The organism is Psychrobacter sp. PG1, assembly GCF_014897815.1.
GTDB lineage: Bacteria > Pseudomonadota > Gammaproteobacteria > Pseudomonadales > Moraxellaceae > Psychrobacter.
Map to the genome: position 1 here is coordinate 36,729 of NZ_JABUZG010000055.1, position 181,187 is coordinate 217,915.

The following is a 181,187-nucleotide window of genomic DNA, read 5'->3' on the forward strand; positions in this document are numbered from 1 at the left end:
TCATTTATAATAGTTAATCAATTTTGATAAGCTCATTGTAAGCACTGTATAGACGTAAAGGTAAGCGCGAAATGTTACCAGTGTATGAGCTATGTGAGGAAAATCGTAGATTTGCTAATATGCAGGTAGAATAGGTAAATGAAAGGTTACAAAGGTAGTGAAGTCGAAAACGCCATTTATATATTAAGGCATTTTTGGATATCGACGCTCCCTAGTGTTGCTCCTCTCTACAGTAATTGCAAGTAATCGGAAAAAGCTGATCATAAAAAAACGTTGCTCATTTATAATAAGCAACGCTCTTATTTAATACCAGAACTAGACCGGCTAGATTATTTGTTGCGTAGCTTTATTAAGTGGCTTTATTACGTAGCGCAGTTAATAAGCGTTGATGAATACCTTCAAAACCGCCATTCGACATAATCACAATGGCGTCACCCGCTTTTGCATGCGTGTCGATATGCTCGATGATAGCATCGATACTAGAGAGCACCTGTTGGTTGCCCATGTTAGGATTTGCGCTATTGGCATTTTCAATGACTTCTTTTAAACCCCACTCCAGTCCTGTCGGCTCATACCATAAGGTATGATCGGCGAGAGCAGCAGACTCAGCCAAGCTGTCTTGATGGATACCCATTTTCATGGTGTTACTGCGTGGTTCAATAATCGCCCAAATTCGTCTGTTCGCCAGTTTCTTCTTGGCACCATCTAAAGTCGTAGTAATGGCTGTAGGATGATGAGCAAAATCATCAAAGACTAAGATATCATTGACATCGCCAATCAGCTCCATCCGACGTTTAATGCCCGCAAATGCTGATAACGCCGCGCACGCAGTTTTGACACTGACGCCGATGTTATAAGCTGCTGCGACAGCAACCAAGGCGTTATTCACATTATGCATGCCGCTCATCGACCAATCGACGACTCCTGTGGCTTCTTCATCAGCAATATTAGCCATAAAACTAACCGCAAATTGACCACCATCTTCGCTGATAAGTTCAGCTTGCCAATCGCTACTATCTTTTGAGTGCTCATCGATAGTATGGGTGGTATGTGGCGCTGAGCCCAGTACGGTGGTCCGCCAAACGGGTGTCCAAACCCCTTTCGCTAACGTCTCCTCTAAGCTGGCAGTCGCTGTAGGCATAATGATTTTGCCCGTACTTGGAATCATGCGCACCATATGATGGAATTGGGTCTGAATAGCCTCAAGATCCACAAAAATATCCGCATGATCAAATTCTAGGTTGTTTAAAATAGCCGTACGCGGACGGTAATGAACGAACTTTGAACGCTTATCAAAAAATGCAGAATCGTATTCATCCGCTTCGATAACGAAATAGCCAGTATTTACCGAATCGTCATTATCAATTTTGTCAGCACCCAAGTAACTGCTGTGAGCGAAGACGTGCTGTAAATGCTCATCAGTGGTATCAACCAGTGGCACACCGCCGATTAAAAACCCAGTGTCGATACCCGCATAGTGCAATATCCAAGCGAGCATAGTCGTCGTCGTGGTTTTACCGTGAGTACCGGCAACGGCTATCACATGACGCGATTGTAATACCTGCTCAGATAAAAACTGTGGTCCTGAGGTATAGCGTAGACCTGTGTCCAGCATATATTCGATGACATCCATACCGCGCTTCATGGCATTACCAACGACGACTAAATCTGGTGCTGGTTGTAAATGCTCTACCAGATAGCCTTGCTCAATGGTCACGCCCGCGTTTTCCAGTTGGGTGGACATCGGCGGATAAACGTTGGCATCTGAGCCCGTGACCGTATGCCCAAGCTCGCGCGCTAGCAATGCCAGCGAGCCCATAAAAGTACCACAAATACCAAGAATATGAATATGCATAGACGTTCCGTACGAGCTTAAATTAAAAGAATAAAAATGGAGCATTGTCCCAAAAGTTACCGATATTAACCGTGGTGTATTCTAGGATACGCTCAACCTAATGATCATCAGTCTTGGCTATAATTAAAATATTATAAATGGTGGCGATGTTAACCGTGCTTCATGTACCAAACGTACTATTGACGCTCGCTTGCCTTATCTCTACTTTATATTGCTTCGACCCTATATTCTGTCACAAAAACAGCATAGGTTCGCCAAATAGCAGCGTCGAAAACAAGCACTTATTGTAAAGTAAACACCGCATGATGACCAATAAAAAACGCCCAGTAAGTAGGCGTTATTAAAAGAATGGTTTGGCTCATTGAGCATCACTATATTCAGAGCATCTAAATGTTTATGCCGCTATTTTATTATTTACGCGACAGGGTATAGTCATTGTTAGGTTTTTTATGTTCATCCATTAAGACAAGATGATTGTCTTGAATATGATACGCTTCAATGTTTTTGTCTTCATAGACAATCGTAATCATATCATTGTCTTGACGATAAACACCCGGCTCAAACAGGGGTGCATTCGGCATTTCGGGGTTGTTATCTATACTGGTTTTTAGCACTGAACCATCAGCGAACAAATTCAATGTAATATCAGTGCTATCACAAGATTTACAGGGTACCATGCCACCATAATCGCCCATTAACGTGGCTTGTAACGTGCCATTACGCGGCTCTGAGCGTGTCAGCGATTGATGGGGATATGTACCGTTACTCGATTGGGCAGCCGCGATCAGCGATTGTCCTTCTGACACTTTATCTAGCTCACTACCCGCATTTAATAGATTGGTCTCTGACAAGTTCTCTGCGCTGGCTTGTGCGCTGTTCTCTTCTACATGATCGATAGGGGCGACCTTAGTCGTCATACCTTTATCGCCGCTAGACGAGGTACTATCACAGCCGATGAGCAGCACACAGAGGGGCAGCGCTAGCAAGCAACAACCACCGCGTTTGAGGATAGTTAGCGTGTTAGAACAAGTAGGCAAAAAATATATCATGGTCACACCAAAAAACAGTTTTTTAATAGTCATTCCAAATGATTATCGACACTATCGACAACTCAATACGTTGTCAAAAAGGAAAGATAATAGGAAGTATAAATGTTTAAATTAGAGTAGAAGACTACGAGACTACAAGTGCCATCTGAGGCTAGGCGGCGAGAAGAAGCTATCGGTAGCCTATCGCCAACCAGTCAATAGTGATGGATATTTAAAACGCTATTTTACCCATCAAAAGCAAATAAACTGTGTCAAGATATCAAAGGTTAAAGATATCTCTGTGGCCTTTTTGTTATGATAGGTTTAGCCATGAGCTAAGAATAATGGTTTAACATTGATAGATATGACGAACCAAAATTATCGGAGATATTTAATAGTGGCTCATTAAAGAACAGACGTCTAGTAATAAACACGCCTGTTCGTTTGGAAAAATGGATCTAGCAAAAACAAAGGATATAGCAAAAAGCAGCGTAGGGGCTAATTCGCTATCAAGCAAGACGGTTAGGGGCAACAGGTCGTAAAATGCGCCATAATATCAACCCGTGTACCACCAATAGCAGACTAAATAGAATCAAAGATTGTTCAGGAATGCTCAGACCCATAAATGTCCACTCAACAGAGGCACATTCGCCAGAACCTGCAAAAACTTCTTTAAATACTTGCAAAATCGGTAGCGTATCTAACCAATAATCCAGCCCTGGGCCACAAGAAGGTACTTGATCGGCAGGTAGATGCTGTAGCCAAACATGACGTCCAGCCACGGCAGTCGCCCAGCCGATACCTGCTAAGCTACCAAGCCATAATACCAGTCTAACTGCCTTAGATTTAGGGTTGAATAATGCCGCTATCAAAGCAAAACTGCCCATGATTATGAGGCCAATACGCTGAAAAATACACAGTGGGCAAGGCGAAAACCCCATATAGCGCTGTAAAAAAAACAGCGCAAAACTCATACCTATTACGGCTATTATCACCAAAAATATTTGCAAATTGCGGTAAGTGGTCAGCTTTAGCATCGGGCAGTTACTCTTATAAAATAGTCATCTATACACGTTAAGTGGCGGTCAGAACTCAGAACTCAGCAATCATAGCTTAGCGATATTGCTGTAAAAATTCCATAAAATCTTCAGTTTCGGCTTTTTCAATCTCAGCTTGCTGTAATATCGATTTTTCTGCCAACACTTCATATTTGGCTTGGGTGTTTGGGCTAAGCGTTTGCTGTAATAAAGACTCACGATGCTGCTGCGCCAAGGTAAAGCCAAGCTGCCATAAGCTGCCTAAACGTTGACTATCAGAGTTGACTTGTGCTGAAATGGTCGATTCAGAATGTCCTGCTTTGCCTTGCATTAACGCGACTGCTGCACGGTAGTCGTTGCCACCATAATGAGCATCAAGCAGTGCTGCCAATGGCTGCATACGCTCTAAATGCATCAGCATCCAGCTCTCAAGCAGTTGCTCTTCGCCGTTGTTTATAATGTGTAAGCCTTCGCGGCGACCTTCGTTTACCACGCGCTCAAGATTGATGGCTAGGGTCTCTTCTTCCTCAGGTAACAGATCAGGAGAGTCGCTCAGCAGACAGTACAGCGCCATGACCTCTAAGAAACAAGCGCTAGACAGACGAATACCGACATCGCTATAAGGGTCTAGATCGATTGCACGGAACTCAACATAGGCGATACCGCGGCGCTCTAATGCTTCGGTCGGTGTCTCGCCGCTCATCGCGATTTGTTTGGGACGAATAGGGCTATAGTATTCATTTTCTATTTGTAAAATATGATTGTTGATTTGGATAGGGTTGCCATCGGCATCATCTAAGCCAAGCTTGGCAAAGCTTTCGTGCGGAGTCTGAATCGCACGGCGCAGTCCATCGACATACTCTGGCAGATAGTTATAACGAATATCGAGCTGTTCTTGCACACTATTAGTATAACCAAGCTTGCCCATACGTAGGCTGGTGGCAGCAGGCTTATAGTAGGTTGAGTCGTTTAGTAGCTCTAAATCATGCTCGCGACCAGCTAAGAAACAAGGACAAACGCTAGGGCTAGCACCCAGTAAATACAGTACCAAACTGGTCAGACGCTTAAAGTTACGGATAAGCCCTAAGTACTTTTCGTTTTTAAATTCTGTCAGCGTTTGCGCTTGTGCAGCAGGTATTTCAGCTTGCCAAACTTCAAATAATCCGTCACCAAAAGACAAGTTATAATGTAAACCTGCAATCGTTTGCATGCGGCGACCATAGCGAATACCAAGCCCGCTACGGTATAGCGTCTTGAGCTTACCCGTATTAGAGCTGCCATAATTAGCCAGTGGGATGTCTTCATCATTCGATGACAGCATACAAGGCATAGACAGCGGCCACATCAACTCACCTTCAGGCATGGCTTGATAGACCAATACATGCAACTGACGCAGCATGTTTAGCGTCTCTTTTGGTGAGGTTTTAGGGTCAGTAATTAGCTCAAGTAGGCTTTCTGAATAATCAGTTGTGATAAACGGATGGGTGAGCTTTGAGCCAAGTTTGGCTGGATGCGGCGTCTGAGCCAAGTAACCATCGGGTCTTACGCGCAGCCCTTCTTTTTCGATACCGCGGAGCATGCCCGTTAAATGCTGGCTATCAAACCAATTAGGAATGTCAAAATTCACAAAGCTACTCGCAAAATTACTCATAATAGTCATCTATTGTTATTTATTATGGCGGCTCAAAACACGACTGGCGTTTGACCATAATGAAGGTAAATATTGGATTAAGAATGCCGTCAGTTTAGCTCAAAGCTGCCCTGAAAACCACGGACAATTACAAATACGATAAGCTTTACAGGCGCTCATTCCTCTTGATTTTAATAGGTATTTCAATAAAAAATTTTATGCACAGCGCGTTACTTTTTTCTAAAAAACGCATAAAACAAGAAGCATCTACCTACGAGATAGATGCTTCAAAAGTACGACGTTAAGCGGTTTATGATAGCGTTGACTAACGAGGAAGGTATCTTGATCAAAAGTCATGCGTCTCGCCAACTTAAATAGAGAAGGATGAGCCACAGCCACACGTGGTGGTGGCATTTGGATTGGTGACGATAAAGCGTGCGCCCTCTAACCCTTCAGTATAGTCAACGGTAGAGCCTTGTAAATACTGATAGCTTAGTGAATCGACGACCAAGGTTACATCGTCATTGTCAAAATTGGCATCGTCTTCATTCAGCTCATTGGCGAAGTTAAAGCCGTAAGAAAAACCTGAGCAGCCGCCGCCCGTCACATAGACACGCAACATCAGATCGCTGTCGCCTTCTTCTTCACGTAGACGTCGCACCTTTTGTGCAGCGCTATCGGTTAAGCTTAAAACAGTTGGGTCTACTGGCTGGCTGGCGCTTGGATTAAATTGGTTGGCTGATTCGTTCATATCTACCTCAGTTGCTAGGATCAAATGCGGTCGTCCAGTTAGGGTTTGCAATGAAATAGTTGCAAATAAAGATACGCACGGCGTTTGATTCAATTGGGTGCTGTTATTATAGCGCTGCTATTGGTATGACTAATGGTGCATTATAAATATGATATCTGTGTCATTACAACGATTTGGTTGATAACGGGCACTTATCTCATCGCAGTATATCATAATGGGGATATTGATTCGTTTGTCAAGAGTGACGCTACTGGCTGAAGGTGGCTGATTGATACTAGCGGTTATTATCCCCATAAACTCATGCTAAGAGAAAGACTTTTTGTGCGAATAAACACTTGGTTTTGAAATAGTTATTTAATCGTTTGCCTATGGGGCAAGCGTTTGAAATAATAGCCGCCAGTTAACATGCCAGATGTGTGTTTTTTATTGCCTTATATTTTATATTACTGTTGAGTTGAAGAGATTATATGATCGAATTTAAAGACGTTGGTGTTCGCCGTGATGGTCGTGAGTTGTTTGCAGGGGCAAGCTTCCAGCTACATCCGGGCCACAAAGTTGGCTTGACGGGCAACAACGGCACCGGCAAATCTACCTTATTTGCCTTATTGTTGACGCGAATGGGCAGAGGAGATACCGAGGTCACGCTTGATAGAGGTGAAGTCAGTATTCCTGATAGCTGGCATGTGGCACACATGGCTCAGGAAGTCGGCGCTACAACGCAGTCTGCGATTGATTATGTATTGAGCGGTGATGAGCAGTGGTATGAGATTAATGCTTCTTTGAATGATTTGAGTAGCGTCAGTGATGAGCAGATCGGGGTATTGCATCAGCAGTTTGATGAAATTGATGGCTATCGTACGCCGACTAAAGCGGCCCAAATTATGGCAGGTCTTGGTTTTAATACCAGCCAGCATGAATTACCCGTAGAAGGGTTTTCGGGTGGTTGGCGCATGCGTCTAAACCTTGCCAAAACTTTGATGAGCCGTGCGGACTTAATGTTACTCGATGAGCCGACCAACCATTTGGACTTGGATGCGATCCTTTGGCTTGAGACATGGATCAATGCTTTTATGGGTCTCGTGATCGTCATCTCGCATGACCAAGCATTCTTGGATGCGACTGTTGGTCATATTCTTCATGTAGAACAACAAAAAATCACGCTTTATACGGGTAACTATCAGCAATTTATTCGCACCCGTCATGAGCGTATGGCGCAGCAGCAGCAAGCCTTTGAGAAGCAAGAAGCGACCAAAGCACATTTGGATGACTTTATTCGTCGTTTCCGTGCTAAAGCCAGTAAAGCTAAGCAAGCACAAAGCCGTATCAAGCAGCTTGAGCGCATGGCTGAGCTGTCACCGATGATGGCGGACAACCCGTTCTCTTTCCGCTTTTATGAGCCAGCAAATATGAGCTCACCACTGATTGAGCTGACCAAAGCGGATATTGGCTATAGCGATACGCCACTTCTATATAATGCCAATGTGCAAGTAACGCCGGATACGCGTCTTGGCTTACTAGGTATGAATGGCGCAGGTAAATCAACATTGATTAAGGCATTGGTCGGTGAGCTTGGCGTATTAACAGGGACGTATCGTGTTTCGGATACCCTAAAATTAGGCTACTTTAACCAGCATCAAATGGATATCTTGGATGCCAAGGCAACACCGATAGAGATGTTGCGTCGTCTAGCTGGTAAAACCTCTGATGCGATGTTACGCTCGTTTTTAGGCAGCTTTGACTTCCGCGGTGAGCGTATCGATACGCCGAGTGAGCTATTCTCTGGTGGCGAGCGTGCGCGTTTGACGCTGGCATTGATTGTTTGGCAACGTCCGAACGTTCTGGTACTCGATGAACCGACCAACCATTTGGACTTACAAATGCGCCAAGCGTTGACCATCGCCTTGCAAGGATTTGAGGGGGCAGTGGTACTGGTTTCGCATGATCGTGAGTTGATTGCTAACGTCTGTGATGAGCTGTTTTTGGTACATGATGGTCAAATCGAGGAGTTCGATGGTGACATCAGCGACTACGGTAAGTGGCTGGCAGAAAAGCGTAAGCAAGAGAACTCATCAGATAAAAGTACCAGTAAGAAGAAAAGTAAAAAAGAGAGTAAGAAGTTCGTTTCACGTGAAACAGATAATGGTCAAGTGAGTAATAAAGCACCTGATAATTCATCAAAAATTAAAGCGACGACGCCTACGCTTAGTAAAGATGCGCAGCGCAAATTGGCGGCTGAACAACGCAAACTCACCGCGCCTATTCGCCGTGAGATAGAAGAGATAGAAAAGGCATTGGCTAAAATTGATGGACAGCTCGTGACCCTTGAAGAAAAACTGGCTGATACGGATTTGTACGAAGAAGGTCGCAAGTCTGACTTGCTGTTATTACTTAACGAGCAAACGGCATTGCAGCAGCAGCACAGTGACAATGAAGAAAAACTATTGCTTTTGATGACGACCTTAGAAGAAATGGAAGCGGGTTTTGAGTAGAGAGCTGTTCGCTATAGTAAATAACAGGTTTTGATTGTTTTTTAAGCTATTTTTACTTGATAAAGACAGTCACAAAAAAGGGAGAGCGCTGGCTCTCCCTTTTTTATTACGTTATTCCTTACGGTATTTACCATCACCATAAGACAGTATTTCCATTGTGGTCGTACATAACTGACAGTTTATTTGACCAGCAGCGGCTTTCGATAAATCCAAAATACGACCCCGAATGAAAGGGCCTCTATCGGTAATTTTTACGATTACACTCTGCTTTGTCTTCTTGTTGGTCACTTGTACCTTCGTACCAAACGGCAACGTGCGATGCGCAGCGGTCAAAGAGTTCATGTTGAAGATACTACCACTAGCGGTGCGTTTACCGTGGAACTGACTGCCGTAATAACTGGTGTTTCCAGCAAAAACGGTGGTACTCAGCAGTAGTGATAATGTGATAACCAAAGACTTGATTAAATAAGACATTTAATACCTTTAAGCAATTTATAAAATAGACAGATACACTTGCCTATGTTATTCATACTCCCTATGAGTATAAATAATATATCCATTTTACAACACATACTTTGTCATATTCTTACGGTTCTGTAAAAGAACTACTAAGGTCAAAACGCTCATTTATGCACGCTAGCTAGTGAATACCAGTGATCTGTATGTAATTGTTTTAAATAATAATTTACATTGTTAATGGTATTTTTGGCTTGACTCTCTATTTTTTCATTAGGGTGAGTGTTAAATTGATATGACGTCTGTGGTTATCAAAGAATAGTAATGCCAGAATCATAGAGAAACACATGACTACCGTGGCACAAGTGAATAACAATGTATTAGGGCGTGTTGAACATTCACAAATGGGCACTGCTGATAGCTAAAATTGTTCCAGCCAAGGCGCAAGTCGAAGATAATGTTAATACCTTAGCTAGAATTGCAACGTAGTATGGGGCAAATTTAGTATCAGCCCCGATATTAACAGAAGGGGACAGGACTCTTTTTTGCCGCTTCATTGTTAAAAAGAGACGCTTAGAATGACTAAACTTACTATTTTTAACGTCGAATCGCCTGAAAAATAGTCCCTGTCAGTGCCATGATCGAATGTTCAACACGCCCCAAGTGCTTCAAACAACCTAAACACTGCTGTTGTTCGGCACTATTACTGGTAATATTTGTATAACGGTATTGAATTTTTATATTACTATCATTATTAGATAGACTATCGTTACCACCTGTTATGTCGCAGTTGAATAAATTTCCATACCATATCGTTTAAAATGGGCATACCAGTATCATTAACATGCTTTTATGTTGAGGACAAAAACATGGCAGAGAAAAATTACTATGACATTTTAGGGGTCAAAAAAGACGCGTCAGCTGCAGATATTAAAAAAAGATACCGTAAGCTTGTGCGTCAATATCACCCTGATGTGAGCGATGATCCAGATGCAGACAATAAGATTGCTGAGATTAATAATGCTTACGAAACCATTAGAGATAAAGAAAAGCGTGCCGAATATGACGCCATGCTAGACAATCCCTTTGCTGGTCAAAGTGGTGGTTTTGGTGGTCAATATGCAAGTGGCGGGCAGGGCGGCTATCGCTGGGAAGATATCAAAGATCAGTTTGGTGAAGGCGAAGCTTATGGCGATGGTGGCTTCCGCTTCGATGACATCTTTTCGGCATTTGGTCGCGGTGCACGTGGTTCAGCTGGTGGACAATCGCAGCGTGGTGGTTTTGGCTCGCAAGATAGTAAAGGTCAAGATCAACATGCAGAGATTACGGTTGATTTGGCGTCCGTTTATAATGGCGACGACTACAGCATTAAGTTGAATGTCCCTATTCGTCAACCGAATGGCAGTGTCGAGTATGACAACAAAACGCTGAAAATTAAAATCCCTAAAGGCATTATTGATGGCAAGCAAATTCGCCTAGCAGGGCAAGGTGCCGCTGGTATTGGTGGCGGTAAAAACGGCGATTTATTTTTAAAAGTAAAAATCCGTCATGCAGACAATATCCGTATCGAAGGCGCTGATGTTTATCAAACCGTCAATATAGCGCCATGGGAAGCGGCGTTGGGTGAAAAAATCAACGTCAGTACGCCAGCTGGTACGCTTGCTGTGACTGTGCCTAAGAACAGCAAGTCTGGTAGCAATTTACGTCTAAAAGGTAAAGGTATCCCTGCTAAGCAAGCGGGTGATTTGTATCTAACCTTAAACATCGTGAACCCTGATATCAGCACTGAGGCTGCGACCCAAGCTTATGAGCAACTAAAACAAGCCTTTGCCGATATCAATATTAGTCGTTAATGGCCACCAAAAATTACTCACATTGAAACACTGTAATAGAGATGAAGACCATACGATAACGATGAAATAAAGAGCAAACGAGGATAATAGCTATGAAACACTCGCCTGAATTTACCGACATTATCATGAGCTTGGATGAGCTGGTATCTGCCTGTGGCCAAGAGCGCCAATGGGTCATCGAATTGATTGAAGAGGACATCATCGAATATGATGTGCCGGAACGTGAGCAGTTCACTGGTTATCAGCTGACGACAGTGCGCCGTGCCTCGCGCCTTAGCCGCGACTTTGAAGCCAGTGTTCCTGCGATTGGCTTGATACTTGAGCTATTGGATGAGCTCGAACAATTACGCCAATTTAAACGCCAATTAGACATGCAGACACCAGTGATTGAAATTGAAATCGATCATTTAAAATAACTTATTTCCCCTTTATTCAGTACATAAAAAATCAGCACAAAAAAAGGGTCTCTAAAATGAGACCCTTTTTTTGCAAATAATATATTTAGCGTTTAACGCGCATATTTTGGATCAGCGGCTGCGGTAAACAGTACATCCGTTGAGGAGTTCAACGCCGTTTCTGCCGAATCTTGTATCACACCAATGATAAAGCCAATCGCAACCACTTGCATGGCGATATCGTTTGGAATATTAAATAAGCTTGCTGCTAATGGTATAAGCAATAATGAACCACCAGCGACACCAGAGGCACCGCAGGCGCTAATGGTTGCAACCAAACTGAGTAGCAGTGCTGAGGCAAAGGTCACTTCAATACCGAGTGTATGCGCGGCTGCAAGCGTTAAGACGTTAATCGTAATCGCCGCGCCGGCCATATTAATGGTCGCACCCAGTGGAATCGTCACCGAATAAGTATCTTCGTGTAGACCCAGTTTGCGGGCAAGGTTCATATTGACCGGAATGTTGGCGGCCGAGCTACGCGTAAAGAATGCGGTAATCCCTGACTCACGCAAGCACTTGAATACTAGCGGATAAGGGTTTTTGCCCGTTTTGATCAGTACAATAATAGGATTGGCAATCAAAGCGATAAATAGCATACAACCGACCAGTACCATCAAGATACGCGCATAACCTGCCAAAGCCGCAAAGCCTGTCTCAGCGACGGTGTTGGCGACCAAACCCAAGATACCAAAAGGTGCTAGGGCAATGACCCACTTCACCACTTGGGAGATGGCATCAGAAAAATCACCGACCACAGTGCGTGTGGTATCACTGGCTTGGCGCAGTGCGAAACCGATGATAATTGCCCACGCTAAAATACCAATATAGTTGGCTTCAGCGATGGCATTAACAGGATTGGCGACCAGATTTAGTAGTAGATTGGTCAGTACTTCTTTGAGGTTGGCTGGTGGGACTTGCTCAATTGTGGCGTTGACCAATACCAGTTCTGTCGGGAATAAAAAGCTCGCGCCAACTGCCGTTAGTGCGGCTAAAAAAGTGCCAAACATATACATGATGAGCACAGGCTTGACGTAAACTTCATTACCGCTGCGATGTTGGCTAATGGCCGCCATGACCAACACAAATACCAGTATCGGTGCGACGGCTTTTAGTGCGCCCACGAATAAGGTACCCAATAATCCTAAGGCAATACCGATATCTGGTGCCAACCAACCTATCAATACTCCCGCTATCAAACCGATAATAATAAGTGGTACTAGACCAATGCGCTTATACATCGCAAAAAATGAATACATCCTTACCCCGACAATCTAATGAATAATAAAAGAGATCAAGCCATTTTATATTTTTTGCTTTACTAGTCTCATACTCGTATAAAGGTAAGATTCGTAAAACAGAATAAATTGGGTAAATTATAACCAAAAAAAGGGCCGTTAAGCCCTTTTTTTATTTTTATACCTATTAATTTAAGATGATTGGTTTGTTATGGTCATCTCAAGTGATATTAGCGCGCATATTTTGGATCAGCTGCAGCAGTAAATAATACGTCAGTTGACGAGTTCAAGGCGGTCTCTGCGGAGTCTTGCAGCACACTAATAATAAAGCCAATAGCCACCACTTGAAGCGCAATATCATCAGGAATGTTGAATAAACTGGCCGCCAAAGGAATGAGTAGTAATGAGCCACCAGCGACGCCAGAGGTGCCACCAGCACTAATCGTAGCGACTAGACTTAGCAGTAATGCTGAGCCAAAGGTAACTTCAATACCCAAAGTATGCGCCGCTGCAAGGGTTAACACATTAATAGTAATCGCTGCACCTGCCATATTAATAGTAGCGCCTAATGGCAGGGTGACTGAATAAGTATTTTCATGTAACCCTAATTTGCTGGCAAGGTTCATATTGATAGGAATGTTGGCAGCAGAGCTACGGGTAAAAAACGCAGTAATACCAGATTCACGTAAGCAGGTGAATACCAGTGGATAAGGGTTTTTACCCGTTTTGAAATATACGAGGAGAGGGTTAGTCACTAAAGCAATAAACAACATACAGCCTATCAGTACTAGCAAAATTCGTGCATAGCCCAATAGCGCAGCAAAGCCAGTATCAGCGACGGTATTGGCGACTAATCCCAAGATACCAAAAGGTGCTAGCGCGATGACCCATTTGACTACTTTTGAGATGGCATCTGCAATGTCATTGACAGTGCTGCGAGTCGTCTCGCCAGCTTGTCGTAGCGCAATACCCATAATAACGGCCCAAGCTAATATACCGATATAGTTAGCATTGGCTAGGGCAGCAACTGGATTGGCGACTAGACTGAGTAATAAATTGTTAAATACTTCCTTTAAGTTTGCTGGCGGTACTTGCTCGATGGTCGCATTCACTAACGTCAATTCGGTTGGGAATAAAAAGCTGGCACCAACAGCGACCAAAGCGGCTATAAAAGTGCCTATCAGATATAAAAACAGCACCGGTTTTACATAGACCTTATTACCGCTACGATGTTGACAGATAGCTGCCATCACTAAGAAAAATACCAGTATAGGGGCAACGGCTTTTAGGGCACCTACGAACAGAGTCCCCAAAATACCTAAGGCAATACCTACACTTGGCGCTAGCCATCCTATCAAAGTACCTAGTACTAAACCGATAACAATCAGCGTTACCAATCCGATTCGTTGGTACATCGCTATTAATGAATGCATTTTTACCCCTTTAGTCTATTTGGAAATAAATATTAGCTTAACAATCGTTAGCTTAACGACCGAAGGATGTTAGCATTTTTTGTGATAAGCGCCTACTGACTGATTTTATAAGGCAGTAGGCAATAACGTACTTATAAGCCTCTAAGAATTTTAAAAGTCGACATTTAAGCACAAAAAAACGCCATGACTGGCGTTTGATTTTGTAATAGAAGATTAAACTTTGAAATGGGTAAGCTCATAGCCGAGTTGCTGGTAATGCTTATATTTAGCGCGTCCTGCCTCAGTGCTGACATTATCAGGTTTGATAAGCTCTAAAATACGAGTTGGCAATGTATTGCTGGTAGCATTTATATAGTCATTAATGGGACGTATCGTAGTATTGAGTACGATCCCTTTAAAGTCGGCTGGCATATAGCTGGCAAGCAACACTGGTGCTAATAATTGATTATTAATATCAGTATGAACACCGTCAATATCGGCGCCTTCAGGATTAGAATCTAAAAGGCGTTGATGCGGTATAAAGCTCGTATCGTCTTGTGCCCAAAGGGCTTCATCAAGCGTCGACAGCAATGCATCGTTTTTTTCGATAAGAATCAATAACGACTGGCTGCTTTTATTGAGCGCCGTCTGGGTCAGCTGACAAATAAAGCCCAAGAAATCTTGGGCTTTATTCTCAGTTAATACATAAAAGCTAACTTTCATAAAGTGGTTTTCATTGAATGGTGATTCATCAATAGATTATGCCATATTTGCGCTATTTTTTAGGTATTGCATGAATAATGGCACTGGACGACCAGTCGCGGCTTTGTCTTGACCTGAAACCCATGCCGTACCAGCGATGTCTAAATGCGCCCATGCTTGACCTTCTTCGATGAAGCGCGATAAGAAACAGGCAGCAGTCACAGCGCCCGCACCTTTACCACCGATATTTTGAATATCAGCGATAGGCGAGTCAATCTGCGCTTGATATTCGTCATCCATCGGCATGTGCCAGATTAGGTCGCCCGATAAGTTACTGGCGTTTTCTAAGTCAAACAACACATCTTCGTCATTACTAAAGACTGCCGAGCGTACATGACCCAACGCAACCACACAAGCACCAGTCAAGGTTGCGACATCAATGATGGCTTTTGGCTGATAATACTTCTGCACGTAGCATAAGGTATCGCACAATACTAAACGACCTTCAGCATCGGTATTCAGGATTTCAACGGACTTACCGTTCATTGCTATGATGATATCGCCAGGGCGCGTTGCCTCTCCTGATGGCATATTTTCAGCACAAGCTAGGGCACCGACGACATTGATCGGTAGACGCGCTTCACATAATGCTTTTAGAGTACCAAGTACCGCAGCAGAACCGCCCATATCAAATTTCATCTCATCCATCGCCGCACCCGGCTTGATTGAGATACCACCTGAATCGAAGGTAACACCTTTACCGACTAAGACGATAGGGGCATCATCGTGTGCACTTTGGGCATTGTCTTCGCTATTCTGTTCAGCATTTTTAGCGGCTTTTTTGCTAGCAGCTTTGGTTGGTAATTTATCAGCCAACGCTTTTAGACCGCCAGCGACTTTTGCGCTGTTGGTGGTGGCTTTGCTAATATCGCTATCAGTATTGGCGCTAAAGTTAGACTTGCCGCGATACTCCATGAGTACCAGTTTGCCTTCTTTGGTAGAGCCTTGCGCGACCGATAAGAAGCAGTTCATACCCAGTGCTGACATCTCGTCTTCACCAAGTACCGTTACTTTTAAGAGGTCAGGATAAGTGGCTGCCAATTCTTGTGCTTGTTCTGCCATATATGCTGGGAAACAGATGTTACCCGGCTCATTGGCAACATCACGGGTCAAGCTTTGACCAGTAAAGACCGCTTGTGCAAAGTCTAACGAATCTTCTAAAGATGGCTCTGCCAATAAGTAGATATCCGTTAAAACAGGCGTTTGCTGCTCAGATTTGTACTTGTCAAAACGATAGCTTGCTGCCAGTAGGCTCAGCGCAAATTGGCTAAACTGGTTTTCTTCTAAGCTATCGCCCAGCACTACAGTGATAGAGTCGACGCGTTTTTGGGTGCTCTTATAAATGGTCTTAGCAATTTTTTCTAGAACGCTATGACGCAATTTATCAACATTACCCACACCGACCAATAATAGCTGTACTGGATTTTCTTTGGTGGTTTTCTTATCACCCGCTAGCGCATAGTCAGCGACGGTTTCGCAAGCTTTGCCGTTAAAGTGCGATACTTCAATCAATTGCTCAATACGGGTTTGATAATCGCTCAATACTGACTCAGCTAAGATATTTTTTTGATCATCGATTAAGACGACGAGGCAGGCCGCGTCTTTACTTTTCGCTTCTTTTTTGAGGATTTTTTGCGTATGGGTTTTTGGCAGTGTTTGGGTTAATTTAATATTCATATATTTATCCTTATTGGGGTTATGACATTATAGTTATGACGTTAACGCTATGAAAATGGCAGATTTTTTTAATTGCTGATACCTGTTAAATTATCAGATTGTTTGGCCAATCAAGCAATCGCAATAGTGTAGCATATTGCGAGGTGAGTGCGCAGTGAGCAAGGTTGTCATGGGTTCGAACCGCTTATTAGCTATTAACTAACTCATCGGTTGCTACTAAAGCGGCAAATCTATCTTGCAGTGCTGCCATGGCGGTAGCATGCATGGTATCAGCGCTGATTTTCTCTTTTTTATAGTCAGGCAGGTCGCGAGTGGCACAAGCATCATGGCAAACAAAACTGTCAAAGCCTAAATCAAAGGCGGCTCTCACGCTTGAGCTAACACACATATGACTCATAAAACCTGCAAAAATAATTTGCTGTTTTTGTGCAGCTGAAATAAGCGCTTGCAGCTGGGTATCATGAAACGCATTGGGATTTTTTTTGACGATGACGGTTTCGCCATCCTTTGGTTGTAATTCAGCGGTAATCTCGACGTTAGATGATAAAGGATCAAAAACATTGCCATTATCTGCGCCGTGATGGGCGATATGGAAGACAGGGACGTTCTGTTTACGAGCTTTATCTAGCAATAGACGCGCATTTGCAATGGCGTTCGTACCAGCTTGCCCCAATGGCATCGCCCCATCGACATATTCGTTTTGATAATCAATAAAAACCACGGCGCAATTTGACCAATCGAGCGTATCAAATTGACCGCCAGCAAGTTCAAGTAAAGTAGAAGGGGTAGAACCGAGTTTATTTGTCATTAATATTCTCCATTGGGCGAGCTAATTAGGAATTTTTAGTTTTCTCAGTTTAACAAGTAATTCTAATGGTGCGAGGGCAGTGATACGAATGACACACAAAGGTTTCCAAATGACATCAAGTAAAAAGGTCGTGCAAAGACTTAATAAAAAGGCTTCTTAGATAAGACAAACTAATGAGTTAAATGCTCGTTATCCTTTTCATAATCCTTTTCATATCTTATCTATTATTAGTGAGCCATACAGCGTTATAGCAAGATGGACGCAATGTTTGCAAACACATTTCACAGCCATTTTTGAGCAAAATATGCTAGGATTAGCGGTTATCTTTATCGCTAATTTTTACAGCATGTCGCTAACCCGTCTCGCAGATATTTTCATATTTTTTGCCGTTGCTTTTAAGGCTGTTTAAGTATCTGATTGAGCAGCACGGTCTTGTATTTCTATTGTCCAGTTATCGGTATCAGCTATTGTATTTAGAGCGGTCCATAATTGTCAGTGTTTGCCAATAAAGCTGCGATAAATCGTGCGACTATCAACCTTTTTAAAAGAGTGCCCATTGTGATATTACGCCGCTATATGACTCAACAAGTTGCCTCAACGACCGCATTGGTCTTGGGGTTTTTAGTGGTGATGATGCTGGGCGGTCGTTTGATCCGTTACTTTGGTATTGCCGCAGAAGGCAATTTAGATATCAGCTTGTTATTTACCATCATTGGTTATAATTTGCCCTACTTTTTAGAGCTTATCCTGCCATTAGCATTTTTTATCGCTCTCATGCTGGTATTCGGGCGGCTGTATGTCGATCAAGAAATGGCGGTGATTAATGCCAGTGGGGTGTCGCGTGGTAAACTTGCCCGTTTGATGACGCCTTTAATATTGGCATTGTTCGTTGGGGAAGCGGCTTTATCTATCGTTGGTAAACCGTGGGGCGTACGCTCATCGGAAAGTGTCTGGCAACAGCAAGCATTGACCAGCGCGTTTGATTTGATTCGTCCCAATGAATTTATTAGTAGTGGCAATTATCATTTGTATGTGGGCAGCTTGAGTGATGATAAAAAGCAATTGCAAGATGTGATATTGATTCAATCTGAGCCTGAAAAAAAGGGCAGTGCCGCTAAAAATAACACTGCCAAAGAGGCTGCCGTCGATGTTAAAAACACCATCGATCCCGAAACAGCTGAGCAATTAAATATTTCAGACATGCCAAATATGCCAACGGCGATTACTAATAATACCAACATCAGCAAAGATACTATTACGTTGGCTAAGCGTGCCGAGCAAGTAGACACAGGTAATAGCGGTGTGACCCAATTGGACTTGTTCCAAGGACGGCGTTATGAAGTCGGTGCTGGCAGTCTGAAATATAATCAAGTGGGCTTTGATCGTTACCGCATTACGTTGACAGAATCCTCAAAAGAAGTCATCAACGAAGATAATATCGAAACGCAAGCGATTGGACCATTATGGCAAGCCGCGACGGGTGGTACGGCAAGTAGTGGCAACTCGCTGCGTGTGGCACAAAGTGAGCTTGGCTATCGTCTAGCATTGCCGTGGTTGATGATCATTGCACCAATGCTCGCTGTACCACTGGCGCAAGTACGTCCGCGTCAAGGTCGCTGGTTACGCCTTTTCCCTTCTATTTTATTGTTTGTCAGCTGTGCGCTGGGTATTATTTCACTCAAAAACGCTGTGAGCAAAGGCAGCGTGAGCGTCTGGGCATATGCGTGGCTCATTTTAGGGTTTATGGCATTGGCACTTTATATGAATTGGGGTAGCCGTGTGCAGCATCGATTACGCTTTCGCAAACCGAAGAGCACGCCTTTAACGGTTGCCGATCATCAGAGCAGTGGCTCACAAGGAGGGCAGTCCTAATGAGTGTCTTATCTTCTAAATCTTCCAATCCTGACTCGCAAAACGCTCATGATAAGTACGCTCGCAAACCTGCCAAACTAAAAGTGCTGAGCCGTTACGTCAAGCTGAACGCTTTGCTCGCAATCGTCGGAGCTGTCATAGGCTTGTGGGCATTACAGCTGGTATTCTCTTATTTGTCTGAGCTGGATTCGTTAGATGATAGCTATACGATGGGCGAGGCGATTAAGTATATTTTTTATCGCTCGCCTTATTTTTTAGAGCAATTTATTCCCACTGGCGCATTGCTAGGTGCAGTGGTTGGCTTGGGCTTGCTTGCCAATAAAAGTGAGCTGGTCGTGATGCGCGCCGCTGGCGTCAGCGTTTATCGTATCGTCGGTTGGGTATTGCAGCCTGCTTTGATTTTTGTGTTGCTCGCATTGATTATCAATCAGTTCGTGCTGCCGCACTCTAATCAATTGGCAAAAGAAATCAACGATGAAGACAGCAGTTCATTGGTCACCTCGGTACGCGGTTATTGGACGTTGCAGCCACGCTTTGAGAGTACAAAAGACGGCAGTGCCAAGCCAGATGGTAGCGATATTTTGTATATCGATTATGCTGATGTGCAAGGTAATATCAGCGAAGTTAAACGCTGGCATTTAGACAATAATGGCAATCTGCAAACGGCCATTCACGCTGAGGGTGGTAAATATATTGGTCGTGAACCTGTTAATCCTGCCAGCAGCAAACCGAGCGAGCAATATCGCTATGAGTGGCAGCTGAACAACATGACCAAGCTGATGATTAATCAGGGCTTTGAGAGTAGCCAAGCCATCTCACCGTCAGATACTTTAAGCCTGCCCTTTGCCCCTGAATCGGTATATCTGCTTACCCGTAAAGCCGAAGATTTGTCATTGACTCAGTTGTATGAGCATCGTCAATTTATGCGTCAACAAGGCACGCGCTCGTTAAGTCATGAGCTGGCTTTCTGGCAAAAACTGCTCTCACCGCTATCAATTTTATCGCTGGTGATTGTTGCTTGCTCATTCGTCTTTGGCTCACTGCGTACACATAGCTTGGGCTTGCGTATCGTCGTGGCATTATTGTTTGGCTTGCTATTTAGTTATGTGCAAGACTTGGTTGGCTTTGTCTCATTGGCGACTGGATTTTCGCCGTTATTAATGGTGCTATTGCCTATTATCGCTAGTGCGATATTGGGTGGATATTTGCTTAAACGGCAGATGTAGCGAGATATCATTTGCCATAAAGAAGCCCGCTAAAACTATATGTTTTAGCGGGCTTTTATTTGTGTCATCTTCAAAAATCTAGTCTTTGGTCGCCATCGTAATCGTATAGGTTTTGCCTTGCTTTATTTTGTCGCTATTGCCAAACACTTCGGTAAACGAGCGCTTCACAAACTGACGTAGGCCATTGATTGTCACCACATAAAAACGCCCACCTTTACGCATACGGGCATAGGCATCGAGGAAATATAAATAGTGCTGTTCTTTACCTACTTTGGCTGGCAAGTTTGACATTACCAAGCTAAAGTCTTTGTCTTTTGCCACGTGATTGAAGCCATTTGATAAATGCACATCGACATTTTTTAGACCGTTTTTTTCACAATTCAGGCGTGCATATTCTACCGCCATAAAATCTTTATCAATCAAAGTATGCTGACCGTTCGGACATTCACGCGCCGCCGTCATACCGAGCACGCCATAACCACAGCCCAAATCGATCGAATCATCATCCGCTTCAAAATCAATATAATCAAGCAGCATCAAGCTACCATCATCGAGCTTTTGCGGTGAAAAAATACCCCAAGTGGTCGAAAAATCAAATGGCTTACCCAGTACGTCTTGGCGAAAGTTAATATCTTCACGCCAATGTTGGGCATTTTTTAGTAGGTCAGCAGGTGGTCTATGGCTCATGAGATTCTCGGATAATAGATAGGTAGGGAATAATAATTGATGATGGGTATTGTAACGAGAAAAGGGTAGGTTTGCAGCATGCTATCAATGAATTAGTTATCAAATATGCAATTAATGTTGTTTATCCATTACAAGCAAAATTAATTTGATTTATACTTGTCAGCCAATTATTGTTTAATTAATTTTTTAGACTGCTTATATAAACGAGAATAAATAATAGACATGAATAAGTTATCCAAGAATTTACTTTTAATGTTAGAAACTTGGTATTTCACAATATTAAAGATGGTTCTGATAGCTTTATATAGTGTCGTAGTTTCTGCTTACAGTAATGATGGGCTCGAAAAAAGTATTAGAAAAGCTGGATGGATTGGTAATTGGCTTATGGTTAATCCTCTCTTAGTCATAGGAAGTGCTGCTGTACTAGCTATAATATATCAAGGTGCATATAAATTTTTAGTGAAAATTTCAATGTCTGTAAAGAATAAAGATGATGTTGCTACTCAATTAGTAGTCGCTTTGGATATTCCGGTGAACAAAAAAAGGGAAAGGTTTGCTAAAGAGGTCAATAATTTTGTGCGTTTAAATGACAGCAAGACTAAGACTAAACATAGAATTTTTAAAGCAATTACTAAGCCTGAAGAGCAAAGTATATTGATATTAGACTCCTTAGCTTCTTTTCTCAAAACTACTTATAGTGATGTCGACTTTAAAGTTGGACTAATGTCTATTAAGAATAACAAGATTGATGATTGGAAGTATTTTCTGCCTATAACTAAACCGCCTCAAACTTCGTTAGAAGTTCTTGGAAGTAAAGAAAGTACTATTTCCAGATGTCTCGAAAGTAAGCAGACCGAGATCGTCTCTGATATAAAGAAGGAAATAAAAAAGCAAAGAAATGGCTTGACGGACGATATTAGGTACGTCAAAGGTAATACTTCTGAAAAAGAACATGGTTCACAGATATGTTATCCAATAATAAGTGTAACAACTAAAAAGATAATATATGTTATAACTATATCAGCTTCTAAGAAAAATTTTTTTAATGAAAATGAACTTCATACTTATAAATGGATTTTAGAGAGGTTTGCTACAAGAATTGCTCTAGAACACTCACTCGAATGCCTTTTGTATAATAGACTATAGAAGATAGGGGAATTATATGGATAACTCTCATACAACATATAGAGGTAGATTAAGCAGAGTAAATGAAGATACAGATATGGCAACCTTACTAGCTTATGAGGAAGCGAAGCTTGAGAGCTTTAAAAGAGAACTGAGAATAGCACAACAATCTATTGAAGTGATGAACCTGAAAAAAAGAGCTTTTAGAAAAAGGCTTAGTTTACAGGAAATCTTCAATCACCCTCTCGGATGATGCTCCGCATGCAATTTCTGCAATCTTGCCGTCGCCACATGGGTATAGATCTGTGTGGTTGATAAATCGCTATGTCCAAGTAATAACTGCACGCTACGCAAGTCCGCGCCATGATTCAGTAGATGCGTGGCAAAAGCGTGACGCAGGGTATGCGGTGATAGCTCTTTATCGATACTGGCGACTTTGGCGTACTTTTTAAGCAAATACCAAAAGTTCTGCCGCGTCATGTAGCCACCTTGCGCCGTTAAAAATACCGCTTGGCAGTTTCCTGATTTCAAATGTGCAATCAAATCACCACGAGCATGCGTTAGATAGTCTTCTAGCGCATCATTGGCATATTCGCCGAGTGGCACCAGTCGGGTTTTATTACCTTTCCCCGTTATTTGTAGCCAGCCAGCGTTTAGATTCACTTGCTCTAATGACAGATTAATCAACTCGCTCACACGCAGCCCGCAGGCGTATAGCACCTCTAGCATGGCTTTATCACGGAGTCCGAGAGCAGTGCTGGTATCAGGCGCAGCAAGGAGATTATCGACATCTGCTTCTGCTAAGTCTTTGGGGAGTGGACGTCCGAGCTTGGGGCTTTTGATACGCTCGCAAGGATTGTCTTCACGCAGATTACTGGTGATCATCCAAAGATAAAACTGGCGCAAGCTTGAGAGCATGCGTGCTTGGGTACGTGGGGTTTTATTGTCTTGTGTAAGGGTTGAGAGACAGTGCAGCACGTCATCAGGCTGCCAGCGTGTCAGCGCGATAGGATTGGTCAGCTCGCATGAGCGCAGGTCGCGCACATAAGCATTACGTGTACGGGTTGCAAGCCCACGTGCCAGCATGGCTTGACGAAACTCAGTGATATAACTGGGTTCGTCATCTACTGCCAGCGCCTTAGGTTGGCGCTGTTGCACGGCACGATCACGGCTCATAACTCAGTACTCGATGGTTGAATGTTAGATAAGCGTTAAGCACCATAATGAAGTGATTTCTGCACTGCGCGCGACATGTAGAGGGTCAGTATCATCTTGGCTGCGACCATGCTTAGGTTGGGTGTCCAGACGATATTTTACCGCCAATCCAGCATCGGCAAACAAGCGTAATAACTCATCACGGGTGCGTAGCTGTAAATGCTCAGCTAAGTCCGACATTATCAACCAGAGCTCTCCTTGCTCAGCTAAGTGCTGTTTGGCACCTTGCAAAACCCCACGAAGCATCGCGCTCTTGGCATCATAGACGGCGTATTCAAGAGACGAGCTTGGTTTAGCAGGTACCCAAGGCGGATTACAGACAATCAGATTGGCTAGTGGTGCATCAGTCGGATACAAATCGGCTTGCTGTAACTGCACGTTAGTGAATTCTAATCGCGTAAAATTTTCGTTGGCACAGGCCAAAGCACGTGGATTCAAATCCGTTGCTATCACTTGCGGAACACCGCGCTGCGCTAAGATAATAGCCAGCAATCCCGTTCCGGTACCGATATCATAGGCGACATCATGGCTCGCTGGTAGCGGTGCATCGAGCAACAGCTGCACATACTCATGACGGGTTGGTGCAAAGACACCATAATGCGGGAAAATTGATAACCCTAAGCTTTCTATTGGGACGCCTTTTTCGCGCCATTGTGCTGCGCCAAGTGCCCCTTGCAGGTCACGGAACGACAGCAGGCAAGACTCATCCACCGACTTATCTAACTGGCCAAAAGCGGCCATGCAGGCTGCACTCAGATCGGGGGCGCGACGTAGCTTGCTGACATAATCTGTATCAAGCTCTAGTAGCAAACGGCTCAATATACGTGAACGCTGGGCTTGCAGTTGGCGCTGCTGATGAAATAGATTGGGAATACCTTTAATATTTACTGCGTTAGGTTTATTCGTCGCTTTCTTGATTTTACGCAGCTCAGAGCGTTCATTCGTACGATCTATGCGACGACCGAGCGCTTGTAGCAACTGGCGTGCATTATGAAAGTCACCGCGCCACAGCAGTGATGTGCCTTCGCAAGCTAAGCGGTAAGCGTCATCTGCGGTCGTTGTATCATCGACCAATACAATGCGCGCAGGTGGCATATGATTGCTTTCAGACAACCAAAGAGCATTACGTAGAGTTTCGTTTTCTTGCCATTGTACATACTGCTTTTCTGTTTGTAACACGTAATAGCCTACCTTTCGTGAATGATATATCTCGTACAAAGCAAAGATATTTTTATATTATGTATGGTGCTGTCATTAGTTTTCTGCGGTAACTTGAGTGCATTTAAGCACCTTTTTTCTTTACCAAATAACGATAGAGCGTGGCGCTGATAGGCGCATCATCATCGCCAGCGACCATTATTTCATCGGGATCGACGTTTAGATTTACATTTTCAGCCAGCGTTTCTTGCTGCACAAGCTCATGCCCCAAATGACGGCAGAAATTAGGAATGTCACGAGTGGTGGCTGGGTCGGTGGCGAGTATTTCAATTACCTCGCCAGCATCAGCGTTACGGATGGTTCGATGCAGCATCATGACTGGCTCAGGGCAAATCAGCCCTTGAGTATCTAAATGATGATTGATCGTCGTTTGCGTGGTAGAAGTGCTCATAATAGTCATTTAAATCGATAAGGTTAAAGTTTTTTGCGCTTCATTCGTTAGGATGTTTTTATCAGTGTGTTTTACACTTCTTCAGTGATTTCAGGGTCTTTTTCTGCTTCTAGAAAATTAAAAAAGCGCTTGAAGCTCACTTTAAATAAAAATGCCACACCAAGCCAACAAGATAAGCCTAACCAGGCAGTATCAGCGAATAATAAGCCACCAACCAATATGATGGTCGATACGCCAATGCTCATGGCAATCATCGACGCTTGGTTTAAGCGATAACGATAAATCACTAGCGCATCATAAATAGTAATAGGAATCGTAAGCGCAACCAAGGCATAGGGCAAGTTATAGAAAAGTTGATAAAGCAGTTGATTGTCATGAAAGGCTTTGATACTGGCAATGGTGCCAAAGACCATAAAGGCGAGAATAGCGGCATAAATGAGATAAATCGCTATTTGATTCGCTCGCTGTGCGCCTTTGATACGGGCGATAGCAAGCGGTGCAAAACCATGTTGCGATTTGTTTTGCGGGGAGTGGTCTGAGACAGTGGTCATAATAATCAGGCATTTATCCGTGTAGAGTGACGATATGTCAGAATTGGCGGTATTTTAACAGCAGGTTTGTCGCTGATTTAATCGGCTTTGATAGCATCGATGGCGATACTGCTACTGGGGTCAGCGAAATAAGTCGACATCAGAATACAGGCAGAGATATCATCAATCGGATCGCGCTCATGCTTAATCCAACCATTCTCCCAAGCGATCTCACGTGCTTCGACTGAAGTCAGGCGCTCATCACAAAGGCTCACGACCACTGGCAGATGCTGTTCCATGACCCGATGCGCTAAGCGGCGAGCGAATTTGTGCGCACGTTTGGAGAGCATGGAGCTACTACCATCCATATTAAGCGGCAACCCAACCACCACTTTTGCCACTCCCCAGACTTTGATAATACCTAGTAGGTTATCCCAGTCTGGCTGACCGTTGTTCATCGCCAAGATGTCAAAGGCACGCGCGGTCCCAGTAATTGTATTACCTAGCGCCATCCCCATCTTTTTGACCCCATAATCGAGCGCTAAGATAAGATGTGGTTTAATAGCTGGTTCCGCCACAGTAGTGTCAGCAGTTTCGATTTTAGTGCTCGTATCAGACTCTACCATCATTATGCGCGTTTCCTATTTCTGTTGGGCATGATTCACTTGGCTTAATGGCTTTAATTTAAATGCGGCTTTGATTTAAATAGATAATTTAGTAACCATAGCCAATCGTTAAGCATGACCGATATCGCTACTAAGGTAGTCAAAGTTGACGCCAATCTTATCAGCGGCGATTTGCCAGCGTTCTTCGAATGGTGTATCAAACAATAAATTCAGATCAGCAGGGCAGACGAGCCAATCACCGTTATTTAGCTCTTGGTCTAGCTGTTTTTTACCCCAGCTGGCATGACCCAAGCACAGTTGATAGTGACCAACGCCTTGACCTGCCGCAATACGCTTAAGGATATCTTGACTGGTGGTAATACAGACGTTTTCTGAAATCGCAAAAGACGATGCCCATTCTGGTTGACCCGTATGCAGCACAAACCCAACCTCTGGATACATCGGGCCACCATCTAACGCCACATCTTCCATCACTTGCGCATCCGTCACTTCAATGTCTAAATCTTCTAGCAGTTTGCCCACGCGTGCCTGCTCTAATGGACGATTGACCATCAGACCAAGGGCACCGTGTTTATCATGACGACAGATATAAATCAGCGCCTGCTCAAACCGTGGGTCTGATAGCTCGGGTGCCGCGATTAAGAAATGATGGGTCAAATTGGCTTTAGACATAGAGACAAACGCAACCTAATATTAAAGGTAAAATAACAGAGATAACACACCACTATATGGCGATACTGAGGTGAAAATCAACCAAAGCAAATATTTAGCAGTTATGAGACACAGTGATTCACAACTGTTTATGAATGACAAAGCCTTTATTTAACATCAGTCAATAAACTACGTGCATGGTCACGGGTGACGTCAGTAATGATTACACCGCCAGACATGCGTGCCAGCTCGTCGACTTGCGCGCTATCAGTCAGTATTAATAGCTCGCTTTCGGTCTGCTCGTCATGATGTTTTTGTACCAAGATATGCTGATGTGCTTGCGCCGCGACTTGTGCTTGGTGGGTGATGGCCAGTAGCTGCTGCGTCTGCCCAAGCGCACGCAGTAGCTCACCGACCACTTGCGCCGTGCCACCACTGATACCGACATCGACTTCATCAAATACTAGCATGGGTTTGGCGGCGTTGTTATCGGCATTGGTTGCTTGCAACACTTGCATCACCAGTGCCATTCGTGACAGCTCACCGCCTGAGGCAATCTTATGTAGCGGCTGCATCGGCATACCGACGTTGGCGCTAAATAACAAATCAATATCATAGCAACCTTGCGCACTATATTGACTGATATCGGCTTTCTTGGTAAAGACAAACTCGCAGCGGGCGTTGGGTAGCGCGAGCGGTTGTAATTGTTTAATTAATTGTTTGCTGACAGTCGGCGCTGCTTTTGAGCGCTCTTTATTTAACTGAGTGGCCAGTGCTAGATAGTCTTGCCATGCCTGTTCAATTTGTGTGGCCATCGCATCGCTGCTTGGCTCATTTTCTAACTGTTCTAATTGCGCTTCCCAGCCCTTTGCTTCATCGATTAAGTCGCTCGCTGGCAAGTTGTGTTTGCGCGATAAGCGATGTCCTAAGCTAATAAGACTGTCTAATGTCTGCAAACGCTCAGGATCAGGCAGCTGTTGCTCAGCATAATCCGACAGTAAGCCTGTTACCTCAGTGATTTGTTGCTGTGCTAAATGCAGCTGCTCTGAGGCTTGCTCAAAGGTTTGACTGACGCTCATTTGGTTATCACAAAGCTTAATCGCTTGCCCGAGCAAGGTCATGACATCTGGCTCATCCGTGTCATTATCGAGCAGATGCAAGCCATGACTGGCCTCGATCATTAAAGCTTCGATATTAGACAGCTCTTCGTGCTCTGCTTCAACTTCTGCATAATCAACCGCCAATAACGGCGCAATGTCAGCAAGTTGGCTTTGCAATAGTTGCATACGGTCTTGGCGCTGTGCCTCACGGCTCGCGATATCATCAGCACGGCGTTTAAGTTGCTGATAAGCTTGATAACTGCTGGTCGTTTGTGCAGCAAGTGGGGTAATTTGCGCCATCTCATCAAGCCATTGCACCACAAACTGCGGCTTGAGGAGCGCTTGCTGAGCATGTTGACTATGGATATTGACCAGCAATGACCCTAAGCTTTTGAGTTCCGCCAAGCTGACAGGTGTGCCATTTAACCACGCTTTTGAGCGTCCGCTATTGCTGAGCTGACGACGAATTAGGACTTCAGGCTCTTCTAGAGCTCGCTCATTTTTAGCAAACCACTCAGCGATGACACCGTTATTTTCTACATCAAACTGAGCATAGATATCTGCATGCGCTGCGCCATGTCTGACCATCGCCATGTCTGCGCGCTCACCGACACATAAAGAGAGCGCATCAAGCAATAATGACTTGCCAGCACCGGTCTCACCAGTGATGACATTGAAGCCTTCGGCCACACTCAGCTCATGCTGAGCGATCAACGCAAACTGATGTAAAGTTAATGATACTAGCATCAACGCCTCTCATGACAGACAATAGACTTCATATAAATCTCAAGAAGCCATAGATAAAGTAGGGTAGATAAGGGAATGAAATTATTCATTTAACCGTGTTAATAAGATAAATATTATAGGCAAATAGTATGATGTTAAACGCGCTTAAATACAAACTTTCAGGCACTGGATAATAGAATTTATTATTGGAAGATTACCATAAAACTATCAAAAACTGGCAATGAGTCATCATCATAATATTCACAATATCAATCATTAAGATGACTAAGCCTGTCAAAGTGATGGCGGTAGAGTAAGAATGGTTGCGAATCAAATGTATAAAAAAATCCCCATTATAGTGATCAGGTGCTGACTCAAAAAAAGATGAGTAAGTACATTTAAGCTTAGCATCAAACAGCATTTTCCTAGTCGCTTTAACAAACTTTATAGATATAATGTGGTAGCATAATCTCACATAATGATAAACTCTTCTGATTAGATTAGTGCAGTGTAATACATGATAACGAGTCATAATTTTGTAAAATGATAGGCGTATAGTTGGAAGAGTATGCCACTCGGTCATTATTCTCAAGCGTTTTCATAGCACCTGTGGCTACCTTTAGCGCACAGATATCTAGTATAGAAGGATATGGTACGTAGTACAGAGATGTCTGTTAACGACGCAACTCTGACGGTACTCTAACCAGTTACTTATTTTTTAGTTTCGTAATGATTATTTGATAAGGAAGCCACTATGACAGCGGCGCAATTTACTAATGTAACAGTCAATGCTCAAGCGACGGTATCTTATGATGGTCGTTGCTCAAGCCACACTATTATGTTCGAAGATGGTCGACATAAAACACTGGGCGTTATCTTGCCTTGTGATAATTTGGTTGAGCATTATCATTTTAGCACCAATACCTCCGAGCGTATCGAGATCACGGGCGGTGAGTGTGAGGTCAAAATTAATGGTGACGAAGAATTCAGCTATTACCGTGCTGGTCAATCATTCGTGGTTGAAGGCAATAGTGGCTTTAACTTGCGGACAGAAGAAATAGTTCAATATATTTGTCACTTAGAAGGGTAAGTCTGCTCAAGCTGTTATTAAGTGCTTGATGACACCAAAAAGCCTTTTGTTCAAAAAAAAGAAAAGCCTTATCGGATTGGTAAGGTTTTTCTTTTTCTGCTGATATTATTTATATGCAGATATCCATTTGTTGATACAATTACCGTCATCTCTTTTTATCGCCTAGTTTTTATCACATAGCGCGATACCCACTTTATAATCAATAGGCCTATTATGGCAAAACCCGTTTATTTCTATGGTATTCACGCGATTGATGCCTTGCTCGAACATCGTCCGCTTGATGGACTTAGTTTGTTTGTACAACAAGGTCGTGAAACCGACAGCCATGTACAAGCCATCATGGCGCAGGCAGAAGCCAATGGTATTAGCATTCAACCCACGCAAAAAGACAAACTCACGCAATTGTGTGGTAGCCCGCAACACCAAGGCGTGGTGCTAAATGCGCGTCCTTTAGGCTTTGCTGATGAAGGCTTGCTTGATACCATCATTGGCCGTGAACAGTGTTTGTTATTAGTATTGGATCAAATCACTGATGCCCATAACTTTGGTGCTTGCTTGCGTACCGCAGTGGCGATGGGTGTGGATGCCGTGGTTTGTCCGAAACACCATGCGGCAAGTCTGACGCCAACAGTGGCTAAAGTATCGGTCGGTGCAGCAGAGATGATGCCGATTGTTAGTGTCACCAATCTGGCACGTACGCTCACGCAAATCAAAAATGCTGGGGTATTTGTCTTTGGTACAGCGCTTAATGCGGATGCCAAACCAATACATGCCGCTGATCTGACTGGCAAAACAGCCATTATCATGGGTTCAGAAGGTGAGGGGATGCGTCGCCTAACCATGGAGAGCTGTGATGAGCTGGTGTATATTCCGATGTCAGGAAATGAGCATGGCAACCTTCAAAGTCTAAATGTGAGTGTTGCCACTGGTATGGCGCTGTATGAGGTCAATCGACAGCGTACTTTAGCTGCTGGGCAAGCTTAAGATACTCTTGGTGTAATGGCTCTAGTTGCACATACAGAGCCGCAAGATCACTTTCGTTGAGCACCACATCATCTGCATGACGATTACGCTCTTCGCGGCTCAGCTGATTCACCATGATGGCTTTGATTTTCTGTATGCTTTGTTCGTCGCGCTGACTGGCACGCGCTATCTGCGTATCTTCAGCGGCGTCCATCACTAAGATACGTTGGCATAAATTAGCAAGCCCTGCTTCTGCTGCTTCAATAAGTAAAGGCGCTGACAGTATCACATAAGGCGAAGTACTGGTTGCCAACTGCGCTTTTGCTGCTTCGCGTATCGCTGGATGAGTGATTGCTTCTAACTCAATCAATGCCTCAGGATGTGAAAAGACGTGCGTTCTTACTGCCACTCGATCCATTGATCCATCGCCATTCAATACCCAGTCACCAAATTTTTTCTGGATTTTGTGCAGAGTGGCGCTGCCTTTAGCAACGATTTCATGGGCAATCACATCCGCATCGATAATATCAATGCCTTGCTCAGAAAACCAAGCACTCGCAGCGGACTTACCACTACCGATACCACCAGTTAAGCCAAGTACTAACGTTTTGCTTTTCTTTTGCGGGGTCTGAGGCTTATGAGAATAAGGTGAAGATGCTTGTTTTGACATAATAATGACTTATCTGCTCGATATAATGATAGTGATGGTTATAAGCTAAGAAAGTATTTTGTTGTCCATTTTAAGATTTGGTGTCTGCTTGAAAAGGAGCGACCAAAATACATCTAGTAAGTATACATGCCGAGATACCAGTTGACGATATCTGAGCCATATAATAAAGCAACAATACCGGCGATAGCGATATAAGGACCAAAGGCAAACGGCTTGCTTTCACCCTGTTTCTTCATCAAAACAATCCCAACGATTGAGCCTAATAGAGAAGACAATAAAATAATCAATGGCAACATCATGGGTCCAAGCCAAGCACCCAATACCGCCAATAATTTGAAATCTCCCTGCCCCATACCATGTTTTTTAGTGATTAGATAAAATATTTTAACCACTATCCACAATGACAAAAATCCTAGCAATAAGCCCCAAATTGACTGAGTTGGTGAGACAAACCAGCCTTGTGAATTCACCGCTAACCCTAAACCCGCTAATGGGAAAGTTAAGCGATCAGGCAATAATTGCGTATCAAAATCAATACCGGTTAATGCAACCAGTGTCCATACCAAAATCAGTGCTGACAAGCCAGCTGCAGTTACGCCAAACTGATAAATGACTAATACTGACAGTAGGGCTGTTGATAGCTCAACCAGTGGATAACGCAGTCCAATCGCAGCTTTACAGTCTGAGCAACGGCCACGTAGTATTAACCAGCTGATTAACGGTATGTTTTCATACCATTTTATTTTGTGGGCGCAATGAGGGCAGCGTGACGCCGGTCGACTCAAAGTAATCGGCTGGTCAGCTGCTACGATATTTGTTAGGGGCAGAGTGTGTTCGCGAGGCATGTCTGCTTGTTCTGACATAAACTGGCTGCACTCTTGTCGCCAACTATAAACCATCATCAGCGGAATACGGTGAATCACCACATTTAAAAAACTGCCAACGCAAAGACCTAATAGGCCGAATATGCCTAAAGCGATAGGCATATTATCTTGTAATAACTCTATAAATTGCATGAACAAGCTGTCCTTTAGTTAGCTTTTAGCCTACTACTGCGCCCATCTGGAAAATCGGTAAATACATGGCAATCACCAAGCCACCGATTAATACGCCTAAGACTGCCATAATCAAAGGTTCCATCAAGCTGGTCAATCCATCAACAGCGTTATCTACTTCATTTTCATAGTAGACGGCAACTTTGTCTAACATCTCTTCCAAACTACCAGATTCTTCACCAATGCCAACCATTTGAATGGCTAAGCTTGGGAAAAGGTTGGTCGAGCGTATTGAAAACTGTAATTGTTGACCAGTAGAAACATCATTTTTGATTTGCTGAGTGGCATTATAAAATACAACATTATTAGTGGCACCAGCTGTAGAGTCGAGGGCATCAATAAGTGGTACGCCCGCAGCAAAGGTCGTCGATAGTGTACGAGCAAAACGAGCAATAATAGCTTGATAGGCAATATTGCCAAATATTGGTGCTTTTAAAACCGCACGGTCTAAGAAGTCACGGAATTTCTTAGAGCGTTTTTTCGTCTCTGAAAAGCCAATGATAGTACCGCCGATAATGATAATTAAAATAAACCACCACGCCTGCATCCACTCAGACATATTGACAACCATTTGGGTAAAAGCAGGCAGCTCTGCACCAAAAGATTCAAATAAACCAGAAAATACAGGTACTACTTTAATCAGCAGGATGATAGTCACAATAATAGCAACAACGATAACCGCGATAGGGTACTTCATTGCTTTCTTAATTTTGGCTTTAAGCAACTCACTTTTTTCTTTATAGGTAGCAACGCGTTCAAGCATGGTTTCCAGTGCACCTGACTGCTCACCAGAATCGATGAGTGAACAAAACAGATCGTCAAAATAACGTGGGTGCTTGCGTAATGCTGAAGCAAAAGTCCCACCCGCTTCAATGTCCGATTTTATTTGTAATACCAAGTCTTTCATACTTGGATTATCAAGTGAGTCAGCAACAATCTCAAAGGATTGGGTCAATGGCACGCCCGCTTTCATCATGGTCGCCATTTGCCGAGAAAAAATAGCAATATCAATAGGTTTGATGGATTTCTTGAAAGTGTAAAGCGGCTTCGGTTTTTTCTTAATACCTTTGACACTGATACCTTGTTTGCGTAAAGTCGCTTTTGCCAACTCTAAACTACGGCTGGTAGTCTCCCCTTTTACTTTTTGTCCGCGTCGATTCACCCCATCATAGACAAAGTCTAACAGCATGTCGGTCTTCGCTTTTGCCATGTTACTACCCTCAAAATATTGTCTAATATAGATATTGCAAAGATGTACAACGATGCCTGACTCATTACATAAAAAAGGCATACTTTATTTTAACGTAGAAAACCAGTATAACTCTGTTTTATATTTAAGTATATCTGGTAGAGATTATTGCTGATTTATAAAAGTCCGTACAATTAACGCACATCATCTCAGTCCTCATATAAATAATGGCATTACTCATATAAGGACAGTTTTAAATTTCCAAATACCTTTTTATCAGTGCATTACTAAAAGCTGTTTTTTCGACAATTCAAGATTAAAAAGTAGTTGGTTTAGTCACTTCAAACGTTCCTCTTTAGTGATCAGCAGTGTCTATTTTTTTGTGCGTATGCAACATGCGTATAGCCATTATTCTTACTCAGAAGTAACGCGCATCATTTCTTGAATACTGGTTACGCCTTGTAAAACTTTTAAAATCCCAGAGCGACGCAGGTCTCGGAAGCCATTTTTAAGTGCAGCGTCTTTGATATCTATCGCGTTACCGTCTTCCATAATGATGCGTGAGATATCAGGGCTGACCTTCATGACTTCGTAGATACCGACTCGTCCTTTATAACCTTCACGGCATTCATTACAGCCTACTGGCTCGTGAATGATGTTGTCTGGATTGTCCAAATCGGCGTCTGTAAAGCCGAGCTCAAGCAGACTTTGCTTAGGGATGTTAATAGGTTTTTTGCAGTTTTTACACAAACGTCGTGCTAGGCGCTGGGCAATGACCAAGTTCACTGAAGTCGCGATATTAAAGGAGGCCACACCCATGTTACGCAGCCGCGTCAGTGTTTCAGGTGCTGAGTTGGTATGTAGGGTTGAGAGCACCATGTGCCCTGTTTGTGCTGCTTTAATTGCAATTTCAGCAGTTTCAAGGTCACGAATCTCACCGACCATGACAATATCAGGATCTTGGCGTAAAAAAGATTTGAGGGCATTTGCGAAAGTTAGACCCACTTTTGGATTGACGTTGACTTGATTGATCCCCTCCAAGTTAATCTCCACTGGATCCTCGGCAGTGGATATATTGGTCGCGCCAGTATTTAAAATATTAATACCAGTATAAAGCGACACGGTCTTACCAGAACCAGTTGGTCCCGTGATAAGCAACATTCCTTGTGGTTTATGCAGTGCCTCTAAAAACATATCTTTCTGATCAGGTTCATAGCCGAGCGCTTCAATACCCAACATCGCTGAAGAAGGATCCAAAATACGAAGTACAAGTTTTTCGCCAAATAGGGTAGGCAGACAGCTTACTCGAAAGTCGATGGCTTTATCTTTAGATATCTTGAGCTTGATACGTCCATCTTGTGGCACACGGCGCTCTGAAATATCCATCTGCGACATGACTTTTAAACGGGCTGCAATTTTCCCAGCCAGTTGTACAGGTGGATTGGCCATTTTTTGCATCACCCCATCGACACGAAAGCGAACGCGATAGGTTTTTTCATAGGGCTCAAAGTGCAAGTCAGAGGCACCCATACGAATGGCATCAACCAGCATTTTATTAACAAATTTTACAACGGGTGCTTCCTCGACGCTATCACTAAGTTTGGTCTCGCCTTCCTCTTCTTCACCTTCATCAAAGCCAACATTTAAATCGCTATCAGAGAAGCTATCAAAATTTTGCATAGCATCAGCGTACAGACTCTCAATACGCTTTTTTAACTTATCTTCTTCGACGACAATAGTTTCAATAGACAGCCGTGAATTAAAAGCAATAGCGTCAATTGCATCCACACGAGTTGGATCACTTAATGCGACGAATAAACGCTGTCCTCGTTTGAATAGTGGCAACGCATTAAATTTACGAATGATTTTTTCATCTACTAAGTCTTTTGGAATGACATCAACATCTAAAGCATCAAGATCGAAAAGAGGATCGCCAAACGCTTGTGACAATATCTGCGCAAGATGATAAGCATCTGCTAATTTATTGTCGACTAGGTAGGGCACTAGTCCTACTTGTTGCTGTTGCGATTCGGTCTGCGCGATTTTCATATTCGCTTCGCTGACGATACCTTCGCTGATTAGCTGGTGCGCTAAACCACCATATTTGCTCGTGGTGATAGACATTACGACTTCTCCTTAATACCCAATATGCTATATATTTGTCTGAAATCCATATACTTCTGAGAGCCACTTACTATTATAATTTTTAACAGATACCTGCTATAAGTCATTGTTAGCCTTTAGGCCATCATGAATAACAGTCAATGCAGAGATGCTCTTATAAGAGATTTAGCAGAGAAAGCGTTTTAATAGTGTAGGTTATCAGTAGCTTGGTCGTTAGATTATTGATAATGTTCTGTTATATATAGACACAATACTATAAAACATTACTTTAGTTTAAAGATTTTATATGGACGATTGAGTGTTTGACCCAAAAAATCATAGCTTGAGACAATGTCTAGAGCATATCCTCAATTTAATAGACTATCCTCTAAATAAGTTGAAAATGGTTGGATTTTGCCAAACATCGTCGAGTAGCCTATCAATATCTCGATAATATTTGCGCTACTTTCATTGTTTGATGCCAATTTATCTCATTTTTATCATCATTTTTTAGAGTGAGGATACGCCCTAGTAAATATTCGCACTGACTGTCTGTTTTTCTGCTGGCGGCAGCATACTATAGCACTTGAGAATTATTTGTTATACTGGCGCGCATATTAGCCAAATTGGCAAGAATAGATGAAACAAGGTAGATGAGTATGCAAGCTTGGGTAATTGGTAATTGGAAACAAAATCCAGCAACGAGTCACGACGTCGATTTATTGTTGAATAATTTGTTGACTACGATTGATGCTAAAGAGCAAGCCAACACAGAACGGTCAAGTAGTCGCTGTCAGTTGATGGTGGCACCAAGCTGTATTCATCTGGCAGCTGTCAGTGCGCGTTTAGCTGGTAGTTCGATATTGAGTGCAGCGCAAGACGTCAGTGCGCATAGTGCTAGCGTTGGCGCTTATACGGGTGATTGCTCAGCACAGCAAATAGCAGACGCTGGGGCAACTTGGACGATACTGGGTCATTCTGAGCGTCGCCAGTATCATAGCGAGTCTCACGATACGTTATTGCAGAAAGTGACTCACGCACTCACCCAAGGTTTGGGCGTGGTATTTTGTATTGGTGAAACTCAGGCTCAATATGATGATAAGCAAACCCTTGACGTAATTGACACTCAGTTATCAGTAATAAAAGAAGTAATTACTACTCAACCAGATCTCATATCATCACTATCTGATCGACTGATCATTGCTTATGAGCCAGTGTGGGCGATTGGTACTGGCAAAGTCCCAACCGTGAGCGAAGTCAGTCAAACGCATCAGCATATCAAGCAAACCATCACAGGCTTTGCAGAATCACTAAAGGTAATGAGTGTGTTATATGGTGGTAGTGTCAATGCGGACAATGCTGATAGCTTTGCCGCAGATCCTATGATTGATGGGGCATTGGTTGGCGGCGCATCATTAAAGGTAGAGAGTTTTTTGGCAATTGCCAATGCCTTTAGTCGAGCTAAAGACTAGTTAATAGAGATGAAACGTGCATTTCATGGCAGTCTCGATTATAAAATGTCTTTATCAGTTGGTAAAAGTAGGTTTAACAGTGCCCTTGCAATCGTGTACAATGCGCCTTATTTATATAATCGATTTGGCAGCATTACCCGTCAATTGCTATTCCTATTAACCGTAAGATTTATTTTCCGTTATCAGTCGTCATTACGCGGCAAAAGAGGCCACCATGTTTACGTTTATATTAGCCCTGCATATTATCGTGGCGATTGCCATGATCGGCTTGATTTTGATACAGCATGGTAAAGGGGCAGACGCTGGAGCTTCTTTTGGCGCTGGCTCGTCAGGTACGGTTTTTGGTGCGGCAGGAACAGCGAACTTTTTAACGCGTGCGACAGCAGTCTTAACAGTGATATTTTTTATCACCAGTATGACCCTAGCCGTTCACGCGCGCAAACAGGCTGAAGATCAGTTCCGTTTAGATGCACCTGTGTCAGCACCACAAACGCCGCGTCCATTGACACAGAATCCTCAATAACTGTATTTTAAAGACACTTACCTTTAATAGTTGTCTTTAGTCATTGCCTTTTAATTGAGGCAGCTCTTGCTATTTTGAGGCGTTAGATTTACAATGCTTTTCTGTTTTAGCAGTCTGATTCTATCGATGCCTACCTTAAGCATCTATTATGATAGATTAGATAGTAATAGTAGAGCAGTGAAAAATGCGATTGTGGTGGAATGGTAGACACGCCATCTTGAGGGGGTGGTGGCGCAAGCTGTGGGGGTTCAAGTCCCCCCAATCGCACCAAGTTTTTAAAGTTGTAACGTATTAAGTGCGGCGTTAGTAATATAGGTAAGAAATTTAGTTTAATTTATTTAAAATAAAGATTGACACTTATATAAAACCCCCCTATAATACGCACCATAGATTGATGCGGGGTGGAGCAGTCTGGTAGCTCGTCGGGCTCATAACCCGAAGGTCGTTGGTTCAAATCCAGCCCCCGCTACCACTTTTTATACTGATGTTTTGTACACTAAATTTGTCAGTAACGATTAGCCCACCATTATGTTTGTGGGTTTTTTTGTATCTGACGGTCAGTGGTATCGCGGTATCTATCCTACTTATGCTAAGCTCTAGTTCTATAGAGTGCGATATTATTCGCTATTGGTTGTCACCTGCCGCTATCGGCGCGCTGCTTCTTAAGCACACTATCCTTTATTTCTCACTCCTTTATCGATAGTACTGCTTTGTGAATAATAAAAGCATTGTCTGGCTGAGCTTGATGTTTTTTGTGCTCATCCCCATATAAGCGCATATCATATAAAATAATATGTTTGTGATTCAAGATAATATAATGACTGTGTCTCTTACTAATAAATAAATTCCATGAGTGAGCGACAATTACGCGGTTTACTAAGTACGATAGATACGTGAATAGGAAAAGATAAATAGATTATGAAGCTTTCAACCAAAGTTACAGAACTGACTAATATTATTGCTCCTGCCGTCGCGGCTTGCGATGTGGCATTATGGGGTATCGAGTTTGCACCGCAAGGCAATCGCTCTTTATTACGCATCTATATTGAGGCATTGCCAGAAGAGCAGGCCCAAAATAAACAAGTAACCATTGAAAACTGTGCAGCAGTGAACCATCAAGTGAGCGGTATTCTTGAGGTTCATGATCCGATTGCTGGTGAGTTTATCTTAGAAGTCTCTTCACCAGGTTTTGACCGTGCATTCTTTTCAGATGAGCAGATGCATGCCTATGTTGGTCAAACCGTCAGCTTGCGTTTAATACAAGCGATTGGTGAAGGTGATCAAAAACGTCGCAAAGCGACAGGTACTTTAGATAGTATCGATACAAATGTCTTAAATCTGACATCAAGCGATGGTCAGCAGTTTGAGATTGCGCTGAGTAATATTGATAAAGCCAATTTGATTTATGAAGATGCCTAAGCTTTTGTACAGCTTGGTTTGATTTGAAAACTTGAAGTAACAAATCATCCATCAGCATTTTAATATCCAAACAGCTTATATAGCTTACGGTGAAAATATAATAGCAATACATAAATTATAAAATTTAAGTCAATTAAAAATGATAGGACAGGTATAGCATGAGTCGTGAAATCTTAACGGTAGTAGAAACTGTCAGTAATGAAAAGGGCTTAAATCCTGAAGATATCTTTGAAGCGATAGAAGATGCTTTGGTGGTATCGACTAAGAAAAAAGTATACACCGAACAGCCAGAAGTAGCGGTACGGGTTGCTATCGACCGTACAACGGGCGATTATGATACTTATCGTTACTGGACAGTGGTTGCAGATGAAGACCATGAAATGCCTGCTTGTCAGCTAGCCATCAGCGATCTTGATCCAGAAGAATGGTCAATCGGCGATGTCAAAGAAGAACAGATTGAATCGATTGAGTTTGGTCGTATTGCTGCGACTCAAGCCAAACAAGTCATCATCCAAAAGATTCGTGAAGCTGAGCGTAATTTAGTAGCAGATGCTTTTGAGCCGCGTGTTGGCGAGATGATGTATGGCGAAGTCAAGAAGCAGACTCGTGATGGCTATATCATTGATCTAGGTGACAATGCCGAAGGCTATTTGTCACGTGATCAGATGCTGCCGCGTGAGCAATTACGTGCAAAATCACGTATCAATGCTATCTTGTATCATGTAAACCGTGAAAACCGCGGCGCTCAGTTGCTACTGTCTCGTACTCATCCTGAAATGCTTTCAGCATTGATGCAAAAAGAAGTGCCTGAAATTGCCGAACAAATTATTGAAATCCGCAACGTCGCGCGCTTGCCGGGTACTCGTGCTAAAATAGCTGTGAAAACCAACGATCATCGTATCGATCCAGTTGGTGCTTGTATTGGTATGCGTGGTACACGTATCCAAGCCGTACAGCAGGAGCTTGATGGCGAACGCATTGATGTGGTGGTATGGTCAGATGATCCAGCACAGTTCATTATCAGTGCTTTAGAGCCAGCTGACGTCAGTAGCATCATCTTGGATGAAGATACGCAGACAGCTGATATTATCTTTAGCACCAATGATCAGTTGGCACGTGCGATCGGTTCACAAGGTCAAAACGTACGTTTAGCGTCTGAGCTAACGGGCTATAAGCTTAATATGATGCTAGAAGAAGAATATCAGCAGCGTCAACAAAACGAATCGAAAGCTTTTATCGAATTATTTTATGAACGTTTAGAAGTGGATAAAGACTTAGCGCAAGCACTTGTCGATATTGGTTTTACCAGTATTGAAGAAGTGGCTTACGTACCAGTTGAAACCTTTTATGATATCGAAGGTCTAGACGATGAAGCGATTGAGATGATTCAAGAGCGTGCAAAAGAAGTGGTCATCGCTGATGAGCTGGTCAAACAACAGAACATGAAAGAGCCAAGTCAAGAGCTACAAGAGCTTGAAGGTATGACAGTCAATTGGGCCTATAAAATGGCACAAAAAGACATTATTACCGTTGATGATTTGGCAGAACAAGCAGTCTTCGATCTCGAAGATATCGAAGGTTTAGACTCTGAAACCGCAGGAAAACTCATCATGAAAGCTCGGGAATCTTGGTTCAATGAATAAGCGGTAACTGCATATCGCTGTCTTTTAGTGATATGCTATCGATAATAAAGTGCTGGTATGAACGCAGTACCAATACCAGCCTTACCCCAATCATTTGTAGCCAACAACTGAATTGAACATATAGCAAATAATAGACAGTAGGTGATAATAAATGGCAGATAAGACCGTCAAAGAACTGGCAGATATGGTAGGCAAAACCGCAAGTGCTGTACAACAGCAATTGGTAGATGCTGGACTGCCTGCTCGTGCAGAAGGTGACCTAGTCACTGAGCTTGAGCAAGAGAAGTTGGTGACGTATTTAAAGCAAAGTCATGGTCAGCAAGAAAAGCGTCGTATTAGTCTTAAGTCTAAGACAACTAGCACTGCGCGCGTGACCGGCTCTTCAGGTAAATCTAAGAGCGTCAATGTGGAAGTGCGTAAAAAGAAAGTATTTGAAAAGCCTGATCCAGAAAAAATGGCTGAAGAGTTGGCTGCGCGTGAACAAGCGATGATTGAGTCGCAAGAACGTGCTGCTAAAGATGCTGAAGAGCGTGCTGCTACCAAGAAAAAATCTGAAGAACGTCAAGCTGCAACCTTGGCTGCAATGCGTGCAAGCTTAGGCTCTAGCAAAAAGTCAGATGATAAAAACGACGATATCTCAACCTCAGTGGTTGTGAAAAAAGGTGGCAAAACCACTGTCGAAGTCAAACCTAAAGACCAACCGAAGAAAAAAGTTGCAGCGACGAAACCGAAAGTTGAAACGGCAATTGAGCGTAAAGCGCGCGAAATGCGTGAGAAAGAAGAAGCTCGTTTACGTGAAATCGAAACAGAAACACGCCGCGCTCAAGCTGAAGAAGCACAGAAACGTACGCTTGAACAAATGCGTAAAATGGCTGGAAAATATACAGATCAGCCTGCTTCTGAAGTTCGTAAAGACGAGCCACTAGCTGAAGGTTTGGTTGGTGATGCCTTAGAAGAATCGTTTGAAAAAGAACGTCGTGAAATCAAGCGTGGCACCAGTAGTACTAGTGCTCGTGGACGTGGTCGTCGTAAGAATCAAGATGAGCGTGAGATCAAAAACCGTAAAAACGGTTTGCGTTCAACGCAAGCATCACAGCATAAGTTCGAAAAACCTGTTGAAAAAATTGTTTACGATGTTGAGATTAGCGAACAAATTACAGTCGCAGATCTTGCTCAACGTATGGCAGTTAAAGCGCGCGAAGTCACCAAATTGCTTATGAAAATGGGTGAGATGGCTCGTGAGTCAGATACGATTGATCAAGCGACAGCAAGTTTGCTCGTTGAAGAGATGGGTCACAATCCAGTACTGGTTAGTGATACTAAGGTTGAAGACGATCTACAAGACGCCGTTGATGAGCGTAGCAGTAACGTTCAAACTCGTCCGCCAGTAGTCACGATCATGGGTCACGTCGATCACGGTAAGACATCATTACTTGATAAAATTCGTGAAACAAAAGTGGCAACTGGTGAAGCAGGTGGTATTACTCAGCATATCGGTGCTTATCACGTTAAAACCGATCGCGGTGTGATTACCTTCCTTGATACTCCAGGTCACGCGGCCTTTAGTGCTATGCGTTCACGCGGTGCACAGGCGACTGATATTGTTGTGTTAGTTGTTGCCGCTGATGATGGTATGATGCCGCAAACAGCAGAAGCTATTGATCATGCTCGTGCTGCTGGTACGCCAATTATCGTTGCAATTAATAAAATGGATAAGCCAAGCGCTGATCCAGATCGCGTCCTTAATGAATTGACCGCTAAAGAAGTTGTTTCAGAAGAGTGGGGCGGCGATACCCCAATGGCTCGTATCTCAGCTAAAACCGGTGATGGTATTGATGAGCTGTTAGAACTTATCAGCCTACAAGCTGAACTAATGGAGCTAGAAGCACCGTTAGATGGCGCTGCTCAAGGTGTGGTCATTGAATCAAGACTTGAAAAAGGGCGCGGTCCAGTTGTTAGCGTCTTAGTTAAAAAAGGCACATTAAAGCAAGGCGACTTGGTCTTGGCAGGCGAGCATTATGGTAAAGTTCGTGCGATGACTGATGAACATGGTAAGCGTATTCAATCAGCGGGTCCTTCTATCCCTGTAGAAATTTTAGGCCTACCTGAAACGCCAGCAGCTGGCAGCGAGTTCTTAGTCTTAACCGACGAGAAAAAAGCTCGCGAAGTGGCAGAGTTTAGAAGCAACCGTGAGCGTGAGCGTCAACTTGAACGTCAGAATGCCATGCGTTTAGAAAGCATGTTTGATCAGATGGAACAAGGCGATGTGTCATTCTTGAATATAGTATTGAAAACCGATGTTCGTGGTTCGCTTGAAGCACTCCTTTCTGCATTGAATGAGCTATCAACTGATGAAGTTAAAGTCAGAGTAATCAGCTCAGGCGTCGGTCCTATTTCTGAATCTGATGTGACACTTGCAGAATCTAGCGAAGCGGTATTGTTAGGTTTCAACGTTCGTGCTGATGCGACCGCACGTCGCAAAGCAGATGCCGCCAACATGGATATCCGTTATTACAGCGTTATCTATGGTTTGATTGATGATGTCAAAGCAGCTATGAGTGGTATGCTTGCGCCAGAACATCGTGAGAAAATCCTTGGTGTTGCAGACGTTCGTGAAGTATTCCGTTCTAGTAAGTTCGGTGCTGCTGCTGGTTGTATGGTGGTTGAAGGTACAATTTATCGCAACAAACCGATCCGCGTATTGCGTGATGACCAAGTTATCTTTACTGGTCAATTGCAATCATTGCGTCGCTATAAAGAAGACGTTAATGAAGTACGTACTGGCATGGAATGCGGTATGGCTGTTCGTGGTTATGATGTCGAAGCTGGCGATAAGATCGAAGTCTTTGAAATCCAAGAGTTTGCACGTACTATCTAACGTTACAGTTCGATAGCAGGATATCTAATTATGCAATATGCTTAATCAGCTGAGCAGATTAGTATCTTCTTAATATCTAGCTGTACTTAGGCCTAACAGGTACATCCTGCTAGGCCTTTTTTACCAACTATTAGTCCTAAAATTTGTTAATAAGCCAATATATCAATCAGTGAAAATAAGCCATATTAAAGTAAGGTAACAATATGAACCAACGTCTACAACGCTTAGCCGACCAAATTCAGCGTGAGCTTGCTGTTCTCATTCGTGATGCAGTCAATGACCCTCGTTTGACTGGTTTTGTCACTATTTCTAGTGTCAAGGTTAGTCCTGACTTAGGATATGCTGATGTCTATGTCACCATCATGGAGCCTGAGCTTAACGATTCCATGAATAAGACCAATCATGAAGAGAGTATCAAAGTACTTAATAAAGCGGCGGGCTTTTTGCGCACCGAATTAAGCCACAGCCTCAAAACACGTACCACACCACGCTTGCGTTTTCATTATGACGAAGTGACTGCTCGTGGTAATTACATGATGGATTTAATCAGTAAAGCAGTTATTAAGACTGAAGAAAATGAGTCTGACGAGCAAGAAAACGAAGAGTAGAAGGGTAAAAGTCGTTATGTCTATCGCATCTACGCAAGCGGATAAAAAGTCTAGTAATCACCCTAACAAGATTAAAGTCTCGGGTGTTATTTTAGTCGACAAGCCTCAAGGTATGACCTCTCAGCAAGTCGTATCGAAGGTGAAGTATCTTTTTAAGTCGCCAAATCATGACAGTAAAAAAGCGGGGCACACAGGGACACTTGATCCAATGGCAACCGGTCTATTGCCGATTTGTATGGGTGAAGCGACGAAATTTAGCCATTATCAGCTAGATGCGGACAAATCCTATCAAGCAACTATTTTACTTGGCGGTCAAACTGATACGGGTGATGCCGATGGACAAATCACTGCTGAGGCACCCATTCCAAAATTTGATGATGTACTTTTAGACAAAGTCGCCCAGCAGTTTTTAGGTACTCAGCAGCAGATACCGCCAATGTATTCTGCACTAAAAAAAGATGGCAAAAAACTCTATGAGTATGCTCGTGCGGGAATTGAAGTAGAACGAGCGCCTAGAGATATTGTAATCAAGGCCATTGATTTAAAAGCGCTTGATCATGAGAAAATTCAATTGACAGTGACCTGTACTAAAGGGACTTATGTGCGTGTACTCGGTGAAGACATCGCCAAAGCGATGGGTACATTAGGGCATTTGACTGCATTACGCCGTACGCAGGTTGGTGATTTTAAAATCAATGATGTGATTACTTTGTCAGACTTGGAAGTATTAGCGTTTGATAACAGGCAAGAGCAATTGATGCCGGTAGATGCTTGCATTAATATAGAAGCTGAGATGGTGTTGACGGTTGAGCAGTGTGAGCGTATACACATGGGTCAACGTTTGAATGTATTTGAGCAACTGACAGACAGTCTGCGCGACTATATTTCAACTAGTATCAGTCATCAGTCGTCTGTGTCAGAAAACAATGATACCCAACTAGATAGTGATATGGTTAGTAGTGACGATGACCAACAACCCTTGATCCATGAGATTCCAGCTGATATTCGTTTGATAAATCAGCAAGGTCATTTTCTTGGATTGGGTGCCGTAAGTCTCAACGGTAGATTGCAGCCTAAAAAATTAATCCAGCGTTAATGTTACGGTTCTTATATAACCCTCGTTTAAACACGATTTAGCTTACTAATAGTTTACACTAATCACATATCCTCACATTTTATTGCAGGTTTCACCTATGGTGGAACCTGTTTTTTTTGTACTTTAGATCTACCGGATAGGAAGTCTGGATAGAAAAATAAATCGAACTAAGACTCTAAGAATAAGAACATAAAAAAATAATAAGATAAAAAGTCATATATCAAAAATAAAAACTAGGTTCGAAAGAGAATATTTAATAGGAACAAGATGGGTCAGAGGAAGACTATATAGCCAATAATAACAACGACTCATAAAAATAAAGTATGAATAATAAAACAACTAAAAGAAAATCACTCATAATGAAAAAAGGAATATCATGAAAACCGTTGCTTTTTTACTGCATAATAACTTCGAGCAAGCAGAATACGAAGAGGTTAATAATCAACTCAAAGATAAAGGTTACAAGACACTTCTTATAACCACAAATAAAGAAAAAGAAGTGCAAGCCATGCAGCAAGATGTAGACAAAGGCGACACCTTTATTGCTGATATTTTTGCAAAAGACGCAAGCATTTCTGATTATGATGCGTTGGTGCTACCAGGTGGTACTGTCAATGCGGATACGATTCGTGGCAATGAAGAGGCTCATAGTATTATCAATGCTATCAATGATGCAGGCAAGCCATTAGCTGTCATTTGCCATGCTCCTTGGGCACTTATCAATACAGGTATTGCCAAAGGTAAAACGCTCACTGCTTATCATACGCTGCAGATAGATTTAGAAAACGCTGGTGCAAAATTTGTAGATCAAACAGTACAGGTAGACGGTAATTTGATTACCTCACGTAATCCAGATGATATCAGCAATTTCGTTGATGCTATTGATAAGGCATTATCTTAATTTTTCTACCCATTTACTGAATAATTAATTATTTATATTTCTTAAACGTTCACAACCGTAACTGAGGAAAATATTATGTCAAATTCTAATCCAAACGATACCAAGCTTGAGCAACAACGTTCTGAGTCAGCAACTGCAGCGCTTAAAGGCCAAACTGAGAACAATCATACTGAAGATAGTGAAGCCGCAGCAGAGCGTATTGCGGACAACCTAGGAAATGCTAAAGAAGACAAGTAGAGTATGTAAAGTGTCATCCATAATAGGGTGACACTGATATATTGGCTTATCACCTCAATATCACTGATGACATTTGCATTTCAATGTAAAAAGTATAAAACAGCTACTTCAAAAAATAATAATTCAGGAGCTAATATGAGTAATTCATTGAATAATATGGATGAGCAAGAAAAAGAGATTGAAAGGCTTGCAGAAGACATCAATCCTAGCGAGCATGCTACTCCTGATAGTTTAGCAGAAGTTACCACAGCTGCACCGCTTGAAGATGATGAACTAGGCGGTAACGCGACGGAAGATGACGTTAAGAAATAAGCAAATTTTATTGCCTATTGACGGATGATTTAACTATAAAAAATAAATCTGACTTTACAAGTATTATGAAAAACTGCTGCTAGTTCAGCAGTTTTTTGTTATAATCACCGTCACATTTATATTAGGTTGAGATAAGACATCGTGCTTCATAGGCTGTCCAAAACGGATAGTTATATTAAGTGCTCTCTCATCGCAACTTATCCTAAATGGTCGTTATGACTAATTAGCTTGTCGTACACTAGGTCAACTCTAGTAATGCAGGGTTGTCCTGAATGACGTGCAGGCTATTTTATTTACTATTCTACTGCTTTAGATCTTACTCAAATTCGAGAATGTCTTAAAGCTTTTAGCATTGCCGGAGATATTTATGCTAACTAATACCGATCGCGAACAAATCATTGCTCAATACCAACGTGGCGAAAATGACACTGGTTCTCCAGAAGTTCAAGTAGCTCTATTGAGTGCTCGTATCAACGATTTGCAGAACCACTTTAAAGCACACAAAGCTGATCATCATAGCCGTCGCGGTCTTATCCGTATGGTTAACACGCGTCGTAAATTGCTTGATTACCTAAAAGGTAAAGATCTTGGTCGTTACACCACGCTTATCAGCCAGTTAGGTCTACGTCGTTAATCTAACGACAATAGTACGAGTGGATGCTAAAATAAAAGAAGCCATCATATGGTGCTATTTTAGAATTTTTGCTGATTCGCTTGGAACTTGCTTGTTGCTATCGATAAAATAGATTTTTCTAAAAACGGTGTGGAATAGTTTCACGCCGTTTTTTTATGCTTATTCATTTTCAAGATCGATTTTGGATAGCATTGGTTGTAAAGACCAATTCAAAGTAGGTAATATAAGTTTTCGTGAAAACAGTAATACTAGAGGCTAGAGCTAAGTGTTTTCTATCGATAATTGCTGTGTTCCGCAATTCATTGGTCAATGGCTATAAATCACTGTAAAATAATGCCTTGTGAGTTTGATAATATATCTACTATATATATGGTGACTATTTATAAAATACCTGTTTCTTAGCTTATAGAATAGCTAGCTGCGCTAATATCCGACTCTCAAAAGCGCAGAAAAATAGCCTGTAGGGTTTTTAGCACCGAAGTCTTTTGACTTAAGGTCTTTTTGATAGTATTTATAGTAAAGCCAAAATTGAATGACCAAATATACACAATAGTACGATGTCTAGCACGGATAGGCATATGGAATAACTAGGTAATGTTATTGGCACTGGTTGAGATGATTTCTGAGAGAAAGACTGTCAATTATTAGTCATATACACTAGTAGTCACATACACAGAATTTTAATGAAAAATATCAGCTTTTTATAATGCTGATATTACTTTCGTCAGTCAACATTAGGAAGATTATATGACAATGTTTAACACCATTAAGCGTGAATTTCAGTATGGCAACCAACAGGTTGTGATCGAGACAGGTCGTATTGCTCGTCAAGCAAACTCTATCTTAGTACACATGGGCGGCGTTACGGTACTTGTCGCAGCAGTAGTAAAATCAGAGGCTAAAGAAGGTCAAAACTTCTTTCCGCTAACGGTCAACTATCAAGAAAAAATGTATGCAGCGGGCAAAATCCCAGGTGCCTATGGCAAACGTGAAGGTCGTGCAAGCGAGTTCGAAACCCTAACCTCACGCTTGATTGACCGTCCGATTCGTCCGCTATTCCCTGAAGGTTATGTTAACGAAATTCAAATTACGGCAACGGTTGTTTCATCAGATAAGACTCAGTCTGCAGATATCGCAGCCTTAATCGGCGCATCAGCGGCACTGGCTATCTCTGATGCACCATTCAATGGTCCTGTCGCAGCTGCCCGTGTTGGCTTTATCAACGGCGAGTACATCCTGAACCCAACGATTGAGCAGCTTAAAGAGAGTGACCTTGACCTAGTGGTTGCCGGTACTAAATCTGCTGTATTGATGGTTGAATCTGAAGCGGCAGAGCTGTCAGAAGATCAAATGCTAGGCGCGGTATTATATGGTCATCAGCAACAGCAAATCGTTATTGATAACATTACTTCAATGGCAGAAGAAATCGGTACTGCTAAGCAGCAGTATACTGCCCCTGAGCGTGATCAAGCGCTTACCAGCAGCATGAAAGAGCAGTTTGGTGAGCAAGTTGCTGACGCTTATACGATTACTGATAAGCAAGAGCGTTACACTAAGCTTGACGAAATCAAGCAGTCAATTATTGATGCACTTGCTGGTGATGCTGAGTCAGAAAGTTATACTGATACCGTAACTGAGCTTAAAGAAATTTATAACGATCTTAAATATCGTACGGTCCGTGACAATATCTTGTCAGGCAAGCCGCGTATTGATGGTCGTGATCTTGAGACTGTTCGTGCGCTTGACGTACAAGTTGGTGTATTGCCATACACGCATGGTTCAGCATTGTTCACACGCGGTGAAACGCAAGCATTGGTTACGACCACGCTTGGTAACAGCCGTGACGTCAACATGATTGACTCACTAGGTGGCACGATTCGTGACCATTTCATGCTGCATTACAACTTCCCACATTTCTCAGTTGGTGAAACAGGTCGTGAAGGTATTCCAAAACGTCGTGAAATCGGTCATGGTCGTCTAGCTCGCCGCGGTGTACAAGCGATGCTACCGGATAGCGACCGCTTCCCGTATGTCATCCGTGTGGTATCAGAGATTACTGAGTCAAATGGTTCATCTTCCATGGCGTCTGTTTGTGGTGCAAGTTTGGCATTGATGGATGCGGGTGTTCCACTAAAAGCACCAGTTGCTGGTATCGCCATGGGTCTGGTTAAAGAAGGCGAGCGTTTCGCTGTACTATCAGACATCTTAGGTGATGAAGATCATCTTGGCGATATGGATTTTAAAGTTGCTGGTTCTAAAGATGGTATCACTGCGCTGCAGATGGACATCAAAATCGAAGGTATTACGCCTGACATCATGGAGCAAGCGCTTAAGCAAGCCCATGCCGGTCGTATCCATATTTTGGACGCGATGAATAAAGTATTGCCTGAGAGTCGTACTGAAATCAACGCTCATGCACCAAACTATGCGGTTATCGAAATCAATCCGGATAAAATCCGTGACGTAATCGGTAAAGGCGGCGCGATGATTCGTCAGTTAACTGAAGAGACTGGTGCAGTTATCGATATCGATGATGGCGGCACGATTCGTATCTTTGGTGAAAACAAAGCGGCAACTAAAGCAGCTATCGGTAGAATCGAAGCGTTGACTGCAGAAGTTGAAGTGGGCAAAACGTATGAAGGTACGGTTGCTCGTATCGTTGATTTTGGCGCGTTTATTAACGTCTTGCCAAACACTGATGGCTTGGTACATATCTCACAAATCGCTGAAGAGCGCGTTGAGAATGTTTCTGACTACCTAAAAGAAGGTCAAATCGTTAAAGTCTTCGTCCAAGACGTCGATAACCGTGGTCGTATTAAATTGACTATGAAAGGTATCGAACAAAGCTAATCGATATCTAATGTAGTCAACATCTAAAAACCGCTTTAAGTCTCTCGTCATGAGTGCTTAAGGCGGTTTTTTTATGGGTGTAAAATCTTATTTGCAGTAGAATATCTTATTAAAGTAACTGGTCTATATCAAAGTGATTGGTCTATATTAAAGTCTTTAGGAAGATGAATATCGATTCGAACTTTAGGCAAATCTTGTAGGTGCTGTATGAGTAACGGCAAGATATCAGCGTGCCAGTCTAACGCAAGTGAGCCTGTGTTTGCTAAATTGGCTGCGTTGCATAAGTTATCTGTATCATTTCGTGAGTGGTTATGAGTAAGAGGACGTACCATTAGGGCAATTCTGCGAATACCTTGATAACGGATGAGCGGGATAAGCTGCTCAGATAAATCATTCAACGCGGCAATTAACCATTGTGACCGTGTGGGGTGGTAAGGATGATTTGATACCACAAGATTAGCGATATAACTGGGCTGATTACCATTACTGCTGATGCTTAAACCAGCTTGCTCAAGCGCGCGTTTATGCAGTAAGCAACTACCTACACGTAAACTGCCATCACGGCATGCACGATAGTAACGTTGATAATTATCAGCAAATAAAGTCTTAGCTTTTGTGAGAACAGGATCTAAAAGAATCCCTGCAGTATTGACTGGTAGAATAAGCAGCTGCGCGCTACTATTTAAGATAGGGGCGTGGGTAAGTTGCAAAGTCGCCATTGTCAGCCCCTTGATAAAAGTCTAAATAATTAGCTACTGTTTGTCGCCGTTTGTCTCGGCTTCTAATTGCGCTATTTGTTGTTCAAGTAGGGCGATTTGCTCTGCTTTCATATCAGTTAATTGCTTGTTCATCGTCAGTTGTTCAGCAGCCAATTTTTCTTGTTCAGCTAAGCGCTTACGCTCGTCTTCTAAGCGATCTATTTCCTCTTTGGCAAGACTATCTGTTTCTGGCAAAGCCGCATTTAAGATCGCATCAGCATTAGGTATTTGATTAACTGTGGTTGTCTCATTAGTATTTGACGTTAAGTCACTATTGTTTGAATTATTGTCATTACTGCCTAAGGGCGTAGCATCTAATTGAGTAGCGCTATCTGGTTCGGTAGTCGACGGTGTACTTTCGATAGGCGTAGTATTAGTGTCTATCGAATTGTTTTTCCAGACCAAGTAGCCAATCAGTAATGCCGCTAATATAATAATTGACCACCATTTCTGGCGTGACTTAGTGGGCTTTTTTTTCAGTGATTTGGTTGACAGAGGACGCATTTTTTGGCTTTTCATACTATAGTCGATTTATGTTAGAAATATAAGTAGCCATACTATAGCAAACTCAAAATAAAAAGCCTATCTATTGCTAGATAGGCTGGTAGCTATTAAGACTTAACGCTTAATATTTAAGGTTTGAATTTTACTGTGCCGCTGGTACCAGTAGCCATAGCATCACGTATAAGCTGATCTTCAGCATGGTTTTTGGCACTGATGGCATCAGGGTCAGGGCGATGTTCGCTATGTCCACATAATGTGCATTCAATATACTCATCAGGTTCTGGGGTGACGACGTTTATTTGTACCACCGCATCCATCGCTTGACACTTAGGGCAGCGAACACCGGATAAAAACTGTCGCTTTGGTCGCGTTGATTGATAGCGCATTTAAATCATCCCATGTGTTGTTGAGGCATTAGCAGCAGCACTGCCTTTTTTAGTATCAGAAAAACCGCTATGACGTAACAAAGCATCGATACTAGCACTGCGACCACGGAAGTTTTCAAAGTTGATCTTGGCAGGGAAACTACCACCAACGGATAAAATTGTCTCACGGAAGGCTTTACCAGTGACTGGGTTAAAAATACCTTCTTCTTCAAACTTGCTAAAGGCATCTGCCGATAGCAACTCTGCCCATTTATACGAGTAATAACCTGCCGCATAGCCGCCTGCAAAGATATGACTAAAGCCGTTGGCAAAACGGTTGTAGTCAGGTGTCTGCATGATAGCAATGTCGTCTCGAACGGTATTTAGCGTGGCTAATATACCGTCATAATCTAGCGCTGGCGTATGCGCATGAATCAATAAGTCAAACAGTGCGAATTCGATTTGACGTAGGGTTTGCATGCCACTTTGGAAATTCTTCACCGCCAATAACGCTGCAAGTTTGTCTTTTGTTAATGGCGCACCCGTTTCGACGTGGCTACTAATCAGCGCAATACCTTCGGCATCCCACGCCCAGTTTTCCATAAATTGACTGGGCAGCTCGACCGCGTCCCACTCAACGCCATTGACACCAGCGACATCACCGACCGTCACTTGGGTTAATAAATGATGCAGGCCGTGACCAAACTCATGGAATAGAGTCAATACTTCATCATGCGTCAATAAGCTTGGTTTGCCATCGAGGGCAGGGGTAAAGTTACCCACCATAAAGCAAACGGGTAGCTGCTGATGGTCTTGCTCGTCATACGTATAACGCGACTGAAAACCACTCATCCAAGCGCCGCCGCGTTTACCACTACGAGCAAATAAGTCAAAGTAAAAGCCACCAAGCACGTTATCATCAGCATCAAACAACTGATAAAAGCTGACATCGTCGTGCCAGCGTGATACGGATGTGCTTTCACTATCTGTCTTATCATTATTTTGCTCTTGTACTTTGATACCGTATAAACGCTCAACGATGGCAAATAATCCGCTAATTACTTTTGGTAAGGGAAAGTACGGGCGGATTTCTTCTTGCGATAAGCTGAACTCGCTTTGTTTGACTTTTTCAGCGATATAAGTACTGTCCCACGCCTGTAACTCCTCAATACCGTAATCCTGCGCATACTTTTGCAACTGAGCTAAGTCTTGCTTAGCCGCTGGAGTTGCTTGCGTGGCCAAACTCCGTAAAAAGGCTTCTACTTCTGCCACGTTATCTGCCATTTTAGTCGATAGTGAGACTTCTGCATAATTGCCAAAACCTAATAGCTTGGCTTTTTGCTCACGTAATTGCAGGATTTGACTCATGATATCGGCGTTGTTTAGCGACTCACCTTTGGCATTGGTATGCGCATCAAACTCAGAAGCACGGGTAACATAAGCGCGGTATAGGATCTCGCGCAGTTCGCGGTCATCCGCATGGGTCATGATGGCAAGATAAACAGGAATGTTTAAGCTTGCCACGTAATAAGGACTTGGTAACGCATCGACTTCTACTTGCGTAAGCGTACCGTTGGCAAGCGCGCGCGCTTTATACTGTTCGCCAACATCTGCGAGTAGCGCCAGTCCACTTTCGGTTAGACCTGCCAATTGCTCTTGCTGCAGCGGTAAGGCATAAGCTTGGGTGGCATCCAATACGTTATCTGAAAAGGTCGCTGATAAGGTAGAAAGCTCACTTTGAATAGCCGCAAAATTTTCTTGTTCATTTTTTGGTAATGCGACACCTGACAGCTCAAAACTGCGTAGCGCAAGCTCAATAGCCCGCGCTCGTGCAGGCTCAAGCGCAGCAAAAAATGCTGTGTCATTGACGATAGTTTGATAACGATTAAATAGCGGCTGGTGCTGTCCCACTCGTGTGCCATAAGCAGATAATGTGGGTAGTAGCTCATGATGGACATGACGAATGTCATCATTGCTCATGACGCTATTCAGGTGCGATAAAATACCCCAACTGCGATCCAATGCCAGATTAATATGATCAAAAGTCATCACATCGGCTAGCGCTTGCTCAGCACTGATATTAGCAGCGCTGTTATGGCTGTCAGTATCTGCGCTCATCTCATCTAAAAATGTATTGGCTTCATCGATGGCAGTAATGACATGGCTTTGTAAGGTACTTGGCGAAACGTTGTCAAAATCGACAAGGCGTAAATCTGCAGGAAGGGTTTTCATAAAAATATCCGATATCTGATCGTAGTGAATGAATTATTATTGGGTAAACGTCGTTTTATATAAGAGATTGGCTTGCCGCGACATTTAGAACGTCATTAGCTTTGTGTTATTTTTATTTTTTGCTGTCTTATCGATAAGCTATATAAAAGATGGGTTCATTTGACGAAAATGCAACCTAATCATTAACTATATAAAGTGTGAAGCAAGAAGATAGTGACTATCAAACGGGTTTATAGTCGATCCGTCAGGCTTTTAGAACAATACAGAGTGTTCTACTTACAAAGCGCTATCATTTGCTTGCAAATTAACCCTACAGAGAGTGAGGTTTGACTGCTAGCATCAAGGCAATGGAATAGAAAGATTAAGTACTACTGATAGCAGAAACTATGAATCAGTTGATTCATAGTAAAAATCACAATGTTAAAAGTAAATGATAATAAAACAAGGAGCAATAAATGAAAGCGACTCTCAAAAGTTTACGTGAAACCAAAGCCAATCCTGCGGTTAGTATCTTTGTTAAGACTCATCGCGAGCATCCTGCTAATGATCAAGATCCCATTGCCCTGAAGAACCAATTAAAAGTGGCTGAAGAACGCTTAACCAACGAATACGATAAGCGCACAGCGACTACCATACTCGATAAGATTCATGATAAGACCAAAGAGCTCAATCACAACTTAAATCTTGATACCTTGGCTATTTTTGCCAGTACCGACGATGTGCAAGTTATCCGTATGCCGATTGACACCACGGAGCGTGTGGTGATTTCACATCGTTTTGCGACTCGAGATTTAGTGCGTGATATGGCAAGCGCGGTGCATTATTACACCTTGGTGCTCACTCGTGATAATGCCCGTTTGATTGAAGCGTCTAATGATCGCGTGGTGAGAGAGTTCGATAAGGACGACGACCTGCAAAAAAACATGGATAATATTCCATTTCCTATTGAAAATAATGGTCTATATACGACAGGCGACGGTGGATCGGATCGCTCGTCTAATAATGAAAGCAGCTATCTAAAAGAGTTTTTTAATCAGGTGGATAAAAGCGTACAAGAGTTGTGGGGTGAGCACAAAATGCCTTTGGTTGTCGTTGGCGATGCTAAAAATATCGGCTACTATAAAGAAGTTTGTGATCGTCCAGACAACATCATTGCCACAGTGTCAAATGCGACCAATCTAGAAGATGGTAGTGCTCAGCATATTATCAATAGTGTGCAAGAGGCGGTGGAAGGCTATCGTACATCACTGCATCAAGCTGCCATGGGTGAGATTGATAAGGCACGCGGTGCCAATATGTTGCAAACAGATCTACAAGAAGTCTATCGCAGTGCCTTCCAAGGTGCAGGCGAGACGCTTTATGTCCGTCGTGGTTATATACAATCGGCCAAAATTGATGAAAAGGCACAGACTTTGAGTCTTGCAGATGATGCGGCTTCAGAAGGCGTTACTGATGATGCCATTGGCGAAATCATTGAGCATGTCATTCATAATGGTGGCGAAGCAGTATTTATGCCACAAGATATTATGGGTGAAGATCAACCAATTGCTTTGGTGACACGCTATTAGTTGATAGATAGTGCCTATTGATGACAATCCTTTGCGAATTCGCCATTGATAGAAGATAGGTATAATATGGGAGCATTGGTTCGATAAGAATCAATGCTCTTTTTACATTGATGATATATTAAGCCTTTATCTAAAACTTATACTTGATTGCCTTAGGTTATTAAATGATGCTAAATAACATACCAAATACTCTCATGCTATTTAGCGTTATGGCAATGGTGGCCTTTAGCTCCAGTCTCAGTATGGCAGAGACAGATGTGAATAATATATCTGTGAGCCATCTATCATGGGGTCAATTGCCGCCTTCTATTCAAAACTATTATCAAATAGACTCTAAAAAAAATAAAATGAGGCTAAAGACCAAAGATATTGTTGCTATTCGTTCTTGGATTGGCAGAGTAGGAGAACAGTATTTGGTTCAATTACAGCGTTTCAATTCAACCAATAGCCCTGACGAGCCAGCAGGAGAGGTCTTCACGCATTTATATGTTATAGATGAACAAGAGGCTTTACGAGTATGGCAAATATATGATTATGTACCCTGCGATGGGTTAGATGTAATCGCAGAATTCCCTAAAAATACCGCTGTAGTGACTGATATTAATAATAACGGTGTTGTCGAAGTGAGTGTGCCTTATTATCTCGGTTGCCGTGGTGACGTAAGTTATGATGAGATGAAATTAATCATGTACGAAGGGCAGCAAAAATTTGCTGTACGTGGTAACTCTGCAATTTGTAACGCCAAGACAGGTCAGCCAGTTGACGCTACTGGTTATTATGGTGGCGACTATAAGGTTGATGAAAAATTACTACAGCAATCAGCGCTATCAGTTTCTCAAAAATCAGTATTTAGGCGTCATTTGCAATCAGTGTGGCGCGATAATCAATGTTCCATTTATTTTAAGTATGATGACTAATTCTATGACTACCACGACCTCTTTTGTGCTAACCAGCTATAACATTCATAAAGGCATGTCGCCGATGAATCGCCAAGTTAAGATACAAGGTATTGCCCAAGCGCTTGATATTATTGGCTCCGATGTACTGTGTCTCCAAGAAGTGCAAGGTCAGAATCTTAAGCGCAATATGCAATACAACGAATACCCTGACCAATCGCAACATGAATGGTTTGGTGAGTATTTACAGCTGCAAAATAGCTATGGTAAAAACTCAGAGTATGAAAATGGTCATCATGGCAATGCGGTATTGAGCCGTTTTCCATTGGATCCTAAGCATAACGTCAATATCACCGTTAATAAGCTTGAGCAGCGTGGCGTCTTGCACTGCGAAGTACAACCAGTTGGATGGGATGTACCAGTCGTTGTATTGTGTGCACACCTAAATTTGTTTGAGCGTGATCGCATCAAGCAATATGAAGCCATTGCCAACTATGTTCGTAATGAGATTGCACCTGATCAACCACTAATTTTGGCAGGAGATTTTAATGATTGGAAAAAAATGTCTTGTGATAAGCTTGCTACTAGCTTGGGCATGACCGAAGCTTTCAAGCATTGTCATGGCAAACTGCTGCCAACTTTCCCAGCCAAGCTTCCTGTGCTGAGCTTAGATCGTATTTATGTGCGTAATCTAAGAGTGAAAAATGCCTGGGTGCATACGGGCAAACCATGGTCGACACTGTCTGATCATCTGCCGCTCAGTGCGGAATTGGCACATTTATAAAGGATTATTAGATAAGCTTAAGTTATTCACTAAAAATAAAATTGAATGCAAAAATAAAGCAATAGATACCTATAAGGATATATAACGATGTCTACTCTTTTTCATAACCCGCTACCAACGACCCAACACGCCGTACTCATACGTGAGTTTGGTGAACCTGAAGTGATGAGCTATCAAGAGGATGTGGCCATTCCTGTGTTAACAGACAATCAGGTATTGGTCAAAGTTGCTTACGCGGGTATCAATCCTGTCGATTACAAAACGCGTCAAGGCAAAGGCTGGGGCGCTGATATCATTCAAAAAGACAAATTTGATAAAAATGAGCCTGCAATTTTGGGCTTTGATATGTCAGGCACTGTAGTCGATAGTCGTAGTGAGCAGTTTACTATCGGTACACAGGTCGCTGCCCTGACTTTTCATGGTGGCTGTTATGCAGAGTATGTAGCAGTCGATGCTGACATGCTGGCAAAAGTACCGGATTCTGTCACGTTACAGCAAGCAGGTGCGCTGCCTTGTATTGGACAGACGGCGATACAGTTTGTAGAGTTTGCAGATATTCAAGATGGTGAGCATGTGGTGATAAACGCGCCAGCAGGCGGCGTGGGTCACTTGTTGATTCAGCTGCTCATGGATAAAGTGGCTAAAAACAATATCAAGGTGACTGTTATTTGCTCACCAGAGAAATATGCCAAGCTTGATGAAATAATAGATACCAATCAGCTTACAGGTTGGATTGATTATACCAAAGATGGTGAATTCCCTGAGTTACAGGCAGATGTGCTACTGGATTTGGTCGGTAATGAAGCAGGGGTACGAGCGCTTAGCGTGCTCAAATCTGGTGGTCGCGTCAATGTGTTACCAACGATTTGGGTGGATAAACTCAAAGAAGCGGGTAGCCAGAAACAGTTAAAGGTAGCAGGTTATAAGGCGCAGCGTAGTGGTGAAGATATGGCGCGAGTTTTACAGCTTGTTGCTGATGGCAAGCTAACGCTACGTATTCAGCAAACCTATCCATTGTCTGAAGTGGTCGCGGCTCATCATGAGCTACAAAAAGGTGCTGCTTTTGGCAAGATTGTTTTAAAAGTGAGCTAGGAGATGTCTTCAATCTGAAGGCATGCGACTAAGTGGGCTAAAAATGGTTAAGTCTTGCCAAACCGAGTCAAATAACGGGTTAATATCGATATTAATCAGCTATTTTCCTTGTTTGGCTACCGTTTATCTCATTTTTATCACCATTTTCAAAACGAGGACGCGCTCTAGCTTATATTAAGTTACATTAATTTAATGCGGTAGCACTTTTCGAAACGTGAGGCTGATGCGACCTGATTTCACAGTTTTGGTTTTTGTAATGGTATGCTTCCAAAAATCCTGCGTATCGCCATGCATAACGATAAGCTGACCGGACTCAAGATATAGCTCAACTTTGACGGGCTTATTCTCTTGTCTAATAGTTTTATGCTTAAAAACAAATTTTCGCCTAGCACCGAGCGATAAAGAAGCAATAATCGGCTGCGCGCCCAGCTCTTTTTCATCGTCTGCATGATAACCCATGCCATCAGCACCAGAGGGATAGTGGTTAAGTAAGCAAGAATTAAAATCAACGTTGATACCACTGCTTGATAATTGCTGCTCAATATGTCGTTTTACGTGCAACATCTGCTTTGTCCATGGAATGGCTCGACGCGTCTGTCCAGAGTAATGATAACTGACATCGTGGTCACCCATCCAGACGATTTGGCGAGTGGTAACATGCGTTTTACCAAACAACGTCACGATGTCAGACTGCCAAGGTAGCTCGGTTAGTAAATTATTATACAGAGCGTTAGCCTCAAGAATAACTATTCCTAAGTCATTGACCTGACCATCGTAAGGCAACAGATTGTCAGTCGGTGTAGGCGCAAAAAGGTCAGTCATCACTTAGACGGCTCAGCTTATTTATGACTATGATTATGACTATGATAATGCTTATTGATAACTTGAGCACATAATTCAGGTGCTTCCATCGGCAGTAGATGACCGTAATCTAACAAAGATATGATGCTGTCATCAGGGACGAATTTTTGCCATTGTTGTCGCACTTTATGGTTGATAAACAACGTCGGCTTGCCAGTGATAAGCGTATAAGGACAGCTCAATTGCTTGAGGGCGGTATCGATATGCGGCGCGCCGAAATAGTTGGCGAGCTCTTGTTCAGGCGCAAATATCAGCGTGTAACTGCCATTGGTATCTTTGGATAAACTTTGCTCTGCAAATACCCGCAAATGCGCATCACTCATGCGCCTATAAGCACGTTGAGCGCGTAAGTTCTCATAATAATCATCGATGCTTGCCCAAGTAGATTTTTTGGTGAGGGTGCTTTTAAACGGTTCGCGACTGAGTAGAAGCTTACGCGGCAATAGATTATAGAGTCGGGCTTGTGGTTTGGTAAAGGTCACAGGCTCTATTAAATATAGCTGTGAAAACAGATCTGGGCGCTGGGCTGCAGCGATGGCAGTAGCAGTGGCTCCTTGCGAATGACCAATACCAACGATGGGTTTGTCTTGCGTTTTTTCTAAAAATTCAATAAGTATCTCGGCATCCTGCTCGCGCGTAAGACGACGGCGCTGCGGCTTGTCATACCAATAGCCACGAAGCGCAAGCGAGCTGATTTTGAAGTCAGTTGCCAGCGCACTTAATAAGGGACTATAAGTACCAACGGTAAAACTATTGCCACCATAAAAGTGTGCTGACACGCGAGAGGTAGTACTTGACTGTATCGATGGCGTAAGCTGGCTAAGGTTATAGTAGCGCGCTTGTTTTCCACTAATATTAATATTTTTTGCAAATGCTTTCATAATGTACACACCTCCTTGTGTCTGATTTTTAATGAAAATTAAGGGTTGTACTCAGCTGTCTTCACCTAAAAAACCACCACTTTGTCGATGCCACAAGCGAGCATAAACACCGTGTAGATTTAACAACTCATCATGGCTGCCTTGTTCGATAATTTGACCTTTATCCATGACCACCAATCGATCAAGTGCGGCAATGGTGGAGAGACGATGGGCAATCGCAATGACCGTTTTACCTGTCATGATGTCATTCAGGCTTTCGGTAATGGCAAATTCAATCTCAGAGTCAAGGGCGCTGGTCGCTTCGTCCAATAGTAAGATGGGCGCATTTTTTAGCATAACACGTGAGATGGCGATACGCTGACGTTGACCGCCAGAGAGCTTGACGCCGCGCTCACCGACTTGGGTATCAAGTCCTGTATTGCCTTTATCATCATATAAGTCTTTGATAAAGTCCCATGCTTGTGCTTGCTTGGCAGCCGTAATAATTTCTTCATCGGTTGCATCAGGACGACCGTAAGCGATATTTTCACGTACTGTCCGATGTAGCAAAGACGTATCTTGCGTCACCATACCTATCTGCTGGCGCAAAGACTCTTGGGTGACTTCATCAATTGCTTGTCCATCGATAAGGATTTTACCGCTATCAACATCAAAGAAGCGTAGCAATAAATTAACCAAGGTAGATTTACCAGCACCTGAGCGTCCAACCAAGCCTATCTTTTCGCCGGGTTTAATGTCTAAATAAAAGTTATCGAGCAGTTTAGTCTTCGTAGTAGGCGTTGCTGATGTTTTCACTGTATCTAAGCTATCGCCTTCGACCGCATCGCTATCATTCTCATAACTGAAATCAACATGATCGAAAACGATACGACCTTCGATGACTTTCAAAGCGGGTGCGTTGGGCTTATCAATGATTTTTTGCGGCGCTGATAAGGTGCGCATGCCATCTTGTACGGTTCCGATACTTTCAAATAGACTGGCAGTCTGCCACATGATCCAACGAGTCAAACCGTTCAAACGTAGTGCCATGGCTGTCGCGGCAGCAATCGCACCGACACCGACCGCGCCTTGTTGCCATAAATATAAGCCAATAGCCGCAGTGCCACTAACCAAAATCACACTGATTAGATGGGTTGATACTTCTAAATAACTGACCCAGCGCATCTGTGCATGGACGGTACCTAAAAATTGCCCCATGGCGTTTTTGGCATAACTCAGCTCACGGCGTGAATGACTAAACAGCTTGACGGTCATGATATTGGCATAAGCATCGGTAATGCGGCCAGTCATCAAAGCACGGGCATCTGCTTGCACAATGGCAGTTTGTTTGAGCTTAGGGATAAAGTACCAAATGGTCAGCGCAACCAAGACCAGCCAAACGATAAACGGGATTAATAATAGGCTGTCCAGATTAAATAAAATGACACCTGACGTAATAAAATAAACGGTGACATACATAAACATGTCGGTGACGGTCATGACTGTATCACGTACGGCCAGTGCGGTTTGCATTACTTTGGCTGAGACACGTCCAGAGAATTCATCTTGATAAAACTGCATCGATTGCCCAAGCATCCGCTGGTGAAAGCGCCAGCGCATTTGCATAGGAAAGACGCCTTGCAAGGTCTGAAAATGGATGAATGATGACAATGCAATCCATAGCGGACTCACGATCATGACAGCTAGCATGAGCAGTAGCATATCGCCTTTTTCTAACCACAGATTCTGCGGTGTATAGACGCCTAGCCAGTCAACGATATTCCCAATCCAAGCAAATAGCATCGCTTCATAGATGCCAATGCCCGCAGACAAAATCATAAATATCAATAGCCAGCCACGTAAACCGTTGGCACACGCCCACAAGAACTTTAGCATGCCATCACGGGGTGAAGGTAGCGGCATAGGGGTTTCAGGAAAGGCAGGGAGGCGAGTTTCAAAAAATCGAAATAGAGCATTCATAGGCAGTCATAAAACATCAATAGCAGTACGCCAAAATCAACGACATTACTCGTTATTTTGAATCTTTACTTTTGTTATTAGGATTGAGTACTATTTTAGCAAACTTCCCAATCAGACCTGCATGCTAATTGTAAATTGACCGCTAAAGAGCCACTTGTTACCAGTCGAATAAAAGCCAATAAATAGATTGCTGTGTAAGAAATACTTTGTTACATTCTATAGCTTTATCCTCATTGGCAGTTCGCGCTTTATCTTCAGTATATGAATGATGAGCGAATAATACCCCCGTAAAGTGGCAGTTTAACAAGGTAATAGCTCATGATATATTTGACGATAGCGGTGCTTTGTAGTGTCGCCGTTTCAGTATTGCTAAAAGTGTTACGACAGAAAAATATAGACATACGGCAGACCATCGCCGCAGGCTATCCGGTGGCTTTTCTGCTGACGTGGTTTTTATTGAAGCCAGACGTCAGTGGCATGAATGCGCTTGGCGGTGCTTGGGCGATTATTATTGCGCTTGGTATCCTGCTTCCCGCCGTGTTTATTGTCCTTGGAAGGGCGATTGAATCTGTAGGAATAGTAGCAACCGATGCGGCTCAGCGGCTATCATTGATTATTCCTATCGTCGCGGCTTTTTTATTGTTTGGTGAAGTACTGACCAGCACGCGAATATTTGGACTGTTATTAGGCTTTCTAGCACTCGGAGCGTTGATTTATCGTCCACAGCAGGGTCAGATTAGCAGACAAGCGAAGCATACACCGCTTTGGCTATTTGGCGTCTGGGCAGGCTATGGCATTATTGATATCTTGTTCAAGCAAGTTGCCAAGCAGGGCACTGCTTTTCCTCTTACATTATTTGTCAGTTTTGGTTTAGCAGGATTATTGCTGTTTATTTATTTGCTGATTACGCGGGTGCGCTGGCAGGGGAATGCGCTCGCAGCAGGATTGTTATTAGGTGCGCTCAATATGGGCAATATTTATGCTTATGTACGTGCGCATCAATTATTGTCCGAGTCGCCTAGCATCGTCTTTACCGGTATGAATGTCGGTGTCATTGCAGTGGCAACCTTGATAGGGGTCGGTGTGTTTAAAGAGTCGCTTAACCGTATTAATGTCTTGGGTTTATTATTAGCCATTTGCTGTGTGGCAGTGCTGTTTTTAGCATAAACGTTCAGCCTAGTGAGTTCTCTCATAGGATAGGTGATAATTATTTTATCAACGCGTTAACTTATCAGATATAGGCACAAAGAGCGTCCTATGATAAGGTTGTCTACAAACAGTAAGGCTGATATAAGCCAATAAAAAGCGATTTACTTTGTGACACTTGACCTCAACCAATAATAATAGGACGCACTCTCAATGGAATATCAAAACCAATATAACAAACAGCTACAACGTATTAAAAATGGTTCGGGATTTATCGCTGCCCTCGACCAGAGTGGCGGCAGCACGCCAAAAGCGTTAGAGAATTATGGTGTCACAGGCGATGATTATGACAACGATGAAGCCATGTTCGACCAAGTGCATGAGATGCGCGCGCGTATCATGACTTGTGATGCTTTTGATAATGAGCGTGTGCTTGGGGCGATTTTGTTCAAAGATACTATGGAACGTGAGGTCAACGGCAAACCGACGGCCAATTATCTATGGGAAGATAAAAATATTGTGCCATTTTTAAAAGTGGATAAGGGTTTGGCTGAGCAAATGAATGGCGTCCAAGTGATGCGTCCGATGCCAAACTTAGATTTGCTACTCGATAAAGCCAAAAACTATCCAGTCTTTGGTACCAAAATGCGCTCAGTAATTTATGAGCCGAATGTCGATGGCATTGAGCTGGTCGTGCAACAGCAATTCGATGTGGCGAAACAGATACTCTCAAAAGGTCTGATGCCAATCGTAGAGCCTGAAGTCGATATCAACAGTAGCAAAAAACATGAATGTGAAGTCATACTAAAGACCAGCATTTTGCACAACCTAGATCGTTTGACTGATGATCAGCAAGTGATGCTAAAACTGACCTTGCCAGAAGAAGCGGGTTTTTACCAAGAGCTAATCGATCATCCAAAAGTGCTAAAAGTTGTGGCGTTATCGGGCGGCTATAGCCGTGGCGATGCTTGTGCCAAGCTTAAGCAAAACCCCGGTATGATAGCCAGCTTCTCACGTGCCTTTACCGAAGGATTGAGCAAACAGCAAAGTGATGATGAGTTTGCTAATACTATCAACACATCCATCGAAGAGATTTATGAGGCGTCGAAAGTTTAACAACTGTATTTCAACAAATAGAGTTTAAAAGCTATAATTTGTACTCACCAAAATCCCAACAGATAAAAGATCTGTTGGGATTTTTTTGTTTATTTGTATTGATTTAGTATCGTTTTCAATTTATTATTAGAGAAATTAAGTTCACTTCTATATTGATCTACCGTTAACCTAAATGGATATGTATTGATGAATAAACGCTATCTAAGTTTGGCTTTGGCTTCTATGTTGGCACTTTATGGCTGCGGTGGTGGTAGTGATGGCGGTAATAAAAATAGTGGTGGTACGCCAGAGACGCCAGTCATACCAACTACTAAACCAGATAAGATTGAACCACAGGTGCCAGATGTCACCTTTTCTAACGAAATGGCGGCTGAAGAAGGCGAGGACGTCGATCAGTACATTCGCGCACCTGCTAGGTTAAATAACGAAACTGGGAAAATGTATAAGGTTTTGCCAATTTCTGGGACTCACCTTGGAAACCTATATAATGCTGACAGTATTGAAACTACTAGGATTTTTTACCCTGAAAGCGATAGCTATGTGACTGTCAACAAAGGCAATCTTGCTACCATGGCCTCTTTTGAAGATTTGCTACAAGATAAAAACCCAAGTCTACCTGATATTTTCAACATGCTATCTGGAAATCTTGTAGACACCAGTAGTAATAGCTACAAGCTCTATAAAGGTAAACGTGAAGCTGAGTTTCTTCGCTATACGTGTTCTCGAGCGTTAACGCTTGGTGAGCAAGAGCTATCAATGCAGTCTCAGGATTTATCAAATTTTATCAATCATTTGAACAACAATACTTTTTGTAAAGAGGATACGGCAGTACTGGCAGCCAACTTACCTGAGGATAAAAGTAAGGCTTTGAAAGCTCTGGGTGTAACTATTGAACCCTATCTCACTCAAGAAATAGCGTGGGGGAAGACAATGGCATGGATTGGCGTGGCTTATAGTGATGACGTCCTTGGCACTACGAGCTCAGTACAGCAAATTATTGATGAACTATCTCGCAAAGGTATTCACCATATTGGTTTACTCAGTGCGATGGGAGGCACTAACGACAAAGTTATGCTGAGTTCTCTGACAGAAGTAGATGTTGTTTTGGGTAATTTGGATGCTTCAGCAAATGAGACAGATTTTTCAGAACTGAAGTCCAACTTAAATCAAAAACTGGATAGTTATAAGTTTGAAACAATGAATAGAGGCGGACAGAAAGTATGTATGAGTTACAACAGCAACAAAATATTGACGTCAAGCTCCTATGAGGCTGAGACAAATATCAAAGGTGAAGTAACACAGTGCGAAGGTTCTGCATACCTCTATATAGATAAACCTGATATTCGCTATAATGAGGAAGTTTATTCTTACGCAGAGTTTTATGAGTACATAAAAGGACTCAATAATGCCCTAGATAATTTTGGCAGTGACAAAGAGTTTTACATTGTTTCTAAGCTAGAATCTGGAGGTATTGATGAAATCCGAAAAATTGAGAAAAAATATTCACTGAATTGAGTATTTAATTTTTAAAGATGTTAAGAGCTATTTTAAAAAAAGCTCGAACCTGATTATCAGGTTTGAGCTTTTTTGATGCGCTGCTATATAGGTTACCTACATCTCTCTATATAACTGACATCCTTCGCTAATATATTTATCACTTCAATCAAATGATTCATATCTGTTAAGTCATCTATTTATGAAATAACTTTTTGGTTAGCGGCATCTTTATCCAGTCCTGCCGCATAATCTCGCACGTTTTGAGTAATTTTCATTGAGCAAAACTTAGGTCCACACATCGAGCAAAAGTGCGCCGTCTTATGCGCGTCTTTAGGCAAGGTTTCATCATGGAACTCACGGGCGGTATCAGGGTCGAGCGCCAGATTGAACTGGTCGTCCCAGCGGAATTCAAATCGGGCTTTAGATAACGCATTATCACGAGCTTGTGCGCCCGGATGTCCTTTGGCAAGGTCGGCGGCATGAGCAGCGATTTTATAGGTGATGATACCGTCTTTAACATCTTTTTTATTAGGCAGACCTAAATGCTCTTTTGGGGTCACATAGCAGAGCATAGCAGTACCAAACCAGCCAATCATCGCCGCACCAATCGCACTGGTAATATGGTCGTAACCGGGTGCGATATCGGTGGTTAAGGGTCCTAAGGTATAAAAAGGCGCGTCGGCACAAACTTCTAACTGCAAGTCCATATTTTCTTTAATACGGTTCATTGCTACGTGACCGGGACCTTCAATCATGACCTGTACGTCATGCTTCCAAGCCACTTGGGTCAACTCGCCAAGGGTACGCAGCTCACCAAATTGTGCCTCGTCATTGGCATCTTGCAAACAGCCTGGACGTAAGCCATCGCCTAGACTAAACGCCACATCGTACTGCTTCATGATTTCACATATATCTTCAAAATGAGTATATAAAAAGCTCTCTTTATTATGAAACATGCACCACTGCGCCATGATAGATCCGCCACGCGAGACGATGCCCGTTAAGCGTCCAGCAGTTAGCGGCACATACCGCAGCAGTACACCGGCGTGAATAGTAAAGTAATCGACACCTTGTTCGGCTTGCTCAATGAGCGTATCGCGGAAAATCTCCCACGTTAAATCTTCTGCCACGCCATCGACTTTTTCGAGTGCTTGATAAATAGGGACGGTACCAATCGGCACGGGCGAGTTACGAATCAGCCATTCGCGGGTTTCGTGAATATGATTGCCCGTAGATAAATCCATTATGTTGTCTGCACCCCAACGTGTGGCCCATGTCATTTTAGAAACTTCTTCATCAATAGAAGAACCGAGCGCTGAATTACCGATATTGGCGTTAATTTTAACCAAAAAGTTGCGTCCGATAATCATCGGTTCAGATTCTGGATGGTTGATGTTGTTTGGAATAATCGCTCGACCTGCCGCTACTTCGCTACGCACAAATTCAGGGGTAATAACAGTGGGCGTATGCGCCCCAAAGTTTTCACCGTCATGTTGACGCATATCGGTCAGCTCATGCTGTTTTTGCGTTTCGCGAATGGCGATATATTCCATCTCAGGGGTGATGATGCCGCGACGTGCATAATGCATTTGCGTGACGTTGCCAGCGACATCTTTGGCGCGGCGTGGTTTGTCGATATGAGCAAATCGTAGATTGGCAGTACTGATATCGCGGGCGCGTGCCATTCCGTAAGCGCTAGACAGTCCGCTTAATTGCTCGGTATCACCGCGCTCAGCAATCCAGCCTTCACGCAGCTTTGGTAAGCCTTTGGTCAAATCAATCTCGACGTTGGGATCGGTATAAACGCCTGATGTGTCATAAACATAGAATGGTGGGTTCTGTTTCCATTCGTTTTCAGAAACGCCTTGCACAGGGGTAGGGTCAAGGGTGATTTCACGCATGGGTACTTGAATATCAGGACGTGAGCCTTCGATATAGACTTTACGGGAGGCGGGGAGTATGCGGTGTAAATCGCGAGCGTCTTCTTCGAAACGAGCATCACTAGCACTGCGGTGAGCAGGGGTCTTTAACGCGTCTGTCTTAGAAGGTTTTTGAGAAGGAAAAGTGGCTAATAAGGTTGTCATATGCTGTCCTAGCGTGTTGGTTTTTGAATAAAAACAACACCGCCAGTAGCTGCGGGGGGTAGCATCTGTGATCCAGACAAATTCAGCTCATGAGCATTAGCCTACGACCAAAAAACATAGTCGCGGATGATGCTCATCAAACGTTGGACGCAGCTTTATATCAGTCTTCACTACTTAATAGTACATCACGCATACTAAGGTAGTAATGAGGATTAAAAAGGCATTTCTGCACGTCCTTTGCCATAAATAACAAAGTGCTTAAGACTTCCCTGCGTCGGTACTAACCGCATCAGGTTCGGCGGGTGATCTCTCAGCGAATGTATAAAGGCAACTACTTTAATAAAGCAAGTTTAGTAAAGCGAGCCGATAATACACCGCACCCCGAGTCTGTCAGTGTTGTAAATCACATCAATATTAACAAAGTTCTGCAATGAGGGCTAATGATATTTAGATGAAAATATCAGGCGTTGAGTTTGAGGTTCGATGTTTTTATGAGAACGACTCTAGAGTACCAGTGATTGAAATCACTTGATATTACTGAGCTGTAGATAGCTTATCTAAATATTATGTAAAGCGAATGAAAGATTGCAGAGGTTGTCATTAAACTGTCATAAAGATTTGGCAAGATAGCACGCATGTCACAAACAATGCTTTTTTGTATCGTTGTTAAACTTTAGGAGTCCTACATGCGTTATTCGTTATTAGCAGTGGCCGTTAGTTGTACATTAGTGCTTACGGCATGTAATAAATCGACTGAAACGACAGAGCCAGCTGCGGATAGCAGTAGCGCTGTCACCACCACTGAAGCAACTACTCAGACAGCATCTGCTTCTGCAGCAGGTTTTAAATCTGCTGAGAATATCGCTATGAATATCACGGGTGCAGGGGCATCGTTCCCGCAGCCTATCTATGCTAAATGGTCTTACGACTATAACGCTGCTACCGGTGGTCAAGTCAATTACCAGTCGATTGGCTCTTCTGGTGGTATCAAACAAATCGAATCAAAGACAGTCGATTTTGGGGCGTCTGACGCGCCGATGACGCCTGAAGAGCTAGACGCAGCAGGCTTGATTCAGTTTCCGACGGTTATCGGTGGCGTCGTGCCAATCGTCAACATCGATGGTGTTGAGCCGGGCGCGTTGAAATTAGACGGTGCAATGTTGGCAGACATCTATTTGGGTAAAATCAGTAATTGGAATGACCCTGCTATCAAAGCCATGAACCCAGATTTGACCTTGCCTGATGCCGCTATTACGACAGTATTCCGCTCAGACGGTTCAGGGACAACGTTTAACTTTACGGATTATCTTGCCAAAGTCTCGCCAGACTGGAAAGACACAGTTGGTGTTGATAAAACAGTCAAATGGCCAACGTCTGCGACTGGTGCGGGCGGTAAAGGTAACGAAGGGGTTTCAAGCTACGTCAACCGTATGAAAAACTCTATCGGTTATGTGGAATATGCTTACGCTAAGCAAAACAACATGTCACATACTGCATTGAAAAACGCTGCTGGCAACGTCGTTCAGCCATCTGCTGAGACATTTGCTGCGGCAGGTGATATCGACTGGTCAAAACAAGCAGGCTTTTATAAAGTCATCACCAACTCTGAGACTGAGCAAGCATGGCCGATCGCTGCTGCGACCTTTATCCTAGTACATAAGCAACCAGAGAATCCTCAGCAAGTGGCTGGCGTGTTGAACTTCTTTGATTGGGCTTATACCCAAGGCGACGATGATGCCATGGCACTCGATTACGTACCATTCTCTGATGCAGCAGTTGCATTATTCAAAGATAAATGGAATGAAGTGAAGGGCAGTGATGGACAGCCTGTTTATAAGCCTGCTCAGTAATCTGTTTCTGCTAAATATTCTTTAATACCTTGTCAGTGCCTTACTAGTACCTTTCGAGTTATCCTCTCGAATAACTATTCTCCGGTAGTTATTTGAGAGGTTTTATCACAGCAAATTTGATGACAAGTTTGTTGTGATAAAACCGAATGAATGCTTCTACTATTTTGACTTGATCCTATTTAATGCTGAGACACTTATGAATGATTTAAGGTCCCAACTGGCTAAACAAAAGCGCTATGACTTATTGTTTGTGAATGCCACCAAGGCTTTTGCCATATTAGTACTCTTATCGTTGGGCGGCATTTTAGTCTCCTTGATCATTGGAGCGTGGCCGAGCATTCAAACATTTGGTCTTGGATTTTATACCAGTAATAATTGGGATACGGTCGCCAATGAATACGGGGCGCTAGCACCTATCTATGGTACGTTGGTGACATCCTTTATCGCGATTTTGATTGCAGTACCAATCAGTTTTGGCATTGCCATATTTTTGACCGAGATGTGCCCAACGTTCCTCAAAAAACCGCTCGGTATCGCCATTGAGTTATTGGCTGGTATCCCCTCTATCATTTACGGTATGTGGGGTTTGTTTGTCTTTGCGCCTTTCTTCGGCGATCACATTCAGCCTTGGTTCATTGAACACGTCGGTCCACTACCCATCATTGGCAAGCTATTTGCGGGCGCGCCAATGGGATTGGGCATGTTTACCGCCTCGCTGGTACTGGCCATCATGATTATTCCATTTATCGCCGCCACCATGCGCGATGTTTTTTCGGTCGTGCCAGACCTGCTTAAAGAATCAGCCTATGGCATGGGCGCAACGACGTGGGAAGTCATGTTCAAGATCATTTTGCCGTATACCAAAGCTGGCGTGGTTGGTGGTGTGATCTTAGGACTGGGTCGGGCATTGGGTGAGACGATGGCAGTGACTTTCTTGATTGGTAATGCCTTTAACATCAGTCCGAGTTTATTTACCTCTGGTGTCACCATTACCTCAGCATTGGCTAACGAGTTTGCCGAAGCGTCGAGTGAGCTACATTTGGCTTCCTTATTACATTTAGGCTTAATCTTATTTGTCATCACCTTCATTGTGCTATCTCTAGCAAAACTCATGCTCATGCGCATGGATCACAAGGCAGGCAATCGGTAGTCGTTTGACAATCTCGATAGGTCTTTTACGGATTTATTGGACATCAATAAACATTGATAGATATTGATAAAAGATATGGGAAATAAATAGTATGGCTGCTAACAATGCGATCAATGCACCACTACCGACTCAGCCAAACAGCGCTAGCCGCTACAACCAAAGTCTTTATAACAAGCGCCGTTTGACCAACAAGTTAGGTCTAGGCTTTGCCATGTCGGCGATGGTTTTTGGACTATTTTGGTTGTTTTGGATATTGTTGACGCTCTTTGTTGAAGGCTTTCAAGGTATTGTGCAGCTGCCTATTTTTACTGCTGATACACCGCCACCGATGAGTGCGGGCGGGCTGCGTAACGCCATTGTCGGTTCAGTAATGCTTGCGTTTTCAGGATTGTTCATCGGTGCGCCTATTGGTCTTATGACCGGTATTTATTTATCCGAGTTCGCTCAGGGCAGTATGCTTGGCAAGGTAACGCGTTTCTTAAATGATATTTTGTTATCCGCACCCTCGATTGTCATCGGTCTCTTTATTTATGCATTGATGGTAAAAGGTCAAAGTTTCTCTGGTTGGGCAGGCGCGTTAGCATTAGCATTAATCGTTATTCCTGTGGTCGTGCGTACCACTGAGAATATGCTCAATCTGGTTCCTAATAGCATTCGTGAAGCGGCTTACGCACTTGGCACACCCAAGTGGAAAATGGTGACTCAAGTAACGATTAAGGCAGCGAGAGCAGGACTGACCACTGGGGTGTTACTGGCATTTGCTCGAATCACTGGTGAGACAGCACCGTTGCTATTTACGGCGCTTAACAACCAATATTTCAGTACCGATATGGGCCAGCCTATTGCCAACTTACCCAATACCATCTATCAGTTTGCGATGAGTCCTTATGATAACTGGCATACCTTAGCGTGGGCGGCAGCGTTGCTAATCACGACCTCTGTCTTGGTATTAAACATTTTGGCAAGGTTCATCGGTAGTAGAGGTCAGGCTAAATAAAGGCTGATGGTAAATTAAGGCTTGTCCTAGATTACCTCGAGCATTTACTTCCATTTATATTCATTGAGCTGGATTGGAACATATTATGAATGACGTCATGAGCAAAATCCGTACAAAAAAGCCTGTCGATAAATTCAATGCGGCAGATAAATTTAATCCAACAACAGACAGTTTATTAAACAGACCGATGTCGACGGCAGCACAAATGGAGCAGCCAGATATTGCCAGCCTAACCAAACAGACGCTTCATGATATTCCCAAAAACATGCCTGCAGCAAAAATGCAAATTCGGGATCTGAATTTTTATTATGGTGACTTTCAGGCGCTAAAAAACATCAATATCGATATTCCTGATAAAAAAGTCACTGCTTTCATTGGTCCTTCAGGTTGCGGCAAATCGACGCTATTACGTACCTTTAATCGGATGTATGACTTATATCCGGGTATGCGGGCAGAAGGCAATATTAATCTTGATGGCAACAATATCTTGGGCAAAGATGTCGATGTCAATTTGCTACGCGCCCAAGTCGGTATGGTTTTTCAGAAGCCAACCCCATTCCCGATGTCAATCTATGACAATGTCGCCTTTGGAGTACGCCTTTATGAAAAGTTGAGCAAGGCTGAGCTGGACAATCGGGTAGAGTGGGCACTCAAAAAATCCGCATTATGGCCAGAAGTGAAAGACAAGCTAAAAGCATCAGGGCTTTCGTTGTCAGGCGGTCAGCAGCAACGTTTGTGTATTGCGCGTAGCGTCGCGACCAAGCCTGAAGTATTGCTGCTTGATGAGCCGACATCAGCGCTTGACCCTATCTCGACAGGTGCTATCGAAGATTTGATTGAAGACTTAAAACAGGATTACACCATTGCCATTGTTACGCATAACATGCAACAGGCTGCACGGGTGTCAGATTACACCGTCTATATGTACTTAGGCGATATGATTGAGATGGGCGAGACCGACCAGATATTTACCAAGCCTGCCCAAACCGCGACGGAAGACTATATTACGGGTCGTTATGGCTAACATCGCGGTCTGAGCAAGGACGACGTGCTCGATACGTTCAATAAGATATCGTGAGCCAATCTGTTCGACTCAACAGCCACACCGCGCTACCAAAATATGGATTTTAGGGAATACCTCTTATGCAAAGCGATAAGCATATCTCCAAAAGTTTTGACCAAGACCTTGATGAAGCTATCCGTCTATTTCTATACATGGGTGATAGCGCGGCCAACCAAGTGGCGAAAGCGATCCATGCGCTTATCGATAAAAATGAGACACTGGCGCAAGAGGTGATTGATATGGACTTTGATATCAATCGAATGGAAGTTGAGTTGGATGAGCATATCTTGCTATTGGTCGCCAAACGCCAGCCCGCCGCCAGCGATTTACGCTTGGTCATGTCCATCAGTAAAGGCGTGGTTGATTTAGAACGCATCGGTGATGAAGCTGTCAAAATCGCTCAGATGGCCAAAAAAATTGCGGCACAAGGTAAACTGTCGTATGGCTATGCAGAAGTTCAACATCTCAGCAATCAGGTTCGTTTGATGCTGCACAATGCGCTAGAGGCATTTAGCCAATCGAATGCTGAGCAAGCGTTTGAGGTCATGCGTAACGATAGCATGGTCAATGATGAGTATCAGTCAGCCATCCGTGCTTTGATGACCTATATTATGGAAGATTCACGGCACGTCTCAAAAGTCATCAATATTATGTGGGTATTGCGCGCGCTTGAGCGGGTGGGCGATCATGCACAAAATATTGCAGAACTGGTGATTAACTATATTAGTGGGCAAGATGTGCGTCATTCCGACTATGCGCTGGTCGAAAAAGCCGTGCAAGAAGCCAATGACCGTATGGCGGCGCGCCAAGTAAGCACCCTGTCTGCCACTAAACCTGCCGTCAATTCAGCCACGGATTTTGTAGACTTAAACGGTGATGAGGGCTGAAAAAAACAGTTCATCGTTAATTTTACATCCAAAAAAACGCGCTATATTAAATAGCGCGTTTTTTATATTGTGGCAATAATAAAAAATAACTAGCTCTCTGGCGTCCAACCTTGTGCACGTTCATAATCTTCATTATCTAAAAATTTATCACGTTGTTCGGTGAGGAATTTTTTGGCAGCAGGATCCAACATGCTTAGATGGTTTTCATTAATCAGCATCGTTTGCTGTTCAAGCCATTCTTTCCACGCTTTTTCAGATACGGTTTCCTGTAGCTCCTGACCTTTTTTATTAGGAAAAGGCGGATGCGGCATTTTGGGCAATTCTTGCTGATACTTACGGCAAAATACCGTATTGGCTTGAGGATTAAAAGTCTCAGTCATAAGGCACTCCTTATTAGGGTTTAGTTATTATAAAAATATGCTATTGAATCACTCATGAGAATAGTTATACCAAACCCAAAAAGTAAGATTGGCTGTGTCAAACTCGCTTAGCCTACAAGGCGTAGTACTTTCACTCGTTTTCCTTGCTACTCTAATTTCTGTGAATGGTATTAGTTAGCACTTATTCAGCATAAGTGACTTAAATATTATTAGCTGAATTTACTTTACCTCATCATGGTATCAAAAACACCCGCAGCAGGGGCGGGTGTTTTTTATGGTAGAAGCTGTCAGGTCAACAATGCGCTTTTACGCGAATACTTCTAAACGGCTGCGACCGCGAGCAACGGCTTGCTTAACTTGATTTGGCGCTGTACCACCCAGATGGTCACGAGCTGCTAATGAGCCTTCTAACGTTAGATAGTCAAATACATCATCACCGATAGCATCGCTAAATTGTTTGAGCTGTGCCAGTGATAAATCGCTTAAATCAACGCCCTCGGCAATACCCAAAGCAACGGCATTACCCACCACTTCATGAGCATCACGGAATGCAACACCTTGGCGTACCAGATAATCTGCAAGATCAGTCGCAGTCGCATAGCCTTTCATCGTAGCGGCGCGCATGTTTTCTTTATTCGGGGTGATATTCGGTAGCATATCAGCAAAAGCCAATAAACAGCCGGTAAGCGTATCGACGCAATCAAACAGTGGTTCTTTGTCTTCTTGGTTGTCTTTGTTATAAGCCAGTGGCTGGCTCTTCATTAGGCTTAATAACGTCATCAGTTGACCAAAGACACGTGCTGCTTTACCGCGGACCAACTCTGGTACATCAGGATTTTTCTTTTGCGGCATGATCGATGAACCAGTACAAAAGCGATCAGGGATTTGTACAAAGTTAAACTGCGCTGACATCCATAGGATAATCTCTTCGCTCATCCGTGACATATGCATCATCAAGATAGAAGCGGCAGAAGTGAATTCAATCGCGAAGTCACGATCTGAGACGGCATCAAGCGAGTTTTGGCAAATACCTTCGAAACCTAACAACTCAGCAGTAATGGTACGATCGATGGGGAATGTCGTGCCAGCAAGGGCAGCACTACCAAGTGGCATCTGATTGATACGGCGGCGCGCATCGACCAGACGTTCGGTATCGCGATATAACATCTCAAACCATGCCATGACGTGATGACCAAAGCTCACTGGCTGCGCCGTTTGTAAATGCGTAAAGCCGGGCATAATAGTGTCAGTATGCTGCTCAGCCAAATCAAGCAAACCACTTTGCAAGCGTACTAATAAGGCAATGATATTATCAGTCTCTTCGCGTAGCCAAAGACGAATATCGGTGGCAACCTGATCGTTACGGCTACGACCCGTATGCAGTTTTTTACCAACAGCGCCGATGATGTCAGTCAAGCGCGACTCAACATTCATGTGCACGTCTTCTAGCGCGATTGACCAGTTAAACTCGCCAGCCTCAATCTCGCGCATTACCTGATGCAGACCATCAATAATGGTGGCTACTTCGTCAGCGGTCAAAATGTCACATTCTTTAAGCATGGTCGCGTGGGCGATTGAGCCTTGAATATCGTGACGCGCAAAGCGTTGATCAAAGCCAACAGAGGCGGTGAAGGCAGCGACAAAGCTGTCCGTCGCTTCACTGAAGCGTCCGCCCCACATCTGCTGACCTTGGCTGTTTGAAGGACTGCTTACAGGGTTGTTTTGTGCAGCGTTATTTGTTATCGGAGCATCTGTGCTAGAATCAGAGACAGATGGGTTTACATTTGATTCGGGACTACTAGGTTTTGAAGAATTGGCGTTCATATCGGTACAAGACAAGTCAGCAGAATAAGAGCTCAAGTATAGCAAAGGATGAGGTTGCCTTACTAGCGGAGCGCTTAGAGTTTTTTATTCCCAAGCTCATGGAAGTCATGAAGCCTTGGCAGTGGTTCATTTATATCTTTTTTTGGTCACTATTCGTCACGGTAATAAATCGCTATGATATTGCCACGTGGTCAGATTTTTTGATTCAGCTGTTTAGCAGAGTCCTGCAAAACACCTTGAGTATTATTCCTTCCTTATACATCATTGATTATTTGCGCCCCATTTTTAAGGGCATGAGCATACCTAAAGCCAGCATGTATGTGCTTGCCTTACTCATGGTGGCATCTACCATATCCATGATTTTAGTCATGCTGGTGATGATTAACATTGGTTGGTTTGAATATGATCGTCAAACTTTTATTCTAAATATATTATTTGATGCGGTGATTAGTGGTGGCTTTACCTTAGTGTTCTTACTGTATTTTTTACGCCGTTATCGCGAGACGAATGCGCTCAAACAATCGTTTGAGCAGAAATTGAGTGCACAAAATGATGTGATCAAAGCACGAATCGCTCCGCATTTTTTCTTTAATACCATTAATACCCTTGTGTCACTGATAGAGTCCAATCCAGCAAGAGCTTCTGCTTTATTACAGCACGTTTCTGCCTTATTCCGTGCCAGTTTCAATGGGGCACGAGAGATTAGCTTTGAAGAAGAGATCGCTCTTTGTGAGCATTATCTAGCGATTGAGTCTAGCCGTTTAGCGGATAAGCTCGAAGTGAGTTGGCAATTACCTGACGAAGATGTCATGTATGACATGGTCATCACCGCCTTGACCTTACAGAGCGTGCTAGAAAAAATGCTGCTGAATGTGGTGGAGATGACCACTGAAACCATTTATATCAATATTAAAGTCACTTGGCAGCAGCATCGGGTTGCAATTATGATTAGTGTCGAGCTTCCTAAAAAAACGTTCATTATTGATCATGATTTACGTCAACACATGAATTTTTATATTCAAGCAGACCGTTTACGGGCTTATTTTGGTCAAAATGCAGATATTAAAAATACCGTTACCAGTAGCCAGATTATTACTGTCATCGACTATCCTCTTCAAGATGTTAGTTTATGACCGCTTTTTTTGAGGCATAATTTTTTATTTTATTGTTAAATCAATAGGTTTGGCATAGTTATTGCGCCATTTTCTATAGCTAACAAGTTGTTTTACTTTGTATTTAGCCATGATTCACCATGAAAAGTATTATCGATAAATGAGCCGCAATAAAATTCAATTCAGAATAGTGGCTCACATGAAATCTGTTAATAGTTGGGCAATATTGGCGGCTATCAGCGTTAATATAGTCAGCTATTGTTCTATGAAATAATTAAATGTTTTTATGCTAAGTGATTGGTAATGAGTGCTAATATGTTTGTAAGGCCATTGAAAAAAAACCTAAGTTTATCCTGGGATGGGAGTTTGCATGCGTATCGTAGTTTGTGATGATGAGCCACTAGCACGTGAGCGTTTGGTTAGAATTGTACAGGAGTCAGGTCATCAAGTAGTTGCCCAAGCAACCACGGGTGCAGCAGCTATTATCGCGGTCAAAACTCAGCAGCCAGATATTATATTATTAGATATTCGTATGCCTGAGATGGATGGGGTGCACTGCGCTCAAGAGCTTGCTAAGCTTGAGCATCCGCCCGCTATTATATTTGTCACCGCTTACGACCATTATGCCATTGCCGCGCTAAAAGCCAATGCGATTGGCTATTTATTAAAGCCGGCCAATAAAGATGAGTTGCTAGAGTCACTAGATAAAGCGAAAAATTTAAACGCGGCGCAGTTAAATGAGATTCGTAAACTTGAAGACCCAACAGCGCGGCCAGTACGTGAGCATATCGCTGCTCGTACCCACCGAGGTGTTGAGCTCATTAAACTCAAAGATATCTACTATTTTACAGCCGATCAAAAGTACGTCAAAGTCCGTCATAAAGATGGCATTGTACTGATTGATGAAACGTTAAAAGAGCTTGAGCAAGAGTTTGACGATCGGCTCTTTCGGGTGCACCGCAATGGCATCATCAATCTTAGCTTTTTGGACTTTTTAGAAACGTTGGATGCAGGACAATATCAGATACGCTTTAAAGGCATTGATGAGACGCTAGCAGTTAGCCGTCGTCACTTACCAGCGTTGCGTGACAAGATTCAAAGCATGTAACTTACTGTTTTAATAGTGAAATAATCATCCCATATCATCAAACCCTTATTTATGCTTAAATAGGGGTATTTTTTTGCGTCAGCATTGACTATATATGGTTTATATTGCCCATTTTTTGTGGAAAATTTGCAGTATTGCTTAATACTGACATGCATAGTACTGACGTGAACAGTATCGAATTTATTGAGGCCCTTTATGAGCAATCCGCAGCAATCTGCTTTGACTACCTTGAACATCGCCACGCGTCAGAGCCCTTTGGCACTATGGCAAGCTGAGCATATCCGTGCTCGTTTGCTAGAGCTGTATCCTGAGATGACGATTAACTTGCTAAAAATTGTCACTAAGGGTGACAAGATTTTGGACACCCCGTTGGCTAAAATTGGCGGTAAAGGTTTGTTTGTCAAAGAGCTTGAGCAAGCGCTATATGACAAACAAGCGGACATCGCGGTGCATTCATTAAAGGACGTGCCGATGCAGCTTCCAGAAGGCTTGATGCTGGGTGTCTATTGCAAACGCGCCTCACCGACTGATGCTTTTGTGTCTAACACCTATAATAGTATTGATGAATTGCCACAAGGGGCAGTCGTTGGCACGTCAAGTTTGCGTCGTCAGTGTCAGCTTAAAGCCTATCGCCCAGACCTACAAATCAAAACCTTACGCGGTAACGTCGGTACACGTCTGGGCAAGCTAGATGCTGGCGAGTATGATGCAATTATTTTAGCGACCAGTGGCTTGCAGCGTATCGAGCTGGATGAGCGTATACGCGGCGAGCTTGATATCAATGCTTGCTTGCCTGCGGTTGGTCAAGGCGCCTTGGCGATCGAATGCCGTGAAGGTGATGATGAGGTGTTAAAATTATTGGCACCACTGAATGACGATAAAGCCCGTATTCGCCTTATTGCTGAGCGCGCGCTAAACCGTCACTTAGAGGGTGGCTGCCAAGTACCCATTGCTGCTTATGCCGTGCTACAAATGGCTGATGAAACAAGCAGCAATAATGATGATAACGGCGACAATGGCAATAACGACAACGGCAATGTGTTGTGGCTACGTGGTCGAGTGGGTCAAGCTGATGGCAGCGCGCTGCTAAAAGCAGAAAAACGCGTCACGTTGATCGGCACACAAGCCGAGCAAGAAGTACAGGCCAATCAGCTCGGTATTGATGTTGCCAATATACTGCTTGCCGATGGCGCGGGTGATATCTTATCCGCGATTTATCATCCTGAATAACACGCCAGTATTTTGATTATCTTAGTCATAGCCCCAGTATTATTGATGCTAGGGCTATCGTTAAGCCAATTCTATCAGTCTTTTGTCATGGTACGTCTATGTCATCAACATTAAATCATGCCCAGCTTATTGCTAACAGTCAATCAAATAATGAGTCATCACGCAAGCAAGTAGTCATCAATACTCGCCCAGTAGAGCGTGCCGCTGCATTGACGGATCATCTACAAGCAGCAGGGCTGACGGTGGTAGAGATACCGATGTTGACGTTACAACCGCGCCCAACAATTGAGCAAGACATGACACTAATGCGCCAGTGGCTAGCAGGCGATTATAAGGCGCTTGTGATTGTTAGCCCAACGGCGGCTGCTTCAGGACTGGCTGTTTGGCAAGCGCTTGAAGATGAGCGTCAAGCTCAAAACCATGACGATGATAATAATAATGAGCGAAAAGATATAGCAATTAATGCTCTGCAAGCCCCGAGCTACTTGATTGCCGTGGGTGAAGCGACCGCGTCGGTATTAAATAATGCCAAAATAGAGGCATCGAATTATCAAGTGCTTCAGCCTCACATTGCCAATAACGAAGGTATGCTAGCGATGCCTGAAATTGAACGTTTGCAAGCAGGTGACAAGTTGCTCGTGTGGCGCGGATTGGGTGGTAGGCGATTATTGGTCGATACGTTGCTGGCACGCGGTGTGCATATCGATAGCATTGCTTGGTATGAGCGCATAATGCCAGTCGAGGCGATGGATCAATACGAGCAGTGGCTACAAGGGGTTTTAGCTCGCAATGGTATGCAAGATACATCAGCTAGTCAGCCAAAGCCAATCGTTGTCGTCAGTAGCGGTACAGCCTTTGAGCATTGGGAAAGCATCGTTCGGGCGGTAGCAGAAAAGGCATTAAATCAAGAAACAGCCAGAGAAAATCCCGCTATTTTGCCTTATAAATTGTCAGACTTTTCTTATGTGGTGTTGGGTGAGCGTTTAGCCAATATGGTCGCTGAGCAGCAATTAAGTTATTGGCGTGTGGAAGATTTGGCGCCAGAAACCATTCTCGCTGCTATCCATGCTAAAGCCTGTTAAATATATAAATGTACCAACCGATGACCTGTCCTTATCTATTATGTTTCACTTTTTATTTATTTGCTTTAAACCTGTTTTAACCAAAATAACGGTGCTGCCTTATGTCAATCAATTCTGAATCGTTATCTCAGGAACCTTCTGCTACTCAGCAGCGCCGACAAGCAAATGTGTTTTTGTTGCGCCTGCAGTGGCTGATTATCTTGTTGCTTATCGCCGCCCTATTGTGGCTCTACATCAGCCAGCAGCGTTTCCAGCATAGTGTTAATGAGCGTTTGCAAAGCAACGAGCAAGTCGTCAGCCGTCTGAATGAGATGGATGACCGTCTATTTGCGATGAGTCAGCAGACGTTGCCAGAGCCTCGATCTGCCGCCAGTAGCCAAGCGCAAAATCAGTTAGATTTATTGCGTATTCAGATACAAGCCGCTGATAGATTATTGGCAGACAATAACGACAGTGCGGCGATTGATTTGTTGCGTGGTCTACATTGGCAGCTTTCGCAAAGCAGCAATGAGATTGCTCCAGCGCTAACGGTTGTGATCAAACAAAGCTTGATGAAAGACATCGAACGTTTGCAGGCAAGCAGCACTCAGCCCAGTCCTTGGCAGCTACAAAACCTCGCCATCCAAAATATTCAAGAGTTTTTGCACAGCTATGAGCGTGTGAGTAGCGAGGCGACACCGCACAATAGCACCGATAGTAATATGAGCCTCTCGCGCAAACAACTGACCATTCACGAAGTGATTATGACCTTGAATCTGGCCAGTCAAGCCAGCAATATGCGCGAACAAGAGCAGCTGGTTGGTTATCTGCGTCAAGCACGAAATCAACTAAAAACCTTGGTGCCGAAGTCTGCTATTCCTGAAGAGTCAGCGCCAAAGGCAGCCATGACTAATACTGAAAACGCCTCTGATGCAGCGTCCGCAAGCAAAAAACAAACCTCTACAGACAAGAACCTACAAACCAGATCATCTCCTACAAATATTGTAGAAGTCATAGATTGGTTAGATAAATTGATTGCCAATGCACCGAAACCAACGCCATTGTTGACCACTCAGATTTTGGATAAATCTCAGCGTTAGTGGTTCAGTGGATGTTGATTGATAGATTTATGAATATAAAAATAAGAGAAATGACGTTATGGACAGTTTGAATCAAGCAGCACATGTAGCCTCTAATATCGCAGATAATCATCCTGACGAATTGTCTCATTATCCCATTATTCATCACCAGCCCATTCACTGGGGCGAGATGGATGCGTTTAACCATTTAAATAATGTGATTTATTACCGTTACGCTGAATCAGCACGAATTGGCTATTTGCAGGCGCTAGGTATGTTTGATGGTAATATGGTGACGGTATTGGCACAATCAAGCTGCCAGTATTTACGCCCAGTGACTTATCCTGATACTTTGCTATTAGGAGTGCGCTGTCAGCGCTTGGGCAATACGAGTATCGTGATGGAATACAGCTATTATAGCACCGCGCAAGCAGCCATCGTCGCGACGGCTGAGGCAGTCGTGGTACGGCTCGATAGTGAGGGAAAGCGTAAGTTAGCTTGGACAGAGGAAGAGCGCGCTCGGCTATTGGCATTAGAAGCAAAAGTTGGTCATATACCGAAGCTTTAGTACTGAATATTAAATAAGTGAAAAAAGGGCACGCTAACGTTACGTTAGCGTGCCCTTTTGCTATTTGACTGGTATCTAATCAGCCAGCCAGCCAGCCAGCCAGCCAGCCAGCCAGTCAATCAATCAGTCAATCAGTCAATCAGTCAATCAGTCAATCAGTCAATCAATCAGTCAATCAATCAGTCAATCAAACATTAATCTTGCTTTGGCGCATGTACGAAATCGATGACGTTCAAGTCAAAGCCCGATAATGCGTAAAACTTCATGGGTGATGATAATAAACGCATATCACGAACGCCTAAATGACGCAAAATCTGTGCGCCAACACCAATGCTGCGGTACGGCTGCTGAGTAATGGTCGATTGCGATTCATTGTCTGCCGCTTTGTCTAACGCCTCTCCTAAATCTATTGGCTGATTGCTACCAATCCAAACTAATACGCCGCGATCTGAGTTGCTTATTTCCTCCAGCGCTGAGCGTACGCTCCAGCCACTACGACCCGTCATATCATTTTTGGCAGCAAACAAGTCGCGTAGTGGGTGAAAACCATGGACACGGACGGTGCTGACGCCTTCGCTCACATTACCTTTTACCAAAGCCAAATGCGTTTCATCAGCGCCAAATTCGCGGAAGCGATGTAGCGTAAAGGTGCCGTATTCCGTTTCAAAAGGACGCGACTCAATTTCTTCTACCGTTTGCTCGTTCGCGATGCGGTAGTTGATGAGGTCAGCAATTGTACCCATCTTGATGCCATGCTCTTCGGCAAATATCTCAAGGTCATCACGGCGCGCCATCGTACCATCAGCATTGATGATTTCGACAATCACTGCTGCGGGCTCAAGCCCTGCTAGGCGTGCTAAATCACAACCAGCTTCGGTATGCCCAGCGCGATGCAAGACGCCACCATTTTGAGCCATGATTGGGAAGATATGTCCAGGCTGGACGATATCTTCAGGTTTTGCTGAAGAAGAAACCGCGGCTTGAATCGTACGAGCGCGATCAGCAGCAGAGATACCTGTCGTAACGCCTTCAGCGGCTTCGATAGAAACCGTAAAGTTGGTACTAAATTTTGCCTCGTTACGATCAGACATCAGCGGCAACGCCAACTGTTGGCAGCGTGCTTGTGACAAGGTCAAGCAGACCAAACCACGTGCATGAGTAATCATAAAGTTAATATCTTCAGGGCGCACATGGGTCGCTGCCATGATGATATCACCTTCATTTTCACGATCTTCATCATCCATTAAGATGACCATCTTGCCAGCACGAATGTCTTCGATAATCTCAGGAATCGTATTTAAACTCATAGTAAGTCTCAATATTTTATTATTTATAGATAGGTGTGATGTGGAATATAAAGCATTATCTGTCTATTGTAACAGTAGATGCTACAGAGCGCTGTTGCGGTTAGGCAAAGTGCATTGGATCAAATTGATCCACTGTAGACGTTACTTAATCATTGCTCATATATCAATATGAGGACATTTTAACGCTTTTCAGCCCACTGTGCTGATTCATCTCGAAACTATATGGACCAGTCTGTCAAATATAGTGATAAGTATTATTAATGGTAAAGCCGATTCACGTATTCAATGACATAGTAAGCAAAGGGATAACCGCCCATGTGAGCCATCAGTCATTACTGGCTGCTTGGCTTTTTAGCCAATCCATAAACTGTTTACTGTGTTGCTCGCGCTGGTTGTCAGCAAATTCATAAAAGCTGCTACCAACTAAATTGTCTGGTAAATAAGACTGCGGATAATAGTGATTGGGATAATCGTGTGGATAGGCGTAACCTTGACCATAGCCTTGATTACGCATCAGTTTAGTCACGCCATTGCGCAGGTGTAGCGGCACAGGAGAGGCATCTTTTTCTGCCAACGCCATCGCAGCGTTGATGGCTTTATAAGTGCTGTTACTTTTGGCACTGGTCGCCAGATAAACCACTACTTGCCCCAAGATAATACGCGATTCTGGCATACCAATTGATTGCACACTACGTAATGCTGCATCGGCAAGCAATAAAGCATTAGGGTTGGCATTACCAATATCTTCACTGGCCAAGATGACCAAACGCCGCGCGATAAAATCAGCAGGCTCACCGCCAACTAACATCCGCGCCATCCAATAAAGCGCAGCATCAGGGTCTGAGCCACGTACGGACTTTATCATCGCCGAGATAATATCGTAATGCTGCTCGCCATCTTTGTCATAGCGAACTAGAGCTGTTTGGGCGACACGAGCGACCAATTCATCGTTAATGACGAGGGGTGATTGCTTAGTGTCCGCCGTTTGAATAGCCAGCTCTAATAAATTCAGCGCCTTTCTAGCATCGCCATGCGCCAGTTGGCTGATAGTGTCCTGTGCTTGTAAATCAACCGTCAAATTTTTCAGCACTGAATCTTCTGAAATTGCCCTTTGCAATACCGCACTGATTTGTTCAGGCGTCAGTGGCTCTAAACGATACACTTGGCAACGTGATAGCAGCGCATTATTGATGCTAAAGGACGGGTTTTCAGTTGTCGCACCAATCAAGGTAATATCACCAGATTCGACCGCGCCCAGTAAGGCATCCTGCTGAGCCTTGTTAAAGCGGTGTATCTCATCGATAAACACCACTGGCGATTCAAATGCCAATGAGTTCTTATTGTCTAACACTTCTCGCAGCTGTTTGACCCCAGTATTCAAGGCAGACAAGGCATGAAAAGGTCTGCCAACAGCATCAGCCAGCAGCATGGCAATAGTCGTTTTGCCGATGCCAGCTTCACCATGCAAAATAATCGATGGCAGATGCCCTTGTTCGACCAAACGCCGCAAGGGCGCACCTGCCGCTAGTAGATGTTCCTGACCAATGATTGCATCAAGTGTCGTTGGGCGCATACGCTGGGCAAGGGGTGTATCGGCATGAAAATTAGGCGGCATAGAAATCTCTATTATCAATTTAAACAGCTATCAATTAGTTCATAACGACAGTGATTAATGGGTTTTTATTGCTGCATCTAAATGACTACATCCTAGATTACATTCATCATTTGTATGGAAAAATATTATATCTGTCTGTTTGGCATGATTTTCGCACTAATGAATATTAGACATGAGTAGTAAAAGTAGGCTAATTTATAAAGATGCTATTTAGTATGTGTCTTGGTATGTGTCATACACGATAGGCTAACGCAGATTTACGTTAATAAAAGTCAATCAAGTGTACAGCTTATGTCCCAAATACTTTGATTTTTATGCTTTTATCCCTATTAACGGTTCAACAGCATTGATAGATCGCAGATATCACGCGCGATTTACGACCTATCATTTGTGATCATCCATTCATTAGGCATAAGGTATTACCGTCATGATGTCTCCGCCGATATTGCAGTGTTTGTTTGCTCGCTATTTATATCGCAGTGCCAAGCAGCAATCACGTTTGCTTACTACAGGTGAGATAGCGCTGGCGCGGTCAGTATTTGGCGACAGTATCAATCTCGATGAGGTTCAGCTCAAGACTGCTTGGTGGGTGTTGAAAAATTATGCCGTTAGTCCTAATGGCAATATTTATTTTAACCCAGCAGATTGGATAATAGATTTTAGCGATGCTTCATTGAGTAAAAAAAGCTGGCTGATACATGAATTGACCCATGTATGGCAACTACAGCAAGGCTTAAAAGTGGTGCGCGGTGCACTTATTGATCGCCGTTATGATTATGTGCTCAAGACAGGCAAATCCTTCTTTAACTACGGTATCGAACAGCAGGCGCGTATGGTTCAGGATTATTTTATTCGTCGTCAGCGTGGACAAGACTGTCAAGCATTAGAAACTTGTATTCCATTTTTAATCGTAAAGTCTGACGACAATATGAAGTGATATCCATTGGCAATGGATTGCCATGACGACTTTGGTTTTTACTATTTTGCCTTAACAAGGACACGTACCCTTATGTTTAAATTTTTGCTAAAAAAGCCTAATTATAAAATGAATAAAGGTGTGGTTGATGATTCTATCAATCAAAACAACACCCTTTTACAGCACTCGTCAACCTTGCTTGCGGCAACACTCAGCGGCGTATTGCTGTTAAGTGGTTGTCAGCAGCAAGCAGAGACTCAACCGGCGCCAGAAGACAGTCAGAGCGTTGAAAAAACGAGCACTAAAGACAGTCAACCTATGCGCCCAAGTGATTCTGCTGCTGCCCGTATAAAGCAGTTTCAGCCTATATATATCGCGCAAGCACAAAGGCTACAGCGTCGTTTACAAGCAGAGTATGAATCCCTACAAGCCGCTGATAGCTTAGATAGTGAGGATTCATTGCTGATAAATGATGATACTGCTAGCGATACTAATACTGATAACGTGATGGAGAATAACAGCGATACAGCTGATAGCAACACACCATCTGCTGAAATCACAGATGATGAAGTGGATATCCCCGCTGAGGCTGATATCAATACCAGTACGGAAGTTGGCGAGCGTGATTTGACGGTGTTAAAGCGCATTAGCCTTGAGCCGCGTAAGCCTGTCATGCTAACAGAAGATCAAATCATCGAAGGCTACCAGCAAGCGATGGAAGCGCTTTATCAGCCTGTGACGACGCCTCTTAGCGCAGAAGATGTTGATACGTTAATCAATATCGCGACATTGGCTCCACAGTTATTTGAGCATGCAGAAATTGCTGGCAGGCTCAGTGCCAAGAGCCCAGCATTAGCGCGTTTGATTATTCAGCATCAGGTTTGGGAGCAGATAGAAGCGCAGCAAGTGATTGATATGCAGCAGATGAAACTGAATCAACAAAAAGAGTTTGAGACGCTTATGACTAAGTTTAATGACACCATTAAAGGTTATGATGAGCAAATTGCCAAATATGAGCAAACACTAAAAGAATTCCAGTAGCCGCAATTCTGTCACTCAACCAGTTATTCATTCAGTAACGGATAGGGTTTCTATAAAATGTAATGTGGCTAACCGTATCAAATGAGACAGTAAGAACCATAAAAAATCCCGCACGATGGCGGGATTTTTTATGGTTCTAAAAACTAAAATATAAGTGACTATTTACGGTCTTCAACTTTAACGAAGTCGCGATGCGTTTCACCCGTGTATAATTGACGTGGACGACCGATTTTGAACGGTGTGCTGTGCATCTCTAACCAATGGCTGATCCAACCAGAGGTACGAGCCAATGAGAAGATTACGGTAAACATTGACGTTGGGATACCGATGGCTTTAAGGATAATGCCCGAGTAAAAATCAACGTTTGGATACAAGTTACGCTCAACGAAGAACGGGTCTTCTAAAGCGATTTTCTCAAGTGCCATGGCAAGCTCAAGCTTAGGATCATTGATGCCCAATGCGCCCAATACTTCGTCACAAGTTTCTTTCATCACTTGTGCGCGTGGATCAAAGTTTTTATAAACGCGATGACCAAAGCCCATCAGTTTCACTTCACGGCTCTTCACTTTTTCCATGAACTCAGGCACATTTTCAACTGAACCGATCTCATCTAACATCTCAAGCACGGCTTCGTTCGCGCCGCCATGTGATGGTCCCCAAAGGGCAGCGATACCAGCAGCGATACACGCATAAGGGTTGGCGCCAGTAGAACCAGCTAGACGTACCGTAGACGTTGACGCGTTTTGCTCGTGGTCAGCATGCAAAGTAAAGATTTTGTCCATGGCGCGAGTGATGACGTCATTGGTTTTATAATCAACATCAGCAGGCGTGGCAAACATCATGTATAAGAAGTTTTCAGCATAGCTAAAGTCATTGCGTGGGTACATGAACGGTTCGCCTTGCGAGTATTTATAACTCATCGCAGCAAGCGTTGGCATTTTAGCGATTAGACGGATAGCCGTGATTTCACGATGCTCTTCGTTACTGACGTCTAATGCTTCATGATAAAACGCGGATAAAGCACCAACGACACCAACCATAATGGCCATTGGATGTGCGTCACGGCGGAAGCCTTCAAAGAACTTGCGCAACTGATCATGAACACCCGTATGCTTACGGATTTTTTCAAAGAAATCTGCTTTTTGCTCAGCGTTCGGCAAGTCGCCATGAATCAAGGCATAAGCCACTTCTAAATATTCAGCATTGTTTGCCAATTGATCGATAGGGTAGCCGCGGTGTAGTAGCTCACCTTTACCGCCATCAATATAAGTAATCTTTGATTCAACAGGGGCGGTTACTTTAAAACCAGGGTCATAAGACCAAAATCCTGATTCTTGTAGAGCAGCAATATCTAGAACTGGACGCCCTAAAGTACCTTCGATAATAGGAAACTCGTATTCTTTACCATTGACGGTTAGTTTGGCATTAGTGTCAGCCATAAATTGCTCTCCATTGGTTTTAGCTTGTTAGAATAAAATTACGACAGACGCACACCCTCGGTCTATCGTTAGTCAAATCATAAAAATGCATTTAACTCATTTAATACGCAGGGTATATTAGCAGTAATTACTTATGATTTGAAAAGACTTTTACCATCAATAGCACCAATTGGCACGGTTTAGTCGTGTTTATTCACTGTAATTTTTGTATCAAAATATGTCTGATTGGTTATTTTGCTTAGAAAGCTTGTTTTTATGACAGTAAGTACAGCTACATTATCCGCATAATTTTTAAAGAATTTTACGATAATAATGTAGCAGGTTTGATTAATATTCGGGTTAAAAACAGACAGAGTATGCGTATTAGACGAATTGAATTTGGCGTAAATTCCCTCAAAATTGAGCAATTTTGGCAAATACGTATGACCGCTGTCTATTTATTTGTTAACCCAGCGTTTGCCTTTTACTACTTAGGGGATAAATTTGTAATTATCGCCCAGTCATTTTATAATTGTAGGAACTTAACTGGCACTCGCTTTGTGCGAATTGATAAGTGGTCATGATGTAGTGTCGTTTTTCTATTCATACTCGGTTATGGCTGAGTAGCACCAGAGCAACGACGCACTAGCGTTTTGATAGACAATATCTGTAATCCAGGGTTTGAATGCTTTTGTTAACTGTTCTATTTTTAAGTCATTAGTAAAAGGGCTGTATCGATGACGGAGTAGCGTTGTTTTTATTGATATGACCAGTAAAACTAGACTAGTTAATCGATCTTACTCATGTTTATTTTCTTTGTTGTATAATAGACGGGTTGTTTTATAGACCTGTCGATTTGACGAGCGATATTAAACAGTTTATCAATACCTTGTACCCCACGATCCTTTCTTCATATTTAGCGCAAACTAAACGAAGTCAGCTAGCTCTTCCTTACTTTATTCGTCTCGTGTGTTGCTCAATGCTTAATCGACATCAGTGATATCAAGCGTTGATAGCAGATACAGGAGTATAACCGCAAAAAGGATGCCCGCTGTGAAAAGCAACCGACCTATTGATCTGCCTTTAAGCCAAGTGATTAGCGTTAATCGCTCACCGATTGCGATCGCCTCTATCTTGCATCGTATCTCTGGCATTATTTTATTTTTATTGATTCCTGTCATGCTGTGGTTACTACAGAACTCATTGGCTTCGGCTGAGAGCTTTGAAACCGTATTTGACAACGTACTTGTGCGCTTTTTAGCATGGATATTTGTTGCTGCGATTGCTTATCACTTTGTGATGGGCATCAAACACTTATTCGCTGATATGGGCATGAACGAAGAGCTAAAATCTGGCCGCACTGCGTCTATGGTTAGTTTTGTGATTGCAGCGATTCTAATTGTCGCGTCATTTGTATGGGTGATGTTCTAATGATAAAAAATGATTCAGGAATCAAAAGTGCGACTGGTCTGACAGGTTCAGGCTCACGCGATTGGATTATCCAGCGTATTAGCGCTGTCGTTTTAGCCGTTTATAGTGTGGTATTGCTGGGCTTCTTTTTGACGCACGGCGATGTTACTTATCTTGAATGGTCATCGTTCATGACCAGTTTACCTATGCGTCTATTTAGCTTGGTGGCGGTACTTGCCCTAGCTGGTCATGCTTGGGTTGGTATGTGGACGGTTTTCACTGACTATATTACCACGGGCAAATTGGGCTCAAGCGCAGCAGGTCTACGCTTAGTGCTACAGTCATTGATGATTATCGCTATTTTAGTGTTTCTATTTTGGGGCATTATGATTTTTTGGGGTACTGGTTTCGGTGTGGTTGCTGTTTAACGATAGCCAATCCCCTATAATCTGGATACGGTGGCAGGCTCGCCTAGTCTACTATTTGTAGTTCTGGTGACTCGCCTTCCTTGTATCCATATTATATTGAACAGACTATGTATTGATAATATTTATTTATCTGTAACTTGATTTATCTATAAACAATAACGGACGCGACTAGCAAATGTCAAAGTCATCCGTTAGTAGCCAAAAATAGTCATAGCCAATCATAGCGTTGGACATCATTGACTTAGTCAGTCACTTATATAATAGGTGCGCTATGGTTTAGTCAGTGAGCGAACCCAATATAACGATAGATATGCAAATTAGGTGGTTAAAAGTTGTGAGCGTCATCCACTTTGATCATTGCAAATAGTGGCAAGACAATAAAGTGTTTTGTCCAGCAATAGGATGATTTTGAGACAGCCTTTTTATTTACTTCTAAGCATTAATAGGCATTAGGAAAACCGTAATGGCAACTAGACAAGATAATACCATTAGTAATATTAAGACGCTAAACTACGATGCAGTCATCGTGGGCGGCGGCGGCTCAGGTATGCGTGCTTCACTACATTTGGCAGAAGCAGGCATGAAAGTTGCCGTTTTGACCAAAGTGTTCCCAACCCGTTCGCACACGGTTGCGGCTCAGGGCGGTATCGGCGCAAGTTTGGGCAACATGAGCAACGATAACTGGCATTTCCACTTTTATGACACCGTTAAAGGGTCAGATTGGTTAGGTGACCAAGACGCGATTGAATACATGTGCCGTGAAGCGCCTAAAGTAGTCTATGAGCTTGAGCACATGGGCATGCCGTTTGACCGTAACGAAGATGGCACGATTTATCAGCGCCCATTCGGTGGTCATACCTCAAACTATGGCGAAAAAGCCGTACAACGTGCGTGTGCTGCGGCTGACCGTACGGGTCACGCGCTATTACATACGTTATATCAGAAGAATTTGCAGCAAGGCACAGAGTTCTTTATCGAGTGGATTGCGCTTGATTTGATCAAAGACGAAGCGGGTAATATCAACGGTGTTATCGCGCTTGAGCAAGAAACAGGTACGGTTGCTGTATTCCAATCACCAATTACTGTCCTAGCGACAGGTGGTGCAGGTCGTATCTTTGCTGCTTCTACTAACGCTTATATCAATACTGGTGACGGTATTGGTATGGCTGTTCGTGCTGGTATTCCATTACAAGACATGGAGTTTTGGCAGTTCCACCCAACGGGCGTTCATGGTGCAGGCGTATTGTTAACTGAAGGTTGCCGCGGTGAAGGCGCTATCTTACGTAATAAAGATGGCGAAGCGTTCATGGAGCGCTATGCGCCAACCGTGAAAGACTTGGCACCACGTGATTTGGTTTCTCGTTCTATGGATCAAGAGATCAAAGAAGGTCGCGGCTGTGGTCCAAACGCTGACCATATCGTAATGGATATGACCCATTTGGGTGTAGAAACCATCATGAAGCGTTTGCCATCGGTATTTGAGATTGGTAAAAACTTCGCTAACGTTGATATCACCAAAGAGCCAATTCCCGTTATTCCAACCATTCACTATATGATGGGCGGTATTCCAACCACTATTCATGGTCAAGTCATTAAGCCTGATCTAGAAGCAGGTACGGATGAAGACGGTCTATATGCAAAAGGCAACGTGGTTAAAGGTCTTTATGCTATCGGTGAATGTGCTTGTGTCAGTGTTCATGGTGCCAACCGTTTAGGTACTAACTCTTTGCTTGATCTATTGGTATTTGGTCGTGCTGCTGGTAAGCATATCGTTGATGAATTTCATCATGCCGATCATAACTATAAGCCTCTAGATCCACGCGTGCTAGATTATACGGTCGGTCGTTTAGACAAGCTGCAACAGTCGACTGAAGGCTACAATGCCCAAGACGTGGCTGACGAGATTCGTGCAACCATGCAAGCGCATGCGAGTGTGTTCCGCACGCAAGCGATGATGGACGAAGGCGTTGAGAAGATTTTAGCGCTTGGTGACAAGATTGAAAAAATCCATTTGGCCGATAAATCACAAGTATTTAACACAGCGCGCATTGAAGCATTTGAAGTGGCAAACTTGTATGAAGTGGCCAAAGCGACGATGGTATCAGCGGCAATGCGTCACGAAAGCCGCGGTGCTCATAGTGTGTCTGACTATGACCGTCCAGAAGATGATGATTACGCACCAAATGGCCGTAATGACCACGAGTGGATGAAGCATACCTTATGGTATTCTGAAGGCAATCGCATCATTTATAAGCCAGTTCGTAAAGTACCACTAACGGTTGATTATATCGAACCGAAAGTTCGCGTCTACTAATTTTAGACTGCGCAATTTAGCGATACGAACAGCGTAAACGTTTTATTTTTTATTCATTTATTTATTAAAAGGTGACCGCCAGCTACATGCTCATACCAGCGTGACAATATGATTAGTTGATATTTGATAATTACTGTCAATATGGGCTAATCAATAGCGCTGATGTGCTGCAATCTTTGTATGCCCGCCATCACCTACGTGTGGAGTTTAGCATTATGAGCCGAGGTACTCGCACCATCGAAATCTATCGCTACGATCCTGATCTGGACGCAGCGCCGCGCATGCAAACGTATACGATTGAGTTGCTAGACTCAGATCGTATGTTGCTTGACGTGTTATTACGCCTAAAAAAGGAAGACGAAACACTGACCTTCCGTCGCTCTTGCCGTGAAGGTATTTGTGGCTCTGATGGCATGAATATCAATGGCAAAAATGGTCTAGCGTGTCTCATTAACATGAACACTCTGCCAGAAAAAGTCACGGTACGTCCATTACCTGGTTTACCAGTTGTTCGAGATTTGGTCGTCGATATGAACCAATTCTATGAGCAATACGAAAAAGTACATCCTTACTTAATCAATGACCAGCCAGCACCGCCGACAGAGCGTCTGCAATCACCTGAGCAACGCGAAAAGCTAAACGGTCTGTACGAATGTATTCTATGCGCGTGCTGTTCAACCAGCTGCCCATCGTTCTGGTGGAACCCTGATAAATTCTTAGGTCCATCAGCGCTATTGCATGCTTATCGCTTTGTGGCTGATAGCCGTGATAGTGATACGCAAGCACGTTTGGCGCGTCTAGATGATCCATTTAGCCTATTCCGTTGCCGCGGTATCATGAACTGTGTGTCAGTTTGTCCAAAAGGCTTAAACCCAACCAAAGCGATTGGTCATTTACGTAATATGCTCATTGACCAAGCGGGTTAATCGTTTATAATTGCCTAGTTTTTTTGCAGATATCGTACGAAGAACACCACCTAATCATTAGGTGGTGTTTTTTATGAGCAAGCTCTCTGAGATGGTTTGATTCTTTTTCAGTGCCAGACAGTTCTTAGAGAGACAATTATATGGCATGGTTAAAGGTAGTACTGGGCTAACATAACAATACGTTGGTTGTATGTAAGAAGACATGATATATGCGTCAGCAATCTATATAATTGGTGTTAGAAAAAAGTATTCACCAAGAGATATTAACCACGTTAAATGTTAGAATAGTGCATCATTGTAATGATAAGGCATTTTAATGACTAAATTTTAGTCGTTAGCAGTTATGTTTTACTGATAAATAGATGTCTAAGGCACGCAGTAAACTGAAATAATGTACCTAAAATGATAGTAGATATTCATTACCTAAATAGTTATTATTGAACAAACAAACTATGGCGCAAAATGCTGTCATGCTATTCTATACAGCAATGTATGTTTGCCTCAAAAGCAATGATAGCTCGGAAGTAACCATACGATTCAGCGAGAGTAGCCAAGTGAGAGGCTAGCTGAACGATTCATTGGATGTTTATCTTCAATGAATCGGTTATGACTAATTGCAGTATATATAAATTAATGTTTTGAAACGAGTCAGATAAGAAAACTGGACGTTCACAAATAATTGTATTTTTAATAATAGGTATTGCAATGACACTTATTATCACTATTTAGCATCATTGTCTGTCATAAGCAAAATGACAGACAAATGTACTACTCTTTTATAGTGATGACTGTGGTTTTATAAAACAGTACTGAATAGAAGACGATTGAGTTTTTATAGCATCAAGTATGTATATATCTAACATACGACAGATTACACAATAATAAGCACGATTCCATTCATTTATCTATCAAATAGACGATTATTATGAATAGTATAACTAAAGAAGCCGCAAGCCTAGGACATACAGAACTGGCTGCTGACAACGCCAGCTATATAGAAGCTCTTTATGAGCAATACCTAAACGACCCTGATAGCGTCGATACCGATTGGCAAACGTATTTTGAACAATATAAATCGCCAAACGATGCACAGCACAACGCTATTAAGGAACAGTTTTTGTTGCTTGCCCGCAACCAAACGGCTAACAAAGCTAGCACTCAAGCGCCTGATGCAAATACAGGCAATTTAACTGACTGTGCTAACCCTAAGCAAATGGGTGTACAGCAGCTAATTTCAGCTTACCGCCGCCGTGGTCATCGCCGCGCCAAGCTTGATCCGTTAAATTTACATCCACGTGCAGAAGTGGAAGATTTGACCCTTGCTTATCACAACCTTTCAGAAGCTGACCTTGATACGGTATTTCCTACCAACGATTTAAATATTGGTAAAGATGAAGCGCCATTGCGTGAAATCATCGAAATTATGGAGCGTGTTTACTGCCGTCACATTGGTGCTGAATACATGCACGTTACCACCAGTACTGAAAAACGCTGGATGGAAAAGTATCTAGAATCCAACTTAGGTTACATCAAGTTTGATAAAGAAAAACGCTTATCTATTCTTGAGCGCTTAACAGCAGCTGAAGGTCTAGAAAAATACTTAGCACGTAAATATACGGGCGTTAAGCGTTTCGGACTAGAGGGCGGCGAAAGCTTTATCCCTGCTATCAATGAAATCATCCAACGTGCAGGCGGTTATGGCACTAAAGAGATGGTTATCGGTATGGCTCACCGTGGACGCCTAAACCTACTGGTCAATATCTTAGGTAAAAACCCTGCGGACTTGTTTGACGAGTTTGATGGCAAAGTACAGCCAGAAAAAGGCTCAGGTGACGTTAAATACCATAATGGTTTTTCATCGAATGTGATGACGCCAGGCGGTGAAGCGCATTTGGCTTTAGCATTTAACCCGTCACATCTTGAGATTGTCGCGCCGGTATTGCAAGGTTCTGTACGCGCCCGTCAAGTTCGCCGCAACGATCAGCCACAACTGGATAACAAAGGTGGCAATTCAGTATTGCCAATCGTTATTCATGGTGATGCTGCGTTTGCTGGTCAAGGCGTGGTTCAAGAAACGTTCCAAATGTCACAAACCCGTGCTTATACCACTGGTGGTACAGTACATATTGTGATCAATAACCAAGTCGGTTTCACGACAAGTCGTCAAGAAGACGTGCGTTCAACTGAGTACTGTACTGATGTCGCAAAAATGGTACACGCACCTATTCTACATGTAAACGGTGATGATCCTGAGTCGGTCGTATTTGCCGCACAGTTAGCATTAGATTATCGTCATGAGTTTGATAAAGACATCATTATCGATCTGTTCTGCTATCGCCGCAACGGTCACAATGAAGCCGATGAGCCGTCAGCGACTCAGCCTCTTATGTATGCAGTTATTAAGAAGCTACCAACGACTCGTACGATTTATGCACAAAAACTCATCGAAGAGGGTGTGTTAAATGCTGAACAAGAAAAACAGTATGAAGATGACTATCGTGAATCTTTAGACCGTGGTGACTATGTTGCAAACTCATTGGTTCAAGAACCTAACGAGCAGCTATTTGTAGATTGGAAACCTTATTTAGGTCACGAATTGGTGGATGATTGGGATACCAGTGTCGACATCGAGGTTCTAAAAGGTTATGGACGTCGTATGGCGGAAATGCCAGAAGGCTACAAGTTACAACGCCAAGTACAAAAAGTGGTTGAGCAGCGCTTGGCCATGCAAACGGGTGAAGAGCCTCTTAATTGGGGTGCAGCTGAAACATTGGCATACGCATCACTAGTCGATAATGATAAAGTATTGGTACGTATTACTGGTGAAGATGTGGGTCGCGGTACTTTCTCACATCGTCATAGCGAAATCTACAATATCAATGATGGCAGCATGTATGTGCCATTGGCTCATATAAGTGAAAACCAAGCCCGTTTTGCCACTTATAACTCATTGTTATCAGAAGAAGCGGTACTAGCCTTTGAATATGGTTATGCAACGACAGTACCAAATGCCTTGATCGTTTGGGAAGCGCAGTTTGGTGACTTCGTCAATGGCGCACAGGTGGTGATTGACCAGTTTATCTCAAGTGGTGAAACCAAATGGCAGCGCGTTTGTGGTCTAACTATGTTGTTACCACACGGTTTTGAAGGTCAAGGTCCTGAGCATTCATCTGCACGTCTTGAGCGTTTCTTACAGCTATGTGCTGAAGACAACATGCAAGTGATTACGCCAACGACACCTGCACAGATCTATCATGCGCTACGTCGTCAAGCGGTTCGCCCAATTCGCAAGCCATTGATTGTCATGTCACCGAAGAGCTTACTACGTCATAAGCTAGCAACCTCTAATCTTGAAGAGCTGGCGAATGGTAAGTTTGAAACCGTATTACCAGAGATGGACAATCAAAACGTAGACAAAGTCACTCGTATGGTGCTTTGTGGTGGTAAGGTTTATTACGATTTGCTTGAGCAGCGCCGTGCCTTAGGTCTAGATCATGTTGCTATTGTTCGTATCGAACAGCTCTACCCATTACCAGAGCAGCGTTTGATGGCTGAGATTGAAAAATACAGCAACTTGGCTGAGATCGTTTGGACGCAAGAAGAGCCGCTTAACCAAGGTGCTTGGTATTATTTAGCACCGCATATGTTCCGTATCGTCGTACCACACCCAACCAAGGCGAAAGTCATGGAGCCAGTGGCACGTCCTGCGAGTGCAGCACCTGCAACAGGTTCACCAAAACTGCATGCTCAGCAGCAGCAAGCGTTAATCGCTGGTGGTCTTGGTATCAGTGTCGATGAGTTGGCTAAATAACAGATTATTGAAGATAAATGAATCAGGCGATAACAGTCAGTATGTTGTAATAAAATCTAGATAATCTTATTTAAGATGGCTATCCAAGATGGCACTGACTGCCTATCACGACTTAATAACAAATATGAATATCCCAATCTAAGGAGTATATCGATGGCTGATATCAAAGCCCCCGTTTTTCCAGAATCAGTTGCCGACGGTACTATCGTTGAGTGGCATGTCACTGAAGGTCAGCAAGTGAATCGTGATGACCTATTGGCTGAAATCGAAACTGATAAAGTCGTATTAGAAGTTGTGGCGCCTGATAACGGCGTTGTGACCAAAATTGTTAAGCAGGTTGATGATACCGTGTTGTCTGACGAGGTCATCGGTCAGTTTGAAGCTGGTGCCAGCGCCAGTGCAGATAGTGCTCCTGCGGTAGATCCAGATCAGCCAGCAGCGCCAGTACAAGCCAAGCAAGCAGCAGATGGTGGCGAGCCTGTACAAGCAACAGATAAAAAAGACGAAGCGGATCATAAAGATCAAAGCCCAGCAGTTCGTAAAGCAGCTAAAGAGTCTGGCGTAGATCCTAAAGAAGTGGAAGGTAGTGGTCGCGGTGGTCGTGTCACCAAAACAGATATGGCTAACCCAACATTGAAAGCAGATAGCAGCATTAAGTCTGACAGCGGCCGTCCAGTGGCTGAATCAATGGGTGAGCGTACTGAGAAACGCGTGCCAATGACACGTCTTCGTAAGACAGTCGCAAATCGTTTGCTAGCAGCTTCACAAGAAACAGCGATGTTAACGACGTTCAACGAAGTTAATATGAAGCCGTTGATGGACATGCGTGCTAAGTATAAAGACCAGTTTGAGAAGCGTCATGGCGTACGTCTGGGCTTCATGTCATTGTTCGTTAAAGCAGCTACAGAAGCACTTAAACGCTTCCCAGCAGTAAACGCTTCACTAGACGGTGATGACATTGTCTATCATGGTTTCTATGATATCGGTGTTGCCGTATCCTCTGATCGCGGTCTGGTCGTTCCAGTATTACGTGATACCGATCGCATGAGCATGGCGGATGTTGAAAGCCGTATCCGTGAGCTTGGTGGCTTAGCTCAAAAGGGAAAACTTGGTCTAGATGACATGACTGGTGGTACTTTCACGATTTCAAATGGTGGTGTATTTGGCTCATTGATGTCAACGCCTATTTTGAACCCACCACAAACGGCTATTCTAGGTATGCATGCTATCAATGACCGTCCTATGGCTGTTGATGGTAAAGTTGAAATTCTACCGATGATGTACCTTGCATTGTCTTATGATCATCGTATGATTGATGGTAAAGAAGCGGTACAGTTCTTAGTAACCATCAAAGAATTGGTTGAAGATCCAGCCATGTTGCTACTAGACTTGTAAGCTTTTAAGCTTGTATTGGCAACCGCCGATACAAGCTTTTTAACTTTAGTCTAAACAGTGGTGCTAGTTGTTTATTAATAAATAAGAATGTTTCGCTGACATGGTGTATTTACCATAAAGTAGAAGCATGCTGAGTAAAAACATCGCTTATATATTAACGAGACAATCCTCAGTTTAAACGATATTTACAATTAGAACGATAATTAGAAATAGGAACGTACTATGAAAGACAATTATGATTTAGTCGTCATCGGCGGCGGTCCTGGTGGTTATGAAGCCGCTATCCGTGCAGGTCAGTTAGGTATGAGCGTTGCTTGTATCGAAAAGCGTGTTTATAAAGGTGAGCCAGCACTTGGCGGCACTTGCTTAAACGTTGGTTGCATCCCATCAAAAGCATTACTTGATAGCTCGCATCGTTATGAAGCGACTAAGCATGATCTTGCTGAACATGGTATCAGCACTGGTGACGTTGCCATCGATGTTGAGCAAATGATTGCGCGCAAAGAAGGTATCGTTAAGCAATTGACGGGCGGCGTTGCTGCACTATTAAAAGGCAATGGCGTTGACTGGCTACAAGGCTGGGGTACGTTGGTTGACGGCAAAGGCGCTGATAAGCAAGTTAAATTTACCGCCCTTGCTGATGAAGCAGAAACGACTATCACTGCTAAGAACGTGATTCTTGCGGCAGGGTCTGTGCCGATCGATATCCCAGTGGCTAAAACTGATGGCGATCGTATTGTTGACTCTACTGGTGCCCTTGATTTCACCGAAGTTCCTAAGCGTCTAGGCGTGATTGGTGCCGGTGTTATCGGTCTTGAGCTTGGTTCAGTATGGCGTCGCCTAGGTGCTGAAGTGGTTGTTTATGAAGCATTGCCAAGTTTCTTAGCAGCCGCCGATAAAGACATCGCTAAAGAAGCGGGCAAAATATTGAAGAAGCAAGGTCTTGATATCCGTGTTGATACCAAAGTAACCAATGCTGAAGTACAAGGTGACCAAGTTGTTGTCACTAGCGAAAGCAAAGGCGAGTCATCTGAAGAAAGCTTTGACAAACTCATCGTTTGTGTTGGTCGCCGTGCTTACTCTGAAAAACTATTGGGCGAAGACAGTGGTATTACATTGACTGAACGTGGTCTTATCGACGTCAACGATCAGTGCAAAACCAATCTTGATGGCGTATATGCTATCGGTGATTTGGTTCGTGGTCCAATGCTTGCGCATAAAGCGATGGAAGAAGGCATGATGGCCGTTGAGCGCATTCATGGCGAAAAAGCCCAAGTTAATTATGACACGATCATTAACGTCATCTATACCCATCCAGAAATCGCATGGGTTGGTTTGACTGAGCAAGAAGCTGAAGCCGCTGGTTTTGAGGTCAAAACAGGTTCATTCAACCTAGCAGCGAACGGTCGTGCATTGGCTCAAAGCGAAGCAGAAGGCTCTATCAAAGTCGTGGCTGATGCTAAAACAGATCGCCTATTAGGTATGCATGCTATCTCTGCTGGTGCTGGTGATATCGTCCATCAAGGTATGATTGCGATGGAATTTGTCTCTAGTATCGAAGATTTGCAATTGATGACTTTTGCTCATCCAACCATTTCAGAAGCCGTGCATGAAGCTGCTCTGTCTGCTGATGGCCGTGCTATTCACGCCATTCAGCGTAAAAAGCGTAAAAAATAAGTAGTTAGTTTGATAAGTACCGACTTATAACCTGATCGTGGTGGGGTTGTTATGGCTTTCACCACGATCATAAGTGCGCCATATATATGTCCAACATGTATATATGCGAACTTGTTTTCACTTTTTATTAATTGTAAAAAATAAAGGATACAATCAATGAATTTACATGAGTATCAAGCAAAAGAGCTATTAAAAAGCTACGGTTTGCCGATTCAAGAAGGCATCATTGCCTATAACGGCGACGAAGCTGCTGCTGCTTTTGATAAAACGCCAACTGACATTGCGGTTATCAAAGCGCAAGTACATGCTGGTGGTCGCGGTAAAGCGGGTGGTGTAAAGCTGGTTAAGACTCGTGAAGAAGCCAAGCAAGTTGCTGAAGAGCTCATCGGTACCAATTTGGTTACTTTCCAAACTGACGCTGATGGCCAACCAGTTAACTTTGTATTGGTTGCAGAAGATATGTATCCAGTACAAACTGAGCTATATCTTGGTGCAGTTGTTGACCGTTCTACGCGTCGCGTAACGTTCATGGCATCAACTGAAGGCGGTGTTGATATTGAAGAAGTTGCACACAACACACCAGAAAAAATCTTTAAAGTACATGTTGATCCTTTAGTTGGTCTAATGCCTTTCCAAGCGCGTGATGTTGCGTTCAAATTAGGCTTAGAAGGCAAGCAAATCAACCAGTTCGTTAAATTAATGACGGGCGCTTATCAAGCATTTGTTGAAAACGACTTTGCCCTAATGGAAATCAACCCATTAGCCGTTCGTGAAAATGGCGAAATCGTTTGTGTTGACGGCAAAATCGGTATCGATTCAAACGCACTATACCGTCTACCTAAAATTGCAGCACTACAAGATAAGACACAAGAAAATGAGCGTGAGCTTAAAGCAGCTGAGTTTGACCTAAACTATGTTGCTCTAGAAGGCAATATTGGTTGTATGGTTAACGGTGCTGGTCTTGCTATGGCGACCATGGATATCATCAAATTGTACGGCGGCAAGCCTGCTAACTTCTTGGACGTTGGCGGCGGCGCAACTAAAGATCGCGTTGTTGAAGCATTCAAGATCATTCTTGAAGACAGCAGTGTTGAAGGCGTTCTAATCAACATCTTCGGCGGTATCGTACGTTGTGACATGATTGCAGAAGCGATTATCGCTGCTATCAAAGAAGTTGACGTAAAAGTACCTGTTGTTGTACGTCTAGAGGGTAACAACGCTGAAAAAGGCGCGCAAATCCTAGAAGAGTCTGGTCTGAAATTGATCTCAGCCCAAGGCCTAGCAGATGCGGCTCAAAAAATTGTCGATGCTGTTAAAGCTTAATATGTTTGGGACATAGTCCTTTAAATATATGCGCTTAAGCATAGTAGTCAACGCGTAATAGCCGCTTTTTGGTATAAATTTATCATTAATATTTAATGGATAACACACCATCAGGTGGCTATTGCAAGACAACCGAATACAAGGAATAAATAATGAGTGTATTAATCGATAAAGATACCAAAGTATTGGTACAAGGTTTTACTGGTAAAAATGGTACGTTCCACTCTGAGCAAGCGATCGAATACGGTACTAAAGTTGTCGGCGGCGTAACCCCAGGTAAAGGCGGTCAAACGCATTTAGGCCTACCAGTATTCAACACGATGGCAGAAGCTATGGAAGCCACCCAAGCTGACGCTTCTGTTATCTATGTACCAGCACCATTTGTACTAGATTCTATCGTTGAAGCGGTAGATGCTGGTGTTAAATTGATTATCGTTATTACTGAAGGCGTGCCTACTTTAGACATGCTAAAAGCAAAACGTTATATCGAAGAAGCTGAAGGCGTACGCATGGTTGGTCCTAACTGCCCAGGTGTTATCACGCCAGGTCAGTGCAAAATTGGTATCATGCCAGGTCATATCCATTTGCCAGGTAAAGTGGGTATCATCTCACGCTCTGGTACATTGACTTATGAAGCCGTTGCTCAAACCACTAAACTCGGTTTTGGTCAGTCAACTTGTATCGGTATCGGTGGCGATCCTATCCCTGGTATGAACCAAATTGACGCACTGAAACTGTTCCAAGAAGATCCACAAACTGAAGCGATTATCCTAATCGGTGAGATCGGCGGTACTGCTGAAGAAGAAGCTGCTGCTTATATCAAAGACCATGTAACTAAGCCAGTTGTTGGTTATATCGCTGGTGTTACTGCTCCAGAAGGCAAGCGTATGGGTCATGCTGGCGCGATCATCTCTGGTGGTCAAGGTACTGCTGAAGAAAAATTCAAAGCGTTTGAAGATGCTGGCATCGCGTATACGCGTGACCCATCTAAGCTTGGCGAGAAGCTAAAAGAAGTTACCGGTTGGTAAGATAGGCATAAGTCTACAGTTTAACTACCAAAACTGCATTGCAAATAAAAAAAGACACCCCTACAATGGGGTGTCTTTTTTATCCCGAAAATAAATTTATGAAAAATAAGATATTAGTCACAGGTGGTGCTGGTTATATTGGCACACACACCTGTATCGGACTGCATGAAGCTGGGTATGAGATTGTAGTTTACGACAACTTATCTAATAGTAGTCGTGAAGCAATCAATCGTGTCTCAAATCTCATTGGTCAACCTATTGAGTTTATCGAAGGCGATATTCGCGATGCTGAGTCACTTAGACAAGTGTTTTTATCTCATCAGTTCTTCGGTGTCATTCATTTTGCAGGATTAAAGGCCGTTGGTGAATCTGTCGCCAAGCCACTGCTATATTACAATAACAACGTCAGTGGTACCATTACCTTACTAGAAGTTATGGCAGAGTATGATGTCAAAAACCTTGTTTTTTCTTCCTCTGCGACTGTTTATGGCGACCCTGAAATCCTACCTATCGATGAGAAATCGCCACGTTCTTGCACCAATCCCTATGGTCAAAGCAAACTGGTCGTTGAGTATATTCTAGAAGATTTGGCAGTATCGGATAGCAGTTGGAATTTAATTACACTTAGATATTTTAACCCTATAGGCGCACACCCATCTGGGCAGATTGGTGAAGACCCTAATGATATCCCTAATAATCTGATGCCTTATATCTCGCAAGTTGCAGTCGGTAAACTTGAACAATTAAGTATTTTTGGTAGTGACTATCCTACCGTCGATGGCACTGGCGTACGTGATTTTATTCATGTCACTGATTTAGCACAAGGTCATGTGGCCGCGTTAAGTTATCTAGAACAGCAAGTTGCTCCAGTAGGATTTTTACCGATTAACCTTGGCTCTGGCAAGGGCAGCTCAGTTTTAGAGTTGGTCACTGCTTTTGAGAATGTCACTGGGCAAAAAATTCCTTACCAGTTTACGGACCGCCGTGCAGGTGACATTGCTAGTTGCTATGCCAGTGCGGATAAAGCGAAAGAATTATTAGGCTGGGAAGCCAAGCTGTCTATTACTGAGATGTGTCAAGATACATGGCGTTGGCAGAGCAAGAATCCTAATGGTTATGCGTAGCTCTATATATTATTTCTAATTTCTTAATTTAATGGTTTATCAAGAGGGTCTTATGAGTATTCTTATCCAAACTGGACATCGTTCGTCTTGCTCAGATGTCATTATGCAAAAACTGTATGAGCGCGGATTGGGTCAACCATCTAATAGTTTTACTCATCATATGACCGCACAGCAAGTGGCAGATAAGCTGTATCAGATAGTATCACGTACAGGGATATCAGTCGCTAATAATAAGTTGGCTGATAATGTGATGGTTGATCTGCTATTGTCCAATTTAGATACTCAAAACTGGGGCTGGTCGGCTGAAAATAACCTGTTTGCTATGGATCTTTGGCAGAAGCTAGAGTCAGAAGCTAGGTTTATTTTGGTATTTGATCATCCAAGTTATCTTTTAGACCAATTAATAGACACGGATCTGACTGTAGATACCATCGATCAAGTTATGTCTGAGTGGGTAGATTACCATCAAAAAATGCTTGAAGTACTTGAGGCTCATGAGGAAATAGCCATACTGATCGAAGGCAGCTGTGCAGTTCATAACATTAGCAAGCTAGGAAAGCAAGTCGAGTCTATTTCTAGTGATTTACATTTGAAAAAGCATTGGCAAGTCTTTCAAGATACTACAGATTTAACCTCAAATAATGATACTGACGCTGTTAACCAAAGTAGTGCAGCTATAGATTATATTAATAATGAAATTCTAAAAAAATACCCAGAAATGATCAAGCTGTTTAATACGCTACTTAATAAAGCAGCTATAAAAAGTAGTGAGCCAATCTATAGAACTAAACAGGCTGATTTAACAGAGTTGGTTACTGTCTTAAATACTCTACACGATAAGCAAGAAAAACCCCAGCACTTAGTAGAAAAAGAACTACTTGTAGAGAAATTACATCATATTCAAGTACAGTTAGAAAATCATTTGTCAGTAAATGAAGTATACAAACAGCAGAAAATAAAAGAATGTGGTCTACTTGAAAAAAAATTAGAAGAAGCGGTTTTAGCTCAGCAAGAAGCAGAGAAGCGTGCTACTACCCATCAAAAATCAATTGACAACTACAAATCTAAAGTAGAGCAGCTATCGAAAGATAATCAGAATGCAGCAAATGTTATAGATGGGAAGAGCTTAGCTGAGAGTCTAAAACAAGAAAACGAGATGTTGCTTAAGCAGCTACATCATACTCAAGAAGAGCTAGAGAAGTACTACTTAAAAAGTCAGTCATTATCGCCTTCTAAAGAGGTTACGCAGTCACAAGCAACTATTCAGAAACCCTCTAAGGCACCAGTATATTATGGAGCAGCCGATAGAGTGAAAAATGATCTGCCGTATAGGCTTGGATCAAAGATTGTTAAAGTGAAAAACCCTAAAGATTTAGCGGTGCTTCCTCTAACTTTAGCCAAAGAATACTCTGACTTTCAAAAGAATGGAGGTTTTAAGTATCCAACCCCTGAAATAGAAGATTCTAAAGATATTCAAGAAATGGAAAAAGTGAAAAAACATCTTTCATATCAAATTGGGCAAGCCTTGGTAGAGAGTTTTGAATCCCCTAGAAAAATGTTATTTGCTCCATTAAGTATAGGTAAAAAAATAATCATTTTTAATAAATAACTAAATAATTTTTTAGTAGGAAAGGATATGAGTATAGTAAAAGCTAACCAACTTGTCAGAGAAGGTAAGTTTAAAGAAGCTGAGTCTATGTATAAAAGTCTATACAATAAGACTAAGCTTGAAATGTATAGATTTGGTATGGAGCACTCAAGAAGAAAACAAAAAGAGAACTCCTCCATAAAGTATAATTCTAATCTTAACTCTACTGATGCAGTAAATGAAAAAAGAAGGATTTTATTTATTACAGCAGGCTTGAAAGGCCCAACAGCGGGCGGTGGGATTGCTACATGCTTTCATAGTATGGTTAAAACAATGGGGATGTTGAGCACTACTGAAACAGATGTATTATATATTGCACATCCTTATTATTCTCAAGGAACTTATGAGAGTTGGAAGAATAGTTACAAAGAATATTGCAATGCAAATTTTATTGTAATAAATGTAGATAATAAAAATTATGGTACAAAAGAAATGAAGCGTTCACATGCTATTCTGGAGTACTTGATGGAGAACGAAGGACTATATGATAGAGTTGTATTTCATGATTTTATGGGGCTGGCTTATTATACTGTTTTAGCTAAAAAATTTGGTGTAGGCTTATCAAATACTAAAGTAATAATATCTGGTCATGGCAATCATATGCTATCTAACTTTTTTGGTAAAAAGAAAGTTGATTCTTGGCATACAAAAGCCATTTTATTTATGGAAAGAATGTCATTAAAATATGCTGATGAGGTTACTTCCCCTAGTAGTTTTTACAAAGACTGGCTGTCAGGTAATTTAGAGATAGATAAGAATAAGATTGTAGTTTTACCTAATATAATATATACCAGCGATAGTAAAGAAAAAATAGATGTAACTTTTAAGGATGACACAAAAAAGCTTTTAGTTTTTTATGGAAGAATAGAAAGATTAAAGGGCATTGATTTACTCATTGAAGCAATTAAGAAGTCCAATAGTAAACAAGTAGTACATAATATTTTGATTGCTGGCTTATCTACTAAAATAGATGGTTTAGATGCCAAAGACTATATTGCTAAAGCTCTAACATCGGTGAACTGTGAGGTTCAGTATAAATTTAATTGTCAGCCAACAGAAGTGTTTAACTATATTAAAGAAAACAAAGGAACTTGCATCTTACCAACATTAGGTGAAAATGCTCCTTGTATAGTAGTTGAATGTATTCTTCACGGTGTTCCTTTTCTTGCTTCAGACATTCCAGGTATTAAGGAAATGGTAAGTGATAAGTACCATTCTACCTATTTGTTCCAAACAGGATCTTTGTTAGAACTAACTGAAAAAATACAGCTTGAAACGCCTGCACCTACTGATAGTGTTCTATCATATAATATGCAGCAAAATGAGCTAGTATGGGTGGATTATCTATCACAAAAGAGTAATCAACTGGTGGTTTTACCCTCTAGAATTAAAGATCAGAAAAGACCTCTTATCAGTGTGGTTATTCCAACCTGCGATAGGCCTGAACTACTAGAAGCTGCCGTTGAATCTATTTATAATCAATCATACAGTAATTTTGAAATTATAATAGTGGACGACGCTAGTGTTGATAGTGAATTGAACAGAAGTGTTGCAAGTAAGTATTCTTGTAGTTACGTATATTTGTCAGATAAAAGCTATAAAGGCTTGGCTTGTAACACCGCTGTTGAATATGCTAAAGGAGAGTATATTTGCTTTTTCGATGATGATGACATTGCTCATCCAGATATGCTAGATAGATATGTTGTAGCCTTTAACCGTAGTGATGTAAATATATTATCTGGTTTTTGTGAAGTTTTTGAACATGATACGAGTTATACTTCAACAAGTGAAAATTACTACTCATTAGCCCTAGGAGGTGGTTTAGAAGTAAATCTAAGTATCAATATGTTTGGTAAAGGCAGTTTTATTATTGATACTCAGTTTTTTAAAGAAATTGGTGGTTATGAGGTAGACGAGTCTGCAGTGCCTATGGTGGATTATAGGTTTTATATAAAAGCATCTTTAATGGGCGCTGAGATATCAATTATTCCTCAAGCACAGTATTTTTATCGCAAAAACTCTCCTAAAAGCTTGTATTATTTAAGTGGCAACAATAGGACACAGCAGTTCTTAGCTAAAGCTTCTATTCAAAATATACTAGAGAAAAAACTGGGTAGAGATATAGGTAAAGCTGTAGCGCCAATGATTTGGGATGTCTCATTACCTCATTATAAATAATAAAGAAAATATAGGATTGCTATATAATGAATGATTTATTTTTTGAGCACGTAAATCGAAATAATAGCGAAGGAGAATTTATATTTGTCACTTTTTCAGCTTTTTCTCAATTGAATGCTAACTTTTTTGGTAAGGATTTTTTTTGTTAAGAAAAATATTGAAGCTATATTGATTTCTCAGAAGGATGTTAATCACTGGTGGCATACAGAAGAAATCTTTAAGGTTGCTGATATAGTAAATAAAATAAAGAAACAAAGTGATAAAAAAGTTGTTTTGTATGGTGCTTCTATGGGTGGTTATGCAGCTGTACATTATAGAAATATATTTGATGCAGAGCTATCTATTGCTATTGCACCACAAATATTTATTGATAAGAGTGTTGCCTATTACGAAAATAGATGGCAAAAAGAGCTTGATGCATTACAAGGAAAAATGATTTTTAATGAAGTAGATAATATACGTGAACAGGAAGGAGTAATATATATATTATATGATCCTATACATATAATGGATAATAAACATATTATCAGTTATCAGGATTTAATTGATAATAGCACTGCTAAATTTATCGAAGTTCCATATTCAGGTCATGATTTAGCTCGATTTTTAAATAGTACTGGGGTTTTAAAGAGTATTGTTATTCAAATATATGAAGATGGAAAAATGAGTAATAATCTTCTAAGTAAGTTCTCAGAGCTCTACCTAGACGATCATAAAGCCTTTTTTAATTATTTTCGTAAGGCGAGCCTTTCTTCTGAAAAACAAAATAAATTTCTTCTTGAAACCATGGAAAAACATTTAAAAGATTTAGAGAAAATGGATTTTGAAGCTCTGTATATGGTTGCTGAAACTCTATCAAATTTTGGTAGATATGAAGAAGCAATAAATATTTCTAAAAGGTCTATAGACATATATAAAACTAAAATGCTAAAAGATGCTCCAAGTTATTTATATGGAAAATATGAATTAATACTTAAGAAAAGCAAGAGTGGATTATGAAAATAACTATCGTAGGCACAGGGTATGTCGGTCTATCAAATGCTGTATTACTAGCACAGCAGCACACCGTGATTGCTTTAGATATTGACGAAAATAAAATCAATAAAATCAATCAGCGTCAGTCACCTATCGATGACAAAGAAATAGAGAACTTTTTAGCGCGTAAAGAGCTGGATTTGCATGCAACGATAGACAAGGTGCAGGCTTATATCGATGCGGACTATGTGCTGATAGCCACACCGACCAACTACGATACAGATACCAACTCATTTGATACTAGTAGTGTTGAGACGGTAATTAAAGACGTACTAGCAATTAATGCTGATGCTCTTATCATCATTAAATCTACTATTCCTGTTGGCTTTACCCAAAAAACGAAAAAGAAACTGGGCATTGATAATCTTATCTTTGCTCCTGAGTTTCTACGAGAAGGTAAAGCGCTGTACGATAATCTTTATCCATCACGTATCATCGTTGGTGAACAATCAGAGCGCGCCCAGAGTTTTGCGCAGATGGTGGCAGATTGTGCGGTTAAAGAAAATCCAGCTATTCTATTAACTAATAGTGCGGAGGCAGAAGCCGTCAAGCTATTTGCTAACACTTATCTTGCGCTGCGCGTTTCTTACTTTAACGAGCTTGATACTTATGCCGCTGTTCATGGCCTAGATACTGAGCAGATAATTAAAGGTGTTTGTTTAGACCCACGGGTAGGGGATTTTTATAACAATCCATCCTTTGGCTATGGTGGCTATTGTCTCCCTAAAGACACTCAGCAGCTACTGGCTAATTATGAAAATGTACCGCAGAATTTAATACAAGCAGTGGTTTCATCAAATAATACTCGTAAAGAGTTTATCGCTAATGATATCGTATCGAGTAATCCTAAGATGGTGGGTATTTATCGTCTGATCATGAAAGCAGGATCTGATAATTTCCGTGCATCGGCTATCCAAGGTATCATCAAGCACTTAAAAAGATTGGGTACGACTGTCATTATCTATGAGCCAAAGTCTGATGAAGGTAGCTTTTTAGATTGTGAAATTGTGAATGACTTAGAGGCTTTTAAGAATAGGGCAGATATTATCGTAGCCAATCGACTATCAGAAGAGTTATCAGGTAGCTTAGATAAAGTATATACTCGAGATTTATCTGGTTCAGATTACTAATTAGGTCTCGATTTGAAATACTTTTTTTATGTTAGGAATAAACCGTTTACTCAGGCTTTAGCGGCGTTAAAGCCTAGGCTGCGCTATACTACTGCTAAACGGCGTTGGTATGCAGCACGTTTAGGCTTGTATCATACCGTCTTAGAATATTCATCATGGTTACCAGTAAAGACACCACGCCATAAATTAGTGTTTACCATTGCTAATATTAAGCGTCAGAAATTAACCGACAGTATGGCCAAAAGTCATATAGAGTATATCTTATATCATAAAAGATACCGTCAATTTCATCATGAATTTATTAAAGAGACAATATCTTTCTATCCTGAAGTGATATGTAATTTTTTGAAAGTGCAGAAAGAAAAGGTAGGTACTTTAGATAGAAGCTATTATCAGGGTTTATATATTGCGCTTTTACGACAGTATTACCCACTAGATACTAACATCGATAATTACTTAAATGGTTTTTTATCATACCAAGCAGATGATGAGTATGCAGATAAAAGATGTCTCTACAATAATATAGCACTTCATATGCCACTGGCTAAGCTTGCCAATTTAAATGAAATATTTACTCATCATCAGCTTAGTCAAATAGCACTGTCTGATGAGCAACAGCCTTTTACGGTGACCAATCTACGAGTAATAGAGCAAATAAATAAAGATCAAGACTCTCAAAGTAATAGTAAGCTGCATAAAGTGACCGTTATGATCACTACTTATAATGCCAGCGAAACGATAGATAGCTGTATTCATAGCCTACTACAGCAGACATGGCAAGATTTAGAAATAATAGTGGTTGATGATGCCAGTACCGATGATACCTTACTGCGTTTGCAGCACCTAAGTGCTTACAATACCGCTATAAAAGTTATTTCTCTACCAAAAAATACAGGTACATTTGCTGCCAAAAGCATTGGTGCACAATATGCGACAGGTGAATTTTTAACCTGTCAAGATTCTGATGATTGGGCACATCCACAAAAAATAGCAGAGCAAGTGCGGCCATTGATAGAAGACGCTAGTATCATTGCCACGACATCCCATTGGTTGAGATTAGATTATGATGGCCAATATTATGTACGTCAAATATATCCCTTTCTGCGTCAAAACCCAGCTTCGCCTATGTTTCGTTTGCAAACAGTTAAACAAGAGACTGGTTTGTGGCATATCGTGCGCACAGGGGCTGATAGTGAGTTTTTTGAGCGTTTAAAGCTAGTCTATGGCAGTGAAAGCATCGTAATCGTTAAAAAACCGTTGACCATCGCCAGTCATCGTCCCAACTCCCTAATGACATCCGAGAAATTTGGTATTTATAATCGTACAGCAGCGCTGGCTCGTTTAGACTATTGGGAAGCATGGCGACTATGGCACATAGATACACTTCATCAAAAAGCGTGTTTGGTTATGGCTAGTGTCGAAAAACAAGCAAATGCTCCACAAGCTTTATTTGTTGGAATACCAGATAGCATTCAAGTAGATATGCTGAATTTAAAAGAAAACTTAGCCACACATGAAGTATTAAGTAAGCTTTGAAGTGAACCCTAGACAAGGCTTTTTATAATTGCTAATTATAGATATTAAGTTTATAGGATTATTGAAGTATGAAAAAAATAACTCACGCCGTTATCCCTGTTGCAGGCTTTGGTACTCGTATGTTGCCATTGTCTAAATCTGTGCCAAAAGAGCTATTGCCGCTTGGCAATCGTCCTGCCATTCATTATGTCGTCGAAGAGGCGATTGCTGCTGGTATTAAGCATATTGTCTTGGTTGGTCATGCACAAAAGAGCGCGATTGAAAACTACTTCGATATCAATGCTGAGCTGGACAGTCAGCTCAGAACGAAATGTAAGGAGCAGCTGGCGGACAGCTTAAACTGGCTACCAGATGATGTGACGGTTTCGATGATACGTCAGGGTAAGGCGTTGGGCTTGGGACACGCGGTACTCGCTGCGCGCCCGATTATCGGTGAGCATGATTTTGCCGTATTATTGCCCGATGTTGTGCTTGATCCTTTTACGGGCGATATGGCTGCTGATAACTTAGCCTTTATGATTGATGCTTTTGCTGAAGACAACCATTCACAGATATTGGTGGATAAAGTCGCTGATGAAGATGTGCATAAGTATGGTATTGCCAAATTGAATGAAGCGTTTAGTGAAGTGAATAGGGAAGATGATAAAGCAAATATAAATGCCAGCTTTAAAGTCGCGGGATTTATAGAAAAGCCCAACTTAGCCGATGCTCCTTCGAAATTAGCAGTTGTTGGTCGTTATGTCTTTAGCAATCATATCTTTGATTATTTGGCCAATACCAAAGCCTCGGTCGGTGGTGAAATTCAGCTGACCGATGCGATTGATGCGTTGATTAGCGAATACGGCGTGAATGTCACGACCATGCGCGGCTACAGCTATGATGCAGGCGATATGCGCTCATATATGCAAGCATTTATCTATTTTGCTGAGCAGCAATTAGCAGAAGATGAGTAGCTGATGGCTGAGATGAAGGGCAATAGCGCTTATAACAGTGCTCGAAACTCGACATACTGGCAGCAACTACAAACGCTAGCAAAGCAGCCATGGTCACTGGCAGCTTTGTTTGCACAAGATGACAGTCGTGCAACGCGCTTTAGCATGCAAGCTGGCGCGCTATATATGGACTATAGCAAGCAATGTATTGACGAGCAGGTACTGGCAAATCTGTTGCAGCTAGCAGAAAGCTGTGAATTGTCCACAAGGATTGATGCACTTATGCAAGGCGCGATGGTCAATACCAGTGAAGCGCGTGCTGCCTTGCATACAGCACTACGATTGCCAGAGTCTGCCAAACTAGACGTTGATAGGCAAAATGTCGTCGCTGATGTGCATGATAGTCTGTCGCAAGTAGCACGTTTATCTGAACGTGTCCGTAGTGGTACATGGCGCGGGTTTTCTGGTCAAGCTATTACGGATGTGGTTAATATTGGCGTTGGTGGCTCTGATCTTGGCCCGCTTATGGCGACTACCGCGCTGGATGAGTGGGCAGATACTGAAATTGAAGTACATTTCGTCTCTAATATGGACGGTACTCAGCTTGATAACTTGCTGAAGCACCTCAATCCTGAGACCACCTTGTTTATTATCTCATCCAAATCTTTTGGTACGGTGGATACCTTATCCAATGCAAAGACGGCCTTGTCATGGTTGCTTGCCACTGCCAAGCTGCGTGCAGGTACTGAAGACAGTGTGCTACGCCGCCACTTTATTGGTATCTCCGCTAACAGCGAAAAAATGAGTGAGTGGGGTATTCATCCTGAGCATCAGCTGCAACTTTGGGAATGGGTTGGCGGTCGATTCTCTTTATGGTCGGCGATAGGACTGGCCATTGCCATTCGTATTGGTATGGCTGGGTTTAAAGAGTTATTAGCTGGTGCGCATAGTATGGATGAGCACTTTGCGCAGACGGATTTTGCAGAGAACCTACCCGTATTATTGGGGCTACTTGCAGTTTGGAACAGTACATTTTTACAGGTAAATGCTCATACCGTATTGCCCTATGATGGTCGTCTCAACTATTTACCAAGCTACTTAACCCAGCTTGAGATGGAGAGTAATGGTAAGTCGGTCACCCAACACGGTGATCATATTGATTATGATACTTGCCCGATTTTATGGGGCGAGATTGGCTCTAACGCGCAGCATGCCTTTTATCAGTTGCTACATCAAGGCACACAGCAGGTGTCTTGTGACTTTATTGCTTGTGTGCGCCGTTATAGTGGTCAATCGCAAAACACGCCATTACAGCAGCAGCATGAGCTGTCTTTAGCCAATTGCTTGGCGCAAAGTCGAGTACTGGCTTTTGGTAATGCCGCGCTCCAAGAGTCTGAGGTTCAAGTGGCTTCTGCTGCGGACAAGTATAAATATTACCGTGGCAATCAGCCGTCAACTACATTGCTGATCGATGAGCTGACGCCGCACAGTTTGGGCGCACTGATTGCGCTTTATGAACATAAAGTCTATGTCATGGCCAGCATTTGGGATATTAACCCGTTTGATCAATGGGGCGTCGAGATGGGTAAGCAAATGGCGGAGTCCGTACATCAAGCCATGCAGCAAGCAGGTGAGGGTCAGTTTGACAGCTCTACTAACCAGCTCTTAAAACATATTCAGCAGCTGTCTTGATCGTTTTGCTATAGTCGGTTCAATATAATTTGGATACAAGGAAGGCGAGCGAAAGTACTACAAATAGTAGACTAAGCGAGCCTGACACCGTATCTGATTTATATAGGATTGACTATACTAAGTCGATAATCATTAAAGGTGAACGCATGAGCGCTGTTTCTATAAATGACAATACACCTAAATATACGCATGAATCTAAATCACAAAGCACTGCAAGCAAGCAAGTTTGTGTGCTTATTGGTCATAGCATTGAGGCCATTACTAGCGCCGTGGTGCTGGCAAGTCTCGGTCAGCGCGTGCATTTTTATGCAGATATTGAGCTATTGACGCAGCAAATACAACAATACGGCTTTGAGCATCATTTACAAGCACTGTGGCAGATGTACGAGCAGCAGCAGGTTATTATCAGTACAGCATTACCAGCTAGCGCTGACACGTTAATACAATATTATGAAACGACAAATTTTAGTGACAGTCGTCACATCAATGAGAGCAATGAGATTAGTAAGATTGACGACCAAAGCACCGTTGCGCTGTATTGGTTATTTTTAGACAGTATCAAGCCAGTATGGGCAGAAGCCAGCTGGATTACTGCCTTCAACCATAGTCATCAGCAATCGCTACCCGTGATTATAAGTGGCATTGAGAAACTAGGGGTGGTCTCAGCACTGGCGCAAAATTTGCAGCGCGCGTGGGTCTACTATGTGCCGTTTGTATTCTTGCAAGACGGTGATGCTTATAGCTCAATGTTAAATCCCTCACTGTGGTTGCTTGGTGAAAAAACAGCCAATAGTAGCCAGCATCTAGAAGTATTGAAGCCGTTAATGCAGCATGCGCGTGCCGCTCATCACGCTGATATCGCAACGATAGAGTTTGCCCGTAGCAGTATCATGGCGATGCTGGCGACGCGAGTGAGTTTTATGAATGAGATGTCACGCTTGGCGGACAGTCAACAGGTAGATATCAAGCAAGTCAGTCGTATCATGGGGCTAGACGCGCGGGTCGGCAGCAGTTATCTGCAAGCAGGCTGGGGCTTTGGTGGTAACACACTACCGACCGAGCTGGCTAAATTACAACAGTCCAGCCAAACGCACAGTTTAGAGATGCCGCTGTTGCAGTCAGTCATGCACATCAACGAAGATCAAAAAGAGCTGATATTCCGTAAATTCTGGCAATATTTTGATGGATTTATTGACAATAAAACGGTGATGATTTGGGGCGGTAGTTATAAATCAGGCTCAGGACGTACCGCAGGCTCAGCCATACATCCATTGCTAGCGTTATTATGGTCTTATAATATTCGTACTTTGGTGTATAGCGATAAAGCACAAGATGAACTTGCCATGCTTTATCAGCAGCAATCATTACTGCAATTGATTAATAATCCTTATCAGCAGCTAAGTGCCGCACAGGCGATTTTTATTATTAGTTGGTCGCCACAAGATCAACTAGATATTGCCAAGCTTAATCAACACGCGATGCCAGTATTTGATGCGCAAAATGCACTGACACGATTGCAGATCGATAGTCTGGTAGGTGACTATATGGGCATTGGTCGGTCTAAATAGCTTTATTTCAGTTTTTCTGTCATCAAAAAAGCTCGTTGATAATTATCAGCGAGCTTTTTTGATTTTTAGTCGAAATCACCCATATTAAATCGTATTCGTTTACGCTGGTACAGCACCTTGTGTCGCTAGCCACTGTTGAATCTCTTTAACTTTAATAGCTAACAATTCTTCATTGCCACGACTTTCAATGTTTAATCTAATAAGTGGCTCGGTATTTGAGGTACGCAGATTAAAGCGCCACTCGCCGAAGTTAAGGCTTAAGCCATCAAGGGTTGATTTGGTCGGATTTTCGCTGCTAAATTTTTCCTCAATAGCGCTAATAATCGTTGGAGCATCATGAGTGGTGAGACGAAAATTAAGCTCGCCTGAGCTAGGATATGCTTGAATATAGCCAGTGACCAATTCCGATAGGGTTTTACCAGTGATAGATAACAATTCAATGGTTAACAACCATGGAATCATGCCGCTATCGCAATAGAAAAAGTCACGGAAATAGTGGTGTGCAGACATCTCGCCGCCATAAACCGCGCCAGACTCGCGCATGACCTGTTTGATAAATGAGTGCCCAGACTTACTGATGACAGCCTTACCGTCATGCTCTTTAATCACCGCTTCAGTATTGTAAATGACACGTGGATCGTAGACGATTGATTCATTTTGGTACTTATTCAAAAATGCTTGAGCGAGCATCCCAACGATATAGCTACCATCAATAAATTCACCATGTTCATCGAATAAAAAGCAGCGGTCAAAGTCGCCATCAAAGGCAATGCCAAGGTCGGCTTTGTTTTCCAAAACAGCTTGTTGAGTCGCCACTCTATTGGCTTCAATCATAGGGTTGGGGATGCCATTAGGGAAGCTACCATCCGGCGTATGATGCAGTTTAATCACTTCAATTGGCGCACCAGCTTGTGCAAGCTTTTCAATCAACAAATCAACCACAGGCCCTGCACTGCCATTGCCTGAGTTAATCACTAATTTGAGGGGTTTGAGCTTATCGGTATCGATAAAAGTCATGACATGATTGATATAAGCGCTTTTATCAGTTAATAATTGCAGTTTTCCTAGAGTATTAGTAGCGGTAAATTTCCCAGACTCTGCCAATGCTTGAATCTCTGCCAAACCATCATCAGCACTGATTGGCTTTGAGTGCTCCTTAACCAGTTTTAAGCCGTTATAGTTAATAGGGTTATGACTGGCTGTGACCTCAATACCACCCAAAGCCTGATAGTAACTGGTAGCAAAATACACTTCTTCTGTACCGCTCATGCCCAAGTCAATCACGTCGACACCTGCATCAACGATGCCTTTGATAGCGGCTTGTTTTAATTGCTCACTAGAGTGGCGAATATCACTACCAATGACGATAGCTGGTTTTAGGTCTGCTATATCATTGGTTTGGGTTTGAGCAGATGCCTGATAACGCTGATATAGAATCTGTGCAAAGGCGCGCCCGATGCGATAAGCGATATCTTCATCTAGATTCACGCCAAGTTCGCCGCGTATATCATAAGCTTTAAACGAATTGATGGTGATAGCATTGAATTCCGTGGCTGGCTGATAGCTGGTGGTCGCAGAAGTCGACATAATGATAAAATTCCTTGCACGTGAGCAATGATAAAATAAGAAAGTAGATAGCATAATTATAAGCTAATAAGCGTTCAATGATACACTAACTGCCGAATGAGTTAAGTGAGTGTCAATAATTTTGACTCAAATTTGTAGCGATTCATGACTAAGCTGCACGCTATACTAAACAATAAAATGGCAACTTCTGTATTACGTAAAGCTAGCAAACAGCACAATAGACAAAAAAATAAGAGCATTCCTTATGAGTATTTTAGACAATAAAGTAACAGTGCCCGCGCCAGTGCAAGGGACGCCAACTGCTAGCGGTGAATTAGACGATTTATTGGCTTTGATGGCACGGCTACGTGTTGATTGTCCGTGGGATAAAAAACAAAGCAATCATAGTTTAATTCCTTATGCTATCGAAGAAGCCTATGAGTTGGGAGAAGCGGTACAAGATAATGACGATGAGGATATCAAAGGCGAGCTTGGCGATGTGCTGCTGCAAGTCGTTTTTCATTGTCAGATGTATGCCGAGCAAGGTCGCTTTGATATGAGCGATGTTATCACCACTTTACAAGAAAAGCTCATTCGTCGTCATCCGCATGTGTTTGAGGCTGAAACCCTTGAAGATGACGCGGCAGTAAAAGCTCGTTGGGATGAGATCAAAGCAGAAGAGCAGCAAGCGCGCGAGGCACGAGGCAAACCAAAACGTCGTCTAGACAATACCAAGGCGGGCAGTGCGCTCATGCAAGCGCAAGATGTACAAAAACAGGCGTCAAAGTTAGGGTTTGACTGGGAAGGCGTTAGCGGTGCTTTTGATAAGCTAGATGAAGAGATTACCGAGTTAAAGGCTGAATTGATAGATAAATCAAAAGATGCTGCTGAATATGACATAAGCAAAGCCAATATCAGAGAGATTGAAAAGGAGCTGGGTGATTGTATGTTTGCGCTCGTCAATGTCGCCCGTAAACTTAACCTTGATGCAGAAGCAGCCACCTTAACGTGTGTGCATAAATTTAAATCACGTTTTGGCTATATTGAAGAGCAATTAGCGGTAAGTGGTAAGCGTTTAGAAGACAGCGATATAACAGAGATGGATGCACTATGGGAAGCGGCGAAACAACATGAACGTTTATCATAAGATCTCGTTTGTTAGCTTAGTCAATACGGCTGTTTTCAGTCTAGTATTGGCGGTTCTCATCTTGAACAGTGTTCAAGCTGCGCCTTGTTTTGATAATCCTCAGCGTGCCTACGATTATCTATTGGCGCAAGAAAGTGCCAAAACACAGGCACGTGATCAAGCCACTGTGAATATCAATCGAGCCAGTGAAGGCGAGCTGGTTTCGCTAAATGGTATCGGTAGCAGTAAAGCCCAAGCGATTATTCTATATCGTGAGATGTTTGGTAGTTTTAAGACCGTTGATGAGTTAGCAAAGGTCAAGGGTATTGGCGCAAAAACGGTTGAGAAAAATCGAGGACGTTTACGCGTACAAGATTAAGGGCCGTATTTTGCTTTAATTAACCCCAATATTGACAAAATAGCACGTAAGTAAATGTCATAACACACCTACTACGCGCAAAATTTGTTAAACTAGCGGGTACATCCGCCTGATAAACGCTGTGTTATTCAGGGGTGGTTAAAGAATACCGGCGAGGAGTAGATGCATGGCCGAGCGTGCCGCCAAGCAGTTAGAACTGAACAAATCTGAATTACCCAATTCCATTACTGAAGTCATTGCCACATTGACCCGAGCTGGGTTTGACGCCTATATCGTTGGTGGTGGTGTGCGTGATACCTTATTGGGTCTGCGTCCAAAAGACTTTGACGCTGTCACTGATGCCAAGCCGCATGAGATCAAAGACGTCTTTGGCAAGCGCTGCCGCATTATCGGTCGCCGCTTTCAGTTGGCGCACGTGTATTCAGGCCGTGAGTTGATTGAGGTCGCTACTTTCCGTGGTCCACCAACCAATGATGCTAATACCAATCAAGACGGTATGATTCTGCGTGATAATGTTTGGGGCGATATCAAACAAGACTTCTCTCGTCGTGATTTCTCTATTAATGCGCTTTATTATCAGCCGCTCAAAGGGGTGGTTCATGATTTTTGCGGTGCCCTTGAAGATATTGATAATAAAATCATTCGGCTGTTGGGTCATGCGCCAGTGCGTATCGAAGAAGATCCAGTGCGTTTGTTGCGTGCTTTACGCTTCAAAGCCAAGCTCGGTTTTGAGTTTGATGACGAGTTAGCCGATCAGTTTCATGATGGCAACTGGGCATTGCTTGAGCAAATATCACCGCATCGCCTCTATGATGAAACCCAGAAGATGTTTACTGGTGGTTATTTAGTGCCATTATTGCCGCTATTGTTTGAGTCGGGGGCGATTGATAGCTTAATTATCTATCCACCGTCTGAGCCAAGTGCACTGGTCAATCAAGTCGCTATTAATACCGACAAACGTATTGCTGCGGGCAAAAGTATCAATCCCGCGTTCTTTTATGCCGCGCTATTATGGGAAAACTATCTGCATCAATTGGCAAAGGCTAAGAAGCGCAATATGCCGTTTGCTGAAGCGCAAATGCATGCAGCTGGTAAAGTGATTGATCGTCAACGTATCAAAACGGCGATTCCTAAATTTGCAGAGCAGTTTATCCGTGATATCTGGATATTGCAGCCAAGACTTGCAGCCCCGCGTAGTAAACAAATCGTTCAACTCTCTGAGCATCCACGCTTCCGTGCGGGTTTTGACTTTTTGTTGTTGCGTGAGCAATGCGGTGATGCTGAGCATCCGTTATCAGAGTCTACTAATGGTATGGGCGATTGGTGGCAAACCTATCAAACATTGTCTGAACGAGAGCAGCAGCAAGCCATTGACGATTTTGATGAAAACATTCGTCGCGGTGCCTATAAACAAGCGCAGCGTGGTCGTGGGCGCAATCGTCAAAAGCCAGAGTCAAATAGCGTCGATCACTCAATATCTCATCAAAACAATACCAAGCATAGCAAAGCCAATGATACAGCTGAGCAGGGTAGGAATGATCAGAATATGGTAAATGACCCGTCAAATATTCCAGCACGCCGTCGCCGCGCTGCCAGTCAATCTGCCTCTGTTAAGCAATCTGGTGGCAATAAAAACAAGCATTATGAGTCGCAGCAAGTAAGTCAAGATAGTGATGAGCTTGCTCAGTTACGACAGCTATCCCTTGCTAATAATAGCAACCAAGCGGCAAATAAACGTCATCATTCCAAGCCTGCACCACTATTTGTAATCGAGCACGAAAAAGTTGTGCCGCCATTACAGAAGCAGCTATCAAATGGCGATAAGCCTGATAGTCGTCAAGAGGCTGTCCAGAAAAAACCTGCTCATAAGAGTGCATTGGCAGAGAAAGCGCTAAAAAATCAGGATGCCAGTTCTGATGCTAACTCTTATAGTAAAGCTGATAATAAGCCTGATCTCTCAAATCAAGCTCAGCAGCCCAAAGCAATACAGTCAGAGGATACGTCTTCATCTGTGGCTCGTTCGGTAGCAAGATCGCCTGCGTTAGTCAGTATGAATAATGAGCCGATACCGCATAAGCGTCGCCGTCGTCAGCCAAGTGTAGATAGTATAAATCTTGCTAATAGCACAGAGACGCCAGTAACGGTTAACAACAACGATAAAGCTGCAGCAAAGTATGCAAAAAAAGCACCTAAGCCAGCAGCCCAGCCTACTGATAAAGTAGATATTCCGGCTAAAAAAACGGCTGAGCGTAAAAAAGTGGCTAAGGTTGCGACACCTGCAAGTGCAAAAAAACCAGCCAAAACGACAGAAGCAAAGTCTGCTAACGGCAATGCTGGTACGAGTAGTGTGAATGACAATAAAGGCCCTGTACCATCGAAACGTCGCCGTCGCCAGCCTAGTACCAACAATGTCTAACATTACTGACGATGCGGGCAACGCTAATTGGGTAACCTGCTATGTAGGTTTGGGTAGCAATTTGTCTAACGAGTTGGGTTCACCGGTAGAGCATTTGCAGCAGGCAATCGCAGCGATGCAAGAGCATAAGCAAATACGCGCGGTTCGTGTTTCTTCATTTTACGCTTCAGCACCTATGGGGCCGCAAGATCAGCCTGACTTTGTTAATGCCGTCGCTGAGTTTGAGACGATACTGCCGCCTTTAGATTTGCTTAGCTACTGCCAACAGTTAGAAGAGCAGGCTAAGCGCGCACGAATACGGCGTTGGGGTGAGCGTAGTTTGGATGTTGATATTTTGTTATACGGTGCAGCGCAAATCACTGAGCCGCAGTTGACCGTACCGCACGCTGGATTGTTTGAGCGTAATTTTGTTTTGTTACCGCTGCGAGAGTTAGCACCAGCGCTTATCATTGCTAGTAAATCAATAGATGATTATCCGCCTAGCAAAGATTGGACAGGCTTAAAACTGCTATAACCAATCTACTATAAAACAGTGACAGCGTTAACCTGTTTTAAGTTGAATCAACCATACCAAACGATTGCTAAGTGTTTTGATTACAATCAGAATAATGGCTAGAAACAGTTAAAAGCACTACAGGTTAATCGAGGATCATATGACGACGTTATCTACTTTAAAAAAATTTAAAAAAGACGGTACCAAGTTCACTTGCTTAACGTGCTATGACTCGATGTTTGCACGCATGATGGAAAAAGCAGAGATTGATACCATTTTAATCGGTGACAGTTTGGGCATGGTGGTGCAAGGTCATGACTCAACGTTACCCGTGACTGTCAATGACATGGCTTATCATACAGCCAATATTGCACGTAGCAATCAACACGCGCTGATATTGGCTGACCTACCATTTATGAGCTATGTCACCCTACCAGAAGCGGTTGCCAATAGTCGCCAGCTGATGCAGGCGGGCGCGCATGTGATTAAAATTGAAGGCGGTAGTGAGCTTTGCGATTTAATCACAACTTTGGCGCAAGCAGGGACGCCTACTTGTGTGCATTTAGGATTAACACCGCAATCAGTCAATGTGTTTGGTGGTTATAAAATCCAAGGTCGTGGTGACGAAGCGGCTGATAAATTGCTTGCTGATGCGAAAGCAGTCGTTGCGGCAGGTGCTGCGCTGCTAGTGTTAGAATGCGTACCTGCTGAGCTTGCAAAAGCAGTGACGGAAGCCGTCGCAGTGCCAGTTATTGGGATTGGTGCTGGTGCGGATACGGATGGTCAAGTGTTGGTCATGCATGACATGCTAGGTATGGCACACGGCCGTGTCCCGCGCTTTATTCATGACTTTTTGACCGATGAACGTAATAGCGCGCACAGTATCGAAGGCGCATTTGCCCTTTACCAGCAGTCAGTACGTGAAGGCAGTTTTCCAACCGAGCAGCACCAGTTTAGCTAACATTTTAGTTTTTACGATTATCAGTAGAAGAATAGTTAACCATGCCAATCATTCATCATCATATCTCCGCATTGCGTACAGCTTTACAGTCTTATCGTGGACAAAAAAATGACAATCAAGATGGCCCACAGCGCATCGCTTTAGTGCCAACGATGGGCAATCTGCATGCTGGCCATCTTGAATTAGTAAAAATAGCCAAGCAACATGCTGATATCGTGGTGGTTAGTATTTTTGTCAACCCTACTCAATTTGGCGCGGGAGAGGATTTTGATAGTTATCCTCGCACGCTTGATGAGGATGTCGCTAAGCTAGCAACGGTCGATACTGATTATGTGTTTGCGCCCAGTATTGAAGAGATGTACCCTGTCTTACCGCCGCCGACTTCCGTTCTTGCAGGTGCTATTACCACTCAATTATGTGGTCAATCACGCCCTGGGCATTTTGACGGTGTTGGTATTGTCGTCTCTAAACTGTTCAATATCGTACAACCGGATATGGCTGTTTTTGGACAAAAAGATTATCAGCAATTAGCGATTATTAAGCAATTGGTACGTGATTTAAGTTATCCCATTGAAATTATAGGGGCACCTATTGTCCGCGCTGCAGATGGTTTGGCACTCTCATCGCGTAACCAATATTTAAGTGCTACTGAACGTGAGGTAGCACCTGTTATCCATCAAGCGCTACAATATTTAGCAAAGCAGTTAGAAAAAGGCGAACAGAGCCAACAAGCTGTTCAGTCGTTGCTAGCAGAAACGCATCAGCGTATTACGGATGCTGGCTTCATTATTGATTATTTAGACATTAAAACCGATATGCTAGAGTCACTCACTAATGATACTTTAACTTTTAATGTAGAAAACAAGAATTTGATGATTCTAGTCGCTGCTTGGCTAGGACGTGCACGTTTGTTAGACAATCAATTGGTGACGGTGGATCAATCGTTGTGACATAGTAATTTGCAGGATGCAATGGACTAGAATGGGTGAATCATGGATGTGAGTCAGGGTGAAAATAACAGTCAATCTGAGCAGGCAGCGTGTAAAATAGCAACCGACAAGCTCAGTATCCTAGTGGTATCAGGGCGTTCAGGCTCAGGTAAAACCTCAGTATTAAATATCTTAGAAGATTTAGGATATTATCCTATTGATAACTTACCGTTATCCTTATTGCCGGATGCTGCGCATAAATTGGTCAATGAAAGTGGGATTCGTCGTATTGCGCTTGGTGTTGATATTCGAACACCGCGAGCGGATCTATCCAACTTTGCAGAGATGCATGCATCCCTAAAAAAAACATACGGGGCGCATGCGGTCAAAGTGGTGTATGTGACCGCGCAAGAAAGCACTTTGATAGCACGTTTTAATGCGACACGCCGCGTACATCCGCTGATGTCGCAGGATATCGATAGTGACAATGCCAAGCACATTGCTTTTAATCTACCTGCCGCGATTAAAAAAGAAGTGGAGCTGTTAGAGCCTATCGCAGGTCATGCCGATATCAGAATTGATACCAGCAATTTGAATATTCATCAATTGAAAGACAGCTTGCGTGAACATGTCGGCGTGGACAATCAGATTGTGATTAATCTGCTGTCTTTTGGCTTTAAATATGGCAGTCCTATTGATGCAGATTTTGTCTTTGATGTGAGGATTTTGCCGAATCCGCATTGGAACCCTGAATTGCGTACTTCGACAGGTCTAGACATGGAAGTTGCTGCATTCTTTGCCGACTATCCAGAAGTGGCTGAGATGACTGATGATATAGATAAGTTTTTAACCCGTTGGTTGCCCGAATTTTTACACAATAACCGCCATACAGTGACAGTGGCTATTGGCTGTACTGGTGGTAAGCATCGTTCAGTATTCATCACCGATAATTTACAACGTCGTCTTGCCGATGTTATGCCGCAAAGTATAAAAGTGCTGGCGAAACATCGTGAAAAAAATCGTTGGTAGTTATTGGTAAACATCAGGGCATGTCTTAATTTTTATGACTATTTTTAAAATGAGGACACGCCCTTATTAATTTTATTACTTATTATTTTGGAAAGCTTTTATGATTGACTGGAAAGAACAGGATATGCGCGTTTCGCGCACTGAACTCAAAAAAGCCCATGAGCGTTTGCAGAAGTTGTCGATACCACTTGCCAGCTTATCGAAAAAGCAGCTCAAAAATCTGCCAGCCAGTGACTATTTTATGGCAGAACTCATGGCATTGGCCGATATCACTAGTGCTAATGCTCGTATTCGCCAAACCAAGCGCGTTGGTAAGCTCATTAGTGAAGAAAACCGCCACGAATTGGTAAAAGCATTATTTGATGCGTTTTTCCCTAAAGAACAGGTCTCAAAAATAGAAAGTTGGTTTGAGCGTTTAAATATTAATGATGAAGGGACGCTTAAGCAGTTCGTTAAACAATACCAAGCATCTGAACAAAATAGTATGTATCAATTACTGTTATGGATTGAATACGCCAAACATACCCAAGATGATGAGCTGATGGCAGAGTCTAAAGCAGACTTAGCCAGTTATATTCGTGAAGTCGCTATTTTGTCGCAATTGAAAAAAGAAAAATAATAAGATGATAGCGACTAAATAGCTTTGACCACTATTTATACAATATCTCCACTTATAAACTAAAGTAGTCTGCAAATGCAAAAAGCCAATCATCAAGTGATTGGCTTTTTTATGGGTAAGAGCATTTAGGTACAAATGACACTTATAGATAAATGCTAGTCCCTAATTTATAACGGTACCTAATTTATATTAGTACTTAACTTATTTCTTTTCAGCACGCACTTTGTCAACCAAATAGTCAACGACTTTAGGTACAGTAGCGCTTTCACCAGTGACAACGTATTTGCCTTGTACGACGACTGCTGGCACACCAGAGAGCTGATAACGCTTAGCGCCTGCTTGTGAACGACCAATTTTCGTCCCAACGGCGAATGAATTATAAAGGCTATTGAATTTCTTCTCATTAACGCCTTTCGATGCATACCATTTGCTTAATGATGATTGGTCAAAGATTTTCTTACCATCTTTGTGAATGGCATCAAATAGCGCGTCATGGGTCTTGTCTTCAAACCCTAGCAGCTGAGCGGCATAGAAACCACGAGCGTTGGCTTCCCAGACAGGGTTAAGCGCTGCTGGCGTTTTGAAAAAGGCAACGTCTTTGTCTTTGTTTTTAGCCCATTTTTCCATATGCGGGTTAAGAACGTTACAATGCGGGCAACCATACCAAAAAAACTCACGAACAATGATAGCATCACCGCTGATTTTTTCTGGATTGTCTAGCACGCGATAGTCTTTTCCGGCGACATAGTCGGCAGCTTGTGCGCCCATAGTGGCAAGTCCAATGGCCATGGCCAGACCAGTCAGTGTGATGACACGTTTCATACTTTATCCTTGAGGTGTGAAAACTTAGGGTTTGTTGAGGTGTTTTAGTATCGTATGGTTTTGGGTATAGCGCACAGGTTTTTAAAGTGCCCAAACGAGACAGTGTCGAGTATAATCGAACTATAGTGACGTATCGACTATAATAACGTAAAACATGGTCGCTTGTGAATCCGATTCTTAACTAATGGTTGTAAAGCTGTGAGCCATTATTTAAGGCTTATTTCACCGCATTTTTTGGAATTTTTTTAGCGTTTTATTATTTAGGTTTGAAGCTGTTTGAAGCATCTATCCTCTAAAAAAACGGTACAGAAAGTATGAACGTTTGCTAAGAGCATTCACAATCGGTGACGATGTACTCACGACAAAGCTGCCGCTCTCATGCTAATATTAGGCACATAATTGTGCACTGTATATGATTACAACGATAATGACAATAAAGGAAAAATGCAATGAGCTCAGCTCTATCTTCCTCGCCTTCTTTGAATGAGCAAGCAAACAGCGGTCTTGATGATACAACGGCTACCGCCATTAATGTAGATCCTAGCGAAGTCGACAAGTTTAATAAGTTGGCAAGCGAATGGTGGAGTAAGACGGGTGCATTTGCGACCTTGCATGAAATAAATCCACTGCGTCTAAATTGGATAGAAGAAAACGTCAAGCGCAGTTATCAAAATGACAGTGCTGATACAGATATTCATAAAACGGCTGAAACCGGCTTGGCTGGAAAAAAAGTGCTCGATGTCGGCTGTGGCGGCGGTATATTGTCAGAGTCTATGGCACGTCGCGGTGCGGATGTGACAGGGATTGATTTGGGTACCGAAAACCTAAAAGCGGCAGCGCTGCATGCAGAGCAAAGCGCTTTACATGAGACGCTGCGCTATCAGCATATCCCAGTAGAAGAATTGGCCAAAACTCATGCAGGTCAGTTTGATGTAGTGACTTGTATGGAGATGCTCGAACATGTGCCTGACCCCAGCTCGATTGTGCAGGCGTGTTTTGAGTTATTGGCACCAGGCGGTGTTTGCGTGCTATCGACGATCAATCGAAACCCTAAATCATATCTATTTGCCATCGTTGGGGCAGAGTATGTATTGCGCTTGCTCGATCGCGGTACTCATGACTATGCCAAATTTATCACGCCAGCTGAGCTAGACAAAATGGTAATTGATGCGGGATTCACACGTCAAGATATCATTGGCTTGCATTATAATCCGCTGACCAAGCGCTATTGGCTAGCTCAAAATGTCGATGTCAATTACATGATGGCAGTACACAAGCCACTGGCTTAAGCTGAATGCCGTATTTGGTTGTTTTCATGCCATACTATTTCACTCAACACCTTATCTATATTAAGAGCATTCACTATGAGCCAATTTGTAAAAGCGGTTTTATTTGATCTCGATGGGACATTAATCGATACGGCTGCTGATTTTGTCCGTATTATCGGTAAAATGAGCCGCGAAAATGATTGGCAAGCACCGCCTGAAACAGAAATTCGCGAGCAAGTTTCTGCTGGTGCCTCAGCGATGGTACAGTTGATGCTACGTCATAACGATCAAATTGAGGTTAGCGAAGAAGCTTTGCAGGAGTTTCGCCAACAGTTTTTAGATGATTATGAAGCTGAGATATGCGTCGATAGTTGTGTGTTCGCTGAATTAGAAGACGTGTTGACTGCTCTTGAAGAAAAAGGGGTGCCATGGGGTATTGTGACCAACAAGCCGCGTTATCTGGCAGAAAAATTACTAGAAAAGATGCAGTTAGACGGGCGCTGTTCTGCTTTGGTCTGTCCTGATGATGTGTCTCGCTCAAAACCCGATCCAGAGCCTATGTATGCGGCGTTAGAGAAGCTTGGTATCCCTCGCGGCGCCGCTGAAAGCGTGATTTATGTTGGCGATCATATCCGTGATATCGAAGCTGGTAATGCCGCTGGCATGCCGACGATTCTAGCTGCTTATGGTTATATTCCGCCTGAAGATCAAAAAAACCTAAAGAAATGGGGCGCAGATTATATTACTGATACGCCTGAGCAATTAAACAAACTGTTGCTTTCTTCTGGTAAATTTGACTATTTATAAATCAAATTATAAATCGAGTCCGCCACACTCTATGTTTTTAAAGAAATACGATAAATACTTAGCATCCCAACTATTAAACGATAAGCAGTGAGCAATGCCATGAGTGACAATATTAACCAGTCAGCTAGTCAGCAAGACCACCAAAAAACCGTTCAAAGTCTAACTCAACCTTTAACTCATAACGATATTCGCAACTTTGTACCATCTGATAATTGTTTAGACGGTAAGACTATTTTGGTCACAGGTGCAGGTGATGGTATCGGCCGCGTTGCCGCGCTGACTTATGCTCGCTATGGAGCGACAGTCCTGTTATTGGGACGTACCAGCAGCAAGCTTGAATATGTTTATGATGAGATTGAAAGTCTTGGCGGCAAACAGCCTGCCATGCTACCGATGAATCTAGAAGGGGCAACCTATGCTGAGATGCAGCAGTTAGAGGGGTTGATTAATAAAGAAGTCGGTCAGCTCGATGGTATCTTGCACAATGCGGGCATGCTTGGGCAGCTAACCCCACTTGAGATGTATGACGTCGATACTTTTGCACAAGTTATGAAGGTGAACTTTACCTCGACGTTTATGCTCACCCAAGCACTGCTACCACTACTTAAAGATGCTGAGAATGGTTCTATTGTTTTCACCTCTAGCACGGTCGGTACACATCCTCGCGCGTTCTGGGGTGCTTATGCGCTGTCCAAGCAAGCCGTAGAAGGTATGAGTGATATCTTTACCCAAGAGACGCAGAATACGACTAATTTACGTTTTAACTGTGTCAATCCTGGTGGCACTCGTACCAATATGCGCGCCCATGCTTATCCAGGAGAGAGTCCTATGAGCTTAAAAACGCCTGAAGATATCATGGCAGGCTATGTTTGTCTGATGAGTGATGCCAGTATCGGGGTACGCGGGCAAGTGGTCGAGCTATAGCCAAAAGATTAGTCATGTGATTTTTTGCTAGGAAATGTCATTACTTAGCGCATTTATTCGCATACTTTCAGATTGAGGCATGCTCTAGTAGGTTGCAATTAATTATAAACAACCCCATCTATTTGTTATTAAAGCGATTTGTAATATCTGATTATCGTAAATAGGATAGAATTATGGCAGGTGGTTGGTCAAGAGATGGTGCTGAGCATGAGCAAATGGATGCAACGGTAAATGATGCATTAGAGCGGGCAAGACGTGCGTTGCCAACTGGCATCAGTGCCGAGATGTGTGATGAATGCGGCAAGCCTATTCCAGAAGCACGGCGGTTAGCAGTGCCTGGTATTCAGCATTGCGTCAGCTGTCAGACAGAACTTGAACAAGAGGCGAGAGCCGCTGAGTTGTTCAACCGGCGCGGTAGCAAAGACAGTCAATTACGTTAAAAAAGAAAAAGGGCAGATATTGCTATATAAAACAGCAATGTCTGCCCTTTTTTTTGTCTATTACTATATAACCAGTGCCATTAGTTCACGATCGCAGGCATCCCAATCGATAAAAGGCAGTGTCTCTATAGAAGACAAAAATGCTGTCCTATCTTTTTCTTCTGAGCGGTCGCTTTCTACCGTGGCCTCGTTGTCGTTACTAGTGTGTGCATCCAACTGCAAGATAATCTCTAGCCTACTATCAACTTGTGCGCTGACCGTACTGGTGGTTAAGCTGTCAGGAGTAAAATTGATTTGTAGCCAGCCGTCAGAGGTATGTACTACACCTTTGATACGTTGCCAGTTTGGCAGGTTTAATAACCAATTCTGTAAATTATCTGCTTTTAATATGTATTCTGCTGGTAGCCGCCAACCTGCCAGTAGGATATCTTGCTGTTTCTCATGATAACGGTAAGGTAGCTCAATATCTGTGTCGGTCTGCGCATCATCTCTATCTGTAAAAGCGTTGGATGACAAGGCGGTCGATAGTGCATTACTCTGCGGTTGCAAATTAATAATCGATTTTTGAGCGTGAACGATATTGACTGTGCGTTGTTTCGAGATAACCTGACTGGGCTTGGTTAGCTGAGTGTTCAGCTCTGACATGCTTGATTCTGATAGATAGGCATGGGATAGGTTTGCAATATCAGGCGTGGTTTGTGAAAATGCTGCCCAAATAATTTTTACCTGTGCATTTAGCTTGGCTATCCATTGTTGCAGTGCTTGTTTTTCGCTATCGCTTAATTGAGCATAGCGATTAATGACCAACACATCGGCATCACGGACATGCGCTTGAAAACCGTCATGATTACGATATTTGTCTTGCTGCCATTGCAGGCCACTCAGCACCGTTATTACTGCCTGCATATTGAGCGCTGTTTGCCAATGCGGTGCACTGAGCTGCATGATAAGCTCACGTGGATGAGCAAGCCCTGTAGGCTCAATGAGCAACCGCTGTGGATTATGCTCACTAAGTAGCCGACTGATAGCAATTTGTAATGGCAGCTGACTGGTACAACAAATACAGCCACCACTGACCTCTCGTATCGCAATATTATCTTGCTCAGCCATACTATCTTGTGAGCTTGCCAACAGCGCACCATCAATACCGATACGACCAAATTCATTAATCAGTAATGCCCAGCGCTCATCGGCAGGTTTAATAGCAAGCAGCTGATTAATTACTGTGGTTTTGCCAGCACCCAAAAACCCTGTCACCAAGGTGCAGGGTATGTTTTTAAAAATAATAGATGGTTTCAAAATGGTCTCAAAGATGCGCCTCATCTGCTAGCAAACGTAAACGATGCTAACAGAAAACGAGGCTAAGAAAATGTGTTAAGTAACTGTTTTAATTGATTATCTCAAACAAACGTATTAAGTGAATATATAAAGCAAAGACTATTCACTTTTAACGGTTTCTACTTCGGCTTCGTCAGGAACGAATACGTAGCCTACACCCCAAACGGTTTGGATGTAACGTGCTTGTGACGGATTGTCTTCAATCAAACGACGCAAACGTGACACCTGTACGTCGATAGAACGCTCCATCGCACCCCATTCACGACCACGCGCAAGGTTCATCAGTTTGTCACGGGTTAATGGCTCACGTGGATGCTGCACTAAAGCCTTTAATACTGAAAACTCACCTGTCGTTAAGGTAACAACATTACCATCGCGCTTGAGTGTACGAGTCGATAAATCAAGCGTCCACGGTCCAAACTCAACCACTTCAAGCTGATGGCTTGGTGCACCAGGCAGCTCGCGATTTTGACGACGCAGTACAGCTTTGATACGAGCCAACAACTCTTTTGGGTTAAATGGTTTTGGCAGATAGTCATCCGCGCCTGCTTCAAGACCAGCGATACGATCGGCATCACCCCCTTTGGCGGTAAGCATAATGATAGGAATGTCACCATTGTCTTCGCGTAGACGCTTACAAATACTGATGCCATCTTCGCCTGGTAGCATCAAATCAAGTACTACCAAGGAGAACAGTTCACGCTGCATCAATTTATCCATCTGACTGCCATCATGAGCTGTACGGACGACAAAACCATCGTCTTCCAGAAAGCGCTGTAATAAAGAGCGCAAGCGTGCATCATCATCGACGACTAAAATTCGTTGAGTTAAGGTATCAGGGCTGTTATTTTCAGACATACAGGCATCCTCTTATAAAAATTATTATTAGTAGAAATTATCGTTAACAGTCAAGGCTAAAGGTTATATAGTTAAAATGATATAAAAAAAATACGGTGTCAGGCTCGTTGAGTCTACTATTTATAGTATTTTAACGTGCTTTCCTCGCTAAATTATCTTGAATCGACTATACAAAAAACCTGAGCAAAAAAACTGTCTTTATTCAATGAGTGGTCAAAAGTAAAGGTCCGTCTCAATCCATCATAAATTTGAATACTATTGTTCAATGCGTCAGCGCGTACCAATATTTGCGCCTTGGATACTTTAGTGTATAAGATTGCACCACTAATTGCATCACCCATCAGGATAAATGCTGTATGCGTTTGTTTAACAAAGCGACAGAACCTATGATATGAGACGATTTTCGCCGTAAAACTAGCGATAAATAACGAAAAGATAAAAAGGATTTTTATTCATGCAGCTTTTGCTATAATGCAAAACTACATTTCTCAACGATTGATACGTCTATGAGTAGCACTGATACCTTAACGCCATCTCAAACCTCGACAAATGCACAGGTTTTGGATGCAACCACACACGCGAATATTCACGACAAGCTTGCTCGCGCGCTTGGCATTAAGACTGCTCAAGTCAATGCGTTTGTCAAACTTTACGATGAAGGCGCGACCGTTCCATTTATTGCCCGTTACCGTAAAGAAAAGACGCAGAATCTTGACGATGCGCAATTGCGTGCGCTTGAGAAGTCTCTTAATTATGAGCGTGACATGGCCACCCGTCGCCTCAAAATTACCGAGCTGCTCAGCACGCAGGGCAATTTGACTGACGAGCTACAGACGCGTATCGATAATGCGACGTCGAAACTTGAGCTTGAAGACATCTACTTGCCATACCGCCCGCGTCGCCGCTCTCCTGCCGCCAAAGCACGTGCTGCTGGTCTTGATGTGGCAGCGCAAGCCGTCTTGACGCAAGAAGTCACGCCAACTGACGCATTAGCAGGCTATCAAGTACAATCTAGCATTACCGATGATAGTGGTAATGAGATTGAGGTTGATTTTAGCGATATCACCAAGCAATTGGCGGGCGTACAAGCCATCATCGTTGATGAATGGACGCAGGCTTTGGCTTTGCTAGACAACTTGCGCAGTGGCTTTGCCAAGACGGCGAGTATCGTATCTGCCGTTGCCAGTGAAGAAAAACGCGAAGTCGGCGAGAAGTTTAAAGATTACTTCGAGCATAGCGAAAGTCTTGCGCGTCTGCCGAATCATCGTTTATTAGCGATGCTACGTGGTCGTCAAGAAAACGTCTTAGGCCTCAAAATAGAAGGCGAAGACGCACCCTTTATCGAAAAAATTATTAAGTATTTTAACGTTGATACAAAAGCTCCAGCCGAGCGTCAAGAATTTTTGACAGAAGCGGCGACGAGTTTGTGGAAAGACAAATGGCGTCCGCATATTGAACACCGTTTATTGACAGAAAAACGTCTGACCGCTGAAGCTGACGCGATTGACGTGTTTGCTAATAATTTACAGCACTTATTAATGTCAGCGCCTGCCGGTCGCAAAGTAATTTTAGGCGTTGATCCTGGCATTCGTCATGGCGTAAAAATGGCCATCGTCGATGCTCAAGGTCACGTCATGTTAGACAGTGAAGACAAGCCTGTCGTCGCCACAGTTTATCCATTTGCCCCTGATAATAAAATGGATGAAGCCAAAAAAGTCATCGATGAATTATTAAGTACTTACAACGTTGATTTAGTGGCTATCGGTAATGGTACAGCGAGCCGCGAAACAGATGCGATGATTAAAGAGATTTTGACTGCCAACTCTGAGTTACAAGCCAAATCAGTTATCGTCAATGAATCTGGTGCTTCTGTTTATTCAGCCAGTGAGCTTGCTAGTGACGAGCTTGGTAACTTAGACGTTTCGGTACGCGGTGCGGTTTCTATCGCCCGTCGCTTGCAAGACCCTTTATCAGAATTGGTCAAGGTTGATCCAAAAGCGATTGGCGTTGGTCAATATCAGCATGATGTTAACCAAACCCAGCTGGCAGATAGTCTTGATAAAGTTACGCAAGATAGCGTAAATGCGGTTGGCGTTGATGTAAATACCGCAAGCCCTGCTATCTTGGCACATATCGCTGGTTTGAATAAAAACGTCGCGCAGCAAATCGTGACCTATCGTAAAGAGCATGGTGCTTTTGACAGTCGTGAATCATTGAAAAATGTCCCACGCTTAGGCGCTAAGACCTTTGAGCAAGCAGCAGGCTTCTTGCGTATCCATGGTGGTAGTAATCCCCTTGATGCCACTGGTGTGCATCCAGAAAGCTATGCGCTGGTCGATAGCTTATTGGCACAAACTGGTAAAGCATTGCCAGAAGTCATCGGCAATGACGGCGTACTAAATACGATAGATACCACTGCATTGGCTGATAATGATGACAATATTAGTGTAACTGCTATCATCGAGGAGCTAGTCAAACCAGCACGCGACCCACGTCCTGAATTTAAGACGGCTAACTTCCGGGAAGATGTGAACAGCATTAAAGATTTGAGCGAAGACATGACATTAGAAGGAGTTGTTACGAACGTGACTGCCTTTGGTTGCTTCATCGATGTTGGCGTGCATCAAGATGGTCTGGTTCATATCTCGCAAATGGCCAATGACTTTGTCGCAGACCCGATGAACCGCGTCAAGCCCGGTGATATCGTCTCGGTCCGTGTCATCTCTATTGACGAAAAACGCGGTCGTATTGGTTTTAGTATGAAACCTGAAGCTGAAAAACCTGCACGTCCAGCAGCGAAACCTGCAACGACAAATGTTACTAATAATGATGAGAATACCAGTCGTCCGCGCAGCAATCGTCCAGCTGGCGATAAGCGTCCGTCTAAGCCTAAGCGTCAACCTAGTAGCAGCAATAATAGCGACAGTCGCAGCAAGGCGCCTCGTGCAGAAAAAGCAGAAGCGCCTAGCAAAATGGGTACGCTTGGGGCGCTGTTACAGGAAGCTGGTGTGGCTAAAACCAAAAAATAGTTAATGTTAATAGTGATAAAAAAGGCAGCCATTAGGCTGCCTTTTTTATGGAATGTATCTAAAGATAGAAATTGTTAATGAACACTAATAACTACTCAAAACCTAACTCGCTCAATAACCTCTTTTCAATGATTTCAGTTAACAGCGGGGTTCATATCGTACTTTATTTCGTATTCTATAATTCTTCTGTGGCTTCTTCAGCTTCTTGTAATTCTTCTTGTGTATCTAACGAGTCTTCTTCTTGCATCGCTTCTTCAGAATCTTGAATCAGCTCTTGTTCGGCAGCCATTGCTTCTTGCTTAGCTTGAAGCTCAGTAGTCATCGGCTGTTGCTCAGCACTGTTGTTAACGCTTGCTCTTGAGATAATCTGTGTCTCACTAATCTGAAATGGGCTAGACTGATTGTCTGTTGAAGCATTATTTGTATTGTCACCTTCCATCTCAAGTGTGGTGGCGGTAGCCGCTGCTTGCACATCTACTGCCGCAGTATCAGCAGGTGCTGCCATAGCCAAACTTGGGATAGTGAGCGCAGCGCCGATCAGTAGCGATAAAGATAGAGTACTTTTTTTCATTAATCAATTCCTTAATTTACAATCTTATAATGTCAGCTTAAAAAATTTCAAACTTGACGCTTATGTTGCTAACTGCTGTATACAGCAATCGCATATCACACATTCATTTAGTAATTCAAATATATATATTTAATATATCTAACATTTAATTGATAGACAAAATAAAATCATGATAACCATTAAGAGACTATCATGATGGATTTGGATAAAGAGCTTTATAAGCTGACCTAAATCAGTGATAAAAATCTAAAAGGGAGAATACCAATTAAACAAGCGTTAGTTCAGTAGTCCATAGATTAAAATTCTAACAGACGGATGTTAGCAGGTGACTTTGTGCAACTATTGTATGGTTATTGTCAGATAGGAAAATAGCATTGTTTTCTACTTTCCTATCTCTAATTCTTATAACAATGATGTCTCAACGAATCTTGTTCGTTTATATTTCATTAGAGTCTTATTCAATAACAATATACTTGCCAGTGTTTGGATCAACGACGCGTTGTTGAGTGCTGCTACTAGGAACACGAATGACTGGGAAGGTTTGATTGATTTCAGTATTGTCGATGACATCCGCATCTGCTTCTTCACCAACGATTACAGTACGGTTAGCCTCGTCTTCGATAGCAATGGCTGTACCTGACGCTGTGTTTACTCGCTTGATTTGATCTTTCGGTACGATGATGACTTCTTTGACACTATATTTAGTAGGGCGGATAACACGTGTGGTTTCAACGATGACAGGCTCTACACGTCGATCTTCGATAATCGCGAGTTGTGCTTCTGGTGCTGTAGCTTCTTTTGTTTCGCTCATAATAGGCGTTGGAAACTTGGCACCAAAGTGGTTATCGCACTGCTGCATGCTTAAACGTACTGGATTACCAGCTTTATCCATATAGACGTTGACAGGCATATCAGCGGCAATAGGGACGTATTTCCCAACCAATGCGCCTGACACACCGTAGCGACCATTTGACTGCCCAACCCCTAAATCACAAGCACCTGCTGAGTAATCACTGGCTGTTAAGTTGTTTGCATTGACCACTGTTTGAGGAATCATTACTTCAGACAAACGCATTTTTTTGACAGTCGCTTCACCTGCTTGGCGCTTTGGGTTTTGATAAGTATAAGGGGTATAAAATTTGGCCGAACCATCTTTGACAGCGGTGACACACTCCTCATAACTGTCATAGCCAACATTGCCGTGGTTATCGGTAGTCATAGCGGCGTTAGCAGAGCTTGCAAACATAGCAAGACTGGATGTTATCACAGCAGCGGTTAATATATTCATTTTCATTGTTGTTTCCTTTTAATTAGATTGAGGTCTATTGATTTATTCCAAATTTATGATAAATAAGTAAAACTTAATTTTTATTAATATGATTTTTATTGCACTAGAAAATTACTCTGACGCGCTTAAAGCCTAAATGAAATGTTAATGAGCCAATTATTCCTCTCGAAGCTGCTATGCAATATTGGATAAAAAAATATGAGGTAAAAAACTGCCTAACTTTTTTTATCCTACGTCATTCACTGCAATATGGCTGTGACATTACTCTAGAAATGTGTAGCTTAATGTATTAAAAAGGCAAGAAGTGCCAATATCATTTACCAAAGAATCACGTTATTATTATTTATTAACAATCGCTCAAAAGATTGCAATCTGAATAATGAGAAAAAATAGGCAATAAAAAACCGTATCTCGTTGCTAAGATACGGTCATTATTTAGATATTAAGAAGTAGATTGCTTCGATTTATATATGGGTAATCTTACGAATCGACAACTTCAAAACTAAGACCCGCATGCTCTTCTAAACGCGCTAGTAGATGATTACCCATGGCAGAGGCTGGCGTCCAAAAACCACCACCAACTTCTTCTTTGCTGATATCTTGTGCTAAGCATAACGCTGCTTGCGCTAGCATACGCGAGGTACTGCCGTAACCTGGATCTTTGTCACCCGTTACTTTCGTATTGATGGTGTCTTTATTAGCTGTTTCTCCAAAGAGGCGAATGTCAAAGTAGCCGTTTGCTTGCTCTTCTGCAGACGGACCAGAACCTGACTTGGGTAGCACGTGCTTAGCTAATAATTCACGGCTCGGTTTGACCATCATAGCAGTGGCAAATCCAAACAAGCCGGCGCTCATTGCATAGCTTGATAATTGACCTTTCACACCATCTTGCATCCACATTGCTTCGTCATATTTAAAGTCACGACCATATTCATAGCCAAGCAATTGGTTGGTGCGATGCACGATACGGGTATTGATACTGGCCATGACAAAAGGCGCAAGCCAGCGTTTGTGCTCACTATCGTATTCTGGCTTACTGACATTAACTTGGCGCACGTTTGGCGCATCTTTATCATCGTTGAGTAGATAAGGATTTGCTACCTGCTTACGACGTGACTTGTCCTTTCCAACTTCTTCAAAAATAGTCGCCATCGAGGCAATGGTGCCACCCGATAGACCGCCTTTCGCCGCTTTGACACGCATATGAATCACATCACAAGCGCGACCAAATTTTTCTTCTGCTTGGATTTGGGTAAAGTAGACGCCCAAATCCGATGGAATCGAATCAAAGCCACATGAGTTGACAATACGAGCGCCGCTTTGCTTTGCCGCGTCCTGATACTTGTCCATCATATCTTTGATAAAGATAGCTTCACCAGTGAGGTCGACATAATCTGTCCCATGAGTGGTACAAGATTTGATCAACGGCTCACCGTATTTGAGATAAGGGCCGACGGTTGAAATGATGACTTGGGTTTGTTTGGTCATCTCATCAAGGCTGTCCGCATCGTCACTATTAGCAAGAATAATATCGACGGTGCTGCCAAGTTTAGATTGCAATTCGTTCAGTTTTGCTTCATCACGCCCAGCAATCGCCCACGTGACATCGGCGCCATCTTTGTCTTTAGTATTAGATAAAAACTCTGTTAAATAGTGTGCTGTGATTTGACCAACAAAGCTGGTTGCACCATATAAGACGACCGCGTAAGGACGATTTTCATCGTTGTTCTGTCGTGGATTGTTTGCAGTATCCGTATTGGTATCCATATTTATTATCCTTAATAGATGTTTTGATGAGTCGTGTGACGTTTAAAATTTGTTGCCATTTAACAGTCAGAGTTTGAGGTCTGATTTTTTGATAGCAATCAGGCAGATATATTAAAGTATTTTTGACCAGTAAAAATGACTTGTAAGTTACTGTTTATAGCAGATTATATGATGGAAATGTTGACGGCTAAGTAATAACTAACCATCTATACACATAACTCCCATAAAGAGATGAAAAAAAGGTTCGATGTTAAGATTTGCTACAAAGGTTACATAACCTACCGATATCATTACCAAAATGAACGTTTTCTAAAGATAAATATTGCTAATCTATGGTCGTAAGCAGTAATAATGGTGAAAAACTAATAAGTATTAAAAAAACAAAAAGGAACCTTAGAGAGAGCAAGGCAGTCATTAATAATAGTAATTATTTCTTATTAATAATTGTCCATTGCATCAACCTAAATATCTGGTTTTCTAATAATAATTTTTAAGGAGAAGGTTATGTTTCGCTGGGCTATTATTTTTGCCGTGATCGCACTGTTAGCAAGTTTATTGGGTTTTGGCGGTGTCGCAGGATTGTCTGCTAATTTGGCATATATTTTCTTAGCAGTCGCTGTCATTCTATTTATTGTGGCATTTGTAAGCCGCAAGATGTAATTAATACCTGTAAATTGTTAAATAAAAAAAGTCCTCAATTGAGGACTTTTTTTGGTATTTAATAATGTATTTACTAATAAAGGATTTTTATAAACATTATAAAAACAAACACATCACTATAAACGTTTCGGCTGGACTATGTGTTCCATCCGTTTCGCCAGACGAATATCATGGCTGGTAATACCGCCGGTATCGCCAGTAGTCAAGCGCACCTCTACCACGTTATACGTGTTGCGCCATTCGGGATGATGCTCGAGCGCTTCGGCATGGAACGCTGCTTGATTCATAAAGCTTATGGCTTCGATGAAATCGCTAAAGTGATATGTTTTTACGATAGCATTGCCCTCGCGCTGCCAACCGGGCAATTCCTCTAGCTGCAAATTTACTTGCTTATCAGATAAACTACTCATATTAATCACCTTTATTATTAGTTTGGTTTGGTTTGGTTTGGTTTGGTTTGGTTTATTAAAAACTATATCAGGCACTACATTGTAGCTGTCAAAGCTATTTTACGAAACTTCAATCCTCTTTTTCAGCTATATCATTGACGCTATTACATCACTGTAAAGACCTTTTATTCTATCGGCATTATAGGTCAGAAAACCCGCCTATATTTGCTATCTTGCCATATATTCAAAGATAAATATACGAGGGCAGATAGCAAATAAATAGGAGGGTAGTAGCGTATTAACGCTTCAATTTTATTAGCCAAGTTGAACCATAATAAATGCTTAAAACCTTTCTAAAGAAACTATGACGCTTACTAGCATACTGCATTTTCTATGGCTTATTGCTAAAGAGTGGACTATAGCAAGTCTTGGTAATCAGGATGTTTGCTGATATATGACGAGACAAATGAGCACTGTGGTATCACTTTTTTATTCTGTTCACGAGCATAGTTGAGGGCATGCTTGACCAATGCTGAGCCAATACCGCGCCCGCCTAGCTCCTGAGGTACGATAGTATGATCATAAACTAATGTATCGTCACGCTCTTGATAGCTAATATAGCCAGTATGACCGTCAATAGAGGTCTCAAAGCGTTTAGCCTGTTCATCATGGGTGATGGTTAGGTTTTGTTCAGAGTCTTGATTTTTCATGGATATTCTCCGTTATTATTGATTGTTATCATTAAATATTATTGGTTTTTTTTAGTATGGATCAAGCGTATTTTTAAATGAAAAAAGCTTGAATGACCGAATAGATTATTCACTAAAGTATGAGTCCCTTCGATTCACATTTATAGTTCTTTAGCGTAAGAGTCGATAGAGTAAATGTTAAGACTAAAGGGGTCGACCAGTGGTCTCCATATGAGCTGCACATCAAGCATAAAATAAGGCTTGGCGCATGACAGGGGGAAGATATTTACCTAATCCACGTATAGCGGGCAGCTCTTTTGGTCTTTCTGTTACGGCATGATTTGTTTCAAGGATTGACGTAGTTTGTGAATGTAAATAAGACTGCCATTCTTCAGCACTTGGCTTGCTAAAGTGGCGGATACGTCCCAGCATTTGCCGGAATTGTGTACCAAAACGTCCAGTATTATAGGGTAGATTGTACTTGCGGCATATTGCCTGTAATTGTGGTGCGATACGAGCATAGTGACTGGCTGGCATGTCAGGGAAGATATGGTGCTCGATTTGATGCGATAAATTTCCCGTCAAAATATGAAACAGCTTACCGCCTTGAATATTGCTGGAGCCCAGAATTTGACGCACATACCAGTCACCTTTAGTCTCATCGGCATCGAGATGGCTATAGATATGGGCTTGTTCGGTAAAGTGTCCACAGAATATCACCGCCCATGTCCACAGATTACGAGCGATATTGGCAGTAACATTACCGCTCAGTGTGGTCATAGCACTACCTCGACCTAATGTTCGCCCTGCTAACGTGGGTAGTACAATATGATCTTTGCCCACTTGCCGGGCGATTTTGGCAAATAATGCGCGAGATTTCTGTTGCATGGTTTGGTGTCGATCAGGGGAGTCCGCGTATTCGTCGACACTGATTTGAATATCATGAAAGGCGACCGCCCACTCAAAACCTAGAGCCAATATCGCTGTTTTAAACATATTATGGCGGTCGCTTGGCGTCCAAGGTTGCTCATCAGTCACGCGAATTAAGTGATAGCCAACATCATGGTCACGACCAACGATATTGGTAAAAGTATGATGCAAGTAATTATGAGAGTGTTGCCACAATGGGGCAGGACAGACAATATCCCAATCAAACTTTTGGCTATTGAGATACGGGTGCTGCATCCAGTCATACTGACCATGCATGACATTATGCCCAAGTTCCATATTGTTTAGAATTTTGCTGAGACTCAGTAGTGAGGTACCCAATAACCAAGTCGCGACAATTTTACGTTTTGACTGCAGGCATCCAGCCGCTGCCAGTAAGCCACGCGCTGTCATTTCACTATAGACTACCGCGGCATACACTCGTTTAATGTATCGTGCGTCATCACTACCTAACGAATCCATCACGCTTCGGTAAAGCACATTTAATTCATGAGCGAGGGCATCAGATTGCGCCTTTGGTAAGGGCGCTCCTGTCAACGTTGGGTAGCGAGTCAACTGCTTTGCTTTCTGCTGTTTTGCATCAGTTAGTGGGGTCAAAACGGGTACAGCAGATTGTGCCATAGTGACGGGTGGTAGCAAGCGCATAAATAATCCTTAACCGAAATGGTACGGAGAGTCGGTACTGGGTTCGGTTCAATAAGTTGTTTGAGTTTTTTACCGTAGGCTATAAGGTAACAGCAGGCTGTGTTTTTATCTTATGAGCCGTTATGAGCATTTATTTTTATCACCGTGTTGCTAAATATCTAGCACCACATCAGTCATGGCAATGTTGATGCAAGTTTGAATAGATTCATAACCATCACTGCTTATTTTTCCTGTGTGAATATTTTTGACCACACCGCTGACTTTATTGCAGCGACACAACTGGCAGATACCTTGTCTACAACCATGCGCTAAGCGAATTCCTGCGTCCTCTGCGGCATTCAATAATGTCGTGCTACTATCAAACTGCCGTTGCCTCGCCCGTAAATAAACAGTATGTTGTGCTGTATATTTCTTTCTATCGAGCGCCTGTTTGTTATCAAAATTGAAATCAGGCAGCGCATGACCAAAGTTTTCTACAATGATATTATCGCGCAGGTTTTTATTGTGCGGTAAGGTTACCTTCGCCGCTGCTTTATATAAGCCAGTCAACAGAGCCTGTGACCCGCATGCAAATATTTGCGTATCTGCCAGCGGTAAGTTCAATGCCAACAAACTGTCTACGCTCAAGTGTCGCTTGCCAGCCAAATAAGTATCAGATTTCTCGGTATTGACCAGATGATAGGTGAAAGCTGGATACGCTGTGCTCAGTTGTTGCCATTGGTTTTTGAACGCGAGCATTTCAGTGCGACTGTAATATAGCAACGTCACCTGATGTCCGTTGTCCAGTGCTTGCGTGATGAGCCCTAACATGGGCGTAATACCGCTGCCACCCGCGATAAATAATAAAGAAGTAGGCTTTTCGGCAGCTGATTTTGTCTGTACCTTTATAGATGATTGTGCCAAAGTGAAAGAGCCACTGGGGACACTACTGTTGATGACACTGCCAAGTGCCATATGTTTGGTTAAATAATCCGAAACCAAGCCTTGTGGCTTAATAGCAATAGTAACCGCAAGATAAGGGGGTTGCTTTTTGCTATCGCCACTATTAATACTGTTGCCAGTAGTAACGTCGTGCCACCAGAGCGGTTGGTGCGCCAAACCTAATAATGAATAGCTGCGCTGATGATACACACCTTCAATAAGAAGGCTTAAGTTAAGATGTTGACCACCCTGCCAACCACGTTGCGGACTCACTAATTGCCGTCGAAAAGCATGATTGGTCTCAAATCTGAGCGCTATTAAGTCATCGCTAAGGGTATACCGCGCAACAAGTCGCAGCTTTGGGACAGTGAAAGACCAAAACGGCTGTAAGTGTGATCCAATAAAATCGATAAATGCATGTTGAATCATTTCAGGACGATAGCCGTTGGTCATATTATCAGTACCTTTGTTAATACTATCAAAATGATTGACGTCATAAATAGTGTGTTCACCTGTGCACCAATTTAGCGGATATCACTTAGGTCAGGTCGAGTGAATCTGTTAAGTTATCCTAACATGCTAACGGCTATTGATTAAATTTGCGAAAGTTTTGATGCTATTTTTTGTGGTCTTTATAAAACAGTTATAAGTCAGAATGTTAAGCGAAACGGTTCGATAGTAGGTTTCGTTACCGCTTTTAGCTAGAAAGCTGAGCACTCTGTGACAAAAGCCGTAAAACAATCGTTAAAACAATCTGTTGGCTTGCAGGGTATGCGCCACAATGCGATAATGGCTTATAATTTGTAACCCTGATTTTGAGGTGCAGCACGCTTGGCATCATTGCTAAGTATGATTCGCTTGCCTCTTTTATGCAGTCTATCGGAGTGTTAATGGCTCAATATATTTACACGATGAACAACGTGTCAAAACTTGTTCCGCCTAAGCGTGAAATTTTAAAAAATATTAACTTATCATTTTTCCCAGGTGCCAAAATCGGTGTCCTAGGTATCAATGGTTCAGGTAAATCAACCTTGCTACGCATTATGGCGGGTGTGGATACTGAATTTAGTGGTGAAGCACGCGCGCAAACTGGCACCAAAATTGGTTATTTGCCGCAGGAACCACAGCTTGACGACAGCAAAGACGTACGTGGTAACGTCGAAGACGGTATGCGTGAAGCCTTAGATGCGCTCGCACGTTTAGATGCTATTTATGCAGAATACGCTGAACCTGATGCTGACTTTGATAAGCTTGCTGAAGAACAAGGCAAGATGGAAGACATCATTCAAGCGTGGGATGCCCATAACTTAAATACCCAGCTTGAAAAAGCCGCCGATGCCCTACGTCTGCCACCTTGGGATGCGGATGTGAGTAAGCTGTCTGGTGGTGAAAAACGCCGTGTGGCACTATGCCGTTTGCTATTGTCACGCCCTGATATGCTGTTACTTGACGAACCAACCAACCATTTGGACGCTGAGTCCGTAGCATGGTTAGAGCAGTTCTTGCAGAACTACAGCGGTACAATCGTTGCCATTACCCATGATAGGTATTTCCTAGACAACGTTGCTCAGTGGATTTTGGAGCTAGATCGTGGCCATGGTTATCCGTATGAAGGCAACTATACAGAGTGGCTCGAACAAAAGAACACCCGTTTAGAGCAGCAGAATAAGCAAGAAGAATCATTTGCTAAAGCGCTGAAAAAAGAGCTTGATTGGATTCGTAAAAACCAAAAAGGTCAACAAGCCAAGTCTAAATCTCGTGTACAGCGCTTTGAAGAGTTGAACTCAACAGAGTTCCAGCAGCGCAATGAGACAGCTGAAATTTATATTCCGCCTGGTCCACGTTTAGGTAATAAAGTCATTGAAGTGAATAACATCTCCAAATCATTTGGTGATCGTCTGCTTTATGAAAACTTAAGCTTTAACGTGCCAGCTGGTGCTATTGTCGGTATCATCGGTCCAAACGGTGCGGGTAAAACTACACTGTTTAACATGATTACTGAGCGTGATACGCCAGATACGGGTTCAGTCGATTTGGGCGAAAGTGTCAAAGTCGCTTATGTTGGTCAGGTACGTGATAACTTAGATGACAGCAAAACCGTTTGGGAAGAAGTGTCTGACGGTCTTGATATTATTACGGTTGGCGATTACACCACGCCAAGTCGTGCTTATATCGGTCGCTTTAACTTCAAAGGCTCAGATCAGCAAAAGCACGTCGGTCAATTGTCTGGCGGTGAGCGTAACCGCTTGCAGCTTGCTAAGACATTGAAGCAGGGCGCGAACGTATTGCTCCTTGATGAACCGTCAAACGATTTGGACATTGAAACCTTACGTGCGCTAGAAGATGCGATCCAGGTCTTCCCAGGTACGGTCATGGTCGTCTCGCATGATCGCTGGTTCCTTGACCGTATCGCCACTCATATCTTGGCGTTCGAAGATGAAGGCCCAGTTTGGTTCGATGGTAACTATTCTGAGTTTGAAACGTATCGCAAAAAGACGATGGGTGATGCTGCCACTCCTAAGCGTATGAAATATAAAAAGATTTCGACCTAGGACTGTTATTTAAAAAGTAGTTGTTAAAAAAAAACTATTTAGAAATTTCAAATTTAAAGATAAAAAAAGACCTCTAATCAATTAGAGGTCTTTTTTTGCTCGATATATTTAGTTTAGCTCATTAAATATTGTAGCTGTTTACAAATTAACGCTTACGGCCAAATTTACGCTGCTTTTTATTACTAATCTCAGTAATCGCATGAGTAATTTCTTCTTCATCTAAGCTGGCGACTTGCTGCAAAATCTGCATCATGTCAGGCGTTAGCACGTACTTAGCATGACGAGCAATATCATTGATACGATGATCGAAGGTCAATACGCCAGTTTCATCATCTTTTTGCAAGTAATCAAGACGAGTCAAGGCACTGATGAAGCTGGTGAATAAGGCGCGGTCAAAGAAATCAGGAATATCATCTGCATATAGTACAGATAAGCGCTGACCCAGCAGATGACACAGATCAACGACTTCGCTTTCGGTTAGATTGCCTGAGCCTTGCTGGGCGAGTAGGGCAAGCGTCATAAAGTAACGCTCAAGGCTCTGTCCGACAGGCGTAGCTAGCACTTGCAGCTGCTGATAGCATTTGCTGTTTGACTCAGGGACGCTAAGTACGCCATCGCTCAATTCTACAATCAGACCATGCGAGAGTAAGCTGTCGACTTTTTTGTTCAAAGTATCAGCCAAGCCATGTGCTGGGTAATATAAGAACAGCTCGCTTTGTAAAAATGGATAGAGTTGCTTAGCAATATTGTCCAAACGACTGCGTTCGATACGACCGTTACGCGCCACTAAGGCGGCTAAAAAAGACAGTAGAATAAAGACATGAAGGATGTTATTACGGAAATAACTGAGCAATGCCGCTTGCTTGCCGGCAATCTGAATGATGTCGCCTAAGATATGCGGCGTACGTTCAATAAGCTTTAGCTTGATACCATAATCAATGATTTGCTGCGGACTCATATCTGTAATGACGGTATCATCTGAGTAGGACAACTGCTGAGCAAGACCTTGATAGAGGGCAATTTGCTCACGGCAGATTTCTTCATCTAAAGCCGCTTTAGGCGCTGATAATAATACCAATGATAATAACGAAACGGGCGTCACAACCGCCGCCTTATTGATGTGCTGCATGATTTTGACGCCGATGTTATCGACCATCGCGCTGGCTTTATCATCGAGCGGGGTATCGGTGCGATCCGTTGGCAAGCTATTGGCTGGCACATCGAATTTTGTCATAAAGTCGCTAAGATGCAGCGGTGTGCCAAAGCTTAGATGTACATTACCAAAGATACGCTCAATTTTACGACCAACCTTGAGTAAGCCTAGTAAAGATTCAGATTCTTTTGGCTTGCCTTTTAACTCACCAACATAGGTGCCACCTTCCATAATACGCTCATAACCGATATAAGTCGGAATGAAAACCACTGGCTTCTCAGAATGACGTAATTGACTGTGCACTGTCATTGCTAGCATGCCCATCTTCGGTGGTAATAAACGTCCTGAACGCGAGCGACCACCCTCGATAAAGTATTCAATCGGTGTGTTACGCGTAATAAGGGTGTGCATATATTCGCGGAGGACGGCAGTATAAAGTGCATTGCCACGAAAGCTACGACGTATATAAAAGGCAACCGCGCCGCGTAATAATGGACCTAATACGGGTACATCTAGGTTGTCACCAGCAGCGACATAAGGAATGCTCAGACCACGCTTGTAGATGACATAAGATAGCAATAGGTAATCGACATGGCTACGATGACAAGGCACATAAACCAGCTCATAGTCAGTCGCAAGCTCACGTACGCGCTCGAAATGATGGACTTCTACGCCATCATAGAGTTGCGTCCATAACCACGTTAAAAACTTATAAAAACCGCGCACGATGGAATGTGAATAGTCATTGACCATCTCATTGGCATAACCTTTAGCCAAGACACGGGCTTCACGTACACTGATACCAGATTCTACTGCTTCTGCCTCTATCGCATGTTTGATAGCTGGTGAATACACCAGCTTATCTACCAAATTACGCCTGTCTGATAAATCAGGACCGAGCATACTGGCACGCTGCTTGTCTAAATAAACCGTAAGCCGCTGCTGTAGCATACGTACCAGTTCACGATTGCTGTCAGCGGTCGCTACCAAAGCATAGTTTGGTGCTTCGTCGGCATCGCCCATGCTACTGGTGATGTCTAAATGGCTGTCTTTTGCAGAATTTTCTTTTACATCACCTTCTTTTATAGAGTTCTCTTTTGAATCAACGGCTAGTGAATCAAAAATAGAAAACCCTTCTTCATCGCCTTTAAGGCTATCATTGATAAGGGTACGTAGATCTTGAGGTGGATGGAACTGTACAAAGGTGTCACGTCCCATTACCCCGATATTAAAGAGCTGCTTGGTGATGCTAGGGTCTTGCCAGTTGTCAGCGGTCAGCAGCTTAAACAGTGAATCCTCTTTTTCTGGGGCGCGTCCCCATAAAATAGAGACGGGCACCAAACGTACTTTTAGCTCTGGATGTTGCAAAACAGCAGACACCAAACGTGACAGGCGCGGCGATAGCTGACTGTCTTTAGCGCTTGGATGGTTCAAAAATATGATGGCTGCGTTTTCTTTGATATTATGGGCGGCATCATGTACCCCAACCAATGCTGGTGGTAGGTTGTGCTCTTGCGTCTGCAGGTCAATCAAAATACTGTTGGAACGCGAATAATCTTGCAACACATAAAATCTTAGCGTTTGATCGTCTGTATCGAAATCAGGCAATTCACCCAATAACTTAGGTTTAACAGCGACATCGAGTAGCTGCCCCGATAGCTTGCGATAAATTTGATTAATCGGCGCATTGGAATAAGGCTTGGGGGCAATTGGATTGACGTCAGTATTAGAAGCGCTGTCGGTTGTGACTGGCGCTTTAAAAATCCGTTTTTTTAAGAACTTCGGTATCATAATCAGTATCAAAAATAGTCAAATATGTTGCGCTTATGATGCCATAAAAGCCATCGAAGCGATATATAGTGTCTGTATATACTGCTAATATTAATACGGTCTGGTTACTATATAGTGAGTTAAGTCGCTCTTAATAAGCTCAAATAATTGAAAGTTAATGTATTTAGCGCAATAATAGTTCGGCGACAACCAAGAGTCACTATAGAGTAATTATGTTTAAATCTACCCATTAATATCATTGATATAAGCTGAAATATTATGACACCAGCGATTAATCTTGCCAAACAACGCGCTCTGAACTATCAATTACACGACTATGTCCATGACAGTAATGCCGCCTCTTTTGGCTTAGAGGCGGCAGAAAAGCTAGGCGTGGATGTGTCACAAGTGTTCAAAACCTTGGTGGTGTCGACAGAGACTGGTGCGCTTGCCGTTGCTATCTTACCCGTAGATAAAACGTTAAACTTTAAAAAAACGGCTAAGGCGCTATCTTCAAATAAATTGCTGACCTGCAAAAAAGTGCAAATGGCGGATCCTAAGCAGGTAGAGCGTAGTACGGGCTATGTGCTAGGCGGCGTCAGCCCATTGGGACAAAAAAAGCGCTTGCCGACTATCATAGACAGCTCGGCTGCAGAGCAGACAACGATTTATGTCAGCGGTGGTCGCCGTGGTTTAGAAATTGAGCTGCCACCAGCACAATTAGCTGAGACCCTTGCTGCTTGCTTTAGTACTATTATTGATGACTAAAAAGTTACTGATGACTAAAAATCGTTGCCGCTAACGGGTTGTTTAATCAAGTCTGAAACGATGGCTAATATTTTATCCCCTCACTCATATTTTATAAGGACATATTCATGCCACATCTAACCATTCAAATGACGCCAAATGTCAGTATTGCTCATGAAGAATCATTGCTTAAAGCGTTAAATAAAGCATTATGGGACAGTGGGCACTTTGGCAAGCCGACTGATATTAAAGCACGGATCGTACCTATTGAGACATTTTTGGTAGGCGTTGAAGATGATGAGCAGGTGTATGGCTTTATTTATGCGCATCTAAAACTAATAACTGGTCGTGACATGGTTATTCGTAATCAGCTAGCAGGGCTGCTGGTGACGACGATAGAGCAGGCGATAGGCGCAGAGCAATCAGGGCGAGCAGCCTTACAGATATGTGTGGAAGTTGAAGAAATTAGCGCGGTATATCATAAAAAAATGCTGGGTAGCTAAAGCTAAAATGCTGATATCGTCCGAAACGACGATTCATCAATCGTTATAAGTACTCACATAGCGATTTACTGGCATACGTGGGTAATATCATTACCTCAACCTTATAACCAGCCGTTTTACCTTCAGTCGCCATCAGATTGCGGGCAATACGTAAGCGATATTCTCCGGTTGTGGGTAGGCAGCCTTGATACACGATACCGCCTTTGCTGCCATCTTGCGTACCGTTTGGCATATGTAATACGCCGACATTGGCTGTCTCAGGCGTACCAGTAAGTGGCGAAATATTAATAATCGCATATTGCCAGCTGGTGGCATCAAAGCGATACCAGCGCTCATCTTCATTGGGGCTTAATTTGCCAGTGACCGTACTACTGATCGCGCCTTGGGCAAATTTAATAGGAATGTCAGGGTTTTTAGCCAGCTCCGTAGCACTAGTTGCGCTAAAACTGATCAGTGCCGTACTGAGCAGTAGCACTCGTATAAATGATGAGGCTAAAGAAGTTTTTTGATGATCACTGGGTAACATGATTGGCTCCTAAAATGGCCATTTATCTATAATGAGTTACTCATTAACCCTCATCTATGATGTATATTTATTATCGATAGGCTTTAATGAGAACGGCTGTACTTTTAGTTAAGCATAAAAAAGCGCCTACATGCTAGGCGCTTTTCTTATTAATTACTGCTTAATTGTGATGCTATCTTAGTCTAAAAAACTTAGTCTAGAAAAGCAAAGTTCTCAATCTTCATTGCTGTCATGCTGTCACTTGGTGCAACCATGGCTTCGGCATGCCCCGAGGTACGTGGTAATAACTTATCAAAGTAGAATTCAGCCGTTTGGATCTTAGCTTTGTAGAATTCTGGGGATTCAGTGCCGCCGTTTTCTAGCTTGTCATAAGCGACCGCTGCCATACGCGCCCAATGATAACCCATCATCACATAGCCTGAGTACATCAAGAAATCGTCTGATGCAGCAGAGATGATTTCACGATCTTTACGTGCCATTAGCATCAAGCGGACAGTCAATGTATTCCACTCAGCACATAGCTTGGTGAGCGCCCAAACGAATTTACGCATGTCTTTGTCAAGTGCATATTCGCCACACCATTTCATGATGCTTGAGGTGTAATCACGGATGATTTTTCCTTTAGACTGCAAGATCACTTTACGACCGAGTAAATCCAATGCTTGAATACCAGTTGTACCTTCGTACATGGTGGCGATACGAGCATCACGAGCGATTAGCTCCATGCCCCATTCTTTGATATAACCATGACCGCCATAGACTTGCTGACCGTGTTTGGCCGCTTCGATACCTAGCTCAGTTAAGAAGCCTTTTAGGATTGGTGTGTAGAAACCCAATTTGTCATCCCATTTTTCAAACTCTTCATCATCACCATTGATGATACCCTGTGCCATTTTATCGGCATAGCGCGCAGAATGATAAATCATCGAGCGACCGCCTTCGGCAAAGGCTTTTTGGGTCAATAGCATACGACGTACGTCAGCATGGTTGATGATGGCATCAGCAACTTTTTCAGGCTCTTTTGTGCCTGATAAGGTGCGCATAGAACGGCGATCTTTTGCATACGGCAGCGCGTTTTGGAATGACAATTCAGTATGCGCCAAACCTTGGATACCAGTACCAATACGGGCTGTGTTCATAAAGGTGAACATGGCTTTTAGACCTTTGTTCGGTTCACCAATTAAGTAACCAACGGCATCATCAAAGTTCAACACACAAGTAGCCGATGAGCTAATGCCCATTTTGTGTTCGATCGATCCACAAGTCACGCCATTACGCTCGCCAATTTCACCTTCAGTAGTTGGCAAGAATTTCGGTACGATAAATAATGAGATACCGCGTGTGCCTTCTGGTGCATTTGGCAAACGTGCTAAAACAATATGAACGATGTTTTCCGTTAAATCATGCTCACCACTTGAGATGAAAATCTTAGTACCGCTAAGCTTATAAGAGCCGTCATCTTGTGGAATGGCTTTAGACTTAACTTGACCCAAATCCGTACCACATTGTGGTTCAGTCAAGCACATGGTACCAGCCCAAGAGCCTTCGACCAATTTATGCAAGTAGGTTTCTTTTTGCTCATCGGTACCATATTGCATAATGGTATTGATACAGCCAGTTGATAGACCAGGATACATTGCCCATGGCCAGTTCGCCGTACCGATCATTTCAGCTTTAATTAAGTTCAATGAGGTCGGTAAGTTCATACCGCCGTACTCTTCAGGGTAAGAAATACCTTGCCAGCCGCCTTCTACAAATTGATCATAAGCTTCTTTAAAGCCTTTAGGGGTTGTGACAACCCCATTCTCAAAATGACAACCTTCAGCATCTGCTGGTTGATATAAAGGCGCTAAGACATTTTCAGCAAAATCTGCCATCCCTTGAAGAATCATATCAACGGTTTCAGGATCGGCATTTTCGCCATTGTCCAAATCTTTATAATGAGTTTGAAAGTCGAAAACATCATTTATTAAAAACTTGATATCACGTAAAGGTGCTTTGTAAGTTAACATAGTCGCTCTCTTTAGTTATTCGCTATCATAAATGGCTAGCTCGGTATTTGAGCCACGTTTCATGTAAAAGGGTGTTTAATCATTTGGGGTAAGAATAGACGATATCACGGCTCATCATTCAGATTTATCAAAAACAGCTCATCCATTTTGATTGCCGTTAAGGCATCCTTGATAAAAAACAGCTGTCGTGGCGTTACTGTCAGTATAAATCTTCTATAGCGACAAATATATAACTAATAACTAATATTCATAATTAATATTTTAAATCAAAACATTAATTTATGTATTGATGGGTTCGATTTTTATTAGTGTCTGTGGTTAAGTAGCTATCTATGATAGATGTGGCCGTATCAGAAAAACATTTTTTAACTGCATTTACGATATAAGGAAAGCCAATTATGAGCGCATCCAAGCGTGAGGCAACGCGAGCATCTTGGCTGACAGCGTTATTTGCTCGCATAAAGGCTTTAATTGATGGCGAGCTGGTGCATTTGCTGACAGTGAACCGTAGTAAGAGACCGTGGCATATGCCGATTATCGCGGCGATTGCCATCAGTTTCCCTGTGTTTGTGGGCGCTTATTTTGATGCTTTATCGTCAGGTATCAAAGCGTCTTTGGGGGCGATGGTTATTTTGAATATACCGTTAGTGGGCAAGCTGCCGTATCGATTGGTGACGGTGATGGCTTGGGGTTTTGCCATGTCGCTGTGCTTTGCGCTCGGTCTAATTGCTCAGCAAGTCCCGCTATTAAAACTGCCAATATTTACGCTAATGGCGTTTGGTATTGTGATTTTTGGACGTTATTATCGTCAGCCACCGCCAGCGGGACTGTTTGTGATGATGGTAGGTGCTATTGCGCTATTTATACCGCTACCTTTGGAAGACATTTTGCCTGCAACTGGACTGGTGATGCTTGGCAGTGGCTTTGCTTTAGTGATGGCATTGCTGTATTCGTTGTTTTTATTAGCAACGCGCCCAGCGACGCCGACGCCTACTTATAGCTACGAGCCAGATACCATTACTGAAAGTGTGATTGTCGCCGGTTTTGTCAGTTTAGCCTTGCTCATCGCCGTCACTTTACAGCTGTCCAACCCCTATTGGGCAGCAGTTAGTTGCTTTTTGATTATCCAAGGTATTCATTTGCGCACCATGTGGATTAAGCAAATACATCGTTTACTTGGTACAGTATTGGGTGTGGTTTTGGCGAGTTGGATGTTGTCTTGGGGATTATCAATATGGGGGGTGGCACTGGCGATACTGACGATGATGCTTTGTATCGAAACGTTAGTGGATCGACATTATGGTTTGGCAGTCATATTTATCACGCCGCTGACGATATTTATTGCAGAATACGGCAGTGGCCTACCATTTTCTGAGTCCGCCTATCAAGAAGTGATTCGCACACGCCTTTTTGATACTGTGATTGGCTGCTTGGTGGGTCTGAGCGGCGGAGTAGTGATGCATTCAACCAACTTACGCATACCACTACGGCGTATCGAAAACTGGCTGCTGGCGCGCTTTGGCTAATTGATGAGTGTCAAACCACCAGTACATTTGAAATCAAGTATTAATCAAAGTCGCATGAGCTGAGTTCATGCGACTTTTTTTATGTCAATTTTCGATTAACGACTGTGTAGCGTTTCAGTCGCTTGCACAACATCGATCGTATGACACGTCCAACGCGCAAAACTTAGCGCTGCTTGCCCGATGAGCATGCCATAGCCATCAGAAATCTGCGCGCCACGTGCAGAAAAATGCTGCAAAAATGGCAGCGGGCGTCCGTACATCATGTCATAAGCGTAGTCACCGTTTAGCGTGTCGCTTAGTGGTAGCGTATCTGCTGATAAACCAATAGAAGTCGCATTGATGATAATATCAAACGGTCCATTTAATTCAGTCGTGCGACAAGTTTCAATCTGCTGCTCATGAATAGCAGCGCTTGCCGCGCTAAGCTCAGTGACTAACTCTGTTGCCTTGCTCAGCGTGCGATTGGCAATCGTAAGATGTGCGATACCAGCTTCAATTAATGGCAATATCACTCCACGTGCTGCGCCGCCTGCACCAATGAGTGCCACACGTGCACCACTCAATGGCCAATCCAAACTTAAGATGTGATTGACCAGTCCTTGTCCGTCGGTATTATCGCCATACAATGCCTCGGTGATTGGCACGCCACTTTTTAACAGCGCTTTATTTAGTAACAGCGTATTGACTGCGCCTGCAACTTTGGCATGCTCTGATAAACCACCGCGCGCCGCGCAGCAGTCATAAGCGATTTGTTTAAAAGGTACAGTCACGTTGGCTCCAACCCCGCCGCCCTGAAAAAACGCCTCAAGCACCGCGGTAAAACTGGCTGCATCATCGGGGCAATATTGGCGTTGATAGCTAATCTCAATGCCCGTCTGCGCTGCAAATAACTTATGAATTTCAGGGGATTTGCTGTGGGCAATGGGATTGCCGATAACGATAAAATGCTGGGTCATAATAGGTCTGCTTGCGGTAAGAGGCAAAAATTGATCAGTAGAAGGGCATTGATATACAATCATCATAAGGGATAATGCGATATTTGACAAATCAGTGGTCTAACCAGTAAACACTTTAATAGGTAGGTTTTTTGACAGGTTAGGTCTTTAACAAATCTGTACTGTCTGGGAGCGTTATCCGTAACGTAAAGGGTGGTCAAGTGTTAAGCAGTTGGGTAAACTAGAGAGCATGAAATTTTTATATTGATATTTTGGCAGTTGCATAACTATCAGTAACTGAACTGTCAAAAATTAAGTCATAGGAAACTGACATAACAAACTGAGTCATAAAATACCAGGTATAAGAACGCTTATTTATAAAATATAATGTCCATTATCAGCGGCCTATCTGCCTGCTCGTTAATACTATTTTGAGAATCATCTAAAAGTGTGAGTAAATTGCCCATGTGGAATAATAGCCTACAGACCCTCTTAGTCGGTACGATAATGGCAGTCGGTGTGTCGCTCAGTGGTTGTGATAGCAGTAAAGACGACGCCCAAAACCAAGATGCCGATATGAGCGAGCAAACCGTCGCTGACGATGCGCTAGTACAGGACAATGCTACGCCGAACGCCGATTTAGACGGCGCTACTGCTCAGCAAGGTACACAAGTGAAATATGACGTTGCAGGATGGGGCACTAAAAATGTAGCGTCACTGAACGTCGATAATTTAGATGAGATCAAAGCGACTTTTGGCAAGGTCATGAGCACTGATGAGAACAGCCTCGACTATGCCAGTAATCCAGCCGCAAAATATCGCTTTATGGATACCGATGCGCCGTATTTGGATCTGATTGATTCTGAAAAGTATCTCGAACTGGGCTGGTACTTTGCCAATCCTACTGACTCTGATAAAGAAAAAGAGATAAGTCAAAACCATGCCGAAAAAGCGCATAAGCTTGCCCGCCAACTGATGGGTGATGAGGGCGGACAACTGATTTCTGATATGCTTAATGGTCAAATTATCAAAAATAAAGTCATCGGTGGTCAAAAAATAGAACTGGCAAAATGTGAGTTCTACAGTTGTATGCTGGTCATCAATAAATCTGCTGCCCAAACAGATAAGAAGTAAGCTGTGCTAGCTATCATGCCGCTCAATAATTGGCTATGCATACATCCATCAAGTGCTACGACGTATAGCTCAGAAACAGTATCGCTAGACAATCGTGGGTTGGCATATGGCGATGGTTTTTTTACCACGATGGGGGTCATCGATGGGCAGATACTGTGGTTGGCTTATCATCAGCAGCGCCTTATTTCCCATGCTGAAGCTTTACAACTTGAATTAGACAGTTATTCTGTCATGGCTTTATTGCAGACGCATGCCGAGCAACTACAACAAGGCATGCTGAAACTGATGGTGACTCGCGCCGCGCAAGATGTCCGTGGTTATGACTATGTGCCAACCGCATCTGGTAGCGCTTGTGAGATTTGGCTAAAATCCTCTGTGATGACCGTCACTACGACTGAGCAATTACGCTTGCCTGATGGATGCTTAATCCCGATGCAGCCTATCAGTTCTGCCATTTGCCTATCTTCGCAGCTTGCCTGCTTACCGCCACCATTAGCCGGACTCAAAAGCCTCAATCGCCTCGACAATGTGCTGGCAAGTGGTGAGCTGCAAGCTATCAAAGCCAAAGTATTGGAAGACAATATTAAATCAAGCATCAGTGAGGGGTTGCTACGAGATATGAGTGGTCGTTGGGTTGAAGGTACGATGAGTAACGTCTTCTATCAGTTGTCACACTCGCCTTTATCAACACTATCATCAGAAAAAACGTCATCAGAAAAATTGTCTACGCTAGCGCTTTATGAAGACAATACAAACTATCTAACCACTGGTCAATGGTATACACCATCCATGGCGAAATCTGGCGTCGCTGGCGTGATGCGGCAAGTCATTATCGATGCTTTGTCTGGTACGGAGCAGCCCGTCATTGTCAGGTCTTTGCAAGAGGAAGATCTACCGCATTTAAGCAAGCTGTTCTTTTGTAATGCACTACGAGGCATTATTTCAATGAGTAGCCTGACGTTATTATCGGGTGAAATGGTGAGATTTTAAGCGATTCTAATCGTATTTAAAAATATTAAACTTGGTATCAATAAAGTCATCTTGGTACAAAATAACTTCCTCATTGCGATACATATCTCGCACTTTTAATAGTGCTTCTTGCTCGTTCTCTGCGTTAACCTCCACTATATTATTCAACGTCTCGACAATCTCTATCTGAAAGGCTCTTTTCAGTTTTTTATCTACTTTCATCATTACTATTCCCGATATATGCTTATCAAAATTTCTTGAGTATTTATATATTCTAGGTTAGTAAAGGCGCTTAAAAAGAAGTGATCGTCTTTTGTTACGTAGACTTGTGCGATAAGGAAAATCGATCAATGATAGTGTTTTGATAAGGAGAGATATCCATGGACTACATCTACGAAGATGAACGAATACCTTTACAAATCCGTCGACTATTAATTTTTGATGAGATTTGCAAATTAGCAAAAAAACAACCTGATGAAATTATTCACTTATCAAGATTCACTAAATTATCGCTCGGTGTTATGTATTTGAAAGACTTTAAAAAGTTTATTGCGTTTGGCGGTGTGTTTGAGTACGCAGAAACAAGAGAAGAAGTTATCGAGCAACGTATTAGAGTCTTTCCTAACGACGAACCAGTCACACGTGCGCTGACAGTCAACTTAAAACAGTTTACTCAGCCCGCGCGCACAGCTATCCAGCTGGTCTGGTATTGGAATAAATATGTTAAAAATAGAATGCACGCTTACGTCGATTATCGTGAAGAGCACTTTTTTAAAATCAATGATGAAATTGATGGAGAGTATCCATCGCATAAGTGTCATGGCCGTTTAGTTGCAACGGCACGTTTACCTTTATGGGACGATAGAGATGATTTAATTGCAGACGTGTACCGTGATAATGAGGGAAAACCAAGGCCTGAGCGATTCAATGAGAAACGTTTAATATAGTTTTTGATATTGCCCACGACCAGTAAATCCAATAATGCCTTTATCTCGCAACACTTGTAATTGCTGACGGATTTTATCTTTAATGTGATTATTTTCAGGATGTTTACGCTGTAATTCATCAGCAAAAGCATAAACCTGATTGAGAGAAAAATTAACGTTCAGTTTATCAATACATTGCCAAACATCTAACGTCCAACCACGTGAGGTCGTAGATTGCTCGCGTAAAAACAAGGTTTTTTGAAATTGCTCGGTGACATTATCGCGTGGTATGACTTGCTGGTCTTTGACCAAAAATACTTTGCCTGATTCTGGCACTTGTCGTAAATCAATATTGCAACCAACCCAACCGGCACGTTTAGCAGTGACTGATAAAGGCTTACGTTTGACAATCATATCAGGCTTAAAAAAATGCTTAGGAATAATCAGGAAGTTGTTAACGCTATATTCTTGAGAATAGGTTAAAAAGAAAAAGTTAGGATTATTGTCGCTACTGATACGCTCAATCATGGTGTCATAAGCGCCGTCATTGATAATGTTGCTTAACTTTGCTTGCTTACTTTTTAGCTCATATTGCTCATTACAATTTGCACAATAAAAGTCAGCGACAGGCTGATTGTTAGTAAATTCCGCCAATGGTTCAGCATCGCAATTAGGGCAGTAACTTTGCTTAGCAACCCAATCTTCACTGAGTACTCTAATGATTTGACTAGGCGACTTGTAATTTTTGGCAAGGTTTTGATTAAAATGTAGGTTCATAACCAGTTTTCGTTATTAGAGAAAAGGAAAAATACCAAAAGAAGGTAGAAATATTAGCCCATATCAGCAGGCGTAAATACCAAGATAATTCATAAGCTAAGCAAATACCATTGAAAATCGCACGGTTCAGTGCTAAATTCTAGCAAACTTCTGCCTCGCGAGTTGCCATGAGCAAGCCTACATCTGAAACGCCTCCTGAACGCCCTAATGAAACGCCATCGAATAAACCAGATAGCAGTGTTGAGGAGCGTGTCGATACCACACTACCGGACACGCAACCAGCAGTTGATGGGGTAGAGGAAACGCCAGCGACAGATGTGTCACTCATCAGTGGAGCGGCTAAGCCACGCGAATATAAAGCCGATAATCAATCGTTCTTTATGCAGCGTGGTTATCAAGTGTTGCTAGTGTTGGGGCTTATCGCTGCGTTTTTCTTAGTGATGGTCTATCAGACATTGTTTGGGCGGATTGAGCAGCCAAAGCAAATGGTCACCATTGAGCAGGGTCAGAGCTATTACGGCTTACTGCCGCAGTGGCAACAGCAAATCCCGCTGTTTTCTGCCACGATTGCCAAGCTCTATATGAAAACACAAGTCGATGGCCCCTTACATGCTGGTATTTATCAATTACCAGAAAACCCTACCTTTGCTGAAACGCTACATATACTTGGGCAAGGGGTAAAAGCATCGATGGTAAAAGTGCAAATCATCGAAGGCAAAACCTCTAAAGATTTGTATCAGACGTTACGGGATAATAAAGGCATCAAAAAAGAGGTGCTGACCGACGATAGTGGCAATGATAGAGACAATGCTGGTATTGCTCAAGCGTTGGATTTGGTCGGTATATTGCCAAATGAAGTGATCAATAGTAACGACCCTATCGTCAATCACAATCTTGAAGGCTGGTTTGCCCCTGACACTTATTATTATGGGGAAGGTAGCACTGATAAGCAGGTACTGACCGATTTATATAAGCGTCAACAGCAAGTATTGACTGAAGCGTGGGAAAATCGTGCGCCCAATTTACCTTATAAGACGCCTTATGAGGCGTTAGTGATGGCCTCTATCATCGAAAAAGAAACCAGTGTGGCAGAAGAGCGTCCTTTGGTCTCTGCGGTGTTTAGAAATCGCTTAGATAAAGGCATGCGAATGCAGACCGATCCGACCATCATCTATGGTATGGGCAGTCGCTATGAAGGTAACATTCGCCGTAAAGACATTGATGAAAAAACGTCTTATAACACTTATCAAATTGACGGCCTACCGCCAACACCTATCGCGCTACCATCGGCTGCCTCTATCGAAGCGACCTTGCATCCAGCAGATAGTGACGCATTGTACTTTGTAGCGACGGGTAATGGCGGGCACAAATTTACTAATAGCTTGGCGGCGCACAATCAAGCGGTAAAAGAATATCTCGGCGTCATGCGTGAGAAAAAATCACAAACCCCGCCGCAGTAATTCAATCCTCTATCTTTTCTCAAAACCTATCGTGAACTGAGCGTTATGCAACTGTCTACATAACGACATAACGCTCATCAATGACATAAGGTCATATCATGTCAGCACCTATACAAAACCATGTATCTCAAACAGTCCAGTTGAGAGCAAAGCAGCCCAAAACAAGTCAGCCCAAAGCAAGCAATGACATCAATGATATCGCACTCAATCAAGGGCGCTTTATCAGTTTTGAAGGTACTGAGGGCGTAGGCAAAACGACTGCCATTGAGCAGCTGTGCACACGCTTAGACGATAGTAATATTGCGTATCTGCGTACCCGTGAGCCGGGTGGTAGCCCGTTTGCAGAACGTTTGCGCGCTATATTATTGGACCCTGCGACCGACATCAATGATGATACAGAGCTATTGCTACTATTTGCGGCGCGCTGCGACCATATGCAGCAGGTGATTCTGCCAGCGCTACAACGTGGGACGTGGGTAATATGCGATCGTTTTACCGATTCTACCATTGCTTATCAGGGCTTTGGGCGCGCACATGGCGATGCGGTGGTACGAGCCAAAATTGAATCACTTATCGAGCAGTTTGTGCCGCAACTACCTGAGCTGACATTGTGGCTGGATTTGCCCGTATTAGAAGGCATGGCACGCGCTAATAAACGTAGCGCCGCTGATAGATTTGAGCAGCAAGCGACCGAATTTTTTACTTGGGTACATAAAGGCTTTAACACGCTGGCGACTCAGCATCCCGAACGGATACAGCGCATTGACGCATCAGGCACAGCCGATGAGGTGAGCGCGCGAGTATGGCAGGCGGTACAAGGCAGATTTGATGTTTCTTAACGGATTTTATACAGCCATCACCTAGCCAAATAAAAAGCCCCAACATTGCGTTGGGGCTTTTGTGTTTTATAAACTGTTATATTCTATAAAGTATCAAAACAGTCATCAAGATATTGTCAAAACTGTGTTAAAACAAAGCTGTGGCAACGATTATTTATCCTGTTTATTCACAGCTTTATTATCTGAAATTTCTTGAACATTGTCTTTGTTAATGTTGTCTTTAGTAATATCGCCATCAGAGCTTGCATTGGTTGTATTATCTTGACCAGAGTCGGGTAGACGATTTGGATCAAGCGCGCCCTTCTTAGTTTTAGGTGCGTTGCCATTACCATTCGTACTACTATTGTTAGACACCTTATTTTTAGGAATTGCCTTCGAAGTCGCTGTCGAGTTGGCTGATATGACGCCTTTATTAACGACGTCAATAGACTTATCTTTTGACGTTATTACTTTGTCATTCAAGGTGTCTGGCGTGGTTTTAGTTCCAGCACTGCTGCTCGAATGGTTTGATACCTCAGTATCTGCATTTTGCTCAGCGACTCTCTGCTCAGTGATTTTCTGCTCAGCAATTATTTCTTTAGCGCTGTCGCTATCAGTGGCAGTGGATTGTTCTGTTGCATCAACACTATCATCGCTCAGCTCTTTTTCTTTACGCTTTTCAGGTGCTTTTGAGCTGGACTCAAAGTTAGCATCAGCTGCCAGTCGCGCCTGCTCTTGTTTAGGTGTCACGTCGACAGGTTTTGGCTGTACTTCATCTTCCACTACCAGTGAGATGAGCTTGCGATCGCGTGGCACGATGCCATCAAACTTATCGGTAATGACGTGTAGCTTGCCTTCTTTGTCGATTGTATACAGCGGCACGAATTGCTTATTGTCGGCTTTGTATTGCTCAAAGCTGTAGCTGTCGGTGATGTTGGTAATCTTGATACGGGCTTTTTTCGACAGCATGCTGGCAAGTTTGGTATAGGTGACGTCTTTGCCAAACAGCCACTGCGAGTGGAAGTTGCCTTGCTTATCATCGCGCTCGCTTTTGACCTTTTCGTCGCTGAACTTGAGACGGTACAATTTGCGCTCACCAAATTCATGACGATAATGAATCTCAGATAAGGTGTTCATCTCTTTGTCCATACTCATGGCAAACAGCCGACCGATACCGATCAGGTCAAGATGATGATCGGCATGATCAGAGATGGGATTGCCAAAATAAGTACGCAGACCACTCATGCGTGCGCGGGCAATATTGGTATAGTTGTTGTGTGCGACGATGACATCAAAGCCCTGATCTTTTAGAGAAGTTGCTACCAAAAGCGCAATGGGATTTGAGCCGACGATAAGAATACCATTAGTCTCAGGCTCACGGACACCCAGCAAGTTTCCGACTATTTTCGCCCCCAAGCCCTGAATCATAACCGTGCCAATAATGACCATGAATACTAAGGGTACAAGCAGTTCAACACCTTGAATATCATACTCTTGCAGACGAATCGCAAACAACGATGAAATAGCCGCAGCGACGATACCACGTGGCCCAATCCAACTAATCATCAGCTTTTCATTGGTCTTTAAGTTTGAGCCAATAGACGATGCCCAAACGGATAAAGGTCGCGCCACAAACATGACGATAGCAAGTAACACCAGACCTGCGAAACCAACGCTAAGTAAGCTTTCCAGCTCTACACGTGCTGCAAGGATAATAAACAGCACAGAGATAAGAAGGATGGTTAAAGATTCATTGAACTCTAAAATCGTATCGCGTGGGAATTTTGGCCAATTCGCCAATGCCACGCCCAATACGGTGACTGTCAATAGCCCAGACTCATGCTCTAAATGGTTCGATACTGAAAATAACACCAAGACAAAGGCAAGCGTAAAGACATTGCGTAAAAATTCAGGAATCATATGCCGACGCATCAAGAAGGCAAGCAGCCAAGCGCCTGCCATACCCATCGCTGTCGCTAATACCACGATTTTGGCAAACAATAAGATACTGCTGGCTTCGCCGCCTGAGATGATGTATTCATAAACCAAAACCACGGCAATAGCGCCGATTGGGTCAATGATGATACCTTCCCATTTGAGGATATTAGAGATGGTCTTATTGGGACGCACACTACGTAATAGCGGCATAATCACCGTTGGACCCGTGACGCACACGAGCGCACCGAACAGCAAAGCAATCAGTGGATCGACATCGAATAAGAGATAAGTCGATAACGCCACGATAGCAATGGTGATAAGTACACCGACCGACACCAGCATTTGCACCACGGTGCCATGCTGTTTAATCTCGTCAAACTCTAACGTCAGCGAGCCTTCAAATAGGATAATCGCCACGCCCAAAGAGATGAAGGGGAACATCAGCTCTCCCAGCACCAAGTCAGGATCGAAGACTCCCAGCACTGGGCCCACGATAATGCCAATCAGTAATAAAAATAAAATGGACGGTTGCTTTAAATACCAAGCCAACCATTGGGCAGCAATGCCAATCCCAACCACGCCAGATAATAATAGGGCGGTATCCATAAATTGATCCTTTTATAATCTTGTCGTATTTTATAGCTATCAACCGCTTTTTTAGAGTAGCGGCTGCCAGTAGTATAGTAATAAGTTGACGCTACTCGCTATAGAGACACATCTCTATGAAACGTAAGCGACGACAATGGTATCCATCATGAATCACAACATGAGCCAGATATGATATAACTACTATAGAGTAGTAAAGACAAAAGCATTGCTAGAAAAAATCGTCAATCTCATATAAATCGTATATGGCATCACGCTCGCTCAGTCTATTATTGATAGTACTGTCACGCGACTTTTTTTATCCATTTATCTTGAATCGACCATCGCATTATTCTAGTGATGCAAAAGATGAGCAATAAGGGTAATAATAGCCAGCTTTATAAAACAATAGTCAATAATGATTATTTATAGACTTTAGTTTGCTTAAAAAGTTATTTGGCTTGCTATCATAACATGCTTTTATTTCATGCTGAGCAAGGCCGTATATAGCACTATATTAGTAGGCAGTGGTAAAAATATACAATAACTGGGTCAAATAATTGCGCCTTGGGTTATCCTACATGATCGGAATAATGACAAAATAGCACGATGACTTATCATACAGTAGCCGTCTTTATCATGCACCTAGCGAGGATTATCATTGTTTTGGGGTGTTTATATAAGGAAAGGCGAATGGTTGATGGCATAAGGGTATAAAAAACAGTAATCTAATAAACGACTAGATAGCGACTAAAAAGGTTGGCCGCCATAACATTCAGTGCCGATGCAACGTTTGTCATATACGGATTTGATTAAAATTAAAACATTGTATTCGCCTCACTAGCGATAGTAGCCAAAACATAACCACTAAAAATAACAACGATTACTTATATGGAGGACAACATGCCTATCAATATGCTTACAGCGCAATCTAAGTTTTATGTGCCGCATTGGTTAAAACGTAGTGCGCTGGTGCTTGCTGTCAGTACCTCGATGGTTACTGGCGTCACTGCCACCGCCATGGCGAGCGCCCAAGCTGTCGTCACCACGGCGGATTTTTCTGACTTAGTGCAGCAAGTTACCCCAGCCGTTGCCCGCGTAAATGTCACCAAGACCGTCAGCGAGGCTGAGCTTGCCCAAGCCCAAACAGCCGAATTGTTGCGGCAGTTCTTTGGTGATCGTTTACGTATTCCTGATCAGGCTGCCACGCCAGCAATTGAGCATGCTTATGGCACGGCCTTTTTTGTCACAGCTGATGGTTATATGCTGACCAACCACCATGTGGTGGAGGGCGCTGATAAAATAACTGTCACTCTTAACGATAGAACAGAGCTTGATGCAACCTTGGTTGGTAGTGATGAGCGCTCTGATGTGGCTGTACTAAAAGTCTCGGGCAACCAATTTCCTGCTTTGCCTATCGGCGACTCAAATGCTCTGAAAGTAGGGGAGCCAGTACTAGCCATTGGTTCGCCATTTGGTTTTGATTATTCAGCATCGGCGGGCATTGTCAGTGCTAAATCACGCAGTTTTTCACGCGATACCAGCGTGCCATTTATCCAAACAGACGTGGCATTGAACCCTGGTAATTCAGGCGGTCCACTATTTAATCAGCGCGGTGAAGTGATTGGTATTAATTCGCGTATCTTTAGTGGTACTGGTGGTTACATGGGTCTGTCGTTTTCCATTCCGATTGATGCGGCGATGGATATTTACGAGCAGTTAAAAACCGATGGCGAAGTGGTACGTGCTTATTTAGGTATTTATCCACAAGACATCGATCGCAATTTAGCAGAAGCTTATAACCTAGATCGTCCTCAAGGTGCACTACTGACAAGAGTATCACCAGACTCACCTGCACAAAAAGCTGGTCTAAAACCTGGCGATATCATTTTGCAATATAATGAAGTGCAAATTATGCGCGCCTCAGATTTATTAAACTTGCTCAATCGTGCCAAACCGAGCGATAGCTTCCGCGCACAGATTCAGCGTAATGGTAAGCAGATGACCATCAGCGGCAAACTCACTTATGCGCCCAATGATGTGAGAGCACAAGGCGGCGATCAGCAGAATGATGAGGTGCAGTTAGGCTTGCGTTTACGTAACTTGACCGCTGATGAGCAAGCAGAAATAGCAGTGGATAATAAGACAGGTATTTTGGTTACCACGGTTGACCCAACGGGATTGGCGGCGCGCTCAGGTCTGTTGGCAGGTGATGTGATTACCAATTTTCACCAAAAGCCGATTAAAAAGGTCACGGATTTTTCAAGCGCGATTTCATCATTGCCCAAAAAAGGCGTAGTGACCATTGAAATTATCCGCCAAGGTATTCCCGCGATTATTGGTTTACGTATTGAGTAAGCCTTGATAGCTTTGATAGCTTGGTAGGGGTAATGGGTAGTCGGGGTAGCAATTGAGCATGGCATAACAGACGCGTCAATAATTCTACTTGTCTATGATAGAGCTCGACCCCTATAATGGCTGATTATTTTAACCATGAGTTAAAATAATCTAACACTGTCACTAACTTATTCATGGAGCGATTTATTTATCGCTCTATACGTTCTAATATAGGGTAAGCCAGTTGCTCGGCTCATACCCTCTCGTAACCATCAGGTAATTATGACTGACCATGCTCTTTATATCCTAAGTATCTCTACGGTAGCAGTATTGCTTGCGTATATCATACTGTGGTCAGGATTACAAACGTTCAATGCCAATCCTACCAAACGTTTTATGCGTATTTGGTTGAAGTTGGCACTATATTATGCTGCCTATACTATGCCCGTTTGGGCTTTGCTGTTGGTGATAGGTTGGTCGCAAGAAATGTTGCCGATACTGCCGCAGCTATCACTGACACTCGTGCTAGTGGCCGTATTTGCAATGGGGTTCTATTTTTATACCGTGGTGATACAACCCAATCGTTTACGTTTAGATTATCATGCAATCGACTTAGATTTATCCACACCGCTGACAGTTGCCGTATTGGCTGATTTACGCATAGGCTTGTATAGCGGCAAGCCGCGTCATATTCGTAAACTGGTTGCTACCATCAATGCGTTAACAGCAGATGCGGTGCTGATTACGGGCGACTGGTTGTATTATCCAAGTGCAGATTTAGTGGGACAGCTCATGTTGTTTAAAGGGGTTAATAAGCCTATTTATACAGTGATGAGTACCTCAGACTTGCGTTATCAATCGATTAATACGACTAAGCAAGGACAGCCGCTATTAGAAGATACGTTGTCTAGTGCCTTTGATGTACTCGATATTAGCTATATCGGTCAGCAGTGTACGTCACTGCCACTCAAATGTACTGGGGCTACTAATGCGCTTCCAGTAATGCCCAGTGCGAGCTATTCTAAAAATAATAAAGAGGGTTTTAGAGAGCAAAATTTGGAAAATAGCCCAACCGTCGCCGTGCTTTGCGGCTGGCAAGATGTTCCTAAACAGTTTGCTGATATTGAAGGTGCAAATGCGTCTGATAAAGCCGCGCTTGGTGCTGAAATTGCTAATACCACGAAGCCCGTCATCATCTTGGCTTCACGATTTGATAGTATTAGCGATTTGCCAAAATCCTTACAGCCACGACCACTATTGATTACTGGTGCAGCAAAGGCGATTCAAAAAAATATATGGTTGGCACAAAAACAAAAAAACATCGCACGTAGTAGCGAGCAGTCAACCCTGTTAAATAATAGCCGCATGGGCAAGCAGCGGGGTTTATACCAACATGGCAGTGCGCAGATATTTGTCAGTAGCGGTATTGGCACACGAGGGCTGCCTTTTCGCTTGTATCGCCCCACTATCGATGTGTTGACGATTCGTTAACATGACTCAAAAGACTTATCAGTGCTGATTCATTGCGCTAAACTGAGAGTTGAATAATAAGGCTGTTGGTTTGTAGGTTGTAATGGCATGTCAGCAATTCAATTGATTGAACGTTAATTGATTGATAGCGGTCAAATCAAAATATGCTACACTAGCAGGCGTTTTTATTATTCTATTTTTAGTACTAAATAAGCGTTGTCGGTCATTGGCAAAAATAAGGCCAAGACGGCTTTGAGCATCTATATTGCGAACGTTTTTATCATAGAAAAATATTGATAGTAAAAAACACTCAGCATTAATATCAAGCAAGATATTGCCAATGTTGCCTATGAATGTACACAATATGAGTACAGACGTAGACATAATCATTGACACTTGCCAACGACCTATCATGTGACAGCTTTGAAAAAAGCTAGGATAATACAGTAAGGCACGGTTATGAGCACAGCATACGACGAGATTAAAACCCGACTACAAGGCTCAATGGTAGCCTTGGTAACGCCCATGCATCCTGACGGCACGGTTGATTATAAACGTCTGGCGGATCTCATAGATTGGCAGATTGAGCAAGGCACGCATTGTCTCGTTGCCGTTGGCACTACTGGCGAGTCAGCGACATTATCTATGCAAGAGCACAGCGATGTTATTCGCTACTTTGTTCAGCATGTCAAAGGTCGTGTACCAGTGATTGCTGGAACAGGTGCCAATAATACGATGGAAGCCATTAAGCTGACCCAAGATGCTGCCGACGCTGGTGCAGATTGTGCGTTATTGGTTGCGCCTTATTATAACAAGCCGCCACAAGAAGGCTTATACCAACATTATAAGGCTATCGCGCGCGCGGTGAATATCCCGCAGATGCTTTATAATGTGCCAGGACGTACGGTCGTTGATATCGCACAAGAGACGGTAGAACGTCTGGCTGATATCGATAATATCGTCGCGATTAAAGATGCTACAGGCTCTATCGCTCGCGGAGAGCAATTGATCAAAGCAGTGGGCGATAGAATCGTCGTGCTATCTGGTGATGACGGTACGGCGCTTGATTTGATGACATTCGGTGGTAAAGGTAATATCTCAGTCACTGCCAACGTCGCCCCAAAAGCGATGAGCGAGACTTTTACAGCGGCGCTTCGTGGTGATTTTGACGCGGCTCATAAAGTCCATGATGTGGTCAAGCATTTACACCGTGACTTGTTCATTGAGTCAAGTCCTATCCCAGCCAAATATGCGCTTCATAAAATGGGTATGATAGATACTGGTATTCGTCTGCCTTTGGTATGGTTGGCTGAACAACATCATGCCACTATTGATGAAGCCTTGGTGCGTGCGAACTTATTATAAAATGATGCGTGTAAATGCTAACTCAGAGAGATAATATGATGAAAACATCATCACCGACTGCAAAAATATTCCCTGCGCTGCTGACCTTAGTATTGGGAAGCACCTTAGTATTGAGCGGTTGCCAAAGTGCTAAAAACTTACTTGGTAAGCGTGACAATGGTAGCTTAGAATATCAGCAAAGCAAGAAGCTTGTGCCAATAGAGCTGCCTGCTAACAAAGAACCAGCGCCTTTTGTACCTTTGTATGCAACTCCTAATGCTGGTGCAAATACGCTGAAATTACAGAACGAATCAGGTAATCAGTACCAGCTACCGAAGCCTGAGCGCGCTGTCAGTAGTCCTTCGACTTAAAGCTATTTCCTTATTTATACCGCTGACATTTTACAGTGATTAATGTAAATATTATTCATTCTGTCATACAAAAATCAGCGGTCGCTGCGCGTTTTTACCACATAAGCTTGAACGAACAGGAACTCCCATAATGCAAAAGCAACAACTGCTGTATAAAGGCAAAGCCAAATCTGTCTATGAAACTGAAGATAATGATCTTTTGATTCTACATTTCCGTGATGATACTTCAGCGCTTGATGGTAAGCGTATTGAACAATTAGCACGCAAAGGCGTCGTCAATAATCGTTTTAATGCTTTCATCATGCAAAAACTGGCTGATGCTGGTATCGAAACGCATTTTGAAAAGCAATTGTCTGAAGATGAAGTATTGGTCAAGCGTTTAGAGATGATTCCAGTTGAGTGCGTGGTTCGTAACTTTGCTGCGGGCAGTTTGGTGCGTCGTTTAGGCTTAGAAGAAGGGCAAGCATTGACGCCGCCTACTTATGAATTGTTTTATAAAGATGATGCGCTGGGTGATCCAATGGTCAATGAGTCACTTGCTGTGTCTCTTGGCTGGGCAACCGAAGCACAACTGGCCAGAATGGAAGAGTTGACTCATCAAGTAAATGAGGTGTTAAAGGCGCTATTCGAAGCAGGTGATTTGATACTAGTTGATTTCAAACTAGAATTTGGTGTGTTCCATGACCGTATCGTCTTAGGGGATGAATTCTCACCAGATGGCTGCCGTATTTGGGATAAGACGACTAAGAAGAAGCTGGACAAAGACCGTTTCCGTCAATCATTAGGCGATGTCATTGAAGCTTATGAAGAAGTGGCTAACCGTATTGGTGTGCCATTAAGCTAGATATTTGATTGGCACTGCATTGCAGGTCAATCTTTAGCGTAAAAAAAACTGAGCCATGTGCTCAGTTTTTTTATGCAAAAAATTACTGAAACCTTATACAATTTGCACGACTTGTGAGATTACTGTTCTTATAATAAAGATACATACAAAAATAAGGCTTATGGTATGCCGTCTTCAAAACCATCTACTACTGACACTGAGCCTACTATTTTATCGCCATCATGGTTTACTCGACCAACCTGTGTGGTTGCTGCTGACTTAATAGGTAAAGTGCTATGTAGAAAGCTGTTAGATACGGATGGCACGACTAAAATATTGCGTATGCGCATCTCAGAAACTGAAGCTTACATCGGTGCGGGCGATCCCGCTTGTCACTCACATGCTGGCAGCCGAACGCCGCGAACTGAAATCATGTATGAGCAAGGTGGTGTTTTTTATGTATATTTGACTTATGGTGTCCATCATATGCTCAATTTAATCAGTGCTGCTATCGACTCCCCTGAGTCGGTGCTGATACGCGCAGGGTTTTTAGCAGAAGATAGTGACCGCTTGCGAGATGAGCAATTATTGAGCTTAGATCAACAACTGATTCATCCCAAGCAATTTGCTGGTCCTGGTAAGCTGACCAATCGTTTACAAATCGACCGTGACTTGTATGGCAAATCTATTCATCCAGCATCAGCCGTTTGGATAGAAGAAGACGGTTGCAAGCCGCCAGTATCGCTGCGTCCACGGATTGGCATTGATTATGCGGGCGAGGCAAAAGAATGGTTATTACGCTACATTTGGACAGATCATCCTTCGTTATCCAAAAAATAGTAAGATTGATAGTTGATGGCTGTTTTTCTAAATAGACTTGAAGGAAGTAACACATGTATAAACTGACGGTTTTTATTCCAGATACAGCATTAGAGCAGGTAAAGTCCGCTTTATTTTCGGCGGGCGCTGGGACGATTGGCAATTATGAAAAGTGCTGTTGGCAAGTGCAGGGAATAGGGCAGTTTATGCCACTGGCAGGCAGTAATCCAAATATTGGAGCACATGATCGACTGGAAACCGTTGAGGAATGGCGGGTAGAAATGGTAGTGGCTGATGCTGATATTAAAGAGGTCGTCGAGGCGTTAAAGCAGGCGCATCCTTATGAAACGCCTGCCTATGATGTGATTGAGGTATTAGACTTTTAGGGTTAGCTATCAGTCCTCTTTGATCTTAATCACGTTATAACTCGGATAGCCAAGCTCGATTTTGTAATCTTGACTGCCGCGTTTGGCTTTTACTTTTATTTTACTGTCACCTTTTTTTTATTTGACGTCTTTGACTCGATAACCCATATTGCTGACTTTATTGGCAGCCCTTTGCTCGATAGCAGGCTGATAAAGCTCTTTATCAATGGAGTTGATGGTCTTCTTGTGCTTTTTGTAGACCTTACTGTTTTTATAAACATCTTCGTAAAGGTCGCCGTAAGCATTATAACCAGGTGCGGTGACACAGCCAGTCGTTATCGTCAGCAACGCTGCAATCATACTAGCTGTAGTAGTGGTTTTTAATAAAGTATGGTGGTTCATCAAATCCTCTTATGATGTCAAAAATATTTTTGCTTCTTTTATAAAAAAGGGTCAAATAAACCAAGGGCTGGCTTATTTGACCAAAGGCATCAAGTAATCAATGATGCCAAAACTTTATTTAATAGCTTTATTTTACTTATTTCATTTTTAATGCACTTAAATATAGTCGGTTCAATATAATTTAGATTCAAGGAAGGCAAGCGAAAGCACTATAAATAGTAGACTAAGCGAGCCTGATACCGTATCTGATTTATATAGGATTGACTATAACTATCAATTGAATGGAGGACATGCCCTAGTCTTTTTCAATCTTAATCACATTTAAGTTTGGGTAACCAAGTCGTATTTCATATTCTTGCGAGCCGCGCTTGGCTTCAATCTCGAACACGCCGCGTCCGTTCTTTTCTTCCAGCTCAATGTCTTTGACCCGATAGCCCATGCCTTGTATTTTATTGATTGCACGTTGTTTAATTGCTGGATAACGCGAGTCTCTTTTAATGCTATCTTCGATATCGTCATTCTTATAGTGCTTATTATTCTTATGCTTGCCATTATTTTTATATTTGTCTTTGTTGTAATGGTCTTTGTCATATCTATCGTCTTGCCAAACATTAGACCAAGCTTTTTTATTCGAGCTAATAAGTTTTAGATCAGGATACGTGTATTTTAGCTCGTATGCTTGGTTGTTCTTTTTGGCATAAGCGGTCATTATGCGATTGCCACGGTAGTTATCGGATTTGATATCCATAACCTGATAGCCTTTACGGCGCAGATCAGCGCGTAGCTTTTGACTAATACGGTTGTAGTCAGCGTTACCATAATCATCATTACCACCATATACTGGATAATTATCATATCCTGGACCGACTACGGTACACCCAACTGTAGTGCCCAATAATGCAACCGCAAGACCAGTAGATATAACGGTCTTAAATGAGAAAGGCTTTAGAGTTTTCATGATCCAATATCCTATAATATTTTTAAATTACCCGTCGCATCATTGCTGGTGATAGCCGAGCACGTACGCACTCTATAAATTTTTCATATAATCGTATTCATAACTTACTGGCAAATTGATTATTACCATCGTCATTACCATTATGCGCTTTGAAATATTTTCTTACATTATCTATCATAATGGACAAAGCTTGATGATTAGTGTCTTTTGCGTTAATAAGTTGTAATCAAAGCAACGAATATGAATCATGTAAGCATATGCTTACACGTAATGACGCTTACGCGACTTAACATCAGGTTAGGAATTAGGCATTATAGTCACACGGCATTAGGGAATGTGACTCAAGGATTGAGTTGACCGCATTAAGGATAATGATTCACTTATTAGCATCAGGATGATAATGATAAGTGGAGTAAGGACACATACCCTTTGCTGCTATCAGTAGTTAATGCTGGTGGTTGTAGTAAAAAGGGCAGGATGCCCAGTATCACAATATGCTGAATATTATGCAAGGATGCATGGGAAACAGTGGTGATAGGTAACATGGATGGTTAACAATAAAACCGCATAACAGTTAATTGCTATGCGGTTTTATCGTGTCTGGACTTTGAGTTTTATCTCTTATAATTATTTGATATAAATCAAGTTGGTGATAAGTCCAGCATAAAAAAACCGCATTAGAAACTAATGCGGTTTTCGTTTAAATAATCTGCTTATAAAATTTCTATCTTAATACTTCTTACAAGCATGATTATCTACTAGTATTTATGTTCAGTACGCCATGCATCTACTTCACGTTCAGCATCATCTTTGCTGTGACCATAACGTTCTTGAACTTTTCCGACCAATTTATCACGGCTACCTTCAACGTGTAATAAATCATCATCAGTAAGATCAGCCCATTTTTGTTTTACTGAGCCTTTTATTTGGTTCCATTCACCTTTTAGAGTATGTTCGTTCATTTTTATGTTCCTTCTTTTATTATAAAATTGGTTATTGAGACAATTATTCCATCTGTCTTTAATCGACATTTTACTCAGCTGCTATCAGTACTTATTAATCAGCTAACTGGTGATATCTAATATAAGTGCTCACCATCGCCATGTCTGTATATGCAATGTTGAGAGTGTTGCTCCATTATGGAAATCTGCACAGCTATGTTATGCATCGTCCATTTGTGTAATGAATGAAGTGTTTTATCAGTGACATACGTAAAGAGAATCAACAAGTCTGGCGATGATTTATAAAAAATGACGTCGTAACACGCTGTAAATATAGGAATAAAAAAAGTAGCTGTCATCATAAATGTGGCGGCTATTGTTTTATGATTGTTTTAGGATGGGTTAAAACGAATTATTAAGAATAAGTAAGGTTAAACATTTAGTGATAGACTTCTTGTTTAAATGACTATAGCCTTATAGTTGAAATAACAATTGTTTTGTAGATTAAGTTGGGGCAGATTGATAGTGAATGTACTTAACAGCGTAAGTGCTAAAAAACCGGAAACAAAACGCGAGCTGGCAAAGGCGAAAACGCGTCATACGTTACTCAAAAGTGCCTTGCAGCTGTATAGCGTAGAGGGCGCTCTTGGTATGAGCATGAATAAAATCGCGAAAGGCGCAGGTATTGCTCAGCCAAGTTTTTATAATCATTTTGATAGTTTAGATGCGTTGCAGCAGGTGTTAAGCGAGCAACTTAAAGGCAATTATTTATCTCCGATGCGCATGGCGTGGGTAGATATGCTTAAAGACTATCCAACGCTGTCTAAAGAGGATTTCAATGAGCGTTGTCAGGAATGCCTAACATTGATTTTTGATGCCGCCTTTCAAAACATCACTTTATTTCAACGTTTGCTCGAAGACAGTCTGCGCTTTGATTCAAACATAGAACGTAACGGGTTGGGAAGTCTAATCATAGAGATAAGAGACGAGTGGACTAAGATATTTATAGAGGGATTGCAGTCAGCCGAGTGCTCTTTTGACGAATCTGACGTTCATCTCTGTGTCGATATCGCTGCCGCCCAAGTACATGAATTGATATTGGGCTGTCATCAACAGCGTTATTCACGGCAGCAAGCCATTGAGATATTGTGCAAAAACTTTGAAGGCGTTTTTAGCCATTTTTTCACCAAAGATAGACACAGAGTATATGGCTAGTTATTTAGCTTATTAATCTTTAGTAATGCTTAGCTTTAACTAATGCTCAATAGTTTTAAGATGAGCAAATTTAGTAACCATATTAAACTTATAAAACGGAATTTATATAGTGAAAGCGATATAGTCGATTCAATTTAAGAGTAGTACAAGGCAACCGAGTGTAGCTGTCTATTTAATACTTCAAACGAGGGTAACGCAGTAATACTTTTATAGTGGAATGACTATAGTAAAAAATAACAGGGAGCGCGACCATGGCTATTGAAAAGAGTCACACGGATGAACAAACACATTTTAGAACCTGCAATTTGTGTGAAGCAATGTGCGGAATTGTCATCAAGCACGATGGAAAAAAAGTATTATCGATTAAAGGCGATAAAGACGATCCATTTTCTAAAGGGTATATTTGTCCAAAAGCGACTGCTTTGCAAGACTTGCATGAAGACAGTGATCGCCTGCGTCATCCCGTTGAGAGAACCGCTAACGGTTGGAAAGAGATTAGTTGGGCTGAGGCGTTAGATAAGGTGGCAGCTGGTATTCAGTCGGTACAGAAAAAACATGGTCAAAACGCTTTCGGGATTTATTTAGGCAATCCTAATGTCCATAATTTGGGCGGCATGTTAACCATTAAGCATCTATTAACCAGTATTAAGACGCGCAGTCGCTTTTCTGCGACTTCCATCGACCAGTTGCCGCATCACATTGTTAGCATGCATCTGTTTGGGCATATGCTGCGCATCCCTGTGCCTGACGTCAATCGTACCCAATATATGCTCATCATTGGTGGCAATCCGCTGGCGTCTAATGGCAGTATTATGACCGCACCAAATATGCGTCAAAAACTAAAAGATATCAAAGCGCGTGATGGTAAAGTGGTAGTCATTGATCCAAGACGCACCGAAACGGCAGATATTGCTAGCGAGCATCATTTTATCCGCCCAGCGACAGATGTCTTACTCTTGCTTGCCATGCTCAATGAAATCTATTTACAAGGTTATGCAGGCAAGGCACGTGCTAACAATAATAGAGCGGCAGCGCTCGCGCCAGAGATTGAGCGCATTGCAGACTTTGCCAAAGACTATAGCGCCGAGTCCGTTGCTGAGATTACTGGCATTGCGGCAAGCGAGATTAAACGACTCGTCAAAGAGTTTTGCGAAGCAGAAAGCTCGGTCTGCTACGGTCGCATGGGTGTATCGGTGCAAGAGTTTGGCTTATTAAGCCAATATCTAATTATGCTGATTAATATTGTCACAGGTCGCTTGGATGAAGTGGGTGGTCTAATGTTCCCTAATCCTGCGGTTGATGTGGTCAATAACTCTGGCCCAGGTTATTTAGGTAAGCGTCATAGCCGCGTGAGTAACTTGCCTGATTTTAACGGTGATTATCCAGTGGTGGCAATGGCGGATGAGATGCTGGTAGAAGGGGCAGGACAGTTAAAAGGATTTATGACTGTCGCGGGCAATCCTGTACTCAGCACGCCCAATGGTGAAAAGTTAGATACGGCTTTTGCCAACTTAGACTTTATGGTCGCTATTGACTACTTTGTCACAGAAACCAGCCGTCATGCGCATATTATTTTGCCGCCGGTATCGCCACTAGAGCGCGATCATTATGACGTCACCTTTAACAATTTTGCTGTCCATAACGTCGCCAAATATTCAAAGGCATTGTTTGCTAAGCAAAGAAGCGCCAAACATGACTGGCAAATCTACTTAGAGCTGGCAAAACGCTTGGATAAAAAAGCCGTACTTGCAACCAAAGTCGAACGCCTAATAATAAAAGTTTTGGGTCCGAAGTTTGTGCTTAATCAAGGTCTAAAACGTGGGCCTTATAAGGGTCTCAATCTAAAGCAATTGAAGAAAAATTCGCATGGTATTGATTTGGGATCGCTCAAAACCATGCTGCCACAAGCGTTAAAACACAAAGACAAGCAGATTCATCTTAATGTTGATTTTTATCGAGCAGATTTAGAGCGCGTACAGGCGATGATGCAGGACTATGACAACAAGCAGATTTTATTAATCGGTCGTCGTCATGTACGCAGTAATAACTCGTGGCTGCACAACAGCTATCGCTTGGTAAAAGGTAAGCCGCGCTGTACTTTGATGCTGCATCCTGAAACGGCGAAAGAGTACGGTATTGAGGATGGTCAAAACGTAAAAGTAACGTCGCGTGTGGGTAGTGTGACGATCGTAGCAGAAGTGACGGATGAGCTGATGCCAAATGTCGTGAGTATCCCTCATGGGTGGGGTCATGGCCGTAAAGGGGTAAAACAGAAAATCGCTCAAGCGCATGCGGGTGTCAGTGTCAATGATTTGACAGACGATACCTTAATCGATCAGCTAAGTGGCAATGCGGCAGTCAATGGTGTACCAGTACAATTGGAAGCGATTGAGCGAGAAGTGGTTGATTTGGAGACGGCTGATTCTGATGTTAATTTTGATATGGAATCAGGGAGCGCTGCATAAAATAGTTCTAGAATAAAAGTCTTTCATATAAAGAAAAAAGGCGCTGACTTATATTGGTAGCGCCTTTTTTACGTTTCCTATTCTTACGTTTCTTATTTTTACGATCCTAAGCCAACAAAATCAAAATAGACTGGCGGTGTCTCACCCTGTATTAATAAACTGATCGCCTTTGCCGAACCGCAAGCATGGGTCCAACCAAGCGTACCATGACCCGTATTAAGCCATAAATTATCAAAACTAGCATCCACGTTATGACTACCATGACGGACTTGACCCCTATGCGCACGCCCAATTAACGGCACATTAGAAGGTGTCATCGGACGTAGCCCTGTCCAATATTGCACAGAATTGGCAATGATACCTTTGGGAAACAACTGCTGCACACGGCGGGTAATGGCTGCACAGCGGGTGCTATTTAAATCCAAATTGTAGCCGTTAAATTCTGCCGTTCCAGCGACGCGTAATTTGTCGCCAAGGCGTGATGTCACCAGCTTAAACTCATCATCAATGAGACTGACAAAGGGTGCCAGATGCGGGGCGCGAGGGTTGATTTGATAAGTGGCCGAGTAGCCTTTGGCTGGAAATATCGGCGCATGTATTTCTAAAGGTCTTAGTAATGACACACTATAACTACCGAGGGCTAGTACATGGCTGTCTGCACTAAAGGTTTGCGCGTTTTCGCCCTTGGGTTTAATGGTAATACTATGGATATGCGGGCGAGCAGAATGGGCGTCAGTGTTTAAAGCCACAATCTCGGTATCGTATAAAAACTTCACGCCAGCCTCGATGCAGCGCTCGGCTAAGCGTTGGGTAAATAAATGGGCATTACCCGATTCATCACGGCTGGTATAAGTAGCACCTTTTAGCTTATGAGCAATAGGGTAAAGCGCAGGCTCTAGGTTAACGGCATTATTGATATCGATGACATGACGCTCACAGCCTAACTCTTGCATGCGCTCCGTTGGCGCAATAGCGGCATCAAATTCCGCTTGATTGGTATAAAAATGCATAATACCGCGCGTTTGCTGCTCGTAATCAATACCAATATCAGCACGCAGCTGTTGTAGTGCGTCCCGTGAATACAAGCCTAAACGTACCATTTGTACCAGATTGGCATCAGCTCTATCTGCACGGCACTCTTGCAAAAACTGCATCGCCCACTTAAGCTGCGCCTTATCAGCACGCAAGCGATACAACAGTGGTGCATCCTCACGAAACAGCCATTTAAGCGCTTTCATTGGAGCCGCTGGATTGGCCCAAGGGGTTGCGTGCGAGACAGATATTTGCCCACCATTGGCAAATGAGGTCTGCATACCGGCCGCTGGCTCACGCTCAATGACGGTCACATTGTAGCCTGCTTGGCGAAGGTACCATGCGGTGGTCACGCCCACCACGCCCGCTCCGAGTACCGCAATATGGGTCATAGATTACTCTGCTGCTTTTTTAGTAAAAATGTTTTTACGAGTGCTGTTTATTACGCGTCACTCATCATGTCGTACTATTTTTGACGCGCAACATCGGCTTGCAGCGCTGGCGGTAAGTTTAATATCGTAAGCTCACTATCGGCTAAATGCTCTGGACGGGCAACGACCAATGCTTTAAAACCATTACCATTAATAGTGCCATCGGCAATCGCATTAACTACATGGATTTTTTCTAGCTTGTCACCGGCTGCTGGCACGTCACCTGCGCCGCTGACATAATGTAAAAACGCTTTTGGCGCTGCCTTAAAATAAATACGGGCAATCACTTCTTGACCAAGATAGCAGCCTTTATCATAGTCCATACCACCGCGCTGATGCAGACGCAGCTCTTGTGGCTGAAACAGACCTTGGGTTGCAGCAACTATCCAATAGTTGCCAATGGCAAGACTCGCTTGCATCCACGCTTGGGTATCGGCTGGCGTATTGTGGTCTTCTTGATGGCTAAAGGTTGGCACGTCATCAAGCACGCAAGGATAAATGGGCGCGGGCGCACTGGTGTCAAACTTTGAAAAGGCACCGAACTTTTTTAAATGGGCTTGAAAAGCCTCAGTACAATCGGCACTGATAACCACATCATAATGCTTTTCGGCTTGTTTTTTTATCCACAAACCAAAATCAATGCGACCTTTTAGATTGCTAAGCGCCGTTGCTTGATAACTGAGTCCGAGCTTGGTGACATCAGAGGTTAGCTGACCCTGCAAGAATTTTTCTGCATCTTCACCTTGAATCGTTAGTTGAACAAAGTGTGGCAATGTTGATGGGAGGGTCGATACGTTTGATTGAGTCATTATTATTATCCTATTCATAAGTCGCTATCGTTATCAGTAGCCATAGCCTCAGATATTGTGGTGAATACTGAGTTATTAAAGTAATTGCTAAAGTAAATATTGAGGTTTTACCATCTAAAGATATATGGTCATCAAACCAGATTTAGTTAAAGCAGAGTAACACAAAACACTGTGTGATAAAAAACGTCCGCTGTAAGACATGAGCGAATCTATCAATTAGTCACAGCACCGCATTTACGAGCGAAGCGATTGGTTAAAGTTGGCGAGTTACGGTACAATGTTAGCTCTAGAATACACCCAATTTATCACGGCTGACGAGGAAATTATGAGCTTACCCAATTGCCCAAAATGCGATGCTGAATATACGTACGAAGATGGTGCGTTACTGGTATGTCCCATGTGTGCTCATGAATGGACTGCGGCTGAAACCGATGCGGCGCAAGCTGAAGAGCAAGACGCGGTCATTCGTGATGCGGTCGGTAATGAGCTACAAGATGGCGATACCGTCACCGTGATTAAAGACTTAAAAGTCAAAGGTTCATCGATTGTTATTAAAGTTGGTACCAAAGCAAAAGGTATTCGCCTGCTGCCCGATGCCTCTGATGGTCATGATATTGACTGTAAACTTGATGGTTTTGGCCCAATGAAATTAAAATCATCTGTTGTTAAAAAAGCATAAGTTATTAAATGTGCTTAGCAAAATCTGCTAAGCATTAACAACAAGTCGCAAGGTTATTTTTAATAAAATAAGACAGAACCAATATTAAAGAAATAATAAGTAGAGAATAATTATGAGCACTAAAAACGAACAGCTATTTGCGCAAGCCCGCAAACATATTCCTGGCGGCGTAAACTCGCCCGTCCGTGCCTTTGCTGGTGTTGGTGGCACGCCTATTTTTATGCACCGTGCTAACGGTAGCAAAATTTATGATACCGAAGACAATGCCTATATCGATTATGTTGGCTCTTGGGGTCCAATGATTTTGGGACACGCACACCCTAAGGTGATTGATGCGGTCAAAAAAGCCGCGGATGATGGTTTAAGTTTTGGTACACCAACGCCGTTTGAAACGACTGTTGCCGATAAAATTTGCGAAATTGTCCCAAGCGTTGAGATGATTCGCATGACCAGCTCAGGTACAGAAGCGACCATGAGTGCGATTCGTTTGGCTCGTGGCTATACCCAGCGTGACAAAATCGTTAAATTTGAAGGCTGCTATCATGGGCATTCAGATAGCCTGTTAGTAAAAGCAGGTTCGGGCATGCTTGATATCGGTGAGCCAACCTCAAAAGGCGTGCCAGCGGATTTTGCTAAGCATACCATTACCATTCCTTATAATGATCCGCAAGCGATCAAAGATTGCTTTGAGAAATGGGGCGAAGAAGTCGCCTGCGTTATCTTAGAGCCGATCGCTGGCAACATGAATATGGTCATTCCAAGCCAAGAATTCCATGATACCTTGCGTGCAGAATGTACTGCCAACGGTTCAGTGCTGATCTTTGATGAAGTGATGACGGGCTTCCGTGTTGGTCTGGGCGGCGCACAAGCACATTTCGGTATCGACCCTGATTTGACGTGCTTTGGTAAAATCATCGGTGCAGGTCTGCCCGTTGGTGCTTTCGGTGGTAAAAAAGAAGTCATGTCTTGTATCGCACCACTCGGCGGTGTCTACCAAGCTGGTACGTTATCAGGAAACCCACTCGCGATGCGTGCTGGTATTGCGATGTTTGAAGACTTAACCGTAGATGGCTTTTATGACGAGTTAGCAGCAAAAGTTGATCGTCTAGTAGACGGTTTTCAAGCGGCGGCTGACAAACACGGCATCAACATGCGTACCAATAAATTGGGCGGCATGTTTGGCATGTTCTTTGTGAAAGACAATGAGACTGACACGCCAAAGAATTTTGATGACGTGACAGAGTGTGATATGACGGTGTTTAATACGTTCTTCCATGGTATGCTCGATCGCGGTATTTATCTGGCACCGTCTGCTTATGAAGCAGGCTTTATGTCAATTAAACACAGCAATGAAGATATTGATGCGTCGATTAAAGCCGCTGACGAAATTTTTGCAGAAATGGCAAAAGCGTAACTGTTTATTCAGGACCTTGTTTATTTAAGACCTGTTTAAAATGTATGTATAGTAAAACCCACTTAAAAGTGTTATAAAATAATTATCAAATCCAATTGCTATTATAAAGACCATGACTTACTCACTAGATTTTCGTA

General features: G+C 42.8%; 152 protein-coding genes, 2 tRNA genes and 1 riboswitch. Of the genes, 95 read left to right on the plus strand and 59 right to left on the minus strand.

Annotation, left to right across the window (positions count from 1 at the left end; genetic code table 11):
* Positions 1-349: 349 nt before the first annotated feature.
* The 5 genes from mpl to erpA form a co-directional block, all read right to left on the minus strand.
* Positions 350-1,855 carry a UDP-N-acetylmuramate:L-alanyl-gamma-D-glutamyl-meso-diaminopimelate ligase gene (gene mpl, locus INT03_RS07035; protein ID WP_193008384.1) on the minus strand — a complete coding sequence of 502 codons (1,506 nt, stop codon included), beginning with the start codon at positions 1,853-1,855 and terminating at the stop codon, positions 350-352.
* 410 nt (positions 1,856-2,265) lie between these two features.
* Positions 2,266-2,904: a copper resistance protein NlpE N-terminal domain-containing protein gene (locus tag INT03_RS07040; protein ID WP_193008385.1), complete on the minus strand. Its 639-nt coding sequence runs from the start codon at positions 2,902-2,904 to the stop codon at positions 2,266-2,268.
* Between the two features lie 488 nt (positions 2,905-3,392).
* Positions 3,393-3,920, minus strand: a complete 528-nt coding sequence (locus tag INT03_RS07045) for a disulfide bond formation protein B (RefSeq protein WP_087814904.1) — start codon at positions 3,918-3,920, stop codon at positions 3,393-3,395.
* Between the two features lie 76 nt (positions 3,921-3,996).
* Complete coding sequence (gshA, locus tag INT03_RS07050) at positions 3,997-5,571, minus strand: glutamate--cysteine ligase (RefSeq protein ID WP_193008386.1); 1,575 nt, start codon at positions 5,569-5,571, stop codon at positions 3,997-3,999.
* 349 nt (positions 5,572-5,920) lie between these two features.
* On the minus strand, positions 5,921-6,301 hold the full coding sequence (erpA, locus tag INT03_RS07055) for an iron-sulfur cluster insertion protein ErpA (RefSeq protein ID WP_045443732.1): 381 nt from the start codon (positions 6,299-6,301) through the stop codon (positions 5,921-5,923).
* Positions 6,302-6,768: 467 nt separating this feature from the next.
* On the opposite strand from erpA, the gene INT03_RS07060 reads away from it, so the two are divergent.
* Positions 6,769-8,790 carry an ABC-F family ATP-binding cassette domain-containing protein gene (locus INT03_RS07060; protein WP_193008387.1) on the plus strand — a complete coding sequence of 674 codons (2,022 nt, stop codon included), beginning with the start codon at positions 6,769-6,771 and terminating at the stop codon, positions 8,788-8,790.
* A gap of 111 nt (positions 8,791-8,901) precedes the next feature.
* Here INT03_RS07060 and INT03_RS07065 read toward each other — a convergent pair whose 3' ends face one another.
* Positions 8,902-9,264: a septal ring lytic transglycosylase RlpA family protein gene (locus tag INT03_RS07065; RefSeq protein WP_045442968.1), complete on the minus strand. Its 363-nt coding sequence runs from the start codon at positions 9,262-9,264 to the stop codon at positions 8,902-8,904.
* Positions 9,265-10,115: 851 nt separating this feature from the next.
* Between INT03_RS07065 and INT03_RS07070 the strand changes: the two genes are divergently transcribed.
* Together INT03_RS07070 and INT03_RS07075 are read left to right on the plus strand one after the other, a co-directional pair.
* The gene (locus tag INT03_RS07070) at positions 10,116-11,099 is read left to right on the plus strand and encodes a DnaJ C-terminal domain-containing protein (protein WP_193008388.1); all 984 of its coding nucleotides are present in this window, start codon (positions 10,116-10,118) and stop codon (positions 11,097-11,099) included.
* A gap of 92 nt (positions 11,100-11,191) precedes the next feature.
* Positions 11,192-11,515, plus strand: coding sequence for a chaperone modulator CbpM (locus INT03_RS07075; protein ID WP_045442974.1), 324 nt, complete (start codon positions 11,192-11,194; stop codon positions 11,513-11,515).
* A gap of 92 nt (positions 11,516-11,607) precedes the next feature.
* Here the strand turns inward: INT03_RS07075 and sstT (INT03_RS07080) are convergent, their stop codons facing one another.
* The 5 genes from sstT (INT03_RS07080) to INT03_RS07100 all read right to left on the minus strand — a co-directional run bounded on the left by sstT (INT03_RS07080) (position 11,608) and on the right by INT03_RS07100 (position 17,448).
* Positions 11,608-12,810, minus strand: coding sequence for a serine/threonine transporter SstT (gene sstT / locus INT03_RS07080; protein WP_193008389.1), 1,203 nt, complete (start codon positions 12,808-12,810; stop codon positions 11,608-11,610).
* Between the two features lie 209 nt (positions 12,811-13,019).
* A complete protein-coding gene (sstT, locus tag INT03_RS07085) occupies positions 13,020-14,222 on the minus strand; it encodes a serine/threonine transporter SstT (RefSeq protein WP_193008390.1) in 1,203 nt (400 codons plus the stop codon).
* A 213-nt stretch (positions 14,223-14,435) separates the two neighbouring features.
* Positions 14,436-14,924, minus strand: coding sequence for a DNA polymerase III subunit chi (locus INT03_RS07090; protein ID WP_193008391.1), 489 nt, complete (start codon positions 14,922-14,924; stop codon positions 14,436-14,438).
* A gap of 36 nt (positions 14,925-14,960) precedes the next feature.
* Positions 14,961-16,640: a leucyl aminopeptidase gene (locus INT03_RS07095; protein ID WP_193008392.1), complete on the minus strand. Its 1,680-nt coding sequence runs from the start codon at positions 16,638-16,640 to the stop codon at positions 14,961-14,963.
* A gap of 187 nt (positions 16,641-16,827) precedes the next feature.
* Positions 16,828-17,448: a cysteine hydrolase family protein gene (locus tag INT03_RS07100; protein ID WP_193008393.1), complete on the minus strand. Its 621-nt coding sequence runs from the start codon at positions 17,446-17,448 to the stop codon at positions 16,828-16,830.
* A gap of 576 nt (positions 17,449-18,024) precedes the next feature.
* On the opposite strand from INT03_RS07100, the gene INT03_RS07105 reads away from it, so the two are divergent.
* Together INT03_RS07105 and lptG are read left to right on the plus strand one after the other, a co-directional pair.
* Positions 18,025-19,320, plus strand: coding sequence for an LPS export ABC transporter permease LptF (locus INT03_RS07105; RefSeq protein ID WP_193008394.1), 1,296 nt, complete (start codon positions 18,025-18,027; stop codon positions 19,318-19,320).
* A complete protein-coding gene (lptG, locus tag INT03_RS07110) occupies positions 19,320-20,546 on the plus strand; it encodes an LPS export ABC transporter permease LptG (RefSeq protein WP_193008395.1) in 1,227 nt (408 codons plus the stop codon). The genes INT03_RS07105 and lptG overlap by 1 nt, the downstream gene beginning before the upstream one ends.
* A 78-nt stretch (positions 20,547-20,624) precedes the next feature.
* Here lptG and INT03_RS07115 read toward each other — a convergent pair whose 3' ends face one another.
* Positions 20,625-21,233, minus strand: coding sequence for a class I SAM-dependent methyltransferase (locus INT03_RS07115; RefSeq protein ID WP_193008396.1), 609 nt, complete (start codon positions 21,231-21,233; stop codon positions 20,625-20,627).
* A 222-nt stretch (positions 21,234-21,455) separates the two neighbouring features.
* Here INT03_RS07115 and INT03_RS07120 point away from each other — a divergent pair, with 222 nt between their 5' ends.
* Entirely contained in the window at positions 21,456-22,379 is a 924-nt protein-coding gene (locus INT03_RS07120; protein WP_193008397.1) for a hypothetical protein, read from the plus strand.
* Positions 22,380-22,395: 16 nt separating this feature from the next.
* Positions 22,396-22,611, plus strand: a complete 216-nt coding sequence (locus INT03_RS07125; RefSeq protein ID WP_193008398.1) for a hypothetical protein — start codon at positions 22,396-22,398, stop codon at positions 22,609-22,611.
* On the opposite strand, the gene xerD is transcribed toward INT03_RS07125, so the two are convergent.
* From xerD to recN, 7 genes are all read right to left on the minus strand, one after another.
* The gene (gene xerD / locus INT03_RS07130) at positions 22,596-23,534 is read right to left on the minus strand and encodes a site-specific tyrosine recombinase XerD (protein WP_193008399.1); all 939 of its coding nucleotides are present in this window, start codon (positions 23,532-23,534) and stop codon (positions 22,596-22,598) included. The genes INT03_RS07125 and xerD overlap by 16 nt on opposite strands.
* 24 nt (positions 23,535-23,558) lie before the next feature.
* On the minus strand, positions 23,559-24,752 hold the full coding sequence (locus INT03_RS07135) for a methyltransferase (protein WP_193008400.1): 1,194 nt from the start codon (positions 24,750-24,752) through the stop codon (positions 23,559-23,561).
* A gap of 103 nt (positions 24,753-24,855) precedes the next feature.
* Positions 24,856-25,182, minus strand: a complete 327-nt coding sequence (tusA, locus tag INT03_RS07140) for a sulfurtransferase TusA (RefSeq protein WP_193008401.1) — start codon at positions 25,180-25,182, stop codon at positions 24,856-24,858.
* Between the two features lie 71 nt (positions 25,183-25,253).
* Positions 25,254-25,733 carry a hypothetical protein gene (locus INT03_RS07145; protein ID WP_193008402.1) on the minus strand — a complete coding sequence of 160 codons (480 nt, stop codon included), beginning with the start codon at positions 25,731-25,733 and terminating at the stop codon, positions 25,254-25,256.
* Between the two features lie 77 nt (positions 25,734-25,810).
* A complete protein-coding gene (gene ruvX / locus INT03_RS07150) occupies positions 25,811-26,341 on the minus strand; it encodes a Holliday junction resolvase RuvX (RefSeq protein WP_404816361.1) in 531 nt (176 codons plus the stop codon).
* A 105-nt stretch (positions 26,342-26,446) separates the two neighbouring features.
* The gene (locus tag INT03_RS07155) at positions 26,447-27,010 is read right to left on the minus strand and encodes a YqgE/AlgH family protein (protein ID WP_193008403.1); all 564 of its coding nucleotides are present in this window, start codon (positions 27,008-27,010) and stop codon (positions 26,447-26,449) included.
* A 146-nt stretch (positions 27,011-27,156) separates the two neighbouring features.
* Complete coding sequence (gene recN / locus INT03_RS07160; protein WP_193008404.1) at positions 27,157-28,836, minus strand: DNA repair protein RecN; 1,680 nt, start codon at positions 28,834-28,836, stop codon at positions 27,157-27,159.
* 733 nt (positions 28,837-29,569) lie between these two features.
* On the opposite strand from recN, the gene INT03_RS07165 reads away from it, so the two are divergent.
* Positions 29,570-29,905, plus strand: coding sequence for a pyrimidine/purine nucleoside phosphorylase (locus INT03_RS07165; protein WP_045443006.1), 336 nt, complete (start codon positions 29,570-29,572; stop codon positions 29,903-29,905).
* Positions 29,906-30,118: 213 nt separating this feature from the next.
* Positions 30,119-30,889 carry a 23S rRNA (guanosine(2251)-2'-O)-methyltransferase RlmB gene (rlmB, locus tag INT03_RS07170; protein ID WP_193008405.1) on the plus strand — a complete coding sequence of 257 codons (771 nt, stop codon included), beginning with the start codon at positions 30,119-30,121 and terminating at the stop codon, positions 30,887-30,889.
* Here the strand turns inward: rlmB and coaE are convergent.
* The 4 genes from coaE to pilB form a co-directional block, all read right to left on the minus strand.
* On the minus strand, positions 30,852-31,538 hold the full coding sequence (gene coaE / locus INT03_RS07175; protein WP_193008406.1) for a dephospho-CoA kinase: 687 nt from the start codon (positions 31,536-31,538) through the stop codon (positions 30,852-30,854). The two genes, rlmB and coaE, sit on opposite strands and share 38 nt — an antisense overlap.
* A gap of 113 nt (positions 31,539-31,651) precedes the next feature.
* A complete protein-coding gene (locus INT03_RS07180) occupies positions 31,652-32,554 on the minus strand; it encodes a prepilin peptidase (RefSeq protein ID WP_193008407.1) in 903 nt (300 codons plus the stop codon).
* A 25-nt stretch (positions 32,555-32,579) separates the two neighbouring features.
* Entirely contained in the window at positions 32,580-33,803 is a 1,224-nt protein-coding gene (locus tag INT03_RS07185) for a type II secretion system F family protein (protein WP_045443014.1), read from the minus strand.
* A gap of 393 nt (positions 33,804-34,196) precedes the next feature.
* Entirely contained in the window at positions 34,197-35,906 is a 1,710-nt protein-coding gene (gene pilB, locus INT03_RS07190) for a type IV-A pilus assembly ATPase PilB (protein WP_193008408.1), read from the minus strand.
* Between the two features lie 638 nt (positions 35,907-36,544).
* On the opposite strand from pilB, the gene tpiA reads away from it, so the two are divergent.
* From tpiA to pnp, 14 genes are all read left to right on the plus strand, one after another.
* Positions 36,545-37,357, plus strand: coding sequence for a triose-phosphate isomerase (tpiA, locus tag INT03_RS07195; protein ID WP_193008409.1), 813 nt, complete (start codon positions 36,545-36,547; stop codon positions 37,355-37,357).
* A 214-nt stretch (positions 37,358-37,571) separates the two neighbouring features.
* The gene (gene secG / locus INT03_RS07200; RefSeq protein WP_025652589.1) at positions 37,572-37,880 is read left to right on the plus strand and encodes a preprotein translocase subunit SecG; all 309 of its coding nucleotides are present in this window, start codon (positions 37,572-37,574) and stop codon (positions 37,878-37,880) included.
* 186 nt (positions 37,881-38,066) lie between these two features.
* A tRNA-Leu gene (locus INT03_RS07205) sits at positions 38,067-38,150 on the plus strand.
* 125 nt (positions 38,151-38,275) lie between these two features.
* Positions 38,276-38,352 (plus strand) — tRNA-Met (locus tag INT03_RS07210).
* A gap of 446 nt (positions 38,353-38,798) precedes the next feature.
* Positions 38,799-39,299 carry a ribosome maturation factor RimP gene (gene rimP / locus INT03_RS07215; protein ID WP_193008410.1) on the plus strand — a complete coding sequence of 167 codons (501 nt, stop codon included), beginning with the start codon at positions 38,799-38,801 and terminating at the stop codon, positions 39,297-39,299.
* Positions 39,300-39,457: 158 nt separating this feature from the next.
* Positions 39,458-40,942: a transcription termination factor NusA gene (nusA, locus tag INT03_RS07220; RefSeq protein WP_055123697.1), complete on the plus strand. Its 1,485-nt coding sequence runs from the start codon at positions 39,458-39,460 to the stop codon at positions 40,940-40,942.
* Between the two features lie 151 nt (positions 40,943-41,093).
* Positions 41,094-43,820 (plus strand): translation initiation factor IF-2, encoded by a 2,727-nt coding sequence (gene infB, locus INT03_RS07225; RefSeq protein ID WP_193008411.1) that lies wholly within the window; start codon positions 41,094-41,096, stop codon positions 43,818-43,820.
* A gap of 203 nt (positions 43,821-44,023) precedes the next feature.
* The gene (locus tag INT03_RS07230; RefSeq protein WP_045443024.1) at positions 44,024-44,428 is read left to right on the plus strand and encodes a ribosome-binding factor A; all 405 of its coding nucleotides are present in this window, start codon (positions 44,024-44,026) and stop codon (positions 44,426-44,428) included.
* A 16-nt stretch (positions 44,429-44,444) separates the two neighbouring features.
* Positions 44,445-45,524, plus strand: coding sequence for a tRNA pseudouridine(55) synthase TruB (gene truB, locus INT03_RS07235; RefSeq protein ID WP_193008412.1), 1,080 nt, complete (start codon positions 44,445-44,447; stop codon positions 45,522-45,524).
* A 376-nt stretch (positions 45,525-45,900) separates the two neighbouring features.
* The gene (locus INT03_RS07240; protein ID WP_193008413.1) at positions 45,901-46,425 is read left to right on the plus strand and encodes a type 1 glutamine amidotransferase domain-containing protein; all 525 of its coding nucleotides are present in this window, start codon (positions 45,901-45,903) and stop codon (positions 46,423-46,425) included.
* Between the two features lie 75 nt (positions 46,426-46,500).
* A complete protein-coding gene (locus tag INT03_RS07245; RefSeq protein ID WP_193008414.1) occupies positions 46,501-46,662 on the plus strand; it encodes a hypothetical protein in 162 nt (53 codons plus the stop codon).
* Positions 46,663-46,797: 135 nt separating this feature from the next.
* A complete protein-coding gene (locus INT03_RS07250) occupies positions 46,798-46,974 on the plus strand; it encodes a hypothetical protein (RefSeq protein ID WP_170108275.1) in 177 nt (58 codons plus the stop codon).
* A 367-nt stretch (positions 46,975-47,341) separates the two neighbouring features.
* On the plus strand, positions 47,342-47,608 hold the full coding sequence (gene rpsO, locus INT03_RS07255) for a 30S ribosomal protein S15 (RefSeq protein WP_045443035.1): 267 nt from the start codon (positions 47,342-47,344) through the stop codon (positions 47,606-47,608).
* Positions 47,609-48,355: 747 nt separating this feature from the next.
* A complete protein-coding gene (gene pnp / locus INT03_RS07260; RefSeq protein ID WP_193008415.1) occupies positions 48,356-50,458 on the plus strand; it encodes a polyribonucleotide nucleotidyltransferase in 2,103 nt (700 codons plus the stop codon).
* 128 nt (positions 50,459-50,586) lie between these two features.
* On the opposite strand, the gene INT03_RS07265 is transcribed toward pnp, so the two are convergent.
* The 4 genes from INT03_RS07265 to INT03_RS07280 all read right to left on the minus strand — a co-directional run bounded on the left by INT03_RS07265 (position 50,587) and on the right by INT03_RS07280 (position 54,317).
* On the minus strand, positions 50,587-51,177 hold the full coding sequence (locus tag INT03_RS07265) for a hypothetical protein (protein WP_193008416.1): 591 nt from the start codon (positions 51,175-51,177) through the stop codon (positions 50,587-50,589).
* A gap of 33 nt (positions 51,178-51,210) precedes the next feature.
* A complete protein-coding gene (locus INT03_RS07270) occupies positions 51,211-51,735 on the minus strand; it encodes a hypothetical protein (RefSeq protein ID WP_193008417.1) in 525 nt (174 codons plus the stop codon).
* A 113-nt stretch (positions 51,736-51,848) separates the two neighbouring features.
* Positions 51,849-52,106, minus strand: a complete 258-nt coding sequence (locus tag INT03_RS07275) for a YheV family putative metal-binding protein (protein WP_055123691.1) — start codon at positions 52,104-52,106, stop codon at positions 51,849-51,851.
* Complete coding sequence (locus INT03_RS07280; RefSeq protein ID WP_193008418.1) at positions 52,107-54,317, minus strand: M3 family metallopeptidase; 2,211 nt, start codon at positions 54,315-54,317, stop codon at positions 52,107-52,109.
* Positions 54,318-54,772: 455 nt separating this feature from the next.
* Between INT03_RS07280 and INT03_RS07285 the strand changes: the two genes are divergently transcribed.
* The 4 genes from INT03_RS07285 (at position 54,773) to INT03_RS07300 (ending at position 58,657) form a co-directional block, all read left to right on the plus strand.
* Entirely contained in the window at positions 54,773-55,885 is a 1,113-nt protein-coding gene (locus INT03_RS07285) for a hypothetical protein (protein WP_045443051.1), read from the plus strand.
* Between the two features lie 164 nt (positions 55,886-56,049).
* Positions 56,050-56,802, plus strand: coding sequence for a M949_RS01915 family surface polysaccharide biosynthesis protein (locus tag INT03_RS07290; RefSeq protein ID WP_193008419.1), 753 nt, complete (start codon positions 56,050-56,052; stop codon positions 56,800-56,802).
* A gap of 4 nt (positions 56,803-56,806) precedes the next feature.
* Positions 56,807-57,565 (plus strand): endonuclease/exonuclease/phosphatase family protein, encoded by a 759-nt coding sequence (locus INT03_RS07295; RefSeq protein ID WP_045443058.1) that lies wholly within the window; start codon positions 56,807-56,809, stop codon positions 57,563-57,565.
* Positions 57,566-57,652: 87 nt separating this feature from the next.
* Positions 57,653-58,657: an NADP-dependent oxidoreductase gene (locus tag INT03_RS07300; RefSeq protein WP_193008420.1), complete on the plus strand. Its 1,005-nt coding sequence runs from the start codon at positions 57,653-57,655 to the stop codon at positions 58,655-58,657.
* 189 nt (positions 58,658-58,846) lie between these two features.
* Here the strand turns inward: INT03_RS07300 and INT03_RS07305 are convergent, their stop codons facing one another.
* From INT03_RS07305 to INT03_RS07315, 3 genes are read right to left on the minus strand one after another with little or no spacing between them, the layout of a single operon-like run.
* A complete protein-coding gene (locus INT03_RS07305; protein WP_193008421.1) occupies positions 58,847-59,479 on the minus strand; it encodes an alpha-ketoglutarate-dependent dioxygenase AlkB family protein in 633 nt (210 codons plus the stop codon).
* Positions 59,480-59,496: 17 nt separating this feature from the next.
* Positions 59,497-60,399 carry an alpha/beta fold hydrolase gene (locus INT03_RS07310; protein WP_193008422.1) on the minus strand — a complete coding sequence of 301 codons (903 nt, stop codon included), beginning with the start codon at positions 60,397-60,399 and terminating at the stop codon, positions 59,497-59,499.
* 51 nt (positions 60,400-60,450) lie between these two features.
* Positions 60,451-62,358, minus strand: coding sequence for an ABC transporter ATP-binding protein (locus INT03_RS07315; protein WP_193008423.1), 1,908 nt, complete (start codon positions 62,356-62,358; stop codon positions 60,451-60,453).
* Between the two features lie 318 nt (positions 62,359-62,676).
* On the opposite strand from INT03_RS07315, the gene INT03_RS07320 reads away from it, so the two are divergent.
* The 3 genes from INT03_RS07320 (at position 62,677) to INT03_RS07330 (ending at position 66,135) form a co-directional block, all read left to right on the plus strand.
* Entirely contained in the window at positions 62,677-63,525 is an 849-nt protein-coding gene (locus INT03_RS07320; RefSeq protein ID WP_193008424.1) for an EamA/RhaT family transporter, read from the plus strand.
* 192 nt (positions 63,526-63,717) lie between these two features.
* Complete coding sequence (locus INT03_RS07325) at positions 63,718-64,620, plus strand: fructose bisphosphate aldolase (RefSeq protein WP_193008425.1); 903 nt, start codon at positions 63,718-63,720, stop codon at positions 64,618-64,620.
* A 186-nt stretch (positions 64,621-64,806) separates the two neighbouring features.
* Positions 64,807-66,135, plus strand: coding sequence for a hypothetical protein (locus tag INT03_RS07330; RefSeq protein ID WP_193008426.1), 1,329 nt, complete (start codon positions 64,807-64,809; stop codon positions 66,133-66,135).
* A 179-nt stretch (positions 66,136-66,314) separates the two neighbouring features.
* Here INT03_RS07330 and thiC read toward each other — a convergent pair whose 3' ends face one another.
* The gene (gene thiC / locus INT03_RS07335) at positions 66,315-68,201 is read right to left on the minus strand and encodes a phosphomethylpyrimidine synthase ThiC (protein ID WP_226950279.1); all 1,887 of its coding nucleotides are present in this window, start codon (positions 68,199-68,201) and stop codon (positions 66,315-66,317) included.
* A gap of 249 nt (positions 68,202-68,450) precedes the next feature.
* Positions 68,451-68,595: riboswitch (TPP riboswitch) on the minus strand.
* A gap of 292 nt (positions 68,596-68,887) precedes the next feature.
* On the opposite strand from thiC, the gene pstS reads away from it, so the two are divergent.
* The 5 genes from pstS to phoU all read left to right on the plus strand — a co-directional run bounded on the left by pstS (position 68,888) and on the right by phoU (position 74,148).
* A complete protein-coding gene (gene pstS / locus INT03_RS07340) occupies positions 68,888-70,051 on the plus strand; it encodes a phosphate ABC transporter substrate-binding protein PstS (RefSeq protein ID WP_193008427.1) in 1,164 nt (387 codons plus the stop codon).
* Between the two features lie 196 nt (positions 70,052-70,247).
* Entirely contained in the window at positions 70,248-71,201 is a 954-nt protein-coding gene (pstC, locus tag INT03_RS07345; RefSeq protein WP_193008428.1) for a phosphate ABC transporter permease subunit PstC, read from the plus strand.
* Positions 71,202-71,292: 91 nt separating this feature from the next.
* Positions 71,293-72,198: a phosphate ABC transporter permease PstA gene (gene pstA / locus INT03_RS07350; protein WP_109590613.1), complete on the plus strand. Its 906-nt coding sequence runs from the start codon at positions 71,293-71,295 to the stop codon at positions 72,196-72,198.
* Positions 72,199-72,295: 97 nt separating this feature from the next.
* Positions 72,296-73,222, plus strand: a complete 927-nt coding sequence (gene pstB, locus INT03_RS07355; RefSeq protein ID WP_087814967.1) for a phosphate ABC transporter ATP-binding protein PstB — start codon at positions 72,296-72,298, stop codon at positions 73,220-73,222.
* Positions 73,223-73,341: 119 nt separating this feature from the next.
* Complete coding sequence (gene phoU / locus INT03_RS07360; RefSeq protein ID WP_226950280.1) at positions 73,342-74,148, plus strand: phosphate signaling complex protein PhoU; 807 nt, start codon at positions 73,342-73,344, stop codon at positions 74,146-74,148.
* Between the two features lie 89 nt (positions 74,149-74,237).
* Here phoU and INT03_RS07365 read toward each other — a convergent pair whose 3' ends face one another.
* A complete protein-coding gene (locus INT03_RS07365; RefSeq protein WP_060490196.1) occupies positions 74,238-74,528 on the minus strand; it encodes an oxidative damage protection protein in 291 nt (96 codons plus the stop codon).
* 306 nt (positions 74,529-74,834) lie between these two features.
* Positions 74,835-76,208, minus strand: a complete 1,374-nt coding sequence (argH, locus tag INT03_RS07370) for an argininosuccinate lyase (protein WP_193008494.1) — start codon at positions 76,206-76,208, stop codon at positions 74,835-74,837.
* A 125-nt stretch (positions 76,209-76,333) separates the two neighbouring features.
* Between argH and INT03_RS07375 the strand changes: the two genes are divergently transcribed.
* The 6 genes from INT03_RS07375 to INT03_RS07400 all read left to right on the plus strand — a co-directional run bounded on the left by INT03_RS07375 (position 76,334) and on the right by INT03_RS07400 (position 82,510).
* Positions 76,334-77,485 (plus strand): histidine kinase, encoded by a 1,152-nt coding sequence (locus INT03_RS07375; protein WP_193008429.1) that lies wholly within the window; start codon positions 76,334-76,336, stop codon positions 77,483-77,485.
* A 349-nt stretch (positions 77,486-77,834) separates the two neighbouring features.
* Positions 77,835-78,572: a LytR/AlgR family response regulator transcription factor gene (locus INT03_RS07380; protein ID WP_193008430.1), complete on the plus strand. Its 738-nt coding sequence runs from the start codon at positions 77,835-77,837 to the stop codon at positions 78,570-78,572.
* 195 nt (positions 78,573-78,767) lie between these two features.
* Positions 78,768-79,802, plus strand: coding sequence for a hydroxymethylbilane synthase (gene hemC / locus INT03_RS07385; RefSeq protein WP_193008431.1), 1,035 nt, complete (start codon positions 78,768-78,770; stop codon positions 79,800-79,802).
* A 98-nt stretch (positions 79,803-79,900) separates the two neighbouring features.
* Entirely contained in the window at positions 79,901-80,884 is a 984-nt protein-coding gene (locus INT03_RS07390; protein ID WP_193008432.1) for a uroporphyrinogen-III synthase, read from the plus strand.
* A gap of 101 nt (positions 80,885-80,985) precedes the next feature.
* Entirely contained in the window at positions 80,986-81,963 is a 978-nt protein-coding gene (locus tag INT03_RS07395) for a hypothetical protein (protein WP_193008433.1), read from the plus strand.
* Between the two features lie 58 nt (positions 81,964-82,021).
* On the plus strand, positions 82,022-82,510 hold the full coding sequence (locus tag INT03_RS07400) for an acyl-CoA thioesterase (protein ID WP_193008434.1): 489 nt from the start codon (positions 82,022-82,024) through the stop codon (positions 82,508-82,510).
* A 194-nt stretch (positions 82,511-82,704) separates the two neighbouring features.
* Here INT03_RS07400 and ribBA read toward each other — a convergent pair whose 3' ends face one another.
* Both ribBA and INT03_RS07410 read right to left on the minus strand, forming a co-directional pair.
* Entirely contained in the window at positions 82,705-83,817 is a 1,113-nt protein-coding gene (gene ribBA, locus INT03_RS07405; RefSeq protein WP_193008435.1) for a bifunctional 3,4-dihydroxy-2-butanone-4-phosphate synthase/GTP cyclohydrolase II, read from the minus strand.
* Positions 83,818-84,142: 325 nt separating this feature from the next.
* Positions 84,143-85,432, minus strand: a complete 1,290-nt coding sequence (locus INT03_RS07410; protein WP_193008436.1) for a replication-associated recombination protein A — start codon at positions 85,430-85,432, stop codon at positions 84,143-84,145.
* 430 nt (positions 85,433-85,862) lie between these two features.
* Between INT03_RS07410 and INT03_RS07415 the strand changes: the two genes are divergently transcribed.
* Both INT03_RS07415 and INT03_RS07420 read left to right on the plus strand, forming a co-directional pair.
* Positions 85,863-86,369 carry a type IV secretion protein Rhs gene (locus tag INT03_RS07415; RefSeq protein ID WP_193008495.1) on the plus strand — a complete coding sequence of 169 codons (507 nt, stop codon included), beginning with the start codon at positions 85,863-85,865 and terminating at the stop codon, positions 86,367-86,369.
* Positions 86,370-86,441: 72 nt separating this feature from the next.
* Positions 86,442-87,389, plus strand: coding sequence for a hypothetical protein (locus tag INT03_RS07420; RefSeq protein ID WP_193008437.1), 948 nt, complete (start codon positions 86,442-86,444; stop codon positions 87,387-87,389).
* A 158-nt stretch (positions 87,390-87,547) separates the two neighbouring features.
* Here INT03_RS07420 and gltA read toward each other — a convergent pair whose 3' ends face one another.
* A complete protein-coding gene (gltA, locus tag INT03_RS07425; RefSeq protein ID WP_045455400.1) occupies positions 87,548-88,828 on the minus strand; it encodes a citrate synthase in 1,281 nt (426 codons plus the stop codon).
* 1,023 nt (positions 88,829-89,851) lie between these two features.
* Between gltA and sdhC the strand changes: the two genes are divergently transcribed.
* The 18 genes from sdhC (at position 89,852) to INT03_RS07515 (ending at position 115,962) form a co-directional block, all read left to right on the plus strand.
* Positions 89,852-90,238 carry a succinate dehydrogenase, cytochrome b556 subunit gene (sdhC, locus tag INT03_RS07430; protein WP_083475612.1) on the plus strand — a complete coding sequence of 129 codons (387 nt, stop codon included), beginning with the start codon at positions 89,852-89,854 and terminating at the stop codon, positions 90,236-90,238.
* Between the two features lie 20 nt (positions 90,239-90,258).
* Positions 90,259-90,645, plus strand: coding sequence for a succinate dehydrogenase, hydrophobic membrane anchor protein (sdhD, locus tag INT03_RS07435; protein WP_227500963.1), 387 nt, complete (start codon positions 90,259-90,261; stop codon positions 90,643-90,645).
* 463 nt (positions 90,646-91,108) lie between these two features.
* Positions 91,109-92,959 carry a succinate dehydrogenase flavoprotein subunit gene (sdhA, locus tag INT03_RS07440; RefSeq protein WP_055123666.1) on the plus strand — a complete coding sequence of 617 codons (1,851 nt, stop codon included), beginning with the start codon at positions 91,109-91,111 and terminating at the stop codon, positions 92,957-92,959.
* Between the two features lie 215 nt (positions 92,960-93,174).
* Positions 93,175-93,885, plus strand: a complete 711-nt coding sequence (locus tag INT03_RS07445) for a succinate dehydrogenase iron-sulfur subunit (RefSeq protein WP_193008438.1) — start codon at positions 93,175-93,177, stop codon at positions 93,883-93,885.
* A gap of 925 nt (positions 93,886-94,810) precedes the next feature.
* Positions 94,811-97,696 (plus strand): 2-oxoglutarate dehydrogenase E1 component, encoded by a 2,886-nt coding sequence (locus tag INT03_RS07450; RefSeq protein ID WP_193008439.1) that lies wholly within the window; start codon positions 94,811-94,813, stop codon positions 97,694-97,696.
* 153 nt (positions 97,697-97,849) lie between these two features.
* A complete protein-coding gene (gene odhB, locus INT03_RS07455) occupies positions 97,850-99,091 on the plus strand; it encodes a 2-oxoglutarate dehydrogenase complex dihydrolipoyllysine-residue succinyltransferase (protein WP_193008440.1) in 1,242 nt (413 codons plus the stop codon).
* A gap of 222 nt (positions 99,092-99,313) precedes the next feature.
* Positions 99,314-100,768 carry a dihydrolipoyl dehydrogenase gene (lpdA, locus tag INT03_RS07460; protein ID WP_193008441.1) on the plus strand — a complete coding sequence of 485 codons (1,455 nt, stop codon included), beginning with the start codon at positions 99,314-99,316 and terminating at the stop codon, positions 100,766-100,768.
* A 156-nt stretch (positions 100,769-100,924) separates the two neighbouring features.
* Positions 100,925-102,091, plus strand: coding sequence for an ADP-forming succinate--CoA ligase subunit beta (gene sucC, locus INT03_RS07465; RefSeq protein WP_193008442.1), 1,167 nt, complete (start codon positions 100,925-100,927; stop codon positions 102,089-102,091).
* A gap of 152 nt (positions 102,092-102,243) precedes the next feature.
* On the plus strand, positions 102,244-103,119 hold the full coding sequence (gene sucD, locus INT03_RS07470) for a succinate--CoA ligase subunit alpha (RefSeq protein WP_045455414.1): 876 nt from the start codon (positions 102,244-102,246) through the stop codon (positions 103,117-103,119).
* Positions 103,120-103,217: 98 nt separating this feature from the next.
* On the plus strand, positions 103,218-104,243 hold the full coding sequence (gene galE / locus INT03_RS07475) for a UDP-glucose 4-epimerase GalE (protein WP_193008443.1): 1,026 nt from the start codon (positions 103,218-103,220) through the stop codon (positions 104,241-104,243).
* A gap of 52 nt (positions 104,244-104,295) precedes the next feature.
* Complete coding sequence (locus tag INT03_RS07480; RefSeq protein ID WP_193008444.1) at positions 104,296-105,852, plus strand: hypothetical protein; 1,557 nt, start codon at positions 104,296-104,298, stop codon at positions 105,850-105,852.
* 27 nt (positions 105,853-105,879) lie between these two features.
* Entirely contained in the window at positions 105,880-108,069 is a 2,190-nt protein-coding gene (locus tag INT03_RS07485) for a glycosyltransferase (protein ID WP_193008445.1), read from the plus strand.
* A gap of 168 nt (positions 108,070-108,237) precedes the next feature.
* The gene (locus tag INT03_RS07490) at positions 108,238-109,068 is read left to right on the plus strand and encodes a hypothetical protein (RefSeq protein WP_193008446.1); all 831 of its coding nucleotides are present in this window, start codon (positions 108,238-108,240) and stop codon (positions 109,066-109,068) included.
* Entirely contained in the window at positions 109,065-110,234 is a 1,170-nt protein-coding gene (locus INT03_RS07495; protein ID WP_193008447.1) for a nucleotide sugar dehydrogenase, read from the plus strand. The genes INT03_RS07490 and INT03_RS07495 overlap by 4 nt, the downstream gene beginning before the upstream one ends.
* 12 nt (positions 110,235-110,246) lie before the next feature.
* Positions 110,247-111,770, plus strand: coding sequence for a glycosyltransferase family 2 protein (locus INT03_RS07500; RefSeq protein WP_193008448.1), 1,524 nt, complete (start codon positions 110,247-110,249; stop codon positions 111,768-111,770).
* Between the two features lie 68 nt (positions 111,771-111,838).
* A complete protein-coding gene (locus INT03_RS07505) occupies positions 111,839-112,723 on the plus strand; it encodes a UTP--glucose-1-phosphate uridylyltransferase (RefSeq protein ID WP_193008449.1) in 885 nt (294 codons plus the stop codon).
* Between the two features lie 3 nt (positions 112,724-112,726).
* Positions 112,727-114,394: a glucose-6-phosphate isomerase gene (gene pgi, locus INT03_RS07510; RefSeq protein WP_193008450.1), complete on the plus strand. Its 1,668-nt coding sequence runs from the start codon at positions 112,727-112,729 to the stop codon at positions 114,392-114,394.
* A 146-nt stretch (positions 114,395-114,540) separates the two neighbouring features.
* Entirely contained in the window at positions 114,541-115,962 is a 1,422-nt protein-coding gene (locus tag INT03_RS07515; RefSeq protein ID WP_193008451.1) for a UDP-glucose/GDP-mannose dehydrogenase family protein, read from the plus strand.
* Between the two features lie 99 nt (positions 115,963-116,061).
* On the opposite strand, the gene INT03_RS07520 is transcribed toward INT03_RS07515, so the two are convergent.
* A complete protein-coding gene (locus tag INT03_RS07520) occupies positions 116,062-117,549 on the minus strand; it encodes a phosphomannomutase CpsG (protein WP_226951672.1) in 1,488 nt (495 codons plus the stop codon).
* A gap of 244 nt (positions 117,550-117,793) precedes the next feature.
* Here INT03_RS07520 and mazG point away from each other — a divergent pair, with 244 nt between their 5' ends.
* The 8 genes from mazG (at position 117,794) to yjgA (ending at position 125,480) form a co-directional block, all read left to right on the plus strand.
* The gene (gene mazG / locus INT03_RS07525; protein ID WP_193008452.1) at positions 117,794-118,675 is read left to right on the plus strand and encodes a nucleoside triphosphate pyrophosphohydrolase; all 882 of its coding nucleotides are present in this window, start codon (positions 117,794-117,796) and stop codon (positions 118,673-118,675) included.
* The gene (locus tag INT03_RS07530) at positions 118,659-119,033 is read left to right on the plus strand and encodes a ComEA family DNA-binding protein (protein WP_193008453.1); all 375 of its coding nucleotides are present in this window, start codon (positions 118,659-118,661) and stop codon (positions 119,031-119,033) included. The genes mazG and INT03_RS07530 overlap by 17 nt, the downstream gene beginning before the upstream one ends.
* 166 nt (positions 119,034-119,199) lie before the next feature.
* Positions 119,200-121,449 carry a polynucleotide adenylyltransferase PcnB gene (pcnB, locus tag INT03_RS07535; protein ID WP_193008454.1) on the plus strand — a complete coding sequence of 750 codons (2,250 nt, stop codon included), beginning with the start codon at positions 119,200-119,202 and terminating at the stop codon, positions 121,447-121,449.
* Positions 121,442-121,963, plus strand: a complete 522-nt coding sequence (gene folK / locus INT03_RS07540; protein WP_193008455.1) for a 2-amino-4-hydroxy-6-hydroxymethyldihydropteridine diphosphokinase — start codon at positions 121,442-121,444, stop codon at positions 121,961-121,963. Before pcnB ends, folK begins: the two co-directional genes overlap by 8 nt.
* 139 nt (positions 121,964-122,102) lie before the next feature.
* Entirely contained in the window at positions 122,103-122,903 is an 801-nt protein-coding gene (gene panB / locus INT03_RS07545; protein ID WP_193008456.1) for a 3-methyl-2-oxobutanoate hydroxymethyltransferase, read from the plus strand.
* Between the two features lie 41 nt (positions 122,904-122,944).
* Positions 122,945-123,853 carry a pantoate--beta-alanine ligase gene (gene panC / locus INT03_RS07550; protein ID WP_193008457.1) on the plus strand — a complete coding sequence of 303 codons (909 nt, stop codon included), beginning with the start codon at positions 122,945-122,947 and terminating at the stop codon, positions 123,851-123,853.
* A 42-nt stretch (positions 123,854-123,895) separates the two neighbouring features.
* Positions 123,896-124,861 carry an RNase adapter RapZ gene (gene rapZ / locus INT03_RS07555; protein ID WP_193008458.1) on the plus strand — a complete coding sequence of 322 codons (966 nt, stop codon included), beginning with the start codon at positions 123,896-123,898 and terminating at the stop codon, positions 124,859-124,861.
* Positions 124,862-124,961: 100 nt separating this feature from the next.
* On the plus strand, positions 124,962-125,480 hold the full coding sequence (yjgA, locus tag INT03_RS07560) for a ribosome biogenesis factor YjgA (protein WP_193008459.1): 519 nt from the start codon (positions 124,962-124,964) through the stop codon (positions 125,478-125,480).
* Between the two features lie 201 nt (positions 125,481-125,681).
* Here the strand turns inward: yjgA and INT03_RS07565 are convergent, their stop codons facing one another.
* The gene (locus INT03_RS07565; protein WP_045443155.1) at positions 125,682-126,302 is read right to left on the minus strand and encodes a thiol:disulfide interchange protein DsbA/DsbL; all 621 of its coding nucleotides are present in this window, start codon (positions 126,300-126,302) and stop codon (positions 125,682-125,684) included.
* 449 nt (positions 126,303-126,751) lie between these two features.
* On the opposite strand from INT03_RS07565, the gene ubiG reads away from it, so the two are divergent.
* From ubiG to INT03_RS07585, 4 genes are all read left to right on the plus strand, one after another.
* On the plus strand, positions 126,752-127,591 hold the full coding sequence (gene ubiG, locus INT03_RS07570) for a bifunctional 2-polyprenyl-6-hydroxyphenol methylase/3-demethylubiquinol 3-O-methyltransferase UbiG (RefSeq protein WP_193008460.1): 840 nt from the start codon (positions 126,752-126,754) through the stop codon (positions 127,589-127,591).
* A gap of 75 nt (positions 127,592-127,666) precedes the next feature.
* Complete coding sequence (locus INT03_RS07575) at positions 127,667-128,377, plus strand: HAD family hydrolase (RefSeq protein WP_193008461.1); 711 nt, start codon at positions 127,667-127,669, stop codon at positions 128,375-128,377.
* A gap of 99 nt (positions 128,378-128,476) precedes the next feature.
* Positions 128,477-129,301: a YciK family oxidoreductase gene (locus tag INT03_RS07580; protein WP_193008462.1), complete on the plus strand. Its 825-nt coding sequence runs from the start codon at positions 128,477-128,479 to the stop codon at positions 129,299-129,301.
* A gap of 173 nt (positions 129,302-129,474) precedes the next feature.
* A complete protein-coding gene (locus INT03_RS07585; protein ID WP_045443167.1) occupies positions 129,475-129,741 on the plus strand; it encodes a DksA/TraR family C4-type zinc finger protein in 267 nt (88 codons plus the stop codon).
* Between the two features lie 63 nt (positions 129,742-129,804).
* On the opposite strand, the gene INT03_RS07590 is transcribed toward INT03_RS07585, so the two are convergent.
* Together INT03_RS07590 and ompR are read right to left on the minus strand one after the other, a co-directional pair.
* Positions 129,805-131,064, minus strand: coding sequence for a CobW family GTP-binding protein (locus INT03_RS07590; RefSeq protein WP_193008463.1), 1,260 nt, complete (start codon positions 131,062-131,064; stop codon positions 129,805-129,807).
* Between the two features lie 114 nt (positions 131,065-131,178).
* Positions 131,179-131,937 carry a two-component system response regulator OmpR gene (gene ompR / locus INT03_RS07595; RefSeq protein WP_193008464.1) on the minus strand — a complete coding sequence of 253 codons (759 nt, stop codon included), beginning with the start codon at positions 131,935-131,937 and terminating at the stop codon, positions 131,179-131,181.
* Positions 131,938-132,443: 506 nt separating this feature from the next.
* On the opposite strand from ompR, the gene INT03_RS07600 reads away from it, so the two are divergent.
* Positions 132,444-134,966, plus strand: coding sequence for a Tex family protein (locus INT03_RS07600; protein WP_193008465.1), 2,523 nt, complete (start codon positions 132,444-132,446; stop codon positions 134,964-134,966).
* A gap of 175 nt (positions 134,967-135,141) precedes the next feature.
* Here INT03_RS07600 and INT03_RS07605 read toward each other — a convergent pair whose 3' ends face one another.
* From INT03_RS07605 to INT03_RS07615, 3 genes are all read right to left on the minus strand, one after another.
* Complete coding sequence (locus INT03_RS07605) at positions 135,142-135,537, minus strand: hypothetical protein (RefSeq protein ID WP_193008466.1); 396 nt, start codon at positions 135,535-135,537, stop codon at positions 135,142-135,144.
* A gap of 454 nt (positions 135,538-135,991) precedes the next feature.
* Complete coding sequence (locus INT03_RS07610) at positions 135,992-136,831, minus strand: hypothetical protein (protein ID WP_193008467.1); 840 nt, start codon at positions 136,829-136,831, stop codon at positions 135,992-135,994.
* Between the two features lie 474 nt (positions 136,832-137,305).
* Positions 137,306-138,592, minus strand: coding sequence for a saccharopine dehydrogenase family protein (locus tag INT03_RS07615; protein ID WP_193008468.1), 1,287 nt, complete (start codon positions 138,590-138,592; stop codon positions 137,306-137,308).
* Positions 138,593-139,096: 504 nt separating this feature from the next.
* Between INT03_RS07615 and INT03_RS07620 the strand changes: the two genes are divergently transcribed.
* Entirely contained in the window at positions 139,097-139,252 is a 156-nt protein-coding gene (locus INT03_RS07620) for a DUF1328 domain-containing protein (protein ID WP_021814049.1), read from the plus strand.
* 116 nt (positions 139,253-139,368) lie between these two features.
* Here the strand turns inward: INT03_RS07620 and INT03_RS07625 are convergent, their stop codons facing one another.
* The 4 genes from INT03_RS07625 to INT03_RS07640 form a co-directional block, all read right to left on the minus strand.
* A complete protein-coding gene (locus INT03_RS07625; protein ID WP_055123632.1) occupies positions 139,369-139,662 on the minus strand; it encodes a 4a-hydroxytetrahydrobiopterin dehydratase in 294 nt (97 codons plus the stop codon).
* 395 nt (positions 139,663-140,057) lie between these two features.
* Positions 140,058-140,351 carry a GNAT family N-acetyltransferase gene (locus tag INT03_RS07630; protein ID WP_055123631.1) on the minus strand — a complete coding sequence of 98 codons (294 nt, stop codon included), beginning with the start codon at positions 140,349-140,351 and terminating at the stop codon, positions 140,058-140,060.
* A gap of 222 nt (positions 140,352-140,573) precedes the next feature.
* Complete coding sequence (locus INT03_RS07635) at positions 140,574-141,923, minus strand: fatty acid desaturase family protein (RefSeq protein ID WP_193008469.1); 1,350 nt, start codon at positions 141,921-141,923, stop codon at positions 140,574-140,576.
* Positions 141,924-142,073: 150 nt separating this feature from the next.
* The gene (locus INT03_RS07640) at positions 142,074-143,297 is read right to left on the minus strand and encodes a flavin reductase family protein (protein ID WP_193008470.1); all 1,224 of its coding nucleotides are present in this window, start codon (positions 143,295-143,297) and stop codon (positions 142,074-142,076) included.
* Between the two features lie 437 nt (positions 143,298-143,734).
* Here INT03_RS07640 and ettA point away from each other — a divergent pair, with 437 nt between their 5' ends.
* Positions 143,735-145,396, plus strand: coding sequence for an energy-dependent translational throttle protein EttA (ettA, locus tag INT03_RS07645; protein WP_045443195.1), 1,662 nt, complete (start codon positions 143,735-143,737; stop codon positions 145,394-145,396).
* A gap of 145 nt (positions 145,397-145,541) precedes the next feature.
* On the opposite strand, the gene plsB is transcribed toward ettA, so the two are convergent.
* Positions 145,542-148,340 carry a glycerol-3-phosphate 1-O-acyltransferase PlsB gene (plsB, locus tag INT03_RS07650; RefSeq protein WP_193008471.1) on the minus strand — a complete coding sequence of 933 codons (2,799 nt, stop codon included), beginning with the start codon at positions 148,338-148,340 and terminating at the stop codon, positions 145,542-145,544.
* A 258-nt stretch (positions 148,341-148,598) separates the two neighbouring features.
* On the opposite strand from plsB, the gene ybaK reads away from it, so the two are divergent.
* Complete coding sequence (ybaK, locus tag INT03_RS07655; protein WP_193008472.1) at positions 148,599-149,087, plus strand: Cys-tRNA(Pro) deacylase; 489 nt, start codon at positions 148,599-148,601, stop codon at positions 149,085-149,087.
* A 107-nt stretch (positions 149,088-149,194) separates the two neighbouring features.
* Positions 149,195-149,569 carry a 5-carboxymethyl-2-hydroxymuconate Delta-isomerase gene (locus tag INT03_RS07660; protein WP_193008473.1) on the plus strand — a complete coding sequence of 125 codons (375 nt, stop codon included), beginning with the start codon at positions 149,195-149,197 and terminating at the stop codon, positions 149,567-149,569.
* 43 nt (positions 149,570-149,612) lie between these two features.
* On the opposite strand, the gene INT03_RS07665 is transcribed toward INT03_RS07660, so the two are convergent.
* Positions 149,613-150,095 (minus strand): hypothetical protein, encoded by a 483-nt coding sequence (locus INT03_RS07665; protein WP_193008474.1) that lies wholly within the window; start codon positions 150,093-150,095, stop codon positions 149,613-149,615.
* Positions 150,096-150,286: 191 nt separating this feature from the next.
* Entirely contained in the window at positions 150,287-152,107 is a 1,821-nt protein-coding gene (locus tag INT03_RS07670; protein ID WP_060490238.1) for an acyl-CoA dehydrogenase C-terminal domain-containing protein, read from the minus strand.
* Positions 152,108-152,505: 398 nt separating this feature from the next.
* On the opposite strand from INT03_RS07670, the gene INT03_RS07675 reads away from it, so the two are divergent.
* Positions 152,506-153,633 (plus strand): FUSC family protein, encoded by a 1,128-nt coding sequence (locus tag INT03_RS07675; RefSeq protein WP_193008475.1) that lies wholly within the window; start codon positions 152,506-152,508, stop codon positions 153,631-153,633.
* 95 nt (positions 153,634-153,728) lie between these two features.
* Here the strand turns inward: INT03_RS07675 and aroE are convergent, their stop codons facing one another.
* On the minus strand, positions 153,729-154,589 hold the full coding sequence (aroE, locus tag INT03_RS07680; RefSeq protein WP_193008476.1) for a shikimate dehydrogenase: 861 nt from the start codon (positions 154,587-154,589) through the stop codon (positions 153,729-153,731).
* Between the two features lie 444 nt (positions 154,590-155,033).
* Here aroE and INT03_RS07685 point away from each other — a divergent pair, with 444 nt between their 5' ends.
* Together INT03_RS07685 and INT03_RS07690 are read left to right on the plus strand one after the other, a co-directional pair.
* The gene (locus tag INT03_RS07685; RefSeq protein ID WP_193008477.1) at positions 155,034-155,702 is read left to right on the plus strand and encodes a hypothetical protein; all 669 of its coding nucleotides are present in this window, start codon (positions 155,034-155,036) and stop codon (positions 155,700-155,702) included.
* Between the two features lie 3 nt (positions 155,703-155,705).
* Complete coding sequence (locus INT03_RS07690; RefSeq protein WP_296293211.1) at positions 155,706-156,692, plus strand: aminotransferase class IV; 987 nt, start codon at positions 155,706-155,708, stop codon at positions 156,690-156,692.
* A 6-nt stretch (positions 156,693-156,698) separates the two neighbouring features.
* Here the strand turns inward: INT03_RS07690 and INT03_RS07695 are convergent, their stop codons facing one another.
* Positions 156,699-156,896 carry a DpnD/PcfM family protein gene (locus tag INT03_RS07695; RefSeq protein WP_226950341.1) on the minus strand — a complete coding sequence of 66 codons (198 nt, stop codon included), beginning with the start codon at positions 156,894-156,896 and terminating at the stop codon, positions 156,699-156,701.
* Between the two features lie 155 nt (positions 156,897-157,051).
* Between INT03_RS07695 and INT03_RS07700 the strand changes: the two genes are divergently transcribed.
* Positions 157,052-157,618: a hypothetical protein gene (locus INT03_RS07700; protein WP_193008478.1), complete on the plus strand. Its 567-nt coding sequence runs from the start codon at positions 157,052-157,054 to the stop codon at positions 157,616-157,618.
* On the opposite strand, the gene INT03_RS07705 is transcribed toward INT03_RS07700, so the two are convergent.
* Complete coding sequence (locus tag INT03_RS07705; protein WP_193008479.1) at positions 157,610-158,374, minus strand: DpnI domain-containing protein; 765 nt, start codon at positions 158,372-158,374, stop codon at positions 157,610-157,612. The two genes, INT03_RS07700 and INT03_RS07705, sit on opposite strands and share 9 nt — an antisense overlap.
* Positions 158,375-158,541: 167 nt before the next feature.
* On the opposite strand from INT03_RS07705, the gene mltG reads away from it, so the two are divergent.
* Positions 158,542-159,834 (plus strand): endolytic transglycosylase MltG, encoded by a 1,293-nt coding sequence (mltG, locus tag INT03_RS07710; RefSeq protein ID WP_055123616.1) that lies wholly within the window; start codon positions 158,542-158,544, stop codon positions 159,832-159,834.
* Between the two features lie 98 nt (positions 159,835-159,932).
* The gene (gene tmk / locus INT03_RS07715) at positions 159,933-160,673 is read left to right on the plus strand and encodes a dTMP kinase (protein ID WP_193008480.1); all 741 of its coding nucleotides are present in this window, start codon (positions 159,933-159,935) and stop codon (positions 160,671-160,673) included.
* Positions 160,674-160,823: 150 nt separating this feature from the next.
* On the opposite strand, the gene INT03_RS07720 is transcribed toward tmk, so the two are convergent.
* The gene (locus INT03_RS07720) at positions 160,824-163,196 is read right to left on the minus strand and encodes a cation:proton antiporter (RefSeq protein ID WP_226950342.1); all 2,373 of its coding nucleotides are present in this window, start codon (positions 163,194-163,196) and stop codon (positions 160,824-160,826) included.
* A gap of 972 nt (positions 163,197-164,168) precedes the next feature.
* On the opposite strand from INT03_RS07720, the gene INT03_RS07725 reads away from it, so the two are divergent.
* The 7 genes from INT03_RS07725 (at position 164,169) to INT03_RS07755 (ending at position 170,725) form a co-directional block, all read left to right on the plus strand.
* The gene (locus tag INT03_RS07725) at positions 164,169-165,533 is read left to right on the plus strand and encodes a Do family serine endopeptidase (RefSeq protein ID WP_390890589.1); all 1,365 of its coding nucleotides are present in this window, start codon (positions 164,169-164,171) and stop codon (positions 165,531-165,533) included.
* 261 nt (positions 165,534-165,794) lie between these two features.
* The gene (locus INT03_RS07730) at positions 165,795-167,003 is read left to right on the plus strand and encodes a hypothetical protein (RefSeq protein WP_193008481.1); all 1,209 of its coding nucleotides are present in this window, start codon (positions 165,795-165,797) and stop codon (positions 167,001-167,003) included.
* A gap of 438 nt (positions 167,004-167,441) precedes the next feature.
* Positions 167,442-168,347: a 4-hydroxy-tetrahydrodipicolinate synthase gene (gene dapA / locus INT03_RS07735; RefSeq protein ID WP_193008482.1), complete on the plus strand. Its 906-nt coding sequence runs from the start codon at positions 167,442-167,444 to the stop codon at positions 168,345-168,347.
* Positions 168,348-168,382: 35 nt separating this feature from the next.
* Entirely contained in the window at positions 168,383-168,697 is a 315-nt protein-coding gene (locus INT03_RS07740; protein WP_226950343.1) for a hypothetical protein, read from the plus strand.
* A 130-nt stretch (positions 168,698-168,827) separates the two neighbouring features.
* On the plus strand, positions 168,828-169,541 hold the full coding sequence (gene purC, locus INT03_RS07745) for a phosphoribosylaminoimidazolesuccinocarboxamide synthase (protein ID WP_045443231.1): 714 nt from the start codon (positions 168,828-168,830) through the stop codon (positions 169,539-169,541).
* A gap of 165 nt (positions 169,542-169,706) precedes the next feature.
* Positions 169,707-170,360 carry a DNA-3-methyladenine glycosylase gene (locus INT03_RS07750; protein ID WP_193008484.1) on the plus strand — a complete coding sequence of 218 codons (654 nt, stop codon included), beginning with the start codon at positions 169,707-169,709 and terminating at the stop codon, positions 170,358-170,360.
* A 53-nt stretch (positions 170,361-170,413) separates the two neighbouring features.
* The gene (locus INT03_RS07755) at positions 170,414-170,725 is read left to right on the plus strand and encodes an NGG1p interacting factor NIF3 (protein WP_087815870.1); all 312 of its coding nucleotides are present in this window, start codon (positions 170,414-170,416) and stop codon (positions 170,723-170,725) included.
* A 117-nt stretch (positions 170,726-170,842) separates the two neighbouring features.
* Here INT03_RS07755 and INT03_RS07760 read toward each other — a convergent pair whose 3' ends face one another.
* The 3 genes from INT03_RS07760 to INT03_RS07770 all read right to left on the minus strand — a co-directional run bounded on the left by INT03_RS07760 (position 170,843) and on the right by INT03_RS07770 (position 173,026).
* Positions 170,843-171,106, minus strand: coding sequence for a hypothetical protein (locus INT03_RS07760; RefSeq protein ID WP_226950344.1), 264 nt, complete (start codon positions 171,104-171,106; stop codon positions 170,843-170,845).
* A 295-nt stretch (positions 171,107-171,401) separates the two neighbouring features.
* Complete coding sequence (locus INT03_RS07765; protein WP_193008485.1) at positions 171,402-172,064, minus strand: PepSY domain-containing protein; 663 nt, start codon at positions 172,062-172,064, stop codon at positions 171,402-171,404.
* Between the two features lie 758 nt (positions 172,065-172,822).
* Positions 172,823-173,026 carry a CsbD family protein gene (locus tag INT03_RS07770; RefSeq protein ID WP_045443240.1) on the minus strand — a complete coding sequence of 68 codons (204 nt, stop codon included), beginning with the start codon at positions 173,024-173,026 and terminating at the stop codon, positions 172,823-172,825.
* A gap of 504 nt (positions 173,027-173,530) precedes the next feature.
* Here INT03_RS07770 and INT03_RS07775 point away from each other — a divergent pair.
* Both INT03_RS07775 and INT03_RS07780 read left to right on the plus strand, forming a co-directional pair.
* Complete coding sequence (locus tag INT03_RS07775) at positions 173,531-174,220, plus strand: TetR/AcrR family transcriptional regulator (RefSeq protein WP_193008486.1); 690 nt, start codon at positions 173,531-173,533, stop codon at positions 174,218-174,220.
* 251 nt (positions 174,221-174,471) lie between these two features.
* Positions 174,472-176,685: a molybdopterin oxidoreductase family protein gene (locus INT03_RS07780; protein ID WP_193008487.1), complete on the plus strand. Its 2,214-nt coding sequence runs from the start codon at positions 174,472-174,474 to the stop codon at positions 176,683-176,685.
* 98 nt (positions 176,686-176,783) lie between these two features.
* Here the strand turns inward: INT03_RS07780 and INT03_RS07785 are convergent, their stop codons facing one another.
* Positions 176,784-178,109, minus strand: a complete 1,326-nt coding sequence (locus INT03_RS07785; RefSeq protein ID WP_193008488.1) for a D-amino acid dehydrogenase — start codon at positions 178,107-178,109, stop codon at positions 176,784-176,786.
* Positions 178,110-178,183: 74 nt separating this feature from the next.
* Entirely contained in the window at positions 178,184-178,957 is a 774-nt protein-coding gene (locus tag INT03_RS07790) for a YgfZ/GcvT domain-containing protein (RefSeq protein WP_193008489.1), read from the minus strand.
* Positions 178,958-179,282: 325 nt separating this feature from the next.
* On the opposite strand from INT03_RS07790, the gene INT03_RS07795 reads away from it, so the two are divergent.
* Together INT03_RS07795 and hemL are read left to right on the plus strand one after the other, a co-directional pair.
* Positions 179,283-179,636, plus strand: a complete 354-nt coding sequence (locus INT03_RS07795) for a zinc ribbon domain-containing protein YjdM (RefSeq protein ID WP_055123598.1) — start codon at positions 179,283-179,285, stop codon at positions 179,634-179,636.
* A 112-nt stretch (positions 179,637-179,748) separates the two neighbouring features.
* Complete coding sequence (gene hemL, locus INT03_RS07800; protein WP_193008490.1) at positions 179,749-181,050, plus strand: glutamate-1-semialdehyde 2,1-aminomutase; 1,302 nt, start codon at positions 179,749-179,751, stop codon at positions 181,048-181,050.
* The last annotated feature ends 137 nt before the right edge of the window (positions 181,051-181,187 follow it).

What these genes read in the sequence shown, in the direction of transcription:
- pgi (WP_193008450.1), top strand. Translation starts at nt 112,727, where the DNA reads ATGGCTGAGATGAAGGGCAATAGCGCTTATAACAGTGCTCGAAACTCG.
- rimP (WP_193008410.1), top strand. Translation starts at nt 38,799, where the DNA reads ATGAAGCTTTCAACCAAAGTTACAGAACTGACTAATATTATTGCTCCT.
- thiC (WP_226950279.1), bottom strand. Translation starts at nt 68,201, where the DNA reads ATGACAACCTTATTAGCCACTTTTCCTTCTCAAAAACCTTCTAAGACA.
- ribBA (WP_193008435.1), bottom strand. Translation starts at nt 83,817, where the DNA reads ATGAGTTTAAATACGATTCCTGAGATTATCGAAGACATTCGTGCTGGC.
- INT03_RS07765 (WP_193008485.1), bottom strand. Translation starts at nt 172,064, where the DNA reads ATGAAAACTCTAAAGCCTTTCTCATTTAAGACCGTTATATCTACTGGT.
- INT03_RS07515 (WP_193008451.1), top strand. Translation starts at nt 114,541, where the DNA reads ATGAGCGCTGTTTCTATAAATGACAATACACCTAAATATACGCATGAA.
- rlmB (WP_193008405.1), top strand. Translation starts at nt 30,119, where the DNA reads ATGGCAAAACCCGTTTATTTCTATGGTATTCACGCGATTGATGCCTTG.
- INT03_RS07610 (WP_193008467.1), bottom strand. Translation starts at nt 136,831, where the DNA reads ATGAAAATGAATATATTAACCGCTGCTGTGATAACATCCAGTCTTGCT.
- xerD (WP_193008399.1), bottom strand. Translation starts at nt 23,534, where the DNA reads ATGAGCCGTGATCGTGCCGTGCAACAGCGCCAACCTAAGGCGCTGGCA.
- INT03_RS07330 (WP_193008426.1), top strand. Translation starts at nt 64,807, where the DNA reads ATGAATAAACGCTATCTAAGTTTGGCTTTGGCTTCTATGTTGGCACTT.
- INT03_RS07450 (WP_193008439.1), top strand. Translation starts at nt 94,811, where the DNA reads ATGAATAGTATAACTAAAGAAGCCGCAAGCCTAGGACATACAGAACTG.
- INT03_RS07660 (WP_193008473.1), top strand. Translation starts at nt 149,195, where the DNA reads ATGCCACATCTAACCATTCAAATGACGCCAAATGTCAGTATTGCTCAT.
- INT03_RS07620 (WP_021814049.1), top strand. Translation starts at nt 139,097, where the DNA reads ATGTTTCGCTGGGCTATTATTTTTGCCGTGATCGCACTGTTAGCAAGT.
- INT03_RS07700 (WP_193008478.1), top strand. Translation starts at nt 157,052, where the DNA reads ATGGACTACATCTACGAAGATGAACGAATACCTTTACAAATCCGTCGA.
- INT03_RS07585 (WP_045443167.1), top strand. Translation starts at nt 129,475, where the DNA reads ATGGCAGGTGGTTGGTCAAGAGATGGTGCTGAGCATGAGCAAATGGAT.
- rapZ (WP_193008458.1), top strand. Translation starts at nt 123,896, where the DNA reads ATGGATGTGAGTCAGGGTGAAAATAACAGTCAATCTGAGCAGGCAGCG.
- INT03_RS07295 (WP_045443058.1), top strand. Translation starts at nt 56,807, where the DNA reads ATGACTACCACGACCTCTTTTGTGCTAACCAGCTATAACATTCATAAA.
- INT03_RS07410 (WP_193008436.1), bottom strand. Translation starts at nt 85,432, where the DNA reads ATGCCGCCTAATTTTCATGCCGATACACCCCTTGCCCAGCGTATGCGC.
- yjgA (WP_193008459.1), top strand. Translation starts at nt 124,962, where the DNA reads ATGATTGACTGGAAAGAACAGGATATGCGCGTTTCGCGCACTGAACTC.
- INT03_RS07420 (WP_193008437.1), top strand. Translation starts at nt 86,442, where the DNA reads ATGTTTAAATTTTTGCTAAAAAAGCCTAATTATAAAATGAATAAAGGT.
- INT03_RS07670 (WP_060490238.1), bottom strand. Translation starts at nt 152,107, where the DNA reads ATGTTAACTTACAAAGCACCTTTACGTGATATCAAGTTTTTAATAAAT.
- INT03_RS07740 (WP_226950343.1), top strand. Translation starts at nt 168,383, where the DNA reads ATGATGAAAACATCATCACCGACTGCAAAAATATTCCCTGCGCTGCTG.
- INT03_RS07575 (WP_193008461.1), top strand. Translation starts at nt 127,667, where the DNA reads ATGAGCCAATTTGTAAAAGCGGTTTTATTTGATCTCGATGGGACATTA.
- INT03_RS07625 (WP_055123632.1), bottom strand. Translation starts at nt 139,662, where the DNA reads ATGAGTAGTTTATCTGATAAGCAAGTAAATTTGCAGCTAGAGGAATTG.
- INT03_RS07185 (WP_045443014.1), bottom strand. Translation starts at nt 33,803, where the DNA reads ATGGCAAAAGCGAAGACCGACATGCTGTTAGACTTTGTCTATGATGGG.
- INT03_RS07665 (WP_193008474.1), bottom strand. Translation starts at nt 150,095, where the DNA reads ATGTTACCCAGTGATCATCAAAAAACTTCTTTAGCCTCATCATTTATA.
- ubiG (WP_193008460.1), top strand. Translation starts at nt 126,752, where the DNA reads ATGAGCTCAGCTCTATCTTCCTCGCCTTCTTTGAATGAGCAAGCAAAC.
- pstB (WP_087814967.1), top strand. Translation starts at nt 72,296, where the DNA reads ATGAGCAAAATCCGTACAAAAAAGCCTGTCGATAAATTCAATGCGGCA.
- INT03_RS07290 (WP_193008419.1), top strand. Translation starts at nt 56,050, where the DNA reads ATGATGCTAAATAACATACCAAATACTCTCATGCTATTTAGCGTTATG.
- INT03_RS07685 (WP_193008477.1), top strand. Translation starts at nt 155,034, where the DNA reads ATGTGGAATAATAGCCTACAGACCCTCTTAGTCGGTACGATAATGGCA.
- odhB (WP_193008440.1), top strand. Translation starts at nt 97,850, where the DNA reads ATGGCTGATATCAAAGCCCCCGTTTTTCCAGAATCAGTTGCCGACGGT.
- INT03_RS07315 (WP_193008423.1), bottom strand. Translation starts at nt 62,358, where the DNA reads ATGAATGCTCTATTTCGATTTTTTGAAACTCGCCTCCCTGCCTTTCCT.
- ettA (WP_045443195.1), top strand. Translation starts at nt 143,735, where the DNA reads ATGGCTCAATATATTTACACGATGAACAACGTGTCAAAACTTGTTCCG.
- INT03_RS07095 (WP_193008392.1), bottom strand. Translation starts at nt 16,640, where the DNA reads ATGAATATTAAATTAACCCAAACACTGCCAAAAACCCATACGCAAAAA.
- INT03_RS07780 (WP_193008487.1), top strand. Translation starts at nt 174,472, where the DNA reads ATGGCTATTGAAAAGAGTCACACGGATGAACAAACACATTTTAGAACC.
- INT03_RS07390 (WP_193008432.1), top strand. Translation starts at nt 79,901, where the DNA reads ATGTCATCAACATTAAATCATGCCCAGCTTATTGCTAACAGTCAATCA.
- gshA (WP_193008386.1), bottom strand. Translation starts at nt 5,571, where the DNA reads ATGAGTAATTTTGCGAGTAGCTTTGTGAATTTTGACATTCCTAATTGG.
- dapA (WP_193008482.1), top strand. Translation starts at nt 167,442, where the DNA reads ATGAGCACAGCATACGACGAGATTAAAACCCGACTACAAGGCTCAATG.
- pstC (WP_193008428.1), top strand. Translation starts at nt 70,248, where the DNA reads ATGAATGATTTAAGGTCCCAACTGGCTAAACAAAAGCGCTATGACTTA.
- INT03_RS07250 (WP_170108275.1), top strand. Translation starts at nt 46,798, where the DNA reads ATGAGTAATTCATTGAATAATATGGATGAGCAAGAAAAAGAGATTGAA.
- recN (WP_193008404.1), bottom strand. Translation starts at nt 28,836, where the DNA reads ATGCTAGTATCATTAACTTTACATCAGTTTGCGTTGATCGCTCAGCAT.
- INT03_RS07750 (WP_193008484.1), top strand. Translation starts at nt 169,707, where the DNA reads ATGCCGTCTTCAAAACCATCTACTACTGACACTGAGCCTACTATTTTA.
- INT03_RS07280 (WP_193008418.1), bottom strand. Translation starts at nt 54,317, where the DNA reads ATGAAAACCCTTCCTGCAGATTTACGCCTTGTCGATTTTGACAACGTT.
- INT03_RS07760 (WP_226950344.1), bottom strand. Translation starts at nt 171,106, where the DNA reads ATGAACCACCATACTTTATTAAAAACCACTACTACAGCTAGTATGATT.
- lpdA (WP_193008441.1), top strand. Translation starts at nt 99,314, where the DNA reads ATGAAAGACAATTATGATTTAGTCGTCATCGGCGGCGGTCCTGGTGGT.
- INT03_RS07770 (WP_045443240.1), bottom strand. Translation starts at nt 173,026, where the DNA reads ATGAACGAACATACTCTAAAAGGTGAATGGAACCAAATAAAAGGCTCA.
- INT03_RS07630 (WP_055123631.1), bottom strand. Translation starts at nt 140,351, where the DNA reads ATGAAAAATCAAGACTCTGAACAAAACCTAACCATCACCCATGATGAA.
- INT03_RS07705 (WP_193008479.1), bottom strand. Translation starts at nt 158,374, where the DNA reads ATGAACCTACATTTTAATCAAAACCTTGCCAAAAATTACAAGTCGCCT.
- pstS (WP_193008427.1), top strand. Translation starts at nt 68,888, where the DNA reads ATGCGTTATTCGTTATTAGCAGTGGCCGTTAGTTGTACATTAGTGCTT.
- erpA (WP_045443732.1), bottom strand. Translation starts at nt 6,301, where the DNA reads ATGAACGAATCAGCCAACCAATTTAATCCAAGCGCCAGCCAGCCAGTA.
- INT03_RS07240 (WP_193008413.1), top strand. Translation starts at nt 45,901, where the DNA reads ATGAAAACCGTTGCTTTTTTACTGCATAATAACTTCGAGCAAGCAGAA.
- INT03_RS07590 (WP_193008463.1), bottom strand. Translation starts at nt 131,064, where the DNA reads ATGAGGCGCATCTTTGAGACCATTTTGAAACCATCTATTATTTTTAAA.
- INT03_RS07565 (WP_045443155.1), bottom strand. Translation starts at nt 126,302, where the DNA reads ATGAAACGTGTCATCACACTGACTGGTCTGGCCATGGCCATTGGACTT.
- INT03_RS07100 (WP_193008393.1), bottom strand. Translation starts at nt 17,448, where the DNA reads ATGACAAATAAACTCGGTTCTACCCCTTCTACTTTACTTGAACTTGCT.
- INT03_RS07605 (WP_193008466.1), bottom strand. Translation starts at nt 135,537, where the DNA reads ATGAAAAAAAGTACTCTATCTTTATCGCTACTGATCGGCGCTGCGCTC.
- INT03_RS07795 (WP_055123598.1), top strand. Translation starts at nt 179,283, where the DNA reads ATGAGCTTACCCAATTGCCCAAAATGCGATGCTGAATATACGTACGAA.
- INT03_RS07265 (WP_193008416.1), bottom strand. Translation starts at nt 51,177, where the DNA reads ATGGCGACTTTGCAACTTACCCACGCCCCTATCTTAAATAGTAGCGCG.
- mazG (WP_193008452.1), top strand. Translation starts at nt 117,794, where the DNA reads ATGAGTATTTTAGACAATAAAGTAACAGTGCCCGCGCCAGTGCAAGGG.
- galE (WP_193008443.1), top strand. Translation starts at nt 103,218, where the DNA reads ATGAAAAATAAGATATTAGTCACAGGTGGTGCTGGTTATATTGGCACA.
- INT03_RS07395 (WP_193008433.1), top strand. Translation starts at nt 80,986, where the DNA reads ATGTCAATCAATTCTGAATCGTTATCTCAGGAACCTTCTGCTACTCAG.
- INT03_RS07400 (WP_193008434.1), top strand. Translation starts at nt 82,022, where the DNA reads ATGGACAGTTTGAATCAAGCAGCACATGTAGCCTCTAATATCGCAGAT.
- gltA (WP_045455400.1), bottom strand. Translation starts at nt 88,828, where the DNA reads ATGGCTGACACTAATGCCAAACTAACCGTCAATGGTAAAGAATACGAG.
- INT03_RS07285 (WP_045443051.1), top strand. Translation starts at nt 54,773, where the DNA reads ATGAAAGCGACTCTCAAAAGTTTACGTGAAACCAAAGCCAATCCTGCG.
- secG (WP_025652589.1), top strand. Translation starts at nt 37,572, where the DNA reads ATGTTTACGTTTATATTAGCCCTGCATATTATCGTGGCGATTGCCATG.
- hemC (WP_193008431.1), top strand. Translation starts at nt 78,768, where the DNA reads ATGAGCAATCCGCAGCAATCTGCTTTGACTACCTTGAACATCGCCACG.
- pcnB (WP_193008454.1), top strand. Translation starts at nt 119,200, where the DNA reads ATGGCCGAGCGTGCCGCCAAGCAGTTAGAACTGAACAAATCTGAATTA.
- INT03_RS07730 (WP_193008481.1), top strand. Translation starts at nt 165,795, where the DNA reads ATGACTGACCATGCTCTTTATATCCTAAGTATCTCTACGGTAGCAGTA.
- INT03_RS07310 (WP_193008422.1), bottom strand. Translation starts at nt 60,399, where the DNA reads ATGAAAGCATTTGCAAAAAATATTAATATTAGTGGAAAACAAGCGCGC.
- panB (WP_193008456.1), top strand. Translation starts at nt 122,103, where the DNA reads ATGACGACGTTATCTACTTTAAAAAAATTTAAAAAAGACGGTACCAAG.
- sucC (WP_193008442.1), top strand. Translation starts at nt 100,925, where the DNA reads ATGAATTTACATGAGTATCAAGCAAAAGAGCTATTAAAAAGCTACGGT.
- INT03_RS07600 (WP_193008465.1), top strand. Translation starts at nt 132,444, where the DNA reads ATGAGTAGCACTGATACCTTAACGCCATCTCAAACCTCGACAAATGCA.
- INT03_RS07305 (WP_193008421.1), bottom strand. Translation starts at nt 59,479, where the DNA reads ATGACTGACCTTTTTGCGCCTACACCGACTGACAATCTGTTGCCTTAC.
- tusA (WP_193008401.1), bottom strand. Translation starts at nt 25,182, where the DNA reads ATGAGCACTTCTACCACGCAAACGACGATCAATCATCATTTAGATACT.
- panC (WP_193008457.1), top strand. Translation starts at nt 122,945, where the DNA reads ATGCCAATCATTCATCATCATATCTCCGCATTGCGTACAGCTTTACAG.
- INT03_RS07755 (WP_087815870.1), top strand. Translation starts at nt 170,414, where the DNA reads ATGTATAAACTGACGGTTTTTATTCCAGATACAGCATTAGAGCAGGTA.
- INT03_RS07120 (WP_193008397.1), top strand. Translation starts at nt 21,456, where the DNA reads ATGAATAAGTTATCCAAGAATTTACTTTTAATGTTAGAAACTTGGTAT.
- INT03_RS07505 (WP_193008449.1), top strand. Translation starts at nt 111,839, where the DNA reads ATGAAAAAAATAACTCACGCCGTTATCCCTGTTGCAGGCTTTGGTACT.
- ybaK (WP_193008472.1), top strand. Translation starts at nt 148,599, where the DNA reads ATGACACCAGCGATTAATCTTGCCAAACAACGCGCTCTGAACTATCAA.
- INT03_RS07040 (WP_193008385.1), bottom strand. Translation starts at nt 2,904, where the DNA reads ATGATATATTTTTTGCCTACTTGTTCTAACACGCTAACTATCCTCAAA.
- INT03_RS07675 (WP_193008475.1), top strand. Translation starts at nt 152,506, where the DNA reads ATGAGCGCATCCAAGCGTGAGGCAACGCGAGCATCTTGGCTGACAGCG.
- pnp (WP_193008415.1), top strand. Translation starts at nt 48,356, where the DNA reads ATGACAATGTTTAACACCATTAAGCGTGAATTTCAGTATGGCAACCAA.
- pilB (WP_193008408.1), bottom strand. Translation starts at nt 35,906, where the DNA reads ATGTCTATCACCACGAGCAAATATGGTGGTTTAGCGCACCAGCTAATC.
- plsB (WP_193008471.1), bottom strand. Translation starts at nt 148,340, where the DNA reads ATGATACCGAAGTTCTTAAAAAAACGGATTTTTAAAGCGCCAGTCACA.
- mpl (WP_193008384.1), bottom strand. Translation starts at nt 1,855, where the DNA reads ATGCATATTCATATTCTTGGTATTTGTGGTACTTTTATGGGCTCGCTG.
- ruvX (WP_404816361.1), bottom strand. Translation starts at nt 26,341, where the DNA reads ATGATGGTAGAGTCTGATACGAGCACTAAAATCGAAACTGCTGACACT.
- INT03_RS07065 (WP_045442968.1), bottom strand. Translation starts at nt 9,264, where the DNA reads ATGTCTTATTTAATCAAGTCTTTGGTTATCACATTATCACTACTGCTG.
- INT03_RS07165 (WP_045443006.1), top strand. Translation starts at nt 29,570, where the DNA reads ATGACAGCGGCGCAATTTACTAATGTAACAGTCAATGCTCAAGCGACG.
- INT03_RS07720 (WP_226950342.1), bottom strand. Translation starts at nt 163,196, where the DNA reads ATGGATACCGCCCTATTATTATCTGGCGTGGTTGGGATTGGCATTGCT.
- INT03_RS07045 (WP_087814904.1), bottom strand. Translation starts at nt 3,920, where the DNA reads ATGCTAAAGCTGACCACTTACCGCAATTTGCAAATATTTTTGGTGATA.
- nusA (WP_055123697.1), top strand. Translation starts at nt 39,458, where the DNA reads ATGAGTCGTGAAATCTTAACGGTAGTAGAAACTGTCAGTAATGAAAAG.
- INT03_RS07580 (WP_193008462.1), top strand. Translation starts at nt 128,477, where the DNA reads ATGAGTGACAATATTAACCAGTCAGCTAGTCAGCAAGACCACCAAAAA.
- INT03_RS07125 (WP_193008398.1), top strand. Translation starts at nt 22,396, where the DNA reads ATGGATAACTCTCATACAACATATAGAGGTAGATTAAGCAGAGTAAAT.
- INT03_RS07180 (WP_193008407.1), bottom strand. Translation starts at nt 32,554, where the DNA reads ATGCAATTTATAGAGTTATTACAAGATAATATGCCTATCGCTTTAGGC.
- INT03_RS07105 (WP_193008394.1), top strand. Translation starts at nt 18,025, where the DNA reads ATGACTCAACAAGTTGCCTCAACGACCGCATTGGTCTTGGGGTTTTTA.
- INT03_RS07230 (WP_045443024.1), top strand. Translation starts at nt 44,024, where the DNA reads ATGAACCAACGTCTACAACGCTTAGCCGACCAAATTCAGCGTGAGCTT.
- hemL (WP_193008490.1), top strand. Translation starts at nt 179,749, where the DNA reads ATGAGCACTAAAAACGAACAGCTATTTGCGCAAGCCCGCAAACATATT.
- INT03_RS07075 (WP_045442974.1), top strand. Translation starts at nt 11,192, where the DNA reads ATGAAACACTCGCCTGAATTTACCGACATTATCATGAGCTTGGATGAG.
- truB (WP_193008412.1), top strand. Translation starts at nt 44,445, where the DNA reads ATGTCTATCGCATCTACGCAAGCGGATAAAAAGTCTAGTAATCACCCT.
- INT03_RS07495 (WP_193008447.1), top strand. Translation starts at nt 109,065, where the DNA reads ATGAAAATAACTATCGTAGGCACAGGGTATGTCGGTCTATCAAATGCT.
- lptG (WP_193008395.1), top strand. Translation starts at nt 19,320, where the DNA reads ATGAGTGTCTTATCTTCTAAATCTTCCAATCCTGACTCGCAAAACGCT.
- INT03_RS07325 (WP_193008425.1), top strand. Translation starts at nt 63,718, where the DNA reads ATGGAATATCAAAACCAATATAACAAACAGCTACAACGTATTAAAAAT.
- INT03_RS07060 (WP_193008387.1), top strand. Translation starts at nt 6,769, where the DNA reads ATGATCGAATTTAAAGACGTTGGTGTTCGCCGTGATGGTCGTGAGTTG.
- INT03_RS07725 (WP_390890589.1), top strand. Translation starts at nt 164,169, where the DNA reads ATGGTTACTGGCGTCACTGCCACCGCCATGGCGAGCGCCCAAGCTGTC.
- INT03_RS07635 (WP_193008469.1), bottom strand. Translation starts at nt 141,923, where the DNA reads ATGCGCTTGCTACCACCCGTCACTATGGCACAATCTGCTGTACCCGTT.
- phoU (WP_226950280.1), top strand. Translation starts at nt 73,342, where the DNA reads ATGCAAAGCGATAAGCATATCTCCAAAAGTTTTGACCAAGACCTTGAT.
- INT03_RS07380 (WP_193008430.1), top strand. Translation starts at nt 77,835, where the DNA reads ATGCGTATCGTAGTTTGTGATGATGAGCCACTAGCACGTGAGCGTTTG.
- INT03_RS07145 (WP_193008402.1), bottom strand. Translation starts at nt 25,733, where the DNA reads ATGACCACTGTCTCAGACCACTCCCCGCAAAACAAATCGCAACATGGT.
- INT03_RS07320 (WP_193008424.1), top strand. Translation starts at nt 62,677, where the DNA reads ATGATATATTTGACGATAGCGGTGCTTTGTAGTGTCGCCGTTTCAGTA.
- INT03_RS07115 (WP_193008396.1), bottom strand. Translation starts at nt 21,233, where the DNA reads ATGAGCCATAGACCACCTGCTGACCTACTAAAAAATGCCCAACATTGG.
- purC (WP_045443231.1), top strand. Translation starts at nt 168,828, where the DNA reads ATGCAAAAGCAACAACTGCTGTATAAAGGCAAAGCCAAATCTGTCTAT.
- pstA (WP_109590613.1), top strand. Translation starts at nt 71,293, where the DNA reads ATGGCTGCTAACAATGCGATCAATGCACCACTACCGACTCAGCCAAAC.
- tmk (WP_193008480.1), top strand. Translation starts at nt 159,933, where the DNA reads ATGTCAGCACCTATACAAAACCATGTATCTCAAACAGTCCAGTTGAGA.
- INT03_RS07530 (WP_193008453.1), top strand. Translation starts at nt 118,659, where the DNA reads ATGAACGTTTATCATAAGATCTCGTTTGTTAGCTTAGTCAATACGGCT.
- infB (WP_193008411.1), top strand. Translation starts at nt 41,094, where the DNA reads ATGGCAGATAAGACCGTCAAAGAACTGGCAGATATGGTAGGCAAAACC.
- sdhA (WP_055123666.1), top strand. Translation starts at nt 91,109, where the DNA reads ATGGCAACTAGACAAGATAATACCATTAGTAATATTAAGACGCTAAAC.
- INT03_RS07640 (WP_193008470.1), bottom strand. Translation starts at nt 143,297, where the DNA reads ATGACCAACGGCTATCGTCCTGAAATGATTCAACATGCATTTATCGAT.
- INT03_RS07785 (WP_193008488.1), bottom strand. Translation starts at nt 178,109, where the DNA reads ATGACCCATATTGCGGTACTCGGAGCGGGCGTGGTGGGCGTGACCACC.
- sucD (WP_045455414.1), top strand. Translation starts at nt 102,244, where the DNA reads ATGAGTGTATTAATCGATAAAGATACCAAAGTATTGGTACAAGGTTTT.
- INT03_RS07270 (WP_193008417.1), bottom strand. Translation starts at nt 51,735, where the DNA reads ATGAAAAGCCAAAAAATGCGTCCTCTGTCAACCAAATCACTGAAAAAA.
- tpiA (WP_193008409.1), top strand. Translation starts at nt 36,545, where the DNA reads ATGCAAGCTTGGGTAATTGGTAATTGGAAACAAAATCCAGCAACGAGT.
- INT03_RS07245 (WP_193008414.1), top strand. Translation starts at nt 46,501, where the DNA reads ATGTCAAATTCTAATCCAAACGATACCAAGCTTGAGCAACAACGTTCT.
- argH (WP_193008494.1), bottom strand. Translation starts at nt 76,208, where the DNA reads ATGTGGGGCGGACGCTTCAGTGAAGCGACGGACAGCTTTGTCGCTGCC.
- INT03_RS07155 (WP_193008403.1), bottom strand. Translation starts at nt 27,010, where the DNA reads ATGTCTAAAGCCAATTTGACCCATCATTTCTTAATCGCGGCACCCGAG.
- INT03_RS07070 (WP_193008388.1), top strand. Translation starts at nt 10,116, where the DNA reads ATGGCAGAGAAAAATTACTATGACATTTTAGGGGTCAAAAAAGACGCG.
- INT03_RS07480 (WP_193008444.1), top strand. Translation starts at nt 104,296, where the DNA reads ATGAGTATTCTTATCCAAACTGGACATCGTTCGTCTTGCTCAGATGTC.
- sstT (WP_193008389.1), bottom strand. Translation starts at nt 12,810, where the DNA reads ATGTATTCATTTTTTGCGATGTATAAGCGCATTGGTCTAGTACCACTT.
- mltG (WP_055123616.1), top strand. Translation starts at nt 158,542, where the DNA reads ATGAGCAAGCCTACATCTGAAACGCCTCCTGAACGCCCTAATGAAACG.
- INT03_RS07790 (WP_193008489.1), bottom strand. Translation starts at nt 178,957, where the DNA reads ATGACTCAATCAAACGTATCGACCCTCCCATCAACATTGCCACACTTT.
- INT03_RS07415 (WP_193008495.1), top strand. Translation starts at nt 85,863, where the DNA reads ATGTCTCCGCCGATATTGCAGTGTTTGTTTGCTCGCTATTTATATCGC.
- INT03_RS07485 (WP_193008445.1), top strand. Translation starts at nt 105,880, where the DNA reads ATGAGTATAGTAAAAGCTAACCAACTTGTCAGAGAAGGTAAGTTTAAA.
- folK (WP_193008455.1), top strand. Translation starts at nt 121,442, where the DNA reads ATGTCTAACATTACTGACGATGCGGGCAACGCTAATTGGGTAACCTGC.
- INT03_RS07090 (WP_193008391.1), bottom strand. Translation starts at nt 14,924, where the DNA reads ATGAAAGTTAGCTTTTATGTATTAACTGAGAATAAAGCCCAAGATTTC.
- aroE (WP_193008476.1), bottom strand. Translation starts at nt 154,589, where the DNA reads ATGACCCAGCATTTTATCGTTATCGGCAATCCCATTGCCCACAGCAAA.
- sdhC (WP_083475612.1), top strand. Translation starts at nt 89,852, where the DNA reads ATGCCCGCTGTGAAAAGCAACCGACCTATTGATCTGCCTTTAAGCCAA.
- INT03_RS07300 (WP_193008420.1), top strand. Translation starts at nt 57,653, where the DNA reads ATGTCTACTCTTTTTCATAACCCGCTACCAACGACCCAACACGCCGTA.
- INT03_RS07275 (WP_055123691.1), bottom strand. Translation starts at nt 52,106, where the DNA reads ATGCGCTATCAATCAACGCGACCAAAGCGACAGTTTTTATCCGGTGTT.
- coaE (WP_193008406.1), bottom strand. Translation starts at nt 31,538, where the DNA reads ATGTCAAAACAAGCATCTTCACCTTATTCTCATAAGCCTCAGACCCCG.
- INT03_RS07615 (WP_193008468.1), bottom strand. Translation starts at nt 138,592, where the DNA reads ATGGATACCAATACGGATACTGCAAACAATCCACGACAGAACAACGAT.
- INT03_RS07520 (WP_226951672.1), bottom strand. Translation starts at nt 117,549, where the DNA reads ATGTCGACTTCTGCGACCACCAGCTATCAGCCAGCCACGGAATTCAAT.
- sstT (WP_193008390.1), bottom strand. Translation starts at nt 14,222, where the DNA reads ATGCATTCATTAATAGCGATGTACCAACGAATCGGATTGGTAACGCTG.
- rpsO (WP_045443035.1), top strand. Translation starts at nt 47,342, where the DNA reads ATGCTAACTAATACCGATCGCGAACAAATCATTGCTCAATACCAACGT.
- INT03_RS07365 (WP_060490196.1), bottom strand. Translation starts at nt 74,528, where the DNA reads ATGACTGAGACTTTTAATCCTCAAGCCAATACGGTATTTTGCCGTAAG.
- INT03_RS07695 (WP_226950341.1), bottom strand. Translation starts at nt 156,896, where the DNA reads ATGATGAAAGTAGATAAAAAACTGAAAAGAGCCTTTCAGATAGAGATT.
- INT03_RS07445 (WP_193008438.1), top strand. Translation starts at nt 93,175, where the DNA reads ATGAGCCGAGGTACTCGCACCATCGAAATCTATCGCTACGATCCTGAT.
- ompR (WP_193008464.1), bottom strand. Translation starts at nt 131,937, where the DNA reads ATGTCTGAAAATAACAGCCCTGATACCTTAACTCAACGAATTTTAGTC.